The following is a 222253-nucleotide window of genomic DNA, read 5'->3' as shown; positions in this document are numbered from 1 at the left end:
CGAGCGCACGATCGCGTCGTGGCAGCGCTACCAGGCGTGGGTCAAGGACCGCCAGGGGTACGCCGAGCTGCAGATGACCCGACCGCAGACGTTGTCCTACGCGTTGACGGACTCCCCGGTCGGGCAGCTGGCCTGGATCGTGGAGAAGTTCAAGGAGTGGACGGAATCCGCCGGGCGGCCGGAGGATGCGGTCGACCGCGACCAGATGCTCACCAACGTGATGCTCTACTGGCTGACCGGGACCGCGGGATCCGCCGCGCGGATCTACTACGAACGCGCGCACGCGGACTACTGGGGCAAGCCGATCGAGCCCTCCACCACCCCGACCGCGCTCGCCGACTTCGCCCACGACAACTTCATCCCGCTCCGCCACATCGTCGACCGCACGAACAACATCACCCGCTGGACCTCGTACCCACACGGCGGCCACTTCCCCGCGATGGAGGTCCCCGACGTCCTCGTCGAAGACATCCGCGCCTTCTTCCGGACGCTGCGCTGAACGTTGCGCTGACTCACGGGCGCAGGACGAGCTTGCCGGTGGTCCGCCGGGCGAGCAGGTCCTCGTGCGCCTTTCGCGCGTCGGCCAGCGCGTACTCCGCTCCTACGAGTGGCCGGAGTACGCCGGTCGCGGTCAGTTCCAGGAGCTCGGTCAACGGCTCGCGGTAGGCGCCGGGGAGCTCGAGTGCCGGCCGGAGCCAGAAGCCGCCCACCATCTTGTTGCCGTCGGCAAGTGCACTGGGGTCGAGCTGGGGCCGGTGCTCGTGCCTTCCGGCGTTGCCATAACTGATCAATCGGCCGAACCCGGCCAACACCCCCAGCGCAGCCTCGACCGCCGGGCCACCAGTGGACTCCAGTACTACGTCCACCGGGCGTCCCTCGTTGGCGGCAAGGACTCGCTCGCGATAGCCCTGGACATCACTGTCGACGGCGGCATCGGCACCGAGGCTGATTGCGAGGTCGCGCTTCGCCGGGGTGGACGCAGCCGCGATCACCCGGGCCGCGCCGAAGTGCCGCGCCAGTTGCACCGCGAGGGATCCCACGCCACCCGCGGCAGCGTTGACCAGGACCGACTCGCCGGGCAGCAGGCGCGCGCTGCTCCGGAGTACGTGCCAGGCAGTCAGTCCCTGGACGAGCAACGCCAGCGCCTCACCGTCACCCACCTGCTCCGGTACCTCGACCGCGTCGGCCGCGGAGATCACCGCGGCTTCGGCGTACCCGCCGCCCTCGAAGATCGGCGCGAGCACCCGGCGGCCGTCCGGAGTACGGCCCACGACCTCGGTGCCTGGGATGAACGGGAGCTTCGGAGTGGCCCGGTAGGTGCCGTCGGTGCGGTGCGTGTCCGCATAGTTGACGCCGGCCGCCGCGACCTCGACCAGGAGCTGGTCTGCTGACGCTACGGGAGCCGGGACCTCGCTCAGGACGAGCACCTCGGGACCGCCGAACCGGCTGACTTGAATGGCGCGCATGCTTTCAGGCGACCTTGAGCTTGCCGTTGTCCAGCAGCCAGGCGATCGCCTCGAGCGTGGTGCTCAGGGCCGAGTGGCCAGGGCGGAAGCCGAGCAAGCGGGACGCCTTCTCCATCGAGCAGTGAGGGCTGTGGGCGATGTGGTCGCGGGTGGTCTGGGCGTCCTGTTCGGACACGGTCTTCGTCCACTCCTCCCAGGGGAGGAACATCAGCCGGGGTTCGCGGCCGAACCACCGCGCCACGCCCTCGGCGTACCCGCGAAGCGTCAGCGCGCCGTCGGCGACGGCGTGGAAGCTCTCGCCGATCGCGACGGACCGGTTCGCCATCGCGGCCAGGAAGACGCCGGCCACGTCGGCGGCATGCACGTGCTGGACGGTCTCGAGCCCGAGGTTGGGCAGCGCCAGTTCGTTGCCTTGCGCAAGCGTCTCGAAGACGGCGAGGTCGAGGTGACCGGCAGGGTTGACGGGCGCCCAGCCGGGTCCGCTGATGTGTCCCGGGTGGATCACGGTCGCGGGCAGGCCGTCGAGGTTCAGCAGGTAGCGCTCGATCGCGGCCTTGGCGATGCCGTACTCGCCGAACGGCGTCCGGGGCGCGTCCTCGCGAGTCGGTACGGAGGCACTCGGGCCGTGCACCCAGATCGTGCCGCAGTGCAGGAAGTGCTGCACCTCGCCGCGCAGCGCCTCGCCCAGTTGCCGGGCGCTGTCCTCGGTGAAGCAGATCAGGTCGATCACCACATCCGCCCGCAGGTCGCGGATCCGCGCGCCGAACGTGCCGGCCGCATCCTCGGCCGCCCGGTCCACGGTCTGCAGCTCGACCTGCCGCCAGGCCGAGCTCGCCCGGTACGGCGATCGCTGCCCCCGGCTGAGGACGACCACCTCGTGGCCCGCCTGCACGAGCTCCGGAACCAGATAGCTGCCGATATGACCGGTACCGCCGATGACGACTGTGCGCATGCCCACCACCCTAGGCCGGGAGATTCCGCCTGCCTCGGCGAACTATCGTGACGGCATGAGCTTCACCGGTTTCCCGACGGCCGCCCTGGACTTCTACGACGACCTGGAGATGGACAACACCAAGACGTTCTGGACGGCGCACAAGCAGGTGTACGAGGAGTCGGTCCGCGCGCCGATGGCAGCGCTGCTCGCGGAGCTCGAGGAGGAGTTCGGCACGGCCAAGATGTTCCGCCCGTACCGCGACGTCCGCTTCGCCAAGGACAAGACGCCGTACAAGACCCACCAGGGCGCGTTCATCGACCTCGGTCCCTCGACCGGCTGGTACGTCCAGATCTCCGCACCCGGGGTGCGCGTCGGCGCCGGCTTCTACGAGGCGCCGTCCGACCGGCTGGCGCGGATCCGTACGGCGATCGACGACGAGCGGCGGGGTTCCGAGCTGGAGAAGCTGCTCGCGGATCTGCAGACGGACGGCTGGACGCTCGGCGGCGACAAGCTGAAGACGACACCGCGCGGGTACGACGCCGAGCATCCGCGGATCGACCTGCTCCGGCACAAGTCGATGACGCTGGGCCGGTCCTACGGCTTCGAGCCGATCATCCACTCGCACGACCTGGTCGACCAGGTCCGCCGTGACTGGCGCGCCACCGGGCCGTTCCTGGACTGGATCGCCGCCAACGCCTGAGTCAGTTGTCGTCGAAGTCGTGCAGGATGCCGGCGAGGATGTCGCGGGTCTTGCCCGGCGGGGGAGCGGCGACGCAGAGCGCCTCCATGGTGGCCGTGTACTGGTCCAGGTCCTCGAGCTTGTCCAGGTAGAGCGCGCTGGTCAGGTGCTCGATGTAGACGATGTCCGGCAGGTCCTGCTCCGGGAAACGCAGGATGCTGTAAGCGCCACCAGTGGCCGCGTGGCCGCCGGAGTTGAACGGCATCACCTGCAGCGTCACGTGCGGGATGTGCGTCGCCTCGATCAGCGCCTCGAGCTGGACCCGCATCGCCTTGACGCCGCCGATCGGCCGGCGCAGCACCGACTCGTCCACCACGGCCCAGAGACGGACCGGGTTCGGCCGGGTCAGCACCTCCTGGCGGCTGACCCGCAGGGACACGCGGCGCTCGACCTCTTCGGCCGGGATCAGCCCGCGGCCGAGCTGGACGACGGCTCGCACGTACTCCTGGGTCTGCAAGAGGCCGGGCACGAACTGCAGCTCATAGGTACGGATGAGCTGGGCAGCGGCCTCGAGGCCGAGGTAGGAGTGGAACCAGCTGGGCAGCACGTCGCCGAAGCGGTGCCACCAGCCGGGGTTGTTCGCGTCGCGCGCGAGCGCCATCAAGCGGTCGCGCTCTTCCCCGTCGTCCAGTCCGTACAGCGTCAGGAGGTCGCGGACGTCGCGTTCCTTGAACCCGACCCGGCCAAGCTCCATCCGGCTGACCTTGGACTCCGAAGAGCGGATCTCCCACCCCGCGTCCGACCGGGTGATCCCGGCGGCCTCACGCATCCGCCGCAGGTGCGCTCCGAGGATGATGCGAAGCGCGGTCGGCCCGCTTTGCGCGCCCGACTCCGTCACACTCACCTCCGACGCCCCAGTTCCAACCCAACGGCAGGTCTGCCCAACCGACCAAATCATCGCACGTCCGGCCCGCGATCTGTCGAAGTTCTTACATACGTATCCCATTTCCTGTCCAATCGGCACGCCCGGCTGGCATCGATACCAGCGCGCCCGGCCCTTTCGTGACTGTGTGCGACGACCTGATCGGCGCACTTCGGCCGGCCGGGGCCGCGCGGCCGGATGTCTCGGATGCGGAAATCGCTTCCCGGTCAGCTGGATCCGCAGGTTCGAGACTCAGATCGGCGGTCTCGGCAGGCTCAGAGGCTGTCCCAATGGTCACAACTCAAAAACGTGCGGATGCACGTGCATCGGGCGCTTGCATTCGTATCGTGCGACCGCCATGATTGGTTCATGCACAGAAGGTGAGCTGGATCTCGCAAAAAGTGACAACGCGTGATGCAGCAGGCCGGTCCACAGATCCGTCGGCGCAGTACCGCCGGCACGACTGGTTGGGGAACCCGAGTCGATGAGCAACCACGACACCGAGCGCGCCGAGTACGCCGCCGACACGACCGGCGAGCGTGCCCCCGACGAGTTGACCGAACGGGAGATCCAAGACCTGGTGGCGCGCTGCCCCGAGCAGCAGCGCTGGGCCTTCGAAGGCTGGCTTCGCGGCGTCCGTCACCTCGACGGGGATCCGATCGTGAGCCTGGGATGAACACCGACCGAGGAGGCCGAAAAATGGTGCGGATCTGGTTGGGTGACCACCTGATCGCCGAGTACGTCGCGGAGCCGGACAGGGCGTCGCGCTATCAGCGGGTGATGACGCCCAAGTTCACCGGTCTGCGCATCACCGTGGACAGCGCCGCCGCCGCGAACGCGGCCTCGGAGCTTCCCAGCGAACAACTCTGGCCGCTCACGGTCCAGTGATGTCCGCGCGGCTCGTAGCAGTAGAGCCAGCGCGGTAACAGGTACTGCACTTGAACCAGCAGGAGAACGAGCCCTGCGACTAGTGATGCCCTGCTAGTTCCAAGGATCGCGGCGCGGACGCCAGGGAAAGCCTCGCGTCGCGGAGCGCAGTACCGGTCAAAGGCCGGCCTTCTAGCGGAAGGCCGGCCTTGGTCGTTCCCGGGTGGTTGTCGTGCCCGGTCTGTCGCGGCCCCGACGTTGAGAGACCTGGACGCGAAGAGGCCCCTTCACCACTCGCCTGGTGAAGGGGCCTCTTGCTTTCCGGAGATATCTCTAGGCGAGGTCGTCGAACTCCCCGTCGTGAACGCCGCCGAGGAATGCCTCGATCTCGGCCTTGGTGAAGACCAGCGCCGGTCCGTCCGTGTGACGCGAGTTCCGCATCGCCACACCGCCACCGGGAAGCTTCGCTACCTCTACGCAGTTGCCGTTCGGGCCACTCCGCTGACTCTTCCGCCAGGTCAGCTCGCTCATCGAGTCGCCGGGCATGCCGTTGTAGACAGCAGTCATCAGCTGCACCTTCCGTACGTCTTTGGCATATGCACGTGCATTTGGGCTTGCATTTGCATCGTACACGTTTGGAGCCCAGCTGTGCGATCCATTACGAAACGTGCTGATGGACCGCTCGGCCCCGGCGTGGCGGTCGCTGTCGGTGACAAAACGCGGAGAAAGCCGGGTCCGCGGACGCTCGAGAGAGGCGAGCAGTACCTCGACCGCCGGCCCCGGGTGGTGCGGTCGGGCGGCCGGGTGCGGAGGCCTGATCGAGAGGTGCCGGCGCACCTGGTCGACAGACTGCAAGGGGCTGGGTGAAGAGATGCCGGAGCGGGCGGCGAAGAGGTGAGAAAAGAACCTTGCCGAGTGCCCGGAGAACTCGGAACAGGTCACGACCGGAACTGAATCGGTTATGTCAGGACCTTCGGGCGTACCTCCGGAACCCCTTGCGTAGTTGAGAGATCAGGCACCCGGCAAGGCTTTGTCAAATCTCTGCCAGGACGCTCCCGCGAACGCCTGACCAGGGTTTCACTGGTATTCGAGTGCACTACGATGACGGCAACGATTCCCTACACACAAAGGCTGCGCCGATGGCGACTCCCGACGGCCCGGATGCTCCTCCGGCGTTCGACACTTCCCAACCGACCATCGCCCGGGTCTACGACGCACTGCTCGGTGGCAAGGACAACTTCGCCGCCGACCGCGAGGGTGCGGCGACCTATCTGAAGTACGTCCCGGACGCCGGTCGCTGCGCGATCGAGAACCGGGAGGCCCTCGTCAAGGGTGTGCGGTACTTGGTGCGAACTGCGGGGATCGACCAGTTCCTGGACATCGGCAGCGGGCTGCCGACGCAGAAGAACACCCACCAGGCCGCTCAGGAGATCAACCCTGAGGCCAAGGTGGCCTACGTCGACAACGACCCGATCGTGCTCGCGCACGGCCGCGCGTTGCTGGCGACCAACAACAGCACCATCGTCGTCACGGCGGACCTGCGCGAGCCGCAGGGCATCCTCGGCAACGAGGAGGTCCGCGCGCTCCTGGACTTCAGCCGTCCGATCGCGCTGATGATCGTCGGCATCCACATGCACTTCAACGACGAGGAGAAGCCGGACGAGTGGGTCCGGACGATCATGAACGAGCTGGCGCCGGGCAGCTACCTGTTCATCACCGACTTCGTCGACACCGGTGAGCCGCTGCAGAAGGCGATGGAGCAGGCCGGCCTGGAGAGCCTGGGCAACGGCTGGATCCGGACCCCGGAGCGGATCGAGCAGCATTTCCTCGGTCTGCCGATCATTCCCCCGGGCGTGGACTTCCTGGCCCGCTGGTTCCCGGAGGACCCGGAAGGCGATGTGCCCGACGCCGACGACCTGCAGCCGTACCAGCGCATCCTGATGGCAGGGATCGCCAAGAAGAGCTGACCCCCTGCCAGCACGGTGAAGAGCGCGCGACCCTCCGGGGACGCGCGCTTTTCGTTGTCCTCGTGATCCACTGCTCCCGTGGTGGAGATGCGCAGGCAGCTGGGGTTGAGGGACGCGGTCGTCGTCGGGTTGGGGTCGATGATCGGCGCGGGGGTGTTCGCCGCCTTCACGCCGGCCGCCGAGGCGGCCGGGTCGGGTTTGCTGATCGGTCTGGCGGTGGCCGCGGTAGTTGCCTACTGCAACGCGACCTCGTCGGCGCGGCTGGCCGCGCGGTACCCGGCATCGGGCGGCACCTATGTCTACGGCCGCGAGCGGCTCGGGCCGTTCTGGGGGTACCTGGCCGGCTGCGCGTTCGTGGTCGGCAAGACCGCCTCGTGCGCGGCGATGGCTCTGACGGTCGGCTCCTATCTCTGGCCTGACCAGGCGCATGCCGTCGCTGTCGCGGCGGTCGTTGCCCTGACCGCACTCAACTACTTCGGGATCCAGAAGGCGGCCTGGCTCACCAGGATCATTGTCGCCGTCGTCCTGCTGGTCCTGGCCGTGGTCGTGGTCGTCTGCTTGACCTCTGAGAGTGCAGACCCCGGTCGACTCGAGATCGGTGGCGACGCGACGTACCGAGGTGTGCTCCAGGCGGCCGGGCTGCTGTTCTTCGCCTTCGCCGGCTATGCCCGGATCGCCACGTTGGGCGAGGAGGTCCGCGATCCCGGCCGCACGATCCCGCGAGCCGTGCCGCTCGCGCTGGCGATCACCCTGATCACGTACGTCGCGGTGGCCGTCGCGTTGCTGGTGGTTCTCGGGCCCGAGCGGCTCGCGGCGACTCCTGACGCGGTGGCGGCCGCGGTTCAGGCAGCGGGTGCGCCGGAATTGGTGCCGGTGGCAAGGATCGGCGCGGCCGTGGCGGCGCTGGGTTCCCTGCTCGCACTGATCCTCGGGGTTTCGCGGACGACGCTGGCCATGGCGCGTGACCGGCACTTGCCGACGGCGCTTGCCGAGATCCACCCGAAGTACCACGTCCCGCATCGTGCGGAGCTTGCGGTCGGGGCGGTAGTCGCAGTACTGGCTGCGCTGGTGGATGTCCGTCAGGCGATCGGGTTCTCTTCTTTCGGAGTGCTCTTCTACTACGCGATCGCCAACCTGTCTGCGGCGACCCTTCGCCCGGATGAGGGGCGGCCGCCGCGCGCAGTACCGGCGGTTGGGCTGGTGGGGTGTTTGACACTGGCGTTCGCCCTGCCGTGGTCATCAGTTTTCGCCGGTGGGGCGGTTCTGCTGCTGGGGACGGTTCTCTATGGGGTACGCCACAGACAGTGACGATGCATGGACCAGCTCGATCGGGGTACGGGCGTAGTCAGGTATTTGACCGTGGTCCAGAGATGTGCCACGCCGTGACTATGCGTCGCGAGGTCAATCCATGCACTCCACCATCAGCACCGTTCTTTTCCACTCCAGCACCGAGCCCGTGCCGACGCAGTGTTCCTCTGCCGAGGAACGGGCCGCCAGGGAATCGGCCACCATTGAACTGCTGGAGCGCAGGGAAGCCAGCACCGACGAGTTCGAGCGGCAGGAGCTTCTCGAGGCCGTCATCGAGCTGAACATCGAGATCGCCCGGGGCATCGCCCGCCGGTTCCGCGGCCGGGGCGCCGAGGCGGAGGATCTCGAGCAGGTCGCCTACCTCGGTCTGGTCAAGGCGGCCCACCACTACCGGCTGGATGCGGACACACCGTTCATCGGGTTCGCCATCCCGACCATCCGCGGCGAGGTGAAGCGGTACTTCCGCGACTGCGCCTGGACCGTCCGGATCCCGCGCCGGCTGCAGGAGATGCAGGGCACGATCGCCGCCAAGATCCCCGTGCTGGAGCAACAGCTGAACCGCGAACCCACTCCGGCCGAGATCGCCGAGCACCTGGGTGTCGAGGCCGGCGAGGTGGAGCAGGCGATGGCGGCCAAGGGCTGTTTCAACGTGCTGTCGCTGGATCGCCCGTCCGACGTGGACGCCGATCTCACGCTGGCCGACGTGGTGGCCGACGAGAACGACAGGTCGGTCGATCAGTTGGAGACCGTCGACATGCTCCAGCCGGTGCTGGAGGACCTGGGCCCGCGGGAGCGCCGGATCCTGCAGTTGCGCTTCATCGAGGGCTGGACCCAGTCGGAGATCGGCAAAGACATCGGTGTCAGCCAGATGCAGGTGTCCCGGGTGCTGCGCCGCATCCTCGACGAGCTTCGCGACAAGCTGTCCCCGATGCCGGCCGTTGCCTGAAACTGCCTGACCTAGCTTGACGGTGCTCGAGCGGGCTCCGCCGTGGCCGAGGGCAACTGAACAAATCATCCGTCGCGGTGGTGCCGGACCGCGCCGGATGCGGGCAGAATGAGAAGTCTCAGTAGCGATCGACCACGGAGACTGGACGTTTTGCCCTTCAGGATGATCAGGACGCTGCCGGCGGACGCGGCGACCATCGTGCGGGCCTACCCACCGATGGTGGTCTGCTTCGCCGCGGCCCTGGCGCTCACGGCGCTGGTCTTCGACGTGTTCTACCTGGTCGCGAGCCCGGGGCTGGTGTTGGCGGCGGTCTACACGATCCCGGTGCTGGCCGGGCTGATCGCCGGCCTGGTGGCCGCCGCCGACGACCTGGAGCTGGAACGCCGCGTGCTGGTCCGGACGATCGTCGCGACCGTTGCCGTCGGCATCACCAATGTGATGGTGGTGGCGATGGTCTCGGCGATGCGCCGGACCGGGCCGTCGGACTGGGGGGCCGGCGGCCGGGCGATCCTGTTCGCCGGCTGCACGGTACTGTCCGTCGCCATCACGATCGTTGCCACCAGCAACCTCATTCGCAGCCTCGGGCTCGACCTCAAGACCAAGCTGCCGAAGAAGAAGACGAAGGTGTATGTGCCGCCGCCCGCGCTGGCCCGGCCGAAGCCGCGGGTGAGCAAGGAAGCCGCCGCTCGCGCCAAGCCGGTACAGGTCGAGCAGGTGGAAGAGCCGGAGTACGACGAAGCGGCGCTGGGTCGCCGCGCGGAGCCGGTGCCGGCTCTCACTCCGCCTGCCTACCTACCGCCGCCGCCACCGCCGATCGACCTCGACGAGGCCCGGCCGGTCACGCCGTGGGCCGAAGGCACCGGGTACGCCGACCGCCGCGCTGCCCGCGCCGCCCGCCGCATCCCCACCGTTCCCCCGTCGCGCCGCCCGTACCGCCACGGCCGCCGCGGCGAACGCTGAGCCCACCGGGTGCCGCGGCGAACGCTGAGCCCACCGGGCGCGGCCGGAGTCGGTCGCGCCCGGCCGGCTGTCAGCCCCAGTCGCCGGCGAGCTGGCGAGTGGTCGCGTTGAGGCGGTTGAACAAGTTGGTGACCGCGATCATCAAGGTGATGCCCGCCAGTTCCTTCTCGTCGTAGTGCTTGGCCGCCTCCGCCCAGATCTCGTCCGGTACGGCGTCCGTCCGGTCGGCGAGGCGGGTGGCCGCCTCGGTCAGCGCGAGGGCGGCGCGCTCGGCGTCATCGAAGTACGGGGTCTCGCGCCAGGCTGCCACCGTCGCGAGCCGTTCGTCGGTTTCGCCGGCCTTGCGGGCGTTGCGGGCGCCGGAGTCGACGCAGGCGCTGCAGCCGTTGATCTGGCTGGCCCGCAGATGCACGAGTTCGAGCGTGGTCTGCCGGACCCCGCTCGAGTACGTCACCTTGAACAGGTTCTGGATCGGCTGCATGGCGTCCGGGAGGACCATCGCCGGGTTCTTCATCCTTGCTTGCATGGCTGTTCGCGCTCCTTGGCTAGGGATGAGCATTGGATCGGAAGGGCCCTTCCGGACAGCTCCCAGCCTGCTGACAAAGGACGGTGGGGATCAACCGCTGATCCCGTACCATCCGATAACCCGGAGCTAATCGTTCGAAGGGAACCGCCCCTTGGAGCTGCGCGACATCGAGATCTTCCTGACCCTGGCCGAGGAACTGCACTTCGGCCGGACCGCCGCGCGGCTGCACGTGTCGCAGGCCCGGATCAGTCAGTCGATCAAGCAGCAGGAGCGGCGGATCGGCGGCGCGCTGTTCGAGCGCTCGAGCCGGACGGTGCGGCTGACGCCGGTCGGGGAGCAGTTGCGCGGCGACCTGCTGCCGATCTACCACGGCCTCAAGCAGTCGGTGCAGCGCGCGCGGGACGCGGCCCGCGGCGTGACCGACGTACTCCGGATCGGGATGATCCCCAGCAACACCTACGACCTGCGGCCGTTCTGGGACACGTTTCGCAAGCGGCATCCACAGTGGGGATTGCGGGTCCGGCACAACCAGTTCATGGACCCCTTCGGCCCCTTGCGCCGCGGCCAGATCGACCTGCTGGTCAGCTGGTTGCCGGTGGAGGAGCGGGATCTGACGGTGGGGCCGATGATCTTCTGCGAGCCGCGGGTGCTGGCGGTCGCATCCGACCACGTCCTGGCCGAGAGCGACACGGTGTCGTGGGAGGTGCTGGGAGATTTCGGGTCGCTGGGTGCCGTCGAGCCGGCGCCGGACTACTGGGAGGACGCGTTCACGCCGTTCTACACGCCCAGCGGCAGGCCGGTGGAGCGACAGCGGACGATCGCCACGCTCGACGACCTCTACACCCTGATCAGCACCGGCGAAGGGGTGAACTCCCTCGGCCGGCACGTGATCCGCTACCACCCGCGGCCCGACGTCGTGTACCTGCCGTACCACGACGCTCCGCTGCTGCGGTGGGGGCTGGTCTGGCGGAGTGAGTCCGACAGCCCGCTCATCCGTGCCTTCCTCGAGGTCGTCCGCTACCTCGGCACCCCTGAGCTCAGCTGATCGCGGGTTGGCGGTCGGGGGCAGGCTGGAGGGGTACGTTTCGGTTGATGGTGGGAGGGCCTGTGGACTGGGATCTGGTGGTGGTCGGGGCCGGGCCTGCTGGTGCGGCGGCGGCGCTGGGTGCGCTGGCTGCCGAGCCCGGGCTGTCGGTGCTGCTGCTCGATCGCCAGGACTTCCCGCGAGACAAGGCGTGTGGGGATGGGATCGCGCCGCACGTGTTCGATCTGCTGGCCGAGGTCGGGGTCACCGGACTGGTCGACGACCGTACTCCGGTTCGCCGGCTGGCACTGCGCCGTGGTGAGCTCGCGGTCGACCGGTTGATGGAGCGGCCGGCGTGGGTGGTTCCCCGGACGATCTTCGACCAGCGGCTCGTCGAGGCAGCCCAGGCGGCCGGTGCGGAACTCCGCCGGCACCGCGTTCGCGCCCTCGACGTACGGCGCTCGGCTGTGCGGGTGGACGACCTGTTCGAGGCGCGGGTGGTGGTCGGCGCGGATGGCGCGCATTCAGTGGTACGGCGGACGCTGGGGCTTCCGGTGGGACCTACGGCGCTCGCGCTGAGGGGTTACGCGCCGACGTCTCCGGGCCGTTCCGCCCGGCAGGTGATCGTGTTCGGGATCGCGCGGCAGCCGTCGTACGCGTGGTCGTTCGATCGGGGTGATGGGCTCTCGAACGTGGGGTATGGGGAGCAGTTGCTGGCCGGACGTCCTCGTCCGACGCGGGCCGAACTGCTCGACCGGCTGGAGGAGTTGCTGCCAGGTGCCGGGGCCGGGGGAGCCGAATGGCGAGGACATCATCTGCCGCTGTCGAGTTGGTCCTGGCGGCCTGCGGATGGGCGGGTGCTGCTCGCGGGCGATGCTGCTGGGCTGATCAATCCGATGACTGGTGAGGGGATCTATTACGCCGTTGCCACGGGATTGCTCGCTGGGCGGGCCGCCGCGGCTGCTGCTCGGCGGGACGACGGCGGCGCGGGTTCGGAGTACAGGCGATCGACGGCTCGGTTGCTTGGTCGGCATCTGCGGCACACCGCGTTGACGGCGCGTCTGACCCGGTCCGGGCGGGTCCTCGACGCGGGTATCAGGGCATCGGCGGCCGATCAGCGCGTCTTCGACGATCTGGTCGAGCTGGGGCTCGCGGCCGGGCGGATCACGCCGGCCATGCTTCGGGGGCTGGTGACGAGGTAGCCGTTAGCCGAGGATCGTGGTGATGGCTTCCTGGGACCACTCGTCGAACAGGCGCCAGCGGTTGTCCGGGAAGAGCGTGTACTGCGCTTCGACCGCCCAGTGCAGCCGGAGGAACCAGAAGATCCCGACGATCGCCGGGTCGACGAAGTCGCGCGGATCGATGCCCTGATCGACCAGCAGCAGGACCAGGTCGACGTCGGCAGGAGCGAGCACCGGACGCTGCCAGTCGATGACGCGGTAGCCGTCAGAGGTGATGAAGACCTGGTCGGCTTTCAGGTCGCCGTGGATGACCTGGGGAGTCGCGGTGAGTGCGTTCAGAACCTCGTCACCTGCCGCCCACGCTCGAACTCTGCGCACACTCTCGTGGTTCGTCAGCGTGAAGCGTCCGTCCGCCAGCAGCTTCTCGTGCCGTTCGAGCACCTCGTCGACGAGGTCCGACCAGGTCTGTTCGTCTCCGATCGTGAGGTAGGTCGGCAGCTGCCCGCCGATCTCGCCGATCTGGGTCACCAGGCGACGTCCGTGCTCGACGAGTTCGGTCGGTTCCAGCTCCAGGTCAGCCAGCAGTGGGGCGTCGATCCACTCGATCGTCATCGACCGGGACGCGTCCAGCCCGCCGAGGTCCTGGTGGTCGGGCAGCAGCTTCGACGAGGCTGCCTGGTAGAACTCCGGCTCCACGGTCGGCGGGAGTTGCGCTTTGTAGACGAGCTTGCTGCCATCGGCGAGCAGCACCCGCTGGACACACGACAGCGGCCACACGTGGATGGTCTCGCGCTCCTCGATCGGAGCACCCAGCGCCTCGGCGAGCTCGTCGTCGGTGTGCAGGGCGATGTCGCTGAAGGCAGGGTGTCTTTCCACCTCGCAGACTCTTCCGGACCGCCGCCTGAACCACAACACCTCTGCAGCCTGGTCCTGTGAGGGTTGGTGGCGGAGTCAGTACTGCGGAGGCGGCGTGGGAGGTCCGCCGGGAGAAGTACGTCGGGTGGCTCGAGGACGGCCGCGGGAACGTTGCTACTGGCAACTGATGCCGACTAGTTCGTCAGGCTCTGAGGGCGGTGCGTTGGGTTGGCGTCAGGCGGTTGGGGCTGGCGTCGACTGTGTAGGCGGCGGTGCCGGCGGGGCGGAGTACGAGGGGGTCGGTGAAGTTTTTGTAGGTGTGGGCTGTCTTGAGGGCGGCGGTGACGCGGTCGGTTGGCCAGTCGAGGGCAGTTGCCAACTGGGGTGCGGTGAGTGGGCGAGCTGCGTGGAAGAGGCGGCCAGGACGTGTCGGGGTCGAGATCGGCGACTCCTGGCGACACCTCGAGACGATCGGGTTGGTCGGAGTGTGGGCGGTGGCGGGCCTTCTCGTCGCTCCGGTCGTACTGCGCCGGATGGCTCGGCGGGAGTCGGGGTCGAGCGTGCCGGCCGCCGGTAGAAGGCGCTCCAGCGGACCGGGTGAGCGCGCGGTTTCGGGGTGTGCGGCTTTGGTGGAGCGAGCGGTTCAGGGTGGGCGGTTGTGTGTGGAGCGATTCCTTTCGGCGTGGTGCGTGGTCTATCCGATCACGCGACCACTCACGTTGGAAGGACTCCCGTCATGTCACTCAAGTACAGCCTGTTCCTGCCGACCGGCTTCGGCCAGGACCTGGCCGGGTTCACCGATCCGGGGGAGGCGTACGACCTGTTGCTCGAGCTGGTGGCGGCCGCCGAGCAGAGCGGGCTCGATGCCGTCTGGATGCCGGACCACCTCCAGACCGTGCCACCCTCGCAGGCCTACCTGTTCGAGTCCTGGTCGTTGCTGTCGGCAATCGCCGCGCGGACCGACCGGATCCGGATCGGCCAGTTGGTCAGCGGGAACGGGTACCGCAACCCCGCGCTGCAGGCGAAGATGGCGTCCACTGTGGACGTCCTCTCCAACGGACGGCTGACCTTCGGCATCGGCGCGGGCTGGTACCAGCGCGACTACGACGCCTACGGGTATGAGTTCCTGCCCGCGCCCGAGCGGTTGCGGCAACTGGGCGAGGCGATCCAGGTCATCCAGTCGCTGTGGACGAACGACGTCACCAACTTCGACGGGAACTACTACCACCTGGTCGACGCGGTCAACCAGCCGCGGGGGATCCAGCAGCCGCGGATCCCGCTGATGGTCGCCGGTGGTGGCGAGAAGGTCACGCTGAAACTCGTCGCCAAGTACGCGGACCTCTGCAACGTGATGGAGTCACCAGCCGGCGCCGAACGCAAGTTCGGCATCCTGCGGGACCACTGCGCGACGGTCGGCCGGGAGTACGACGAGATCCGGCGCACGGTGACCACGCACTGCTTCATCACCGACACCGACGAGGAGGCCCGGGCCGCGTTGTCCCCGGGGATGGGGCTGTTCTATCCGGGCGACTTCGGGTCGTACCTCCTGTACGGAACGCTCGACACCGTGCGCGAACGCATCCACGCGTACCAGGCGGCCGGAGTACAGGAGTTGATCGTCGGGTTCCATCAGTCGACCGATCCGGAGGCGATCAGGCGGTTCGCGAAGGAGTTCGTCAGCTGAGTAAGGCGGTTCGTCGGCTGAGCGAGGCAGTTCGTCAGTCGACAGACGCGGGCAGGCCCAGGAGAGCGAAGTGCTCGGGGCCGACGAACGAGGTGACCCCGCAGATCTTGTCGCCGCGCAGGTTCAGCACGGTGATCGCCCAGCCGAAGTGCTCGGCGTCCGGGGCAGTACCGAGGTAGCAGGCGACCGCGGGCTGGCCGTTCGCCGTGGTCGTCCGGTTGCGCCAGCTCGGGCACCTGGTCAGCGGGACCTCGACAGCGAAGTCCATTGCCGCCTTGATCCCGCTGTACCAGTGGCCCATAGGAGGCATCGCCCAGGTGACGTCCTCGGTGAGCAGTGCGACCAAAGCGTCGGCGTCCCCGCGTTCGAGGGCGGTGGAGTACTGCGTGACGATCTCCTCCAGCCGCGCGTTGCCGATCTCGCGGATCGTCTGCTGCTGGGTGACCGCCGGGATCTTCTCGTCGACCAGCTTGCGGGCCCGCTGCAGCGCGCTGTTCACCGACGCCGTCGAGGTGTCCATCATGGTGGCGATCTCGGCGGCGCTGAACCCGAGCACCTCGAACAGCAGCAGGGCCGCGCGCTGGTTACCCGGCAGATGCTGCAGCGCGGCGACGAACGCTAGCTCGACCGCCTCACGCTGCTCGTAGCGAGCCACCGGGCCGCCGGCGAGGTCGCCGGCGGAGTACGGGCCGAGCCAGGCGATCTCGGTCAGCGGGGGATCTTCGAGGATCGCACGGTCGCTCGACGGGCTCAGGTCCATCGGCAGCGCGCGGCGGCCGCGGCTCTCGACCAGATCCAGGCAGGTGCGGGTGGCGACGGTGTAGAGCCAGGAGCGCAGGGTGCTGCGGCCCTCGAAGCGGGCCAGGCCGCGCCATGCGCGCAGCAGGGCGTCCTGCAGAGCGTCGTCGGCGTCGTAGGACGAGCCGAGCATCCGGTAGCAGTGGGCGTGCAACTCGCGCCGCAGCGGCTCCACCAGCCGCGTGAACGCAGCGTCGTCGCCCGCCCGGGCCGCGGCGAGATCCGCCTGCGCGGTGAGGTCTTCCTGCGCGGCGGGGTCGGGCTGTGCGGCGAGGTCGGTCTGCGGCAAAGAATGTTCGCTCACACCGATGAGTCTGCCTCATCCCGGGAGTCCTACTTGCGAACCAGCCGATTCAGGAGGACTCCCGATGGACCCGAAGTCAGACCTGCACCGCTACCTCCAGGCCGCACGTGAGGACTTGCTCTGGAAGCTCGAAGGCCTCTCCGGCTACGACGTCCGGCGGCCGCTCACGCCGACCGGGACCAACCTGCTCGGCCTGGTCAAACACCTGGCCGTCGTCGAGTTTCTGTACTTCGGGCTCGTGTTCGACCGGCCCGTCGAGAATCCGCCCGAGTATCTGGTGCGCCAGGACGGCGAGGTCAACGGGGACTTCTGGGCGACGGCCGACGAGACTCGCGACGACATCCTCGATCTCTACCGTCGGGCCGCGGTGCACGCCGACGCCACGATCGCCGAGCTCGACCTGGACACGGTCGGCTTCGTGCCCTGGTTCTCGCCGGCGATGCAGCGGCTCTCGCTGCACGCAGTGCTCGTGCACGTGGTCGCCGAGTGCCACCGGCACGTCGGTCATGCTGACATCGTGCGAGAACTGATCGACGGGACCGCCGGGCTCTCCCGCGACGAACCCTTCCTGCCGTCCGACGACCCCGCCTGGTGGGACGAGTACCGCGCCCGGGTGAGCGACGCCGCGGCCGCGCAGGTGAACAGCGGCACGGTCGCACAGGTGAACGGTGCGGCGGCTGTGCGGGTGGGCGGTGCGGCGGCCGCGGGGGTGAGCGGTGCGACCCCTGCGCAGGCGAGCGGTGGCGCCGAGCAGGTGGTGGACGCGTGAGTGAGGTGATGGCGTGGACGGAGGCCGAGCGGCTCAGCTTGGCGGAGCTGCTGGCGGATCTTGACGAGCACGAGTGGTCGGTGGACTCACTGTGCGCCGGGTGGACCGTGCGGGAGGTCGCGGCGCACCTGACGATGTCGACCCGGCTGACACTCGGCCTCGCGATCAGGGGCGCGATCCGGTCTGGCGGCAGCTTCGACCGGATGGAGAACAGGTTCGCCCGGGAGCGAGCCGTACGGTTCACACCCGCCGAGCTGATCGCGCAGATCCGGGAGACGGCGTCTTCGCCTCGCCGCGCTCCGGGAGCGAAGCCGCTCGATCCATTGCTCGACGCGTTGGTGCACGGGCAGGACATCGCGCGGCCCCTCGGGCGTCAGCGGGCAGTCCCTGACGAGCCGGCGCTGGCTGCGCTGGAGCACGCGCGGACGAGCGCGTTCTATGGAGCCCGCAGGCGATTCCGCGGCCTCAGATTGGTGGCGACGGATGCGGACTGGGCCGCCGGTGACGGTGTCGAGGAAGTCCGCGGGTCCGTCAGCGATCTCCTGCTGCTGGCGACCGGCCGACCCGCCGGACTCGCCGGAACCTCCGGACCGGGCGCGGACCGGCTCGCTGCTCAGCTGAAGGTCTGACCGTCAGCCAGGAAGTCGAGCACCAAGGGACTCGCTGTCGTCTGGAACTCATGGAAATAGGCGTGCCGAGCGCCCGGGATCACGTGAGCGTGGGCGTCGGGGATGCGCTCCGCCAGTACTGCGGCGTTGGCGGCCGGGCTGAACACGTCGTCCGCGCCGTGCAGGATCAACGTCGGGGCCTTGATGGCAGGCAGTTCCTCCCAAGCCTCGTGGTTGTTGCTCGCGACCAGATGCCGCCCCCGCGCGTACGTCTGCATTGTGGAATCACCCAGTACGTCGTACGGGCCGGGGTGCTCAGCGAGCCAGCCGGGCGTGTACATCAGGTCGAGCAGGATCCGGTCCCGCCCGGCCTGATCGGCCCGTGCGAGTGCTCGCCGGATCTCCTGACTCCGCTCGAACCCGTGCTTCTTGCCGGGCGACGTACAGCCGAGAACCAATCGCCGGACGCGCCCGGGGTACCGAATCGCCACCCACTGCGCAACCCGTCCACCCATGGAGGTCCCGTAGACATCGGCGACCTCTATCCCGAGGTGATCCAGCACCGCCACGACGTCATCGGCAAACCCTTGCGTGCTGTAGACCTCGTCCGGCCGGTCGCTGTCGCCGGTCCCACGCCAGTCCATCGTGATGGTCTGACACGAGTCCTCGAAGTCTCCGCGCACCGCATCCCACCAGCGATGGTTGTTCGCCTGCCCCGCCAACAACACCAACGGCGTACCGGATCCCCTCATCTGGTAGGCGATCCGAAACCCATCAGCCGCCGTGGCAGACCCGACGTCACTCATAGCGCCTAACCATCCCAGGACGGGTCCGTGCTGCGACCTCCACCCCCTGCTCCCACCCATCCAAAGTACGGCCCGGCGACGCAGCTGACCGAGACAGGCGTTCCGGCGCCACGCATCGCCGGGGCGGTCCCTGCATCCCCGCGGCCGACAGCTGCACCACTGCGCCGATTTCTCTTTGGCTGGCGTTCTGGTTGCAGATCCTGCTCGGGTTCTCATTCGTCCCACACTCTTTCCCTAGATCCACAGGTCCGCTGGGGTTGTGGACAACTCGTCTCGATCGGGAGTGTCGGCGCAATTTCGGTCAACCTTCGGAATCCCTTACAAATAAGGGCCTTCCGGACCGGAAACTGTCGGCGGTGGTGTCTAGGGTCTGGGGTATGGAGATCTTGGGCGAGCGGCCGGTGTGGTCGATGAGCGACAGCGAACAGCTGGCGACTCTCGACGCGCTGCAGGCTGAGGTCTCCCGGTTGCAGACCTACCGCCTGCAGGTTCTGGCCGGCTACGACGCGTCCGGTCACGCCGCGACGCTGGGCGCGGGTGACACCGCCCGGCTGCTGGCGTTTCGGCACCGTCTCGACCCGGGCGTGATCAAGGGTGACCTGGCGCTGGCCAAGGCCCTCCGCAAGTACCCCGCCGTGGCCGACGCCCTGCCACCGGTCCACCCCGACCCGGTGCCCGACACCGACACCGGCGGTGCGGACGCCGGCGGTGCGGGCGGCGGCGACGCCGATCCGGACAGCACGCCGGACGGTGAGTCGGACCGCGAGCCGGGCGCAGCTGCCGGTGCGGGGGTGGGGGTGGTGTTGTCGCCGGCGCAGGCGGCGGCGATCGTGGCCGAGTTGGAGGCCGTCCCCAAGACCGTCGCGGTCGAGGACCTGGCCGTGGCCGAGGAACAACTCGTCGCCCTGGGGCGCCACTTCGGCCCGTCGGAGCTGCGCAAGGCGGCGCGCCGGGCCCGCGACCTGCTGGACGCCGACGGCCCCGCACCGGAGGAGGACAAGGCCTATGCCCGGGAGGAGTTGCGGGTGCGGACCGCGGACCGGGGGGTGAAGTTCAGTGGCTACCTGGCCAACGAGAACGCCGAACTGTTCCAGTCCCTGATCCTCGAGGGTTCCAAGCCCCGCAAGACCGTCACCGGCGAGTTGGACCCGCGCTCACCGGACAAGCGCCGCGCCGACGCCCTCACCGACGTCCTCAACGTCGCCTCCAACGCCATCACCACCGCCATGTCACCCGACCCAGCCGACCCGGCCGACCCGGCCGACCCGGCCGACCCGGCCGGGGCAACCCTGGACGGTGCCGAGACGGCCGGATCGCCAGGCGGCAACGGCACCCCAGCGGCCGGTAGCGCCGCCGACACCGGTGCCGCAGGCGGTAGCGCTGCAGGCGGTGGTGCTGCGGTGGTGGCCGGGTATGGCCCGAAGGCGCACATCACGATCACCATCGACCTCAAAGACCTCACCGACGCCGGCGCCCACGCGGTCGGCACCCTGGTGCACGGCGAGGGACTGTCCGCGGGCGCGATCCGGCGGCTGGCGTGCGAGGCGCAGATCATCCCGATCGTGCTCGGCGCCAACTCCGAACCCCTCGACGTCGGCATGGCCCAACGCTTCGTCAACCGCGCCATGCGCCGCGCCCTGAACGCCCGCGACAAGGGCTGCGTCGTGTGCAAAGCACCGCCGATCTTCTGCGACGCCCACCACCTGATCTCCTGGATCGACCACGGCCCCACCGCCCTGACCAACCTGGTCCTGCTCTGCCGCCGCCACCACATCGACACCCACCACGGCCACTGGACCATCACCCTCCACCACGGCACCGCCACCGTCGCCCGCCCCACCTGGGCCGAACCACACCCCACCAGACACCGCTACCGCACCCCCACCACCAGCTACCGCGACCGCGGAGCGTCGGACAGCGCTGCCCGCAACCACGCCCACCACCCGGCACCCACCACCACCGAGAACACCCCGGCCGCGCAGTTCGACCCCTGGGCAGACACCGACCCGCCCGATCCAGCCTCCGGCAACCACACCCGTCCACCCGGCGACCCGACCCCGGGTCACAGGGCGCTGCCCCATGCCAACAACCCGCCACCGGCCACCACCGCCGATGACCGGGATCGAGACCGGCGCCCTCCCGTCACGCGCTCCACACAGCCAAGGACAGCACCGCCATGCACCCGACCGAACTGACGGTCCCACGCCGCAGCACACCTCGTGCCGGCCCAGGGCAACCGAAGACCACGCCACGCCAGGCGAGGCATCGTGCACCCACCATGCCCGACGGCCGGCATTGCGGATCTCCCTGCCCGGCGGACCCGGACCGCGAATCCGCACAGCCAACTGACCCGCACCGCCGATCCGCCCGACTGACTGACCCCCATCCCGGGCCAACGGGACCGTCACCTCTCCAACAGACCCGGCCGGTCCCTAGCGCGTGGCTTGGCGGCTGATCGTGTGGAGGAGTTGGGTGGTGGCGAGGACGTGGGCGTGGCTGCTGATGACCAGCAGGCGGTAGATGCGGCCGTGCGGGCCTGGGAAGGCTGAGTAGGTGTGGGCGCTCAGCACGGTCTGGCCGTCGGCGGTGTCGGTGAGGTCGAAGATCAGTTGATACTTCGCGAAGCGGTGCCGGCCGGCGAGGGTCAATTGCAGTTCGGGGATCTCATCGATCGACTCGAATCCACTCTGCGGCTTGGTCCCCAGAACCCAGGCCAGCGGCACCGCCTTGCGAGCCCCGAGCGAGGTGTCGACGTACCGGAGAAGCGCAGCCCATACACGCTCGCGGGATGCGTCGACCGTGGTCTGGTGGGTGTCTACGTAGGGCAGGTCGCTGGTCATGAGGATGCGTCAGAGGTGAGTCGGGCGCTCATGGCTTCGGCCAGGGCCACGACGGCGCTGAGCGGACGGACCATGACGGTGAGTTCGGTGATCGAGCCGGTCTCGTCCGCGTGGAGGAAGTCGCAGCCCTCGACCTCGCGCCCACCGATGGCAGCCTGGAACACGAGTGCGTGGTCGGCCGCGTCAGCCGCGCCGATCTCCCGGGTATAGCGGAAATCTTCGAACACTTCGAGCACGGCCCCCAGGATCGGTGCGACGGCCGCGCGACCCTGGTACGGCTTGAACACGACCGGGCTGCGGAAGATCACGTCCTCCGTGAGCAGGTCCACCATCGCGTCCAGGTCTCTTGCTTCTACGGCGGTGCGGAAAGGGTGCACAGCGGGCTCCCGTATACTCAACTTGTTGAATAGGTGTCTTTGAGACTATGCCGCCGACGGAGGACTGTCCAGATGGGATTGCGTCACGCTGTGCTTGCCTCGCTGCTGGAGGGGGACGCCGCGGGGTACGAGTTGTCCAAGCGCTTCGACGTGTCCGTTGCGAACTTCTGGTCGGCCACGCCGCAGCAGCTGTACCGCGAACTCGAGCGGCTCGAGAGCGAGGGGTTCGTCGAGGGACGGGTGGTCGAGCAGCAGCGCCGGCCGAACAAGCGGGTCTTCTCCCTGACCCCGGCCGGGCGGGCGGAGTTGCGAGACTTCATCGCCCAGCCCACGCGGCCGGGCGCGATGCGCGACGACCTGCTCGTGAAGCTCCAAGCGGCTGGGCCGGACGACCTGCCCGCAGTACGGAAGGCCGTCGAGGTACGGCTGCACCAGGCGCGGGAGAAGCTCGCGTTCTACGACCACCTGCATGACGGACTCCTCGACGGGCGCACTGAGGCCGCTCACGTGGCTGCGGCTGAGCGGATCGGGCCGTATCTCACGCTGCTGGGCGGACGCCTGTACGAGCAGGCGAACATCCACTGGTGTGAGTCCGTCCTGGCTGTTCTCGACGAGAGATCACCGGTACCAGAGGGCGACTAAGTGTTCGAGGCGGCTGCGCATCCGGGCGCGGGCGGGCTCGGGGAGATAGGGAAAGAAGGTGGGCCACTCGAGCAGCAGCAGGGTCAGCTCGGAGGCAACGGCCGCTCGACGCAGGAGCGCGTCGTCCGGGATGCCTCTAGCAACGGCGTAGGCGGTGTGCATCGCCTCGCGGGGCGGGTTCACCCCGTCGACCTCAGCGCGGTGCCACAGCAGGGCCAAGTCCCCAGGGCCGTGGCCGATGTGGACTTCCTGCCAGTCGATCCAGACGAAGCGGTCCGCCGGATCGGTCAGGAGATTGCCCAGGTGGAAGTCGCCGTGACACAGGCAGGCGGGCAGCTCCCGGATCGCGGCACCGAGGGCCTCGAAGCTGGCCCACAGCGGTGCCAGCAGCCGCTCGTACCCCAGCTTGATCCAGGCGCGCTCGCCGGCCGCGAGCTTCTCCGCCGAAGCCCGCTCCCGCGCAGCCGCTCCACGGTCGATGGCCAGGGCAAGCACCTGCTCGCGATGCAGCCGCCCGAGCTCCGTGGCCAGCTCGGTCCACCGCTGCTCTGACCATCGCTCGGCCTCCGTCGGCACGCCCGCGGCCGTCAGTAGCAAGTAGGCAGTGCCGTCGGCCTCGCCCCCGACCACGAACTCCGGCACCAGCACCGGCACATGCGCGGCCAGCTCCCGATAGAACGTCACCTCACGCCGTGCCCGCTCCCGCAAACCCGGCCGAGAGGCCACCTTCAGCACGAACTCACCCGCGGGCTGGTCCACGGAAAGCCCGTACACCGCCGACCCCGAGGCCCCGCCCGCGATCGTCCGCGCACCGACCACCTCGCCTCGGACCCGATCACCCAGCAGCTCCCACCACCGGGCGGCCTCGCCCTCAACTGCCTCAGTAGTCGTCACCACAACTCCCGCGCACCCGGTCTCATCACCCCTCAGAACTACCAGCGCGCACCGACAACCTGGCGATGTCCTTTTGCCGAAGCCCCGTTCGTTCCATTCTTGAGGGGCCAGACGGGCCCACGGCGATGAAGGAGAGTTCGATGCCGCAGTACCTTGCGTTGACTTACACGGCGGACGTCGACTGGTGGGCGCCCGAGCAGGCGGACGAGCTGGCGGAGTACCGGAAGTTCGGGGTCGACCACGCGGACACGATCAAGGCGAGTGCCGTGCTGCACCCGACCAGTACGGCGACCGTCGTGCGGGTGGAGGGCGCCCGCGGCGGCGAGGTGGTCACCACGGACGGGCCGTACGCGGAGACGAAGGAGGCACTGACCGGGTACTACCTGATCGACGCGGACGACTTCGAGGCGGCGGTGCAGATCGCGGCCGAGCTTCCCGCGGCCTGGAGCGGCGCGGTCGAGGTACGGCCGGTCATCATGGCCAAATGACCCCACACCCGGCGCACGACACGGTCGCCGAGACGGTCCGGATCGAGGGCGCGCGCATCCTCGCGACGTTGATCCGGACCATCGGGGACGTGCAGCTCGCCGAGGACGCCGTCCAGGAGGCGAGCCTGGCGGCCCTCGGCGCGTGGCCGGTCACGGGGGTGCCGCCGCAGCCGCGGGCCTGGCTGACGGTGACCGCCCGGCGGAAGGCGATCGACATCCTCCGGCGCGAGCGTGCCCGGCCGGACAAGGAGCGCGACGGGCTGATGATGATGGAACTCAGCGGGTCCGACATACCGCCGGACGAGGTCGTCCACGACGACCTGCTGCGGTTGATCTTCATCTGCTGCCACCCCGCGCTCTCGCCGCCGACCCGGATCGCCCTGGCGCTGCGGACGCTCTGTGGTCTCACGCCCGCGCAGATCGGCGGGGTACTCCTCACCACCGAGGTCGCGACGACCAAGCGCCTGACCCGGGCTCGCCAGAAGATCGCCGCCGCCCACATCCCGTACCGCGTACCGGCCGAGGAGAGCTGGCCGGGCGACTTCCAGCGGTGTGCGGGGTGATCCACAGCCTCTACACGGCGGGCCATGCGCCGGTCGACGGTCAGGCGGCGTACGACGTGGACGCGGGCGCCGAGGCGATCCGGCTGGCCGAACTCCTGCACGAGCTACTCCCGGAGCAGACGATGCCTGCCTCCGTGCTGGCGCTCCTGCTCCTCACCGACGCCCGCAGGCCGTCGCGTGTCGACGACCAAGGGGACGTCGTCACCCTCGACAAACAGGATCGGAGCCAGTGGGACACGGCGGCGATCACCCGCGGCATCGACCTGCTGAACGACTCACTGCTCCGTACGCACGGCCAGGCGGACGCCTACCAACTCCAGGCTGCCATCGCGGCCGAGCACGCTCGCGCTCCGAGTTATGCCGAGACCGATTGGGCGGAGATCCTGCGGCTGTACGACCTGCTCGTCTCGATCGCCCCCAGCGACGCCGCCGCGCTGGGCCGAGTCGTCGCCGCAGCCGAGGCAGCCGACCCCGCGACCGGCCTTGCCCTGCTGAACGACCTCCCGCCGAGCTCCCGCTGGCACGCAGTACGAGCTGAACTGCTGGCCCGCGAGAACCGCTTCGCCGAGGCGGCCCAAGAGCTCACCGAAGCCCTCGCCGAACCGTCCACGCAACCCGAACATGAGCACCGCGAACGCCGCCGAGCCCGATACCTCCACCTGGCAACCTCACCGGAGGACATCGCCTGATCAGGCCTGGGGAGCCTCGGTGAAGGTCACCTCGGGCAGGGACGCCCTGCGGAGTACGTTCGGCACTGAGATCCCGAGATCGGTCAGCAGCACCGTGGCCGACGGATTCAGGGTGAACCCGGTCATCGGGACTCCTTCGATCACAGCTGAGCCATGATGACGCGGTCGTAGACCCGGTCGCCGAACAGCTTCCGTACTGTGATCAGCAGGCGGGCGTACTTGCCAGCAACGTACCGGGTTTTCGGGCGTCGCGCCTTGAGGGCGTCCGCGATCACCCCGGCGATCAGCGAGGCAGGTGATCCGCCGGCCTCGTAGCTCCCGCGGGTCGTGCCGGCCACCTTCTGGGCGAGGTCGACGTACGGGCCCTTGCCGGAGCGCTCGAGCATCGGCTCGATCAGGACGTGTCCGAACTCCGTCTCGATGATGCCCGGCTCGATCACGATCACGTCGATGCCGAACGGCTTGAGCTCGAGCCGCAGGCAGTCCGACCAGCCTTCGACGGCGTGTTTGGTCGCGTGGTACCAGGATCCCAGCGGGGTGTAGATCCTGCCGCCCATCGACGACAGGTTCACGATCTTCCCGGCGCCCTTCGCGCGCATGGCCGGCAGCACGAGCTGGGTCAGCCGGGCCAGGCCGAAGAGGTTGACCTCGAACTGGTACCGGGCGTCGGCGATCGTGGTGTCCTCCATCGCGCCGTACATGCCGAAGCCTGCGTTATTGACGAGGATGTCGACGCCGCCGCGCTCGGAGGTGATGCGATCCACCGCGGCCACGATGTCGTCGTCCTTGGTGATGTCCATCGCCAGTACCGTCGCGCCGAGGTCTTCCAGGTCGCGCATCCGGTCCACCCGACGGGCCGCCGCGTAGACGACGTACCCGTCGGCGAGCAACCGCTCCGCCGTCGCCTTGCCCATGCCCGACGATGCGCCGGTCACCAGAACGGTCTTCACGAACCCGCCTCCTCGCCAGGTGGTCCCGATGACCACCTGGCAACGACGGTAGGCAATGCGGGCCGATCAGGCACTAGCAAGACGCGCCGATCCACCTGCGGATCACGCCATCGGCCGCGGTCACATCATCGGTCGTGGTCCCGTCATCGGCCTCGGCGCAGGTGTGCTGGTCCCGCGGACCGCGATGGGCAGAACGATCATCAGCAAACCGATCAGCAGCAGCGTGCCACCGGCGATCAGCGTGCCGATGGCGATCGGCAGGATGACCGGTAGCTTGGCCGCGGCGCTGACGTTCGCGTCGATACCGGACGAGCCGTCGGCGTTCATGATCAGGATCGTCACCGAGTCCGAACGCATCACCACCTGCAGAGCCACCCTCGACACCATCTCCATCACCACCTACCCCCGCACCACGAGCACCGCCGCCACCGTCGCGAAGTACTTCACCACCGAACAGTTCCTCTGGGGCCTGACCCACATCCTCAACGGCCTCGCCCCCGACCCTGAAGCCCCCGGCCCGCTGAAGGTCATGCGGAGACCTTCTCTGGTGGCATGCAGTTGGCAATGCAGGCGTGGGGCGGTGGGGGAGCCATGCGGGGGGTGGAGGTTGTGGCGGTCTTGGAGACGAAGGCGACGGAGATTGCCGCCGCGGCCAGACAGAGGACTGCGGTCGCGAGCATTGCGGGGCGGAAGCTCGCGGCGATCGTTTCGGTGAGGCTGAGGTGGACGCCGCCGGCCAGTGCCGGGAGTACTGCGATCGCGGCCACGCCACCGATGCGGGACACGGTGTTGTTGACCGCGGAGGCCTCACCGAGGTCGGCGCTGCTCACCGCCGCGAGCACCGCGGCCGTCAGGGGAGTGACTGCCAGGCCGAGTCCCAATCCGTGGAGCAGGTTTCCGGGCAGCACACCGCTCAGGTAGGTCGAACCCGGTCCGAGTGCGGACAGATAGACGAACGCGATCCCGACGATGGTCATCCCTGCTGCCATCAACCACCCGGGACCGAAGCGGGCCACCAGGGACCCGCTGATCGGCGAGATGAGCAGGAAGACGATCGACGCCGGGATGAGAGCGGCTCCCGCTGCGCTCGCGCTGTAGCCCAGTTGCAGCTCCAGTTGCAGGTAGAGCAGGTACGACGACGCGCTCAGGGCGGCGTAGAAGAGCAGCGTGCCGGCGTTGATCGCGTCGAACTGGCGCGACTGGAACAGCCGCAGCTGCAACATCGGATGCTGCCGCATGGCCTCGAACGGGACCAACGCGACCAGGCAGGCGATACCGACCAGGCCGGCGACGACGACCGACGGACGCGACCAGCCCCTGGCGGCACCCTCGGTCAGCGCGTAGATCACGCCGCCGAACCCCACCGCGGTGAGCAGAGAACCCGGTACGTCGGGCCTGCCGGCGGCCGCGGGATCCCTGCTGTCCGGGACGCCGCGCAGGACGAGCAGCGCGGCGATCACCAGCGGCGCGTTCAGCAGGAACAGCCAGCGCCAGGAGTAGGTGTCCGAAAGCCAGCCGCCCGCGTACGGACCGACCGTCATGCCGAGCGTCGCGAGCCCCGCCCAGATGCCGATCCCGCGGGCACGGTCCTCGGGGCGCAGGGTCGCGTTGAGGAGCGCCAGGCTGCTCGGCACCGTCAGCGCGGCGCCGATTCCCTGGAGCACCCGGGCCGCGATCAGCAGATCCACCGACGGAGCGAGCGCACACAGCACCGACGCCCCGAGGGTGAGCACCAGCCCGACCACGAGGATCCGTCGCCGCCCGTAGCGGTCCGAGAGACCACCGGCGACGAGGAGGAGGGCCGCGACCGTCACCAGGAAACTCGTCACCACCCACTGCAGCTGGGCCACGCCGGCGTTCTGGTCCTCGCCGATGGAGGGCAGGGCGACCGTGACGACCGAGGCGTCGAGGAAGCCGATCATCGAGGCCAGCACAGTCGCGCAGATGACCGCGATCCCCGTCGTACTGCGCAGCGGGACGGAGGGGCTTGCCTGATCAAGGGACATGCTTCCACAGTGCGGGGAAGCAGCAGGAACTCGCGCCAGTGGGACTCCCTGGTTTGTCCCGGGCCTAGGGCGCGCGTGCCGTCCGGTAGGGGTCGCCGGCCGGGAGCCAGGCTGTCTCGAGGTCGAGCGACGCGAGGTCACGGGTCAGTACTTCGACGGTGCCGTGCACCGCTTTCCGGGACTCGTCGCGCCGCGTCACCAAGCACCAGGTCCAGTACGGCGTGGGGTCGACCACCTGGCGCCGGACGAGGTCGGGCGGGAGCAGCCCGAGCTGGCTCTTCGGGGAGTTCAGCAGGGGACGGCGGAGGCGGCGTACGTGGTCGAAGAAGGCGTCACCGGTGATCCCGCCGTCGTCGATGTACTCGAGCTTCGCGCCGGTGGCGTGGGCGAACTCCTCTCCGTACGCGTTCCAGGACGACCAGGTGGCGGTGTCGGCGTCCACCGGGACGAGGATGTCCTTCGCCCGGACCGGCGACCCGTCGGTGCCGACGGCAACGGCGAACAGCCGGTCGGCGCCGATCACGTGCGCGTCGAGGTCGAGCTTGGCCAGGTCGTCGGACAGTACCCAGCAGATCGCCAGATCGAGGGTGCCGTCCGCGACCCGGGCCGCCTGGGCGTGCGAGGGCAGCACCCAGGCGTCGATCAGGAGCTGGGCGACACCGGACGCGTGGCTGACGAGGTCGGCCGGGTGCCAGCTGACGTAGCCGAGCCGGACCGGTTCGCTCGCCGCCATACCGCTCGCGGAACGTCGCAACTCGTCGGCCTGCTCGAGGAGCGCCCGCGTCGAGGGCAGCAGCGCCTGGCCACTGGCAGTCAGGGTGACGGACCGGCGGTCGCGGTCGAACAACCGGACGCCCAGATCCCGCTCGAGGGACTTGATCTGCTGGGAGAGCGACGGTCCGGCGATGTGCAGGCGAGCCGCGGCCCGGCCGAAGTTCAGCTCCTCGGCCACGGCGACGAAGTACCGCAGTTGGCGCAGCTCCATGGGTCGATCGTAAGGCGGTGGGAGGCGTTGCCTCTCAGTAGAGAGCAATTCTGTCGTGGTGAGGCCGCAGGGACCGAGCAAGCATGATCACCTACCTTGAGAACCGCCCCGTTCGCGACCGGGGAGATGCTTCCGACGAAAGGCCTGTGATGCTCGGCGATCAGCTCGGTGTCGACCTCCCGGTGTTCGCCGCTCCGATGGCCGGCGGCGCCACTACGCCGCAGCTCGTCGACGCGGCGGCCAAGGCCGGCAGCCTCGGCTTCCTGGCCGCCGGGTACAAGTCACCGGAGGCACTCGGGCAAGAGCTGAGCGCGGCCTCGTCCACGGGTTTCGGGGTCAACCTGTTCGCGCCGAACCCGTTGCCTGTCGATCGTGAGGAGTTCCGCCGCTACGCCGGGCTCATCGCCTTGGAGGCGGACCGGTACGGCATCGAGCTCGAAGGCGCTGAGCCGATCGAGGACGACGACCGCTGGCACGAGAAGCTCGAGGTACTGCGCGCCCACCCGGTCCCCGTGGTGAGCTTCACGTTCGGCATCCCGAGCCGCGACGACCTCGCCGTACTGCGTGCCACCGGCGCGTTGCTCCTGCAGACAGTGACCACGATCGACGAGGCCAAGGCCGCCAGTGACGCGGGCGTCGATGCCCTGGTGGTACAGGCCTCAGCGGCAGGTGGTCACTCCGGCACCTTCACCCCGAAGCAGCCGCCGGCCGAGGCTCCGATCAACGACCTCGTCGCGGCCGTACGGCGTACCGTCGGGCTGCCGGTGATCGCCGCCGGCGGCCTGGCGACCGCGGAGGAGGTGGCCGCGGTGATCCGGGCCGGCGCGGATGCCGTTGCCGTCGGCACCATTCTCCTGCGCAGCGACGAGGCCGGCACGTCGGCCACCCACCGGGCGGCGCTCAAAGATCCGAGCCGGACACACACCGTGGTGACGCACGCGTTCACCGGGCGTCCCGCACGAGCACTGCCGAACGCTTTCACGAATAAGTACAGCGATCTCGCGCCTTACGGCTATCCGGCCTTGCACCACCTGACCAGCGGCCTCCGCAAGGCCGCCGCAGCAGCCGGCGACGAGGAGTACCTGCACCTCTGGGCCGGCACGGGATTCAGGCACGCCACGGAAGAACCAGCCGCCGCCATCCTGACCCGCCTGGCCGAGAAGCTCTGACCCCCGAGGGTCGTCTGGTGGATCTCAGTCCGGTTCTCGATCGGCCGGTTGAGGAAGGTGCATGACCTCGAGGATGTCGACGCCGAGCATGTCGAGGTGGTTGAAGACGCCGGCCAGCGCGGCCTGGTCGTGCAGGTAGCCGTGCAGAACGGTCTGCGCGGGCTCGGGGTGGACGGCCAGCGACGGGAAGGCGCTGGTCAGCTCGCGGGACAACGTGCCCTTGACGCGGATGACGTAGTGGGTCATGGCGTTGCCCTTTCAGGATGGTCGGGACTGACTGTGCTGCTCCGGTCCCCGGCCGGAATCGCCCTTCCCGGGCGATCATTTCTGCTTGGATTCCTCGAGGATCTCGGCCTTCTGGTACTCGAACTCCTGCTCCGTGAGCACCCCGGCCGTGCGGAGCTCGCCGAGTTCCTTCAGCTGGGCGAGCATCGCGGACCGGGCCTGGGTCGCAGGGGGCGCGAACGAGGTCGGGACCGGGGCGTTGGTGGAGGCCGCCCACGTGCCCTGCTGCCGCTCGGAGACGCGCTGGTGCACCCGGGTCGCCATACCGGCGACGACAGCGGTTCTCGCGGCCGTTCTGAACAATCCCATCGGAGCATCCCCTCTGTCAGCCGGTGCCTTCGCCGAGCGCCGCCTCGAACTCGTCGTCCGGGATCCGGCCGGAGGCGACCAGACGGGCGCCCTCGCCGTGCAGCGCGGCGGCGAGGGAGACGACCCACTCGTTCTCGTAGATGACCACGACGCCCAGGTGGCCGGCCTCGATCAGCGACCCGGCCTCGCGCACGTCGTCGGCGTTCATCAGCCCGGAGAACGAGCCGATGAACGGCGCCAGGGCGGACAGCTCCGGCAGGATGTCGGACGCCAGCTTGACCGGTGCGACCGAGCTGTCGTCGGCCTTGCTCAGGACTTCGAGGTCGAGGATCCGGATGACCCCCCGCTCGGCCAGGTCCAGCAGGACGCCGAACCCGTCGGGACCGAGTCCCTCCGGCGGAATCTGCACCACGAGCAGGTCGATCGGCCCCAGTACGTCGTTGGCCCGGGCCGCCGCGTCAGTCGAAGTCGACATCTGGCCTCCAGGCCGGTCGGGTGGAGCAGGCGCGGAGTCGCTCAGCAGGGGACCACGCGGCCGTGCCGCCATTCTCCCAACCGGCCGGCCAGGGCGGTATCACCTAGACCGGGTGAGATGCCTGGCAACGTGTGTCAGGCGTTCACCAGAAGGGATCCCGGGTGGGATCACACTCACGAGGCCGAGACGTACGGTCGTACAGCCGAGCCGGCCGAGTGCCGTCATCGAGGCGAGCACCGCGGCCGACCCGGTCATGTCGTTCTTCATCTGAGCGTGGGACTCGTCGCTCGGCTTGAGGCTGATGCCGCGGAGCCGGGGTCAGGACTGCAGTGCCGCGATCAGCTCCTCCTCGCGTTCCTTTGTGAGGTTGGTCTGGATGATCGTGGGGCTGAACGGCTTCAGCGCGTCCACCACGCGGTCCACGGTGGCCGACCTGGCCAGCAGGAACACAGCCGCCTTGCCGTCCTGCAGCTGCTTGCCGACCTGTTTGATCAGGTCGTCGCTGATGCCGACGTCGGTCAGCTTGCCGGCCACGGCACCGGCGGCCGCGCCGACGGCGAGGCCGGCCAGCGGGTTCAGGAAGAGCAGACCGATCAGGGTTCCCCACAGCGCGCCACCGGCCGCGCCGGCGCCGGTCATGTTCATCGTCTGGTGGATGCGAACCTTGCCCTTGTCGTCCTTGTAGGCATAGGCCGCGTCGTCACGTTGCAGCAGTTCCTGCTTGGCCAGGTCTTCGGTCACCGCGAGGACGCGCTCGGCGTCATCACGACTGTCCAGACCGAGTACCACAAGATGCGTCATTGCTGGACTCCTCCGTCGCTGGGTCGCGCGTCACCCCACATCCGCGCCGAGGCTTCATGCCATCAGAAGAGTCAGCCCGCCGACCTCATCCGAAGTGGATGACTCGTTCCTTCACCCTGCAGGGATGAGTACGCCGGGCCGGATTCGGCCGATGATCCGCAGAACGGCGTCCGGGAGCCGCCAACCGGTGGCGCTGGGTAGTTCACCCCTCACGGGGGATGGTGCGACGGCTGCGTTCGGTCAGGCTCAGGAGTGCGCGGTCTGCGGAGGGCGGCTGCCGCTGTCGCAGTGTCGTCGTTCGAGGAGGCAAGGACTTGACTGCTCATTACGCCCAAGGGAACGCGAAGACGATCGACGCCGGCCGGCTGTGGGCGGGCGGGGCGGCCACCGCGGTGGTCTGCGCGCTCATCGCCGTCGTCGGCGTCCTGCTGGCCCGTGGCGTTTTCGACGTCGCCGTACTCGCCCCCGAGGGCGAGGGCACCTGGGGCGACGCCGACACGGGGAAGTACGCCCTGTTCGCCGCTCTGGCCGCCCTGGTGGCGACCGGGCTGTTGCACCTGCTGCTGCTGTCGACGCCCCGGCCACTGCGGTTCTTCGGCTGGATCATCGGCCTGGCCACGGTGGCGGCAGCGCTGGCGCCGCTGGCGACCAACGCGTCGACCGAGTCGAAGGTCGCCACCGGGCTGATCAACCTCGTCATCGGGATCGCGATCGGCTCGCTGCTCACCGGAGCGGCGCGGATGGCGGTGCGGTATCGGCCGGTCGACCCGGGGCCCGGCGCTCCCGGCGCTCGCTAGGTGAGGGGCGTTGCGGGCCAGGTGATCCCCGGAGTCACGGGCTAGGTGAGTCCGGCGTTGCGGGCTACGCGGAGGGCGGCTGACCGCCTGACGACGCCGAGCTTGCGGTACAGCGACCCGAGGTGGGTCTTGACGGTGTTCTCGGTGATGAACAGCGCGTTGGCGATCTCGGTGTAGGAACTGCCCAGGGCGAGCTCGTCGAGCACGTCCGCCTCCCGCGCGGTCAACCGGATCTTGGTGCCGTTGATGACCGCGTCGAGGCGCCGGGGCGGCGAGACCTGCCCGTCGGGCCGGGTCCGGGCGAGCAGAGTGACCCCTCCTGCCTTGCTCCACTCCGCTCCGTACCCGTTCAGCTTGTCCAGCACGACCGCCGCGAACGGATGGACGTTCGGCCCTTCGACATGTCTGCGCAACAGGCCCACGAAGGCAGGCTCCATCCCGGCCGGCGCGAGCGCGTGCAGGGTCCGCTGGGGAGCGGTCCGGTTCAGCATGTCCACCAGCGCGGTCTCGGCGGCCTCTTCGTCACCGAGGCGCAACAGCAGTACGGTCCGGACCGAAACGGCCGAAGCTGCCAGGACAGGGTGGATGCCCGGGCGTGCCAGTGCGGCATCCATCGCGTCCAGCGTTGCCTGTGAATCGCCGTCGGTGATGCTGGTGATGGCCCGGATCAGGTCGGCCTCGGCGGTGCAGCTGGTCTCCGAAAGGATCCGCAACTGCTTCTCCATGCCGCCCTGGTCGCCGATCAGCGCGGCCACCCAGAACCGCAGCAGCGTGAAGTCGCGCGCCAGGTACGACGGCAGCGGGCCGGCCGCCGTCGGCTCCGTGGCGAGCTCGGTTCCGGCCTGGTCGAGCTGACCGTTCTCGATCAGCAGCGAGGCGCGCAGGATCGCGCGCAAACCGGCGACCACCGTGTCCGAAGCGGCCACGTCGGTGTCGGCCACCTGCTCGAGCCAGTGCCGCGCCGCCGCCAGGTCGAGCTGGCTTAACGCCGCCAGGCCCAGTACCACGTGCGCCCGGACCGCGTAGTCCTTGAAGAGGACGCGATCCCCGGCCGCTTGGAGGGCGGCCCGCGCGGACTCGGCAGCGTTCTCCACCTGGCCGCGCACGTAGTACACGACGGCGCGATGGGCGAGTCCGCCCGCGATGAGCTGACGATGACCGGCCATCCGGGCCGACACCAGTGCCTCGTCGAGATGGCGGAGCGCCGCGTCGAGATCGCCGACCCACGTCTCGGTCGCCGCGAGCTCGATGAGGAGCAGCGACAGCCGCTCCGGCGCCAGCACCGCCGGGCGCCGGCCGTTGTCCGGAGTACGGTCCAGCACCAGCAGCGACCTGGCGCGGGCAAGCGAGTCGCGGACGTCGTACCAGCCGTAGCGGGACTCCCACAGCCGGAGCGTCAGCGCGTCCGCCCGGAGTGCGTCGTCCTCCGGGGTCGCGGGCTCCGACGCCGAGCTGATCGACGCCTGGTCGGCGGAGGACGTGTCCATCACCGCGCCGGTGACGTCACCCGAGCGGCGGTGCAGGATGCCGCGAACCCCGAGCAGGTGCCGATGGGTGTCCAGGTAGCCGTCCGGGAGGTTTTCGAAGCCTGCGGCAACGAGTTCGTGGCCGCCGCTGGCGAGCACGGCCGGCCCGTACCGGAGCAGGACGCGGTCGATCAGCCCTGGATCGCCGGCGTCGAGTGCGTTGCGCAGGGCAAGAGAACCTTCGCCACGGTTCTCGTAGTACAGGGCCGCGCGGTGGTGCGCCGCGGTGACCACCTTGGCATCCTCCGGACTGCCGGCGGCGCGGCGGTGCAGGAGCTCGATGAGCAGTGGGTGGTAGCGGTAGACGGGCTCACTGTCCGCGCCGTTGCTGTACGCGGTCACGAGCAGCCCGTTGCCGGCGAGATCCGCCAGCAGCGCCTCGGCGTTGGGGTCGGCGCTCAGCATCGCGGCCAGCGGCGCTGTCAGCCCGTTGGCGGCGAAGGTGCTGAGCAGCATCGACTGGGTCCGCGTGTCAAGGGTGGCGAAGGTTTCACCGAGCAGCAGGTCCAGCACCGGCTGCTCACTGAGCATCCGGGTACCGGCGTCGCGCGACACGGTGATCGTCCGGGCCGCGAGCACGAGGGCCGCGGCCCAGCCCGCTGTCTTCTCCTGCAACAGCGAGATGTCTGCCGCGGTGGCGTTTTCATCATGCGCATGAATGAGTTCGGCGGCCTCTGCATCGTTGAACCGCAGTTGACGCGAGCGCAAGGTCGACGCCAGGCCGCGCAGCTCCAGCTCGGTCAGCGGCAGGGGCAGGTCGTAGCGGGTGGCCAGCAGCAGACGGACCGACTGCGGCGACTTCTTCAGCAGCGTGGACAAAGTGGTCAACATCGTTGCGGAGAGCAAATGAGCGTCGTCCACCACGACAGGCTCGGGTGCCGCCGCCGCGGACGCCTGGCTGAGGACGTCCTCCAGCGAGTCCGGATCTTGCCCGGACACCCACAGCACGGAGCGTCCGGCCGTGCTCCGATGAGCTGCCCAGTCGGACAGCAGCACGGTTTTACCGGTGCCCGCGGGTGCCACCAGCATGGTCAGTGGTGCCGCAGAGCCACGGTCGAGCGCAGCACGGAGCCGCTCACGACTGACCAGCGTCAACGGTGGCCGTGGAGCTCCTCCCATGGCCGGTCGCCTGGTTCCGTCGTTCGTTTGCTCGGGCTCGAAGATCGTCACGCGCCGCCCTCCCTGGCTTGCGTGCCTCGCGTTGAGCCTGTAACCCCTGGTTTCTTATTTGGAGACTAGTCGGTCCTTGGCGGTTGCGGGAGAGGCCGGAGTACGGAGACTTATGTCCATGTCCCTTCCGTGTCAGGCCGCGGCCAGCGTGAGGGTGGTCGTTGCCGTCTGCCCCGATCGCAGGTAGGTGATCTGGAGGGTGTCCCCGGCCGATCGGGTCAGCGTCGCCACCACGATGTCCTCGCTGCTGCGGGCGGGCTTGTCGTCGATCTTGGTGATGATGTCGCCGGGCTTCAGGCCTGCCTTCACCGCTGGACTGCCGGGCTCGACGGCCAGGATGAACAACCCCGGCTCGGTGCCTGAGGCCCTGGCCATCTCCGGCGGAAGCTCCTGCACCTGGAGCCCGGTGGTCGGGTGGCCGGCCTGGCCCGTCTCGATGAGCTTGTCGGCGATCGGCATGGCGAGATCGACCGGGATGGAGAAGCCCAGGCCGACGCTGCCGCCGCCTGAGACCCCGGCCGAGTTCGGCACAGTCGCGATGGCGCTGTTCACCCCGACCAGCCGGCCCGAACAGTCGACCAGCGCGCCACCACTGTTGCCTGGGTTGATCGAGGCGTCGGTCTGGATCGCGCCGATCAGGTGGTGGGTGACGTCGTCCCCGGGCACTGGCACGTACCGGTCCAGGGCGCTCACGATGCCGGAGGTGACCGTGCTGTAGAGGCCGAGCGGCGCGCCCAGGGCGACGACCGGGTCGCCGACCTCCAGCGCCGCGGACGAGCCGATGGCGATCACCGGGTACCCCTTCGAGGCGTCGGCCGCCTTCAGCATCGCCAGGTCCGTGCTGGGGTCACGGCCGATGATCTCCGCGTCCGAGCTGTGCCCGTCGCTGTACAGCACCGACACGCTGCCGCCGTTCGCGGCCAGCGAGATCACGTGGTCGTTGGTGAGGATGTAGCCGCCGTCGCGGATGATCTGGCCCGACCCGCTGCCCGCCTGTCCGCCGCGCCGGGCGGAGATCGTGACGACCGACGGCAGCACCTGGTTCGCGACCGGGGCCGCGGCGCACATGGCGACCTGGCCGGCCGCTTGGGGGTTGCCTGCTGCCGACGACGTGCCGGCCCCGTCGTCGGACAGCGCCCAGACGATGAGTCCGCCGATGACCGCACCCACCAGAGCGGCTCCGCCGATGCCGGCCAGCAGCGCGCGGTTCCGGAGTACGCCGCCGCGGGCGGGGGGAGGCGCCTCGGGGGCGGGCGCCGCAGCTTCCGGGGCCGGCGTCGGGGCGTCCGGCGCGGGCTGTCCGCTGGGTGGATCGGACATCTCGATCTCCTCCGCGCTGGAATCGTGGCGCACCGGCCGGCGAAGGTGGCGGTTCCGCGAGATCAGCCGTCGAGGCGCCGGTCGGGACACAACCCTTCATCAAGGATCGCCGCCGCCGCGGCCGAAATACTCACCCGAAAGAGGTGATCCAGGCGCTGGATGGCGCACACTAGGGTCATCGACGAGCATGGCGCCGGCTGCTGGGAGGTGCGGTCATGGGAGCGGCGGACAGCACGCCCCGGCCGCATTGGCGGCGAAACGGACTCGCGCGCGCGGTCGTGATCGGCCTGGCGCTGGTGGTCGCGGGCCTCGGCTACAGCCTGCTGGTGCCGAATGGGGCAGCGGGCGCCGACGGACCTCAGTCGCAGCAGATCGAGGAAGGGCGCAAGCTCTTCGCCGTCGGCTGCGCCAGCTGCCACGGGCTCAACGCCGAAGGCGGCTCGGACGGCGAGGGCCGCCAGGCCGGGCCTCCGTTGATCGGAGTGGGCGCGGCCGCGGTCGACTTCCAGGTCGGCACGGGCCGGATGCCAGCGACCCAGACCGGTGCCCAGGCGCCGCAGAAGGAGCCGGTCTACACCGATGAGGAGATCGCGGCGCTGGCCGCGTACGTCGCCTCCCTCGCGCCTGGCCCCGCGATCCCGGCCACGGAGGTGTACGACGTCAGCAATGCCACCGACGAGGAGATTGCCCGCGGTGGAGAGCTGTTCCGGACCAACTGCACGGCCTGCCACAACTTCGCCGGCCGGGGCGGCGCCCTGCCGAACGGACGCTACGCACCCTCGCTGATGAACAGCTCGCCCCGGCACATCTACGAGGCGATGCTGACCGGACCCCAGCAGATGCCGGTCTTCTCCGACCAGGTGCTGCTGCCCCAGGACAAGCGCGACGTCATCGCCTACGTGGTGAGCCTGCAGGATCAGAAGGATCCGGGTGGCTTCGGCCTGGGACGGCTCGGCCCGGTCTCGGAGGGACTGTGGGGCTGGTTCGTCGGCATCGGCGCGCTCATCGCGGTCGCGGTGTGGATCGGGGCCAAAGCCCACTGATCCCGGGCTGAGGCCAGCTGATCCGGCGCAAGGCCTGTTGGTCCGGCTCGGACGTCAGCGGAACAGGTCGAGGCCCTGGCCGATCATCACGGCGGCCAGGACCGCCAGCAGAACGACGAGGATCGTGTTCAGGTTGCTCAGCAGCCACTCCTCGAGCGCCTTCAGCGTCGGGGCCGACCGATCCGCTCCCGCGATGACGACGGCCAGCAGTGGGACGAGAACCGTCAGCGAGGCCGCGATGACGAAGAAGGCCGTGGCGCCGACCTCCTGTCCCGGGGTGAGACCGGATCCACCGATCTGGGTGCCCGCGCCGATGACGAGCGGGAGGTTCTTGACGTTCGCCAGCGCCGCTCCCGCTCCGGTCAGGACCAGGGCGGGGCCGGAGAGCGTCGTGATCTTGTCGACGATCGCCGGGCGGGCCGGGGTTTCACCGGGCGACGGACGCTTGCGCCAGTACCGGACCGCCAGCACCGCGAAGAGGACGCCGACCGCCAGCTTGACGAGGTCGACGCCGTCACGCGCCGCCTCTGAGCCGTCATCGGTGGCCACGTCCGTCAGCAGCACCACGAGTCCGGTCGCGATCGCCAGGGCGCCGACCCAGCCCACCGCGAAGCTCGATCCGGCGCGAATCGGCTGCCTCGACATCAGCACCAGCACGATGCAGACCATCGGCACCGGACTCAAGGCGATTCCCAGCGCCTGCGGAAGCACCGCGCCGATCACCGGCCAGAAGGTCACCCTGCTCACTATGGAGGAGCGGCACCGGCCCAGCAAGACGGCTCCCCGGCCTCCACCTGACCCCGGCCACTGCTCGTGATTTGTTTGAGTTGACGTGTCAACCTATGATGAGTGACGTATCAATCAAATGGCACGAGAGGACGGCGAGTGGTCATGCAGGTGGGGATCTTCGGAGTGGGAGACGTGGTCGCCGACCCGGTCACCGGTCGCCCGCCCACGGAGCACGAGCGGATCAAAGCGGTGCTGGAGTACGCCCAGCTGGCCGAGGACGTCGGCCTCGACGTGTTCGCGATCGGCGAGCACCACAACCCGCCCTTCATACCGTCCTCGCCGACGACGATCCTCGGGTACGTCGCCGCCCGGACGTCCAGGTTGCAGCTGTCGACGTCGACGACGCTGATCACCACGAACGACCCGGTGAAGATCGCCGAGGACTACGCGATGCTGCAGCACCTGGCCGACGGCCGGGTGGACCTGATGATGGGGCGCGGCAACACCGGCCCGGTCTATCCGTGGTTCGGGCAGGACATCCGTGACGGCATCGCCCTGGCAGTGGAGAACTATGCGCTGCTGCGCCGGTTGTGGCGTGAGGACGTGGTCGACTGGGAAGGCAAGTTCCGCACCCCGCTGCAGGGGTTCACCTCGACGCCGCGGCCGCTGGACGACGTACCGCCGTTCGTGTGGCACGGCTCGATCCGCAGCCCCGAGATCGCCGAGCAGGCCGCGTACTACGGTGACGGCTTCTTCCACAACAACCTGTTCTGGCCGAAGCGGCACGTGCGGCAGATGATCGAGCTCTACCGCCGCCGGTTCGAGCACTACGGGCACGGTCCGGCCGACCAGGCGATCGTCGGACTCGCCGCCCAGCTCTACGTCCGGAAGAACTCGCAGGACGCGATCAACGAGTTCCGGCCGTACTACGACGCGTCGCCGGTCTACGGTGGCGGCCCGTCGCTGGAGCAGACCTCGCAGGACACGGCGCTGCTGGTCGGCAGCCCGGACCAGGTGATCGAGCGGATCCTGCAGTTCCGCGAGTACGCCGCGGGGGACTACCAGCGGCAGCTGTTCAACGTCGACGGACTCGGAATCCCGCACAAGGCGGTGCTCGAGCAGATCGAGCAGCTGGGGGAGATCGCCGCGGTGATCCGCAAGGAGTTCGCCGTCGGCCGTCCGGAGCACGTGCCGGACGCACCGACCCACGCGTCCCTGAAGGCGGCGAAGGAGCTGTCGGCGGAGGCGGCCCGATGAGCCGGAAGATCGTCGTGATCAGCGCGGGGCTGCGGCAGCCGTCGTCGACCCGGTTGCTGGCGGACCGGCTGGCCGAGGCGGTTCGGCGGCAGCTCGAAGCGCTCGGCGCCGAGGTGGACCTCGAGGTGATCGAGGTGCGCGACCACGGGCACGACCTGGTCAACAACCTGATCGTCGGCTATCCGTCCGAGCAACTCGAGGAGGTGCTCGACCGGGTCAGCCGGGCCGACGGCCTGATCGCCGTCACGCCGACGTTCAGCGCGTCGTACAACGGGCTGTTCAAGATGTTCGTGGACGTGCTCGACGACAGCGCGCTGATCGACAAGCCCGTGCTGATCGCGGCGACCGGGGGGACCGGCCGGCACTCGCTGGTCCTCGAGCACGAGCTCCGCCCGCTGTTCTCCTACCTGCACGCGGTCGTCATGCCCACCGGCGTGTACGCCGCCCCCGAGGACTGGGGTTCGGGCGCGGAGTCCGAGAGCCCGCTCGCGACCCGGATCGACCGGGCCGCAGGAGAACTGGCCCGGGAGGTCGACCGGCGGGAGTCCCCGCTGCCACCCGATCCCTTCGACTCGCCGGACTCCTTCGAGCAACTCCTGGCCTGACGACGATCACCTTGCAGCCCGGGATTCTCGGCCTCAGCGGGGGTTCGAGGGGAACCGGGCGAGCAGGTCTTCGACGCGCTCCTGCCGGCCCTGGAGACGATGGCTCTCCCAGTCCTCGCGGGACATGACGCCGTCGATCAGTTCGAGGGCTTCCCCGAGCTCTTCCTCGAGGTAGGGGTTGGGCATCTCGAGGCGGTCTCTCATCGCCTCTTCCGCGCCGAACAGGTGCGCGGCCCGCGCCGGATGACCCTGACGGATGAGGATGTTCATCACCGTGTTGGAGAAGGCCATCACGAGGCTGGGGCTGCCCAGCTTCACCACCGTGTCGACCAGGCCGGCGGCGAGCTCGCTCGCCCCGTCGAGGCGGTCGGCGACCACGAGCAGGTAGGCGAGGTTCTGCCCCTGGACCGTGGACTCGTGGACGTCGCCGATGTCTTCGTAGAGTTCCCGCGACTCCATCATCATCGTCTCTGCCCGATCGAACCGGCCCAGTTCCTCCTCCACGCCGCCGAGGTGGCCGAGGACCCTGGCCAGCTGCCTCTTGTCGTCGAGCAGGCGGAGCCGGTCCAGGGCCTCCCCGAGGGTGTCGCGTGCGCTCTCGAGGTCGCCGAGCTGGAGTTGAACCGTGCCCAACAGGCTCAGCGCGAGAGCGATACCGGTGTGGTCGTCGAGCGCCTCGGCCATCTTCAGGCTTCTCGTCGCCAGCTCCTCGGCACGTGCGGTCTCACCTTGGATACTGAGGAGATTTCCCAGCCCTCGCAGGCATGCCACCAGGTCCCGCGACTGCTCCGCGCCCGCCCGCGCGACGACCAGTTCATGCCAGCGGCGACCTTCGGAGAAGTAACCGCCCAACCACCAGACCCAGCCAAGGGCCGCACAGAGGCGAAGGCCGGTCGCGAGGTTGCCGGTGCCTTTGCCGCTCGGCGTAACGGCCCAGCCGAGTGCGGCACGGAAGTTGTCGAGCTCGGTCTCGGCCAGCTCGAGCGCGGTCACGTGCGTGGACTCCTCCCGCATCGCCAGGAGTTTCTCGGCCACGGTCGCGTAGTACGCCGCGTGCGCGCCGTGGGCCGCCTCGGCCTCGCCGACCGCCCGCAGCTCGTCGTCGGCGTACTGGCCGATGGTCTCCAGCAGAGCGATCCGCGGTCCGCCGTCCGGGCCCTCCGACATCGTGACCAGGCTGGCGTCGATGAGTTCCGCGACGATGTCGAGTGGGTCCTCCTGAGGCGTGCAGGCAACCGTGGCCACCGCATCGAGGTCGGCGCCGCCCGAGAAGACGGCCAGTTGCCGGAAGACGCGACGCCGTACCGGGCTGAGCAGGTGGTAGGACCAGGCGATGGTGTCGCGGAGCGTTCGCTGTCGCTCGGGTGTCACGCTGCTGGGCGAGACGATGTCGAGGGACTGGTCGATGCGGTCCAGCAGTGCCTTGGGGCTGAGCAGCCGGACGCGGGTGGCGCAAAGCTCGATTGCGAGGGGAAGGCCGTCCAGACGGCGGCAGATGGCCACCACGTCATCGACGTTGTCGGTCGTGAGCGTGAACCCGGGTTGGACGGCCTGGGCGCGTTGCACGAAGAGCTGCGCGGCTCCGGAGCTCTGGGCCGCGGCCAGCGTCAGGTCGTCCGGCAACGTCAGCGGTGTCACCGGGTGCTGCCGTTCGGCGATGAGTCCGAGCGGTCGCCGTGACGTCGCGATGACTGCGACCCGAGGTGCCGCTTCGAGGATCTGGGCGACGACCTTGGCGGCGCCCTCGAGCTGCTCCAGGTTGTCGAGGACGAGCAGCAGCGCGTGGCGCGCCAGGTGGTTCATGAGGCCGGCCGGGGTGCGCTCCCTCGCCCCGAGGTCGAGCACCTCGGCGATCGACGTCCACATCACGTCCTCGCTGACCTCCGCCGCGAGGGGCACGAAGTACACGCCGTCGGGGAAGCTGGTCTTCAGCTGAGCGGCCGCCGAGATGGCGAGCCGGGTCTTGCCGGAGCCACCTGGTCCGGTGAGTGTCACCAGGCGGTTGTCCGGAGTACAGAGCATTTCCGTCAACCTGGCCAGGTCTGAGTCCCGGCCGAGCAGCGGAGTCGCTGTGGCGGGCAGGCTCGTCGGCGTTCCGAGGGTGCGGAGTGGCGGGAAATCCTCTTGAAGGCCCGCGACCGTCAGTTGGTAGAGACGCTCGGGTTCGTGGATGTCCTTCAGGTGGTGGGTGCCGAGGTCACGCAGGGAGACGCCGTCCGGGAGCTCGGCCAGGTCGCCGGTCGCGGCGGAGATCACCACCTGTCCGCCGTGTGCCGACGAGGAGATCCGCGCGGCGCGGTGCACGTCCATGCCCCAGTAGTCGCCATCGTGCAGGCCGGGGGAGCCGGTGTGGACCCCCATCCGCACACGCAGCCGCTCGCCACCCGGCCAGTGATGGTCCGCCAGCCGCCGTTGCCCCTCGGCGGCCGCCTCCAGCGCATCAGTAGCTGTCGGGAAGACGACGAAGAAGCTGTCTCCCTCCGTACCGACCTCAGTACCGTCGGTTGCTGCCCACACGCCACGCAAGATCCGGCGATGGTTGGCCAGCACCTCGACATAGCTCGGCCCGAGCCGGGTGAGCAGCAGCGTGGAACCCTCGATGTCCGAGAACAACATCGAGACCGTCCCCGCCGGCAACTCCCTCATCCGCCGCCCCACATGCCGAAGTCTCCCAGACCACCCGCCCCTACTGCTCGCCAATTGCCCGTCTTTGGGGACTTCGCAGTACCGCGGTCACGCATAGGCTCGCCGCATGAACACTCCGTCGACACCGGTGTTCCTCCGCCCACTCGCCTTGTCAGACGTGGCGATCTACGCGTCCTGGGGCCTGGACCGCCGCTTCTGCGAACACGCCGGCTGGACCGTCGACAAACCCCTGCCCGCCCACGAGGCGCACTGGCGCGGGCTGATCACGCACCCGAAGCCCGACCTCATCCGCCTCGCCGCGGTCGCCGGAACCTGCGTGGTGGGCTACGTCGACCTCGCCGGCGACGAGCCGGGCCGACGCGAGCTCGGCTATGCCATCGGTCCCTCCGACCGCTGGGGGCAGGGTCTTGGAGGGACCGTCGCGCGACTGGGCCTCGAGCACGGCTTCGACCACGTCGGCCTCGATGAGATCCGAGCTGAAGCCCTGGACGCGAACCAGGCCTCAATCCGCATCCTGACCTCCCTCGGCATGACCGAGACCGGGAAGGGCTCCGAAGAGCCTTTCCTGGGCACGGCCAGCTTCTACCGCCAGTTCTCCATCACCAAGACCGATTGGGGCCGCCGTACGGCGGCCTGAAGTTGCCCACGGCAACCGTCGCCTGCCCTGGCCAGCCACTCGGTCACCGGCTGCCGGCTTGCTTGCCAGGCTTCAAGGGCGGCCGCGGCGGTCGACGGTACGGGTAGGTCCGGAAAGTTCCGTACGCCGGGCCCGAAGGCGTGTTCCCAGTAGATGAGGTTGTCCGCGGTGATGTGCACCAACCGCCAACTCAGAGCGGTAACTGGCGGTGTCGGCGGTGCGAACTCGTACTCGTAGGTCCACCGCCCAGGCCTGTCCACATCAGGCTTGACCGACCAGCACCCCGCGACCGGTTCCCAGAAGTACTCGTCATCGGTCAGGCCCTCCATCCGCCGATCCAGGCGATCCCCTGACTCTTGCCACCAGCCCCTGAGCAGATCCACCGTCATCCCCAACAAGTAGCCGATCACAACCCACATCAGCCAGGGCGCTCCTGTCATTGGCATGCCCGTGCCGGGATCTTGTGCGAGCGGGAGCTTCAGGTGCTCCGACGCAGTACGCCGCGCCCGCGGCCTCCTATAGGCCGCCCGGCTGCCCGGCCGGGCTGAATCACCACCTCAATCACATCGACGATGTGATGCCCGGTCACCACATCGCTTCCTAGGTTCGCCTTGAAGCCGCGGTATCCGCCTCGGCAACTCGGAACGAGGGAAGCGGCCATGGCCATCACGACCACCAAGCTCACCCGGGCAGCCGGCCTGGCGGTTGTCGCCGGACTGCTGTTCATCTCCGTGCCCACCGTGCGCGACGCCCAGCTCGACCCGGCCGGTGCGGAATGACCCCGCGAGTCCGGCCAATCGACCGAAACCGTCCGGCCGCTGTGAAGGGGACCCCCGCCCGCGGTCGGGGAGCCCGATCGGGGCGGTGGGTCCCCGTTGCGCTGGTGGGGCTCAGCCTGATTCCCGTTCTCGCAGGCATCTCCCGCCTCGTCGTTCTCGCCGGCGGCCCGGAGCTACTGCTCCCGGCGGATCCCCGCTCCGAGGCCTCGCCTGTGCCCGTCGTCCTGCACGTCGTGTCTGCGATCGGCTTCGCCGTCCTCGGCGCGTTCCAGTTCTCCGCCGGGATCCGCCGCCGCCGGCCGCGTTGGCACCGTCGCGCCGGGCGGGTGCTGGTGGTGCTCGGCCTGGTGGTCGCGTTCTCGGCCCTGTGGCTGACGCTTTTCTACCCCCGCCAGGAGAACACCGGTGATCTCCTGTACCTGTTCCGGTTGCTGGCCGCTTCAGGGCTCGCGGCCAGCATTATCATCGGCTTCGCCGCCATCCGGAACCGTGAGATCGCCCGCCACCGCGCCTGGATGATCCGTGCGTACGCGTTGGCCCTGGGCGCCGGCACCCAGGTGTTCACCCAGGGCATCGGAGAGGCCGTCCTCGGCGCCGGCGCGATCCGCAGCGACCTCATGCTGGGGTCAGCCTGGGTCATCAATCTCGCCGTCGCCGGGTGGGTCATCCGCCGACCCGCGGCTCGCCGCGCACGCATCAGAGCAGCGTTGGCGGGGTCCCCATGAGCCCGCGGCCGCACGCACCCGAGTACTACGAGTTCCGGATCGACGGACACCTCGACCACCACTGGTCGGTCTGGCTGGACGGTCTGACCCTCACCCACGAGGCCGACGGCACCACCACGCTGCGCGGCGCCGGGATCGACCAGGCGAAACTCCACGGCCTGCTCACCAAGCTGCGCGACCTCGGCGCCATCCTGATCTCCGTCGAGGCGATCGACCCACCCGACCCGTACGGCGGCCGGCCGCCCCAGCTCAGCCCGTCGGACGCGGGAGATCCATCACCGCGGTGAGGGCGTTCGCGCGAAGCTCGGGTGTGACGGCGTGCGGGTCGAGGAGATGCTGCAGGAACAGTCCGGCATCAAGCGCCAGCACGAGAGCAGCCACCTCGTGCGCCGTCAGCGGCAGCTCGTCCCCTCGTGCCGCATCACGATCGGCGATCGCAGCGGCCAGCCGGTCTCGCATTCGCTGGTAGCGCTCGGCGAGGGACGCCTTCGCTGCCGCATCGCGGGCGGCGTACAGCCAGAACTCCAGCATCAGCAGTCCGAAGGGGCCGCCCGCAGCGTTCTGCTCGACCGCTGCGTTACGCAGGCTGGTGCGCAGGTCGGCAGTCGAGGTGTTCGCGAGCAGCAGGTCCAGCTGGGCGAGCTGGTCCTCGAGGTGGCGGTCGATCAACGCGAGGATGAGCGCGTCCTTGCCGGCGAAGTTGGCGTAGACCGCGCCCTTCGTATAACCGGCGGTCCGGGCGATGTCGTCGATGGTGGCGGCATGGAAGCCCCTCCGGGCGAACTCGGCCGCTGCGGCGTCCAGCACCCGGTTCGTCGTCTGCGCACGGCGTTCTGCCTGTCGCAAGTCAGCTCCTCCGTCAGTTGGATACCCGTAGGTATATAATTCTAGCTGGTATGTAACTTGTCGTTGCACAGGCCGGGAGATGGTGACCGTGGAGGACCAGCGAGGTGGGCGTGACGGCGGACGAGGTGCGAGCCGCGTGTCGGCGCGGACTTTTCGCGGGTGGCGGTGGCGCCTGGGCAATGCGCTCGTCACCGTCTTCGCGCGAGCGGGAGTCGGGCCGATCGCCCTGCTGACCACCACCGGTCGTAAGACAGGGCGCCTGCACACGGTGCCCGTCGTACCGATCGACCACGCCGGCTCGAGGTGGCTGGTGGCGCCGTACGGACCGGTCGGCTGGGTTCACAACGCCCTCGCCGGCGGCGATGTCGTCCTGTCCTACGGGCGGCAGCACATCAGTTACACCGTGCGCGAAGCGACACCGACCGAGGCAGGGCCGGTCCTCAAGCAGTACGCCACTGTCGCCACGCGCACACGGCACTGCTTCACCGCCGGGATCGATGACCCGGTCGAGGCATTCGTCGCCGAGGCGAGCGAACATCCGGTCCTCGAACTCCGGCCGGCTCTGGCTTGACCTGGAGTGCGCTCCAGCACCTAGCGTCCAAAGGCATGGACTATCACTTTCTAGGCAGGTCCGGACTGCAGGTGAGCGAGCTGTGCTTGGGCACCATGATGTTCGGCGAGCAGACCGACGAGCAGACGAGTCACCAGATCCTCGACACCTTCGTCGAGTCCGGTGGAAACTTCATCGACACCGCGGATGTCTACGGCCGGGGCCGATCGGAGGAGATCCTGGGCACCTGGCTGAAGAGCCGGCGCCGCGAGGACTACGTCGTCGCCACGAAGGCGTTCGGCGAGATGGGCCCAGGGCCGAACGAGCAGGGCCTGTCGCGCAAGCACATCCTCGACGCGGTGCGGGCCAGCCTCCGCCGGCTCGGCACCGACCACATCGACCTCTACCAGTTGCACGTCTGGGACGACGGAACGCCGATCGAGGAGACGCTGTCCACCTTGGACGCCCTGGTCAAGGAGGGCACCGTCCGGTACATCGGCGCCAGCAACTTCTCCGGGTGGCAACTACAGAAGGCCATCGACGTGTCGCGGCAGAACGGCTGGGAGTCGTTCGTGTCCCTCCAGCCTCTCTACAACCTGCTCGACCGGGATGCCGAGTGGGAACTGCTCCCCGTAAGCCGTTCGGAAGGGCTCGGCGTGCTCCCATGGTCGCCGCTCCGGGCCGGCTGGCTCGCGGGTGCGCACCGGCGCGGCATGACCAGCCCGTCCGAGGGAACCCGGGTCGAGAGGGAGTCCGAGGCCGGGTCGATCCCCTGGAGCGGGTACGCCACCGAGCGCACCTGGCGGGTGATCGACGAGGTCTCCGCGATCGCGGCGGAGACCGGCCGGACGGCGGCACAGGTGTCGCTTCGGTGGCTGATGCAACGCGAGCCGGCCACCACCCCGATCATCGGCGCACGCACCGTCGAACAGGCGAAGGACAACCTGGCCGCGAGCGGTTGGTCGCTGACAACCGAGCAGACGGACCGCCTCACCACGGCCAGCGCGCCCGACACCGTGCCTTACCCGTACGACGTGCTGCACCGCCTCTCCCGACGCTGAGCGGCCCGGGTGTCCTCGACCAGCCACCCACCCGCGCTGTACCGCCGTGGCCCGCCGGCGTCCCGCCGTACCGGACGGGTCAGTTGGTCAGGCGGGCGGTGATCTGCTCGGTGCCTCCCGGGTTGTCGGTGATGTCGGCGGTGCCGTGGGCGTTGCGGTAGCGGCCGGTGCCGCCGGTGATGGCGAAGGTGGTCTTGATCGGCTCGGTCGGGGGACCGGTGGGGCCGTCGGCGATGGCCTGGAGGGTGAGTTGTCCCTCCGGGAGGGCGATCGTCATCTGCCAGTTGCAGGTCATCGCCTGCGGGGTCGCCTTCACCACGGTGCAGGTGACCCCGTCGGTGCCGACGGGCTTGCCGTTGCGGAAGACCTTGTCGGAGCTGACGATCTGGTCGCCGAGCCCGAGGGCGGGTCCGGGGGTGCCGACGTCGATGACGGCGAACTGCTCGGTCCGGGCGGTGAGGTTGAGTACTTCGCCGCCGGACCCGTGGGCGACCGATCCGCCGAGAGCGCCGGCGAGGCAGGCTGTGACGACGGCCGCGGCGGTGTGGATGCTGCGCATTTCGAACTTCTCCTTGTACGAGTAGTGGTGTTGCAACGAGAGTGCGGCGACACCCACCGCCGAGACATCCGTGTCGGCTACGGAGTTAGGCAACTCCCTGTTCTCCAGCAGGGCGCTGGGGTCTACTGAGACTCGTGACTGCGGCACCGGGCCCGTCCGCACTGATCGGTCGCGACAAGGAGGCGGCCGTACTGCGGCGCGCGGTCGACGGGGTGAGCTCCGGCACGGGCGGGGTCGTCCTGGTCACCGGCGAGGCGGGCATCGGCAAGTCGCGATTGCTTCGTGAAGCCGCCCGCTATGCCGCAGAAGCAGGCCTGACGGTGATGTCGGGACGCGCGGTTCCGCAGGGCGGGGCCTATCGTCCGCTGGTGGATGCGCTGCTCGGACAGTTGCGTGATGCAACGGTCACCGAGTCGCCGGACCTGAGGCCCTTCCGGTCCGCACTGTCCCGCCTCATCCCCGGCTGGTCCGGATCGGACCCGGTCGCCGAGCCGGCCGTCGACTCCGTGGTTGTCCTTGGCGAGGGCCTGTTGAGGCTTCTGCGCAGGGTAGGCGGTGACACGGGATGTGTGGTCGTGCTCGACGACCTGCACTGGGCCGATGCAGACAGCCTTGCGTTGCTCGAGTTCCTCGCCGGCGCGGTCGGTACGTCGCGGATCCTGGTTCTGGGGGCGGCACGGACCGACGAGCGGTGGGCCCGGGACCGGCTCGTCGCGAATGAGGACGTGCTCACCGTCGCCCTGGACCGGTTCGACCGGGAGGACATCGTCGCGCTCCTGACCAGCCGCTGGCACCAGGAGGCGCAGCTGTCGCCGGAGTTCGAGGACGTGATCGTGGCGCGTTCCGAAGGCGTGCCACTCGTGGTGGAAGAGCTTCTGGCGGGGTTGGTGGAGTCGGGAGCTCCGACCAGCGACGTACAGCAGCTGGGAGTTCCGGCCGGACTGACGGCACTCGTGGCCCGCCGCCTGGCGGCATTGACCGAGGATCAACGCAAGGTCGTTCACGCGGCCGCGGTGCTCGGCCGTGAGGTCGACTGGGCGTTGCTCCCGCTGGTGTCCACCCTCGACGAGGACGCCGTTCTCGGCGGGCTTCGTGCCGCTGCCGACAGTCACCTGCTGGTACCGGCCGGGTCTCCCGGGCGGCTCAGTTGGCGTCACGGGCTGATCCGCGACGCCGTCCTCACCATGCTCGGCCCCGGTGAGCACAGCGTGCTGGCCCGCCGCGCGGCCGAGGCCCACCTCAACGGGACCGGCGCTGCTCAGGACGACATCGCCGCAGCAGTGGAGCTCTTTGTCGTCGCGGGTGACGGACCACGCGCGGCGCAGTTGCTGACCGACCTTGCCCGGCAGGCGATCGCGGTCGGTGCCCTCGGTACAGCGGACGAGCAGCTCGAGTACGCAGTACGGCTGGCGCCGAGCGGGTCTGATCTTGCTGCCGAGCGGGTCCGGGTCCAGACGTTGTCGGGGCGAATGGATGCCGCGTTCGCGACAGGTGACGCGGCCCTCGGAATGATGTCGGGCGACCGGCATGCCGAGCTGTGCTTCCAGCTCGCGCAGGCCGCGCTGGCGGCCGGTCGCTGGGATCGGGCGAGTGGTTACCTGGAACGAGCCGGCCGACCGGCGGATGCTCGTACTCCGGCGATCGACGCTGACGTTGCCTTTGGCAACGGTCAGGTGAGCGAGGCGGCAGAACTCGCCCACCGGGCAGTGCAGCAGGCGGAACGCGATGACATGCCGGAGCAGTGTTGCGCGGCGCTGGAGGTCCTCGGGCGCTGCGCTCGGGAGACCGATCCGGAAGCTGCGGCCGCCGCGTTCCGACGGGCCGCCCAGGTCGCCGCCGACCACGCACTGACACCCGCCCGGATCAGTGCGCTGCTCGCGCTCGGCACGATCGAGCTGCTCGACTCGGAATCGTCCGCCACCCTGATGGAAGCCCGCCGGCTGGCTCTCGACTGCGGGATGCTCGGCCGGGTGTGCGACATCGACCAGTTGCTCACCGATTGCGCTCTGGTCGTCGACGGTCCTGCGGCGGGCGAGTCGGCGGGCCGCCGTACTGCGGAGCTGGCCGCGGGCATCCGGCTGTACCGCGTACAGGCGATGACCGAGATGATGGTGGCGTCCGGAGCCGGAGCACGGGGTGATCTGGCGGCGATGGCGGCGGCTCTCGATGCTGCCGCGCGGCGGCCTGACGCACCGTTCGAGGTGACCGCCGGGCGGCCTTGCATCGAGGCGATGGTGCCGCTCGTCGGCCACGATCTGCCGCGCGCCGGGGAGCTGCTCGACCTCGGCATCGGCGCGCTGGCGGCGCGTGGTTCGTCGGCGCCGATCGGCCATTGGGGCCTGTGGGCGCTGGTCCGGACCGTGCTCGACGACCGGGGAGCCGAGGCCCGCGAGACGCTGCGGCACGCACCGCCGGTGATGCGGGCGATCAATCGAGCCGCGCTCGACTTCGCCGACGCGGTTGCCGCCGGCCGGGCTGGCCGCTCGGCCGAAGCGATCGTCCTGCTGGCGGCGGGAACAGACCTCCTGCCTAGCCAGCACTGGTGGCGCAGGCTGTTGCTGCTGCTCACCGCCGAGGCAATGATCGCCGACGGGTGGGGCGACCCCGTCTCCCTGCTGCGAGCGGACCTCACCGCTTTCGAAGCCGATGGCGACGACCAGCTCGCGCGGACCTGCCGGACGCTGCTGCGCCGAGCCGGTGTCACCGTACGCCGGGGCCGCGGGAGCGCCGCAGTACCGCCGGCGCTGCGCGCGATCGGGGTGACGAGCCGCGAGATGGACGTCCTCGGCCTGGTCGCCGATCGGCTGACGAACCAGCAGGTCGCCGAGCGGCTCTTCCTGTCGCCGCGCACGGTGGAAACCCACGTCACGAACCTGCTGGCCAAGACGGGGACCACCAGTCGGGCCGAACTCGTCGCGTACGCGGCACGGGCTGATCGCGATGCCTTAAGTCCGTAGCGAGCACGGATCCGCGGGCGGTGCCGCAGGCGGAGTCTCGGAGCTGTTGACCTCGCGTCCAGACGAGGTCCGGACCGGAAGGACTCCCGAAATGATCATCGGCTACGACTACGTGGGAGCGATCGCCCAGGGCCGCACCGCCGACCACCGTCGCCCTGAGGACCAGCGCCACTTCAGCACGGGCAAGGAATCACGCTGGCGCCCCCGGCTGATGGCGGCTCTGCGGGCGATCGCCTTCGCCTCGGCAGCGCAGTACTCGCTGCCGTTCGTGCCCGAACTCCGCGACTACCCGGTAGGCCGGCCGTGAGCGCGAAGCGGGGGTCCACGACGAGCAGCGTCGAGCAGGTCGACGTGCTCGTCGTGGGCGCGGGGCCCGCGGGTCTCGCCACCGCGATCAGTCTGGCCCGCCACGGGAGCTCGCCGCTCGTGGTCGAACGGCATCCCGGTACGTCGATCTTCCCGCGGGCGACGCTCGTCAGCACCCGGACGATGGAGTGCCTTCGAACCTGGGGGCTGGACGAGGACGTCCGGGCCGGCGGGATGGACCTCCAGCCGTTGATGTCGGTGTCGGCCACGTTGGCGGACCCCCGTCACACGCTGGTGTCGATGGGTGTCCCGTCGGCCGACGAACTGCGGTCGATCAGTCCCACGACTCCGTGCCTGTGCCCGCAGGACCACCTCGAACCTGTCCTGGCGGAGCACCTCCTTGGTCTCGGCGGCGAACTGGTCTTCGAGACCGAGGTGGTCTCCATTGATCAGGACGCCACTGAGGTGACGGTGTCGCTGCGCGACCGTCGTACCGGGGCTGTTCGAGCGGTGCGAGCTGCGTACGTCGTGGGCGCCGACGGCGCGCGCAGCACGATCCGGGCGAGCCTCGGGGTGCGGATGGAGGGGCCGGACCATCTCGCCAACCTCGTCAGTGCGCTGTTCCGGGCCGACCTTCGAGACACGGTGGGGGAGCGGCCGTACGGGTTGTACCGGATCGAGACGCCGCAGGCCGCGGGTGTTCTGCTGCCGACCAGCGCCGGCGATCGCTGGGTGTACGGGCGGGAGTGGCATCCGGAGCTCGGTGAGCAGTTGACGGACTACACGGTCGAGCGTTGCACCGAGCTGATCCGGGCAGCGACGGGGTTGCCGGACCTGGAGCTCAGTGTTGTTGCCGTGCAGGCGTTCGAGTTCGCGGCGCAGGTGGCCGAACGCAGCCGTGAGGGCCGGGTCTTCCTGGTCGGGGACGCCGCCCATCGGATGACCCCGGTCGGAGGGATGGGCATGAACACCGCGTTCCTGGACGGCCACAACCTCGGCTGGAAACTGGCCTGGGTACTGCGGGGCTGGGCTGGCGAGGCGCTGCTGGACAGCTACGAGGCCGAGCGGCGACCGGTCGGCGTACGGAACACGCTGAGGTCGATGGGCGACACCGGACGGTCCAACGCAGACGGCCTCACCGACGACCTCGGCGTCAGGTATCGCTCGGAGGTCATCCCCGACGGCGGTGGACCGGACTCCGGCGAGTTCCGTCAGTCGGCTCGCCCCGGCGACCGAGCCCCTCATCTGCAGATCTGCGTCGAGGGCCGCGCGATGTCGACCCAGGACCTGTTCGGCGAACACCTGACCTTGCTGCTCGGCGCTGCTGGTGACCCGTGGGAAGGAGCGATCGCCGACTGCCCGCTGGTCGTGCTGCGCTGTGGCACCGACTTCCAGGACCCGGCCGGCACCTTCCACAACCTCTACGGCATCGACCCGGACGGCGCCGTCCTCGTTCGCCCCGACGGTCACGTCGCCTGGCGCTCCCGAACCGCCGCCACAGATCCGCTGACCACCCTCTACTCAGCAATCACCACCTCCCTCGGCGTACCGAACCTCCGGCAGCCCAGGTCAGCTGCATGACCCGGGTTGCCGGATGGGGCTTTGCTAGCGGTGCTTGGCCGCTAGGAGTGTGGCGTTTGTCGTGAGTTTCAGGCGGGCCTTTGCGAGGCGTTCGTGGTCGATGCGGCTGCGGACGTGGCGGTCGATGGTGGCCAGTGCTTGTCGGACTTCGGTGGGGGCGGGGGGTTGGTCGGCGAGGAGGGGCTGAGGAGGCGGTCGTGGACTTTGGTGTAGAAGGTCGCCACTCGTTGTCCGTCGGGTGTGAGGTCGTAGGTGTTGGTTCCTTGCCGTCGTCGGATGAGCCGGTTGAGGCGGAGGCGGGCGAGGTCGTCACCGTCGCCATAACCCAGACTGCCCCGCGCCATGACACCCACGCCAGGCCCACACTCGGCGGTCAGAGGCGAACCCTCGCTGGTGCTGTGGGGGGTTCGCTGCCTCCTCTGGGGGTGCACTGGTGCTGTGGGGGTTCGCTGCCTCCTGTGGGGGTTACCCCACTGTTCTGACAGTGGGCGAACCCCCGCGGCACGGGCGGAGCACACTGTGCGGCTGCGCGGGCGAGGTTTCGCGTCCTGGGGGGTGCACTGGTGCTGTGGGGGTTCGCTGCCTCCTGTGGGGGTTACCCCACTGTTCTGACAGTGGGCGAACCCCTCCGGCACGGGCGGAGCACACTGGGCGGCTGCGCGGGCGAGGTTTCGCGCCCGCCGGGGGTCCGCTAGGTCTGAATCACGCCGAGCTGTTTCAGCTGTGAGAGGACGTCGACGACTCCCCAGGTCTCGGCGATCCGGCCGTCGGCGAAGCGGAGGATGAAGATCTCGTTGTAGGTAACGGATCTGCCGGTGGGTGGTAAGCCCATGTATTCACCCTGGTGGGTCCCGGTGACCGTGTGCCGGGCGACCAGCCTGTCGCCCTCTTCGATCAGATCCTCGACGGCGATGTGGAGGTCGGGGAACGCTCGGTGGAGCCTCGCGTACACCTCCTTGATCGCTCGCGCCCCGGTCTCCGGAATCGGTAAGGGGGTGCTCATCCGCACATCGGGCTGGAAGACCTCGTCGACAGTCGTCGAGATGAGTTCCTCATCGTGGGTGTTGCTGGCGTCGAGGACGCGCCTGAACGCCGCTTTGTTGCTTGTTTCCTGGCCAGTTGATGAAAGGATGTCGTTCATACCCAGGCGACGAACGAGCACCCGCCCGGGGGACAGCCCGCGTCAGATCTGTTCGAGCCGCCGGGTCAGGAACCGCCGCTCGGGGGCCGAGGTGGCCAGATCGAGCGCCCGGCGGTACGCCGCCCGGGCCTCCTCGTCACGGCCGAGACGCCGCAACAGCTCGCCGCGGGTCGAGTGGAAATAGAGGTAGCCGTCCAGGTCGAGTCCATCGACCGCGCGCAGCGCCGCGGCGGGGTCGCCGGCCTGGGCGAGCGCCACGGCGCGGTTGAGTTCGATCACCGGGGAGCCGGTGAGTTCGACCAGCCGCCGGTACAGCTCGGCGACCTGCGGCCAGTCGATCCGCTCCCGGGCCTGCAGCGACGCGATCGCGGCCTGGGCGACGTAGGCGCCACGTCCGCCCAGCTCCATCGCCCGGTCGAGCACCGCCCGTCCCGCCGCGATCTCGCGCAGGTCCCACAGCGAACGGTCCTGATCGTCGAGCAGGACGAGGTCCTCGCCGGAGAACCGGGCCTGCCGCCGGGCGTGGTGGATCATCATCAGCGCGAGCAGCCCGTGCGCCTCCGGCTCGTCCGGCATCAGCGCGACGAGCAGTCGCCCCAGCCGGATGGCTTCGGCACCGAGGTCGAGCCGGCCGCTGTAGCCCTCGTTGTAGATCAGGTAGATGACGGCCAGCACCGCATCGACGCGGTCTGGAAGCAGGTGCGCGCCGGGCACCGCGAACGGGATCCCGGTCGCCTTGATCTTGGTCTTGGCGCGGGTCAGGCGGCGCTTCATCGTCTCCTCGGAGACCAGGAACGCCCGAGCGATATCGGCGGTCTCCAGGCCGCCCAGCGCCCGCAGCGTGAGCGCGACCTGCCCTTCCAGCGGCAGCGCCGGGTGGCAGCAGGTGAAGATCAGCTCGAGCCGTTCATCCTTGATCACCGTGTCGTCCAACTCGTCCATGACGTTCTCCGGCACCGGCAGCAGGTGGATCTTCTCGGCCAGGGTGCGCTCCCGCCGGATCCGGTCGATCGCCCGGTTGCGGGCCGTCGTCACCAGCCACGCACCCGGGTTGGCCGGCACACCCGCCACAGGCCAGCGCTCCGCTGCGGTCGCGAACGCGTCCTGCACGGCTTCCTCGGCCTTGTCGAAATCCCCGAGGAACCCGATCAGCGAGGCTAGCACCCGGCCCCACTCGTCCCGGAAGACCTCCTCAAGCACGGTCTCGCCGCAGTACCGGCCTGACCTCGACAACGCCGCCGAGCCGGGCGGCCGGGATGCGTGCGGCCAGTTCGATCGCCTCGTCCAGGTCGGCCGCCTCGATCAGGCAGAAGCCGCCGAGCACTTCCTTGGTGTCCGCGAACGGGCCGTCGGTCACCAGCGTCCGGCCACCGGCCACGCGCACGTTGGTGGCCGCCTCGACCGGCTGTAGCCGTGCGCTCTCGACGCAGCGGGGGTCATCGGCCAACGCGAAGTACTCCGCGTACGCCGCCTCACGTTCGGCTTGGGGCAGCGCCTCCTGGTAGCCGGGCTCGGCGTAGATGAGCAGGGCGTACTGCATCACAACCTCCAGGGCAGTGGGCTCTCACCTGAAAGACGAACGAGAAGCGGTGCGGGGGACACGACCGGCTCACGACTTGTTCCTTCGCTGCCGGGTCCGGAACGCGGCGACGCTCTCGCGGTGCGCGCACGTATCGCTGCAAATAGGTCTCGCTGCCGTTCTTGGACCGGTCGATGAACGCTCGACGGCAGGTCACCGAGGCGCAGGTGCCCGGAGGGCCTGGAGATCCCGGACGTCCGCCGCGATCGGCTCCCAGCGTGCCAGCGCGTCCCGGTAGAGCTCGGTGACTGCGGCAAGGTCCACGCCCGCGACCCATCACACCCTCTTCGTCAGCTTGAAACAGGCGAACGAGCGTTCAGCTGTCACATTAGCTCGCAGTCAGGCGGCACCACGATGGCCGGCGACGCCAACATCCTGCATCACGTCGGACTCATCACTCGCGATCTCGACACGGCGATCGGACACTACGAGCGGCTCGGCTTCTCGCTCACGCCGCTGCCGCGCATCCCGAGGTCGAGCCAGGCGGGCCTGGTTGCAAGTTGCTGCAACGGCCGTGCAACACGGCGGCGCACGATCTGCTCATGGACTGGTCCGGGACTGAACCGTCTTCCCAGGGAGATCGTGATGAAGAACATGACGGAAAAACGCAGCAACCAGGAACTTGTCACGGCGGTGTGTCGGGAGCTTTATCTTCTCGCCAGTCGGGAGGAGCAGGCTGCGGCCGACGAGGCTTGCCGGGTGCCGTACTGGCAGGCGTGCCCGCCTTCGGTGAACGTGCACTGGACCGCGGCTCAGTTGCTGCGGGCCGATGCGAATCGACTCGAGTCGGGGGCCGGCTTGCTGGCCGAAGCGTGTTGAGGGGGTGGCGATCGTGAAGCAGATCCGGATCGTTCGTCCCAAGCCCCAGCGACCGTCGGTACCGCAACTGCCGGACACACGGTCCCCGTCCGGCCGGCGGACCCTGCCGTTCTGAGCAGGTGGCGCGGGAGCTCGTACGGGAAGGTGTGGGATCCGGACGTGACAGCCTCGGGCGCTGCGAGACCGACCCTGGCAGCGCTGGTGCGTGTGCTGGTGTCGCGCGAGCGGACCTCGCTTTCTCTTGTCGAGGAGTGCCTTCGCCGAATCGCTGAGCTCGACTCGGGACGCGACGGGCTGGGTGCCGTCCTCGCGCTGAACCCGCGGGCGAGGGCGCAGGCGGAGGCAGCGGATGAGCAGCTTGAACGCACTGGGCGGCAGCGCGGCCCGCTGCACGGAATCCCGGTCCTGATCAAAGACGTCTTCGAGACCGAGGGCATCCCGACGACCTTCGGGTGCGCGGCCTTCAAGGGCTATGTGCCCAGGCAGGACGCGGTCGCCGTACGGCGGCTCCGAGCGGCCGGCGCGATCGTGCTGGGCAAGACCAGTACTCCGGATCTCGCGATGTCCTGGCTGTCTGATTCGTCGAACGGAAGCATCACGGTCAACAGCCGATCGGCCGCACACGAGCCCGGTGGTTCCAGTGCGGGGTCGGCAGTGGCGGTGGCAGCCGGGCTCGCTCCTGCGGCCCTCGGGTCCGACACCGGCGGCTCGGTCCGGGTGCCGGCCTCCTTCAACGGGGTCGTCGGCCTACGCCCGACCACGGGGCTGGTGTCCCCGGATGGCATGTCGTCACTCGTGACGGCGCAGGACACCCCGGGTCCGCTGGCCGGCTGTGTCGACGATGCCGCTGTGCTGCTGCAGGTTCTCGCTGGTCACCAACGGCCGGTAGGTGAGGCTCGCCGACCGCTCGGTAGCTACCGCCTCGGTGTTCTCGCCTTGCCCGGCGGGCCGGTGGCGTGGGATGGCGCCGACGAGGTCGCCGCCGTGGTCGACGCGGCGCTCGCACGGCTGGCCGGTGAGGGTGCCCGCATCCTCGATGACGTGGTGGTGCCCGACCTGCTTGCGCTGATGCGCGACAGCTCCCTGTATCTCATCAGCGCACGAGACGACATCGACGCGTTCCTCGCCTCACGCCCTGAGCTCGGCAGCAGCTCCTTCCTCGACCTGTACTACGCCGGGATGTTCCCTGAATCGCTCGACCTGGCCGAGCTGCTTGCGACACGCAGCCGATCCAGCGCCTTGCTGCGTGCCGAGCGACTGTCGAACCGGCGGCGGCTGCGGGACGCAGTGGTGCGCGTGATGAGGAACCTCCGCCTGGACGCCCTTGTCTACCCGACCGTGCGGGTGCCGGCGCCCCTTCGAGACCGCAACCGCGCGTTGCTCCCCAGCCGGCTCCTTCCTGTGAACACGTTGATCGCGTCGCAGGCCGACCTACCGGCGCTGACCCTGCCCGCCGGTACGACGGACGCCGGGCTGCCGGTCGGACTGGAGCTGCTCGGCCGGCCAGGAACCGACGGTCCGCTCCTCGGGCTGGGTCGAGCCGTCGAGAGTGCCCTCAAGGACGAATGACGCCCAGGCGGTGTTCGAGATCCGTCCACACTGCCTGGTCCTCGAGCAGTGTTCTGCCGCGGTCGAGGGTGTCCCAAGCGAGCGTGATCACGGCTTGCAGGAGTCGTTGTGGTTCGACTGCCTCGAGTACTGCGAGCGCACCCGTCGGCGTGAGGTCCACGATCCCGTCGGTCTGCTCGAGGCGGCGCAGGCCCGGCTGGAGTAGACCGCAGAGACCGAACGCGAAGTACGTCGGCCGGGAGTTCTTCTCGGCGAAGGCGAGATCCTGCAGGGTGCTGGACCCGCCCAGCACGAACATCGAGTCGAGTCCCGCCGAGCGCGCGCCGGCAATGTCGGTCTCGAGCCGGTCTCCCACCACGATGGTCGCGTCCCGCTCGGTGCCGAGCCGGGAACGCGCGAAGTCGAACAACGCCGCGTCCGGCTTGCCGGTGACGTGGGGGACAGCCGGGGTCGTCGTCCGCACCGCCCCGACGAGAGCTCCGTTGCCGGGAGCCTGTCCTCGCGAGGTCGGGATAGTCGCATCCAGGTTCGTCGCAACCCAGATCGCACCTGCCTGAACGAGATAGCCCACTTCCGCGAGCTCGCGCCAGCTGACCTCCTGACCGGCCCCCTGGACCACGGCTTCGACAGCCGTCGTACCGGAAAGCTCCGTCACGCCGAGCGGAGTCAGACCGGCCTCGGTCAGCCCCTCGGCGACGCCCGGACCACCGACCGCGAGCACCGGCGTACCCGGCGACAGCCGGCCTGCCAGGTACGCCGCGGCGGCCTGCGCGCTCGTGACAACGGACCAGGCGGCAGGTTCCAGTCCCAACCGCCGGAGGTGGTGGCCGACCGCGGCCGGCGGCCTGGACGCGTTGTTCGTCGCGAACGCCACCGGCACGCCGGCGACCACGGTGTTGAGGGCCGCGATCGCGCCGGGAACCTCCTTCGATCCCCGGTAGACGACACCATCCAGGTCGCAGATCACTCCGCGGTAGTTCGCCACCAGCGGCGTGCTGGCTGCGCTCACGAACCCGCCTTCTCGGGGACGCGGGCAGCCGTCGTCGACTCGCTCGCCCGTCGAGCACTCTGCACGAGCGCCTTCCGCGCGGCGGCATCGTCATCGCCGGGAGCACCGCTCGCCGCGGCCACCAGAGCCCGCGAGAACCCGAAGGTCACCCGCCACGGCACGCCCTGCTTTGCGGCGAGCGCGCTGACCGCGCCGAGGTTCGCGCAAGCCTGGTCGAGCGACTGCCCGCCGGACAGCAGGAGTACGCCGGGCGTACCGCTCGGCAGGGCCCACTCCAGCAGCTGCAGGGTCTGCCGGGCCACCTGGTCCGGTGCGGCGGGGGACGGGTGCGACAGCCCGGCGACAACCATGTTGAGCCGGATCAGCAGCTGTCGGGCATCAACACCGGTGCGCTGGAGCTGGTCGCGCAGGGCGAGCAGGGCGTTCGTGGTGGTGGCCTGGTTCACGGTGATGCTGGACGAACCGAGGTCCGGCATGGCGATCGTCAGGACCGGCAGGAGACCCTCCGCCTGGGTCGCTGCCGCAGCGGAAGCGAGCTTGTCGGCCTCGATGTGGGTCGCGCCGTGGGGCACGTCCAGGGGAGAGAGGTGGGCGCGCCATTCCACGAACGAGGCGCCGTCGCGCGCCGCCTCGACGAGCCGGTCTCGTACGCCGGTCCCCGTCGGAGCCATCCGTACTCCGACCAGTGGCAGCTCGTCCGGCGACTCGGACAGCTGCCGGCGCAGTGGCAGTGTCGCCGCGAACGTCTCCGCTGTCAGGAGCAGGGCAGAGATGTGGTCCGTCAGCGCTGTTTCGCGCAGCGCCAGCTCGGCCGTGCTCGGGACGAGCGCCTCGGCGTACTCGTCGGCGACCAGCATCCCCTTGGGCGGTGCCAGGATCGCCGCCGCGGTCTCCTCGATCGTGCGCATCAGGACTCCTTGCAACGAAGGGTGGCGGTGTCCCGTTCGACGCTACGAGTCGACGCCGCTGGGCCCCTCACCCCTGCGGTTGAGGTCGCGGGTGACCTTGCCCGTTGACCACCTCTCCCGAGCGACCCGACCACCTCGTGCGACCACCCCTGCGGTCACCCCTGGGGTGGATGCCCGCGGCTCCGGCACGAGGTGTGCTGGACGGGCCAGCCCACTGATCCACGCGAGGAGTGCCGATGCCGACCGAACGCTCGACGTTGACCCAGTTCCTGGCCGAGGAGCGGCGACGTCATCCCGGCCTGTGCGCGGACCTCAGCTCGCTGATCGTCGATGTCGCCCTTGCCTGCAAGGCGATCTCGCACCGGATCACCACCGGCGCCCTCACCGGTGTGCTCGGAGGCAACGACGTCGTCAACGTCCAGGGCGAGCAGCAGCAGAAGCTCGACGTACTGGCCAACGACATCTTCCTGCGGACGAACGAGGGCGGCGGGAAGCTCGCCGGCATGGCGTCCGAAGAGCTCGACACTCCCTACGCCATCCCGTCGCGCCATCCGCGGGGTCAGTACCTGCTGACGTTCGACCCGCTCGACGGGTCGTCGAACATCGACGTCAACGTGTCCGTCGGCAGCATCTTCTCGATCCTCCGCGCACCGGTGCCAGGCGCCCACGCCCAGCCCGACGACTTCCTGCAACCGGGAACCGAGCAGGTTGCCGGCGGCTACGCGATCTACGGTCCTTCGACTGTCCTCGTACTGACCGTGGGCACCGGCGTTCACGCCTTCACGCTTGACCCGAGCGTCGGCGAGTTCCTCCTGACCCGGCAGGACATCAAGCTGCCGGCCTCGACGGCGGAGTTCGCGATCAACACCTCGAACCGGCGGTTCTGGCAGCCGGCCGTGGCGCGGTACGTCGACGAGTGTCTGGCCGGTACCTCGGGTCCGCGGCAGAAGGACTTCAACATGCGCTGGGTCGCCTCGCTGGTGGCCGAGACCCATCGGATCCTGACCCGCGGTGGCGTGTTCCTGTATCCGCGCGACTCGAAGGACCCGGCGAAGGAGGGCAGGTTGCGCCTGCTCTACGAGGCGAACCCGATCGCCTTCCTGATCGAGCAGGCGGGCGGCAAGGCGTCGACCGGACACGAGCGCGTGCTCGACGTCAGGCCGGCGCAGCTTCACCAGCGGATCGGATTCATCTTCGGTGCGCGCGAGGAAGTCGAGCGCATCGAGCGGTACCACGCCGAGCACTCCGGCGGTGATGCCGAGGAGCAGAGCCACCCCCTGTACGGCTTTCGCGGCCTCTACCGGTCCGCCAGCTGAGGAGCGCCCATGACCACACAGCACCCCGTCGTCGCGATCACCGGATCCTCCGGCGCCGGCACCACCTCGGTGATGCGCACCTTCGAGCAGATCTTCCGGCGGGAGAAGGTGAACGCCGCCTTCGTGGAGGGCGACAGCTTCCACCGCTACGACCGGATGGGCATGAAGGAGCAGATGGAGAAGGCCCTGGCCTGTGGTGACCACACCTTCAGCCACTTCGGCCCCGAGGCCAACCTGTTCGAGGAACTGGAGTCGCTGTTCCGCGAGTACGGCGAGACGGGTGGCGGGCGGGTGCGCCGGTACCTGCACGACGAGGGGGAGGCCGCGCCGTACCGGCAGGAGCCCGGGACGTTCACGCCCTGGGAGGATCTCGCGACGGGTACGGACCTGCTGTTCTACGAAGGGCTGCACGGTGCCGTCGTCACCGACGGGGTCGACGTCGCCCGGCACGCCGACCTGCTGATCGGCGTCGTCCCCGTCATCAACCTCGAGTGGACGCAGAAGCTGCACCGGGACAAGGCCAAGCGCGGCTACTCCACCGAGGCCGTGACGGAGACGATCCTGCGGCGGATGCACGACTACGTGACCTACATGTGCCCACAGTTCTCGCGGACCCACGTCAACTTCCAGCGCGTCCCGGTGGTGGACACGTCCAATCCCTTCATCGCCAGGACGATCCCGGCGCCGGACGAGTCGATGCTGGTGATCCGCTTCAAGGATCCGCAGGGGATCGACTTCCCCTACCTGCTGTCGATGCTGCACGACTCGTTCATGTCGAGGCCGAACACCATCGTCTGCCCCGGCGGAAAGATGGATCTGGCGATGCAGCTGATCTTCACGCCGATGCTGTGGCGGCTGCTCGAGCGCCGTCCGAGGACGCCCTGACATTCGGAGTTCCCCTACCCAGGAAGGCCATCGCCAGTGACTGTTCGTGTTGGAATCAACGGCTTCGGCCGCATCGGCCGCAACTTCTTCCGCGCCGTCCGCGCGTCGGGGGCCGACATCGAGATCGTCGGCGTCAACGACCTCGCCGACAACACCGTGCTGGCGCACCTGCTCAAGTACGACTCGATCCTCGGCCCCCTGGACGCCGACGTCACCGTGACGACCGACTCGATCGTCGTCGGTGGCGCCTCCGTCGCAGCGCTGGCCGAGCGTGACCCGGCCGACCTGCCGTGGAAGGACCTCGGCGTCGACGTCGTGGTCGAGTCGACGGGCTTCTTCACCGATGCCGCCAAGGCCCGGGCCCATGTCGACGCCGGCGGTGCGAAGAAGGTGATCATCTCCGCGCCGGCGACCAACGCGGACGCCACGTTCGTCATGGGCGTCAACCACGACCAGTACGACGCGGACGCGCACACGGTGATCTCCAACGCGTCCTGTACGACCAACTGCCTCGCCCCGATGGCCAAGGCGCTGAACGACGGTCTCGGCATCGTCAAGGGCCTGATGACCACGATCCACGGCTACACCGCCGACCAGAACCTCCAGGACAACATCCACAAGGACCTGCGCCGGGCCCGCGCGGCCGCGATCAACGTTGTACCGACCTCGACCGGGGCTGCGAAGGCCATCGGTCTGGTGCTTCCCGAGCTCGCGGGCCGGCTCGACGGCTATGCCCTCCGGGTCCCCGTTCCCACCGGCTCGGCGACCGACCTCACCTTCGAGGCCTCGCGGGAGACGGCCGTTGCCGAGGTCAACGAGGTTGTCAGGGCCGCCGCCGAGGGGGTGTTGAAGGGCTACCTCCGGTACAGCGAGGCCCCGATCGTCTCCTCCGACATCGTCACCGACCCGGCGTCGTGCATCTTCGACGCACCACTGACCAAGGTGATCGGCAACCAGGTCAAGGTCGTGGGCTGGTACGACAACGAGTGGGGCTACTCCAACCGGCTGGCCGATCTCGTCGCCCTGGTTGGACGGGGCGCGTGAGCCGGTGACCACGATCGACGAGCTCGGTACCGAGCTGGGCGGACTCCGTGGCCGGCGAGTGCTGGTCAGGTCCGACCTCAACGTGCCGCTGGACGGCGACACGATCACCGACGACGGCCGGATCCGGGCCGCCCTCCCGACGATCGCGGAGCTGGCGGCCCGGGGTGCCCGCGTCGTGGTGGCCGCGCACCTGGGTCGTCCCGACGGGTGGCCGGACCCGCGCTACTCGCTGGCGCCGGTGGCCAGGCGGCTCGGCGAGCTGCTCGGCAGCAAGATCGCGTTCGCCACGGACACCGTGGGCAGTAGCGCCCACGCTGTCGTAACCAGCCTGGCGGACGGCGGCGTGGCACTGCTGGAGAACGTCCGGTTCGACCCGGCCGAGACCAGCAAGGACGACCAAGTCCGCGGTGCTTTCGCCGACCGGTTGGCCGCGCTCGCCGATGCGTTCGTGAGCGACGGCTTCGGCGTCGTCCATCGCAAGCAGGCCTCGGTGTACGACGTGGCGCTGCGACTGCCCGCCGCGATGGGAGGGCTGGTCGCTACCGAGGTCGGTGTCCTGGAGCGGCTGACCGGGACACCTCGGCGGCCGTACGTCGTCGTGCTCGGCGGTTCGAAGGTTTCGGACAAGCTCGGGGTCATCGACAACCTGCTGGGCAAGGCGGACAAGCTCGTCATCGGTGGCGGCATGGCATACACCTTCCTCGAGGCGCAGGGTCACGAGGTCGGCACCAGCCTGCTCGAGGAGGACCAGGTTGCCAGGTGTCGCAGCTACCTCGAGCGTGCCGAGGGCCAGGGCGTCGAGCTGCTGCTGCCGACTGATGTCGTCGTCGCGGACCGCTTTGCCGCCGACGCCAGGCCGGAGATCGTCCCGGTGCACGCGATCGCTCCGGATCGGATGGGTCTGGACATCGGGCCGGAATCCCAGAAGGCGTTCGCGGCGGCGGTCGCCGACGCCAGGACCGTGTTCTGGAACGGCCCGATGGGCGTCTTCGAGTTCGACGCGTTCGCCGCCGGAACTCGTGCGGTCGCCCAGGCACTGACCCGGATCGACGGCCTCTCGGTCGTCGGGGGCGGGGACTCCGCGGCCGCAGTACGCCGGCTCGGTTTTGACGAGAAGGCTTTCGGCCACCTCTCCACCGGCGGTGGTGCGTCGCTGGAGTACCTGGAGGGCAAGACCCTGCCCGGCATCGACGTACTCGATGAGGGGAAAGAGGGTCACCGACCGTTCAAGCGACGGTGGTGGTGACCTGAGGGCGCCGGCCGGCTCGTGACAACACCGAGCCGGCCACCAGCCCCAGGGTCGCCCACAGCAGGGCGAGCAGGCCCAGCGACTGGACCCGGAATCGCCAGACGAGCGCTGCGCCGACGTCGGAGGGGATCGCGTCGGGAGCAGCCGGCAGACCGGCGAACAGCAGCACGCAGCCCACGGCCAGAATCCCTGTGGCGGCCCAGGAGTTGCGCGTGGACGACCAGTTCCGCCGGTGGCCGGTGCGGACGACGGTGACGACAGCCGCGGCGATCAGTGCCGAAACCACGATCGAGGCGACGTAGAGAGTCGTGCGCTGGGTGACCGTGTCCGGGTCACCCACGGCCGGCGGGTTGGCCGGGTACTTGAGACCGGGCCCGAGGGCCAGGACGGCGAAGCATGCCACCGCGACCAGTAGGGCGCTGCGCAGCTCGCCCAGGTCCCAGGTACGGCGGACGCGGGCCAGGACGACGGCGTACACGAGCGAGAGCAGCAGCGCCGCGGCGATCACCGCGAGCGCGCCTCCCACCTGCTGCAGGCCACGGCCGACGAGTTCGGCGTCGTGGGTGTGTTCCGGAGTAGGGCCGCCGTGCGAGTGCTCGGCCGTCGCACGGCTCTCCTCCACCGCCAGCGCGATCCGGATCGTCGGCTCGACGACGAGCAGGGAGAAGGCCGCGGCGGCGCCACCCGCCGCGGCTCCGCCAATGAGTGAGGCTCGAAGCGTGGTTGGCCACAGGCTCATCGGGTCACTGCCTAGTGGCACGGCACGCCGAGCGCGTGACGGCCGTCGTGGGTGAACTCGTGGACGTACGGCGCGATGCCTGAGAGCAGGGCGCCGTTGTCCTGGAGCATCAGGTACAGCAGCAGCATGGCCAGCAGGGCGGTGAGATAGGCCCAGGCCGGGATCCGCTGAACTGCTGCTGCGGTGACGGTGCTCGACATGGTCGTGTCTCCTTAGCTGGTTGATGGACGAGCGGATTCCGGCGACGCGCTGTCGAGCGCGCGCCGGTAGACGTCGAGGTGTTGCGCGGCGGTGCCCGCCCACGAGTACGAGGAGGCGACCTTCGGCCCGCGCTCGGCTAGCCGCTGCCGCGTGGCCGCATCGTCGACCAGCCGAGCCAGGCCCCGGGACAGTGAGTCGGAGTCGCCGGCCCTCGTCATGAGCGCGTCCCGCTCGTGCGTGAGGAACTCGTGGAAGACATCGATGTCGGAGGTGACGACCGGAAGACCGGCAGCCATGGCTTCGAGGACGACCAGGCCCCAGCCCTCCTTGATCGACGGGAAGGCGAAGCCGTCCGCGGCAGCGAACCACTGCGGCAGCTCGTCGTGGGAGACGGTGCCGAGGAGTACGACGTCCTCGTCGAGCCGCAGCCCGTTCGATTCCAGCGAGTCGAGCACTCCTTGGCGGTACGCCCGGTAATCCTGGAACGAGTGGCCGCCGACGATCGCCAGCATGGGTGGGTGCGGGTGCGTCGCCTTCAACCGCGCCAGCGCATCGATCAGATGGGCGGTGCCCTTGCGGGGCTCGATGCCGCCCACGGTGAGGTAGAGGAACCGGTCACCGGCACCGATACGGTCGCGTAGTTCCTGCCGGCGTTGCTCGGTGATGCCGGCGCCGAACCGGTCGGTGCGTACCCCGTTGGTGACGATGTCGGCTTTGACTCCGTAGTCGGCCAGCAGTTGTTGCTGCCAGCCCCGACTCACGACGAGGACGTCGTCAGGCTCGAGGATCGCGTTGCGCTGACAGTCGATCAGGGCCTGGGTGGTGAAGTCGTCGACGTGGTGCACCGTGCGGATCACCCGGTACGGCGTACCGGCGTCCCGCACCCTGGCCGCGGCCCGGGCCGAGATGCAGTCCTGGCTGTGCACGATGTCGAACCGGTGGCCGATCTCGCCGAGGGCGGTGGTGAGCGCCGCGATCGAGTCGAAGACGCGCTCCTCGAGCGTGGCCGCCGGCTCCGGCGCGTCGACCAGGTGCACCGGCACGTCCACCTCGCGGAAGAACCCGCGGCCGTTCTCGGACAGCGCCACCACGGTGACGTCGACTCCCTCGGCCTGCAACGCCTCCGCAAGCTCGAGGGTGTGGACGACGCCACCGCGTGGCTTGACGGAGTACGTCGTGAGCGCGAGGCGCAGGGGTGATCCCATCGGGCGCCCCCTACAGCTCGGTGGCGACGAGGGCCGGGTCTCGCAGGGCTATCGCCGATGCCGCCAGGGCGGCCCGCGCGGCGGTCTCCGTCACGATGGCGCCAGCCTGTCGCAGCGTCTCCTGCTGGGCTGCGAAGCCCTGCGGGTCGCGCTCCGTGCCGAGCACGTAGGCGACGACCGCGGCACCGGAGGCGGTGACCTTCTCGATCGCGGCGGCGAGCGTGCCGGCCGGGTCATCGTGTGCGCCGTCGCCGATGACGACGTCGAGCAGGACGGCCGCGACGCGGTTGTCGTCGACCTGGCGCTCGAGGAACTCGATCCGGGCCTGCGGATCGATCATCGGGTGCGGGCGGCCCTTGGTGTACTCCTCCTCGCCGAGGTCGAGGAACAGGTGGGCGTCCGGCGCCGCGGTGTCGACGGTCAACGACTTGTCCAGCGGCACGTTGGAGTGGATCGGGCCGAGGTGGTCGGTCGCGATCGTCAGAGCCTCGTAGCAGAGCGTTCCCCCGCTGTAGAGACCGACGACCTTGCGGCGGGTGGAATCCAGGCCGGTGATCAGGCCGGCCACCTGCTCGGCCAGGTCCTGGACCAGGTCGGGGGCGGAGCCTCCGATCAGGCCGAGGGTCCGGATCGCGCCCTGCTCGAGCGTGTTCACCACGGTGACGTTGTCGGCGGTCGAGAGCTCGTCGCGCAGACCCATCAGCGCCGCGACCGTCGGCTTGGAGGGCACCTTGAGCAGCCGCTCGGCGACATCGCGGGCCGGTGGCTTCGAGACCAGCAGGATCGCCTGGGTCCGGTCGTCGGCGTCGAGGGCCCGGATCGCGGACTCAGCCATCAGCCCGCCGACCTCCGGCGAGAGGTCGCGGCCGCCGACACCGATGACGTGGGACACCCCGACCCCCCAGCGGTCCAGCAGGCTCATCACCTCCTGGGCGCCGGTTCCGGCCGCGGCGACGATGCCGACCGGCCCGGCCGCCACCCGGTTCGCGAACCCGAGCCCGGCGCCGGCGATCATCGCGGTACCTGCTCCGGGTCCCATCACCAGCCGGCCGAGGTCGCGGGCCCGCTCCTTGAGCTCGATCTCGTCGGCGAGCGGCACGTTGTCGCTGAACAGCAGGACGTCGAGACCCGCGCTGAGCGCCTTGTGGGTCTCCAGCGCCGCGTAGGCGCCCGGTACCGACACGATGGCCACGTTGGCGTCGGGGTGCTCGGCGACCGCTCCGGCGAGATCAGTGGTGCTCTGCGCGGCGACCTCGTCCTCGCCGGAGTTCGCGGCGAACAGAGTGGCCTCGGCGCTTTCGAGGGCGGCGGTCGCCGCCGCGTCGTCGTCGGCCCGGACAGCGAGCACCAGATCGTTCGCCGCGGCCTCTCCGGCCTCACCGGCCTCGCCCGCGATGCCCTGCTCCTCGAGGGTCGCGAGGTTCGCCGGCGTGGCCATCAGGGCCCAGCCCCACGAGACGCCGGGCGATCCGAGAATGGCGCGGGTCGCCTCGAGGAGACGAACACTGTCCTTGTACGAGTTCTTGCGTACGGTGACGCGGGTGCTCATCCGACAAGCTCCTTGGTGTCGACAGAAGTGGGAACATCAGCAGCCAGGATTCGGGTGCCACGGTTTCCCTCCACGACGCCATGCGATTCGTCGAGGGTGGCGTAGACGAGTTCAGGGGTGGTGATGGCCGCGAAGCGCGGCTGCTCGGCCGAGGTCGAACCCTCGACGAACTTGATCGCCGCGCTCATCTTGGGACCCATGCTCCCGGCGGGGAACTGGCCGTCCGCGAGGTGCTGCCGGGCCTCGCTCAAGGTGAGGTCCGCGACCGACCGTTCCTGAGGCGTCCCGAAGTCGAGCTTGACCGACGGGACACCGGTGACCATGACGAGTGCGTTGGCACCCGCTGCCACGGCGATGCGTTCGGCCGCGAAGTCCTTGTCGATGACGGCGTCGATGCCCCGCAGGACGCCGTGGTCGTCGACCACGGGGATACCGCCGCCGCCGGCCGCGACCACGATGTGACCCGACCGGGTCAGTGCGGCGATGGCATCGGCCTCGAGGATCGCCTGCGGCGTGGGGGAGGGGACGACTCGTCGGTACCCCCGGCCGGCGTCCGGAACCATCGTCCAGCCGCGGCTCTCGGCGAACTTGGCGGCCTCGGCCTCGGGGAAGAACGGCCCGATGGGTTTGCTCGGGTTCGCGAACGCCGGGTCGTCCTTGTCCACCACGATGTGGGTGACCACGGAGACCGCACCTGAGACCTCCGTGCCGCAAACCTCGTGCAGGGCAAGGCAGATCAGGCTGCCGAGGGCGCCCTGTGTCATCGCGCCGAGGGAGAACAGCGGAAGAGCCGGGACCAGCCGAGCGCCCTCCTCGTGCTGGATGGCGAGGTTCCCGACCTGCGGCCCGTTGCCGTGGACGATGATGACCTGCCAGCCCTTGCGTAGCAGGGACCGGACCGATCTGGCCATCGCCAGAGCGTTCCGGTACTGCTCGTCGAGGGTTCCCCGCTGATCCTCGCGGGTGAGGGCGTTGCCGCCGAGGGCGATGACCGCGATATCACTCATTGAACAGCTCCACTGTCGGACGAATCTGCGCCAGCGACTAGAACATAGCAGACGGACGTGTCGTATAGTAGATGAAAGAGCCGCCTGACCGACGGAGATGTGCCATGACCGACGAGATGACCGCACGTGCGCTTCGCTCCTCCTGGCAAGCCGCGGAACAAACCCTCTACTCGATGGGCGGAGGCGACGTCGGGCGCTACGAGCGCGCTGTCACGCTGGTGCGGGCGGTCTTCGACGAACTGCGCGAGACGGAGTCGACGGCCACTCTGGTCGACAGGTGGCCGGACGCCGGCGCGATCGTGGCGGCTGCCGCGGAACGCGCCGGGCTGGGGCTCGGGTCGTTGCCCGTCGATCAGGTGGCCGGCGCCGGCTTCGCGCTCCGTCACGCCGCGTTGCGCGAGGCGGAAACCCGGCGTGCGCGGGCCGAGCTCATCGCCGCCGCGCGGGCCGAGGGTGCGGAGTGGGTTGCCCTGCACGAGACCGGCGACCCGCTCGCCGGGTTCGCGGACCCTTACGGCTCGATCCGGCTGCACCTCACCTCCGGGTTGGCGATCGTGGCGGGCGTGCAGCCGGACCCGGCCACCGGGGCCGTCGCCCACACCCTCACCGTGGTCGGCCTGGATCCGCTCAACGGCGACCTGGTCGACGACGATCCGGGGATCGCGGACCTGACGTACTCCGACTGCACGTCGTTCCGCAGCGGCGAGGTCGCGCTGCGCGGACTCGTCGAAGAGGTCGCCGCTCAAGGATCGTGTCGGATAATGGACGATTGTGTCGTATATGAAGTATGGTGAGTCATTGACCTGCCCGCCTCGCGGACGGCGTGGCGCGCTCGGAAGGAGCCCTCGTGAACCGGACAGCCATTGCCACCATCGACGACGGTAGTCGACTGAGCGATCTGATCCTCGAGCTTCAGGAGAAGGGGCTCAAGGTCACCGGCCCGTTGGAGCGAAGGCCCGGCGGTGCCGGACCCTCGGACGCCGGGATGATCTGGGTGGAGGGCACGCCGGTCACCGTTCCGGTCGATGCCGAGTATGTCGCGAGTACGCCGTTGTCCCTGGTGGCCGAGGATTCCGGCCACGCGATCTACCGCGACGGGGTCAGACTCGCCTCCGCCACGCCGGCCGGCCGGCCGCGGTTCTACGACCTGACCACCGCCGATGGGACGCCGTACTGGAAGCTCGCCCTGATGCACCTGGATTCGCTCGCGAGCACCGTCCTGCAGACCTGTGCGTACTGGGGCAACGACGACCAGTGCACCTTCTGCGGTATCGGTGTCTCGCTGTCGTCGGGCAACACAGTCAAGGTGAAGCGGCCCGAGCAGCTCGCGGAGGTCGCCGTCGCGGCTCGCGACCTCGACGGCGCCGTGGACATCACGCTGACCACCGGCTCGACCTTGGGCAGGGACCGCGGCGCCTACTACGTCAGCAAGTGTGGTCATGCGATGAAGGAGGCCTCGGGTCTGCCGGTCGAGGTGCAGTTCGAGCCGCCGACGGATCTCGCCGTCATCGACAAGGTGCACAGCCTCGGCATCGACTCGCTCGGCATCCATGTCGAGTCGTTCGACCCCGACGTGCTGGCGAGGGTCGCTCCGCCCAAGGCGAGGACCGGGATCGAGCGGTACTTCGAGACCTGGGAGTACGCGGTCGAGCGGTTCGGCGAGGGGCAGGTCTCGACGTACGTCATCCTCGGGATGGGCGAGGATCCCGAGGTGACCCTGGCTGGGTGCAAGCGGGCCATCGACATCGGGGTCTACCCGTTCATCGTGCCGCTCCGGCCGGTCCCGGGCAGTCTGATGGCGGACGCGACCCCGCCGAGCCGGGCCTACACCGAGAGCATCGCCCGGGCGGTGGCGCCGGAGCTCGTCAAGCGCGGGCTGACTGCTGACAAGGTCTCGGCGGGCTGCGCGAGGTGCCAGGCGTGCTCCCCTCTCGGCTCGCTGGAACGCACCATTCAGCTGGGAATGCCCAAGCTTGGGGGCGCGCTGCCGGGGCGTGCGTCGTGAACCCGTCGGCGGACATCGGTATCTGGCGCGCGGCCGGACCGGACCTCACGGTGCACTACTCGATCCGTCACCAGGTCTTCGTGCTCGAACAGCGCGTCATGAGGCTGACCGACATCGACCTGCGGGACATCGAGCCGAGCACGATCCACGTGCTGGCAGCCCGGGGCGCACAGGCAGCCGGCACGGTGCGCGTCTATCCCCTGGAGAACGGTCTATGGCAGGGGGACCGGCTTGCCGTGCTCCCCTCGCACCGCTCGTCCCTGATCGGCGCCGAGCTGGTCCGCTTCGCGGTCGCGACCGCCGCCGCCAACGGCGGTGGCTGGATGCGGGCGCAGATCCAGCTGCCCAACGTGCGGTTCTTCGAGCGGCTCGGCTGGGTCCGCTCCGGCGATCCCGAGCCGTACTGCGGGTTCGACCACCAGCCGATGCTCTTCGACCTGGCTGAGGCACTCGCGCCGCAGCACCTCGGCCGGCCCGACCAGGTGCTGCTCGAGGACCCGATGGAGCTGCCGGGCCTGCGGGCAGGCTAGATCCCAACAGCTAGATCCCGACAGCTAGATCCACAGGCCGGTCACGGCCTCGGTGGCGAGGTCCACCATGATCGCCTCGCTGCCGCCGCTCGCCAAGGTCAGTTGGCTGGCCTCGGTCACCTCACCCACCGGCTCGCACGTCAGGCCGTGCCGCTGGAACACGGCCTGACAGTCGGCGACCCGGTCCGCCGTCGTGGTGAGCCAGAATCCGTAGGTAGGAAAGGCGAGCAGCCACCGGTGCGGATCCGTCTCGGCGGGGTACGGCATCAGGTCGAGGTCTACCCGCGCGCCGTGCCGGGTGAATTCGAGCAGCATGGCCAGCGAGCCGAGAGCCCCGGCCATGGAGACGTCCTTGGCGGCCACCGCGGCCCCGGTGTCGGCGACCTCGGCGAGCAGGCGCACGTCGCGGGCGAGGGTCGCGGACTGCTGGTCGATCGAGGTGAAGAACGGGAAGTCCGCGCGCAGGGTGCCGTCCAGGCAGGCGGCGAACAGCACGGTCTGGCCCGGCCGGACATTTGCCATCGACAACGGACGCCGCACCTGTCCGAGCGCGAAGGCGGACAGCGACGCGTCGGAGTCCGCCCGGGTCAGGTGTCCCCCGACGATCGGCACGTCGTACATCAAGGCCGCGTCGCGCATGCCGCGCAGTACCTCCGAGACGTCGGCGTCGCGACCGACGACCGTGTTGACGATGGCCTTCGGGATGCCACCCATCGCGGCGACGTCGTTGACGTTGGCCAGTACCGCGGCGATGCCGGCGCCGTACGGGTCCTTGCGCACGAAGGCGGGGGCGATCGCTTCACCGCAGACGACCGCGCTGGCTCCGTCGAGCTCCACCACCGCGCCGTCGTCGCCCGGACCGTGCACGGGGTCGCTGGTGTCGACGAAGGTCCGGACCCGGGCGATGGCGGACTTGCCCGAGACGCCGGTGTGCGAACGCACCGCCGCCACCAGGTCGTGCAGGGAAGGTTCGGTGCGGAGCAGGGGTGGACTGGTCATGTCGCGTATCTTATAGTAAATGCCCATATCGGTCGAGAGATGCCAGCCCGGCCGGACCAACCGTCGAAAGGCTTCCTGATGAGTGTGCCCCCTGTCGTCGAACTGCCGAACGTCGTGGACGTGGTCAACATCGGGCTGCCGCTGTTCGAGACAGCGCTGCGGGCCCAGGAACAGGCGGTCATCGGGGTGGACTGGCGGATCCCGGCCGGTGGCGACTCCGAGGCGGTGGCCGCGCTGGCCCGGCTCCTCGGCCCGCGGGCGGACCGGATCGAGCGCGCGAACGCGGAGGTGATCCGCCGGCTGAACGAAGGCGTGCCGATGCTGGTCGGCATCGATCGCGCCGGCGACGTCATCCCGGGCTTCGGCGAGCGTGACGTCCTGCACTGCGGTCCGGCCATCGCCTGGCAGGACATGCCGGACCCGTTGCAGCGTTCGGTACGCGCCGCCGTGGTCGCGGAGGGCTGGGCCGAGGATGTGGCCGCCGCCGGGGCTCTCGTCGAGTCCGGCAAGGTACGACTGCAGCCCGCCAACGAGCACAGCACCGTCGTACCGATGGCCACGTCGATCGGCCCGTCCGCACCGGTGTACGTCGTGCAGAACGAGGTCGGAGGCACCACGGCGTACTCGAGCATCAACCAGGGCTCAGGTGCCGTGCAGTGGTTCGGGGTCGACAACGACCAGGCCATCGAGCGGCTGCGGTTCGTCCGGGACGCGGTCGGACCGGTGCTGGCCGAGGCACTGGCGTCGCGCGGGCCGGTCGACGTGTTCGCCCTTGCTGCTCAGGGTGTCCCGATGGGCGACGACGTCCACATGCGAGTCCAGGCGACCACCAACCTCTTCCTGCGTGACCTTCTTCCCTACCTGGTCCGCAGTACCCACCCCGCGGCGCCGGAGGTGGCGACCTTCCTCAGCGGCAACCACCTGATGTTCCTCAACGTGGCCATGGCCGCCGCCAAGTCCCTGGTGGAGTGGGCTCGCGACGTGCCGGAGTCCAGCATCGTGACCACGATGTCGCGCAACGGTTCGACGTACGGCGTGCGCCTCGCCGGCGGCGGCGACTGGTTCCTCGCGCCGTCACCGCCGATCCAGGATGCGCTGTACTACCCGGGATACGGGCCGGAGACGAGCGCGCCGGACATCGGTGACAGCGCCGTGCTCGAGCTGGTGGGGCTCGGTGGTCCCGCCGCGGCCAACTCGCCTGCCGTCGCGGGCTTCCTCGGTGGCCGGATGTCCGACGCGATCGCCGCGACGCGCAGCATGCAACGGATCTGCGCGGGGGAGAGTCCTCGCTTCCGGCTGCCCATCCTGGACAACATCGGCACGCCCGTCGGCGTGGACGTGCGCAAGGTGGTCGAGCTGGGCATCACCCCGGCGGTCAACACCGGCGTCATCCACGCGTCGGACGGCAGCGGCCAGGTGGGTGCCGGCGTGGCCTGGGCTCCGATCGCCTGCTTCATCGACGCCCTGCTCGACCTCGACCGTCGCCTGGCCTGACGCGATGCCGGCGCACCTGCGGCCTCTCGTCGTGGGCTCGGGGGTCGATGTCGCCCACGTCGACGGTGCCCACGGAACCGTGGTCGGGACCTTCCGGCACGGTTGCTATGTGCAGGTAGGCGGCGAGGTCTACGCCATCGCGGGTCCCGCCGTCGCGCCCGGGCCGATCCATCTGATCGTGGCCGCGCCGCCGGCTCGCGTCACCGAGGGGTTGGCCGTATGGCGCGATGGCGCCCGGCTGCGTTCGTCGCATTGGCAGGTCGAGCTCGGTGAAGCAGCTTTCTTCGCGCCGTGGCGGCCCGGTCGCGCGGACCTGCACCACGCGGCGGCAGCACTCGGATCGATGCTGGAGTCGTTGGCTGTCCCCGCCGACCTGGAGCCACGATGGCACTCGGTACGACGTGCGGTGGCTGCCGGCGATCTCGTCGCGTCGCGCGAGTTGCTCGAAGGTCGAGGGGGAGGCCTGACGCCCACCGGCGACGACGTACTCGCCGGTCTCCTACTCGTGCACGCGTGGCGCGGCGAGGACGAGGACACTCTGCTGCGCGTCGCGCGCGATACCGCGACCACGAACCTCAGTCGATCCTTTCTGACCTGGGCCGCCCGGGGTCAGAGCGTGGCGCCGGTGCACGACCTTGTCGCCAGCGCGGCCGGCCACGACCGCCCGGCGTTCGACCGCGCGGTCGGGACGGTCTCGGCCATCGGTGGCTCGTCGGGCACCGCGCTCCTGTGGGGGATCGGCCTCGCAACCGCCGCGAGCGTCAACCTCGTCCGGCCGGCAGGCGTCCCGCCTGCGAGAAGTTCGGCCTGAGCTGGCGCGGCAACCTCGCCTCGAGGCGGCGGAGGGCATCTCGCGCCTCGTCAGGTGCGCCCACCTCGCCCAGGAGCAGCAGTGAGCCGGTCTGCCGAGCCAGGACGGCGGCGTCCTCACCACGGCCCTGGAGGTGGAGAGCCAGGGCCTGGTACTTGACAGAGCCGGCCGCGCGCGCAGCCTCGAGCAGGGCCTCGGGATCCTCGAGCCGCAGCCTCGAGCGCACCTCGCGGATCCGCAGGTCGGCGCGCCACTTGAACGGCAGCCAGTGCTCGATCAGTTCGGACGCAACCTCGAGCCGCTCCGCCGCACGGTCGAGCTGGCCGTCCAGCCGCTCGGAGTCGGCCAATGAGCAGAGCGCGTGGAGCTCCTGCTCGATCTGCAGACTGCCCGCGTCCACCTCGCGCGACTGCTCGAGCGCCAGTTCGGACAGGTCGTGGGCCCGGGTCGGCTCGCCCAGCTCGCGCCAGACCCACGCGAGTGAGGTGTTCGTCCGCGCTCGGTAGAACGAGACGTCGTAGCGCTCCAGGATCGCGGCCTTCGTCTGCAGGGCCGTCAGCGCTCCGGAGAGGTCTCCGGCGTTGGCGCGCGCCAGGCCGGCGAAGAACAGGCCGCGCAGCAGCGGGTGGAACGCGCCGATCCGGTGCGCGGCCCCGACCGCCTCGTCCAGGACGTCGATCGCCTCGCCGTAGCGGTCGGCGTGGGCCAGCAGGGCGCCGAGGCAGCTGAGTACCGAGACCCGGACCGCTTCCTCCTCGTCGCCGAGCCCGTCGAGGGCTCGTTCGTAGGCCCGGTACGCCGCGTCGAAGTCGCCGGCCCAGTGCTTGGTCCGGCCGAGCAGGTTCCAGGCGCTCGGCCCCGCGCCGGGCATCCGCGATGCCTCGTCGGCACGGGCGACGGCCTCCTCGACGTCGCGGCGGTAGTACGCCGTCCAGCCGAGGCGCTCGACCGCCGTCGCCCGGAGCGAATGCTGCCCGGTCGCGACCGCGAGGGACTCCGCCTCCTGATGGTCGTCGGTGGCCAGGTCGAACTGGCCGAGCTCCTCGTGAGCCGCACCCCGGCCGATCAGGGCCAGGCCTTCCAGCTCCTGGTCGGCTGCCTTCCGGGCGCAGTCGAGGGCGGAGGAGAACAGCCGAACGGCGTCGGCGTTCGCGAACGAGCGACGGGCCAGCACGGCCGCCTCGTACCACGACCTGGCCGCGGCCGGTGTCAGCCCGGAGCGCTCCTGGTGGAGTGCCCGCAGTTCCGGCCTCGCCGAGAAGATCTCCGCCAGTTGCCGGTGGCGCAGTACCCGGATCGGTCCGGGCAGGTTGTCGTACAGGGTCCGACCCAGGATCGGCGGCGAGAAGACGAACAGGTCGTTGCGGGACGCCAGCAGGCCTGCCGCCATCGCCTGCTGCACGGCCGGCATGAAGTCGACCGCCGGACGTCCGACCAGGCGCTCCAGCGTCTCGAGCTCGAAGGCGGTCCCGATCACCGAGGCGGACTGGAGCAGGTCCTCGACCTCGCGGCCGCTGCGGCGTACCCGGTTGAGGACCATCGATCTCAGCGTGCCGGGAATGTCCGATCGGTCCTCCCCGCGGCGCAGCGCCGCGAGTACCTCGACCACGAACATGAGCCGGCCCTGGGTCAGCTCCCAGACGAAGGCCGCCTCGTCGGGGACCCGGGCCTGGGCCGCCAGCTGGGCGACCTCCGACTCCGTCAGCGGACCGAGCTCGACCAGCAGGCTGCTGTCGGCCAGGGAGCCCAGTTCCGCGTCCAAGCGGTCGGACGGCACCGTGGCGACCACCAGGAGTGGCACCTCGCCGAAGGAGTGGAGGAGCCACTGGAGTGCCTCGACGGTGGCGGTGCCGGCCAGGTGCAGGTCGTCGAAGAAGAGCAGCAGCGGTTGCTCCTCCGCCGCGGTCGCGAGGACGTGGCGCATCGTGTTGAGCACGCGCCGGTGCTCGATCTCCGGGCTTGCCCGCTGGTAGTCGGGCGTACCGACGACATCACGCAGGTCGGGCACCAGCTCGACCGCCGTGTCCGTCCAGGACCCGAGCAGAGCCGGCAGGTCTTCGGGCGCGGTCGACAGCAGGATCCGGCTCAGCGCGGTGACGAGCGGCTGGAGCGGGGAGGAGCGTTCGCCCTCGAAGCAGTCGACCCGGATCGCCCTTGCGCCACTGGCGTCGGCGTGGTCGGCAAGGGCCTGGGCGAGCGACGAGCACCCGGAGCCGGGGGTCCCCGTGATCACCACCGAGCCGGCGTGACCAGCGGCGGCATCGTGCCAGCGGCCGACGATCGAGGTGAACTCCTCCGCCCGGCCGATCAGCTCGGAGGTCCCGGTCGCGGCCGGACCGGGAACCGATACCTGTCCTGGTTCGGCCCCGCTCACGATCGCGCTGAACAGGGCGTCGCTCTGCGGGCTCGGCTCGACGTCGAGCTCGTTGCCGAGCTGCAGCCGGAGCTCTTCGTACACGCGCAGAGCGGCCACCCGGTCGCCGAGGTGCCAGTACGCGTCCATCAGCGCGCAGCCGGCCAGCTCGTCGTGCGGGATGTGCCGGAGAACCGCCTCGGCCTGGTTCGCGATGTCGCTCCACATGCCGAGGCGCGCCTCGGCATCCCACCGCGCGCGGTTCAGGCGACGGGTGAGTGCGTCGACATGACGCTGCTGTTCCTCTGCCCAGCTGTGCTGGGCGAAGGCGGGAGGCAGTTGCGGGTTGCCGCCGGCCAGCAGCGCGAAGGCGCGCCGCGCCGCGGTCACCGTCACGGCCGGGCTCAGCGCGGCTCGGGCCTGCGCGGACTTGGTCAGTTCCTCCAGTTGGGCGAGGTCGCTCGTCCAGGCCCGGCCCGCGTTGAAGCGGTAGCCGGTGGACACCGAACCGGTGATGACGTCTGATCCGATGGCCCGTCTCACCCGGCTGACGAGCGAGGCGATCACGCGATCCGCCGTCGCCGGCGCATCGTCGTCCCACAAAGCATCCATCAAGGCATCCGTCTCGACGACGGCGCCGCCGCCGGCGACGAGCCTGCGCAGCAGGATGCCCGCCCTGCCCGCGGGAACGGGGCCGAGTGGATGACCCTCCGGGTCGGTGACGCGCAGACCGCCGAGGACGAACACCGTCGAGGGCGGAGGACTGGTGGACATCGTGAGACACCGCTCCTCTCCAGGAATTACTCCGGCCATCTCCTATAGTGTAGAATCGTCACCTATCGTAGAGGGACTTCGGTCCCGCAGTCGAGCCGAGCGGAAAGGAACGGGTGCGATGGACGCGGCACCTCCCAGCTTCCTCACGGTGCCGGAACGGCCCGCCAAGCCACGATCCGCCGGCATCACCCATGTGTTGGACAAAGGGTATTCCCTCGACCCGGTGCGGTCGGTGCTGAAGGCCTACTCCGGCTGGATCGACGTCTGGAAGCTGGGCTGGGGTACGGCGTACATCGAGCCCGCGCTCGCGCAGAAGATCCGCCTGCTCCGTGACCACCAGGTCAAGCCGTGCACCGGCGGCACGCTGCTCGAGATCGCCTGGCTCCAGAACCGGGTGGCGGAGTTCTTCGACTTCGCCACCTGGGCCGGTTTCGAGTGCGTCGAGGTGTCCCGCGGCGCCACGGAGCTGCCGCTGACCGAGAAGCGCGAGCTGATCCAGCTGGCGAGGTCGCTCGGGTTCGAGGTCTTCGCCGAGGTCGGCAGCAAGGATCCGCTCGAGCTCGTCTCGGCGGTCGACTGGATCGCCGAGCTGCAGGGCGACCTGGACGCCGGCGCGACCTGGATCGTGGCGGAGGGACGGGAGAGCGGCACCGTCGGCCTGTACGACGAGGACGGCTCGGTCCGGGAGTCCCTGCTCGACGAGCTGGCGTCTTCGGCCGCGGCCGGCCGGATCATCTACGAGGCTCCGCTGCGATCGCAGCAGGCGCACCTGCTGCGCCGGCTCGGACCAGGGGTGAACCTCGGGAACGTCGCGCTCGAGGACGTGATGGGTCTGGAGACGCTCCGCCTCGGCCTGCGCTCCGACACCATCGGGCTGGGGATCGAGATCGGGGAGCCGGTCCGTGCTCGTTGAGCCGGAACGTGCCGCCGACCGGGCCACGGATCCGCTGGCCCCGAACGTGGTTCCCTCGCGCTACCGCCAGGTCGCCGTGGCCTCGGTCCCGAGCCTCGACCCCGACTGGCTGACCGAGCACTTCACCGGCCGCGAGGTGTACTTCCGGACCCGGTTCGTGGTCGCTCGTCAGGGGAGCAGGGCGGCGCTGGTCGAGGTGGACCGGCTCCCGACGTCCGAGCTGTTCACCATGACCACGTCCGCGCGGGTGCTCGCCGGGCCGGACGACTGTGCCCTCGTCGTGGACGAGTCCCTCGACACCGCGGTGCCCTCGCAACTTGCCGCCGCGGCCGAGCGCTCCGGCGCCCGGTGCGTCATCGTCGAAGGCCTGTACTCCCACGTGAGCTTCATCCTCAACCCAGCCCCACTGCGGATCCGGCTGGTCGACGTCTACCCACCCGGGCCGCCCAAACTGCTCGACCAGGTCCAGCGGGTGCTCAGCGCAGCGGAGGACCTGCCGCCGGTCGTCGTCGTTCCCGACATCGTCGACAGCCGTGACCTGCTCGCCGACCGGTACGACGAACAGCCGGCCGAACTGCTGATCCCGTGTCGTGGCTCCGGGATGGACTTCCCCGGCAGCAAGGTCTCGTTCCTGGACGAGCGCCCGCCCGAGCGCGAGTGGACGCTGCTCGGGTGCGAGCGGTCCAACCAGATCCATCGCTGGTTCTACGGCAGCACGCCCGACCGGGTCGACATCTGCCCCCGGCAGTGGCTGGCCCCGGAAGGCCAGCCGACGCTCACCCGCTGCTGCCTGATCCAGGAGGGCATCGAGGCCGACGGGCCGGCCCGGTTGGTGCCGTGGGGCGCCTCCCTGGCCGAGGTACGGGCCGCGATCGAACTCCTGGTCGAAACGTCGGAGGTGACGTGGACGCACATCTGATCGACTCCGAGATCTTCGGCCACCAGTGGAGCACGCCGGAGAGCCACGCGATCTTCGCCGAGCCGTCCCGGGTCAGGCGCTGGCTCGAGGTGGTCATCGCGCTCGCGGAGGCCCAGGCCGAGGTCGGGGTCATTCCGGCCGGCTCCGCCGTTGCCATCGCGGGACTGCGCGACCGTGAGCTGGACGTCGTCGCGATCGGCGAGAGCACCCGCGCCACCTCGCACTCGACCCTCGGGATGATCCAGGTACTGCGCACCCTGCTGCCGGCCGACGCCGCCGAGCACGTGTACTACGGCACGACCGTTCAGGACATCTCCGACACCGCTCAGGTGCTGGAGATCGGGGCTGTGGCGGACCTGCTGTGGCGGGATCTGTGGGCGATCGAGGCGGAGCTGCTCGCCCTGGCCTCCACGCATCGCGAGACGGCGATGGTGGGACGTACGCACGGTCAGCCCGGCGCGCCGATCACCTTCGGATTCAAGGCGGCGACGTGGGCGGACGAGACCGGACGCAACCTCGAACGCCTCCGTTCAGGCCGCGACCGCTGGCTGGTCGGGCAGCTCGGCGGCGCCGTCGGAGTACTGGGTTTCTTCGGCTCGAGGGCCATGCCCCTGCGTACGGCGTACTGCCGGCGGCTGGGGCTCGCCGAACCCGCGATCTCGTGGTTGACCACGCGGGACCGGCCCGCCGAGTTCGCCCAGGTGGTGGCGAGCCTGACGACGTCGGCGGCGCGGATCGCGAACGAGGTCTACGTGCTGGCGCGCGCAGAGCTCGGCGAGCTCCGCGAGCCCACCTCCGCGGCCACCGTCGGCAGCATCTCCATGCCCCACAAGCGCAATCCCGAGGTAAGTGAGCAGGTCGTCACCTTGGCGCGGCTGGTCCGCTCCCTGTCCGGCGTCCTCAGCGACACCATGGTTGGCGAGCATGAGCGCGACGGCCGGTCGTGGAAGACGGAATGGGTCGTGCTGCCGGAGCTGTGCCACTACGCTCTGGCCGCGACCGGCATGACGCGTTCGCTGATCAGCTCTCTCGAAGTCGACCCGACGAGGATGCGTGCCAATCTCGAGTCGACCGGCTCGGCGACGTCGGAGCGCCTGCTGAGTGCGATGTCCGAACGACTCGGCAAGCACCATGCGCAGGCCACCCTCCACCAGGCCTATCGCGAGGCAAGCGAGTCCGGCCGAACCCTGAAGGCGGTGCTCGAGGGTCGTGTCGAGGCCGGCGAGCTCGCCGAGCTGGACCGCGTGCACACCGGAGCGGCCGCCGCCATGGCTGACGAGGTGGTCGCCCGCGCCCGCCGCCGGCGCGAGAAAGAGAGCACCTCATGGCGCTAGACCACCTCCCGCGGGTACAGCTCGGACTGTTCCCCACTCCGATGCAGCACGTCGCCGACCTCGCTCCGGGCCTGCAGGACCTGCTACTCAAACGGGACGACCTCACCGGTTTCGCGTGGGGCGGTAACAAGGTCCGGACCGTTGAGTTCGTGCTTGCCGACGCCCTGGAGCGCGGTGCAGACACGCTCGTCGTCGCCGGTGGGCCGGGTTCCAACTTCGCCGCCCTGCTGGCCGTTGCGGCCGCCGCGAGGGGACTGGCGGTCAGGCAGGTCTCCTACGGCTCGCCGCGCGGCGCCGCGGCACTCGCGGTGTCGAAAAGGGCCGGCGCGGAGGTGGTCTTCACCGGCTCCGACGACCGCCAGAGCATGGAGGTCGGCGCCCGCGAGCTCGCCGAACGGCTGGGTGCCGAGGGAGCCCGCCCGTACTTCGTGCCCCGTGGCGGAGCTTCGCCGGTAGGCGCCTGTGGCTTTGCCGGAGCAGCAGCCGAGCTGGTCTCGCAGCTTGCCGAGCGCAACCTTCCCCGGGCCACGGTCGTCCTGCCCGTCGGGTCAGGCGGGAGCATCGCCGGGCTGCTCGCTGGCCTCGGTGTCAACGGTCACGCCGACCGGGTCGACATCGTCGGAGTCTCGGTCTCGCGTCCTCCGGATGAAGTCGAGCCCTGCATCGCCGCCTGCGCCCTCGAGACCGCACGACTGCTGGGCGGCGGCGAACCGTCGACCCGCTGGCGGCTGGTAGACGGCAGGGCCGGCGGTCCCGGTCCGGAGGCTGATCGGCTGACCCGGGACGCACTCCGCCACAGCGGTCTCGTCGCCGACCCGGTCTACAACGTGAAGGCACTCCTGTGGCTGGCCGATCACCGCGCCGCGCTGCGGGAACCGACCGTCTACTGGAGCACCGGTGGCGCACTCGCGGCCGCCGACACACTCATCACGACGTTCGCCGAGGCTCGGATTGGATCCGGGGCCGTCGGCGCGGAGGCAAACCCATGACAGCGGTCAACACGGGACGTCGGGTCGAGGGCCCGTCCAAGGATCGGCCGGCCCAGCAGCTCATCGACGCGGGATTCGCCTGGGAGATCGCGGACGCCCCGCTGCTCCACCACGGCCTCAACCTCGCCGACATCGCCCACGTGCTCGATCTGCGCCACCGCCGGATCATCCCCGAGCGTGCGGCTGCCGCACTGCTCGGCGTACTCCTGGAGGCGTATCGGACCAGGCCCGAGGACTTCCCGTACGACGCGGCGTACGGCGAGCCCTACAACTCGCGCGAGCGGCACTTCGTCGCCACGATCGGTGACGACGCCGGCTGGTTGCACGCCGGCCGGCCGCGGCGCGAGGCTGCGCGGGTCGCGCTGCGCATCCTGCTCCGCGGGCTCACCGCCGAGCTCGCCGCGGGCGCCGCCGAGTTCGCGGCCACCTCGTCTCGCACGGCAGCGCGCTACCGCGAGGTCTTCATGCCGGACCAGACCTATCTCCAGCAGGCACAGCCGTCGACGTTCGGGCACTACCTGCTCGGCTTCGTGCCGCCGGCGATCCGGGACTGTGAGCGGCTGGTGGCAGCGCTCGCCCAGCTGAACAGCAGTCCCGGCGGCGCGGGGTGCGTCAACGGCAGCCGGTTGCTCGACGACCGCCGGGTGATCGCGGACCTGCTGGGCTTCGACGATGTCATCACCCATACCCGTGACGCGATGTGGCAGACCGACACCTTCATCGATGTCCTCGCCACCGGTGTCAGCCTGCTGTCGAACCAGTCGAAGCTCGCGGAGGACCTCGAGATCTGGTCCAGCCAGGAGTTCGACTACGTCGACCTGGCCGGTCCGTACACGCGCGCCTCGGTGCTGATGCCGCAGAAGCGCAACCCCTACGCGCTGTCGATCGTCCGCGGCGCCGGGGGAGTGCTGATCGGACGGCTCACCGGCTTCCTGGCCGTGGTGAAGAGCCCTTCGGCCCGCAGCGACAACCTGATCTTCGCGTACGGCGAGATTCCCCGGGCGGTCGAGTTCGCCACCCGGATCACCGCGCTGATGGAGGGGGTGGTCGACACGCTGACGGTCAACGAGAGTCGGATGTGGGAACGGCTGGAGGAGGGCTTCACGCAGGCCACGGACCTGGCGGAGTTCGTCATGCTCCGCTGCGGGGTCGACTACCGGGCGGCGTACCTGATCGTCGGGGAGGTGGTGGGCGCTGCGAGCAGGCGGGGGATCCGCGGCGTGGACATCAGCCCGGAGGATCTCGACGTCGCCGCCCAGCGCGTGATCGGGCGATCGCTGGAACTGGAAGCCGACGAGGTCAGAGCCGTCCTCGATCCCCGTGCCATCGTCGCGACGCGGAGTGCCCTCGGTGGGGCGGCACCCGAGGCGGTCGATGCCATGACCGAGGAGTACCTCGCGAAGGCCGTGGACCTGGGCTACCGGGCGAAACGAGAGCTCGAGAAGTACGCCGCGGCGGAGGCGCGGCTGATCGCCGAGGCCGAGCAGGTCGCGGGGGACCAGCATCGCTGACAGCTGCCGCAAAGCTGTCGTGCCAGGCCGGCAAACGGCCGTGCAACGGCTGTGCAACAGCGGCGGCCACCATCCGTTCATGGAGACGTTCAGTGTTGAACCCGACCGTTGCGGTTGCCGCTTCGAGCAGCACGCGCCCGCCCACCACCGCCGCCTGGTCTCGCTCGAGCGGGAGCCGATGACCGCCCTGGTCGAGCTGATCGAGATGGCCGCGACCTGGGACGAGATCGAGTACGGCGAGACCGAGCCGGTGATCCCTCCCAACGAGTGGATCGCCTTCGCCGAGGACCACGCGTGGATGGACGGCGATCGTGTCTTCGACGCCCTGGTGGCGTTGGCGTCAGTGGCCTTCCCCTCCCGTTCCCGGCGGCTGGCGGCGGTGACTCCGCTGCAGAAGACCGCGGCGGGCGCCGTACCGCGTGCCCTGGCGACGGTCTGACGGGCGGGAGTGACCCCATGACCGACGCGCCCCGCATCGCGATCAACGGCCTCGGCCGGATCGGACGAGCCTTCCTCCGCGCCATCCTCGCCCGCGAGTCGGCGGTCGACGTCGTGGCGGTCCACGACCTGACGCCTGCTTCGACGCTGGCCTACCTGCTGGAGTACGACTCGGTGCACGGTCGGCTGGGCGTGCCCATCGAGGTGGCCGGCGACGAGCTGCGGGTGGGGGAGCGGCGGATCCAGGTACTGCGGTCGAACCATCCGGCGAATCTGCCGTGGTCCGCCCTCGGAGTCGACGTCGTCGCCGAGTGCAGCGGCCAGTACACCACCCGGGAACGGGCCGCGGGTCATCTCCTGGCCGGCGCCAAGCGGGTGATCATCTCCACGCCGACCGACTCGGCCGAGGTCACGATCTGCGTCGGGGTCAACGAGGCGGCCCTCGACCCGGCGGTCCACCGGATCATCTCCAACGCCTCCTGCACGACCAACTGCGTGGCGCCGATGTTCGCCATCCTCGACGAGGCTTTCGGGGTCGACGGTGGCTGGGTCGACACCGTGCACGCCTTCACCAATGACCAGCAGCTCCTCGACCTGCCGCACCACGACCTGCGGCGCTCGCGGGCCGCGGGCCAGAACATCGTGCCGACGGGCACCGGGGCGGACCGCGCCCTGGCGCTGGTGCTCCCGCAGCTGAAGGACCGGGTGCACAGCGTCGCGGTGCGCGTTCCGGTTCCCGACGGGTCCCTGAGCAACGTGGTGGCCATGCTCCGGGAGCGCGCCACGGCCGAGCAGGTGCGCGAGGCCTTCATCGAGGCCGCCCGCTCGGACCGCTGGTCCGGCATCGTCGGCGTCACCGACGTGCCGTTGGTGTCGTCGGACATCCTCGGCGACCCGCGTTCCTGCGTGATCTCGCTCCAGGACATCGAGTCGCACGGTACCGCCGTGCGCCTGTTCGGCTGGTACGACAACGAGTGGGGTTACGCGAACCGGCTCCTCGACCTGGTCGAGATGGTGTCCGCCCGCAGCAACGTCAGGCCACCGGCGAACGAACTCGCTCCGCAGCCGGCCCTGATCGGCTCAGGCGCGGCGTTCGGGAAGTGACACCCACACGACCTTGGCCGTTCGGCCGGACGGGTTGCGCCACGAGTGGCTCTCCTCCGAGCGGAAGTGGAGCGAGTCACCGGCGGTCAGCCGGAAGACCTGGCGGCCGACGGTGAGCTCCAACGTCCCCGACTGGACGTGCACCAGGGACTCGCCGGCCGGGTGCCGGTTGTCCTCGGCGGACCGGGCGCCGGCACCGATCTCGGTGACGCTCGCCGCGAGGTCGAAGGGGCCGGACTCCGCGGAGATGGATCCCACCACGACGTCGCCGTCGCCCTCCGTGCGGGTCCGGCGTTGCTTGGCCGGGGTGTAGACGACCGGCGAGTCGGGGGCCTCGACCTCGCCGATGAAGTGGGCCACCGGGACCTGGAAGGTGGCCGCGAGTTTCAGCAGCGTGGTGATGGTGGGCACCATCGTGCCCTGCTCCACCTTGTGGATCGCGGCCGGCGAGACGTCCGAGCGGTCCGAGAGCTGCTGCAGCGACAGGCCGTGTCGCGTGCGCAGCGATCGCAGCCGTGGGCCGATACCGGACACCACCGCTGAGACCTCGGTCTCCGGCAGCGGCGCCGCGGCGAGCCGGTCGGCCGCCGCGTCGTCGCGAACGCCACCGGAGCTGGTGGCTGAGGGGGACATGCTCTCTCCTTCGTCGGGAACGCGCCGTTGAGTAGCCGACAGCCTATCTCTGATAGTTGACGGCCCGCTATGTCTCACATAGTGTTTTATCGTATCGGATAGGAGATGTTGCGCGGTGCAACCGGAGGAGGCCGAGGATGGACGGGATCCACGACATGGGTGGCACCCACGGCTGGGGCACGGTCGCCATCCAGCCGGACGAGCCGGTGTTCGAGGAGCAGTGGCACGCCCGGACCTTCGCTCTCGGGCTGGCATCGATGGGCGCATCGGGGACCAACCTCGACGCGTTCCGGCACGCGCTCGAGCGGCTCCATCCGGTGGAGTACCTCGCTGACGGCTACTACGGAAGATGGCTCGCGGCTGCCGAGCTCCTGCTGGTCGACAGCGGTGTTCTCGCGCCGGGCGCCGTCGAGGCCCGAGCCCGCCGCCTGGGTGGTGAGGATGTCGTCGAGCCCGCCGACGTCGAGGTGCGCAAGCCGTCGTACGAGCGTGGCGGGCCTGGCTCGCTGCGCCAGATCGACGACGAGCCCGCCTTCGAGGTGGGGCAGCACGTGCGTGCCCGCGACCTCCGCAAGCGCGGGCACACCAGGATGCCGGCCTACGTCCGTGGGCGGACCGGTGTGGTCGATGCCCGGCGGCCGGCGGCTGTCCTGCCTGACAGCACGGCTCACTTCACCGGCGAGGACGCGCAGCACGTCTACACCGTCCGCTTCGAGTCGACCGACCTCTGGGGCTCCGACGCCGAGGTCTCGACCGTCTACATCGACCTGTTCGAGAGCTACCTGGAGAAGACACTGTGACCGCCGATTCCCGCACTGCCGACCGGCCTCCCGCCGCGCTGCGCGCCGAGGCACTCGAGGCGCTGCTGACCGAGCGAGGCCTGGTCAAGACCGAAGTCCTGGACGGGTTCATCAACCGCTACGTGAACGACGTCGGGCCGCTCAACGGAGCCAAGGTCGTCGCCAAGGCCTGGGTGGACCCGGACTACCGCGCCCGGCTGCTCGCCGACGGCACCGGCGCCATCAAGGAATTCGGCTTCGGCGGACCGCAGGGTGAGCACATCGTCGTGGTCGAGAACACCGACGAGGTTCACAACGTGGTGGTCTGCACGCTGTGTTCCTGCTATCCGTGGCCGGTGCTCGGCCTGCCTCCGAACTGGTACAAGGATCCGGCCTATCGAGCCAGGGTCGTCCGGGAGCCGAGGGCGCTGCTCGCGGAGATGGGCCTCGTGGTCGACGACGCCGTCGAGATCAAGGTGTGGGACTCGAGTGCGGAGAACCGGTACTTCGTGCTGCCGCGTCGTCCGGCCGGCAGCGAGAACCTGTCCGAGGAGGAGCTGACCGCCCTGGTCAGCCGGGATGCCATGGTGGGCGTCGCCGACGTGAAGGTCGCCTCATGACCGGCGCCGAGGCTCTCGATGCCGTCGGCGCCACGGCGCTGCCGCGCGCGAACGGCGAGTTGGTGTTCGACGAGCCCTGGGAGAGCCGGGCGTTCGGCCTGGCGGCCGCGCTCGCCGACCAGGGACTGTTCTCGTGGCGGGACTTCCAGACCGGGTTGATCGCCGAGGTCGCCGCGGACGAGTCCGGACCCGGCGAGTATCGCTACTACGACCGCTGGGTCGGCGCTCTCGAGTCACTGCTCTTCCAGCGGGGCGTCGTCTCATTGGAAGACGTCGACGACCGTGCGGACGTCCTCTGCCATCGGCCGGCGGGCCATGACCACCGTGATGGCGAGCATGGCCTCCATGACCACTGACGGTCGCGTCGCGGCCGGGCGAACCGTGACGGGCACCTGGAGATCCGGGTACCACTGCTCGGTGCGAGCAGGGTCGTTCACGATCGAGGTCGACGAGCCGGTGCGGGTCGGCGGGACCGATCTGGGGCCGCAACCGACCGATCTGTTCCTGGCGTCGGTCGCCTCCTGCTTCCTGATGGCACTCAGCTATGCGGCTCGCAAGCGGGAGATCGAGCTGTCCGACCTGTCGGTCGACGTGACGGGCAGCTACGACGGTCAGCGGTTCAGCGCGATCCACGTGCGGGCTCGCGTCGGTGTGCCAGGGGCCGAGCTGGACCAGCTGGTCCGGGCTGCCGAGCGCGTCTGCTACGTGACCAACACGTTGCGCGCCGGCGTCGAGCTGACCACCGAGGCGATCGCCGTCGAGCATTGACCGGCGCGCCGGCTCTGTTTACTATCGGAAACACTCATTGAACTTACGACGTACAGCGGAGAGTGGGCGCTTCTCGTGAAGATTGTTGTGATTGGCGGCGGAGCCGCCGGACTCGGCGCCGCGGGCGCCGCGAAGGGGCAGGACCCGTCGGCGCAGGTGGTGGTGTACACCGAGTACGAGGACGTCGCCTACAGCCCGTGCGGCATCCCGTTCGTGCACGGCCGGGAGATCGAGTCCTTCGAGAAGCTGTTCCTCGCCACCAAGGAGCAGTACGTTGCCCAGGGCATCGACGTGCACTACGAGACCACGGTCGAGAGCATCGACACCAGGTCGAAGACGATCAAGGTCCGCGGTGAGGGTGAGGTCGGCTACGACAAGCTGGTGCTCGCCACCGGCTGGAACTACGACACCCCCGACATCCCGGGCGCCGAGCTCGGCGGTATCTACCACGTCAAGAACATCCGGGCGGCGATGGAGTGGGACCGCCGGCTCGACGACGTACGGTCGGCGGTCGTCGTCGAGTCGGGTCCGATCGCGATGGAGATGGTCTCCGCGCTGCGGCACCGCGACATCGAGGTGACCCTGGTCGACCCGGGTCCGTGGCCGATGGCCGACGTGATCGACCCCGACATCGTCGAGCCGGTCCGCAAGGACTGGGAGGAGGCCGGCGTGAGCCTCAAGTTCGGCGAACACGTCACCGCCTTCAACGGCACGGACACGCTCACGCACGTGAGCACGAGCTTCGGTGACCTGCCGGCGGAGATCGCCGTGATCGGCAGTCACAAGGTGCCGAACAGCGCGCTGGCGCAGTCGGCGGGGATCAAACTCGGTAGCACAGGTGGCGTAGTCGTCGGCCCGGAGCTTCGCACCTCCGACCCCGACGTCTACGCCGCGGGCGACTGCGCCGAGATCCCGCACGGCGTGTCGAACGTCCCCCTCCAGGGCCTTTCCGGCAGCCACGCCTACGCGCAGGGCAAGACCGCGGGTATCAACGCCGCCGGCGGGACGCGCACGCACAATCCCGTGTACGTCCCGTGGGGGATGCTGGCCGGCTCCTGGATGATCGGCGGAGTCTCCTTCGGCGAGACCCTTGCGACGGCTCTCGGGCTGCCCTTCGTGACCGGCGTCGCCAACGGCATCACCAGGGCGCGCTACTACCCGGGCGTGAAGCCGATCACCGTCAAGCTGCTCGCCGATCCCAGCACCCGGCGCCTGATCGGGGCCCAGATGGTCGGTGGCGAAGGGATCAAGGAGCGGGCGGACTTCCTCGGCATCGTGGCCAGGACGGGCATCACCGTCGACACGCTGGCCACGATGGAGAACGTCTACTCGCCGGCCATCGGAGCCTTGAACGAACCCATCGCCATGGCGGCGCAAGCGCTCGTGGCGAAGCTCTGAGGTGGCTGCCGTGACCTTTTCCCGATGGCTGCGGTCGAACTCCGAGCACGCGTTGCTGCGGGACGCGCAGCGCCGCATGGCCGCGAAGTACGACGCGAACCCGCCGGCCCGTCCGCATGACGTCAGGGACCGCTGGTGGCGTCAGGTCTTCGCCCCGGTCTACCGGCTGCTCCCCTGGGGCCTGCGGCGGGTGCTGATGCAACGGATCCCGGGCAGCCACCGCAAGGGGTGGCCGAAGCCGGAGTACATCTCGCCGAACGACCAGTGAACCACCTGCCTCGCCCGGCCGGGCGAGGCAGGACAGCACGGCCGCATCATCCACACCACCAAGGAGTCAGCACATGCCGAAGACGGTCACCATCGAGCCGCCCAAGGAAGGCGACATCCTCTTCGACGTCGAAGAGAAGATCTTCCCCGACTACAAGGCAAACGAAGGCGACAAGGCGTACGTCTTCATGCACACCGTGCCCTTCGAAGGGTCCGTCGGCCTGGTGAACATGCTCACCGCGACCCGCCTGCAGCGCAAGGGTTTCGAGCTCACCTTCATCCTCTACGGCCCGGGCGTTCTGATGGCGTCCGCGGCCCGGGGGTACCCGGCGGTCGGCAACGAGGGCTTCCCGGGCAACCTCGGGTACAACAAGCAGCTGAGGACGCTCATCGACGAGGGCGCCAAGGTGTATGCCTGTCGCTTCGCGATGGGTGCGCTGTACGGCATGCGCGAGGACGACCTGATCAAGGGCGTCATCCCGTTCAACCCCCTGGACGTGCTCGACGCCAACATCCAGGCCTGGCGTGAGCGGGCCATCGTCTTCGCGACCTGGACGGTCTAACCGCGACGAGTCGGTCGACACGAACTGATGCCCCGCAGGCGACGCTGCGGGGCATCTTCGTGTCCGGTTCCCTTTGCTCAGGTTCAGTTGTGCCGGCGGAACCAGGCCACGAGCGCGGGATCGTCGAGTCCGCCGGTGACAAGCGCCGCTCCGGACAGGTCGTCGTCGCGGGTATAAGGGTTGTACGCCGCGACGCAGCGCAGGCCGGCGGCCACGGCCGCCCGGACGCCGTTGGCGGAGTCTTCCACCGCGACGGTCCGGTCAGCCGGGCAGCCGGTCCGGCGGAGTACCTCGAGGTAGACCTCGGGGCTGGGCTTCAGCTCGGGCACTTCGGTGCCTGTGACAACAGTCTGGAACCGGGGACCGAAGACGCGCTCGAGCAACGGTTCGACCCACGCGCGCGTGCCGGTCGTGGCGACGTGCACGGGGATCGAGGCCGCATCGAGCTCGTCGAGCAGACGATGAACCCCGGGCCGGGCCTGCACTCGCCCGTCCGCGATGAGGTCGCGCATGATCTCCGTCTTACGAGCATGCAGCCGTTCAGCCAGACGCCGGGCTTCGACCGGCGTCCGGCCGGTGCTCTCGAACCAGGACGCCAGGCGCCGCGCACCCCCGGCGATCGGGAGCAGCCCGCCGTACGTCGTGACGTCCCAGTGGTCGGGCAGTCCCGCCTCCGCGAAGGCGGTGTTGAAGGCGACCCGGTGTCCGTCGCGCTCGCTGTCGACCAGTGTTCCGTCGACATCGAAGACGACCGCGGCGAGCCGGGTCATGGCCGGTCGAGGTGCTCGCGGACCCGGGCCAGCACGGAGTCGACCGTGAAGCCGTGGTGAGCGAGGACCTCGTCCCCCGGGCCGCAGGTGCCGAACTCGTCGATACCGATCGCGAGATCCACGAGACCACGCCATCCCGCCGTACTTCCGGCTTCGATGCTGATCGTGGTCGCCCGAGGATCGGGCGAGTACTGCGACCTGTCCAGGACGGACACCGTTCGGACGACGTGGCCTTCCGCCGTCAGCCGGTCGCCGACTGCCGCGGCAAGCGACGACTCAGACCCTGTTGCGACGAGCTCGATCGTGGCCGGGTGGTCGCCCGCCGGCCCGGCCGGGAGCTGAGGCAATGCCTGGCGGGACAGGATCAGGGCGGTCGGCCCGTCGGTCCGCTCGAGCGCGAGTCGCCATGCTTCGGCGGTCTGGGCGTCGTCGGCGGGCCGCAGCACCTGCAGTCCCGGGATCACCCGCAGGGACTCGAGCTGCTCGACCGGCTGATGGGTCGGTCCGTCCTCACCGACCGCGATGGAGTCGTGGGTGAGGACGTGGATGACGGGTTGCCGCATCAGCGCCGCCAGCCGCAGAGCAGGGCGCAGGTAGTCGGCGAACACCAGGAACGTGCTGCCGTAGACGCGGAACCCACCGTGCAGGCTGATGCCGTTCATGATCGCCGCCATCGCGAACTCCCTGATGCCAAAGGCAATGCTGGAGCCCCGGTAGTCGGCGCGCGTCACGATGGCGCCGCCGATCGCGGTACCGGTCGAACCGGAGAGATCGGCCGACCCGCCCACCAGTTCTGGCATCAGGCGAGTCAGCTCGGTCAAGCAGGCCTGGGACGACTGCCGCGTGGCCCGGGGCGCGTCGGCGATGACCTTTGCGAGCGCATCACCCACGCCGTCCGGCAGTGTCCGGTCCTGGGCACGGCGGATCTCCGCCGCGCGCTCCGGTGCGCCGGCCTCCAAAGCGGAGTACGCCGCCCGCCAGTCGGCGTGCTCCTGGGCGCCGGCAGCGGCCAGCGCAGTACAGGTCGCGCGTACCTGCTCCGGTACCGCGAACGGGGGATACTCCCAGCCCGCTTGCTGCATGGCCTGGGCCAGCACGCTTTCCCCGAGCGGCGACCCGTGGGCCTTCGGGGTACCTTCCACGCCGGGTGCGCCGTGACCGATGACGGTGCGCACCGCGATGAAACTGGGCCGCGGGTCCGCCTTCGCGCGGGAGATCGCGGCGTCGATCGCCTCGACGTCGGTGCCGTCCTCGATGGTCTGCGTGTGCCAGCCGTACGCCGCGAAGCGGACCGGCTGGTCGTCGCTGCAGGACCGGTCGACCGCGCCGTCGATGGTGATCGAGTTGTCGTCCCACAAGACGATCAGCCGGCCCAGCCCCAGGTGCCCGGCGAACGACGCGGCCTCGTGGCTGATGCCCTCCATCAGGCAGCCGTCGCCGACGATCGCGTAGGTGTGGTGGTCGGTGAGCTCGGGATGGCGCGCGTGGGTCATGCGCTCGGCGAGGGCCATGCCCACCGCCATGCCGAGGCCCTGACCGAGCGGTCCGGTCGTGCACTCGACCCCCGGAGTGTGCCCGAATTCGGGATGGCCGGGTGTACGCGAGCCCAGCTGACGGAACCTGCGCAGCTCCTCCTCAGGGAGGCCGTAGCCGAAGATGTGCAGCAGCCCGTACAGCAGGGCCGAGCCGTGGCCGGCGGAGAGCACGAAGCGGTCGCGATCGGCCCAGTCCGGGGCGGACGGATCGTGCCGCAGGTGGCGGCTCCACAGGGCCCAGGCCATCGGTGCGGCACCCATCGGCATGCCGGGGTGTCCCGAGTTCGCCGCCTGCACCATGTCCGCGGCCAGGAAGCGCAAAGTGTCCACGGCCAGCCGGTCGACCTCGACGGACGAGGCGGACTCGCGCTGCAGAACGTCGGTCATCAGGCTGCCTCTCCCTGGTACCGGCCTGCCGCGGCGGCGCGGAGCTGCCTGACGGCGGCCGGCTTTCCGTCCGGATGCGCGTAAAGCCACGAGCCGGAGATGAAGACGTCCGCGCCCGAGGCGGCCGCGCCGGGGATGGTCTCGGTGGTGATGCCACCGTCCACCTCGAGCTCGACCGGCAGTCCCGAGTCGTCGATCAGTCGGCGCAGCCGCGCGACCTTCCGTTCCACCGCGGGGATGTAGGCCTGTCCGCCGAACCCCGGGTTGACGGTCATGGCGAGCACCAGATCGGTCTCGCTCAGGACGTTCTCGACCACGTCGGCCGGTGTGTGCGGATTCAGCGCGACACCGCTGCGCGCGCCGAGATCGCGGATCCGGCCGAGGGTGCGATGGAGGTGGGTGCACGCCTCGGAGTGCACGATGACCAGCTCACACCCGGCGGCGACGTACCGCGGCAGCAGCTCGTCCGGGTTGATCACCATCAGATGTGCCTCGAAGGGGACATCGCTGTGCGGGCGGGCCGCCGCGATCACGTCCGGCCCGAAGGTGAGGTTGGGCACGAAGGCGCCGTCCATCACGTCCCACTGGATCCGGTCCACGCCGGCGTCGGACAGCTCGCGAATCTCCTCGCCGAGGCGGGCGAAGTCCGCGGGCAACACCGAGGGCACGATGAGGGGCCGCCGGGGACGGGGGGACCTGGTCATGGGCAGAGGCCTTCCTGTCGGGTGCTCCAGCACACCGCGCCGCGCCGATCGCGCACTCACCCGAGTGGGTGGCGCAGTGGGTGAGATTCCCTGTGGGTAAAGGCGCGCGGGGGTGGATGGCCCTACTCTTGCCTGTATGCGGCCACCCTCAGCGACGCCTCTGCGCCTTGTCCTGGTCGACGACCACGAGATGGTGCTGCACGGCCTCGTCGCCATGCTCGGTCACTTCCCCGAGCAGGTGGCGATCGTGGGACAGGCGACCACCGCGTCGGCGGCCCTCACGATCGTGGCGGAGGAGCGACCCGACGTGGTGCTGTGCGACGTACGGATCGGGAAGGAGAGCGGCCTCGACCTCTGCCGCCAGCTCACCGCGCAGTACCCCGGGACCAAGGTCGTGCTGCTGACCGTCTACGACGACGAGCACTACCTGTACCAGGCGCTCCGGGTCGGTGCCTCCGGCTACATCCTCAAGCGCATCGACGGGCAGGAGCTGGTCGGCCATCTGCGCAGGGTCCGCGAGGGCGAGACCGTCATCGACCACGCGCTGGCGGGGCGGGTGGCCCTGTCGGCCGCACGGCTCAGCGCCGGGGAGTTCTGGCCGGGTGCGCACCTCGGGCTCACCCAGCGCGAGTCGGAGGTGCTGGAACTGCTGGTCTCCGGCCACTCGAACAAGGGGGTCGCGAGCAAGCTGGTCGTGAGCGAGGACACCGTGAAGACGCACATCCGGGGTCTCTACCGAAAGCTCGGAGTCTCCGACCGCAGTGGCGCCATCGCCGTCGCATTGCGCGAGGGGTTGTTCCGTTGACCACCGGCGCGGGGACGGTTCCGGGCGCGGAGGATCTCGCCCGGCTGCTCGACGCCGACGGGGTGCTGCTGTTCGCCAGTGACGGCCAGGACCTCACCGTCGCGGACATCTGGCCGGCGCATCCCGCCGCCGCCGCGCTGAGCCTGCCGGTCGGGTTCGGCGTCACCGGACTCGTGGCCCGCAACGGCAAACCTGTACTGCTCGACGCCGACTCCCCGCGCAACGTCCTGCACCGTCAACTGCTCGGGCTGGAACCGCAGCGGACCGTCGCCCGGATGTGCCTGCCGCTGCCGGGCCTCGAGGATCGCATCGTCGGTGTCCTGGCCGCGCATCGCAGTCCCCGCAAGCCTTTCGGGTCCGACGACCTCGCCGCGGCGGCGCCGTACACCGCTGTGCTCGGCCTCAGGCTGCACGCCGAGCAGCTGTGGCGGACGGTCAACCGTCATCGCACGGAGCGGGACCGGCTGATCAAGCAGGCGATCTCGGCCCAGGAAGCCGAACGCCGGCGCATCGCCTTCGACCTGCACGACGGTGTCACCACAGCGCTGGCGTCCATGTCGTTCCATCTGTCCGCCGCCGACCTGACCGTTTCCGAGCTCGCGGCACGGGATCTTCTGGCCGGACCGCCGTCGCACCAGGAGTTCGAGCGGGCGCGGGCAGAACTGGTGAGCGCCGCGAAGCTGGCCGACCTGGCCTACGACCAGACGAGAGCCGCGATCTCCGGACTGCACAGCCTGGTCCTCGACGATCTCGGTCTCGTGGCCGCGATGGAGTCCCTCGTGCAGACGGCAGCGGGCGGCGACGACGGTCCGTCGATCGACCTGCTGGTGGATCCCGAGGCGGCCCTGGACGACATCCCGGACCACGCGGCCGCGGCGCTGTACCGGATCGCCCAGGAGGCGCTGGCCAACGCCGTCAAGCACGCCGAGGCCGACCGCGTCGTGCTCTCGCTGCGACGGGTCGGCGACTCGATCGTGCTCGGGTGTGCCGACGACGGTCTGGGCTTCGATCCCGCGGAACGCCGCACCGCCCGGGCCGGTGACGCCGACGGCGCACAACACTTCGGGCTCAGCTCCATCGCCGAGCGCTGCGCGCTGATCGAGGCGTCCCTTCGGATCGAGTCCGTCCCCGGTCGCGGTACGACGTTGCTGGTCGAGCTCCCACTCTGACCGACGTCACCGGGTTGTCCGCGCGGCCCGGCGGCAATTGCCGAGCAGAGCCTCCTGGGCAGCCTTCACCTTGCCGGGGTCGCCGCCCCAGACACTGAGGGCCTCGCTGACCAGCGCGCGGCCGAAGGAGAAGGTCACCGGCCACGAGCGTGCCGGCACGGCCTTCAGCTCATCGAGGAACGCGCACGCGTCTTCGGTCGGGTGCCCGCCGGAGAGAAATGCAATCCCTGCCACGGCGGCAGGAACCTCGTCGCGGAGGACGTCGAAGGTCGCGGCGGCGACCGTGCGCGCGGTCGCCGCCGACGCCGCGAGGCCAGGCGTCACGAAGTTCGGCTTGAGCACGATGCCGGACAGCTCGACGCCGGCCTGCGCGAACTCTTCGAAGACGGCGTTCAGGGCCAGGCGCGACGCCCGGGCGGACTCGCCGAGGGAATGGCCGCCGTTGCAGAGCACCTCGGGCTCGACGATCGGGACGATGCCGTGCGCCTGGCACGAGGCCGCATAGCGAGCGAGTGCGTGACCGTTGGCCCGAGCGGTGTACGGCGTGATCGTGGCGACGTCGAAGACCGCCCGCCACTTCGCGAACGCCGCGCCACGTTCGGCGTACGACGCGAGCCGGTCGTCGAGTCCGTCGAGTCCCTCGGTGATGAGGGCGCCGTCGTGGCCGGGCAGTTCCTTCGTGCCGGTGTCGACCTTGATGCCCGGAAGGATGCCCAGCTCTCGCGCGGCCACCGGGAAGGGCCGGTCGTCACTGAGCGCCTGCCCGAACGTCTCGTCGCACCAGATGACTCCACTGACCGATTCCGACAGGCCTTCGGCGGTGACCAGGAGCTCGCGGTAGTCCCGACGCGTGGTCACGCTCGGCGGGATGTCCTCGTTCTCGAGGCGGGCCGACATGGTTCTGATGGATTCGTCGGCTGCGAGGATGCCGCGGCCGGCCTGGGTCAACCGGCGGGCGGTGTCGGAGAGTGTCGCGAGGTCAGCTGGCAGCGTTGTGGTCATGGTGAGCAGCATCTGACCGTACTGCGTGCCTTCGCCTCACCCCGTCGGGCGATGCCGGGTGTGAAATGCCGCCGCCCCCACCAGTTCCGGGTCGCACACGTGCCGCAGGAACAGCCGGGTCGCCGCTGTCGGCTCTGCAGTCGTGCACAGGTGCCACGGACGATCCACGGGCGTGCCCTGGACGGAGTACTGCGCGAGGTGGCCGGCGTCCAGCTGGTCCCGGACGGCCTCCTCGTGCACCAGCGTGACGCCGAGTCCCTGGCGTGCGGACGCGACCGCGGCTCCCGAGGTACCCAGCGTGAGGAGCGGTGGTGAAGCCTGCAGGCGGGTCAGTAGCGACAGCGTGGTGTCCCGGGTGCCCGACCCCTGTCCGGTGAGTAACCACGTTGTCGTGAGTGGGTCCGCACGAAGGCCGGGGCGTCCGACGAGCACGAGCCGGTTCGCCCTCCGGGCCCTGGTCAGCAGCCCCGATCCACGGGGTGGACGGCCGGCCAGCACCACGTCCACGGCGTGGTCGACCGCAAGCGAGAACAGCTCGTCCCGGGGCAGGACGGAGAGCGACAGTTCGACGTGGGGGTGTTCCTCGGCGAAGGAGGCGATGAGCGGTGGCAGGACGTACTCGCTCGCCGTCGCGACCGTGCCGACCCTCAGCCGCCCCCGCCCGGCCTCCCGCACGGCGCCGGCCGCCTCGGTGAGCAGACCGAGGAGCTTGCGGACGTACGACGCGAACGTCTCGCCCGAGTCGGTCGGGACGATGCCGCGGCCGGCCTTGCTGAACAAGGTGGTGCCAAGTGCCGACTCCAACGCAGCGATCGCCGCGGACACCGCGGGCGGCGTCACATGCAGGGTCTCCGCGGCCGCTCGCACGCTGCCGGCCTCGTAGACCGCAAGGAAGGTCTGGAGGCGTCCCCAAGTGGCCGCGGCCGGCAGGTCGGTGCTTCCGGCGATCTTCATAGTTCACCGATGCCTTATCTATAACAAGTAAAGATTCAATTGTAGGTGATGCATCGTGCCACCCAGACTGGACCCACGGCAGGTTGACGAGATCGAGAGGGAAGAGCCGATGACGATCATCGAGAACGGCGCGAAGACCAAGGAACGCTGGGATCCGGGCGTGCAGAGCTATGCCGGGATGGGTTACTGGAACCCCGACTACATTCCGAAGGACACCGACGTGCTCGCGGTCTTCCGGGTGGCACCGCAGGACGGCGTGGAGCCGATCGAGGCCGCGGCCGCGGTCGCCGGCGAGTCGTCGACCGCGACCTGGACCGTGGTGTGGACCGACCGGCTCACCGCGAACTCCCACTACCAGGCCAAGGCGTACCGCGTCGAGGAGGTGCCGGGACGGCCGGGTGAGTACTTCGCCTACGTCGCCTACGACATCGACCTGTTCGAGGAGGGGTCGATCGCGAACCTCACTTCGTCGATCATCGGCAACGTCTTCGGGTTCAAGCCGCTGAAGGCGCTGCGGCTGGAGGACCTGCGGATCCCGGTCGCGTACGCCAAGACGTTCCAGGGCCCCGCGCACGGGATCGTGATGGAGCGCGAGCTGCTGAACAAGTACGGCCGCCCGTTGCTCGGCGCAACGATCAAGCCCAAGCTCGGGCTGTCCGCGCGCAACTACGGACGCGTCGTGTACGAGGCCTGCCGCGGCGGCCTGGACTTCACCAAGGACGACGAGAACATCAACTCCCAGCCGTTCATGCGCTGGCGCGACCGCTTCCTCTACTGCATGGAGGGGGTGAACAAGGCGATGGCGGAGACCGGTGAGATCAAGGGCCACTACCTCAACGTCACCGCCGGCACGATGGAGGAGATGTACCGCCGCGCCGAGTTCGCCAAGGAACTGGGCAGCGTCGTCGTCATGATCGACCTGACGATCGGCTACACCGCGATCCAGTCGATGGCGCACTGGGCCCGGGAGAACAGCATGCTGCTGCACCTGCACCGGGCCGGCCACTCGACGTACACGCGGCAGAAGTCGCACGGCGTCAGCTTCCGGGTGATCGCCAAGTGGTGCCGCCTGATGGGGGTCGACCACATCCACGCCGGCACGGTCGTCGGCAAGCTCGAGGGCGACCCGGCGACGACCCGGGGCTACTACGACACGCTGCGCGAGAACCACGTGCCGGCCAACCCGCAGAACGGGATCTTCTTCGACCAGGACTGGATCTCGATGCCCGGCGTCATGCCGGTGGCGTCGGGTGGCATCCACGCGGGCCAGATGCACCAGTTGCTGGACCTCTTCTCCGACGACGTGATCCTGCAGTTCGGCGGCGGCACGATCGGTCACCCCTACGGCATCGCGGCCGGGGCGGAGGCGAACCGCGTCGCGCTCGAGGCGATGGTCAAGGCGCGCAACGAGGGACGCGATCTGCTCCGCGAGGGACCCGACGTACTGCGGAACGCGGCGAAGACCTGCGCACCCCTGGAGGCGGCGCTGTCCACCTGGGGCAACGTCACCTTCGACTACACCAGCACGGACGCACCCGACGTCGTACCGACCGCACTGCCCTCCGCCTGACCCGAGCCACCGACAGGAGCACGCCATGAAACTCCGCCACGGAACCTTCTCCTACCTGCCGGACCTCACCGACGAGGAGATCGCCGCGCAGATCCGCTACGCCCTGCAGCGCGGCTGGCCCGTCTCGGTCGAGCACACCGACGACCCGCACCCGCGCAACGTCTACTGGGAGATGTGGGGCCTGCCGATGTTCGACCTCGTTGAGCCGGACGGGGTGCTTGCCCAGCTCAACGAGTGCCGGGCCACCTTCCCGAACCACTACGTGCGCGTGCTCGCGTACGACGCGAGCCTCGGCCGGCAGACCACCGCCATGCAGTTCCTGGTCCAGCGCCCGGCCGAGGAGCCGGGCTTCCTCCTCACCCGGATCGAGGGCGTGGACCGGACCCAGCGGTACGCCGTCACGTCGTACGCCACGAGCCGCCCGGCCGGGGCGCGGTATGTGAGCGGATGACCGTCATGGACACGCCCAACGGGTTCGGCTATCCCCGTCCGTCCGCCACCGGCGCGGCTGGACCGGGGCCCGAGGAGCAGCCGGCGGAATCGGTCACCCTCGCCGACGACGCGGAGCTCGACCTGTCCGCGGACGAGGCCGCCGCCCGCGTCGAGCAGACCCTGGCCTCACTCGACGCGGAGCTGGTCGGCCTCGCGCCGGTCAAGCGCCGGGTCCGCGAGATCGCCTCGCTGCTGCAGGTGGACCGCGCCCGCCGTCAGTTCGGGCTGACCTCGTCGCGGCCCACCCTGCACATGAGCTTCACGGGTGGGCCGGGCACCGGCAAGACCACGGTCGCCCTGCGGATGGCGGCGATCCTCCATGCGCTGGGCTACATCCGTGCGCCGCGCGTGCACACCGTCACCCGCGACGACCTGGTCGGCCAGTTCATCGGCCACACGGCACCGAAGACCAAGGAGGCGATCGCTCGCGCCGCCGGGGGAGTGCTGTTCATCGACGAGGCCTACTACCTGTTCCGCCCCGAGAACGAGCGGGACTACGGGCAGGAGGTCATCGAGATCCTGCTCACCGAGATGGAGAACGAGCGCGGGGACCTGGTGGTGATCTTCGCGGGGTATCCCGACCGGATGACGACGTTCTTCTCGGCGAACCCGGGGCTCAGCTCGCGGGTCCCTCATCACATCGCGTTCGACGACTACAGCTACCCGGAGCTCCTGCAGATCGCCGGTCTGATGGTCGCGTCGGAGAACTTCCGGTTCGACGAGGCGGCCCACCAGGCCTTCTCCGAGTACCTCAGCCGGAGGATGGAGCAGCCTCGGTTCTCCAACGCGCGGAGCGTGCGCAACGCGATCGAGCGGTCACGTCTGCGGCAGGCTCGCCGGCTGGTCGAGCTGCGGCGGCCGCTGCGCAAAGAGGACCTTGTGACGCTGACGGCCGACGACATCTACGGGAGCAGCGTGTTCCTGGACTCGACTGACCAGAGCGGGTGAGGTCACCCGTCCCTCCAGCTCATCCCAGACGGCGTCGAAGCGGGCGCAGATCAGCCTGGTCAGGTGCCCCGCGGGACCCGTGCGCGGGAGGCAAGGATGCGGACGGGTCGGTGCTGCCGCGATGGCCAGCGTGAAGTGGTTGCGCAGACGCCTCTCGTCTTCGGGGCCGAGGTGCCGCCTGAGCATCGCCACCAGGCGGCGCTCGGCGGCGAGGGTCTGGGTGAGCCGGCTGCGCACACCGTTCCAGACCGAGGTCCACGAGTGGTGGACGGTCTGGGCGCCGCCGTACTGCTTCGCCTTCGCGCGGACCAGCATCCGCTCGAGCCGGCGGGACAGACGGATGAAGTCCCGAACCTCGGCCCGTCCTCCGTGGAGGTGTCGCTTCACCGCGGGGAGCAGGACCCGCGCCGTCGCGGCTCCGTGACGACTTGCCGCGGCGAGGAATCTGTCGGTGTTGTCGCGCACCTCGCCGGGGATCGCCGCGGTGTTCTGGCGGCAGGCCGCCCGCTGCAGCAGCCCCACCAGGGCCGCGTGTCGTTCCTCGACTTCACTCAACAGGATCTGCATCGGAGCACCTCCGGGGTCGGGACGTGCTCTGAGTGTCCAGAGTGTTTTCACAATCGCACAAGGTTGAACTTGCCCTCACCCACCGCCTCACCCCTCCGGTCGATCCCAGCACGGAGGACGTGCCGTGGAATGACCGCGAAGCCCGGACGTTTCTGGGATGACCGCGGGTCCGGCAGGTCGACGCGAGGAGGGTGGCGTGCGCGGATTCGGCGATCTGGAGGCCGCTGTCATGGACCGGCTCTGGTCGCGTGACGATCCCGCCACCGTGCGGGAGGTTCTCGACGACCTGCGCCGCGTGCGGGAGCTCGCCTACACGACGGTCATGACGGTGATGGACAACCTGCATCGGAAGGGCTGGCTGAGCCGGCAGCTCGACGGCCGCGCGTATCGCTACCGGCCGGAGTCGACCAGGCCGGAGTACTGCGCCCGCTTGATGCGGCAGGCCCTCGACGGCAGTGGGGACAACACCAGAACCCTGCTGCGGTTCGTCGAACGGATGTCACCGGCCGATGCCGAGGCGCTCCTGCGCGCGCTACAGGAGCACCCCAGCAGCCGGATGTGACTAGGCGGCGAACCCGCGCTCGACGGGGACGCCGACCAGCGAGCCGTACTCGACCCAGGAGCCGTCGTAGTTCTTGACGCCCGGTCGGTCGAGCAACTCGCTGAGCACGAACCAGGTGTGAGCGCTGCGCTCGCCGATGCGGCAGTACACGATGGTCTCGCTCGCGTTCGGATCGACCGCCGCCTCGCCGTACAGGCGGCGTAGCTGCTCGTCAGACTTGAACGTGCCGTCGTCGTTGGCGGCCGTGGACCAGGGGACGTTCCTGGCCGTGGGCACGTGACCGGCCACCTGAGGCTGCTCCTGGGGGAAGTGTGCCGGGGCGAGGATCTTGCCGGAGAACTCGTCGGGCGATCGGACGTCGACGATGGGTTTGGTGCCGATGGACGCGATCACCTCGTCGCGGTACGCGCGGACCGAGGCGTCGGGCTCCTGAGCGCGGTACTGCGTGGCGGGTCGGCTCACCGCTTCGGCGGACAGCTCACGACCGTCGAGCTCCCACTTCTTGCGTCCTCCGTCGAGCAGGCGGACGTCGCGGTGGCCGTAGACCTTGAAGTACCAGTAGGCGTAGGCGGCGAACCAGTTGTTGTTGCCGCCGTAGAGGATGACGGTGTCATCGTTCGCGATGCCCTTGCGGGACAGCAGGGCCTCGAAGCCGGCCTTGTCGATGAAGTCGCGGCGGAGCGGGTCCTGGAGGTCCTCCCTCCAGTCGAGCTTCACGGCACCGCGGAGGTGGTTCTTGTCGTAGGCGCTGGTGTCTTCGTCGACCTCGACCAGCACGACGCCTGAGTCGTCGAGGTGTTCCAGAATCCAGTCGGCGTCGACAAGTACGTTCGAGCGGCTCATAGCTTCTCCCTGGCAAATGGGGGTGGCGTCGGGGATTCATGCCTCGTCCCGGGCGCCACAAGATGATTAGTATACTAATGATTAGTATGCCAGTTGTTGTACCGTGGACTTCTGACGTCTCACGGAGGTGCCCCTTGGTCGACTTCGGCGAGAATGCCGACCCGCTGGACCTGGAGAACCAGGTGTGCTTCGCCCTGGCGGTCGCCTCGCGCGGCGTGATCGCGGTCTACCGCCCGCTGCTGGAGCCGATGGGGCTGACGCATCCGCAGTACCTGGTGATGCTGGCGCTGTGGCAGCACGCGCCGTTGTCGGTCAAGGACCTCAGCCGGTTGCTGCAGCTCGAGCCCGCCACGTTGTCGCCGCTGCTCAAACGCCTCGAGGCCAGTGGGTTCGTCCATCGCCCGCGCGCCAGTGAGGACGAGCGCGCGCTCGCGGTCACCCTCACCCCGGCGGGATGGCGGTTGCGCAACGAAGCCGAGAAGATCCCGGCGGCGATCGTGGGACGCCTGGGGATGGAAGTGAGCGAACTCCAGCACCTGCATCAGGTGCTCACCCAGGTGATCGCCGCCGCCAACGAGGCCAACACCTCCCACCGGGCCGCACGCGGACAGACCTCTGCTCCGTAGGGCCCTCTCAGGCGAGATCCGTGTCGCTGGCGCGCGCCACCCACTGCGCGAAGGATTCTCCCGCTGTGCGCTGATCGGCGTAGCGGCGTACGACCCGCTCGATGTAGTCGGCGGCGTCGGCCGAGCGGACCTTGTTGCCGCGGACCTTGCGGCCGAAGGCGCCGTCGAATCCGAGGGCACCGCCGAGGTGTACCTGGAAGCCGTCTTCCTGGCTGACGTCGGAGGCCGGCAGGGCCATGCCCTTCAGGCCGATGTCGGCGACCTGGATCCGCGCGCAGGAGTTCGGGCAGCCGTTGAGGTGGATGCTGATCGGGGACTCGAGAGTGTCCTGGACGTCGGCGAGCCGCTCCTCCAGTTCGTCGATGAGCCGGGCGGCGCGTGCCTTCGTCTCGACGATCCCGAACTTGCAGAACTCGTCTCCGGTGCACGCCATGGTGGCGCGTCGCCAGGGCGACGGGCGCGCGGGCAGGCCGATCGCGCCGAGCTCGGCGATGAGCTCCTCGACGTGCGCGTCGGGGACGTCGAGCACGACGAGTTTCTGCAGGGGAGTGATCCGGACCCGTCGTGAACCTGCTCGTTCCGCCGCCGCGGCCGCCGCGACCAGCCGGGTCCCGCCGACCCGGCCGGCGACCGGGGCGACACCGACGGCGTTGAGCCCGTTCTTCTGCCGCTGCACCCCGACGTGATCGCGGGGCCGTGACAACTGCGGCGGAGGTGGTCCGTCGATCAGCCCGCGCTGCAGGTACTGCTCTTCGAGGACCGTCCGGAACTTCTCCACACCCCAGTCGGCCACCAGGAACTTCAATCGCGCCTTGTTCCGCAGCCGGCGGTAGCCGTGGTCGCGGAACAGGGCGACCACCGCTTCCCACACCTCGCCGACCTCGGCCAGCGGCACCCACGCGCCGAGCCGCTGGGCGATCTTCGGATTGGTCGACAGCCCGCCGCCGACCCACACGTCCAGGCCCGGCCCGTGCTCGGGATGGTCCACACCGACGAACGCGACGTCGTTGATCTCATGGGCCACGTCCTGCAATCCGGAGATGGCTGTCTTGAACTTGCGGGGCAGGTTGGAGTACTCGGGGTTGCTGAGCAGCCGTCCGGTGATGTCGGCGACGGCGGGGGTGATGTCGAGGACCTCGTCCTCGGCGATCCCGGCCAGCGGCGAGCCGAGCACGACCCGTGGGGTGTCGCCCGCGGACTCGACAGTGGTCAGACCGACCTCCTCGATCCGCCGCCAGATCTCCGGGACGTTCTCGACGTACACCCAGTGCAGTTGGACGTTCTGCCGGTCGGTCAGGTCGGCGGTGTCCCGGGCGAACTCGCGGGAGACCTCGCCCAGCACGCGGAGTTGCCGGGTGGTCAGCGCGCCACCGTCGATCCGGACCCGCATCATGAAGCAGTCGTCCTCGAGATCCTCCGGCGCGATCGACCCGATGCTGCTGCCGGGGATCCCCGGTTTGCGCTGGGTGTACATGCCCCACCAGCGGAACCGGCTGCGCCGATCGGTGAGGTCGACGCCGGCGATGCCGGTCCTGCTGTACACCTCCTCGATGCGGCGCCGGACGTTCAGCCCGTCGTCCTCCTGCTTGATCCGCTCGTTGTCGTTGAGCGGCTGGCGGTCACCAGCCGCCCACTGGCCCTCCGAGCGCACCTTCCGCTGAGCCGATCCAACGCTCTCCGTCACGGTTCCCCCTATAGTTAGGGCACGAATCATTCGTGTACGATCAAACCACGAGCCGGGCCGCGTCGCCGAGCCCGGACGAATGCTGAGACCGGCCGAGGCGGTGGCACGAAATCGACATCGACATCACCAGCAACCCAGGGACCGTCTTCGAAGCAGTTGGTGGTGAGGAACCCATCCGCCGACTGGTTCACCTCTTCTACCAAGGGGTGGCGGAGGACCCGCTAATGCGCGCCATGTATCCGGAGGAAGACCTCGGCCCGGCAGAGGAACGCATGGCCCTCTTCCTCATCCAGTTCTGGGGTGGCCCGCGCAGCTACAGCGAACGCCGCGGCCATCCCCGTCTGCGCCTGCGCCACGCACCGTTCCGCGTCGACCGCGCGGCCCACGACGCCTGGCTCCACCACATGCGCACCGCTCTCGACACGCTGCACCTGCCCGCGCCCATCGAACAGCAACTGTGGAACTCCCTCACCACCACAGCCGCGGTGATGATCAACACCCCCGAGGACCCCGCCTGACAACTGGGGCCTCTCCCGTCACCGCAGCGGAGCGCGGACGCTGCGGCGCCCTTGCCGATCGAGTGGACGCGATCCCTACCATCGATCATGGGCGCGTCCAGGGATCACCCGCGTTCCGTCTTACATGGTCGGCGCAGCGAGTGCGAGGCGCTGGCCGGGCTGCTGGACCAGGTGCATGCGGGCCGGAGTTCCGTGCTGGTTCTGCGCGGCGAGGCCGGCTGCGGCAAGTCGGCGCTGCTTGACTTCATCTTCGAGCGCGCGTCGGGGTTCCGCGTCGCACGAGTCGTCGGCGTCGAGTCGGAGATGGAACTCGCGTTTGCCGGCCTGCACCAGCTCTGTGCGCCGATGCTCGATCGTGTCGGGGAGCTGCCGGTGCCACAACGGGATGCGCTGCGCGTCGCCTTCGGGCTGCAACGGGGCGACGCTCCGGATCGCTTCCTTGTCGGCCTTGCCGTCCTGAGTCTGCTGGCCGGTGTGGCGGAAGGACAGCCACTGGCTTGTCTGATCGACGACGTGCAGTGGCTCGACAGGGCCTCAGTACAGACTCTTGCGTTCGTTGCGCGACGCGTGGAGGCCGATCCTGTGGCCTTGGTGTTCGCCGTGCGTGAGTCCAGCGACGAACCCGAGCTGACGGGCCTGCCAGAGCTGAAGGTCCACGGGCTCGGCGAAGGCGACGCCCGCCTGGTCTTGGCATCAGCGATTCGCGGACGCCTCGACTACCAGGTGCGGGACCGGATCGTGGCCGAGACGCGCGGTAACCCGTTGGCGTTGCTGCAGTTGCCCCGCGGGCTGACGCCGGCGGAGCTGGCGGGCGGCTTTGGTCTGCCGGCCACGGAGCCAGTAGAGAGTCGGATCGAACAGAGCTTCCACCGGCAGTTCCAATCACTTCCGCGCGACACGCAACGGCTTCTGCTCACCGCGGCCGCTGAGCCGATCGGCGATGCGACGCTGTTGTGGCGTGCGGCCGAACTGCAGGGGATCGGAGCCGGCGCGGCCGCGCCGGCCGTGGCCGTGGGGTTGGTCGAACTCGGCGCCCGGGTCAGGTTCCGTCATCCGCTCGTCCGCTCGGCGGTCTACCGGCCGGCGTCCTTGGCGGACCGGCAAGCGGTGCATCGGGTCTTGGCCGAGGCGACCGATCCGGAGGCCGATCCCGATCGTCGCGCGTGGCATCGTGCCCGTGCGACGTCGGGTCCTGACGAGGCGGTGGCCGACGAACTGGAGCGCTCTGCCGACCGGGCGCGGGCCCGCGGTGGCGCGGCCGCGGCGGCCGCGTTCCTGGAGCGAGCGACCGAGCTCACGCCGGATCCTGGGCGCCGGGGAGCGCGTGCGCTCGCCGCCGCTCAGGCCATGTTCGATGCGGGCGCGCCGAACGCGACCGAGGCGTTGCTGGCGACGGCCGAGCTGGGACCGCTCGACGACCTCCGGCGCGCTGGGCTGGAGCGGCTGCGCGCGGAGGTGGCGTTCTCACTGAGACGCGGCAACGACGCTCCGCCGCTGCTCCTCAACGCCGCCCAGCGTCTCGAGGCGCTGGACCCGGAGCTGGCGCGTGAGACTTACCTCGAGGCGCTAGGAGCAGAGATCTTCGCCGGCCGCCTCAGCAGCGGCCGCGGCGTGGTCGAGGCGGCCGAGGCCGCCCGCACCGCGCCGCGCGCACCGCAGCAGCCACGGGCGATCGATCTCCTCCTCGATGGTCTGGTGTCACGCTTCACCGAGGGCTACGCGGCAGGCGTGCAACCGCTCGAGGAAGGGCTGCGGGCTCTTCGCCGGGAGGAGGGCCACAGTCAGGACCACATCCGCTGGCTCTGGCTCGGGTGCCGCATTGCCGTTGATCTGTGGGACGACGAGTCATGGCATGAGCTGGCCACCCGCCAGGTGCGGCTCGCCCGCGATGCCGGCGCGCTGGCGGTCCTGCCGATCGCGCTCACCTACCGTGCCGGTGTGCACGTGCACGCCGGTGAGTTCTCTGCCGCGGCGCAGCTGATCGACGAGGCCGATGCGATCACCGAGGCAACCGCTGGCGTCCCCCTCATGTACACCTCCCTGGTGCTCTCCGCCTGGAGTGGTCAGGAGGCCCAGGCCTTGGCGCTGGTTCGGGCCAGTGTCGAGGATGCGACCGGCAGAGGTGAGGGAAGGGCGATCGCCTTGGCGGAATACGCGACCGCGGTGCTGTACAACGGTCTCGGCCGCTACGAGGATTCGCTCGCTGCCGCCCAACGGGCCTGCGAGCAGGACGATCTGGGTCTCTTCGGCTGGGGCCTGGTCGAACTGATCGAGGCGGCCGCGCGCAGCGGCAATCCGGAGATCGGTAGTGGCGCCCTGCGACGACTCGAGGAACGAGCACGCGCCGCGGGCACGGACTGGGCGCTCGGGATGGAGGCCCGCTCACGGGCGTTGCTGAGCGACGGCGACGCTGCCGACGCGCTCTACCGGGAGGCGATCGAGCGCCTCACCCGGAGCCGTATCGCCGTGCACCTCGCCCGAGCCCACCTCCTGTACGGCGAATGGTTGCGTCGCGAGAATCGGCGCCTGGACGCCCGCCGGCAGCTTGGCCGTGCCCACGACATGTTCAGCCGAGCCGGGGCCGAAGGGTTTGCCGAGCGTGCCCGCCGCGAGTTGCTGGCCACTGGCGAGTCCGTGCGCAAGCGGATGGCCGAGACGTTCGAGGAGCTGACCGCACAGGAGGCGCAGATCGCCCGGCTGGCCCGCGACGATCTCACGAACCCAGAGATCGGAGCCCACCTGTTCATCAGTCCTCGCACCGTCGAGTGGCACCTCGGCCACGTGTTCGCCAAGCTCGACATCACCTCCCGCAGACAACTGCGCCGCGCCCTGCCGGATCCGAGCCCGCCCACCTCGCCGGCGTAGACCGGGGATCGACCCCGGGGTCTCCCGGGGGCGATGTGGACGGTTCAAAGGTGACAGTGACTTCGTCACGTAGCCACACCCAGACAATCTCGCGAGGTCCGCATGCAGACAGGCACACAGGCGGCGCTCACGCTCGTAGGTCGAGCCCCGGTCCCTGTCGCTGCGATCGAGCCCGGTGGTACCGGTCCCGTGGTGGCCGAACGCCAGGTCACTCAGCTGTTCGGTCGCGAGCGCGAGCTCGCGGTGCTGAGCGAGCTCTTCGAAGACCTCGGCGGTCATGGCGGAGCGCTCGTCATCACGGGCGAGGTCGGTATTGGCAAGTCCGCTCTGCTCTCCGAGGCGAGGAGACGCGCGGAGCAGCTCGGTATGTCGGTGCTAAGCACTTCCGGAGCGCCCTTCGAGGCGCAGATGCCGTTCGCCGGCCTGCAACGACTGCTGTGGCCGGTCATGCAGGAGGTCAGCGGACTCCCGGAGCCTCAGCGTGCGGCCCTGTCGGTCGCACTTGGTGTGAGTGGCGGGCCGACGCCGGACACTTTCCTGGTCGCGCTGGCAGCACTGAACGTGGTCGCGGACCGAGCGGGTGAAGCCCCTCTTCTCCTCGTCGTCGAGAACGTGCGCTGGCTCGACGCCGCCACTCGGGATGTCCTCGCCTTCATGGCGCGACGGGTGGAGACCGAGCCGATCGTGTTCCTTCTCGCGGTCCGGGACGGGTACGCCACCTTTCTCGACGACGCAGGTCTGCGAGAGCTCCGACTCGAAACGTTGGACGACGCGAGCGCGAAGGCCCTTCTCGACGCCGGTGCTCCGAGACTTGATTCCGAGCTTCGACGGCGTGTGCTCAACGAAGCCGGCGGCAACCCGCTCGCGCTTGTCGAGCTTCCGCGGGCCCTCGACTCGAAGGAACGCGGTGGGTTGTCGACCACCGCCCCGTTGCCGTTGACACCGCGGCTGGAGCGAGCCTTCGCCGGTCGAGTGTCCGAGCTTCCGGCAGCGACGCGCTCGCTCCTCCTGGTCGCGGCACTGGACGAGGGCGCAGGTCTCAACGAGATCCTCGCGGCTGCGTCGCTCGTCGAGCACCGCACTGTCACGGTCGACGACCTCGCCCCGGCGGAAGCGGCCGGACTGGTGTCGGTGAACAGTGAGCGGCTCATGCACCCTCTCGTGCGGGCGGCGATCTCCTCTACCGCCGCGGTCTCGGTGCGTCAGGCAGCCCACCAGGCGCTGGCGGAGACGTGCGCTGCGGATCCGGAGCGGAGCGTTTGGCACCGGGCAGCGGAGTTGACGGGCCCCGATGAGGAAGTCGCTGCCGACCTGACCGCCGCCGCCGAACGGGCGCTACGCCAAGGGGCACCTGCGTGGGCGGCAGCGGCACTCGAACGGGCGGCGCAGCTCACTGAGCTCGCATCCAGTCGCGGCCACCTGCTGGTCCGTGCCGCCGAGATCGAGTTCGAGCTCGGGCGCTCGGATCTCGCCCGCAGGCACGTTGCGGAGGCGAAGGCGTTGGAGCTCGGGCAGGAGGATCGGACACAGCTGACGTTCATGCTCGACGCGTCCGATCAGGACAGCTGGTCGAGCGCCGACGGATTGGCGGCCCTTGCCGAGCTGGCAAGCGAGATGACAACCGCGAACGGGCCGGCGCCGGCGTTGAAGTCTCTGCTGACGGTGGCCCTGGGCTGCTGGTGGGGGAATCCCACGCAAGAGACCCGCGATCTGGTCGTGGCCGCGGTGGAAAGCCTTCCGGTCGCGGAGGATGACCCTGCCCGGCTCGCGGTTCTCGCCTGGGCCGATCCGGTGAAGCAGGGCGCGTTCGTCATCGACCGGATCGCACAGCTGAGACCGGATGCGACCGGCGACCCGGTAGCTCTGCATCTCCTCGGCGCAGCCGCGTCAGCGGTGTGGGCGTTCGACCTCGCCCTGGGCTTCCTCACCAGCTCTGTCGACGGTCTGCGCGCGCAAGGCCGGTTCGGGTTGCTTGCCCAGGCGCTAGTTGCCCAGTCGTGGGCGGCGATCCATCTCGCAAAGGAGACACTCGCCCTGTCGGCAGCCGACGAAGCCGCCCGGCTTGCCCGCGAGACCGGCCAATCTGGTTGGGCGCTGGCTGCCGATCTTGCCATCGCGGTCCTGGCCGGCGAGCGCGGTGACTCCGGGATCGCGGACGCCCTGGCCGATCGAGCGGAGAAGGAGCTGTTGCCGATCGGCCCGCATGCGATGCTCTCGCTGGTCCAGTTCGCGCGTGGCCGCGACGCCATCGCCCAGCAGCGGTACTCGATCGGCTTCGAGCATCTGAGGCGGATACTGGACCCCAGGGACATCGCCTACCATCCCTTCGTCGGCGCCTGGGCGCTCGCCGACCTCGTCGAAGCCGCGGCATGCTCCGGGAACATCGACAAGGCACGGCTGTACCTCGAACAGCTCGAGTCGCTGGCCGCCGCGACCTCAGGACCGTTCCTGCGGGCCACACTCAGCTACGCGAGGCCGCTTCTTTCGCCCGACGACAAGGCCGAGGAGCTCTACCAGGCGGCCTTGAGCGCCGACTTGTCCGACTGGCCCTGCTACCGAGGACGCCTGTTGCTCAACTACGGTCGGTGGCTCCGCCACCAGGGACGAGTCGCCGACTCCCGCGCGCCGCTTCGAGCCGCCTGGGAGAACCTCGATGCCCTCGCGTTCGGCGGGCTGGCTGAGGCGGCGCGTCAGGAGCTCCGTGCGTCGGGAGAGACGAGCATGCCCCGAACACCCGATGAGAGAGATCGCCTGACGCCTCAGGAGCTGCACATCGCGCAGCTCGCCGCGAGAGGATTGAGCAACCGCGAGATCGGCCGGCGTCTCTACCTCTCGCACCGGACGATCGGCTCCCACCTCTATCGGCTCTTCCCGAAACTCGGCATCAGCTCGCGCTCGGAGCTCGCCGGCGTCTTGTCCACCGCCGTACCCGACGAGCTGGGCTGATCAGCGCGCCGCTGGGACGACGAAGGGGAAGACGGCCTGGCTGCGACCCGGATCGGCGGTCAGGCCGCTGGTAACGGCCGAGTTCGTCGCGAGCGAGAACATGATCTCCGCTGTGTTGTCGGCGAGCCGGCGGCCGTTGAAACCGGAGAACCCGAACAACGCCGGCGTACCCACCACGTACCGGACCAGGTCGGGGACGATCCGCTTCAGCACGTCGGCGGCGTAGCTCTCGGGACGATCAGAGGTTCCTCGACGACGAACCACCGAAGCCACCAGGTCGGCGATGACCGGTCCGTACTGCGCGACATCGTCAGCGGGATGTGTCTCGTTGGAGTGACTCGCCTCGTCGGACTCGGCGTCGCGGAAGATCGGCCAGATCATCGGCAATGCGGTCCGTCCCACCTGTCGCCAGCCGCCTGCATCGGTCGCCAGTTTGCTGGTGCACCAGGTGGCGATGCGACGCCCCGCGGTGAACGCACCAGCCCCCGTCGGCACCGTGAGCACGATCGATCGGACCGTCGCACCTGCGAAGGTGTCTTCCGCCACGCCCGCGACCCACCGGGTCAAGTCACCATCCTGGCCGTGCAGGACCGTCTGATCGACGACGTCGAGCTGCTTGAGGTCGAGGAAGAACGGCTCGATCGCCTCTCCGGCCCATACCTGACCGCCCTCGGTCGTCTGCAGCACGTCGCCGGTGACGCCGTGGGCGATCACCGGTCCGCTGCCGGCATCGTCCAGAGCTGCCGGGCCCGCGAGCAGCTCTACGGTGAACGGCTGTCCGGAGTCCTCCGTCGGGTCGAAGGCAAAGCGGTAGGTCAGGGCTTCCCGCTCGTCGCCGTCCAAGTGGACCTTGAACTCGTAGCGGGCTTCGGGGTGGAACGGGTCCGCGCTCGGGTCACCGGCGAGCGACGTCCGGATGTTCATGATCAGGACCGTGCTGGCACCCGAGTCGAAGACGTAGTGATCGGTGATGTTCAGCCGCGGGTCCTTGCGAGCGAGCGGCGAGTCGAGGTGGTGGGACATGTCGGTTCCCTTCCAGGTAACGGATGTGGCGACGGCGATCTCGTCGAACCGCCTCCGCCACTGTGACGCGTTCGCGCCGCGCGAGGCTTGGGTCATTCGACTGCTTCGATGTCGCCGATCTCGACTGCGCGCGTCGCAACGGGCCAGGTGCAGTCGGATGACTCAAGCCCTGGCCCTCGCTCGCGACCTACGTTCGATTCATCTCGGCGCGGCCTGGACTCACCGATGATCCGGCCGCCCACTCACCGATCGAGGACAGAGGAAGAATCATGGATGCGTTCGGCAACACCACAGGGCAGACAGGCGACCCGGTCCCGGACCAGCTTCGCTCGCTCTTCAACAACCCAGACGACGTACGAGTGCAGGGCCTGCCCTGCGCGCTGCCTGGTCTGGACTCACTGGCTGTTCACTTCGGCGCCGGCGCCAGGACGGTGCCGCACCAGCATGTCGGCGGTCAGCACCTGGTTGTCGTCGAAGGCGTCGGCGTGGTCGCCGACGACGGCGGCGTACACGTAGTACGCACTGGCGACGTCATCAGCAACCCGCCAGGCGCGTGGCACTGGCACGGAGCCGTCCCGGGCGAAGGGATGACCCACGTGACGTTCGAGGCGGCCGGCGACTTCGATCTCGACGTCGAGCAGCGCGACTGGGACGACGCCTATCCATCCGGCCTCGGCGCGTAGACCGATCCGCGCACCTTCATTCCGCCCTGGCCGGCTGCTGTTCGACAAGAGTCGGCGGCCGGCTCGGGCGGGACTCCAGCACTGCTCGTCAACGCACCAGACAAGGAGAACTTCCGATGCCACACCCCAGCACTGAGGCCGCCGGACTCGCCCGGTTCCGCCGCTCCCTCGGCCGAACCGACTGGCGCAGCCTGGCCGGCATGTCCGCGTTCATCGTGGTCCTGCACGTACTGGGCTTCGGCATCCTGTTCGGCCTCGTCGTCCCGCGGCACTACCACATCGGCGGCGACCATCCTGTCTTCACCGTCGGAGTCGGCGTACTCGCCTACACCTTCGGGCTGCGGCACGCGTTCGACGCCGATCACATCGCCGCTGTCGACAACACCACACGCAAGCTCCTCGCGGATCAGGCCGCCGTCGCCCCGGGCACCCCCAAGCCACTGTCGGTCGGCTTCTGGTTCTCACTCGGCCATTCGACCATCGTCTTCGGTCTGGCGCTCCTGCTGTCGGCGGGCGTGAAAGCCCTGGCGGGGCCGGTCGAGGACGGTGACTCCGGCCTCCACTCGATCACCGGTGTTGTCGGCGCATCGGTCTCGGGAGCCTTCCTCTGGATACTCGGCATCCTCAATGCCGTCGTGCTGCTCGGCATCCTCCGCGTCTTTCGCGACATGCGCCGCGGCCGGTACGACGACCAGGAGCTCGAGGCTCACCTCGACAAGCGGGGGTTCATGAACCGAATCCTCGGCGGCCTGACTCGCTCCGTGCGCAAGCCGTGGCACATCTACCCGGTCGGGGTGCTGTTCGGACTCGGCTTCGACACCGCCACCGAGGTCGGTCTCCTGGTGCTCGCAGGCGGAGCCGCAGTCTTCAGCCTGCCCTTCTACTCGATCCTCGTGCTACCGATCCTTTTCGCCGCAGGCATGTGCCTGATGGACACTGTCGACGGGGTGTTCATGAACGCCGCTTACAGCTGGGCTTTCGCCCGCCCGGTCCGCAAGGTCTTCTACAACCTCACCATCACCACCATCTCGGTGACGGTTGCCCTCGTCATCGGCACGATCGAGCTGATCGGAGTCGTGGCCGACCAGGGCAACATCACCACCGGTCCCGTCGCCGCGGTCGCAGCCATCCCACTGGACTACGCCGGCTACGGCATCGTTGGCCTCTTCGTGACCGCGTGGATCCTCGCGCTCGCGATCTGGCACTTCGGCAACATCGAGGAGCGCTGGTCCCGAGAGCCGGGGACAATCAGCTCGATCCATCGAGACCACCTCGCAGGCTGAGCGGCGGGGTCGGTGGCGATGGACTGGTTGAAGTCGCTGCGTAGGTAGGCTCGTCGAGGGGCCGTCATGCCGGAAGTCCATTTCGCCAATCTGTTCTTCGTCACGCTGATCGCGTTGCTGGCACCACTGCTGCTCGGTCTTGCTCCGGTACTGCGGGTTCCGGCGGTGGTGCTGGAGATCGTGGCAGGCATCGTGGTCGGACCGTACGGACTCGGCCTGGTCGAGGTGGATCTCCCGGTGCAGATCGTCGCGCTGCTGGGACTGGGTTTCCAGCTCTTCCTTGCCGGGCTGGAGATCGACGTCCACCGCTTGCGAGGCCAGGTTCTGCGGCTGGCTGTGCTCGGCTACGTCGTCACGCTGGTGATCGGAGGCCTGGCGGGCTGGGGATTCTCGGCGGCCGGGTGGGTGCACGATCCCTTGCTGCTGGCGGTCACCCTCTCGGCGACGTCGCTCGGCCTGGTGGTTCTCGTGCTCAAGGATGCGGGCAGGGTGGAGGGCGAGGTCGGGCAGTCCACCATCGCGACGGCCTCGGTCGCGGACTTCGCCGCGGTACTGGTGCTTTCGCTGGTCTTCTCGACCGAGGGCGGTGGTACCGGCGAGCGGCTGGTGATGCTCGCCCTGTTCGCGTTGCTGGTCGCCGTCACCGGCATGGCGGTCTTGACGGCCGGACGTTCGCAGTGGATCGGGGCCACGCTGTTCCGGCTGCAGGACACGACCGCGCAGATCCGGGTCCGGGCGGCCGTGGTTCTGCTGGTCGCCTTCGTGGTCCTGGCCGAACAGTTCGGGCTGGAGACGATCCTCGGTGCGTTCCTGGCCGGCGCCATCGTCGGGCTGGTGGATCGGGACTCCAGCACGCATCCGCAGTTCCGGGTCAAGCTGGCCGCGATCGGCTACGGATTCCTGATCCCGGTCTTCTTCATCACCAGTGGTCTGCGGCTCGATCTCGGCGGTCTGCTGGACGATCCCGCCGCGCTCCTGCGCGTGCCGTTGTTCCTGCTGGCGTTGCTGGCTGCCCGCGGCGTACCGGCGCTGCTCTGGGTCCGGCGGCTCGGCGCGCGCCCGACCGCGGCGATGGCGTTGCTGCAGGCAACGTCCTTGCCGTTCATCGTCGCGGCGACCCAGATCGGCGTGGCGACCGGGCTGATGTCCTCGGTCACCTCCGCCGCTCTGGTCTGCGCCGGGCTGCTGTCCGTCCTGCTGTTCCCGGCGTTGGCTCTAGTTCTGCTGAAGCGTTCGGACGGAGGCCGGCAGTGATTGCCGGAGTTGGCGTCGGGTGGTGACGCCGACCTTGGAGAACACCTTGCGCAGGTGCCATTCGACGGTGCGTGGGCTGATGAACAGGGCGGCGCCGATCTCGGGGTTCGTGAGCCCTTCCGCGGCGAGCCGGGCAATGTGGGCCTCTTGGCTGGTGAGGTCCAGGGAGGTCTCCACGGTGCGATGGTGGACGACCTCTCCGGTCGCCGAGAGCTCCTTACGGGCGCGTTCGGCGAACCCGTCGACGCCCATCGCATGCAGGGTTTCGTAGGCGGTGCGTAGTTGTGCGCGGGCATCGGTACGGCGGTCTTCGCGGCGCAGCCATTCGCCGTAGCGGAGTCGTGCCCTGGCGTGTTCTACGCGGAGTGTGGTGTGCCCGAGTCTCTCGATCTCTTCGCGGTAGCAGGCCTCTGCGCCGTCCCCGGTGCGGAGCAGAGCGTTTCGCCCGGCAAGCACGCCCAGTGCCGCTTCGGTGCCACTGGCCTGCGCGAAGGAGGCGAGCTGCTCGAGCGCGCCGGCGGCCTCGTCCGTGTTCCCGCTGCGCACGCCTGCCTCGACCAGTTCGGCCAGGGCCCACTTGGGCGGTCCGAGCTCCAGGGGTGAGGCCGCCCCCGTTCTGGCGGCCACCAGCGCCTCGTCGTACCGGCCGAGGCTGTTGCACATGATCGCCTGGAACCAGCTGATCATGTTCAAGCCGACACCTTCACCGCGCGCGGTGATGTCGTCCAGCAGCCTCTTGAACTGGCCCTCGGCGAGTGAGGTACGCCCGCGCAGGGCGTTCAGGCTCACTTCGCCGTAGGGGATCATCGCGTTCTGGCCGCCGGTGGCCTCGGCGATCAATTCGCACTCCGCAACCATGGCCTCGGCCTCGGCCAGGTCGCCGCTGTACAGGTCGTAGATGATCCGGCTGTTGAGGGCCACGGGCAGCACACCGAGCGCGCCGATATCCCGGATCGCGTTCAGATGTCGCTTGGTGAGGATGCCCCAGTTGGCGTCGTCCCAAAGGTCTGTGGCCGCGCACGCCGCCAGCCACGCGAAGCGGACGGCCTCGTCGACCGTCAGGTCGTCGTGACCGAAGGCCCCGACGGTGTCGAGCAGACCGGGCGCCGCCGCGGCGTACCCGTCGGTGTACAGGACAGCGACCCCTTGGAGCAGCAGGTCGGACTTGCTTGGTGCTGCGGGCAGCTGCACCTGGCGCATCGCCTCGGCGACCTGTCGCATGCCGGTGTCGGTCCCGGAGGCGAGCCGGCCGGCGAACATGGCCGCCGCGAGAGCGTCGAGGTAGGTCTCCCGGGCGAGCTTCGGGTCGGTCGGCTCCAGTCGGCGGGCGGCGGCCAGGAGGAGTGGCAGGGCCGTGTTGCCATGCAGGGAGTATTGGGAGATCTGCGCATGCTGGAGCTGGACCCGCGCGCCTTCGGCCTCGTCGAGCGGTCCCGATTGAGCGACCGCCAGGAGCGCCATGGCATCGTCGAACGCGCCGGCGGTCGCCTTCGCCTGGGCGGCCGCCAGGGAGCGCTGTGCCCGCCGGGCCGGGTCCGGGGTCAGGGTCGCAGCCGCTTCCAGGAATGCGGCCGCGGCCGCGACTCCGCCGCGCCGTTGAGCGCGGTCAGCCGATTGCTCGAGCTCGGCGGCGACGGTTTCGTCGGGGCCGGCCGCCGCGCGGGCGCGATGCCAGGCCCGCCGGTCCGGGTCCTTGTCCGGGTTCATGACGTCCGCGAGGGCTTGGTGAGCGGTACGGCGCTCCTCCGCCGTGGCCGCGCGGTAGACGACCGATCGGACGAGTGGGTGCCGGAACTCGACCCGGTGGCCCAACTGGACCAGACCTGCCGTGTCGGCCGCCCCCGTCGCGTCGTACCCGAGACCGGTCCCCTGGGCGGCGCGTCGCAGCAGGTCGACATCACCGACGGGTTCGACGGCCGCGAGCAGGAGCAGTCGGCGGGACTGCTCAGGGAGGTCCTGCAGCTGGCGCAGGAACCCTTCCTCCAGGCGGCTGATGAGGGTGGTGTCGCTCGCCGGTCCGTGGCCGGGCTCGAACGCCAGTTCGGTCGAGGACAGCTGGCGAGGCAGCTCGAGCAGGGCCAGCGGATTGCCGTGGGCCTCCGCCAGGACGCGGCCCCGGACCCGGTCATCCAGTGGGCCTACGGCCGATTCCAGCAGCGCGGCCGCGTCACGGCCGGCGAGACCTTGTAGCTCCAGCTCGGGGAGTCCGGTCAGTCTTGGCTGATCCGAGGTGCGGACCGCGAAGGCCATCACCACCCGTTCGGCGCTGAGTCGGCGGGCGACGAACTCGAGCGTCTGCGCGGAGGCCTGGTCGAGCCACTGGGCGTCGTCGATGACACAGATCAGTGGCTGCCGCTCGGCGACGTCGGACAGGAGGGTCAGCACGGCCAGGCCGACCACGAAGCGGTCTGGTGGATTTCCCGGCTGCAGTCCGAACGTGGTGGCGAGCGCATCATGCTGTGGGGCCGGCAGCTCGTCCAGCCGGTTGAGGAATGGCGCGCAGAGCTGGTGCAGGCCCGCGAAGGCGAGCTCCATCTCCGACTCCACGCCGGCCGCACGGCTCACCCGGCAGTCCGCGGCATGCTGGAGCAGGAACCGGAGCAACGCGGTCTTCCCAATCCCGGCTTCGCCTCGCAGGACCAGCACCTGACTCCGGCCGGCTTGAGCATTCGTCACAAGGTCGCTCAGCACTTCGCACTCGCTGGCACGCCCTCGCAGACCTGGCCACTTCGCCATGGCACACCGTCCCGGACAGAACCGGCCCCGGGCAGGGGATGGTGAGGCCGGTTCTGTTCACCATTCCACCGGCACCGGGGTCCGGCAAGACACCGTCCGATCAGCGCGGGCGCTATCCGGCCTGCCGGTATGGGGCCAGGAAGGTGTCCAGTGCCTCGAGCATCTCCGCGGGGGCCTGTTCGGCGACCCAGTGGCCGACGCCGGGGATCACCAGCGTCTGTACGTCGGTCGCGGCGGGCTTGATTCCCCCTGCGGCGGCGGGACCCCAGCTGTTCTCCCCGCCGATTCCGAGAACCGGGATGGTCAGCTTCGTCTCCTGGCGCTTCCCGTTCTGCTCCAGGGTGGCGTCCCAGGCACGGTAGAGGCCGAAGCTGGCGCGCAGGGTGTTCCGGTTGCGGGTGTACAGGGCGACGTAGTAGTCGATGGCGTGGTCCGGCAGCGTCGGGCCGCCGGCCTGGATGGAGTACTCGTAGCGGTAGTAGGCGTCCGCGTTGCTCTTGACCATGTCCACGATCAGCTCGTCGTTGACCCGGTTGAACGGAATATGCCAGAGCTTGTTGTTGAGGAACTCAGGGAGGAAGAGGGGCGGGGGCGGGACCAGGGGGTCTACCACTCCTGGTGGTCCGGGGATCTCGGCGACAACCAGGCGGGCGACCCGGTCGCGGTGATCGGCTGCCAGCGCGTAACTGATGATGTACCCGGTGTCGTGGCCGACCAGGGCGAACCGCTGGTGGCCGAGCTCGGTCATCAGTGCGGCCAGGTCGTCGCCGAGGGTGCCCGCGTCGTACCCGTCACGGGTCTTCTCGGTCAGGCCGATACCGCGCTGGTCGACGGCGATGACGGTGAAGTCCCGAGCCAGGGCGGGCATCATGAGGCGCCAGGCGTACCAGTTCTCGGGCCAGCCGTGCACCAGCAGGAGCGGTGGACCGTCACCGCCGATCACCACGTGCTGACGGATGCCGTTGGCCTGGACGAACCGGCTCCTGAAGATCTTGGTGAAGCCGGCCGGGAGCCTCGGAGCGGTGGACACCGAGCCGAAGCCGTCCGGCACCGACCTCGAGGGCGAGGCGGCAGCCGAGGCAGGCGCCACCCACCCACCGAGCAGCGAGCCACCGGCGACAGCGGCGCCGGTGCCGACGAAGCCGCGGCGGGAGAACCGGCGCGTCGACGCTTCGGCGCCGCCGGCCTGGGTGGGCGACTCTGTGGGAGGGATGCTCATGGCGAAACTCCTTCGAAAAGGACAGAACCGCTCTGTTCTGTCGATGTCATCGAGCCTGGCCATTGCCGTGATCCCTTGCACCAGTGGATTTCCCTGGTCCCCTCCCTGGTCCACGGGTACGGCGTTCGCCTCGTGCCCGTCAGCTCGAACGGACCGGTCGGGCCATTGCCTGGCCGTAATCGGGATGGGAACGTTGGGACTTAATTGCTTGGAGGAGGACGTGTCGCCGCGACCGAACAGTCAATGGCCGGGGCTACGTGGCCGGCGCAGTGAGTGCGAGACGCTGTCCGGTCTGATCCAGGCCGCCCGATCAGGCCGCAGCGCGGTACTGGCTGTCCGGGGCGAACCAGGCATCGGAAAGACGGCCCTGCTCGAGTACCTGGCGGGCACTGCGTCGGGAAGCCGGATCCTGCGCGTGTCCGGCGTCGAGTCGCAGATGGAGCTCGCGTTCGCCGGTCTGCAGCAGTTGTGCGACCCCTTGCTGGGCGGGCTCGAGCGGCTGCCAACGCCCCAGGCGGACGCCCTCGGCACCGCCTTCGGGCTGCGGACCGGAACCCCGCCGGACCGTTTCCTGATCGGTCTCGCCGCGCTGAGCCTGCTCGCCGAGGGCGCCCGTGAGCAACCACTTCTCTGCCTGGTCGACGATGCGCAGTGGCTGGACCAGGCCTCCGCGCTGGTCCTCGCCTTCGTGGCCCGCCGGCTGGCAGCCGAATCCGTCGTCCTGGTCATCGCGGCCAGAACGAGCGTGGACCAGCAGAGATGGGCCGGCCTGCCGCAGCTGACGGTCCGTGGCCTGCCGGACACAGACGCCGAGACCCTGCTCGAGTCGGCCATGACGGGTCCGCTGGATGATCGGGTCCGGCACCGGATCCTGGCCGAGGCCCACGGGAACCCGCTGGCGCTCCTGGAACTGCCGCGGTGGCTGTCGGCGACGGAGCTGACCTTCGGTCCGCATACTGCTCAGCCGCGGACGCTGCTCAGCCGCATGGAGGAGGGCTTCCGACGTCAGCTGGAGCCGCTGCCGGAGCAGTCGCGCCGGCTGCTGCTCACCGCGGCGGCAGACCCCCTCGGTGACGTCGGTCTGCTGTGGCGCGCGGCCGAGCGAGCCGGGATCGGGGTGGAGGCCGCCGGCCCGGCGGAGAAGGCTGGACTGATCGAGTTGCGTGAGACGGTCCGGTTCCGGCACCCGTTGGTACGGTCTGTGGCTTACCGGTCCGCGGCCGCGCCGGAACGGCAGGCAGCGCACCGCGCGCTTGCGGAGGTCACGAATGCTGACCTGGACCCGGACCGACGTGCCTGGCATCGCGCTCATGCGGCGACAGGTCCTGATGAGGGCGTCGCCGCAGAGCTCGAGCACTCCGCCGGCCGTGCGCTGGCCCATGGCGGACTGGCCGCGGCGGCCGCGTTCCTGGAGCGCGCGGCCATGCTGACCCCGGACGCAGGCGACCGCGCCGAGCGTCAGCTCAACGCGGCCCAGGCGATGCTGCACGGGGGGACATTCGACGCCGCGGTGAACCTGCTGGCCGTAGCCGAACACGGACCGCTCAGTGCCCTGCAACGTGCTCGCATCGACGTGCTCCGCGCCCAGATCGGCTTCGCATCCCTGCGTGGGAACGAAGCTCTGCCGTTGCTCCTGGTCGCCGCTCGCCGGCTGGAACCTCTCGATGCCGAGCTCGCTCTCGACAGCTACGTGGACGCGCTGACTGCCGCCCTGTTCGCCGGGCGCCTGGCGTCCGGACCGGGGCCGGTGGAGGTGGCCCACGCGGCGCGCAACGCCCTGACGTCGGCGGCGCATCCGCGACGAGGAGACGTCCTGCTGCGGGGCGTAGCCATGTTGTTCGCCGACGGCTACCCCGTCGCGGCGCCGTTGCTCAGGCGGGCGACGCAGGCCTTCGACAGCGACGACCTGTCCCTGGAGGAGGGCGTGCGGTTCATGTGGCTGGCGGCCGTCATGGCTTCCGATCTGTGGGACGAGCGCGCCTGGGACCGGTTGACCCGCCGGCACCTGAAGATCGTCCGCGCCGCCGGTGCGCTCAGCGCCCTGCCGCTGGCCTTGAACACGCGCGTCTTCGTGGACCTGTTCGCCGGCGAGCTGGCCGCCGCTTCCGCTCTGGTCGAGGAGATCAATGCGGTCACCGAGGCGGCCGAGAGCAAGCTGACGCCGTACGCCGCCATCGGGCTGGCCGCCTTCCGTGGTCATGAGGAGCAGGCGATGCCGCTGATCACGGCCTCGAGGCACGATGTCGTCGCCCGCGGCGAAGGGATCGGTGTGTCTCTCACGAACTGGGCCCAAGCGCTGCTGTACAACGGACTCGGCCGCTACCCGGAGGCCTGCGCCGCCGGCCGCGAGGCCGCCGCCTTCCCGGCGGAGATCGGGGTGTCGAACTGGGGACTGGTCGAGCTGATCGAGGCGGCTGTGCGTGCTGGTGATCGTCCCACCGCAACCGCCGCGTTCGAGCAGGTCTCCGAGATGACGCAGGCCAGCGGTACCGCGTGGGCGCTCGGAGTGGCGGCGCGCTCCGAAGCGCAGCTGCACGAGGGCACCAAGGCCGAGGACCTCTACCGGGTGGCGATCGACCGCCTCGGCCGCACCGACGTGCGCACCGAGCTGGCCCGGGCGCGGCTGCTGTACGGCGAGTGGTTGCGGCGCGAAGGCCGACGCGTCGAGGCGCGGGAGCAGTTGCGGGCCGCCCATGGCGCGTTCACGGCGATGGGGATGGACGCGTTCGCCGAGCGGACCCGGCGGGAGCTCGCCGCCACTGGCGAGACGGTGCGCAAGCGGACGGTGGACACCCGTCAGGACCTCACCGCGCAGGAGTTGCATATCGCCCGGTTGGCAACCCAGGGCCTCACCAACCCCGAGATCGGTGCCGAGCTCTTCATCAGCCCCCGCACGGTGGAGTGGCACATGCGCAAGGTGTTCGCGAAACTCGGGGTCACCGCACGCAAACACCTGCGCGAGGCACTCGAGGCGACCAACGCCGTCTGAGCCGGCAATCGCTAGCCGGCGCCGGTCGGCGTGTCCGGAGCGGCGACGACGACGTGCTTGACCTCCGCCATGTACCGGTCGGCAGCCGAGGACGCCTCGTCCGCAGTACTCCCGTTCTCGCGTGCACGCATGTATGCCGCGTACCAGTCCCACCAGTCGTGTGGCGGGGCAGCCTCCTCGAACGCGCCGTGGCGCTCGGCGGTTTCATGCAGCAGCTCTGCCAGGGACGCCACATCGGTGTTACTCATCAGGGATCTCCAAGGGGTCGGCCAGTAGATTATGCGCCGCCCCGACCGCTCGCCGAGCCGCTGCTTGACCTCGAGGCAAGAGCACAGCGAACGCCGGGGCGAGTGCGGTCAGACTCGACCGGGAAGCCGCTCGGTGATCTCTTGCAGCAGCCAGCGGTTGCCCTCGGTGTCGTTGAAGGAGGCATAGGTGGCGTAGGACCGGCCCTGCGGGTCGTGGCCCGGAGCGCGTCCCTGGTCGCCGATCTGGAAGCCGCCGATCGGGCCGCCACGGGCGTCGTGGAACGCCTCGCTGACCTCGGCGCCTTGCGCGAGCAGGGCGTTGCGGGCCTCGTCGATGTTGTCGACCACCAGGATCAGCCCGTCCAAGGACCCAGGCTGCGCGGCGGTGACCTGGGTGCCGAAGATGATCGAGGCGTTCGAACCGGGCGGCGTGAGCTGCATCAGCCGGTAGCCGTCGTCGAGGTCGGCCTCGGCGTCGACCCGCCACCCCAGCCCTGTGTAGAACGCCTTGGCGCGGTCGAAGTCGGCGACCGGGATGACGACGACCTCGAGCCGGAACGGGACAGCCGTGGTGTCCGTTGCCGCGTTGCCTTCGGCGACTTGCGAACTGGTCATGAGTGAACTCCTTGGTCCGTCGATGGGGGTTGTCTGCAGTCTTCGCCCCCGGCGCCCTGGTCGCCCCTGGGTGATGCCCTGGTACAGACACTGGGCACGCGTCGGCACGTCGGTTCCAGGGCATCCAGGCCGGGCGGGACCGACGCCCGCCGTACCGATGTCATCGGTGGCACGTGGCCGGACCAGGGATTCCCCAGGGTGCGAACGTCGCTCCAGCGAGCGACGGTGAACGGGCCACACCCAGCCATGACAGCAAGGAGATGACCATGCGAGTCTTCGTCGCAGGGGGAACCGGGGTCGTGGGCCGGCCGCTCGTCGATGCGCTGGTAGACCGGGGCCACGAGGTCACGGCCAGCACCAGCCAGCCGGACAACCTCCGCGTTGTGGAGGCACTCGGGGCGCGGCCGGTCGTGATGAACGGCTTCGACAACACCGCGGTGCGTCTGGTGATCCTCGACGCGGGACCGGAGGTGGTCGTCAACCTGATGACTGCGCTCTCCGTGCCGTCCCGTGACTACGGTAGGTGGCTGGCAGCGACCAACCGGCTGCGGAGCGAGGGAACGCAGACAGTGATGAGCGCGGCTCGCGAAGCCGGCAGCCGTCGGGTCGTCGCACAGAGCGCCAGTTTCATGACCCAGCCCGGATCCGGTCCTACGGACGAGTCGTCGCCCTTGTACCTCGAAGGTCCGGGGCCGATCGGAAGCCACATCCAGGCGAACGCCGCGGCCGAAGCACTCGTGCTGGGCACACCGGGAATCGAAGGCGTCGTCCTTCGCTACGGGTTCCTGTACGGCGCGGGCACCGCGATCGGGCCGGGTGGGGAACAGGCGGTAAAGGTCCAGATGGGTGACCTGCCGATCGTCGGCGCCGGTGCCGGCCGGTACCCGTTCGTGTACGTAAGCGACGCAGTGTCGGCCACTGTGCAGGCGGTCGACCGCGGCAGCCCCGGCGTCTACAACGTCGTGGACGACGAGCCTGCCGCTCAGGCCGAGTGGGTGCCGTACCTGGCCGGAATCCTCGACGCACCTCTACCCTGGTGCGTCTCTGTGGAGGAGGCCGAGAAGACGCTCGGCGTCCAAACCGTGTACTACGGCGACCAGCTCCCCGCGGCCACCAACGCCAAGGCCAAGTCGGAGCTGGGCTGGACCCTCGAGTACCCGTCCTGGCGAGAGGGATTCCGACAGGTGTTCCGCTGACAGACCACAGAGCAAGGAATCAGCTACAGGTCCCTTCGTAGGAAGGAGATTGCTGTCAGCGCCCAGATCATCGCCACCCACAGAGCGGCCCAGGCGAGGTAGGCGCCCGCAAGAGGGGCGTCGCTCAGGAAGGGGAAGCCTTGCATCTCGGAGCCGAACTGGGCCAGGGCGACCGGGTCCTGCAAGGCGTGCATCGCCCCGCGCCACAAGCCGTCGGTGGGTAGGAGGATGCGTGAGACGGTGCCGACCCGTGCGATGCCGTCGTTGCCGAGGGCCGCGCCGACGCCTCCGACCACACCGGCCACCCAGGTGGCACCGAACAGGCCGACCGTGACCACGCCCGACGCCATCGGCGAGACCACCGTCGACAGCAGTACCGCGAGCGTGAGCAGCACGATCGTCTCGCCGGCGAGCAAGGCGAGCGCGGCCGCGGGATGTGGCGGCCAGTAGTCCACGGTCCACCGGACGACGAGGCACTGGGCCAGCCCGGCGAGTACGACGAAACCGCTGCCGAAGGCAACCAGTCCCAGCCACTTGCCGAGCAGGAACGCGGAACGGCGGATCGGCCGGGCCAGCACGGCCAGTGCGATCCCCGACTCCGTCTCGCCGGACAACGTCGGCCCGGCCAGGAACGCCGTACCGAGGGCTGCGATCAGGCTGAAGCCGAACATCACCAGGTTGAGGACCTGGGAGGCAGCCAGTCGGGCCTCGCCACTGGTGAGTGAGCCCTGGGTGGACTCGGCGGCCAGGCGCGAGAATCCCCACGCGCTCAGCCCGAGCAGCAGAAGGGTCAGCACCGCGAGCGCCAGCAGGACCCGCCGGCGGGATGCCTCGCGCAGAGTGAGTCCGGCGACGATCACCACGGTCCTCATCGGTCGTCTCCTTGATCCGCGCGGAGGATGCCGAGCAGGCGTTCCTCCAAGCTGATGCGGGCAGGCTCGACGGCGTGTACTTCGGTGCCCTGGGCAACGAGGTCGCGCACCAGAGCGGGAATGACCGTTGCGTCGTCCTCGGCCGGCAGCAGCACGGTGAACATGTCGCCGGCCCGCTCGACCTCGCCGGTGGCAGCGAGCCGGGCCTCGGCCGTCGGTGTGACGCCGGTCAGGTGGAGCTTGACCTCGCGTTGACCGAGCAGCTCGGCGAGGCTGCCCGATGCCGCGACCCGTCCCCGGTCGAGGATGACCACTCGATCGCAGACCCGCTCGACCTCGCCGATCAGGTGCGAGTTGAGCAGTACGGCGACGCCGCGGGACTTCAGGTCCAGCACGATGTCGCGGACGTCCGCCCGGCCGAGCGGATCCAGAGCGCTGGTCGGCTCGTCCAGGATCACGAGCTCGGGCTTGGCCACCAGGGCGACCGCCAGTCCGAGGCGCTGCTGCATTCCCTTCGAGAAGCCACCCACGCGATCACAGGCCCGTTCGGCCAGGCCGACGAGCGCCAGACAGTCGCGCTGCTGCTGCGTGGGTACGCCACTGCCCGCCAGCCGGGCGTGCAGGGCGAGTACTTCGGACGCGCTCAACCACGGCTGGTACCGGAAAAGTTCGGGGAGATAGCCGACACGGGCCCGGGCGGCTGGATCCGTCGCGGGGCGGCCGAGCAGCATGACCTCTCCCGCATCGGGGCGGGTCAGGCCGAGGAGCATCTTGATCACCGTGGTCTTCCCGGCGCCGTTCGGGCCGAGCAGGCCGACCACTTCGCCGCGGCCGACCTCCAGTGACACGTCCTGAACGGCCGGCCGTCGGCCGTAGCGCTTGCGCAGGCCGGAGCACCAGACGGCGGCCGACGGCGGCAGACCCGCTACCAGCTCCGCAGCCGCCCGACGCGCGGCGTCGTGACCGATGGAGGGGGTCCCGGTGTCGACCGGGTTGGGATCCAGGGTCACCGCAGCTCCCGGGCGATGGGCAGGAGCTCGTCGGAGTCGAGCGACCCGGCCACGGCAGTCACGATGCCGTCCTTCACCCAGACGACGGCGGCCATCGTCTGGTCGCGCGCGGTCAGCACAGTCGCCGGGTTCCCGTTCACCGTGGCCGACGACGTGGTCACCTGGTCGGCTGGAACGGGCAGTGGCAGGGTCGAGCCGTCACCCGCGAAAGTCCTGAGCTGAGCCGCGACCTTCTCGGGTACGCCGGGAAGCGATAGAAGGTAGTCGCGGGCGGTGGCGAACGGCACCCCGGACGACGATGCCGACGGAGCGACGGCACGACCGACGATGAGGGCCGGCGCGCCGGCGTCCGACGACCAGACCTGCACGACCCCCGGACCGGCGGAGAGCCGCAGTTGACCACCGTCGAGCCCCGGCGGCGGAGGCGGCAGCGTCTTCCCCGCCTTCTCGGCAGCCTGCCCGGCCCGATCGGCCGAGAAGGTGAAGGTCACGTCTAGCTTGCCCGCAACCTGGTACTCGGACTCGCCGCTGACCCCGCGCGGCAGGGTCTTCACCTTCGGCACGTCAAGCCCGGTCTGTACTGCGGCCGCCGCCGCGTTGGGGACTCGCCTCAGACCGCCGTTACCGGTCACCTTGACCTCGCCGTACGCGTGCAGGTCCGGCAGCCCGACCAAGTCGCCGGCGCTGAAGCTCACCGGAGCGATCGCTTTGGTCTGGAAGATCGGCAACCAGTCGTTCGCGGCCGCAGTACCGGCGGCGGTGAGGGTGACCGCGACGGCGAGGGCCGCGACAAGAGGGCGGCGCCACAGTGCGAGGGACCGGTGGTGCACCCGTGCCGTGGTTGCCGCGTCACCCGATGCGCCATTGTCGCGTGCCGCGGCCAACCTGCCGAGGCACTGCTTGCAGCCGGTCACGTGCTCGCGGTCGGAGTCGGCGACCCCGGCCGGCTCGTCGACCAGCCGGCGAAGCACACCTTCACTCGGATGACGCATGAATCCTCAACTCCTGTCGCGCGACGACCTCGTGGACCGGGCACGCCCCCGCCGAGCGACCCCAGCAACGCCAATGTATCGAAGATCACTCATAACCAATCGAATGTCAATCGATAACCATCGACTTGCTCGAACTCCTCGAGGTGGCTCGGCGGCTCGGACCTGACGGCGGCTGCGAACACCGTGACCAGGGTCACGCGGTGAGCTGGATTGCATGGCGCTACTCAGGCGTTCTGGATTGCATCGAGCAACCCAGGGGGCCGGACCGTGCGGACCCCGGAACGGATCACCGCATGACCATCGCCGAACTGCCCGCCATCGCGACGCGTCGGGCGCCCCGCACTCTGAGCCGCCGAGCCAGCTTCTGGACAGCGGCCGCCGTCGCCGGCCTGAGCCTCTGGACGAGTGCGGCCCCGACCACCACCTACCCGCTGTACGCCCGGACCTGGCATCTGACGCCGACCGCGACGACCGCGATCTTCGCTGTCTACCCCATCGTCCTGGTGGTGTTCCTGCTGGTCTTCGGTCAGCTGTCCGACTACATCGGCCGCCGCGCGACGATGCTGTACGGCGTGGGCGCCCTGCTGGCCGGCGTCCTTCTGTTCGCGCTCGCGCCCTCGGTGGGCTGGGTGTACGCCGGGCGCGCGCTGATGGGAGCGGGCGTCGGTCTGGCGCTCACCCCGGCGACGGCCGCGGCGGTCGAGTTCAGCGCTCGCGGCAAGGTGGCGCGGGCCTCCTCCATCACCACCGCCGCGACGGCGGCCGGTCTGGCGCTGGCGACGATCGTCGGCGGTGGCCTGATCGAGTACGCGCCGGCGCCGCAGCACCTGGACTTCTGGGTCCTGCTGGGCGTGATCGCGGCCGTGGTCCCGTTCGTCTGGATGATGCCGCGACACACCAAGGACGAGTCGCAGGGCCCGTGGCGGCCGCGCCAGATCAGGGTCGCGAAGGGCATCCGTCTCCTGTACGCCGCGTCCGCGCTCGCGGTGACCACGTCGTACGCGTTCGGCTCGGTTTTCCTGGCGCTCGGCGCCCAGCTCGGGCGTGATCTGATCGGGTCGACGAACATCTTCGTGATCGGTCTGGTGCTGGCGATCCTCTCGGCGGTGGGTGGCTTGACCGCGATCGCCACCCGGAGCGTGCCGCCAGGCCGCCAGGTCCAGATCGGCACCGGCACAGTGCTGGCGGCTCTCGCACTGCTGGAGGTGTCGGCCGCGGCCCACTCCCTGCCGCTGTTCATCGTCACCAGCCTGCTCGGCGGCGTCAGCTACGGTCTGCTCTTCTCCGGCGGGCTCGGACTCATCGCGACCCACGCCCCGGCTCACCATCGCGGTGGCACCGTCGCCGCTGTCTACCTGGTGGCGTACGTCGGCCAAGGCGCGGTTGCGCTCACGCTCGGACTCATCGCCACGGCGTCCGGCCTGAGCACCGCGTTGCTGCTGGGTGTGCTGGCGATCGGCGTACTCGCGCTCCTCACCTTCGCGGTGGCGCGGCTCCTCGCGGTACGGGGCGGCGGTAGCGTTGTGGAGGAGGTTCGATGAGCCCTGAGATGAGCCCTGAGTCGAGCACTGCGACTGACACCCTGCCGACCTGCTCGATCGCCCGCGCGCTCGACCTGGTGGGCGATCGGTGGGCGCTGCTGATCCTGCGCGAGGCGCACCGCGGCTTCACCCGGTTCGCCGACTTCCGCGAAGTGCTCGGTATCGCACCGAACATCCTCGCGAACCGGCTGGCCGCGCTGGTCGAGGCCGGGGTGCTGGAGAAGCGCGAGTACCGGGCGGAGGGTGAGCGCACCCGGTCGTCGTACCACCTCACGCCGGCCGGCGTGGACCTGAAGATCGTGCTCGCGGCCCTGCAGCAATGGGGTGATGTGCACGTGCCGCGCGCCGACGGCCCGACAGTACTGCGGCGCAACACCCGCACCGGCGGACTCGCCACCGTCGGCTTCCTCGACGAGAACGGCGAGCCGGTACCGGCCGAGGACGTCACGTTCGAACCCGTCCCCGGCGGCCCTGCCGACCGCCGCATCTGGCGCTGACGCAGGCCCCAGTTTGGAGCGGGTTACGGGCAGCCCCACCACCTCAGCGATGCGGCTGCTGATCCGCGCTGGCCCGCATCCTCTGCCGCGAGCCTCGGCAGTTCGGGGCGGGTCAGGCCGGGTCGACGGTGCGGGTGACGACCCAGCGGTGCGGGGAGATCGGGCGTGTGCGGGTGAAGCCGTGGTTCTCGAAGGCGGCCATCGGGCCGGTGTGCAGGAATGAACCCGAGACGGTTCGGTCGTCGGTCTCCTCGGGATAGCCCTCGACCGTGCCGCCGCCGAGGCGGGCTATCTCGACCAGCGCCCCGCCGAGCGCGGCGTCCGCGACCCCGCGGCGGCGCAGACCTTTGCCGGTGAAGAAACACGTGATGCGCCAGTCCGGCAGAACCGTGAGGCCTTTCTCGTACAGGCGCCGGCTCTTGACCTCCGGCAACTCCTCGGGGGACCCGAACTGGCACCAGCCCAGGCAGTCGTCGCCGGCCAGCACCAGCGCGGCGTGGGTGCGGCCCTCGGCGACGCGCTGCTCCTTTTCGGCCCGGTTGTCCGCAGCGGTGCGCCCCTTGCCCAGCTTGACGTGGAAGCCCATGCACCAGCAGCCGCCCCACACACCGCTGTTCGCCTCGACCAACCGCGCGAACGCAGGCCACGTGTCCACGTCCAGGGCCCGAACGACGAGCGGTTCGGTCATCTTCTCTGACGTTTTCGAGACGCTCACGAACACCTCCTGAGCACGCCTGCGGGACTCTCGGGTTCGACAGTGGAGATCATGCCACGACGGACTCTCCAGCAGCCTCGATCATCGGCGGATGAAGACGTGCAGGAGGAACTGCTCGTCGACGTGTTCGATCAGCTGGTGCAGCTCTGGCCGGTCGCGGAGTGCCTGGTGCGCGGCTGCGGCGTTCCGGGGGCGTGCCGCCACGGAATGGCCGGATCGTCGGTGCCCATCCAGTGCCACATCCAGACCGGATAGGACCAGCGGTGCGCCTGCACAGGAGCGGCGGCCAACCCGGCGCGCCCTACGGCGGCATGGTCCGGATGCGGATCGCCGGGCCACGGCAGGATCACGCAGTCGGCGTCTGCCAGCAGTACTTCGAGCCGCTCGACCAGCTCGGCTTCGTACTCCGCGATGCCCGAGTCAGGCAGCCCAGGGAGGACAGCGTCCGAATCGAGGCCCAAGGCAACTATCGCGGCGGTGAGTTCCTCCCGGCGATTGGCGGCCAGGACCACCACCCTCTGCAGACCGGTGGGCTCAAACGTCGGAAGGTCGCGCGTCCAGGAACGTCCGCAAGTCCAGTTCATCCGTTACCGGGCGGGCCATGCGTCGTCCTTTCCTTCGCTGATCAGTAGGCCATCGCGGCAAGGTCCTCACGTGTTCAACCTCTTCCAGGCCGTGGGATCTCCAGGCCGCCCCGGTACCCGAGCCCGAAGTGCCCAACCCGGTCGAGCCGTAGGCTGGCCTAGACTGGGTCAGAGCCGGATGGCAGGAGTGAAACGGTGAGCCAGAGCGGGGACGACCCAGCGGAGCTGCCGGGTGAGATTGTGCTGTCCACCGCCGGGGAGACCGTGACGGTGACTGTGGCGGGGACCATCGACGTCCGGCTGGTGCTGGCCCTGCGCAAGGTGCTCCACGAGGCGAGCAGTTTGGCCCCGGACACGCTGCGACTGCATCTGCTGATCTCCGTCGACGGCGCAGAACTGCTCGCGCGGGTCGTTCGCGAGACCCAAGGCCGCTTCCAGGCCAGTTGGCGCCGCTTCCTGGTCGCGGCATCCGATCCCGCTGTCGTCAGACTGCTGGCAGGCGCGAGGGTCGAGGCGGTTTTCCAGCCGGGACTGTCTGCCGGCTAGCGACGCTGAGGGACCTGCACAGAACCCGGCGTGATTCTACCCGTGTAGTTCTCGAATCCCCGGCCATCCGGAGTAACAATGGTTCCGTGGTCGACTGCGCGTGAGTAGAGCCAACTCCCCCCCAAGGCTCCCCGCGCGGCCGGCCACCCCGCGGTTCGGTCGACCGACAGCTGCTGGTTGACGCGTCGCCGTGATCGTTGTCGTCGGCATTCCTAGACTGCTGGGCATGCAGGTATCAGCAAGTACGACGACGGGCGCATCGTGGTCGACGAGTACCAGCGGACCGGTGTCGAGGGTGTCTTCGCGCTGGGCGACATCTGGGCGCCGTACCAGCTGAAGCATGTCGCGAACCGTCAGGCCGAGGTGGTGGCGCACAACCTGCGCCATCCCGACGACCTGATCGCGACGGACCTCGACGTCGTACCGGCGGCGGTCTTCACCAACCCGCAGATCGCGACCGTCGGCGCGACCGAGCAGGATTGTCGCGAGGCCGGCGATGACTACGTCGTCGGCACCGCCCGGTACGCCGATGTCGCGTACGGGTGGGCGATGGAGGACCGCACCGGGTGCTGCAAGGTCCCGGAATCGACGCGCAGACGCTGGCCGAGCGGTCTTACTGGATCCACCCCGCCCTCGACCACTGAGCCCGCCCAGCCCTCAGCCCGCGATCAGGTAGCCCAACGTAGGCCCGTGGCGAGCTGATCGGTGGACCGGTACCCACCCGATCCTGACTGACACGGAACTTGTGCAGCGGGCGAAACTCCTTGCAGTGCTGGGCTTTCGGCTGTTCGTGCCGGCGAAGAAGAGTTTCCGTGTGGCCGGTTTCGGGATGGGTACCGGCAGCTCAGTTCGGCAGTGGTACGGAAGTGTGCCATCCGCGACATCAGGTTGCGAGGTAAGAGCGGTTGCGCTCTTTCCCTGACGAACTTCCTCTCATCGACTCCGCGAGCAGCGGCAACGTTCGCGAGCAGATCGCGAACCCTCGTCACCCGGGCTTCGGCACGCATGATCGACGGCTGCCGGGTCCCGTCCATCCTCCTGGAAGGAAACCGTCAGATGACATCCACGACGAATCACTGGGACGCCGACAGTCCACCCGAACCGCAGCACAGCGCTGGGAACGGTGTGACCGGTACGGCCCGGGAAGAAGCCGGGCAGCTGAAGGAGACGTCCGCCGACGCGGCTCGTCAGGTCGCCGGAACCGTGAAGGAGAAGGCCTCCGACGTGACGTCGGATGTTCGCCAGCAGACCGGGCGACTGGCGGGCCAGACACGCGACCAGTTGGTGGATCAGGCGAGCCAGCAGAAGGAGCGGGCCACCAAGAGCCTGCGCTCGGTGGGCGACGAGTTGCGGGTGATGGCGGAGCACGGTGACTCCGGGCTGGGCGCCCAGTTGGCGCAGCACGGTGCGAAGTTCACCGACCAGGCCGCCGACTTCCTGCAGCAGCGCGAGCCGGGAGACCTGCTGGACGAGGTTCGCGGCTATGCACGGCGCAAGCCGGGCACGTTCCTGCTGGTTGCAGTGGCCGCGGGCGTTGTGGCCGGCCGCCTCACGCGCGCACTGGCTGCAGGCGCCACCGACGCGCCGAGCGGTACCACGAACGGACGTAGTACGGGCGGTGAGTCGGTCGCCTATCCGGTCTCCGACGAATACCTCGTCCCGCCGCCGTCAACGGACGCGGGCTCAGCCGGGCTGACGGGTGACGCATGGTCCGACGTACGGCCCGGTGCTACACCCAGGTCAGCGCCGCCGGTGGCTCCGACCACGGCGCCGCCGCCGATGCCGACGCCGATGACGCCCGATCCCAACCCGGGAACTCCGGTGACGCCAGAGTTCGGGCCCGGATCGGAGCGCTGAGATGACGATCGACGGATCGCTGCCCGGTAGCAGACCGGACCAGCTGTCGATGGACGAGTCGGTCGGTCAACTGGTCTCCCAGCTGACCACCGACCTGGGGCAGCTGACCCGCCAGGAGCTGGCCTTGGCGAAGGCCGAGCTCCAGGCGGAGGCGAAGAAGGCCGGCAAGGGCGCGGGCATGCTCGGCGGCGCCACCCTCGCCGGCTGGATGGTGGCTCTGTTCCTCTCGTTCACGGTGATGTGGGCGCTGGACGAAGCCATGGACCTCATCTGGGCAGCGCTCATCGTCGCCGCCCTCTGGGCGGTTGTCGCGGCCGTGCTCGCGACGAAGGGGCGCAAGGAGCTCCAGGACGTCAACCCCAAACCCGACCAGACGGTCGAATCCCTCAAGGAGGACGCGAAATGGCTGACCCGGAAGAGCTGAAGCGGGACATCGAAGAGACCAGGCGCAACGTCGGCCGTGACGTGGATGCCCTGACGGAGAAGGTCAGCCCGAGCCGCGTCGTCGGCCGGCGGGTCGACCGGGCCCGAGGCGGTGTCCATCGGCTGAAGGACCGCGTGATGGGTTCCGCGGAGTCGGCGGGTGGATCGGTCGGCGACACGGCAGGTTCGGCCATGTCGTCGGTGCAGGACACCGCGGGCTCTGCGATGTCGTCAGTGCAGGATGCGGGCAGCAAGGTCGGCGACGCCGTCGGTTCAGCACCTGACCTGGCCCGCGCCCGAACCCGCGGTACGCCGCTCGCAGCCGGGCTGATCGCCTTTGCCGCGGGCTGGATCGCGGCTGCCGCGCTTCCCGCGTCGACACGGGAGCGTGACCTCGCGCAGGGGACGAAGGACAAGGCGATGGATGCCGCCGGCCCGGTGAAGGAGCAGGCGACACAGGTGATGCAGGAGGTCAAGGACAACCTGCAGGAGCCGGCGCAGGAAGCCGTCGAGCACGTCAAGCAGTCGGCCTCCCAGGCGGTCACCGAGGTGGGCGACGAAGGCCGGTCGGCGGCGCACCAGGTCGCCGATGAGACCAAGAGCTCGGCGGACAACGTCCGGCAGGCGGGTTCCTCCAGCTGATGAGTTGGGAGCTGCGGCACGCGGCGCCGGGAGTGGATGCCGAGAAGCCGACGGAGATTCCCGCGTCGGGCTGGTGGCAGGTCATCAGGCGGGCCTGGTCGGAGGCTAAGACCGACCAGGTCCCGCTCCAGGCCGCCGGCGTCGCGTTCTTCGGCCAACGAAATGCCGTGAAGGCCGACTCCGTCCCCGACTGAGCAGACCGGACGCGCTCTCCAGCGAGCCGTCAGTTTCATCGCGTGTCCTCGTTTTAGTGAGCTGTCTGCGGACGACAGAAAGGTCACGTCCGGCGGGAGTAGGATCCGGGGCTATGGCTCGTGGAGGGGAGCTCCCGGGTGGTGAAGGCGGCACACCGCGATGGGAACCTGCGGTGAGATTGTTCGGTCGCGACACCGAACTCGGGCAGCTTGATGCGTTCATCGCAACCGCGGCCATCAGTGGCGGGGGCTTGCTCCTGACCGGAGCTGCGGGCGTTGGCAAGTCCGTGCTCCTTGATGCCACCGCGGCGCGAGCGACGGCCAAGGGAGCCCGGGTGTTACGGGCCGCCGGTGTCGAGTTCGAAGCGGAGATGAGTTTCGCGGGGCTCCACCAGGTGGTCCATCCACTCGGCAAGGAGCTCCGTCGGCTGAGCGACAGCTACCGCCGGGCGTTGGAGGTCACGGCGGGGCTCCACGAGGGGACCCCGGCAGACCAGTTGACGGTTTCGAACGCGATGCTCGCCCTGCTGACGGAAGCAGCGGCGGACAGGCCTCTGTTGGTGATCGTCGACGACATGCCGTGGCTGGATCGCATGAGCGCGGTGGTTCTCGGGTTCGTCGCGCGCCGCCTGACCGGCAGCCAGGCAGGGTTCCTGGCCGCTTTCCGGTCTGACGAGGTCAGCTTCTTCGAGCGCGGCGGCCTGCCGGAGCTCGAGGTGCTGCCGCTGTCTGACGACGCTGCCGCCGCGCTGGTGGAAGACCGGTTCCCCACTCTGTCACCGCGGATCCGGCAGCGGCTCCTCGCAGATGCGCAGGGCAATCCGCTGGCACTGCTCGAGCTGCCAATAGCTCTGAGCGGCCACCGGCCTGCCGGAGTTCCGGCTTCACTGACACGCCCTCCACTCAGTCGGCGCCTGCAGTCCCTCTTCGCGTCGCGGATCAGCAATCTGCCGGACGCGACGCGCGGCCAACTGCTGCTGGCTGCCTTGGAGGGTTCCGGTGATCTACGCATCGTGCGAGACGCCGCAGCCGCGGAGTTGGGAGCACAGGCGCTGGACGCGGCCGAGAGGGCGCGACTGATCCACATCGACACCGGAGCGGGTCGAGTGGCCTTCCGCCACCCGCTGACCCGCGCTGCGGTCGTCGAGCTGTCGACCAGTGAGCAACGCCGCCAAGCCCATCGGGCTCTGGCCGGGCAGTTCGGGATCGACTCCGAGCGGCACGCGTGGCATCTGTCGCAAGCCGCGATCGACGCGGACGAAGACGTCGCCGTCCTCCTCGAAAGAGCGGCCGCCAAGGTGCGGCGGCGGGGCGATCCCGTCGGCGCCATCGAGCTGTTGCTCCGTGCCGCTGATCTGAGCCCTGAGGACACTGATCGGAAACGGCGAACGGTGATGGCTGCCTACATCGGCGTCGACATCACCGGCGATCTCCGCGAAGCACCGCAGTTGCTGGATGTTCTCGGGCCGGCAGCGGATGAACAACCCTCACTGGCCCTCGCAGTCGCAGCTGCCGCGTACCTGCTCAATATCGACGGCGCCGTCGATGCAGCCCACCGGCTGCTTGTGACCGCGATCGAGATGTCGCCCGATCCCGGCGACGCGAATGAAGAGATCATGGTCGAGGCGCTGTGGGTCCTGCAGGCGGTGGTCGCGTTCGGCTCACGCGCGGAACTCGTCGAGTCGTTCCGGACCGTAGTGGCACGGATGAGGCCGGGACCGCCGGAACTCATCGATCTTCTGGGCAGCACCTTCGTGGAGCCCGCGCGGCTGGCGTTGCCGGCGCTCGGCCGGCTCGACGACGCGGTCGCCGGGTTGACCGAGCAGTCCGATCCCGCGCGCACCATTCGCGTCGGGGTCGCCGCGCTGTACGTCGATCGGCTGCCGGACTGTCGAGCCGCCTTGTGGCGGGCTGTCGAGCACGGCCGGGTTGGTGGCGCGGTCACCTCGGCGATCGAGGCGCTGCTCCTCCTCGGGTGCGACGGCCTGCTCTCCGGAGGCTGGGACGAGGCTTCTCGACTGGCTGACGAGGCCCTCGTCCTGTGTGAGGAGCACAACTATCAGTTGCTGGCCTACCTGCTGCGCTTCCAGCACGCATTCGTTGCTGCCGCACGCGGCAACGAGACCAGCGTGAGCGCTCTGACCGACGAGATGATCCAGTGGGCAGCGCCGCGCGGGTTCGGATTCGTCCTCAACTATGCGTCCCACGCCAAAGCGTTGGCTGCCTTCGCCGAAGCCGATTACGAGGCCGCGTACCAGCAGGTGACTGCGATAAGCCCGGCGGGCACTCTGGAACCTCACTCGGCCCACGCGCTGTGGGTCATCTTCGACCTCGTCGAGGCCGCCGTCCGTACCGGCCGTCGTACTGAGGCCGCCGCGCACGTGGCCGCGGTCCAGGCCGCCGGTATCGGTGGAGTCTCGACGCGACTTGCCCTCGTCGTGGCTGCGGCGGCCGCGCTGGTCGCCACCGAGCCGGAGGATCGCAGGTTGTTCGAGGCAGCGTTGGCCGTCCCTGGTGGCGAGCGATGGCCGTTCGAGTTCGGGCGTGTTCACCTTGCCTACGGCGAGCGCCTCCGCCGAGCCAAAGATCGTCAGGCGCGCTATCACCTCACCTCCGCCCTCGACATCTTCCAGCGCCTGGGCGCCGAGCCTTGGGCGAAGCGAGCCCGCGGCGAACTGCGCGCCACCGGCCTCCCCGCCACGCACGCCGAGGCCGTCGGAGGGCTCGCCGGCCTCACGCCACAGCAGCGCGAGATCGCCCTGCTCGCCGCGGCCGGACTCACCAACAAGCAGATCGGCGACCGGCTCTTCCTGTCACCGCGGACCGTCGGAACTCATCTCTACCAGCTGTTCCCGAAGCTCGGCGTCACGTCCCGCGCCGCCCTCCGGGACGCTCTGGCAGAACCTCCGGCTGACCAGGCGACCCCGCGCAGCTGACTCCTACGGTCTGTGGTCGCGGGCTGCGTCTGGGTAACTCAGTCAAATGACGTAAGCGCTGGTCGACATCGCGAACCTACCTTCGAGCCATCGAATTCCGGTTCACTGAAGGAGACAGCGACCATGAGCACCACAACACCCGTACGAAACGTCGTCCTCGTGCACGGAGGCTTCGTCGACGGCTCGGGCTGGCAGGGCGTGCACGACCTGCTCGCCGAGGACGGGTACAACGTCAGCATCGTGCAGAACCCGACCCTCTCACTGGAGGATGACGCAACCGTCACCGCTCGAGTCCTCGACCTCCAGGATGGTCCTACCGTCCTGGTCGGGCACTCCTACGGTGGTGCGGTCATCACCGAAGCCGGCACCCACGAGAAGGTGACAGCGCTCGCGTACATCGCCGCCTTCGCCCCGGACAAGGGCGAATCGGTCAACACGCTCATCGCCGACCCGCCCCCGGGTGCGCCCGTCCCGCCGATCCTGCCTCCCCAGGACGGGTTCCTGTTCCTGGACCGTGCCAAGTTCGCCGACTCGTTCGCTGCCGACCTGCCGCCCAAGCTGTCCGCGTTCATGGCCGACGCGCAGGTGCCCTGGGGCGTCGAGGCCTTGAGCGGGTCGATCACCGAGCCGGCGTGGCGAGTGAAGCCGAGCTGGTACCTGGTCGCCACCGACGACCGCATGATCCCCCCGCCCGCACAGCGCGCCATGTCGGAGCGGGCGGGCGCGACGGTCGCCGAGGCCGCCGGCAGCCACGCGATCTACGTGTCTCAGCCGCAGGTAGTGGCCGATCTCATCAAGCAGGCCGCCCAGGCAGCGGGAAGCCGGCAGTAGGACCGATCCTGGAGGCGGCACGCGCCGCCAACTGACTGGAGCGTGCCCCGGCCGTCCTCATGCGGCCGGGGCACAAGCGCCTCGGACCGTCGAGCCGAGTGGCCGCGATACCTGCTAGCTGGTAGGCCAGAATTGCGGCCAGCGGGACTGTGGCCTGGGGGCTTGCCTCGACGACAGCGCCGCCCCCTCCCGGCGATGCTCGTGCAGTGACATCATCCTGCCGGCCCGAAGACCTCAAGGGCCGCTTCGAAGCCGAGGCGGTGCCGCTGCGTCCCCGACTGTACGTCGCGGCGCTGCGGCTGACGGGCAATCGCGCCGACGCCGAGGATCTGCTGCAGGAGACGTACCTCCGCGCATACCGCGGGTTCCACCGCTTCGAGCCCGGCACGAATCTGGCCGGCTGGTTGTACCGGATCCTCCGGAACACCTTCATCCAGGGGTATCGCAAGCGCCAGCGCGAACTGCCGACCGTTCCTGAGGACTGGCACCGGAACACCAACGGCGCCCTGCGCAACGTCGAGGCATCCGCCGAAACCGCGGTGCTCGACTCGATCCCCGACCGGCGGCTTCAGGAGGCGCTGTCGGCGCTGCCCGAACGGTACCGGCGGGTGGTTCTGCTCTTCGACGTCGACGGCTATGCCTACAAGGAGATCGCCGACATCGTCGGCATTCCCCTCGGGACCGTGATGTCACGGCTGCATCGTGGCCGCAAGGCGCTGAGGGAGCGGATCGCGCCACCAGCAGCAGCGGGTCAACGGCTTGCCGCCTGAGAGCTGTCGGCAGACCGGTCGATACCTGCCAGCCGGTACTGCGAATTCCGGCTCTCGTGACGTGAGGTAGGCCGCTGACGGGGGCGATTGCCGGTCGGTTCGCAGGGAACCTGAAGAGATCCGAGGCCACGTCGTCGGTGGACGTGGGCGATGTGTCAGGAGGCGGACGGTATGGAGCGCGCAGATTGGCTGGATGGTGCTTTTACTTCGACGGAGGCCCGGTTCCTGATGGTCACGGCGATCACGCATCATCAGATCAGCTCGCCGAACTGGGGTGAGCGCGAGGTCTTGAAGTTGCACGCCGAACTCGCGGAGATCGAGCTCGCCGCGCTGCGGCTGGTCGCCGCCCTCAAGATCATGGCCGGACCCAGCCGACCGGCGACCTGACGCTTGGCGTACCGCGGTGTGCCGGACCTGGACGGCCGGCCCGGGCTGCTGAATCCGCCTGCGGGCACGTACTTCTGGACGGCCAGAAGCGCGGGCGGCAGAATCGACGTAGTTTCAGCAGCCGGGGCGACGTCAGCGGCAACCAAGACCGTCGGCGCTCGGCGAGGGAAGCGATCGGATGGCACGGAGCCGGGTGAGCTCGCCCGTCGTTCGCTGGTCGGGCAGGCTGCTCGTCAGCGTGGCGATGGTCGCTGCGGTGACCGGCGTCATCGCGCTCCTCAAGCCGCACGTCCCGACCCTGAGTCTGCTGGTGCTCTACCTGCTTGCCGTGCTGCCGGTTGCCGTGCTGTGGGGAGCGCGGCTGGCGGCGGTCACCTCGGTTCTCAGCGTCACGGTTTTCGCGCTTCTGCTGCCCCCAGCCGGCTCGATCCTGATTGCCGACTCACGCAACGCGGTGGCGCTGGGGGTGTTCCTGGTGACGGCGGTCGTCGTATCGGAGCTGGCAGCGCGCTCCCGGCGCGCGGCGGTCGAGTCGGCGCGCTTGACGAAGGAGCAGTCGGCGCTCCGACGGGTCGCGACACTGGTCGCACAGTCGGTCTCCCCGTCAGCGGTCTTCGAGGCCGTCACCCGGGAGGTGGGGCTGCTCTCCGGTGCCGATCTGGCCCGGATGGAGCGCTACGAAACGGACGGGACCGTCACCGGAGTCGCTGCGTGGAGCCGGGGCCAAGGTCAGCTGGCCGTCGGGACGCAGTTCGACCTGGGCGGGATGAGTGTTGCCCGCGAGGTACAGCTGACCGGGGAGCCGGTCCGGCTCGAGAGTTTCGCCGGCGCGACGGGGATGATTGCCGCCGAGGCGCTTGCGCTGGGTATCCGCGCGTCGGTCGGTTGCCCCATCGTCGTGGCCGGACGGTTGTGGGGCGTGATCGCCGCCTCGACCAACAACGACGTTCCATTCCCCCCGAACACTGAGTTGCAGATCGCGAGCTTCACCGAGCTCGTCGCCACTGCGGTCGAGAACGCCGAGTCCCGCGCCGAGCTTCGCCGCCTGGCTGACGAGCAGGCCGCCCTGCGAAGGGTGGCGACACTCGTCGCCGGCGGGGCCGCACCGGATCTCGTGTTCGGTGCGGTCGCCCAGGAGCTCGGTCAGCTGACCGGCGCCGACGTCACCGGCATCTACCGGTTCGAGTCCGACGGCACGGCGACCACGATGGGCAACCACGGCTTGTCCGAGGACGAGATGCCCGTCGGTGCGCGGCAGATGCTGGCGGAGCCCGCGGCGATCGCGTCGGTCCAGGCGACCGGCGAGCCCGCGCGGTACGACGTGGACGACGAGATGCTCCAGAGCTTCCCCGAGTTCCTCCGCGAATGGCGGGTCAGGTCGGTGGTTGCCAGTCCGATCATCGTCGAGGGCCGCTGCTGGGGCGGTATCAGCGTCGCGTCGCGGCAGGGTCCTTTCCCCGCCGCCACGGGACGACGGCTGGTCGAGTTCACCGAGATCGCTGCTACCGCGATAGCGAACACGGAGAGCCGTGCACAGCTCGTGGCGTCCCGTGGGCGGGTGGTCGCCGCCGGAGACGAGATGCGGCGCAGGCTGGAGCGGGACCTGCATGACGGAGCGCAACAACGGCTGGTGTCGCTGGCGCTCGAACTCCGCGTCGCCGGAGAAACCGTGCCCCCCGAGCTGCCGGACCTTCGGACCGTTTTCGCTCAGGCGGCTGAGGATCTCACCGAGGTGCTGGAAGAGCTGCGCGAGATCTCCCGTGGCCTGCACCCGGCGATTCTGGCCGAGGGTGGCCTCGGCCCCGCGATGCGGACACTGGCCCGCCGCTCGCCCGTCGAGGTGGACCTGAAGGTCGAGACCGAGTCCCGGTATCCGGCGCCGGTGGAGGTGGCGACGTACTACGTCGTCTCCGAGGCGCTCACCAACACCAGCAAGCACGCCGCCGCATCACGTGCGGAGGTCATCCTCGAGGAGCGAGCCGACAACCTGTGGCTGCGCATCCGTGACGACGGTGTCGGTGGTGCGGAACCGCAAGGCGGTTCGGGGCTGGTCGGGTTGCACGACAGGGTCGAGGCCCTCGGCGGGTCGATCGACGTCGTCAGCCCCGTCGGCCATGGCACGGTGATCGAGGTCCGTCTACCTCTCGAGCGGCCGGTGCCGGATCAGGTCGACGGTCGCTATCAGTAGGGCTACGAGCATGAGCGCGGTCGCGGACAGCAGCGCGTCGGACACTGCCGTCGGATAGTCATGGGCCGAGCCCATGAGGACCCGGTAGAAGATCGTGGCCAGTACGGCGGTGCCGATCGCCCCGCCGATCCGTTGGGCGGTCTGCAGCGCGCCGCCGGCCGCGCCGGCCATCCTTACGGGCACGTATTGCAGGGTGAGCGTGATGTTGGGCGAGGTGACCAGGCCGCCACCCAGTCCGGCCACCAGCAAAGGCCCGGCGACCACCAACGCGGCGTCATCACCGCCGACGTGCCGCAACAGCAGCGCAGTGGCAACCAGCCCCGCGACTGTCGCGATCAGGCCCAGCACGGTCAGCACGCGACCGAACCTCGCGACCAGGCGGCCGGCGATCGCCGCGGAGAGCGCGACCCCGATCGCGAACGGTGTCACCGCCAGGCCAGAGCGCAGCGGTGAGTAACCGAGCCCGTCCTGGTAGAACAGCGCCAGCACCAGCCAGATGCCGGTGAAGCCGACGAAGTAGACCAGGCCGATGATCGAGCCGGCGGCAAAGCCGGAGGTGTGTGCCAGCCGCGGGTCGAGCACTGGCTCGCGCCCCCGGCGTACGGTTCGGAGCTCCCACCAGCCGAAGGTGGCGAGCAACAGCACGGCTGCCACGAGCAGCCACCAGTCCTGGCCCAGACCACTGCGCTCTGCATTCACCGCCGGGAGCAGCAGGCAGAGCACACCACCGCCGAGCAGGAGGGACCCGATCAGGTCGAGGTGGGTGTCGCGGCGGCCGGCTGTCGAACTGTTCGGTATCAGCCGTGCGGCGAGCACCAGGGTGACCAGCCCGATCGGCACGTTGACGTAGAACACCCAGCGCCAGGCGTCGGGCCCGCCGATCAGGGTGATGATCAAACCGCCGACCACGGGGCCGGTTGCGGTGGCCAGTCCGATCGTGGCGCCGAGGATGCCGAACGCCTTGCCCCGTTCGGCTCCCTGGAAGAGTTCCTGGATCAAGCCGGAGTTCTGCGGCACCAGCATGCCGCCGGCGATGCCTTGCAGCAGCCGGGCGGCGATCAGCAGACCGATGGTCGGGGCCGCGCCGGTCAGCGCGCTGGCGAGGACGAACCCTGTCAGGGCGATCAGGAACATCCGGCGCCGGCCCAGGATGTCGCCGAGCCGGCCTGCCGGTACCAGCGCCAGCCCGAAGGCGAGCGCATAGCCGGAGACCACCCATTGGGCGGTTCCAGCCGAGACACCGAGGCCTCGCTCGATGGACGGCAGGGCCACATTCACGATGCTGACGTCCAGCAGCGCCATGAAAGCGGCGAGCTGGCTGACTCCCAGCACCCGCCAGCGCCGCGGATAGCCGGCCAGGTCTGGTGGTGGGCCCGACCCGGCCGATCCGGTCGGCTGCGCAGAACCCCGTCGGCCCTGGTTCGTTGTGGTCACCTGGCGTGCTCCCTACGTCGCGCGGCCGCTCAGCCGGAGTACTGGTCGATCCGGAGGCGACGTGTGCTGTCCATTGCAACGGTCCCGTTCCGGTGGCCGGTTTTCGTCGTGGCCAGCCGCCATCCGGGATTCCTGCTGGCTGGAATGCAACCGGCCTGACGTGGGCGATAGCCTGTGGCATGGTGATCCAGCCGTCCGACCACAGCGCCGAGAGCACCGACGGCGGTGCGACCAGGGCTCGCGTCGTCCTGGCCGAGGATGACGTCCTGCTTCGGGAGGGCCTCGCCAGCCTGCTCGACCGGTCGGGCTTCGAGGTCGTGGGGCAGACCGGCGACAGTGCGTGGATCCTTCCGCTGGTCCGTGAGTTGACGCCGGACCTGGTCGTGGTGGACATCAGGATGCCGCCGACGAACACGACCGAGGGGCTGGACGCTGCCCGGGAGATCCGCAGGGAGTTCCCGGCGACCGGCATCCTGGTGCTGTCGGCTCATGCCGAGGTCGAGCACGCGATGGAACTGCTGGCGACCGGTCAGAAAATCGGCTACCTGCTGAAGAGCCGCGTGACGGATGTCGGCGAGTTCATCGAGACGCTGGAGCGGATCGTCAAGGGTGGTTCGGTGATGGACCCCGCACTGGTCCAGGAACTGGTGAGCGCCCGCCGGCGCAACGACCCGCTCGCGGAGCTCAGTCCGCGGGAGCGCGAGGTACTGGCGCTGATGGCGGAGGGAAAGTCCAACGCCGGCATCGGGCGCCGGCTCTGGGTGACCGAGGGCACGGTGGAGAAGCACGTCCGGCACATCCTCGCCAAGTTGAGCCTCCCGGAGACCGACGATGATCACCGCCGGGTGCTCGCGGTAGTCACGTTCCTCGAGAGTCGCTGACGGAACGAGCCCCGCGTCACGCCGACGAGCCGAGCAGGGCACGGACGGCGCCGGCCGACAGCCTGGCCTTGGGGAGGAAGCCGGCGGCCGGGCTCGCCGCGATCAGCTCGGCGTAGTCCTCCTCGGCGTGAGTGGAGATCAGGATCACCGTCGACGGGGCCAGGCCGGCCTCGCGGGTCAGCCGCCGGACGACGTCGAAGCCGCTCTGCTCGCCGAGGTTGATGTCGACCAGGGTGACGTCCGGCCCGGCTTCCACGGCGTACCGGATCGCCTCGGCACCATTCGTCGCCACGGCCACGACCAGCAGGCCCTCGCGTTCCAGCAGACCGCGTGCGGCCGCGAGGAAGCGAGGGCTGTCATCGACGATCATGCAGCGCAGCGCCATGACCACAGCGTGGTACGCGTCCGACCTCGGGGCATTCCTGCTACCAGGATCATCGCCCGCGACCGACCAAGATTCCCGCTGCCAGGCAGCAGCCGTTCTCGCTGGCAGCAAGCTCCTTGGCGTTGCAGTTCGTGGGTACTGCGGGATCCCCGCTAGTGGGTAGGGGAGATGGACACCTGCCGGGATGATTTGGGGCCCGCCTCGGCCGAGTGTTACGCAGTATGAAGGCTAATTTGCACGTACTCCGAACCGCCCTGGCGCTGACGGGAGTTGCCGCGGCGATGGCCGGGCTGACCGCCTGTGGCAACAACAACGCGTCCTCGTCGGGCGGCAGCAGCGCTCCACCCGCGAACACCAAAGTGGGCATCCTGCTGCCCGACACGGCGACCTCGCCGCGCTGGGTCTCCGCCGACCCCACCGAACTCCGCAAGCAGTGCGCGGACAACAAGCTGACCTGCTACATCGACAACGCCAACGGCAGCGCGACCACCCAGCAGTCCCAGGCGCAGGCCCTCATCAACGCCGGCGTCGGCGTCCTGCTGGTCGTGAACCTGGACTCGGGCTCCGGCAAGGCGATCGAGTCGCTCGCCCAGCAGCACAACGTCGTCACGATCGACTACGACCGGCTGACCGCCGGCGGTAGCGCGGCGTACTACGTGTCCTACGACAACGTGAAGGTCGGCGAGGACCAGGGCACCGCGCTGACCCAGGCGTCAGAGGTGAAGGGCAAGCCCGCGGTCAACTACGTCGAGATCGACGGCGCGCCGACCGACAACAACGCCGCCCAGTTCGCTCAGGGCTACAACTCAGTGCTCTCGAAGCAGCCTGGCTGGACCAAGCTCGCCGACCAGACCGGCAACTGGGACGCCGCCACCGCGCAGACCGTGTTCACCACGATGCTGGGCCAGCACCCGAACATCAACGCGGTGATGGTTGCCAACGACACCATGGCGCAGTCGGTCATCAACGTGCTCAGGGCCCAGGGCCTCGCGGGCAAGGTCGCGGTGTCCGGGCAGGACGCCACTGCAGGCGGACTCGACAACGTCATGGCCGGTACCCAGGCGTTCACCATCTACAAGCCGGTCGCCGGTGAGGCGGACGTGGCCATCAAGCTGGCCGCGCAGATCCTGGCGGGCCAGAAGCCGACAGCGCCGACGACGGTCAAGGACCCGACGACCGGCCGCGAGGTCCCGGCGTACCTGGCCGACCCGACCGTGATCACCAAGGCGAATGTGGCCCTGCCCGTGACCGATGGCTACGTGACCGCCGCGGCCGTCTGCCCCACCCCCGCGCTCGTGCAGCTGTGCGAGGCCAACGGCATCAAGATGCCATGACGTCCGATCCCACCTTGGAGTTGCGGGGCGTCGACAAGTCCTTCGGTCCGGTCCACGTGTTGTCGTCGGTGAACTTCACCGCGAACGCCGGGGAGGTGACCGCCCTGGTCGGAGACAACGGGGCTGGGAAGTCGACCCTGGTCAAATGCATCGGCGGCATCCATCAGGTCGACGCCGGGGAGTTGATCTTCGACGGCACGCCCCGCACCGTCGCCGGACCACGGGAAGCCGCACTGCTCGGGGTCGAGATCGTCTACCAGGACCTCGCGCTGGCCGACAACCTCGACATCGTCCAGAACATGTTCCTCGGCCGCGAGGAGGTCACCCGGCTGCGCACACTCAACGAGAACTCGATGGAGAAGCTGGCGCGACACGCGCTGGACACGCTGTCCGTCCGCACCGTCCGATCGGTACGCCAGCGCGTGGCGAGCCTGTCCGGCGGCCAGCGCCAGACCGTGGCGATCGCCAAGTCGGTGCTCTGGCAGTCGAAGATCGTCATCCTGGACGAGCCGACCGCGGCACTCGGCGTCGTCCAGACCGAGCAGGTTCTCGAGCTGGTCCGCCGGCTGGCCGAGCAGGGAGTCGCCGTGATCCTGGTGTCGCACAACATGAATGACGTGATGAAGGTCGCCGACTCCATCGGCGTACTCTTCCTGGGCCGGATGGCGGACCAGGTCAGACGCAAGGACGTGACCCAGACGCAGGTGGTCGAGCTGATGACGGCGGGCCGCTCGGGTGACCTTGGACTGTCGCCCGAAGAATCGACCGGAGCCGCGGTATGAGCGCGCAGACCGACGACCTCGTCAAGCAGGACCAGCGTGGGCCGGACGCGCCGAGCGAGGGACTGGGCGCGCTCGGCGCCTACATCAAGGACTACTTCGGCCGCGTGCGCGGCGGCGAGCTCGGCTCCATCCCCGCGCTGGTCGGCCTCATCGTCATCACCGCCGTCTTCTCCTTGGTGCATCAGGGCTTCCTGAGTGCCTACAACCTCGAGGCACTGGTGATCCAGGCGGCGCCGATCATCGTGATGGCGATGGGCCTGGTCTTCGTGCTGCTGCTCGGAGAGATCGACCTGTCCGCCGGCACGACCGGTGGGCTGTGCTCGGCCATCACGGCTGTGCTGATTCTGCGGCACGGGGCGTCGTGGTGGCTGGGGCTGATCGTCGGTCTGGTCGTCGGCCTGCTCATCGGCTTCGGCATGGGCTGGCTGCGCGCCCGGATCGGCATCCCGTCGTTCGTCATCACGCTGGCGACGTTCCTGGCGTTCCAGGGCGTCACACTGATCCTGATCGGCGGCCAGGGGTCGGTGATCCTTCCGGACAACTCGCCGTTGATCAAGCTGGAGAACAGCTTCGTGCCGCTCTGGCTCGGATGGGTCCTGCTGGCGCTGGTCGTGGTGGGATATGCCGCGATCAAGATCAACGACGCGCTCGGGCGCCGGCGTTCCGGACTCTCCCGGCCGCCATTCACCGTGATCGCGGCCAAGGTCGCCGTACTGGCCGTCCTCGGCGCGGTGTTCACGTACGAGATGGGGGTCAACCGCAACCTGTCCACCAACGCGTTCTTCAACAACAAGGCGCAGGGCATGCCGTGGGTCGTCGTGCTGCTGGTGATCCTGTTCGCGGTGTGGAACTTCGTCCTCACCCGCACGCGGTACGGACGGCACGTGTACGCCGTCGGCGGTAACGACGAGGCGTCGCGGCGCGCGGGCATCGTCGTGTCCCGGATCCGGATCTCGGTGTTCGTGATCTGCTCCGGCATGGCGGCCGTCTCCGGCATCATCGCGGCCTCGTTGCTGCAGTCGGTCCAGTCGAACGCCGGTGCGGGCAACACCCTGTTGCTGGCCGTCGGTGCGGCGGTCATCGGCGGTACCTCGCTGTTCGGCGGGCACGGCCGGATCATCGACGCCGTTCTCGGCGGCCTGGTCGTCGCGGTCATCATCAACGGCATGAGCGACCTCATCCAGGGCGCCAACTCGGCGGGCTACGAGTGGGTCGTCACCGGCGCCGTGCTGCTGCTCGCCGCCGGCTTCGATGCGGTTGTCCGCCGGTCGCGGGCGACCTGAGCGGCGGACGAGCAGTGGTCGCCCGGAGTGGCAGTCAGGCGTCGGGACGGGATGGCGTCGGGCGCACTTGGTGGTCGGTGTCGATCGGAAGGTCGACGAGCAACGTGGTGCCCGCGCCGACCGGGCTGGTCACCGAGATCGTGCCGTCGAGGGCCTCGACACGGTCCGCCAGCCCGGTCAGGCCGGACCCGCGATCGGGTACCGCGCCGCCCCGGCCGTCGTCGCGCACTGACAGGTGCAGGCGGCCCGCGCTGACCCGGGCGTCGATCCACACTTCCGACGCGCCGGAGTGCTTGGCTGCGTTGGCGAGCGCCTCGGAAACGACGTAGTACGCGCAGACCTCGACCGGCCCGGCCAGCCTGACCGGTACATCCACGGCCACCTCCGACGGGATCGGACTGCGGCGAGCGAGCGCCTTGAGGGCCGGACCGAGGCCGCCCTCGGTCAGGATCGCCGGGTGGATGCCTCGGGACAGTTCTCGCAGCTCGTCGAGCGCGGTGGTGAGCTCGTCTGCGGCGTTGGCGAGTTGGGCACGCATCTCCGGCTGCTCAGGCGGCACCACCGCCTCTCCGGCCCGCAGTTGCAGCGCGATCGACACGAGCCGCTGTTGGGTGCCGTCGTGCAGGTCGCGCTCGATGCGCTGGCGGGCCCGGTCGGCTGCCGCCACGATCCGGACGCGCGACCCGGCCAGCTCCCGCCGTCCTTGTTCGACTGCCGCGGCCATGGTGTTGAAGCTGCGCTGCAGTACTCCGATCTCACCCACGCCGCGGTCGGGCACCCGGGCCCCCAGATCGCCCGCCGCGAGTCGCCCGGCCATCGCGGCGGTACGGCGTACCGGACGGAGGATTCTCCAGTTCAGGTACCAGGTGAACAGCGCCACCAGCAGGACCGAGCCGGTCAGGCCCGCGGCCGCGGCGACTATCGCGCGGCGGGCGACGTCGTCCGCCTTGTGCTGTCGTGCCATGGCCAGTTGGTCCTCGACCGCGAGCAGCTGATCGAACTGTGTTCGCATCGCGTCGACCCGCTGCTTGTCCTCCGCGGTCGCCGCGACGACGTTGACCGACGTCCTGTCCCGATGGGCAGCGGCGATCAGAGGTTCGGAGTAGTCCTTGAGATAGGAGGTCCCGGCCTGGGTGAGGCGCTCAGCCCGGGCGTGCTGTTCGGCATTGCCTGCGACGAGCTGCTCCAACGTGGTGGCCTGCTGAGGGAATGCCGTACGTGCCGCCAGCCACGGCTGCAGGTACTGGTCAGACCCGGTGAGCAGGAATCCGCGCTGGCCGGTCTCAAGGTCGACGACAAGCCGCTCCAGGCGGTTGGTTGCCACCAGCACGTCCTCGGACTGCTGCGCCCGGTGTTCCATTCCCCGCAGGTCGGCCACCGACGAGAGCAGTACGGCGAACGTGGCGCCGATGGTCACGGCGAGCAGACCGCTCGCGACCATCGTTCGACGGGTCAGGCCACGCCTCATCCTGCCGTGCTCAGATTTCTCGAGGTCCGCTGACACCGTCGAGGGTCCCTCTGATGGCGGTGCCGGACAACGCCGTCTTCGGAAGGAACCCGATCGCCGGGCTGGCGGCGATCAGGTCGGCGTAGTCCTCCTCGGAGTGGGTGGAGATCAGGATGATCGGAGCCGGGGCTCCGTCGGCCTGCTCCGCCAGCCGCCTGGCCAGCTTCAGCCCGCTCTCACCGCCGAGATCGATGTCGACCAGCATGACGTCGGGTCGCAGCTCGGCCGCGAGGCTCAGCGCCTGCGCGCCGGTGGACGCCGTACCGATCACCGAGATGCCGTCACGTTCCAGCACCGTCCGCGCGACCTCGAGGAAGCGGGTGCTGTCGTCGACGATCAGGCAGCGAAGCATGTGGTCAGCATTTCAAGGAGGTACGCCGCCCGCATTCCGGCTAGCAGGACACTTGTGACAATCGGTCACATCGATCGCACCGGGTCCGAGCACTGTGGCAGGCCCGCGGAGTGATCGAGGTCTCACGCTCAGAACGGAGTCGGTCGTACGCCCCGCGTCCCCGCAGGTAGCCAGTCGTTGCCAGGAGCAGGAGCGTCGCACCGACGATGAAGACGTCAGCGAGGTTGTAGCGGTAGTGGCTGACAGCAATGAAGTCGATCGCTCCGCGAGCGCTGCCGGGAGCAGTCCAGCTGTGCATGCCCAACCGGTCGAGCTGGTTGCTGCCCCAGCCGCCGATCAGCAGGGCCACGGAGACAAGTACGGCGGCCGGACGGCGGCGGCGGATCAGCACGAGGAGCGCGGTGGTCAGCACTCCCAGCCCGGACAGGTCGAGGAACGCGCCTGCGAGCGGGTCCTCGTACCAGTGACCGACCACGCGGCCGGCGATCATGTCGCTACCAGGATTGATGATCGGCGTGGCAACATTTCGCCAGCCCCACCACTTGGTCGCCTGGTCGGTCAGTATCACCGCCGCCAGCAAGGCCATCGCGATCCACCGCTGTCTGGACTGGTTCCTGGGTTTCGACACAGTCACAACCCTTCCGCCCAGGCGCGTTTCCGACCTCAATGCCAGCGGCAATCCTCTGTACCGGGTGGCTGGAAGCTTGAGGCTGGAGCGCGAGCAGGGCGGCACGTGCTGCGTCCGCGGTGAGCCGTCGCGCGGCTTCCTTGGCGAGCAGCCCCTCGATGACAGCCCCGAGCCGGCCTGCGCGCGGCGACGGCCGGGGCGAGTCTTCGACAACGGCGGTCAGGGTCGCCCAGACGTCGGCCTTGGCGAAAGGAGCTCTGCCCTCGATGACGGCATACAGCGTCGCGCCGAGCGAGAAGAGGTCAGAGGCCGGCGCGGGCCTCTCACCACGAAGCTGCTCGGGTGAGATGAAGGCGGGGCTACCTTCGAGCACGTCACGGGGAAAGTCGAGTTCCTCGTCCTTCAGGCAGGCGATGCCGAAATCGGTCAGCACCACCCGGCCGTCATCACACAGCTGGACATTGGCAGGTTTGACATCGCGGTGGACGACGCCCGCCTGGTGAACGGCCGTCAGCGCGTCGAGCAGCCGCAGCGCGAGGTCGATCACCCGGTCTATCGGCTGCGGTCCCTCGTCTGCGAGCATCTCTGCCAGCGTTCGGCCCGAGAGCGGCTCCATCACGATCCAGGGGCGGCTGCCCTCTCGCACGACGTCATGGATTCTGACCACGCCGCGATGGTTGACCTGCGCGGCCGCACGGGCTTCGTAGAGCGCGCGCGCCCGGGCCGCCCTGCTCGCATCCTCCGACTCTGCGTCGGTCGCGAGGTATTGCTTGAGGGCGACCGGTCGACGCAGCAATTCGTCCTCCGCGAGCCAGACCCTGCCCATGCCGCCGCGCCCCAGGAGCGACTGCAGCCGGTATCGACCTGCGATGAGTCGTCCGGACGGCTGCGCCGATCCACGGAACCTGCCGGCAGTGCTGATGGCCGGCGCGACCGGGACCGTGCTCTCCGTCAGGCTCGTAAGCCGACGGACCTGGCTGGCACCTGAGTCTCGACCGGGAAGTTCAGCGAGCGCCTTCATTTGGCTAACCCTCCGCCCACCGAGGCATCGTGTCGTCCCGGCGGCCGCCCATCGTCCGTACCTGCTGGCAGGAACCCGCGCTGGGTGTCAGCCGCAATCCTGCTCCGCCCGGTGAACAAGGCCGTGCGATCGAACGTTTTGGAGGTATCGAAGGATCATCAGATCAAGGAGAAACCTCGCATGAAGCGCATCGCCTTGGTGGTCGGTACGGCTGTGCTCGGCCTGTCCACTCTGACGGCCTGCGGCGGTGGCGCCAGTGCCACTCCGGCTCCCCAGAGCACCCCCGCGCGAAGCACCCCCAGCCTGTCGGCCACCGCCAAGCTGTCCACCGCCACCGCCGGGAACTTCGGCAAGATCGTTGTCGACGGCACCGGTCGCACGCTGTACGTCTACGACCTGGACACCTCGCACCCCTCGAAGTCGAACTGCGACGAATCGTGCGCGGCGTTGTGGCCACCGCTGCCGGCCGGCACCGGTGTGCCGCAGGTGAGCGGCGTCTCCGCCTCGCTGGTGGGCACCGTGACGCGTTCGGACGGCACCAAGCAGCTGACTCTCGCCGGTTCGCCCCTCTACTACTTCGCCAACGACGCCAAGGCCGGTGACGTGAACGGTCAGGCCGTCGACGGAACCTGGTGGGTCATCGGTGCGAACGGCAAGAAGATCACTACCCAGGCTCCCGCCAACAACTCGTCGAGCAACTCCGGCTACTGATTCGACCCCGTGCGGCTCAGCAGGCTGCCTTGGGATCGCCGATGACACGATCAACCGCGACAACCGAATCCTGGAGGCCGGCGGTGGCTGCACCGCCCCGCCGCCCGGACCAGGCCGAAGCGCTGCTCCGCCTGCTCTACACGGAGTACGGACCCAGCGTGCTGAACTACGCCACCCGGCTGACGGGCGATCGTGGCGCGGCCGAGGACGTCGTACAGGAAACTCTGTTCCGGGCGTGGAAACATGCCGACCGCCTGATCAAGGGCAACGGCTCCGTACGAGGCTGGCTGATGACGGTGGCGCGGAACATCGTCGCCGATCGAGCCCGGGCCCGAGCCATCCGCCCTGTGGAGGTCGCGGAGCTGGATGAGCGCAGCTCCGTCGGTGCAGATCACTCCGAATCTGTGGCGAATACCTTGCTGGTCAGCGACGCGCTGGACCAGGTGTCCGCCGAACACCGCGAGATCCTGGTGGAGCTGTACTACCAGGACCGATCCGTCGCCGAGGCCGCCCGCGAACTCGGCGTACCGCCCGGCACGGTGAAATCCAGGTCGCACTACGCCCTGCATGCCCTCCGCGCCGCGATCGGTGGCCGAGAGGGGTTGTTCGGAGCCGAGACGGCCCGATGATCGCCATTGGAGGTAAGGGGTGCTGACCACTACGGCAGCAGCCACTGCGCGGGAAGCGCTGCGGAGACTGATCCGGAGCGGCCTCGATCCGCAGGGTTACCTGAACGAGGTATCGGCCGTCATTCGCCGCACGATTCCGCACGAGGCGTCCGGGTGGATGACGCTGGATCCGGACACCCTGCTCTCCAGTGGCACGCTCGTGAGCCAGAAGTCGCCCGAACTCGATCGAGCCTTGTGGCGCAACGAATTGCTGCAGGACGGCGAGGTGCACAAGCTGGCTGAGCTCGCGCTGCGGCCGTCGCCCGTCGCTGCGTTGAGCGAGCTCGATGCCGCGACCGTTGAGGAGAGTCCACGAGTTCAGCAGATCCTTCGCCCGGCCGGGATCGGGGACGGAGTGCGGCTCATGTTGCGCACCAGCGGATCGACCTGGGGTCATGGCGCGATCTACCGCGAGCTCGGTGCTCGCGGCTTCGACTCCGACGAGCGGACGTTCCTGGCGGCGATCGCCGATGACATCGCCGAGGGCTTGCGGCGTAGCCTGTGCCGCCGACCAGAACCCGGCGCAGCAGCACTCGTCCCCGGTGTAGTGGCCTTCGATGCCCAGGGCCGTGTCGTCTCTGCAACTGCCGAGGCGAGCCGGGTGATGGCGCTGATGCCGGGTGATGCCGGCTCGACGCTTTATGCCGTAGCGATCGGGGCCGGCCTTCGCGACCGCGCATCGGCACGCGTGCTCCTGACCGACGGCCGCTGGCTGCTGGCCCAGGGCGGGCGAATGCACGGCGCCCCGAACGACGCCGCGCGGGTGACGGTCACGCTCGTACAGGCCCCGCGATCGGACCTCACGTCGCTGCTGCTGCGCCTGCACACACTCAGCGCACGGCAGCGCGAGGTGGCCGAGCTCCTCGTGAGCGGCCCTCGAACCGACGAGATCGCCGCGCAGCTTCACATCTCGCACCACACCTTGCACGACCACGTCAAAGCGATCTTCGCCAAGTTCGGAGTCCAGGGCCGCGCCGAGTTGATGGCGCTCGTCTCGGACTGATTCTTCGGGAGGTTCCCCCAGGTGGGGGATTCACTGAACCCACTCGACGATTGAGGATTCAATCAACCGGCAAACCTGGCCGGCAACCCGAAGGAGAAACAGAACGATGATCGCAAAGCGTCTATCCGGAGTGGTTCTCGCCGCCGCTGCGGTGACCTCGGCCGCGCTGGTCGCGACCGGACCCGCCACCGCCGCGCCGTACAGGCACTCTCACCATCCGGTGCCGGTCCACGGTGTCACCCAGACGAACCTGGTGTCCGACCAGCCGGGCAAGGCCCAGCTCACGGATCCCAATCTGGTGAACGCCTGGGGCATGTCCCGTGGCGCTGACACCCCCGTTTGGGTATCGGACACCGGCTCGGGCGTCGCGACGTTGTACTCCGGCGCGGTCAAGGGGAGCCCGGTCGTGGCCGCACCGGCGGGCAAGCAGCTGGTCGTCAAGGTGCCCGGTGGCCCGGTCACCGGCCAGACCTTCAACAACGCGTCGTCCGGCTTCGTTGTGCCAGGCACCAATGCGTCGGCCAACTTCCTCTTCGCGACCGTCGGCGGAACCATCGCCGCCTGGAACGGCGCGGCCGGTACTCAGGCCGTAACGGTCGCCACCACTCCCGGCGCCATCTACACCGGCCTCACCGAGGTATCAAGCCCGTTCGGTCCGCTCCTGCTGGCGGCCAACTTCCACAACAACAGCGTCGACGTCTTCAACTCCTCGTTCCACAAGGTCAACGCGGCAAGCATGTTCCGCGATCGGTCCCTGCCACGCGGCTACGCACCCTTCAACGTCCAGGTCCTCGGCAACTCTGTCTACGTCACCTTCGCCAAGCAGGACGCCGACAAGCAGGACACCGCGGACGGCGCTGGTCGCGGCTTCGTCGACCGGTTCACGACCATCGGCACGCACGAGCAGCGGGTCGCCTCCGCCGGCGCCCTGAACTCACCGTGGGGGCTGGAGATCGCACCACCGAAGTTCGGCAAGTTCTCCAACGACCTGCTCGTCGGCAACTTCGGCGACGGGACGATCCACGCCTACAACCCGCACAACGGCCGGTTCCTGGGCACCCTCACCGACACCAAGGGCCACGTGATCAAGATCGAGCGACTGTGGAGCCTGCTCACCGGTGATGCCGTCGCCGGTGGGCCGAACTCGGTCTGGTTCAGCGCCGGGCCTGACGACGAGCAGCACGGCCTGCTCGGCATCCTGACCGCCCGCTGACCAACTCGCTGGTTCCCGGGTCAGCGCACCCGGGAACCAGCGACCCGGACCATGGAGCTGCAATGCGGAGTTACCAGCATGTCGTGGTGGGCGCCGGTACTGCGGGGTGCGTCCTGGCGGCACGGTTGTCGGAGGACGGCGTACGGGTGTTGCTGCTCGAGGCGGGTAGCGCGCGGCCGCTTGAGTCGATGGCGGTCCCACCGGCGTGGCCCAGCCTGATGGGATCCACAGCCGACTGGGCTGATCAGACCGTGCCTCAGCGCGTGACCGGTGCCGGCGTGCCCTGGCCGCGCGGCCGTGGGCTGGGCGGGTCCTCGTCCATCAACGCGATGAACTTCGTGCGGGGGCATCGGGCCGGCTACGACGCTTGGGTCGCCGCCGGTGCGAAGGGCTGGGGATTCGACGATCTGCTGCCCACCTTCAAGCGAAGCGAACACACCGAAGGTCGCGATCCTGCGCTGCGCGGCACTGGTGGTCCGCTCAAGCCTGGGCCTGCTGTCCAGCGGCATCCCATCGCAGAAGCCGGTCTGGAGGCAGCGGGACAAGCTGGTCATCCGATCGCGCGGGACATCAGCGGCGGCCTGGAGGAAGGCTTCGGATTCTGCGACCTGAGCATCGTTGACGGCAGGCGGCAAAGCGCGGCGGATGCCTATCTCAACCCCGTCCTGAGCCGGCCGAACCTGGATGTGGTCACCGACGCGCTGGTACATCGGGTGCTGCTGGACGGCGATCGGTGCACTGGCGTGGAGTATCAGGTGGGTGCCGAGACGCTCGTCGCTCGCTGTACGGCGGAGGTCGTACTCGCGGCGGGCACCATCGGTACGCCGCAACTGTTGATGCTGTCCGGGATCGGGCCGGCGGATCACCTGAAAGATCTCGGTATCGAGGTCGTCGGGGACCTGCCCGGCGTCGGCGCGAACCTGCACGACCATCCGATGTGCGGTGTGGTCTACCGATCCGCCCAGCCGGTGCCACCCGGGACCAACAACCACGGCGAGGTTCAGGGCCTGCTGAGCACCGGTATCGGCGAGCACGGCCCAGATGTCCAGCTCATGTTCGTGGACGTTCCGCTGCGCGCGGACTCCTTGCCGGGGCCCGACATCGGCCACGGCTACGCCATCATGGTTTCCCTGATGGCGCCGTTCAGCCGCGGTTCCCTCCGCTTGGCCGACAACAGCCCCGGCACACACCCGGTGATCGATCCCGCGTACTACACCGACCCTCGTGACATCGACATCGTGGCTGCGGGGCTGCGCATCGCGCGCGAGATCGGTGCCGCGCCGGCACTGTCCACGTGGTACGGCGGGGAAGCGCTGCCGGGACCTGATGTGCGGGCGAAGGAAGATCTGCAGAGGTACATCAGGATCAACCTCCGAAGCTACTCGCACTACGCCGGAACCTGCGCGATCGGTGCCGATGAGCGGTCCGTGGTCGACACCAACCTCCAGGTACACGGAATCAGCAACCTGAGAGTCGCGGACGCGTCGGTGGTGCCCGCACCGATCTCCGCCAACACCAACGCAACCGTCTACGCGATTGCTGAGCGAGCAGCGCAACTCATCCGTTCGCAACCAGCAACGGATGGTCTACAAGGGAGTCGAACAACATGAGGAATCGTCTGTGGGTCGTCGTCGGTGCTGTAGTGGCACTCCTGGGACTTCTCTTCACCCTGCAGGGCACCGACGTCATCGGCGGCAGCGCGATGAGTGGCACCACCTTCTGGGCAGTGGCCGGTCCCATCATCATCGTGATCGGACTGGTAGTAGCCGCAGCGGGAGCCAGGAGACGAGGCCGGTGAGCTGGGCTTCCCGTTCTTCACCTTCGTCGGAACTTGGCTCGGGTAGGGACTTAGTGCCGCGGACTCCTCGTGGGTTGTACCTCCCGGCATGACGGCCGGGAGGCAGCAATGGGTCAACCGGGCGGCGCGGGCGACGGGTGTCAGCTGACGTGCGGCCGGTGTCCTGGCTCTTGGCGGGGGACTCGTTGGTGGCTGCCCGGGATGGTTGGCAGGGGCAACTGCGACGCCTCGTACTGCGCCAGGTTGTACTGCCCGGTGGTTTCAGGCAGGGACGGCGCGTGCTTGGCATCGCCGAACCGGAACGCGCCGGTCAGGTCGCTGACCGTTTCGCGGCGCCAGTCGCTGATGTTGGTCTCCTTGACGCCGGTGAGCCGTTCCAGGAAGCGCAGCTGCGAGGTGTGGTCGGACGTCTCCGAGAAGACATAGCCGCCGGTCGTCCACGGCGAGACGATGATGCACGGCACCCGGAAACCCAACCCGATGGGCAGGCCGCCACCGACCTCGCCGGTGTTGGACGTCTTGAACACGAACTCGTCGGGCGTGCCGGGCTCGGGGAGCGGCGGCAGCACGTGGTCGAACATGCCGTCGTTCTCGTCGTAGGAGAGGATGAAGACCGTCTTGGCCCAGACCTCGGGGTTGGCGGCGATGGCATCGATCTTGCCGGCGACGAAGGTCGCACCGGCGGCGGGCAGTGCGGCCGGGTGCTCATCGAAGCCCGACGGCGGGAGGATCCAGCTCACCGTGGGCAGCTGGTCGTTCATCGCGTCGTACTCGAACTGGCCCAGCGGCTGGGTGGCGACGCCGTTGTCGTAGATCGGGTCGCCCGGCTGGGCGCTGCCGAACGCCTTCCACTTGCTGATCGCCGCGGCGCCGGTGAGGCCGCCGGGCTGGCGGTAGATCTTCCAGCTGACGCCCGCCTGCTGCAGACGCTCGGGGTACGTCGTCCAGCTGAACTGGTTCGCCGGGCCGCCGGTGGTCAGCGACGGTCCGCCGGCCAGGCCGTTCGGGTCCAGGGTGCCCGACATCCACATGTGCCGGTTCGGGCCGGTCGGGGCGAGTACCGAGCAGTGATAGCCATCCAGGATGGTGAACGCGTCGGCGAGGGCGAACTGGAACGGGATGTCCTCGCGGGTGAAATACCCCATCGTGTACTGGCCGTCGATGGGGCCGTCGGCAGCCAAATGCGCCGGCACCCAGTTGTCGTTCTTCCCGCCGTTCAAAGCCTGGTGCTGTACCGCCCACGCGTGGCTCATCGACGGGATCGCCTGGGCTGCGGTGATCTTCGTGTTGAGTCGGTACGGCAGCAGGTAGCCGTCCGGGTTGGACGGGTCGGGCTGATAGAAGACGTTCCTGCCGTTGGGCAAACGCCGCGCGTGTGGGTCATCGAAACCCCGCACACCGGACAGCGTTCCGTAGTAGTGGTCGAAGCTGCGGTTCTCCTGCATGAGCATGACGACGTGCTTGATGTCCTTCAGCCCGCCGTGCTTCGGGGGCGGCGACGCGAGAGCGGTGCGCACGTTGGGAGGCAGCGCGAGCGATGCCGCAGCCAGGCTGGCCGCCGCCGCGCCGGAGCCAAGCAGCCGACGGCGGCTGATACCAGTCGGCGCGTCAGGGGAGTCGTTCATTGGGGGGCCTCACTTCCACAAGCTGGTACGCCGACCATTCGGCGCCTTGCCACCCTGGAACCCCGACGTAGCCCACCGCCGATTCTTCGATGACCGCCGAACAAACACCCGGCGACCAGCAACCGCCGACGACAAGCCCGCAGATTCGGCCTGCGTGGCCTAGCATCCCTTTCGTGAGGTGGGGGGCCTGTCTGCTCTCAGGCGGCTGTGGTTGTGTCGATCCCGGCGGCGTCGACCCATTCGTGGGCGGTGCCTTTGATGACCAGGTACTTGATGATGTCTTTTCCGTCGGTCAGTACCGCGACCGCGCGCCAGCCGGCTTCGTTGGCTCCGGACATCGCCGTATGGCTCACGGCGAAGGCTTCGGGCAGCGTCACCAGTTGTGTCGAGGGCGTCCCCGTCGCCGTCGGAGCAGCGGCGGATGCCTGGGCGGTTCGGACCATTGCCTCGGCTATCCGGGCGCGGGCCTCGATCGTTGCCACCGCGGCGATCGAACGGCCGCGGACGTCGGAACCCAGCAGGTACGCGATTCCGAGCACGGCGGCCGCGGTGACGATGCCGGCGGCCAGGAGGACGGCCCGCTGGGTGTCGGGATTCTGGCCGTTCCACCAGACGGCGACCCGCCCCCAGGCCACGGCGACACCCGCGGCCAGGCCCGTCGCCCACCACTTGCTGGCGGCGGTTGCACCGGCCTCGATCAGCGCGACGCTCGCCGGCGGGCCACTGAAGGTGGCGCCGAAACTGTCTGCCTTCTTGTTGTCCGCGGTCGTTCCGAGAAGGTTCATTCCGCGCAGCAGCGTGGCCGTCGGATCCAGAATGTCCTTACCGGTGGCCGAGACGGCCTTCGCCGGGATTTGAACGTCACTCATCATTACCCCCCGCTTGATATGAAGCCGGCCAGCGGCGCTCCACCCCTGAATTGCCGTCCGGCTGAGTCTCAATATGAGGCACAAACCACCCGCTGCCAAGACCGACGAAGGCGGGCCCAGCGCCGATCCGCAGGCTTCTGGGGCTTGTCCGTCCACCCGCGGAGGGCAAAAGGAAAGGCAAGAAGGTTACGCACTCCTTGCCACTCCCAAGCTATAGCGCACCAGGGGGCTTGCGGCAAGACCCGGGTCGTGCTGCAGAATCTCCAGCCGAGGCCAGAACCTGCGGAGATCAGGGATCCGCGAAGTACGTGTGCTTTTGCCTTGTCGAATCGGGGGTTTCACATGATTGACGTGATCGTTGCCGGCGGCGGACCGACCGGCATGATGCTGGCGAGCGAGTTGCGGCTGCACGGCGTGCACGTGCTCGTGCTGGAGAAGGACACCGAGCCGTCCCCGATCGTCCGCTCGCTCGGCTTGCACGCGCGCAGCATCGAGGTGATGGACCAGCGGGGTCTGCTGGAGCGGTTCCTCGCGCTCGGCACGCAGTACCCGGTCGGCGGCTTCGCCGGCATCCGCAAGCCGTCACCGGACCGGCTGGACACCGCACATGCGTACATCCTGGGCATCCCGCAGACCACCACTGACCGCCTGCTGACCGAGCATGCGATCGAGGCCGGTGCCGAGCTCCGTCGCGGCTGCGAACTGGTCGGGCTGAGCCAGGACGAGGACGGGGTGACCGCCGAGCTGGCCGACGGCACGCAGTTGCGCTCGCGGTACCTCGTCGGCTGCGACGGCGGCCGCAGTACGGTGCGCAAACTGCTCGGCGTCGGGTTCCCCGGTGAGCCCACCACGGTCGAGACGTTGCTGGGCGAGATGGAGCTGACCGCGTCGATGGAGACGCTGACCGCCGCGAACACCGAAGTCCGCAAGACCCAGCTGCGGTTCGGCGTCATGCCCCTCGGGGATGGGGTGTACCGCGTCGGCGTACCCGCCGAGGGGGTGGCCGAGGACCCGAGAGTCCCACCGACCCTCGAGGAGCTCAAGCAGCAGCTGCGGGTGACCGCCGGCAGCGACTTCGGCGCGCACTCACCGCGCTGGCTGTCCCGCTTCGGAGACGCGACCCGGCTGGCCGAGCGCTACCGGACCGGCCGGGTCCTGCTGGCCGGCGACGCGGCCCACATCCACCCGCCGACCGGCGGGCAGGGGCTCAACCTCGGCGTCCAGGACGCGTTCAACCTGGGCTGGAAACTGGCCGCCCAGGTCAACTGCTGGGCACCGGAAGGGCTGCTGGACAGCTACCAGTCCGAACGGCGCCCGGTGGCCGCCGACGTGCTGAGCAATACCCGTGCGCAGATGGAGCTGATGTCCACCGAGCCGGGTCCCCAGGCAGCGCGCCGGCTGGTGGAGGAACTGATGGACTTCGAGGACGTGAACCGGTACCTGGTCGAGAAGATCACCGCGATCGGGATCCGCTACGACTTCGGCGAGGGGCAGGCGCTGCTCGGCCGGCGGCTGAGGGACGTGGAGCTGAAGCGGGGTCGCCTCTACGAGCTGATGCACGAAGGTCGCGGCCTGCTGCTCGACCAGACCGGCCGGCTCTCGGTGGCGGGCTGGGCAGACCGGGTCGACCACGTCGTCGACGTCAGCGAGGAACTGGACATTCCCGCGGCGTTGCTGCGACCCGACGGCCACGTGGCCTGGGTCGGCGAGGACCAGCAGGATCTCCTCACCCACCTCCCCAAGTGGTTCGGCCCCGCGGCCACCTGAGCGCGCAACGTCAGTCCGCGGTGACCTTGATGATCGTTCGGCCGCGGGTGTGTCCGTCGGGGGTGAAGGCGGCGGGAGCGTCGGCCAGGGGGCGGACGGTGTTGACGAGCGGTGTGAGCCGGCCGGCGTGGAGGCGGGTGGCCAGTTGGGTCAGTTGTTCGCGGTTGGGCTCGACGACGAAGAAGATGGCTCGGCCGTCGTGGGGGTGGATGGTGGGTGGACCGGCGATGGTGACGAGGGTGCCGCCGGGGCGTAACAGCGCGGTGGTGCGGTCGCGGATCTCGCCGCCGATCACGTCGAGCACTACGTCGGCCTCGCCGGCGTCCTCCAGGCGTTCGCCGTCCAGGTTGAGGAACTTGTGCACGCCGAGATCGCCGGCCAGGTCCTGGTCGGCGGCTCGGCCGGTGCCGATGATGTGGGCTCCTGCCTCGCGGGCCAGTTGTGCTGCGATATAGCCGACGGCACCGCCGATCCCGTGGATGAGGACGGTTTGGCCTGTTCTCAGGCCGGCGTGGTCGAACAGGGCCTGCCAAGCCGTCAGACCGGAGATCGGTAGAGCGGCCGCGGCGACGTGGTCGACGTCGACGGGGAGCGGGGCCAGGTTGCGGGCCTCCACGGCGGCGTACTCCGCGAGTGAACCGTTGCGGGTCCAGTCGGTCAGTCCGAAGACCCGCTGACCGACCGTGAGACCGGTGGTGCCGTAGCCGAGCTCGACGACCACACCCGACAGTTCGTGGCCGGGGACACTCGGGGTGCGGTCGCGGCCGGCGCGGTCGGTCCACGTCCCTGGCCAGTCCAGCTCGCCGCGGGTGAAGCCGGCGGCGTGCACTTGCACGATGACGTCGTTCTCGGCGGCGTGGGGGTAGGGCAGCTCGGTCAGGGACAATCCGCCGACGCCGGCCTCGCGGTCCCGGACAGTAATGGCACGCATGAAGGTCCTTGCGGTAGTTGTTGTACTGGGTTCGACTTCGACAGTACGCACTCGCGGTCCGTCGTCGGTGGGCCACTTGGACGCCGAGGTGATGGGCCGCTTCTGCGATGAATGGCCCATGATCGTGGCCTCGGAATGGACCAGGGGCGCGGGCCTTCCGCGCCGTACCGTCGAAGCATGATCGTTTTGAACGACTTCGTGATTCCTGACACGGCAGCCTCGTCGGCGGCCTTGGAGGTGGCCTCCGCCTACCAGTCCTCCGCGCTGCTGAGCCACTCGCGCCGCGTCTACGTGTGGGCGGCTGCCTACGGCAGGCTGCAGGACATCCGCTACGACGCCGAGCTGCTGTTCGTGGCGGCGATGTTCCACGACATCAGCCTGGTGCCGGAGTTCGACAGTCACACCGTCTCCTTCGAGGAGGCGGGCGGCCATGTCGCCCGGGTGTTCGCCGCCGGTGCCGGCTGGCCGCGCGAGCGCCGCGAACGCCTCGGCGAAGTCATCGTCAGGCACATGTGGCCCGACGTGGACGTGGCCGGCGATCCCGAAGGTCACCTGATGTCGCGGGCGGCGGCGTTGGACATCGTGGGGAAGAACATCGACGACTTCAGTCCTGCCTTCCGGGCCGAAGTACTCCAGCAGCATCCCCGGCTCGGGCTCACTGACGAGTTCCTCGCCTGCTTCCAGACTCAGGCTGGGCGGAAGACCGGCAGCTCCGCCGCACGCGCAGTGCAGTCCGGCCTCAGCACCAGGATGGCCGCCAACCCTCTCGACACCGCCCAGTACGGCGAGGTCGAGGGTGGTTAGTGGTGGATGGGGGTTTCGACCAGGCTCAGGGGGCGGATCTGGTTGAGGCCGGCGCGGGTGGCGATCATTTCGGCGCAGATGGAGACGGCCGTCTCCTCTGGGGTGCGGGCGCCGAGGTCCAGGCCGATCGGGGCGTGCAGGCGGATCAGGGCCTCGTCGGTGACACCTTCCGCGCGGAGCCGTGCGAGCCGGTCGCGGTGAGTGCTGCGGCTGCCCATCACGCCGAGGTAGCCGACGTCGGTATCCAGGGCGGCGACGATTGCCGGGACATCGAACTTGGCGTCGTGGGTGAGGACGCAGATCGAGTCCCGGCTGGTGAGGTCCGGGCCGATCCGGGCCAGCAGGCGTTGGGGCCAGTCGACGACGACCTCGTCGGCCGCTGGGAAGCGGTTCGGGGTGGCGAAGATCGGCCGCGCATCGCAGACCGTGACGGAGTACTTCAGTAGCTTGGCGGCGTTCGTGAGCGCGGCGGCGAAGTCGACGGCGCCGAAGATGATCATTCGGGGCGGAGCGGCGAAGGACTCGATGAAGACGGTGACCTCGTCGTGCTCCGGCTCGCCGTGCGCTCCGTAGTGACGAATCCCCGTAGCTCCGGCGGCCAGGGCGCCGCGAGCGTCGCGGCTGACAGCGTGGTCGAGTTGGGGATCACCCAAGGTCCCGACGCATTCGCCCTGAACGGGCACGAGTAGCTTCTTGCCCGCATTGGATCCTTCGACGACGGTGGCCAGCGCGATCGGTTGCTCGGCTCGCAGCGCCACCGCCAGTTCGTCGTACAAGGTCGTCACCAGTCGAGTGGCTCGACGAAGACGCGAATGGTGCCACCGCAGGTCAGGCCGACCGAGAACGCGTCGCTGTCGGAGTAACCGAAGGTATGGACCGACCGCTCTCCGGTCTCGAAGACCTCCTCGGCCGCTGTCACCAGCGCACCCTCGATACAGCCGCCCGAGACCGAGCCGGTCACCTCCAGCCGGTCATTGATCGCCATTGCCGCGCCGGGCCCGCGCGGACCCGAGCCATCCACGTCGACAACCCGGGCGATGACCACTGCGCAGCCCGCGGCGCGCCAGCGGTCGATGTCGTCCAGCAGGTCTCGCATGCGAGCCTCCTCCCGCGGTCGACCGTAGCCGCACCGGGCCACTCGTCGGGGTCTTCCGCGATCAGTTGGTGTCCGCTCCGCCTGCGCACCTAAGCATTGTCTTAGGTGGCCGTTGACACATCGATGAGTAAGCGGTGCGATCAGTACACATCCTCCTGAAGGAGCCACCTATGCAGGTTCCAGCGCCCTTCGAGTACGAACGTGCGACGAGTGTCGATCAGGCCATCGGATTGCTGGAACGGTTGGGGAGCACGGCTCGGCTGGTCGCCGGCGGCCACAGCCTGCTGCCGATGATGAAGCTCCGGCTGGCCAACTTCGAATACCTGATCGACATCAACGACCTCCACGGCGAGCTCGGGTACGTCACGGTGGAGCCCGGCCAGGTCAGGGTCGGGGCGCTGACCCGGCACCGCGAGTTGCTCGAGTCGGCGGAGCTGGCGGAGGCCTTCCCGATCTTTCGCGACGCGGAGAAGGTGATTGCCGACCCGGTGGTCCGCAACCGCGGCACGATCGGTGGCTCGCTGTGCCAGGCGGATCCGTCCGAAGACCTCTCAGCGGTCTGTACGACGCTCGACGCGAGCTGCGTGATTCGCGGCCCGTCGGGGGAACGGGTCGTGACGATGGGCGAGTTCTACCGCGGGCCGTACGAGACCGCCGTGGGGGAGGACGAGATCCTGATCGAGATCCGGCTGCCGATTCGCCCGGGTGGATCGAGCGCGTATCACAAGGTTGAGCGCCGCGCCGGTGACTGGGCCGTGGTATCGGCGGGTGCGGCGGTGTGGCTCGAGGACGGCGTCATCAGCGATGCCCGCGTCGGGCTCGCCGCGGTCGGGCCGAACACCACCGGCATCCCCGCGATCTCGGAAGCGCTTCGGGGCAGCCCTCCATCGGAGGAGCTTTACCGCCGCGCAGGCGAGATCGCCGCCGCTAGCTGTGACCCGGTGACGGACATGCGCGGAAGCGCGGAGTACAAGCGGCATCTCGCCGATGAGCTGACCCAGCGTGCGCTGCGGACCGCGGTGGACCGGATCAACAGTGGTCCCCGATCTCTGGAGGAGAGCTGATCATGCAGGTCACGATGACCGTGAACGGCGAGGAAGTGGCCGCCGAGATCGAAGGCCGGACGCTGCTGGTGCACTTCCTTCGCGACCAGCTCCGGCTGACCGGGACGCACTGGGGCTGCGACACCAGCAACTGTGGGACGTGTGTGGTCTGGATGGACGACGAGCCGGTGAAGTCGTGCACCGTGCTCGCCGCGATGGCCGGCGGGCACGAGGTCCGCACCATCGAGGGCCTTGAAACCGAGGATGGGCTTGACCCGGTCCAGGAGGGGTTCATGCAGTGCCACGGGTTGCAGTGCGGATTCTGTACTCCGGGCATGATGATGACGGCCCGCGCACTGCTGGACCGCAATCCCGATCCGGGCGAGCAGGAGATCCGCGAGGCGATCTCTGGGCAGATCTGCCGCTGTACCGGCTACGCCACGATCGTCCGCTCCATTCGCTGGGCCGCTACCCACCCGAACGGTGTCGAACAGAACCAGCCCGAGGCAGAGCCGGCGCAGTTGGAGGTTCCCGACCCGGCGACCGAGGCCGTGCCCGAACGTGCAGGGAGCATCACATGACCACGCTGGATGCCCGCCCGGTGGACAAGTTCGACGACAACGACCAGAAGCCGATCGGCCACGGACGGATGCTGCGCAAGGAGGATCCGCGCTTCATCCGCGGGCTGGGCAAGTACTGCGACGACATCCAGCTGCCCGGCATGCTGCATCTGGCGATCCTGCGGTCGCCGGTGGCCCACGCCCGGATCGTCAGTGTCGACATCAGTGCCGCCCAGGCGCACCCGAAGGTGAAGGCAGTGATCACCGGTGCCGACCTGGCGGAGAAGGGCCTGGCTTGGATGCCGACCCTGTCGAACGACGTCCAGGCGGTACTGGCCACCGACAAGGTCCGCTTCCAGGGCCAGGAGGTCGCCTTCGTCGTCGCCGAGGACCGGTACGCGGCTCGTGACGCGCTCGAGCTGATCGATGTCGACTACGACATCCTCGACCCGGTCGTCGACGCCCGTACTGCGTTGTCTCCCGACGCCGCGGTGATCCGTGACGACCTGGAGGGCAAGACCGACAACCATTGCTTCGACTGGGAGACCGGCGACGAGGCGGCCACCGAGGCGGTGTTCGCCAAGGCCGATGTGGTGGTGAAACAGGACATCGTCTACCCCCGGGTGCATCCCGCGCCGATGGAGACGTGTGGGTGTGTCGCGGACTACGAACGAGTCGACGGCAAGCTGACACTGTGGACCACCAGTCAGGCCCCGCATGCCCATCGCACGGTCTACGCGCTCGTCTCGGGACTTCCGGAGCACAAGATCCGGGTGATCGCGCCGGACCTCGGCGGCGGTTTCGGCAACAAGGTGCCGATCTACCCCGGCTACGTGTGCGCGATCGTCGCGTCCCTGGTCCTCGGCAAGCCGGTCAAGTGGATGGAGGACCGGTCGGAGAACCTGGTCAGCACCGGCTTCGCCCGCGACTACATCATGCAGGGTGAGATCGCCGCGACGAAGGACGGGAAGATCCTTGCCATCCGCACCAATGTGCTCGCCGACCACGGGGCGTTCAACGGGACCGCGGCCCCGGTGAAGTACCCAGCGGGCTTCTTCGGGGTCTTCACCGGCAGCTACGACCTGGAAGCGGCGTACTGCAAGATGACCGCGGTCTACACCAACAAGGCGCCGGGCGGTGTGGCTTATGCCTGCTCTTTCCGGATCACCGAGGCGGTCTACCTGGTCGAGCGAATAGTCGACTGCCTGGCCTACGAGCTCGAGATGGACCCGGCCGAGCTCCGGCTGAAGAACTTCATCAGACCCGAGCAGTTCCCGTACAAGAGCAAGACCGGCTGGGTCTACGACTCCGGCGACTACGCGACCACGATGCGGTTGTCGATGAAGATGGCCGGGTATGACGAGCTGCGCCGTGAGCAGGCCGAGAAGCGTGCGCGGGGAGAGTTGATGGGGATCGGCGTCGCCTTCTTCACCGAGGCGGTCGGCGCGGGCCCTCGCAAGGACATGGACATCCTCGGTCTCGGCATGGCCGACGGCTGCGAGCTGCGGGTACACCCGACCGGCAAGGCGGTCGTACGGCTGTCGGTGAAGACGCAGGGACAGGGCCACGAGACAACGTTCGCGCAGATCGTCGCCGAGGAGATCGGCATCCCGCCGGCCGACATCGAGGTCGTCCACGGCGACACCGACAACACACCCTTCGGGCTGGGCACCTACGGCAGCCGTTCGACGCCGGTGTCAGGAGCAGCCGCGGCCCTGGTCGCGCGCAAGGTGAGGGACAAGGCGAGGATCATTGCCTCCGGCATGCTCGAGGTCTCGGTGGCCGACCTGGAGTGGACCAAGGGTTCCTTCCACGTCAAAGGCGACCCGACGAGCGCGGTGACGATCCAGGACATCGCGATGCGGGCACACGGCGCTGGAGACTTGCCCGACGGCATCGAAGGTGGGCTCGAAGCCCAGATCTGCTACAACCCGGAGAACCTCACCTACCCGTACGGCGCCTACATCTGCGTGGTCGACGTCGATCCCGGGACGGCCCAGGTGAAGGTCCGCCGGTTCATCGCGGTGGATGACTGCGGCACCCGGATCAACCCGATGATCATCGAGGGGCAGGTCCACGGCGGCCTCACCGACGGGGTCGGGATGGCGTTGATGGAGATGATCGCGTTCGACGAGGAAGGCAACTGTCTGGGCGGATCGCTGATGGACTACCTGATCCCGACGGCCCTGGAGGTGCCGGACTGGGAGACGGGGTTCACTGTGACTCCGTCGCCACACCACCCGATCGGCGCCAAGGGCATCGGTGAGTCGGCGACGGTGGGGTCGCCGCCGGCCGTCGTGAACGCGATCGTGGATGCGCTGAAGCCGTACGGCATCCGGCACGCCGACATGCCGCTGACGCCGTCCCGCGTCTGGGACGCCATGCAAGGCCACCCGACCCCACCGGTGTGAGCCGGCGATGACTCAGCGAATGGCGAGCAGGGTGGCCGAGCTGACCGGCGCCCGGGTGCCGTTCGTCCACGCCGTGGTCGTCCGAGCCGAGAGCCCGACCTCGGCCCGGCCGGGTGACGACGCGATAGTGCTCGCGGACGGCTCGATCGAGGGCTTCGTCGGCGGCGTCTGCGTGGAGAGCTCGGTCCGGTCGGCTGCCCTCTCGGCGCTGACCGACGGCCAGGCGGTCCTGCTCCGGATCCTGCCGGACGATGCGGCGGGATTCCCGGAAGTCCCTGGGGCCAGGGTCGTCCCCAATCCCTGTCTGAGTGGAGGTGCGGTGGAGATCCTTCTCCGTCCCGAGATGCCGGCCGCCCTGGTTGGGGTGGTCGGGGACACCCCAATCGCCGAAGCGATCGCCACGGTCGGCGCGGCGGCGGGGTTCGCGATCGACAGGCTGGACGGCAAGCCACCGGCGCCAGGAACGACGGCTGTCGTCATCGCCGGCCTCGGGCGCGACGAACTCGTTCCGCTGCGGGCAGCGCTGGACGCCGGGGTCGGCTATGTGGGCCTGGTTGCCAGCAGCAAGAGAGGACAGGCCGTCCTTGCCGAACTCGGCCTGTCCGAGGACGAACGGGCAAGGATCCGTACTCCGGTGGGGCTCGAGCTGGGCGCCGAGACGCCGGGGGAGATCGCGCTGTCTGTCCTGGCCGAGCTGGTCCGGGCGATCCGGGTGGAAAGCCTGCGCCCGACGGCCGATGTAGCTGCGGTCGCGCCTGTCCAGGTGGTCGATCCGGTCTGCGGCATGACTGTGGTGGTCACCCCCGAGACTCCACACCTGGAGGTCGACGGAGCGGAGTACTGGTTCTGCGGGACCGGGTGCCGGGACGCTTACGCACTACAGGTCGCGGGTTGAGACGCGGTGTTCGTCACAGGCCTGGTTCTCGCGGCGGGTGGCTCGCGACGCTTGGGCGAACCCAAGCAACTGCTGCCGTACGGCGACAGCACTCTGCTGGATTCGGTCCTCGGAACCGCTCGGGAATGCGACTTCGACCAGTTGATCGTCACGCTGGGCGGAGCCGCCGGCCAAGTGCGTGACCAGGTGGATCTGAGCGGCGTCGAGGTCGTGGAGAACACAGCGTTCGGTACAGGTTGCTCGTCGTCCATCGTGACGGCTCTGGCGGTAGTGGATCCGCGATCGGACGGGATCGTGTTGATGCTCGGCGATCAGCCGGGAGTCACCGATGCCACCGTCCGGTCACTGGTAGGGAACGCCCGAACCGCGATCGCCGTCAGCCGGTACGACGATGGGCGCGGGCATCCGTTCTGGTTCGGGCGGGAGGTGTTCGGCGACCTGGCCGGCCTCCACGGGGACAAGGGGGTGTGGAAGCTGATCGAGTCCGGCCGCCATCCGGTCACGGAAGTACGGGCCTCGGGCAACATTCCGCTGGACGTCGACGATTGGGACGACTACCGGGCTCTGCTGGCGCAGGGGGCGAAGACATGACAGGACTCGCCGGCGGGCCGTTCGCCGACCCCGAGGAGGTGATCAGCCGCCTCGACGCGGTCGATCATCTGGTCGACGAGGGGACCGCGACCGCCCTGTTTCTCGCGTCGACGCTTGGACAGCCGTTGCTGCTCGAGGGCGAGCCTGGCGTCGGCAAGACTGCTTCGGCGATTGCCCTGGCAGCAGCTGTCGAGGCGCCTCTGATCCGCCTGCAGTGCTACGAGGGCCTGACGGTGGGGGAGGCCCTCTACGAGTGGAACTACCAGCGCCAGTTGCTGGCGATCCGGCTGGCCGAGTCTCGTCACGAGAAGCTCGCGGACGCGGATCTGTTCACCGAGGAGTTCCTGTCCGAACGGCCGATCCTGCGCGCTGTCCGCGCATCGGGTCCGGTTCCGCCAGTTCTGCTGGTCGACGAGATCGATCGCGCTGACGACGAGTTCGAGGCGTTGCTGCTCGAGTTCCTCGGGGAGGCGTCGGTGACGATTCCCGAGCTCGGCACGTTCACCGCGGCGCGCCGGCCGTACGTCGTACTGACGTCGAACCGCAGCCGTGAGCTGCATGATGCGCTCCGGCGGCGCTGCCTGTATCACTGGATCGAGTTCCCGGAACCCGAACGGGCGGTCAGGATCGTCCGCCGCCGGGTGCCGACGGCGAACCAGGCGCTGATCGCGAGTGCGACCGAGTTCGTCGGCCGGGCTCGTGGACTGGACCTCGACAAGGCGCCAGGACTGGCCGAGACCATCGACTGGGTCTCGGCGCTCACGGTGCTGGGTGCCTCGTCGCTCGGCCGCGCGGACGGCCTGCGCACGTTGGGCGCGATCGCCAAGACGCCAGACGACCGGGACGCGATCGCCGAACTGTTCGAACCGATCGAAGGGGTCCGATGAAGATCACCGACGAGTTCACCGTCAGCGTGCCGGTTGAGCAGGCCTGGCGAGTACTGACCGATCTGGAAGGCATCGCCCCCTGTATGCCGGGAGCGCAGTTGACCGGGTTCGACGGCGAGACCTACCAGGGCAAGGTGCGCGTCAAGCTCGGTCCGGTGATCAGCGACTTCTCCGGCACCGCCCGCTTCGCCGAGAAGGACGACCAGGCGTACCGCGCGGTGATCGATGCCCGCGGCAAGGACTCTCGCGGCGCGGGGAACGCGTCCGCGCTGATCAGCGCCGGGTTGCGTGCCGACGGCGACAAGACGGTGGTCAGCATCGACACCGACCTGAAGATCTCCGGCAAGGTCGCCCAGTTCGGCAGCGGCATGATCAAGCAGGTGTCGGAGAAGCTCCTCGGCCAGTTCGTCGAATGTCTGGAAGCCAAGCTCGCCGCAAATGATCTGGGCCGGACCGACCAGGGGTCAACCGCGGCCCCTGGGCAACCAGCTTCTGTTGTGACGCCACCGGCTCAGACCTCGCCATCGCCGGCAACCGCCGCGCAGGGGGCTGGAGGCGGCAGCGTGACGAAGGCGGAGGAGCCTGCCGCGCTTGATCTGATGCAGGTCGCTGGGGGCTCGGTGGCGAAACGTCTGCTGCCCGTGCTGGTCGGCGTCGTCGTTGTGGTGGCGGTGATCGTCTATCTCGTCGCCCGCTGAGTCTGTCCTGCTCCGCGCGATCGACCGCGCGGCCTTCGCCGTGGCCTTGTCCCAACGGCTTCGTGGCGCCGGCATCGCGGTCGATCTCACCGCGACCGAGACCTTCAGCCGCTCTCTGGCGGTGCTGCCACCGATCGACCGGGGACGGCTGTACTGGCTGAGCCGGATCACCTTGGTGCGCGACGAGCGCGATCTCGCCGCGTACGACGCTGTCTTCGCCGCCGTCTTCGCCGATGCGGTGCTCCCGGTGGATCCAAATGCCCGAAGGCAGCCGCGCAGTACCGCCGCCGGCGCGAGCGATGTCAACGTGAAGGTCCCGGCGACTGGTTCCGCTGAGCAGGATGGGGCTGGACTGCCTTGGGTTACCTTGCCCTCGGTGACCGGGTCAGCCGCGGAGACCGACCTGGCACTTGGTATTCCTGAGCGCCTCCCGAGCCGGCTGACCGGTCTGCTCGACACTCCCTTCGACGAGCTCGACCCTGCCGAGCTCGCGGCGGTCGGCGCCTGGCTGGAGGAAGCACGAAACCACTGGCCGACCCGCCGCAGCCGCCGCCTGGTACGTCGTACTTCGGGGCGCAGGATCGACCTACGAGCCACTCTCGCCACGGCACGGCGTACCGGATGGGAGCCGTCCGAGTTGGTCCGCAAAGGACAGCTGGACAAGCCGCGGCGGCTGGTGATGGTTTGCGATGTCAGCCAGTCCATGCAGGCTTTCACCCGGACCTACCTGCACCTGATGCGTGCCGCGACGGTGTCGGCCGACGCCGAGGTGTTCGCGTTCGCCACCACGCTGACCAGGCTCACGGCAGTGCTCGCCCACCACGACGTGTCGATCGCCATGCAGCAGGCGACGAACCTGGTCGCGGACCGCTTCGGCGGGACCCGGATCGCCGGGAACCTGCGGACGTTGCTGCGGTCGCGGCATGGGACGGCGTTGCGGGGAGCCGTCGTCATCATCGCCTCGGACGGGTGGGACTCCGATGATCCGGAACAGCTCCGTCGAGTCATGGCCAGGTTGTACCGGCGCGCCTATCGGGTGATCTGGATGAACCCCCGCGCGGCGGCTCCCGGCTACCAGCCGCTGGCCGGTGGCATGGCCGCCGCCCGGCCGTACTGCGATGAACTGCTGCCGGGGCACACCCTGCGAGCGTTGGAGAACGTGGTCAGCTCCACAAGGTGACGTGGATCGACGGGCGGAAGTGGCCGACGTTCACCCCCGAGCCGCGGAGCATCGCCTGCGTGGCTCGGGGAGTAGTGATGAAACGGGTCAGCTCTGCGGCCGCGGGGACGAGGGCGTGGCTCGGCAGCGTCATCGCGTTCCAGACACCGGCTGCGGTCAGCCCGCGCCCTGTGAGAATCGTCAATCTGCCCCCGGCCACATCATTGGCCGCTGCGGAGGAGAGCGTCACGGCGATTCCGCCATCGCGTTTGGCCTCCTCGATTGCCGCAGCATGACTCTGGAAGATCTGTTGCCGGCTTTCCGGGATCTGTAGCCGGCGGAGCATCGCTGTCACGACGCCGTCGGTGACCGCGGACGGGCCGAGCAACCAGGTCTGTTCGCGGAGCTGAGCCGGTCGTGCCGGGACCGCCGAGACGGGATGGTTGACCCCGGCAACCGCCACGATCCGGTAGTTCAGGAAGGCGACCCGCTTGATCGAGTCAGGCAACCCACTGGGCACTGGGCCGAGCGCCACGTCGACCACGCGACCTGACAGCAGGGCGGCGAACTCGCGTGGGTGGTGCACGCTGAGCTCGACATCAAGGTCGTTGGCGCGGCCTGCGAACAGCTCGATCAAGCCGGGTGCCGCATGCTCCGCGAAGAGGGTGGAAGCTGCCAGCCGCATCATCCTCCGGCCGCGGCCTGCCTGGCTGACCTCCAGGATGGTCCGGTCCTGCAGTCCGAGCAGCTCAGCGGCGCGGCTGGCCAGACGAAGGCCACCAGGGGTGAAGGCGAGCCCGGAGGCGGTGCGCGTGAAGAGCTTGTCGCCGAGTTCCTTGCGCAGCTGACCGACGTGCAACGAGACCGCCGCCTCGGTGACACGGAGCTCTGCGGCAGCCGCCTTCACCGACCCGAGCCGGACGACCGCCGAGAAGGCACGAAGCTGAGTAGGAGTCACAGTGCCGTCATCGTAAAGCCGCGCCGCCCCGTTGGATCGCGACACGAAACCCTCTCCGCAGATGCGGGGGAATAGAGGGCAGCCCGCCGCATCTGCGAGTGCCTCACCGCGCGACTGATTCCGGGGTTCCTTGAATCGTGGCGTTGGCGAGCCTATCGAGCTAGAGAGGCGTTGGGATCGAAGTCGTTGGCAAGCACTCGCCGCAACTCGGCCAGCGACGGCCTGGCCTGAATGAGGCCGTCGACCGCAGCGGCAGGATCATCGCGCTCCAGGGACAGGAGCCAATAGCGCTGGGCTCTCACGAGGTCTCGGACCGCCGCCGACGCAGCGGCCGAGCCCACGATCTCAACGGTGGAAGCACTGGATGTCACCCGCGCGAGCAGATCCTTGAGACCAGGAAGTGTGGCGCTGTCGACCAAGGGCGCCATATCTGGCAGCTCGGGTGAGGGTTCTCCAGTCTTGGCGGAATGCGCCTCAAACAGTGTCCGCAGGTCGACGTTCGACTTGAGTGCGCCCAACTCATGCGGCGCCGGCGTGAAGAGATCCAATCGGGAGTCGAACTCGGTGGCGAGAGCGAGGCAAGCGGAGTACGAGGCAAGCATCTGCTTCCGGGCTTCCCGCCGATCTTCGTGTGCGAGCTCCGCGCGCCGGCTGCGGCCCGAAAGGGACTGGCTCAGAGCCACGCCGACGAGTGCGAAGAGACCGGAACTGAGAGCCAGACCCACCTGAGCGCCGGTACCAAGGTCAGCCACTTCATCAATGTAGCCAGCCTGAGTCGGAGCGGGGGGACCTTGCGAGCCGTGTGTCGCGCGTGCTGACATCGGCCCCGTCCCGTTACCGGACTCTGTGCCGCCGCGGCGACAATAGCTGGCGCTACTGTCGCCTCATCACCTGCGGACGGGAGGCACCACCATGGAGATGCTCAGCGGCGAGCAGATCACCGCGGCTGGTCTGGCGGATTGGCGGAAGCTTGGTCAGGGGCTACACGCTCGCTTCGTCATCAGGGACTTCCGCGCGGGTGCTCAATTCATCAGCGCCATCGCCAACGCCGGGGAAGCCGCTGGGCATCATCCTGAGGTTCGGATGGACACATCTCAGGTGGACCTGAAGCTGATCAGCGAGAACGCGATCTACCGCGATGACGCCGGCACCGAGCATCAGGTCGAGTGGGTGACCCAGCAGGACATCGACCTCGCGCGGCGGATCAGCGAGATCGCCGCCGAGCAGTCGCTCGTCGCGGATCCTGGCTCCATCACCGCGATCGAACTGGCGCTGGACACCGCGAACGGCGCCGGCCTGGCGCCGGTGTGGTCGGCGCTGCTGACCGGCGGGACTGAGGCTCAGGGCCGAGGGACCATCGGCGACGACGTACGCGATGCCACGAACCGGGTACCGATCCTGTGGTTTCAGGACACCGATCCGCACCCGACCCCACGGCAGCGATTCCACATCGACGTCCAGGTGCCGTACGACGTCGCCGACCAGCGCATCGCCGCTGCCGTTGCCGCCGGCGCCACCATCGTCGACGCCAGCCGGGCCCCGTGGACCACCATCCTCGCCGACCCAGACGGTAACAAGGCCTGCATAGGCACCTTCCAGCCGTCGGCAGAACAGCAATAGCACGGCCCGTTCGTTCAGTGGTCCAGCGCTCGCAGCTCGTCGATGCTTTCGTCGATCAACCGCGCCGACGGACCGAGCCGTGCCCCGATTCCCTTGGGCACGGCTTTGGCGTCGATGTGGGCTGCCGGACGGGTTGTCGTGCGCGCAACGTCCGGTGGTGGGTCACCGAACGATACCGGTGACAGCAGAACCGTTCCCTCCACAGTCAGGAGTCGCACTCCGAACAGCCGGGCGACCAGCGAGGTGTGTACGACGGCGCCGCCGGCCAGGGTGCTAGTTCCGGCTGGTCTCGTCCAGATAGCTGTCGAGCCCGTTGCTCTCCCCCCGTCGGGAAGGAGGCTTACCGCGTTGACGGCGCGCCTCGTCGAGCCGCTGTGACGCCCTCTGGACCGATTCGACAATCTGTACATAGCGTTCACGTCCCGCCTTGGCTCCCAGCACGTACCCCACGCCGAACACCGCGAGACTGCGCAGCTTCATTTCTTGTCCTTCTGCCGCCGCGAGGAGACCACCGCGCTGGCGGCGCTCATGCCGATCGCCGCCGCGGCGGCGGCGAGGCCGTTGCGTACAGCCCCACGGCGCATCGCGGTCGTAGCGCCGGTCGCAACCGGCTCGACCAACTTCTCCCACCGGCTCTTCCTGTGCAACAGTCCCATGGTCGTCTCCACTCCTGGCTATCGCCGCTTTGATCCGGTCGAGCGTTTGAGGGCGGTCACCAGCTCGGTCTTGTTCATCGCCGACCTGCCCTTGACGTCCTCGGTGGTGGCAAGGTTCAGCAGGTCCGTCTTGGTCATCTCGCTGAAGTCGACAGTGGTGCGTTGAGTCCGTCCGTTCCGCTTCGGCTGTACGCGGGCGCGAGATCGGACCTTTTCGGCCTCGGCCACTCGTTCGTCGGCGCTCCTGGCTTCGCGATCGGCGTTCGCAGCAAGCTGCGCGGCCTGTCGGTGTGCCTCCTCGGCGGCTGCCTTCGTCGCCTCGGTGGCCTCGTCGGCCAGGCGCCTGGCCTCCGCGAGGCTGGCCGTCGCTTCGGCCATTGTCTGCTTTGCCTTCGACTGCGCGGCCTCCGCCTCCTCGCGTGCCTTCGAGACCCGGTCGTCCGCCTCCGCCTTCGCCCGTTGCACCACGCGGTCGGCGTCTGCCTGTGCAGAAGCACGGGCCCGCTCGACCCGCGCATCGGCCTCACGGCGGGCTTCGGCGACCTTCTCGCTGACCTCCTGAGTCTGCTCCCGCTCGACCTCACGCACGTACTCTCGGCACCGCTCGGCGACCTGACGCGCCTCGTCGCTGCGCGCCTTCGCCTCCTCGGCCTCGTGTACTGCCGCTTCCTCCGCCTGTTGGGCCTCGTCGGCCGCGGCTCTGGCTCGTTGGAGCCTCAGCTCGATCGAGTCGCCCACTGGCAGCACATCCATGACAGAAGCTCCTGCGTGGCGAGCCATGTCCACGAGGCCGCCTCCCGCCGCCTGGGTCGCGCTGCCAGCTGCGTCCTTCGTCGCTTCCAACGGCGTCAATGCCTTCGACAGCAGCCAACTCGTATTCCGGGGTAAGTCCTTCACCCCTGTGCCCCAGGCCTTCACGAGCCTGCCCGTTGCGCCTGTTCCGGCCATGTCCCTGCCTCCCTGATTCTGATCATGCATCTCACGACCACGTACCAGGCCCCCAGCCAATCCGCCGGTACCCGGCGACCGGCGACACAAACACGCGTGGCGATAGCCGCCTCACCGTGGTCGGAAGACAACGCAAGCCGCCGCTGTTACCCGGGCTGAAAGTGCACTTCCGCCCTGGATGTCGACCGGTGGTCGCTGCCGATCAGCGATGAGTCGGCTGGACGGCTCACGTCGTTGGCGGGTCAGCGCGAATCGTCTTGAGGTCGTGTTCCGACGGTGTCGACGAGTTCCTGGGCGATCTTGTTGAGCCTGACGTTGCGGTGCTGGGACAGCCGGGTGAGGAACGCGAAGGATCTTGCATCGCTGAGCTGGTAGCGCTCCATCACGATGCCGATGGCCTGGCCGATCGTCCGGCGAGTCTTCAGCGCCTCCTGAAGGTTGTGCACTTCGCGGGCATACTCGATCGCGATTGCCGCCTGATGGGCGAACAGCGGGCCGAGCGTGCCGAGATCCTCGAACGCGCCGACCTTGGTGGCGTACAGGTTGAGAGCGCCTTGGGATTTGGGCGCCTCGTACAGGCGAAGCCCCGCCTGGGCTCGGATACCTGCCTTCGATGCCTCCGCGGCGTACTTCGGGAAGCGTTCATCGGCGACCAGATTCGGCGAGATGACGTGCGCCGTGTCCACAGCCGCGTCGTAGCAGGGCCCTTCGCGGAACTCGTACTGCGCGGCGTCGAGATCCCAGAGGAGATCGGCGGTCGGCGCGAATGTCTCCAGCTTGCCGTCGCCGTGCAGCACCGTGATGCTGGCGTACTCCACGTCGGGCAACACTTCGACGGCCGCCGCGGTGATCCGACCGAGCGTATGGTCGAGATCACCAGGAGTCAGCGATTCGACCAGCCTGCGCGCTGTGACGACCAAGCGTTCGTCGTTCATACCCGCCGAGTGCCCACAAGCGGCTCGCCCCAACCGGCGACGAATGGCGCACCAAGCTCAGCATGGTCGCGCAACGTGTGTCCGACATCTGCAATTCCGCGTACTGACCGTGACGAATGTTCTCCGGAAAGTAGGGCACCGTGGCCCTCACGGGCGTCGGCTGGCCAATGAGTTGGGTCGACACCCGAGGTTTCCGGTGTTAAGCAGCCAGCACCGGAAGCCGTTTGAGCCAGGATGAGCCGCAACCCCGGCATTACCTGACTGTGTCGCCTAAGCAGTCGCGCCGACTGTGCTAGGCCAGGAAAACAAGGTCGACACCACGAACGTGCCCTCGGTCACGTGGTGGGAGACCTGGAACTCGAGGTGGACGAAGCCGACATCGTCGGGCGTGAAGACATGGGTGCTGTAGCTGCGGTCGCTCCCGACGCGGCGGTCCACGCCGGCACGCCAGTCCGTTGCGGCGGCGGCGGGGAAGCCCCACTCGGCCGCGTACTCGGCGATGAGCCGCTGGGTGGCATCGGCGTCGAGGCCGGCCGCCGGTGGCTGCACCATCAGCCGGTCGGGATTGCTCACCGGTGTCGAACTCAGCATCACCGCCTCCGCGGCCTGCGTGCGGTACACCCGCCCGTCTGGCAGCAGCACCCTGAGATCAAATGGCCTGCGGTTGGGATTCATCCAGACCTTGCTGTCCGAGTCCGGGTCGAACCCGGCCGAGTCGCGGCTGGGTGGGCTCGTCAGATCGATCGTCCGATCCTCGGTCAAGGCCTCTGTCAGCGGCTTCGTCGGTGGGATCGCGGAGACGCCTCCGGTTCCGCCGGCGCTGACGTCCACGTCCCACCGGGTGACAGCACCAGTGATGAGGCGGCCGGCGCGGTCGAGGAGCCGCTGGCCGACCGCGCGCTCGGACACCGGCGTGCCGGCCAGCTTGCGTGCCTCATCCGCGTGCTCCCGGACGAACGCGAGGTACTTCGGCAGCGTGTCGTCCTCGATCAGCTTCCAGCGGTTCGCGAACACGGCGATGTTCCCGTTGGCCAGCGGTGTCCGCACGCTGATCACGGCTCGCGGCAGGTGCGCGACCAGCGCGAACGGGAACCGCTCAGGGAAAGAGTGGACACCGGGTATCGATGGTGCGCCGACGAGCGTCAGCAGATACGTGAACAGCATCCCCTCCGGCCGATCGTGCCGCAGCATCTGGAGGTAGAAACGGTCGATGATGTCGAACTGCTCGCGGAACAGCAGGGTGCGGTTGCCGCGAGCGATCAGCGTCGCGTCGTTCGTCGTCAACCCGCGGTCGATGTCCCGCCACGCCTCGAGGGTTGCCACATCGATGATGCGCAGCTGGTAGAGCTCCTGGATCTTGGGCAGACCACCGGCGACGTACGCCTCATGCATCGTCGCCTGGTCCTCGAAGATCTTCTTCTGCATCCGGAGGAATGTCGTCGCATAGAAGCCCAGATCAGCCACGCTGTACCCGGTGAGGTGTCTGATCGGCCGCCCGAACACAGCCATGGCCAGCTTGCGGGCGGTGTCCGGAAGAAATCCGAGATCCTTGAATCCGGCGTAGAACGACGGCCCGATCAGGCTCGCCATCCCGGCCCACTCGAGGTGCGAGTGCTGGAGGAACAGTCTGCCGTAGTAGTCGTACACAGCCTCGACCGTCCGCCGGTTCGCGGCGAAACCACGCGCGGGCCACCACGACGCTCGATCGATCCCCGCGCTCTGGAGCGCACGATCGAGCCAGGCCTCCTTCACCACATGAGCTTCCACAGACATCTCGTCCCCCGGACCTCAGAGCACCCAAGACTCCCCACCTACCTCAGATCCTCCTCCCCAGCCGCCAACCTGTGAAGTTCGCAGCTGACAATGCGGCCGCGCGGGAGAGCCGGAGCAGAGTGACGGGGGTGTCGAGCACTGTGGGTACGGATTCTTTCGTCAGTTCCCTCATTTTGATCGGGGCGGCTACTCGACGATGTAGACGGCGTAGGACGCCCCGTTGGGCTGGCGGCCGGCGACGACGGTGAACACACCGAGGTTGAGCCAGTTCAGATCCGGGTGAGCGGTTTCGATCTGTGCGCTGGCGCGGAAGACGTACTCCGAGGCATCGACGTCCGCACCGGCCGCTAGCCGTGCGAGCACCTCGGGCGGTCCGTGGCGTACGGCGCGCATCTGTAGGTAGAGGTTGGCTCCGGATGTGGCGTGCAGGCCCATGCGGATGTCACCGACGCTGGATCCGTCCGGGTTGATCGTCTGCCAGTCGCCACTGATGCCCGGCACAACGTTCCCGGTCAGTTCCGGGCCGGTGAAGGTGCCGCCGACGTGGGGCACGATTCGGCGTCGCCGGCCGTCGGCGGATTGCCCGAGATCGACGGGCGTGCCGATGACGGCGTCGATGTGGAAGACCAGCCGAAGTTGCGGGGGTGGTAGCGGTGTGGTGGTCATGATCTGAACCTCCGTCTATGGGTTAGATGCCCCCGCCGGCACTGAAAGCGGCGGCGTCCTGCTCGAGCACTGCCAGCGCCGACGGTCAGCCAGTCAAGCAGCTGAGCGTTCCCGAGGCACCGCTCGACGCTGGATCTGTGCGACTTTCTGGTTCTCAGCAGAGAGGAATCTTGTCCTAGCGGCTCGCGTGACACCCGGTAGCGGTCCGCAGGCAAGTTCCATTACCGCATCTATATAGGTCCGCCTATACTTGTGTCGTGGTCGAACACAGTGCCGTTCTCGGCGAGACACTCTTCGCGATCGCCGGCGTCGCGATTCGGCGCCGGGACCGCAGCCTTGGTCTGACCGCCGCGTCGACGCTGGCCACGTTGGAGCGCACCGGCCCGCGGCGGTTGACGGACCTGGCCGTGAACGAGGAAGTGACCCAGCCGTCGATGACCGCTCTGGTGACTCAGCTGGAAGGGCTCGGCCTCGCCGAACGCCGCCGCGACCCCGCCGACGCTCGGGTTGTGCTGGTCGCCATCACGCGGGCCGGGCGGCAGCACCTCCGCGCGATGCGCCGCGCCGGCGCGGCGGTGCTCACGGGGTTGATCGACAAGCTCGACGAGCAGGAAGCCGAAGCGCTCGATGCGGCCCTGCCGGCGCTGCTCCGCCTGACCGAGCTTGCCGCCGAAAGTCAGGACAGCCACACAGGCTGACCATCCGTATCAATGAGGTGATCGCATGAGCCAAGACGCCGCCGTAGAGCGGACACCGAATCCCGCGAGCCCGGCCGACCCTGCACAGATCATCGTCGCCGGAGTGGATGGTTCGCCGACCAGTTGGGATGCGTTCTCCTGGGCAGCCGGGGTAGCCATGCGCTCCAACGGCAAACTCATCGTCGTCTACGTGATGCCCTTCACCGACCCGGCGGCCGTCTACGGGGCGCCCTACGACTACGTCGGCGCCGAGAACTTCAGGGAAGAGGTTGCCGGCGAGCTCAAGGACGAAGCAGAGCGCCGTGCCCGCGAGATCGGCATCTCGATCAGTTTCGTCAGCGACTACGGCGACGCCACCCAGACCCTGACTGACATCGCGCGCAACGTCCACGCCACTCTCGTCGTGGTCGGCAGGTCCGCGAAGATGTGGCACCATCTCGCCGGCTCCCTCAGCCACCGACTCACCTGCCGCAAGGACGCACCCGTCGTCGTGGTTGTGCCCTGATCGTGGGGGAGCGTCAAGTGAGTTCCCGCGCCAAGTCGCTGTCCCGGTTCGCGGTCGAGCGTGATGACCGGCGGTACAAGTGGGTGGCTCTGTCCAACACGACGCTCGGCACGTTGATGGCGACCATCAACTCGTCGATCGTGATCATCTCGCTGCCGGACATCTTCCGCGGCATCAAGCTCGACCCGCTGCGTCCGGGCAACGTCAGCTACCTGTTGTGGACCCTGATGGGCTTTCTGGTGGTCACCGCTGTTCTGGTCGTGACGCTGGGCAGGCTCGGCGACATCTATGGCCGGGTGAAGATCTACAACCTCGGCTTCGCGGTGTTCACGGTCGGGTCGCTGGCACTGGTGCTCGATCCGCTGACACAAGGCGGCGGAGCGTTGTGGCTGATCCTCTGGCGAGTCGTGCAAGGCGTCGGCGCGGCGATGTTGTTCGCCAACTCGACGGCGATTCTGACCGACGCGTTTCCCGCGGAGCGCCGTGGCTTCGCCCTGGGGATCAACCAGGTTGCTGCCATCGGCGGCTCGTTCATCGGGCTGATCGTCGGCGGCCTGCTGGCTCCCGTCGACTGGCGCCTGGTGTTCTTCGTGTCCGTGCCGTTCGGCCTGCTCGGAACGGTGTGGTCCTACCGCAGCTTGCGGGAGACCAGTGCCCGTTCAGCGGTGGCGCAGATCGACTGGTGGGGCAACGCGTTGTTCGCGGTCGGCCTGACGGCGCTGCTGGCCGCGATCACCTACGGAATCCAGCCCTATGGAGGGCGCGACATGGGCTGGACCAATCCCTGGGTGCTGGCCGGGCTGGTCGGCGGCGTCGCCCTGCTGGTCGCGTTCTGCCTGGTCGAGGCGTCCGTCGACGACCCGATGTTCGACCTGTCGCTGTTCCGGATCAGGGCGTTCTCCGCGGGGAACCTCGCCGGCCTGCTGGCCTCGGTCGGCCGCGGCGGACTGCAGTTCATGCTGATCATCTGGTTGCAGGGCATCTGGCTGCCCCTGCACGGCTTCAGCTTCTCGAGCACCCCACTGTGGGCGGGTATCTATCTGCTTCCGCTGACCGTGGCGTTCCTCTTCGCGGGGCCGCTGTCGGGCTACTACTCCGACCGGTTCGGCGCGCGAACCTTCGCGACCGGCGGGCTGCTGCTGGTCGCGGTGAGTTTCCTCGGCCTCTTGCTGCTGCCGACCGACTTCAACTACTGGGCATTCGCTGGTCTGCTGGTGCTCAACGGCATCGGCTCGGGACTGTTCTCGGCGCCGAACACCAGCGCGATCATGAGCAGCGTTCCGGCCATCCGGCGCGGAGCCGCATCAGGCATGCGCGGCACCTTCTTCAACTCGGGTACGTCGCTGTCGATCGGGGTCTTCTTCACCCTGATGATCGTCGGGCTCGCGCAGACCTTGCCCGGCGCGCTCACGAACGGCCTGGAAGCTCACGGTGTGTCACCGGCCGTCGCGTCCGGCATCGCCCACCAACCGCCGGTCGGTAGCCTGTTCGCCGCCTTCCTCGGCTACAACCCACTCGGTACGGCGCTCGGCGCGTTACCCGCCTCAGCCACCAAGGGCGCCGATCTGGGCACGTTGACCAGCAAGGAGTTCTTCCCACAGCTCATCTCGGCCCCCTTCCACCACGGCTTGGTCATCGTGCTCATGCTCGCAATACTGATGTCGCTGGTCGGTGCCGCCGCATCGCTTTTCCGTGGCCCGCGCTACATCCACGCGGAACCGGTCGCCCGCGTCGACGTACCGGGACCGCGGTAAGCCGGCGGATGGTCCCCAGCTTGTGGTCGTCGCATCAGACGGCGTCTTGATGCATGCTATAGGCAACATGCTCGAGCAGCTGGAGGCCGACTTTCATGGTGCAGCGGACAGAGGTTCTCCTCACCGACGACCTCGAGGGCACGAACATCGCAGCCGGCAGGGGAGGCACGATCACCTTCGCGCTGGACGGCAAGACCTATGAGATCGACCTCAATACCAAGAACAGCAAGGCACTGCGCAAGATCTTGGCGCCGTACGTCGAGGCCGCGCGGCCCGTCCGAACCAGCCGCGGTGTGAAGGTCAGGCGCACGCAGGTAGAAGCAGACGTCAGAACGATCAAGGAGTGGGCCCGCGCCAACGGCTACGAGGTCAGCGACCGCGGCCGGGTCCCAAACCACATCCGCGAAGCCTTCGAGGCAGCGAACTAACCTCCGCCGCTGCCGCAGCGCGTGGGGTACCGGGGTCGGACGGCGCCGCAGGGGTCGATTCTTGGCCGCCGCTGGCCGGACGCTAGAACCGCCACCGGGCGGGGGAGCGAGGGTCGGGGTGGTAGCCGCAGTACGTGCCGGTGCGGATGGTGCGGCTGAGATGCTCGCCGAGCTGGGGATGGTGCTCAGCCATCCGGGAGATCGTCTGGCGGATTGCGCGGGTCACGCCGGCTCGAGCACGCTCGGACGCGGATGCGGCTCGTCGATCACGACCACCCAGGCCGAACGCGCGCGCGAGCTCTCGAAGGAGGAAGTCGCGCTCGACTTCAGCCTGCGCAGCTTGGTCGGTGTCCCCGATGGCGCGCGCCTGCTCGATGTCTTCGTCGATCTCGGCGAGGCGTCGGCGGTACGCGTCCCTCGCTCGTAGGTCCAGCAGCTCGCCCGCATCGCCGAGTGCCGGTCCCGGCACTCGGGCACCTTGGCTGTTGTCGACCTGCGCACCGCTGTCGATCTCGGCGCCGACGAGATCCAGCACGTGGTACTCCCGGCCCGGATCAGCCAGAAGCCGCGCGAGGTAATGCATGCCCTTCAGGTCGCGCACGCGGACGGTCTGCGCTTCGAAGACCACCGTCCAGTAGTCACCTTCGCGACGAAAGACGTTGAAGCTCCGAGCCGGCTGCTCGCCGGGTGCGTCGCGGTGCGCGAAGTCATCCGCTGGGAGCACCGTGGGGGCGGCTTCGATCCCTTCGAGGATCGTGCGCGCCGCTTGGTGCTCCAAGACGGCCCGATGCTCGCTCCCGCTGGCGCGGTGGGCCTCGGCAAGGCCGATGCGTGCGACCGCCGCCTCATAGGGGGCGCCGACTTCGTTCCAGAGCTGCACGGCTTCGGAGAAGGACTGCTCCGCGCCCGTCGCATCGCCTTCGGCGAGCCGCACTCTTCCTCGAGCGAGGGCGGCGCCGGCGACCAACGCCTTGCTTTCGAATCTGGCGGCGATGAGCTCCAGCTCGTCGGCGGCTGATCGAGCCCGTTCGTGGTCTCCGGCCGCGATCTCGATCTCGACCTGTGCCTCGAGCAATGGCGCGCGCTGCAGGTCGGTGTTCGGTGGTCGTTCCTTCGACGGCACTCGCAAGGGGTGCTCGAGGGCGTCTCGGATGGAGGCGGCCGCAGTGGCCACGTCGCCTTGGGCCAGGCGCACCAGCGCGAGGTCCGGTTGCGGGTCCCATCCGGCGCGATGAGCGGCCAGCAGGGCTTCATTCGCGCCGACGATGTCTCCCCTGTGAAGTCGGATCCGTCCGAGCTCGTTCAGTGGCCACCCCAGCTCGCGTCGCAGGTAGGGGCGAAGCTCCTCGCAGGCCACGAGTGCCTGACTCTCCGCCTCGTTGCACAACCCGCGTAGCCTGAGGATCTCGGCGCGGTGGACCCGGCAGCGTCCATGCAGGCTCCCGATGGCATTCGTCTCGCACCACCGCTCCATTGCCTCGGTCCATTCCTCGGCGACGTCGTACTGCGCTGCGCCCTGCAGCGCGCAGACGAGTTCGCAGTACACGACGCCTGTCGAGAACGGATCGAGATCACCGGAGATCGTCGCCACCCCGGCTTCGTCGAGCAGCGCCAGACCTTGCTGGACATCGCCGTCCAGGATGAGCGTCCGTGCCTCTGCCACTCGTGCGATGGCGAGCGCGGCCGGGTCACACTTCGAACCGACCTCGATGGCATCCCGGGCCCACTGCAGAGCGCCGGCGATGTCGCCAGTCAGCATCCGCTCATAGCTGCGGACGACCGCGTACCACGCGTGCGCGGGTGTCGCCTGGCGACCTTCGAGAAGCCGCTCCGCTCGTGCCAGCCAGCCGCGCACCGGTGCCATGAGCGCTGTGTCGAAGAGCAGGTGCATCGCGACGCGAACGGCCGCAGCTGCGGCCGCGACCCGGTCATCCGCCCGCATGCACGCCGCGTGGGCTCGCTCCCACGCCTCGATGGTCACATCGAGATGGCCGGCCGCATAGGCGACCTCGCCAAGGACGGGTAGATCCGCGAGCGTCAGGAGACCGTCCGCGTCCGCCGCCATGAGCAGGTCGAAAGCCTCCTGCCAATCGCCCCTGGCTTCAGCATCACGGGCGCGTTCGATCAGACCAGGACCAGCGCCGTCGGTCATCGCACGCCTCCCGAGTTCGTGGCCGGTCGGAGGTCGGGGTCAGCCGGCGCCGACCGTAACCGTGAGGGTTACCGCCGTAACCAGCTTGCTCACGCATCCAGGGTGGGGACCACGGGGTCCCCGAGGCAACGAGGCAGTCCGAGGAGGACTCATGACCAACGCTACCGCCACTTCGAGTGACGAACCGATGGCGATGAACATCAAGGACGTCCCGCGATCGGGAACCGTTCGCACGAACGGGCAGGAGCTGTACTACGAGATTCATGGGGACGGACCGCCACTCGTCCTGCTGATGGGGATCGGATACGACTCATCGCTGTGGACGCTTCAACAGGTCCCCGTTCTCTCTGCCCAGTACCGTGTCGTCCTCCTCGATAACCGCGATTCAGGCCGCAGCGCCCGAGCCGACCATCCGTACACCGTCGCGGACATGGCTGACGACATAGCCGGTCTGCTCGACGCTCTCGCTATCCACCGCACCCATCTGCTGGGCTTGTCGCTGGGAAGCATGATCGGGGTGGAGTTCGCGCTGCGGCATGCGGATCGTCTGGATCGGCTGGTGCTGGCGGGCCCGAATGCGGCGCCCGCTCGGAGCGCCGTCGACCCGATCTCGATCTGGAACTGGGTCAAGGCCAACGACTCCAGCGGGGAGGTGTTCGGCGGTCAGCAGTTCACCTGGCTGTTCTCCTCGGCCTTCCTTCGCAATCAGCAGGCGGTGCAGGAGACGATCGCGATGCTGGCGAGCAATCCGAACCCGGTCGAGCCCGAGGCCTACGGTCGCCAGGCCCAGGCCTACTTGCAGTTCGACGCCCTCGATCGGCTCGGCGGTATCGAGGCCCCCACTCTGGTGGTCGTCGGTGAGCAGGATCTGCTGACACCGCCGTGGGTCGCGCGCGAGGTGGCCGACGGGATCCCCCGAGCCCGGTTCGAGATCGTCACAGGCGACGGTTCATCCCATCTGATGCCGCTGGAACGCCCAGACGACTTCAATCAGCTGGTGATGAAGTTCCTGGCCGAATGACATCTCCCCACGTCATCGCTCAGCATCGGGACCCAGCCGCCAGTTCGGCGGTGATCGGCGCGACTGCCCAGAACCAGCGCGGGCGGCGAGGCATCGCTACCTCGCCGCCGACACGGTCGGCAATCGTCCTGCACGCAGGTCCCCCCGATTGCCAATGGATGGAAATGCCTCCGCCCAGCCATCCAATCCTTACATCGTGTGAGCAAGTGGGTTCGTTACAGCACTGTCAGTAGTCAACTTTGCGGATTGAAGATCAACCTCTCCGAACGACAGTTCACCGGCGTCTTCACGGCCGAGGTGGGTGCGACCGCGGCAGACCATGTCGAAGCCGTCCGGATGGAGTCCGCGTTCCGGCTCCTCGAGACCACCAACAGGACCATCGAACAGATCGCCAAGACCTGCGGCTTCGGAACACCCGAGACCATGAACCGCACGTTCCGCAGGCGCCTCGACACCACCCCAGGCGACCATCGCCACCACTGCCGAGGCGATCACCCCATGCCAATCCCCGTCCCTTGAGGCAGCAGCCGACCCATCCCCTGGACGAGTGGCTTCGAAGTTCATTGTGGTCGGTCGTGCCGTCCCGCGACTGTCCCTGAGCCGTCAATCAAGGAACAGGAGACGTCATGCTGACACTTCTCGGTATGCCGCAGGGTGCGGAGTGGCTCGTCATCCTCGCGATCGTGATGCTGCTCTTCGGGTCGGCCAAGCTGCCGGCGCTGGTGAGGCAGCTCGGCAGGTCGAAGAAGATCTGGGAGGAAGAAATCGGGGCCCACAGCAACAAGACTGACGGTGAGCTCGGCGCCGACGCGCGGCCGGCGCAGCGCAGTACGGACGGGCAACTGTCGGCGGAGCCTCGCCCAGACCACCGCGGCTAGACCCTGATGAGTATCGAGCAGCTCGATCCGGTGGAGGAGGACGCCGGTCGGATGAGTCTGCGCGAGCACATTGCGGAGCTGCGTAACCGGTTGCTCAAGTGTGTGCTCGCGATCGTGCTGGGTGCGGTCGTCGGCTGGATCTTCTACAACTGGGCGCTGGATCTGCTGCAGCAGCCGTTCGACACCAGCGTCAAGGAGTTGGCCGCCGAGCAGAACCTGAAGCCGATCTTGACCTTCACCGGGGTCGGTGACGCGCTGACGTTCAAGATCAAGATCTCGGCGTTGTTCGGTCTGATCCTGGCCAGTCCGGTGTGGCTGTATCAGTTGTGGGCGTTCATCGCGCCGGGTCTGCACCGCAACGAGCGCCGGTGGGCGATGCTGTTCTCGGCGATCGCGACGCCGCTGTTCGTGGGCGGGATGGCGGTGGCGTACTGGACGCTGCCGAAGGGCCTGGAGATCCTGATCGGGTTCACCCCGTTGGACATCCAGAACCTGATCACGCTGCCGCAGTACCTGGATTTCGTGATCCGGACGATGTTGGTGTTCGGGATCGCGTTCCTGATCCCGCTGGTGGTGGTGTTGCTGAACATGGTGGGTGTGGTGCCGGCTTCGGCGTTGGGTAAGTTCCGGCCGTACATCGTGTTGGTGATCTTCGTGTTCGCCGCGGTCGCGACGCCGTCGGGTGACCCGTTCACGATGTGCCTGTTGGCGATCCCGATGTGTCTGTTGTTCTTCGCCGCCGAGGTGATCGCCAAGATCAACGACAAGCGCAAGGCCCGCAAGGCCGAGGAGGTCTGACCGTGTTCGACATCGGGATCCCCGAGTTGCTGGTGATTGGCGTGGTTGCGGTACTTGTGTTCGGCCCGGACCGGCTGCCCGAGTTCGCCCGTACTGCGGCCCGTCTGCTGGGTCAGGTGCGCACCGTTGTCGGCAACGCGCAACGAGACCTGCGCGAGGAGTTGGGACCGGACTTCGCAAATCTGGACGTCCGGGAGCTCGACCCTCGCAGCTTCGTCCGCAAACACCTCCTCGATGGGTTGGATGACGAGCCCGTCGAGAGCGAAGTACGGACGAAGCCTCCAGCCGGGCCAGTGTCCTACGACCCCGAAGCCACGTAGACGCGTATCACCTGGGCTTGACTGCCCTGACGCTGGGCGCCGATGCGCCGGCACGCCTAGGAGCGAGACTCCTCGGCGAGGCGTTTGTGCAAATCCTTGGTGAGGGAGTGGATCTGGCGGGTGATCTCGGTGTTGGTCTTCAGCTCGAGCTCCTGCTGGTTGAAGTCGTGATCGGCCTTGGCCTGCTGGAACGCGGCCTGGCGGTTCTGCCCGATCATGACGAAGGTCGACAGGAAGATGGCCTCGAGGGACACGACGAGGGTGAGCGTCGGCCAGGGCTTGGACTCGAGGAAGGTCATCCAGACGGCGAAGACGACGATGTGGATGTACACGAACGGCATGGAACCGGCGTACGACGTGATCGCGTCGGCGATGCGTATCTGGAGATCGGCGGCCCGCTGAGCGGCCTGTGCGAGGACAGCGGGATGGTGCGATTGGGTGTTTGTCGGTGTGGTGTCCATCTGACCTCCTACGCGGGGACTGACCACCGGTGCTGCTTTCGGTCGGTTCATCGGATCACTCGCGTCAGTGCGAGGGCTGCGGCTTCGGCTTGCGCTCGAACCCATCCTTCAGACCGCCGTCGAGCAGGCGCTTACCACCGACCGCGAAGGCCAACTGGGTCACGCCGGCGACGAGCGCGAACGCGGCGATCAGGGCAAGCGTCACCAGCGCACCTGTGCCCGGCTGGGCGAAGATGACGATCCCGAACAGAATCGAGACCACGCCGCTGAGGCTCATCAGCGCGGTGTCGCTGCCGTCGATCGGAAGCCAGAACGCGCCGCCGATGGCGATGACGCCGAGCGCGATCGCGTACGCGCCGATCACGTAGAGGAGTGCGAGCGCGGAGATGCCGGTCCAGAGCAGCGCGGCAGCGCCGACGGCTATGCCGAGCAGACTCGAGACGATGAGCCACCCGCGCTCGCGGTTCGCGCCGGCTGAGAACGAGTAGGCCAGCTCGACAACCCCGCTTGCCAACGTGTAGGCGCCGAAGAGAATGGTGAGGGCATAAATGCTGATACCGGGCCAGACGAGGAGCACAACGCCGAACGCGATCGACAGCAGACCGTTGAGGCCGACCGCCCATCGCATCCTCTTCAGTTGCGTACCTGCCGGCTGTTCAGTTCGGTCGTCAAGGGAATCCATCTCACTACCTCCGAATCGGTGACTGGTCCCTCGAGTCTTCCGGCCCTGGCCTTCCCGGACATCGGCGATGCCACGGATCAACTGCGGGAAATCCGCAGCCGCCGCTGACACCCCGGTGCGTTCCGGTGCGATCACCAAACGAAGGCGCGACGGATAGCCCGGATCCTCCAGGTACGGCGGCGCTGCGACCTGGACGACCGGGCGCGAGCCGCGCGTCGGACCTCGCGAGCGGTACGTCGCGCCTCGGCGACCCGGATCCGCTCGTCGACCTGCTGCCTGGCGATCTGGGTGGCGAATTTGTGGTCGGTGATCATCGAGTACATGAGTTCCTCCTTCGTGGTCGATGCCGGCGGAGGCCGACACCAAGACGCTCGTTCGGTCAGGAAGCAGGCGGCGCGCCGGTTCGGGTCTTGGTCTGCGCCGGGCTTCTCGCTGGATCAGTGGTGAGGCTGCGGCTGTGCCGGATCACTGCAGAGGGCCACCAGTACGGCCAGTTGGCTCTGCGTGGGCGGTGGGACCTCGCTGAGGTCGCCGGCGTAGTAGCCGTTGTGGGGGTGGATCCGACCGGTCCAGGTCCCCGATTCTTCTTCGATGATCAACGATGCCGCCATGTCGTCCACTTCCATCAGTTCCGGCGGCTGAGGATGGTCCTCAGCGGTCCTTGTGGTGTTCACGACGCTATGGGCGTGCACCTGCCGAGCGCGTCGTCGGAAGGCCTTGTTCGCGCCCGCACCAAGCGATGAGTGGCAGTCCTACCTTGGTAGGACGCAAGCAGCGATCGCGTTGCCGTACGTTGATCAGGTGAGCCGAGCGCGGCTGTTCTTCTCGAAGTACGGTCTCGACCTCCTGATTGTGATTGCGGCGGTCGAGAGCGCCATCAGTACGGCGTTGCGCGACGACCCGGGCCATCCGACGGGCCCGATGCTGTGGTTCGAGGTGCTCGCGGTCGCCGCCGTCGTTCTCACCCTGCTCCTGCGACGCCGTTTCCCCTTCGCCGCACCGGCGGTCACCTGGCTGTTAAGTGCGGCGCTTTCCTTCGTGGACGGCCTGCTCATCGTCGACAAGGCCGGGCTCTTCGTCGCCGGAATGGGGGCTGCCCTGCTGCTCGGCAACCTGCGCCACGCCACGGAGGCACGGGTCGGCCTGGCGATCGTGCTCGGCGGCGCAGCGATCGTCATCTACAACGAGCCGGATCACACGAGAGGCGACCTCATCTTCACGCCGGTGCTGTTCGCGATCGGCTGGCTCGTCGGCTTCGCGCTACGGGAGCGAACCGAGCAGACCGAGGCCGCCGAGGAGCGCGCGACTCGGGCCGAGAGAGAGCGGGAGGCGGCGGCTCGCGTCGCGGTGGCCGAGGAGCGCGGACGGATCGCGCGAGAGCTCCATGATGTCGTCGCACACGCCGTCAGCGTGATGGTTCTCCAGGTGGGGGCTGTGCGCCACCGGATGCCCGAGACCGACACGGAGGATCGGCAGACCCTCGAGAACGTCGAGCAGGCTGGACGCACGGCACTCGCGGAGATGCGCCGCCTTCTCAACGCGATGCGACATGACGGCGACGAGCTCGAGCTTCTGCCGCACCCGGGACTCGACAACCTCGACTCACTCGTGGACGACGTACGAGCTGCGGGCCTGCCTGTGCGGCTCCAGATCCGCGGTGAACCGTTCGCGCTGCCGCCAGGCCTCGACCTCTCCGCCTACCGCATCCTGCAGGAGGGGCTCACCAACGCCCTCAAGCACGCTCGTGCGAGCCAGGCGGAGGTCGACGTGCGCTACTCCGCCACGGAGCTTCGACTCGAAGTACGTGACGACGGTCCCGGCGGCCCTTCCACCGATGCTGGTCTCGGCCACGGACTGGTCGGGATCCGCGAGCGCGTCAGGATCTACGGTGGAGACATGACTGCGGGCGCCTCCCATGCCGGCGGCTTCGTGCTCCGCGCGCGGCTTCCACTGGACGGCAGTGCCGGATGACCATCCGTGTCCTCGTGGTGGACGACCAATCGATGGTGCGGGCGGGGTTCCGGCTGCTGCTCGCCGACGAACCCGACATGGAGGTCGTGGCGGAAGGGAGCAACGGCCTCGAGGCGGTGGCCCAGGCAGCCCGCTTCCACCCGAACGTCATTCTGATGGACATCCGGATGCCGGAGCTCGACGGGCTCGAGGCGGCCCGACGGATCCTGGCGGCCGACGCGTCTGCGCGGATCCTGATTCTCACCACCTTCGACCTCGATGACTACGTCTACCAGGCGTTGCGAGCCGGCGCGAGCGGCTTCGTCCTCAAGGACGATCCTCCCGAGCAGCTGATCGCCGCCGTGCGAACCGTTGCGGGCGGAGATGCGCTCCTTTCGCCCGCCATCACCAAACGGGTGATCCAGCATTTCACCCGCCTCCACCGAGAGGCTCCGCCGAAGGCGGTGGACACCTTGACCACGCGCGAGATGGACGTGTTCCGCCTGATCACTCGGGGTCTGTCCAACGCCGAGATCGGGCAGGAGCTCTTCATCAGCGACACGACGGTCAAGACGCACGTCACACGCCTGCTGCAAAAGCTTGACCTGCGCGACCGCGCACAGGCGATCGTCCTCGCCTACCAGACCGGCCTCTTCGACGCGTCGGAGACGCGGCCCCGGGAGCGACCCGACGGTTCACGCTGACTCTGCTCTGCCGGGTCCGCAGGCGCGTTGGTCCTACTTGAGTAGGACTCACAACTCATCGGCTGGTCGGACTCGAGCGCGACCTCGTGACGACGCGCTGGCGGCGCCGCGTTCCTAGCGTTGAAGCATGCAGTCAACCACGCCAAGGAGCAACGCCATGAACCACCAGAAGCGGGTATGGACACGAGAGGACGGTCGTCCATGATCACCATCGACTCGCTGTCCAAGAAGTACGGCGCCAGCATCGTCGTCGACGACATCAGTTTCGTTGCGCAAGCGGGCCGGGTGACCGGCTTCCTGGGTCCGAACGGGGCCGGCAAGTCCACCTCGATGCGCATGATGGTCGGCCTCACCTCACCCACCTCGGGAAGTGCCACCATCTCCGGTCGCAGGTTTGCGGACCTTCCCAACCCAGGACGTGAGGTCGGCGTGATGCTTGACGCTTCCGCCCAGCATGCCGGCCGCACCGGCCGCGAGATCCTCACCATTGCCCAGCGGACGATGGGGCTACCCGGCCGTCGGGTCGCCGAGATGCTCGAGCTGGTCAGCCTCACCGAAACCGAGGCGAACCGTCGGGTCGGCAACTACTCGCTCGGGATGCGCCAGCGACTCGGCATCGCCACCGCCCTGATCGGCGACCCGGCCGTGCTCATCCTCGACGAGCCGGCCAACGGGCTCGACCCGGCCGGCATCCGCTGGATGAGGGACCTGCTCCGCGACTACGCGGACCAGGGAGGAACCGTCCTGCTGTCCTCGCACCTGCTGCACGAGATCGAGGTCATCGCCGATGACATCGTGATGATCGGCAAGGGCAGGATCGTCTGCCAGGGCTCCAAGACGCAGCTCCTGCAGTCCGCGGGCACCGTCGCCCGTGCCGCCGACCTGTTCGCCCTCAAGCGGGCACTCGACACGTCCGGTCTCCACACCACCGTCTCGGATGACGGGGCTCTGCGCGCCGACGCGGACCCGACGTTGGTCGGACGAGTGGCGCAGGAGGCGGGCGTGGCTCTCATCGAGCTGCGCACCGCCGACGGCGGACTGGAGGAGATGTTCCTTCAGCTCACCGCCGACACCCAACGAGAAAGGAAAGCCGCATGACCGCCACCGTCGTCGACTCCGTCCGTGAGCAGCGTGCCGACGTCTACCCGGTGCCCCTCTCGCGAGTCATCACCGTCGAGCTGCGCAAGATGTTCGACACCCGTTCGGGCTTCTGGCTGATGGCGAGCATCGTCATCACCGCCCTCCTGACCACGATCGGGACGATCGCATTCGCCCCTGAGGCGGACCTCACCTACTACACCTTCGCCAAGGCGATCGGATTCCCGATGACGGTCGTGCTGCCCATCATCGCCATCTTGTCGATCACCGGCGAATGGAGCCAACGCAGCGGTCTGACGACGTTCACGCTGGTTCCGCACCGAAACCGGGTCATCGCGGCCAAGGCAGTCTCGTCGGTCGCCGTGGCCGTCGCCTCGATGCTGTTCGCCTTCGTGATCGGAGCGATCGGCAACCTGGTGGGAACCGCGATCACCGGGACGGAGACGGTGTGGGACGTGTCGCTCGCCGAGGGCGTGAACATCGTGCTGGGCTGCCTGCTCTGTCTGCTGACCGGCACCATGCTGGGCATGTTGATCCGCAGCTCGGCGGGGGCACTGGTGGCGTACTTCGTCTACTCGCTCCTGCTGCCCACCGTCGCCGGCATCCTGGCCGCCAGTCAGGAGTGGTTCCGGGACCTGCAGCCATGGGTGGACCTCAAATACGCCCAGGCCGCCCTGTTCGAGGGGACCCTTACCGCTGAGCAGTGGGCCAACGTCGCGGTCACAGCGTCAACGTGGCTCCTCCTGCCCGCCCTCCTCGGCCTCCGGATGGTCATGAAGTCAGAGGTCAAGTAGAGCCCCGCGCTGTTCCTACAACGGCCGCCGCCTCAGAGGCCCTGTTGCTCGACCGAGCGACAGGGCCTCTGGCCTACTGCGACATCGGCGGACCGTTCGGTACCTGCCAGCCGGTACTGCGAATTCCGGCTCTCGTGACGTGAGGTAGGCCGCTGACGGGGGCGATTGCCGGTCGATTCACAGGCAGTCTGAAGAGATCCGAGGCCACGTCGTCGGTAGACGTGGGCGATGTGTCAGGAGGCGGACGGTATGGAGCGCGCAGATTGGCTGGATGGTGCTTTCACTTCGACGGAGGCCCGGTTCCTGATGGTCACGGCGATCACGCATCATCAGATCAGCTCGCCGAACTGGGGTGAGCGCGAGGTCTTGAAGTTGCACGCCGAACTCGCGGAGATCGAGCTTGGCGCGCTGCGGCTGGTCGCCGCGTCCCCGGTGAGCGCCGAGTGACGGCAGACCCTGGCCGGCTGATGGCCTGATGTCTGCCATCCTGCGTGAGGCTTGGCGTACCGCGGTACCGGACCTGGACGACCGGCACGGGCCGCTGCCGCCTCTGATGCTGCTGCTGACGGTGGTCACCGGCCTGATCGACGCCTTCAGCTACTTGGTTCTCGGCCATGTGTTCGTCGCCAACATGACCGGCAACGTGGTGTTCGCCGGCTTCGCGATCGCGGGCGCCGGCGGATTCGCGCTCGCCCCGAATGTGGTGGCGCTGGTCGCGTTCGCCGCGGGTGCGTTCGGCTGTGCCCGGGTGATCCGGACCGTCTGGTCGCACCGTGCCCGTGTCCTCATCCTGGCTCTTGCTCTGCAGGTCCTCCTGGTCGCGGGCGCGTTCCTGACTGCCGAGGTGTCCGGATCTCCGGTGAAGGCGGGAACCCGCTACGCGCTGCTCAGCCTGCTCGGGCTGGGTATGGGCGTACAGAACGCCGCAGCCCGAGCACTGGCGGTGCCCGACCTCACCACGACTGTGCTGACCCTCACCATCACCGGGACTGCGGCCGACAGCCGGCTGGCAGGCGGTGCCGGGTCCAGAGCCGGGCGGCGTCTGCTGTCGATCGCGGCCATGTTCCTGGGTGGCCTCATCGGCGCCCTGCTCGTCGTGAACGTTCGGGTGTCGCTGCCCCTCCTCCTCGCCGCAGTACTGCTCGCCGCTGCCTGCGGGATCGCCTGGCGGCTCACCCGATCCAGCGCCCCGTGGACCCGCCCCTTGTGAGATCCGCCCTGACCGGCCGGGCGGTGTCGCCGTACCGGGTCAGGTCGTTGCCTGGCGCCACTCACGGGCCAAGAGGCCGTAGACGACGAGGTCACGTCGTTCGTGGGGAAAGGCGGCTGCTTCACGCAGAATGCCTTCCTGCGTGAACCCCAACCGCTCTGCGACACTCCGACTAGGGGTGTTGTCGACAGTGGTCCGCAACCCGACGCGCAGCAGCTCGAGCGTCCCGAACGCGTGATCAAGCAAGGCCGTGACGGCCCGGGTCGCCAGTCCACGTCCGACGAAGCCGGCGTCGAGCCAATAGCCCACCTCGGCCGACCGGGTCCGGAGGTCGATCTCCAGCTGAGCCCAACCGACCAGGCGCCAGCGGTCCTCCGACTTCACCGCGATGGACAGCGGCAGCAAATCTCCTTCCTGCCACGCCTGACCGGCCTCTTTCAGGTTCGCCCGAGTCACCTCCAGCACCGGCGGTTCCTGGAACGCGTCCGGGAACCATCGTGCGAGGCGTTGGTAGTTGGCCTCCACCAACGCGAAATGGGCCTCCGCGATGGCGGCTGTCCGAAGGATGAGGGCGGCATCGTCGCCCAACGACCAGGTGAACCGCGCATCGATGACGGTAGACATATCCGCTCCCAGCCAGTTGCCATGAACGAACGAACCCTAATGAGACTTCATCGCGAGGCCAACCCCGGCGCGACCTTCGTCTCTCGGGCCCCTCGAGTCGAGCCGCCGAGGCAAGTAAAGCTCATCGACGCGCGGTAACACCGGTGTCCCACGAACAGCTGTCGGTGACAGGTGGCAACGGTGGGATCCCGGCTGGGATGTGATTCTCGCCCTTGAAGAGAGGGCGGGGTGAGGGCCGGTCACCTGCGGCTCGAGGGGGTGTCGTCCGTGGTACAGGTCGCATTCGTGGGTGGACAAGTCATCGGCCGGTAGGTCGAGGGCAAGGTCTTCGATGGGCCGCGTGCTGTCTAGGCCGGCGGGTGACGGGACTGGTTTCGGGGGCGGGTGTTGGTCAGGCCCTCGGTGATGGTGGTGAGCAGAGCGAGGGCAGCGTCGAGGTGGGTGTCGTCGTGGCTGGCGGCTTCGCTGATGGCGGTTGCCCACTCGTGTCGCACGAGGGCGTAGTTGCTGCGTCCGCGGTCGGTCGGGCTGACGGTGACGCCGCGGGCGTCGGCCGGGTTGGCTTGGCGCTGGATGAGGCCCTTTTGTTCGAGGCCGCGCAGCGTCGCGGAGAGGTTTGTGCGCTGGAGTCCTGTGGCGGCGGCGATCTGGCTGGGGGCGGCGGCATCGCCTTGGAGGAGGTAACGCATCACCATGCCTTCGGACTGGGTCAAGCCGACTGCCTGCCTGTCGGTGTAGCCGCGGTACTGGAGCTCCCGGCTGATGATCAGCGCCAGATCGGCGAGGTCGGCCCAGCTCTCCTCGGCGGCTGATCGGCGCGCCTGCCGAGGGCTGCGCCGCGGCGATGGGTGCTTCGTCACACTGCCAGCATAGTTGATTGTTGGCTCATAGTTATGTATGCATACTGATGTTCTAATAGTTATGTCTTCATAATCAGTTGGAGAAGCAAATGGACGTCACTCTTTCCGCGCGGCAGGACGGGCCGACCTCGCCACGTGCGGTTGCGCTGTCCGGTGGGCTTCACCCGGTAGGGGTGTTCTTCCTGCTCGCCGGCGCGTTCCTGCCGATCATGGATTTCTTCATCACCAACGTCGCGCTGCCGAGCATCGACGCCTCGCTGCACGCCTCGGCGTCCGAGTTGGAGTTGGTGATCGCCGGGTACGGCGTCGCCTATGCCGCCTTGCTGGTCCTGGGTGGCCGGGTGGGTGACCGCCTAGGTCGCCACCGCGTCTTCCTGGCTGCGCTCGTCGGCTTCGTCGTGGCGTCGGCGGTGTGTGGCTTCGCCCCGACCGTCGGTGTCCTGATCGCCGCCCGCGTCGTGCAGGGTGCGACCGCGGCGCTGCTCGTGCCGCAGGTGCTCGCGACCTTCCACCACACGCTCGAGCACGAGCGCAAGGCTCGTGCCCTGGCCCTGTACGGCGCGACGTCCGGCATCGCCGCCGTGGTCGGGCAGTTGGCGGGCGGTCTGCTGGTCGGCGCCGACATCGCCGGCACGTCCTGGCGACCGATCTTCCTGGTCAACGTGCCCATCGGCGTGGTGGTCCTGCTGGTGGCGGCCCGGATCGTGCCCGACACTCGCTCGGACCGCCCGGTCGGCATCGACCTGCCTGGCACCGTGCTGTTCGCCGCGACCCTCATCGCTCTGCTGGTCCCGCTCACCGAAGGTCACTCGCTGGGCTGGCCGTGGTGGACCTGGGCCATGATCGTGCTCGCGGTCGTGCTTGGCGCCGCCACCTTCATGGCGGAGCGGCGCGCCGAGCAGCGCGGTGAGATCCCGCTGCTGCCGCCGTCGCTGCTGCGGCTGCCGTCGATGTCCCGCGGGCTGGTCATGGTGTTCGCGTTCAGCATCGGCTTCGGCGCGTTCATGTTCGTCTTCGCCCTGACCGTCCAGGATGGTCTGCATGCCGACGCTCTTCATGGCGGTCTGGCCATCCTGCCGATGGCGGTGCTGTTCTTCCTCGGCTCTGTGTTCGCACCACGGGTGATCGGCCGCTTCGGCCGGGCCGCGCTGTCGGGTGGCGCGGTCATCCAGCTCGCCGGCCTCGCCTCACTCGTTGTCGTTGTCGTCAACGGCTGGCCACACGTCAGCCTCTGGGCCATGGCTGTCCCGCTGGCCCTGGCCGGTGCCGGACAGTCGATGCTGTTCGCCGGGCTGTTCCGCAGCGTGCTGGCCGATGTCCCGACCCATCTCGGCGGCGTCGGCAGCGGCGTACTGATCACCCTGCAACAGAGCGGCCTCGCACTCGGCGTGGCCACTCTCGGCACCCTCTACCTCACCCGGGCAGAGCACAACACGGCCCACGCCTTCGCCACCGTCGAAGCCGTGCAAATGGGCATCATCGCGCTGCTCGCCATCGGCGTCGCCGCGCTGCCGCGGTTCACCGCGGCTGCTGCCGACGCGCCACTGCTCGACGCCTGAGAGGTCAGCATGACCACCAATCCACACCTCGTCATCACACCGGAGATCGGTCTGGCCACCGTCGCCGAGTTGGCCGCGCAACTGCGGGTGGACTCGATCCGCTCCAGCGCCGTCGCCGGATCGGGGCACCCGACCTCGAGCATGTCCGCAGCCGATCTGCTCGCCGCACTCGTGAGCCGGCAGCCGCGCTACGACTGGCCCACGGTGATCCTCGCCAGGACCGTCAAGGGCGGCGGCTTCTCCGAGGTCGAGGACAGCCCCGACCTCGGCGCCGACGGCCCGTCCCAGATGGCGCAGGAAGACATCGCGATGCTTCGCGCAGTACACCAGTCCACCGTGCTCGACCCCGTACGAGAGCCGCCGGGCTCCGGGTCCGGCGCCGGGTTGCCCGCCTGGGCGGCCATCGACGCCGACCACACGGCTGTTGCCGCGCGCAACCTCGTCGGTGCCCGCCGACACGCTGTACCAGACGGACCTGAGGAGTCCTGATGAGTCTGCTCGATCTGTCGCGGTGGCAGTTCGTCATCACCGTGATGTTCCACATGACGTTCCCAGCGATCACGGTCGGACTGTCGATCCTGCTGAGCATCCTGTACGGGATGTACTGGAAGACCCGCAAGGCGGTCTATCTCCAGATGTTCCGGTTCTGGCGACGTGTCTTCGCGGTCGGGTTCGCGATCGGCGTCGTGGCCGGGATCGTGATCACCTTCGAGATGGGATTGAACTGGGGCGTCTACGCGGCCAGGACCGGTCCGATCATCGGGCCGATCATCGGGATGGAGGTCGTCACCGCGTTCTTCGTCGAGGCCGGCTTCATCGGCATCTTGCTGTACGGCGACGGCCGGGTGCGGCATGCCACGATGTTCGCCTCGTCGGTGATGGTGTCGATCGGCACGGTCCTGTCCTCCACCTGGATCATCGCCGCGAACTCGTGGATGCAGACGCCGGCCGGGTTCGTCGTACAGAACGGGCGGTTCGAGCCGACCGACTGGGTGGACGCGATCTTCAACAGGTCGTTCGTATGGCGGTGGCCGCACATGGTGCTCGCCGTCCTGATCTCCGCCGCGTTCTTCGTGGCCGGCATCGGCGCGTACTACCTGGTCAGGGGTCGAGCGCCGGCGTTCGCCCGCCGGTCGGTGTCGATCGCACTGGGGGTGGCGGCGATGCTGGTACCGGTCCAGATCTTCGTCGGTGACCACACCGCCGGCGCGGTGCTGCCGGACCAGCTGTCGAAGCTGGAGGCCCTGGAAGGCAACTGGACAGAAGGCAACACCGGCTTCGTCGTCTTCGCCATCCCCGACCAGCAGGCCCAGCGCAATCTCGTGGAGCTGGACATTCCCTGCCTCGGCAGCGCCATCAGCAAGGACCTCACGTGCAAGACGGCGATCCCCGGTCTCGAGTTGACGCCGAAAGCCGATCAGCCCGACATGGCCGCGGTCTTCTGGGGATTCCGAGTCATGTTCCTCGCCGCATTGCTGATGTTCGGCACCGCCTTCTACGCAACGATCCTGCGCTTCCGCCGAAAACTGTGGACCTCCAGACGCTTCCACCGGTTCCTGCTCTGGACGACACCCGTGGGCATCCTCGCCATCCTGGGCGGATGGGCCACCGCCGAGACGGGGCGCCAGCCGTGGGTGGTGTTCGGTCAGCTCCGCACCGCCGATGCCGTCTCGCACCTGGCGCCCGGCGAGCTCGTGTTCTCCGTGGTGGGCTTCTCCTTGCTGTACCTCGTGATGCTGATCGCGTACATCGCCTACATCGTGCACACGGTGCGGATCGGCCCCGATCACGTCGACCCCGATGAGCGTCACCCGGTCCTCGAAAAGGTACCCACGGCCGGGCTGGCCGGCGGGAGGGCGAACTGATGGCCACGACCTGGTTCCTGCTCATCCTGCTGTGCCTGCTGATGTACGTCGTCCTCGACGGCTACGACTTGGGTATCGCATCGCGACCCTGGTCGAACCGGACGCGGACCATCGGCACGAGATGCTCGAACAGGTCGCGCAGGCGTGGGACGGCAACGAGACCTGGCTGGTCCTGCTCGGGGTCAGCCTGTGGGCCGGCTTCCCAGCGGCTTTCGGCGCGATCCTCCCGCACGCCTATTTGCCGGTGATCGTCATGCTGTTCGCGCTGATCGTCCGCGGGATCAGTGTGGAGATGGCCTCGCAGGCCCATCCCGCGCCCCGGTGGGAGAGAGCCTTCGGTGGTGCCTCCCTGATGGCCGCGCTTGCCCAGGGCGTAGCCGTGGCGACCCTGACAGTGCACCTGACCGTGGTGGACGGGGCGTTCTCAGGTTCGCCGTTCGGCGCGATCAATTGGTTCTCGGCGCTGGCCGCGGTGACTGTCACCTGTGGCTATCTGGCGCTGGGGTACGCCTACACGAAGTGGAAGGCAACCGGGGAACTCCGTGCCCGGGCCGGACGCCGTGGCACGGTCAGCGCAGGACTGGCGTCGATACTGGCGCTGGCGTGTCTGGTCGCCGTCGGTGCCACCGCCACACCGCTGACCCTGCACGGCCCCGCGCGGGTCATCGCCTTTGCCGGACTCCTGCTGTTTGCCGCGGCCGGGGTGGTGGTGAGCCTGGGGACTCTGCGGCCGGCTTCGCAGTACGACGGCCTGCCTCTCGCGGGCCTGGTCACCGCTGCGGCGGCGTTGGTCATCGCTGTGGTGGTGGCCCGCTACCCCGTACTGGCGACGCCGGAGCTGACGCTCGCCAATGCAGCAGCTCCGCCTGGCACGCTGGCGTTTCTCGCGGTCGGGATCGGGCTCAATGTGCCGCTGATCCTCTTCTACAACTGGTTCGCCCATCACGCCTTCCGGGGCAAGCTCGGCCATCATCCCGCCCACCACCTGGCCAACGGACGGACAGGAGCCACCCAATGAGCACCGAAACCCAGCTCGCACACCGGGTGCGACGAAGGCTCGTTCACGCGGCGCTGACCGTCATCGGCGTCATCGGCGGTCTGTTCTGCTACTTCGTCTGCCAGGGCATGTTCTCCGGCTACCCCAAGTACGACTCCGAGCAGCTCAGCATCGCGGGCATGATCCTGATCGCCCTGACCGGCGGCATCGCCTGGATCGTCGATGAACACCGGATGCACGATGACGAGTGAACAAGGCGGGACGACAACATCGGCTGTGGAGGCCCGCGAGTGGCTCACCGGCGCCGCCGCGCCTGGCCGTCGGCACCTGCTTCTGGCCGCTGGCTGTCAGCCGCTGGAGACGGCGTTCACCGCCGTCCAGTGGGCGGGCCTGGCCTGGGTCGCGCAGGGCGTGCTCGACGGCGCACGGCCGAGCTGGCAAGGATCGGGCATCCTGTTCGGCGGTGGTCTCCTCGCGGCGGCCGCAGCCTGGAGCACGGCACGGTTCCAGGCAGTCGGTCGCCAACGAATCGCCCACGCCATCCGGCGGCGCCTGGTCGCCGGGCTACTACCTGCCGGGCAGCGGCACGCAGAGCCGGACCCTGCGACAGCCGCACTCGCAACCGTGGAGTTGACCGACGAGATCGCTGACTTCCATGCGCAGACCCTTCCTCAGCGAGTGTCTGCTCCCGTATCCATGGCTCTGATCCTCGTCATCACCGCGGTGGTGCAGTGGCCTGCCGCCGTGATCTTGCTGCTGGCGAGCTTGCTCATCCCGCTGAACATGCGCCTCGTGGGCCTGTTCGCCAAGGAAGGCGCCGACGCGCGGACGGCAGCCAGCACCCGGCTCGCCGCGATCGTCCTCGACAGCTTCCGCGGCATGCCGACGCTGCGGAACATCGGGGCGCTGGGACGGCGACGTACTGAACTGGTCCGCGTGGCCGGCGACCTCGACGCCACCACCATTGCGGTCGTACGGCGGGCCTCGCTCTCCGGTGCGGTGATGGACGTCGTCATCACCTTCTCTATCGCGGCCAACGCGACGTACGTCGGGCTGGCGCTGCTCGGCTACGTGCGGATCGGTGCTGCGCCCGGCATGACGATGTTCCGTGGCCTGCTCGCTCTACTGATCTGCCCGATGTACTTCCAGCCGATACGTGCCGCGGCTGCCGCCTTCCACAGCAAGGAACGGGCGCTGTCGGCGGTACCGGCGATCAGCGGGCTTCTCGTCGGGCTGGAAACCCCTTCTGGACGTGGTGAACGTGTACCGCCACCTGGCGAACCTGCCGAGGTTGCCTTGGACAACGTCTGTTTCCGCTTTCCCGCGGCCGACGAGTCGACACTGCACGGAGTGAACGTGACCGTCCACGCGGGAACCTGGACGGTCGTCGTCGGACCGTCCGGCGCCGGAAAGACCACGTTCCTGTCGCTGATCGCCGGGATGCGCCCGCCGAGTCACGGCACCGTCCGGTGGCTGACCCCGACCGGAGCGTCGACGCCGTGGCTGGGCGGCTGTACCTGGATCGGTCAGCAGACGGTGCTGCTTCCGGGATCAATCGGCGACAACATCCGCATCGGACGACCGGACGCCAGCCGGTCGAACGTCGAACAGGCGGTTGCCGCAGCCGGTCTGGCCGAGGTCGTCGCACAACTGCCACAGGGACTGGACACGCTGCTCGGCGAGGGCGGCTCGGGTCTGTCTACCGGGGAGGCTCGACGCATCGCGATCGCCCGCGCGTTCCTGAGCGACGCGGGTCTCTGGGTCCTCGACGAGCCGACCGCGCACCTGGACGCGGACACCGAGGTACAGATCATCGTTGCCCTACGCAACGCCACTCGCGGTCGTACTGTCATCGTGGCCACACACTCGCCGGTCCTCGCCCGTTCCGCCGACCTCCTCCTAGGCCTCGCCGACGGGACCGTCCACACCGTACGGGAGGCGAGTCGGGTATGAGGGCGAAGACGCTCGCAGCCACCGGGCTGCTGCTTGCCGTCCTCGCGGAGGCATGCTCTGTCGGTATTCTTGGTCTCTCCGGATGGTTCATCGCCGCGTCAGCCGTGGCCGGAGCCAGCGCCTACAGTGCGTTCTCCTACCTGGCGCCCAGCGGCGGGGTGCGCGCATTCGCGCTCGGGAGGATCGCGACCGGCTATGCCAGCCGTGTCGTCCTGCACGCCGCTGCACTGCGCCGGATCAGCGTTGCCCGGCTCGCCGTCTACGACCAAGCCGCCGAATCCGAAGGCACCGGGTGGTCCGGCCAGTCGCTGGACCGGGTCATGGCCGACGCGGACACTACCGGCATGGCGCTCATCCAGGCGACCACGCCCGTGGTCGTCGCCGCCGTGATGACCGCGGGAGGCTGCGTCGCGATCGTCCTCGCCGGCTATCCGCTCGTGGCGCTGACGTTGGCCGCAGCCGTCATCGCCTGCACCGTGCTCGCCGCGGCAGCGGCCCGCCGGACCGATGACACGACCCGCACCCGGGGACTGCTGCGGACCGAACTGGTCACCACGGTCGAGGCTTGGCCCGAGATGGCGTCACTGGGCGCTACAGACCAGCTGGCGCACCGCACTCTGCAACACCTGGCCGCCTTCGAGGGCAGACGAAACCGCCACGCGGCAACGACCGCCCGCGCACTGGGCGGCACGCGTGCAGTGACGGCCACCGCGCTGCTACTCACACTGCTGCTCACCGCGCGGGCAGGCGCCACGGTCGCGACGTTGGTCTTCGTCGCTTTGCTCTCCGCCGGCGTGCTGGCCAACGCCGAACGCTTGGTCACCGCCGCCGGCGCGTGGGCCCAATCTCGCCAGGCCGACGCTCACCTCGCGTCGATCGGCGAGGAGGAGACCCGCCGTCCAGCGGTCGCCAAGACCTTCGAGGCCATGTACGACGGTCACGGCCTCACCGTAGCTGGATACCGGCTGCCGGAGACACCTACGCGTGATGCGCGCGAGATCGGATTCGCCGTCGCCGCCAGCCAGACCCTCGTCATCACCGGCCCGTCCGGCAGCGGAAAGACCACGCTCATCACCGCCATCGCCACCGCGCTACGGCAACGACCCGGGCCGGCCGTCGTCACTGCCGTACTGGCCGACGACTATCTGTTCACCGGGACAATCGCCGACAATCTCCGCCTGTCCAACCCCACCGTGAAAGATGTCGACGTGGCGGACCTGCTCGGCGTCATGGGGTTGGACCGCGCCGGAGTGGAACCGCTGACCAACGTCGGCGTCGGCGGGCGTGGTCTTTCCGGTGGCGAACAGCGCCGCCTCCACATCGCCCGAGCCCTCGTCACCCAACCCGACGTGCTGCTCGTCGACGAGCCGACGACCGGCCTGGACCCCGACACCGCCACCGAGGTCCTGCACGCCGTACGCCGCCGGCTGCCGCAGGCGGTCCTCGTCGTGGCGATGCACGAGCCGCCGGGGGACAGGCGACCCCTCGGACCCAACTGGACCACGCTGTCGGTCGGATGAACGCGACCGTGCGCGCTGACCAATCGGCGTCGAGTGCCGCGGACGTCAGGAAGGCGAAGACGAGGGCTTCGGATGCGGGCGGTGAGGTCGTCATCGATCTGCGCGAGGGCGCTTCGGAATGATTGTCAGGCGTCCTCGCCGGAATTAGGTGTGATGCCCGCGGCTGGTAGCCGCGGTGCCCGGGTCGGCGGATGATGGCGTTGTGACCGCTGCTGAGGAGACGTTTCAGCCGTCGGCGCCGGTGTGTTGGTGTTGCGGTGGCGAGTTCGATGAGCGTGACCTGGTGCGGCTGGGGACGCACCCTGAGGTCGGCGTGTGTCTGGGGTGTGCCCGCTATCTGCAGCGGCGGGCTGCCGAGCGTGAGGACGAGTTGCGGACATCGCCGGCCGCGAGGCTGCGAGACGGGGTGCGTCGAGCGCGCGAGTGGGTGATCAGCCGCGGTTGGCATCGCCTACCAGTCGTTGGGAGGGTGCTGCAGCGGATCGATCGGTACCTGCCCTAGCCCGCCGATCCTGGTCAGTCCGCGAGCAGGGGCCGGAACAGGCGGGTTCCGAGGTCCTCGGCCTGGGTCTGGTTGAGGATCTGCCCGGGAATTCCCGGGTGGTTTCTGGTCCAGGCTTCGGCGGAGGCCTGGCCGATGAAGAAGTTGAGATAGCCGCAGCAGCAGTCGGCCGAGGGGCCAACGCCGGCATCAGCACCGATGAACACCACGGCCGCTGCGGGTTCCCAATCCGTGTGCCCGCTTGTTGTGGTGATGATGATCGGCTGGCCGGTGGTCACGTCGACGGACTCGATCCGGGTGTCGCGGCCGAGCATGGCAGCGATGCCGAGCGCGTCGATCGCGCACATCGCGTAGGCGTCGACCTAGTCGCCGATCCGGACCCGGTGCCGGGTCGGTGTGGTGGAGAACGGGTAGGCGACCGCGATCTGCCCGTCCGGAGCCAGCCGGATCGCGTCGACGTCGTGCAACGCGTCCAGCACCTCGGCCGTACTCCGCTCGCCGCCGGCCGTGGCCGGATCGAGGTCGGCGGCCGCGGGTGGGCGACCCGAGGTGGCGAAGGACCGCAGGATCGCCTGGTGCACGGCCTTCTCGACGGGATTCAGCGGCAGGGCGCGGGTCCGCCAGGCGCTCAGTACTTCACGGGGCGCCGCCGGCCGGCTGGCCGCGGTGAGTGCGTCGCGCAGTTGCTCGATCGACGGCGCGGGAACGATGCGGCCGGTCTCGTCGCGGTAGAGGCGGCACGCCACCCCGCACTCGCAGCCCTCTCCCGTGGAGAACGGGTCCACTCCGTCGATCAGCAGGGTTGGGGAGCCGGCCATACCGAAGCGTGCGGCGTCTACGTCGTCGTCGATGACGCGGGTGGTGACGGGCAGGTCGGTGACTTCGGTGAGCCGTTCCAGCATCGGTGGCAGGTTGGGGCAGTCCGGGACGTGCAGGACTTCGAGTTTCATCGGGTCGCCTCCGGGCGGTGGTCGATCACGTCCAGCAGCGCGCAGCTGCGGTCGGCGCGGGGCAGCTCGCAGGTCGCCACCAGGTCGGCGAGCGAGTCGTGCATGCGCTGCAGGTCGCGGATCCGCTGTTCGAGGTCGACTCTGCGGTGCTCGGCCAGTGCGCGGGCCGCGTCGCACCTGTCCGGGCCACCGGTGTCCAGGTGCAGGAGCTCTTCCACCTCGTCGAGGGTGAAGCCGAGCTCCTGGGCGCGTTTGATGAACCGCAGCAGGTCCACCGTCGCAGCCGGGTAGTCGCGGTAGCCGCCCGGCGTTCGGGGCGGCTCCGTGAGCAGGCCGCGGCGCTCGTAGTACCGCAGCGTCTCGGTGTTCACCCCGGCCTGGTGGGCCAGCTCGCTGGTTCGCATACCCCCATCCTCAACCCCGGACCCAACTACAGAGTCAAGTCGGATTACTCGAGCTGTCGAGCGCGGACGTCCTCGACATGCTGGCCGAGGCAAGATCACCGCAGGGCACTAGCCGTTCTGTGGAGCAGGCAGTGGATTTGTGGAGGAGGGCAGTTTGGCCAGACTCGCTGGAGGCCGGATCGCCGTGGCCGACGGGGCTTCGGGAGGATGAGCACATGGACGAGGACAAGGACTTCCTGGCTGAGCAGGCGCATCTCACGGAAACCGATGCCGAACGCATCCGGCAGGAAGTCGAAGACGCAGCCTCCGACCCGGCGGCCCAGGTGGAATGGATCCGTCAGTCCAACCTGATCTACGGCGGACTGGCGGCTGCCGGCCTTGTGGTGGTGCAGCCATTCCTGACCGAGACCTCGCTCGGCCCGTCGGCGATGGTGTGCGTCATCGCGTTCGCCGTCTCGATACCGCTGCTCGCCGCGCTCCTGGTGTTGAATCGGCAGGAGGAGTTTCGGCATCGGGCGAGCAAGTCACCGTTCGTCGGGGTGGCCAAGGCGGTCGCACAAGGCTCGGCCTTTGTCGGCATCACGGCGGCCTTCTGGCACATCTCCATGGTTGCGGGGATCGTCTTCCTGGCCGTGGGATTCGTCGCGGTGGGAGTGCACTCCTCGGGATATGTGCGACTGGAGTACGACTCGAAGTTCCGCTCGAGATTCCGTCCCCGCAAGGCACCCGAGGCGTAGCCGACGCGATTCGGCACCCCGGTGCCGTTGTGGGTGGAGACACGGGCTTCCTGTGACCAGACTTCGGCCGCAGGGCTAACCTCCGTTTATGAGTGACGAAGGCATGCACGAGTTGCATGTAAATGGGTTCGACGTCGAGGCGGGAGTCCGCCACACCGGGCGTGGCGGCGACGGTGACCCCGTTGTCCCGCTGGTGGCGCTGGAGATCGAGGGGCGACCAAGCCCGGATGCCCGCGACGAGTCGCTGTGGCTCCGCCTCACGGTCGACGTAGCCCGCGCGCTCGCCGCGGAACTCATCCAGGAGGCGGACCGCGCCGAGCTGCTGGCGCGCAGGCGAGGCGGCGCCCCGCAGTCGGGAGATCTGGATGATGGACAGTACCGGCGGCCACCAAGGTCCGCCAGGGAAGGCTGACGCGAGCGAGGAGAACGGTCGAGCCGACTATCGGCCGCCCGTCCAGACCCAGATGTCCGAGCCTGGCCGCTCGGGGCGGTACCCGAGTGCCCAGCCGCGTACGTCGTCTGGTGTTCTGCCCATTCGCTCGGCGGCGCGGCGGCGTTCTTCCCAGTCGTCGACATAGAAGACCTGGCCGTTACCGGGTCCTCCGGACAGCCTGACTATCTGCTGATTCCGTGCCATCGGCCCTGCCGCCAATCACCGCGCTACACACCTCGATGATCACCGACGCCACCGACAGAACCAGCGCACCGGCGTTCAGGTGCCACCTCGCGGGCCTTTAGTACGGTCTGGTCAGGATGATTAGACAAGGCTAATCTCTGGTTGTGATGCCTCAAACAGGTCAGTCGAGTCCCTGCTGCGAGATCTCTCACACCGAAGCGGTGGAGGACTGCCTGCGGACGATCTTCAAGCTCGCCGGCCGGAAGCTGCCGGTGACGACGTCCGCGCTCGCCGAGCAGCTACGGGTTGCACCGCCGACGGTCTCGGCGATGTTGAAGCGACTCGAGGCCGGCCAACTGATCACCAGGTCGGCGGGTCACGAGATCAGGCTGACGGAGCACGGCGAGCGGCACGCCCGGGGAGTGACCCGTCGGCATCGGCTGGTCGAGACCTTCCTGGTCCAAGTGCTGGGCCTGAGCTGGGACGAGGTCCACGAGGAGGCCGACGTACTGGAACATGCGATCAGCGAGCGGCTGGAAGACCGGATCGACGGCTTGCTCGGGCACCCGACCCACGATCCCCACGGTGACCCGATCCCGCCGCGTAACGGACGCCATGTGGAGTCCTGGGCCGCGCCGCTGGGCGGCGTCCCGGCCGGCAGCCGGTTCCGGGTGGAGCGGGTCGCCGATGACGACAGCGAGGCGCTGCGTTACCTGGCCGAGCGCGGGATCACTCCGGGTGCCGTCCTCGAGGTGATGAACCGCGAGCCGTTCGGTGGGCCGGTGTGGGTGAAGGTCGGCGCCAAGCGGCACGCCCTTGCGCCGTTGCTCGCCGACGTGGTCCACGGTGAGGTCGCCTGATGTCCGGGGCGTCTCGCAGGGGCTTCCTGCTCGGTGGGGCCGGAGTGGCCATCGGCGCGATCCCCGGTGGACAGGCACACGCTGACCCGATACCACCTGTGGGTCATGGCGCCCATGCCGCGCACGGTGGCGGAGTGAACGGGCCGACCTTCCGCGGCACGGTCGACCACGCGGCGAACGGGTTCGACCCGACCGAGATCCTCCGGAGCTTCGACTACGGCAAGACCTCGAAGCTGCCCGACGGCCGAACCCTGCGGGAGTGGGAGATCGTCGCGGTCGACCGCGAGATCGAGGTCGCTCCCGGCGTGCGGTTCCCCAGTTGGACGTTCAACGGCAGAGTGCCCGGACCAACCCTGCGTTGCAAGGCGGGAGACCGGCTGCGGATACGGTTCGTCAACGGATCCGCCCATCCGCACACGATGCACTTCCACGGCATCCACCCCGCGGAGATGGACGGCGTACCGGGCGTGGGCCGCGGTGTGATCGAGCCGGGCGGCGAGTTCGTCTACGAGTTCGACGCCGAACCGTTCGGGATCCACCTGTACCACTGCCACGTGGGTCCGCTGGCCGAGCACATCGCCCGCGGCCTCTACGGCACCTTCATCATCGACCCACCGCAGGGCCGGCCGAAGGCGGACGAACTGGTGATGGTGATGAACGGCTACAACACCACTTTCGATGCTCAGGGCAACCAGCTCTACGCGGTCAACGGGATCCCGTTCCACTACATGCACGAGCCGGTCCAGGTGAAGCGCGGTCAGCTGGTCCGGATCTACCTGGCCAACATCCTGGAGTACGACCCGATCAACAGCTTCCACCTGCACGGGAACTTCTTCGACTACTTCCCGACCGGCACCCGGCTCGAGCCGTCGGAGTACACCGATACCGTCGTCCAGGCTCAGGGCCAGCGCGGGATCTGCGAGTTGCGGTTCCCATACCCGGGCAGGTACATGTTCCACGCGCACAAGAGCGAGTTCGCCGATCTCGGCTGGATGGGCTTCTTCGAGGTGACCGAATGACCGCTCCGGGCCTTCGTGGACGTGCGCCGATCGCGGCCATCGCGGTCGCCGCCGTGGTCGTGGTGGCGATCGCCCTGACCGCGCTCGCCGTCCTCGGCAGCCGCAGTCTGCCCGAGCGGACCGGCCCGCCGGTGGAGGAACTGGCGGTGGAGCGGGTCATCCTGTCGCCCGGCATCATCGAACTCACGCTCCGCAACACGGGCCCTGATCCGGTACAGGTCGCGCAGATCGCCGTGAACGACGTGTACGCCGGCTTCACCGGTGCCACCGAGCCGCTGGGCCGGCTCGACAAGGAGATCGTGCGCGTGGACTATCCCTGGTCCGAAGGCCAGCCCTACACGCTGTCGATGCTGACCTCGACCGGCGCCGTCATCGAGCACGAGATCCCGGCCGCCGTCGAATCACCCACGGCGGGCACCCGGCTCCTGGCCCTGATGGCGCTGCTCGGCACCTACGTGGGCATCATCCCAGTCGCTCTCGGGATGGTCTTCCTGCCCGTACTGCGAAGAGCCCGGCGGCGCGTGATCCGCGGGCTGATGGCTCTCACAGTCGGGTTACTCGCCTTCCTCGCCATCGACGCGACCATCGAGGGGCTTGACCTCGCGGCCGCATCCGGTGGCGCTTTCGGCGGACCGCTCCTGGTCATCCTCGGCGCCGGGTTGGCCTTCCTGGCACTGACGGCGGTCGACCGATTCCTCAAGAGCCGAGGATCGGAGCAGACAGGTGCTGAGCCGGACGGCGGCCGGCTGGCCTTGATGATTGCCATCGGCATCGGGTTGCACAACCTCGGTGAGGGACTCGCCATCGGATCGGCCTACGCCGTCGGTGAGCTGGCGCTCGGCGCCGCGCTGGTGGTCGGCTTCGCCCTGCACAACACCACGGAGGGCCTGGCGATCGTGGCACCGCTGGCCCACCAACGACCGTCGCTGATCCGGCTCCTCGGCCTCGGACTACTGGCCGGGGGACCAGCGGTCCTCGGCGCGGCGCTCGGCGCTTCCGTCAACGACGCCGCGCTGGCATCGGCACTGTTCGGTGTCGGAGTCGGCGCCATCATCCAGGTGATCATCCAGCTTGCGCCCAGCCTTCGCTCCCGCACCGGGAACCTGCTCGATCCGACGGTCGCCGGCGGGGTAGCGGCAGGCCTGCTGGTCATGTACGCAACCGGTCTGCTCGTCGCCGTCTGAGCTTCTGACTGAAGATTTCCGCGGGTGTGCGCTGCCAGGGACTCGAACCCCGAACCCGCTGATCAGCAGCCCAGAATCAATGCCCCCCGACGCCCGTGGGCTCGCCAGGCTCGGACCCCTCAGGTCGGCGGTGGATGGTTGCGGCCTCGCGGGTACGAGGATCTTGGTCTGTGGCGGTCGCTTCACGCGGATCGCGGGAGCCTTCGGGCTCGATGGTGCGAACAGCGCGGCCGCGCGCCCTCGTCATCGGCGGCTGCGCTTGGTCGCGATGCCATGCGTCGCGCAACCGAAGGGTGGTGCCGCTGTGGAGTATCGCGTTGGTGTACACGCGTCCGGCGAGTGCGACGAGGCCGGCGATGGCGGCCAGGGTGAGGGCAACAGCGAGCAGCGGCTCCCACCAGGCGACCGAGCCGAGCGCGATGCGGCCGGGCATGGCGAACGGCGCGGTCGCCGGGAAGAGCGAGAGCAGCCGGGACAAAAGACCGTCGGGGTCCCCGCTGACCGCGAGGAATGCGGCCCAGTAGCACGCGATCAGCACGTAGCCGATTGGCCCGGCGACGCTCTGCGCGTCCTCGGTCCGTGATGCGAGCGAGCCGAGCGCACCGTACGCCATCGCGTAGAGGGCATAGCCGAGTACGAACCACACGACCGCCCAGGCGAGCACGCCGGAGCCGACGGCCGGGATGTCGACGGAGTCGATCACGAGCGTGGCGACGAGCGCCGCCACTGCGGTCAACGCGAACTGGGCGAACCCGAGCAGTCCGATGCCGGCGACCTTGCCGGCCAGCAGGACCCGAGCGGGTATGCGTGCCAGCAGCACCTCTACGACCCGGCTGGACTTCTCCTCCACGACGCCGGTCAGGACGAGGTTCCCGTAGATGACGATTGCCATCAGCAACAGGGCGGTCATCACAATGGCTGCCAGTTCGTCGTCGGGGCTGCGCCCAGCGGCCGAGCCGAGCTCGACGTTCTCGACGGGAACGGGGGCCATCAGCGCGCGGAGGTCTTCGGGATCCATGCCGGCGGCCGTGGCTCGTTTCTGCACGGCGACAAGTTGAATGGCGCCGGTGACGATGGCCTGCAGCTGCTCGTCGACCCTGCCCGGCCACTCCAGCTGCTGCGCGTCGACCAGGAGCACGTCGACGTCGCCCGCGCGGACGGCCTCCTCCCCGGCGGTCACATCGCCGTACCGGTGGACGCGGACCGTGGTGCCGATGGCATCGCCGTGGGCGAGGATGGCCGACGACAACGTGGTGGGAGCGGCGCCGGTCAGGCCGATATCCTTCGTTCCGCCGCCGGTGTCCAGCTTCGCCGGCACCACGATCATGGCGATGACGACGACGAGCATCACCACCAGCCCGGCCCGAAAGCTGCGTGACCGGCTGCGCTCGCGGACCTCTCGCAGGGCGACCAGCCAGACCTGCCGCAGACCGGTCATGCCGCCACCGCCTGGCGGAACAGGTCCGACAGCGTCGGGGGCTCGTAGGCGAAGGAGACGACATCAGCGCCGGACCGGGGAGGGCCCGCGGTAGCGGATGTCCACGAACCGTTGCGGAACGGCCGCCCGCAGGTCCGTCAGATCGCCGGCGAGCACGACGCGTCCGTGGTCGATGATGACCACGTCCTCACACAAATCCTCTACCAGATCGAGCTGGTGGCTGGAAAACAGCACAGTCGCACCCGCTGCGGCGAGTTCGGCCAGGAGGTCCGCCATGGCGGCCATGGCGATCGGATCCAGACCGGAGAACGGCTCGTCGAGCACGAGCAGCTCCGGCTCGTTGACCAGCGCGGCGATCAGCTGGACCCGCTGCTGGTTGCCGTGCGACAGCGTGTCCACGCGGTCCGCCGCCCGGTCCGCGAGCCCGAGCCGCTCGAGCCACCGGTCGGCGATCCGCCCCACGTCGCTGTTCGTCCGCCCGCACAGTTGGCCGAGATACAGCAACTGCTCGCGGACCCGCATGCGTGGATACAAGCCCCGCTCCTCGGGCATGTAGCCGAACCGTGCCCGTTCCGCCCCCGTGATCGGCGCGCCCTGCCAGGACACCGCGCCGGCGTCCAACCGGACGAGCCCGAACACCGCGCGCATCGCCGTGGTCTTGCCTGCCCCGTTGGGCCCGAGAAATCCCGTGATCCGGCCCGGACGGACCCCGAACGTACATCCGTCGAGCGCGGCCACAGGACCGAACCGCTTCACCGCCGAGTCGAAAGCGAGCACGATCCACCTCCACTTCCAGCGTCCCCGCCACACCTTGAACCGTCAGGGCACAACGGCCCCAACCAGACAGGACTCATGTCTCCTTCGAACGCCTGGCAGCACCCCAGATAGCGCGACGCGCAGGAAACGGCGGCGCGCTACCTGAATGGGAGTCGGGACGTAGGGCGGGTTCTTAGTGGACATTCGGCCCTGCTGGTCCCCGCACTGCCGCGATGGGCTGAGAGTTGGGGAGGGCTGTCCCCCCAATGGAACCAGGACATCGGAGGGTGTGGTTTCAATGACGACTGCCATAGCGGTTTCCGGACTGGTGAAGGACTTCGGCCCCAGGACCCGGGCTCTCGACGGTCTGGAGCTGCAGGTCGAGACGGGGGAGGTGCACGGCTTCCTTGGGCCGAACGGTGCTGGGAAGACGACCACGATCCGCGTTCTGCTCGGGTTGCTGCGCGCCGACGACGGGCACGTCGCCCTGCTCGGTGGTGACCCATGGCACGGCGCGGCGGCGCTGCATCGACGTCTTGCCTATGTCCCCGGTGAGGTGAACCTGTGGCCTAACCTGACCGGCGGCGAGGTGATCGACGTGCTGGGCGACTTGCGGGGCGGTCTCGACCCGCATCGCCGCGAAGAGCTGCTCGACCGCTTCCAGCTCGACCCGACCAAGAAGATCCGGGCCTACTCCAAGGGCAACCGGCAGAAGGTAGCCCTTGTGGCGGCGTTCTCCTCCGACGTGGAGCTCTACCTGTTGGACGAGCCCACCTCTGGGCTGGACCCGCTGATGGAGGCGGTGTTCCAGGACCTGGTTCAGGAGCTGCGTGCCGACGGACGGAGCATTCTGCTCTCCAGCCACATCCTGGCCGAGGTGGAAGCGCTGTGCGACCGCGTCACGATCATCCGGGCGGGTCGTGCGGCCGAGAGCGGCACGTTCGACGACCTGCGTCACCTCACCCGTACGTCGGTGGTGGTCGACACCGCCAAGCGGTTGGGGTCTGTGGGGCAGTGGCCCGGCGTGCACGACGCCCGAGTGCACGACCGCCATGCAGAGCTCAGCGTCGACCCGGGCGAGCTGAACCACGTGCTCGGGCGCCTGGTCGATCTCGAGGTGCGGTCGATGGTCACGTCGCCGCCCACGCTCGAGGAGCTGTTCATGCGGCACTACGGCGAGGACATCGCCGTGTCTGCCCGTGATGCTGCCGAGGCGGTGACGGCGCGATGAGCGGCTTCACCGGCACGTTCCGGCTGGTTCGCCTCGCGCTGCGGCGTGACCGGATCACCCTCCCTGCCTGGATCCTGGGGATGGCTGGGTTCCTGGCTGCAACCACCGCCATGTTCGAGGACAGCTACGCGAAGCACCCCCAACTCCTGGAGCCGGACACCCGGATCGTGGTCGAGAATCCTGGCATGCGGGTGCTGGGCCTGGTGACAGGCTCGAGTGTCGGGGGTTACACGTTGCACCGGGATGCTCTCACCCTGGCCGTGCTCGCGGCCATGATGAGCGTGCTTGCAGTTGTCCGGCATACCCGTCAGTCCGAGGAGCTCGGTCGTGAGGAGTTGCTGGGCGCCGGCGTGGTCGGCCGCTACGCCTCCCTGGCCGCGGCCGTCCTCGTTGCGCTTGCTGCGAACGTGGTGCTGGTGGTTCTGCTCGGGCTCGGCATGGTGGTCGCGGGACAGCCCGCGGCCGGGTCCCTGGTCGCCGGCGCGTCGATTGCCCTGGTGGGCGTCGCCTTCACCGGCGTCGCCGCTGTGACGTCACAGCTGGCGTCGACTGCGCGCGGAGCGATCGGTCTTGCCGGCGCAGGCCTGGGCGTCTCCTTCATGCTTGCGGCTCTGGGCAACATGCTCGGGACGGTGGACTCCGCCGCGCTCCGGGTCACGAGCGCCTGGCCGGCCTGGCTCTCCCCAATCGGCTGGGGCCAGCAGATGCGGCCGTTCGCGGACAACACCTGGTGGCCGTTGGGGCTCGCCGTGGTGGTCGTGGTCTCCCTTTGCTCGTTGGCCGTCGTCCTTGTCGGCAAACGCGACGTAGGTCGTGGGATGTGGCCCGAGCGCAGGGGTGCCGCTCACGCGGGCCCGGCCCTGCTGAGCTCGGCAGGCCTTGTCTGGCGGCTGCAGCGTGGAGCACTGCTGGGCTGGGTGAGCGGCCTGCTCGGGTTCGGCCTGGTCTTCGGGGCGCTGAGCGACCAGATCGTCGGACTCGAGGGAGCGGCGACCGAGTGGTACACCACCTTCGGCGGTGACGTCGACCTGCTCGGCGCCTATTGGGCCTCGATGATGCAGATGGCCGGAATGGCCGTAGCGATCTACGTGGTCACGCTCTTGCTTCGCTTGCACCACGACGAGGCGCAAGGCGAACTGGAGGCGGTGCTCGGCACCGCGGTCTCGCGTGTTCGCTGGCTGGGGGCGTACGCCGTCAACGCCCTGGTCGGGTCCGTGTTGCTGCTCCTGGTCTTCGCCGTGGCGATGGCCCTCACCGGTGGTCAGGTGCTCGGCGGCACCGGATCGCTGCTGCGTGACCTGGTCGGGGCGGCACTGATCCAGCTACCCGCCATCGGCGTCCTGGGAGCCGCGGTCGTCACGGTGATCATGCTGCTACCGCGATGGTCGGTCGGTCTGTCCTGGGCACTCGTGGTTGGTTCGGTCTTTGTCGGGCCGATGTTCGGCCCCTCACTGGGGTTACCGACATGGCTGTTGGACCTGTCGCCCTTCGCGCACGTGCCCAACGCACCAGCCGTCGACCCCACCATCGGACCGATCTTTGGTCTGTGCCTGGCCTGTGGCCTGCTAGCAGCCGCGGCAATCCTGTTGCTGCGCCGCAGGAACCTCACCCTCCCGGCCTGATCGGCGTGCTGCGCATGTCCCGCCCTGGGCGGCCGGCGACGCCCTCGTCGGGGTCCGCGACGTACCGTTGCCGCATGGTGTCGAGGCGGAGCTGGGCCGAGCAGATCATGGGTCTCCCGGTCAGCGTTCTGGCCCGCGGTGAGCAGGCGGAGTCCACGCGGGCGGACGCGGCGGTGCGAGAGGTCTTCGCGGAGTTGGTCGAGGCCGATCGGGTGTTCTCGCCGTACCAGAGCGACAGCGCGGTCAGTCGGCTGGCGCGCGCAGAGCTGGGCTGGGACGCTGTTGACTCCGTCGTACAGGAGGTAGCCGAGCGGTGCGCCAGGGCACGTGAGCTGACCGGCGGACTGTTCGATGCCGAACTGCCGGACGGCGGATGGGATCCGTCGGGGCTGGTGAAAGGCTGGGCGGTCGAGCGTGCCGGAGAGCGACTGCGACAGGTCCCTGACCTGGACTGGTGCCTGAACGCCGGGGGTGACGTCCTCGTGCTGTGCGCGAGCAACCTTCCGTTCACCGTCGGGATCCAGGATCCACGCGATCCCGGGCGGGTGGTCACCAGCGTGACCCGGACCGATGGAGCCGTGGCTACCAGCGGTACGGCGGCCAGAGGTGCGCACCTGTACGACCCGCGAACCGGTGGCCCGGTGGTGACCCGGTGGCTGTCGGTGTCGGTGAGTGGCCCGTCGCTGGAGTGCGCCGATGTCCTCGCGACCGCCGCGTTCGTCGCCGGAGAGGAGTGGCCGGCGGTGCTCGCGGCGCGGCCCGGGTACGAAGGACTGGGGATCCTTGCTGACGGCAATCTGTTCGCGACGGCCGGCTGGCCCGCGGGCGGATCGGCGGCAGCTGGGTGACCGCATCCAGACGGGTCCTGCTGATCGAGGACGATGGCGATCTGGCCGGCTTGCTCGACCGGGTGCTCGCCGACGAGGGGTACGTCGTGACGCGGGCGGGCGACGGCCACACCGGACTGCACCTCGCGCTGACCCGGCCGTTCGATGCCATGATCGTCGACCGAGGTCTGCCCGCCGTCGAGGGCCTGGACCTGATCGCGCGGCTGCGCGTCCGCGGTGTCAGTACGCCGATCCTGGTGCTGTCCGCGCGGAACAGCACCGAGGACCGGGTCGACGGGCTGGACGCAGGTGCTGAGGACTACCTAGCGAAGCCGTTCGAGCTCACGGAGTTGCTGGCGCGGCTGAGGGCTCTCCTGCGGCGCCACCTCGATCACGCCGGCCAGCTGGCTGTTCCGGGTGGTTCTCTGGATCTCGCCGGCCGCACAGTACGACAAACGGGCGGCGGCAGAGTGGAGTTGTCCGAGCGTGAGGCGGCCTTGCTGGCTCTGCTGGCGGCGAGGCCAGGTGTCGTGTTCAGTCGGCGTGAGCTCCTCGACCGGGTGTTCGACGACGCGGAGTCGGAGACCGTGGTGGACACGTATGTGCATTACTGCCGGCGCAAGCTCGGGCGTGGAGTGATCAGTACTGTCCGCGGACTCGGTTACCGACTGGGCAGTGCATGAGCGGACGGCCGATCGGTGACGAGGTCCTCGTCGGCAGAGCCGCTCGTAGCGTTGCCGTCCAGGTTGCGGCTCTGGTCGCGGTTGCGATGCTGCTGCTGATCGCTCTGGTCACGATCGTCGTGGTCCGCGGCCAAGCAGGTGCGGCGGACGATCTGCTCCGGTCGGCGGTCGCGACGGCCGATGACGTCGGCGATCCTCCGGCCGGTGCCTGGCTGGCGATGACAGGCCCAGCCGGTACGACGGTCACGCAGGGGCTGCCGGACGAACTCCTTCCCGAGCTGGCCGCGATGCGCACCGGTGCCACCGGACAGGTCCGGCTGACCACGGTGGAGAACGACGACGGTGAGTTCCGCATCGCCACCGGGATCACCAACGGCAAGCCTGTGCAGGCCGTGCTCGATCTGGCCACGGCTCACCAGGAGCGCGCCCGGCTGCTCCAAGCCATGGGGTTCGCGTCTGCACTCGGCTTGTTGTTCGCCGGGCTACTGGGCGTCCTGATAGGCCGTCGCGCGGTCCGGCCGCTAGCCCAGGCGCTCAGCCTGCAACGGACGTTCGTCGCCGATGCGGGCCACGAGCTGCGCACGCCACTGACGTTGCTGAGCACGCGGGCCCAGGTCCTCGACCGCGCCTTGCGCCGCAGCGGCCCGAGCGACGAGATCCTGCGCGACTCCGACGGCGTCGTCCAGGACACGAAGCGGCTCGGCGAGGTCGTCGACGACCTGCTCGCCGCCGCCGACCCGCGGGGCGCCGCGGACCACGGACCGGTCGATCTCGCCCAGATCGCGGAGGACGTCGCGGACAGCGCAGGAGCCCATGCCCAGCAGGCCGGCGTGCGGCTGCGGTGGCATGCGGACGAGGGCAGCCTGGTGGTCCTCGGCGCGGCGAGCGCGATCCGCCGTGCGACGATCGCGCTGGTCGACAACGCGATCGACCACACGCCGGCAGACGGCGAGGTGCGGATCGCCGTACGGCGGCATCGGCGGGAGGTGATCCTGGCAGTCAGCGACACCGGTCCCGGGATCGGGCCGGAGGAGGCACAGCGGGTGCTGCGCCGGTTCGACACCGGCGGGCATCGCGCGGGCCGCGCGCACTACGGCCTGGGCCTTGCGCTCACCCACGACGTCGCGAACCGGCATGGCGGTCAGCTTCGGCTGGCTCCGAGCGAGGTCGGCGCGACTTTCGAGCTGGTCCTGCCGGCGATCGAGGGCCCCGTTCCAAGGAAGGCCTAAGAATCCGCCGTCATCGTCGTAGCATGACGAACCGCGGTGTGGCGCAGGCGACGAGCCGGCATCGCATCGCGCATGTCCGGCAACGGTCTCGTCGTACGCCGGTCTGGTGGCGCGACGCCATCGGCGTCCTGTGCTGGGGCAATGTGCTGCTGGTGATCGCTCTGTGGCTGTCCGGGCGGGGTGTACAGCTGCTAGGGGCCGGGCCGGCGGATCTGCTGACGTCGCTCGGTCGGTTGTCCGGTCTGGTGGCCGCCGACCTGTTGCTGGTGCAGGTGTTCCTGATGGCCCGGGTGCCGATGATCGAGCGGAGCTACGGTCAGGACGAGCTCGCCCGCAGACACCGGCTGGTCGGCTTCTGGTCGTTCAACCTGCTGATGGTCCACGTCGGGCTGATCCTCGGGGGATACACGCTCCGGGACCACAACGATCTCCTGCGGGAGACGTGGAGTGTCGTCACGACGTACGGCGGAATGCTCCTCGCGGTCGCAGGAAGCCTCGCGTTGACGGTCGTAGTCCTCACCTCGGTCCGTGCGGCCCGCCGGGCCCTGCGGTACGAGTCATGGCACCTGCTGCACCTGTACGCGTACGTCGGGGTGGGGCTGTCCGTGCCGCATGAGATCTGGACCGGCGCGGACTTCGCCACCTCGCCGGTGGCGCGGGCGTACTGGTGGTCCGCGTACGCCGTGGCACTCGTCGCGATCCTGGTCTACCGAGTGGCCTTGCCGCTCTGGCGGACCCTTCGGCACGGGCTCACGGTCCGGGAGGTCATCCGCGAAGGTCCCGGCGTGGTGACGGTCATGGTGGCCGGTCGCGGGCTCCACCGGATGCCGGTCCAGGCAGGTCAGTACTTCGTGTTCCGGTTCCTCGACGGTCCGGGATGGTCGCGAGGGAACCCGTACTCGTTGTCGGCCTCGCCCGCGCCCGACCTCCTGCGGGTGACCGCCAAGGCGGCCGGTGACGGTAGCAGCCGGCTGGCGGGGTTGAGACCAGGCACCAAGGTCGCGATCGAAGGCCCGTACGGCCGGCTGACCGGCGAGCGGCGAGTCACCGGCAAGATCGCGATGTTCGCCTGCGGCATCGGCATCACACCGTTGCGGGCGCTGCTCGAGGAGCTCGCGTATCGACCCGGCGACGCGATCCTCGTCTATCGAGCCCAGGACGCCGACGACGTGGTGTTCCACGGCGAACTCGAGCAACTGGCCCGCCGCCGCGGCATCACCGTGCACTACCTGCTCGGCAGGCGGATCCGGACCCGGCAGTCGTGGCTGCCGGAGACCGCCGCGGACTGGACCGACGAGGACGCGATGCAGGCGCTCGTCCCCGACATCAGCCAGTACGACGTCTACGTCTGCGGACCCGATCAGTGGATGGACGCGGTGTGCGCGGCGGCCGCCGGAAGCGGTCTTCCGCCGAACCAGCTGCATCAGGAGCGGTTCTCATGGTGAGAGGAGTACGTGGGTGAGGCGCGGGATCAAACTGGTCATGGCGACCGCGACCGTGGTGGTCGTCGGCCTCGCGGTGCGGGCGAGCGCCCAGCCGCAGCTGGCAACCGACGTCGTGTCGTCGGTGCAGGCCGGGCGACCCCTGCAGGTGCCCGCTCGCCCGACGTCGCCATCTCCGGATCGGTCCGGCGCCCCGACACCACCGCCGAGCCGACCGAGCCCCACCGTCCATGCAGCAGCGCGCCCGAGCCCCTCGAAGTCCGGGTCCGTGACCGTCGCCGGTGATGTGGTCCGGACGGAGTACGGGCCGGTGCAGGTCGAGATCAGCCTGCGGAGTGGGCGGATCGCCCGTGCCCGCGCGCTGGCCCGGCCCAGCGGGGACGGGCAGACCGACGCGATCAACAGCTATGCAGTCCCACACCTGGACCAGGAGACTCTTGCTGCCCAGAGCGCGCGGATAGACACCGTGTCCGGAGCCACCTTCACGTCCGAGGGATACCGGCAGTCGCTGCAATCGGCGCTCGACGCGGCCCATCGAGCCGGCGCGCGATGAAGAGCCACACAGCGCGGCTACGGCGCAATGCCGCGGTGGTCGGAGCTACTGGAGTATTGCTCGGATTGCTCTTCCTCTACCCGACCAGTACCAATCGCACCGACTCGCCGACGGCGACTACCGCCAGGCCGGGGATCGTGCGCACGGCACCGGCGAGCGGCGAGGTGACGGTGAACGGAAGCTCTGCCGGCACCCGGTACGGCCCGGTGCAGGTCCAGGTCGCGATCCGATCGCACCGCCTGGTCGCTGTGACCGCGCTCGCCTATCCGTCGTCGGGAGGACGCGACCAGGAGATCAGCTCGTTCGCGCTCCCGCGGTTGGAGCGGGAGGCGATCGTCGCGCAGAGCGCGCAGATCGACACCGTGTCGGGCGCGACGTTCACCTCGGACGGGTACCGGCGCTCGCTGCAGTCCGCCCTGGACGCGGCGCACCTGCAGGGCTGAAGCGCCCGAGAATCACCAAGAACCGTCCTCCCAGCAACTCGTCCTCCTGCGCCGCGGCCCTCGCCGGCCTCCAGACTCACCCACAGAACTGCTGCTGAGTACTACGTGGAGGGTTCGGCCAAGGTGAGTTGGCGGCGATGGAAGTCGAAGTGCTTGGGCCGATGACATTGCGTACGCCGTTCACGATGTCGAAGACTTCTTCCGGGCCGGCCTGACGGAGGACCGGCTGCGGTGGAGCCTGCGGACGACGAGGCCGAGAACGTGCTGGCCCGGATCCGACTCAGAGGGGTTGATCGACTACGTCTCATCACTCTCGGAGACCCAGACGGTCGAACTCCACGAACGCCTCTCCAAGGGGCCGCTCGATGATCGACCCTTGGCTTTCCCTGTGACTAGGCCTCCATCGGGCCTCCGTCAGGCCTCCGTCAGGCCTCCATCGGGCTTTCATCGGAACCGAGTCCACCGATCCAGGCTTTACACCATCCACTCACGCACGACCCGTGGCTGCGGCTTGTGGACAACCTGGCCGGATCCGAGGCCTGCGTCGAGTTTCGGTCAACCTTCGGAATCCCTTACAAATAAGGGCCTCCCGGGCCGGAAACTGTCGGCGGCGGTGTCTAGGGTCTGGGGTATGGAGATCTTGGGTGAGCGGCCGGTGTGGTCGATGAGCGACAGCGAACAGCTGGCGACTCTCGACGCGCTGCAGGCTGAGGTCTCCCGGTTGCAGACCTACCGCCTGCAGGTCCTGGCCGGCTACGACGCGACCGGTCACGCCGCCGGCCTCGGTGCCGGTGACACCGCCCGGCTGCTGGCGTTTCGGCACCGGCTCGACCCGGGCGTGATCAAGCGTGACCTGGCCCTGGCCAAGGCCCTCCGCAAGTACCCCGCCGTGACCGACGCCCTGCCACCGGTCCACCCCGACCCGGTGCCCGACACCGACACCGACACCGACGGCGGCGACGCAGACGCCGATCCGGACGAGCCGGACAGCACGCCGGACGGTGAGCCGGACAGCGACCAGGGCGCAGCTGCCGGTGCGGGTGTGGGGGTGGTGTTGTCCCCGGCGCAGGCCGCGGCGATCGTGGCCGAGCTGGAGGCCGTCCCCAAGACCGTCGCGGTGGCGGACCTGGCCGTGGCCGAGGAACAACTCGTCGCGCTGGGGCGCCACTTCGGCCCGTCGGAGCTGCGCAAGGCGGCGCGCCGGGCCCGCGACCTGCTGGACGCCGACGGGCCGGCACCGGAGGAGGACAAGGCCTATGCCCG

General features: G+C 68.9%; 231 protein-coding genes (1 of these 231 cut by a window edge). 141 read left to right on the top strand and 90 right to left on the bottom strand.

From position 1 onward, the window contains the following. Positions 1 to 499 carry the end of an epoxide hydrolase family protein gene (locus EV644_RS01140; protein ID WP_132187384.1) on the top strand. The gene continues 671 nt to the left of window position 1, outside the view, so the window shows 499 of its 1170 coding nt (coding positions 672-1170); its start codon lies off the left edge, out of view; its stop codon occupies positions 497 to 499. Positions 500 to 512: 13 nt separating this feature from the next. Here EV644_RS01140 and EV644_RS01135 read toward each other — a convergent pair whose 3' ends face one another. Both EV644_RS01135 and EV644_RS01130 read right to left on the bottom strand, forming a co-directional pair. Next, on the bottom strand, positions 513 to 1466 hold the full coding sequence (locus EV644_RS01135; protein WP_132187385.1) for a quinone oxidoreductase family protein: 954 nt from the start codon (positions 1464 to 1466) through the stop codon (positions 513 to 515). 4 nt (positions 1467 to 1470) lie between these two features. Then, complete coding sequence (locus EV644_RS01130) at positions 1471 to 2418, bottom strand: NAD-dependent epimerase/dehydratase family protein (protein WP_132187386.1); 948 nt, start codon at positions 2416 to 2418, stop codon at positions 1471 to 1473. 55 nt (positions 2419 to 2473) lie between these two features. On the opposite strand from EV644_RS01130, the gene EV644_RS01125 reads away from it, so the two are divergent. Continuing rightward, positions 2474 to 3100: a DUF2461 domain-containing protein gene (locus EV644_RS01125; protein ID WP_132187387.1), complete on the top strand. Its 627-nt coding sequence runs from the start codon at positions 2474 to 2476 to the stop codon at positions 3098 to 3100. A 1-nt stretch (position 3101) separates the two neighbouring features. Here the strand turns inward: EV644_RS01125 and EV644_RS01120 are convergent, their stop codons facing one another. Further along, positions 3102 to 3977 (bottom strand): Sco1979 family transcriptional regulator, encoded by an 876-nt coding sequence (locus tag EV644_RS01120; RefSeq protein WP_132187662.1) that lies wholly within the window; start codon positions 3975 to 3977, stop codon positions 3102 to 3104. 508 nt (positions 3978 to 4485) lie between these two features. Between EV644_RS01120 and EV644_RS01115 the strand changes: the two genes are divergently transcribed. Further along, the gene (locus tag EV644_RS01115) at positions 4486 to 4677 is read left to right on the top strand and encodes an SH3 domain-containing protein (protein ID WP_132187388.1); all 192 of its coding nucleotides are present in this window, start codon (positions 4486 to 4488) and stop codon (positions 4675 to 4677) included. Between the two features lie 23 nt (positions 4678 to 4700). Beyond that, positions 4701 to 4889: a hypothetical protein gene (locus EV644_RS01110; protein ID WP_132187389.1), complete on the top strand. Its 189-nt coding sequence runs from the start codon at positions 4701 to 4703 to the stop codon at positions 4887 to 4889. A gap of 312 nt (positions 4890 to 5201) precedes the next feature. On the opposite strand, the gene EV644_RS01105 is transcribed toward EV644_RS01110, so the two are convergent. Then, positions 5202 to 5435, bottom strand: a complete 234-nt coding sequence (locus EV644_RS01105; protein WP_132187390.1) for a DUF397 domain-containing protein — start codon at positions 5433 to 5435, stop codon at positions 5202 to 5204. 572 nt (positions 5436 to 6007) lie between these two features. On the opposite strand from EV644_RS01105, the gene EV644_RS01100 reads away from it, so the two are divergent. The 4 genes from EV644_RS01100 (at position 6008) to EV644_RS01085 (ending at position 10049) form a co-directional block, all read left to right on the top strand. After that, positions 6008 to 6835 carry an SAM-dependent methyltransferase gene (locus tag EV644_RS01100; RefSeq protein ID WP_132187391.1) on the top strand — a complete coding sequence of 276 codons (828 nt, stop codon included), beginning with the start codon at positions 6008 to 6010 and terminating at the stop codon, positions 6833 to 6835. 87 nt (positions 6836 to 6922) lie between these two features. Continuing rightward, positions 6923 to 8143 (top strand): APC family permease, encoded by a 1221-nt coding sequence (locus tag EV644_RS01095; protein ID WP_132187392.1) that lies wholly within the window; start codon positions 6923 to 6925, stop codon positions 8141 to 8143. A gap of 100 nt (positions 8144 to 8243) precedes the next feature. Beyond that, a complete protein-coding gene (locus EV644_RS01090; RefSeq protein ID WP_132187393.1) occupies positions 8244 to 9089 on the top strand; it encodes a SigB/SigF/SigG family RNA polymerase sigma factor in 846 nt (281 codons plus the stop codon). Between the two features lie 162 nt (positions 9090 to 9251). Beyond that, the gene (locus tag EV644_RS01085) at positions 9252 to 10049 is read left to right on the top strand and encodes a hypothetical protein (RefSeq protein WP_241997861.1); all 798 of its coding nucleotides are present in this window, start codon (positions 9252 to 9254) and stop codon (positions 10047 to 10049) included. 70 nt (positions 10050 to 10119) lie between these two features. Here the strand turns inward: EV644_RS01085 and EV644_RS01080 are convergent, their stop codons facing one another. Next, positions 10120 to 10575, bottom strand: coding sequence for a carboxymuconolactone decarboxylase family protein (locus EV644_RS01080; RefSeq protein WP_132187395.1), 456 nt, complete (start codon positions 10573 to 10575; stop codon positions 10120 to 10122). Positions 10576 to 10726: 151 nt separating this feature from the next. Here EV644_RS01080 and EV644_RS01075 point away from each other — a divergent pair, with 151 nt between their 5' ends. Together EV644_RS01075 and EV644_RS01070 are read left to right on the top strand one after the other, a co-directional pair. Further along, the gene (locus EV644_RS01075; RefSeq protein ID WP_132187396.1) at positions 10727 to 11620 is read left to right on the top strand and encodes a LysR family transcriptional regulator; all 894 of its coding nucleotides are present in this window, start codon (positions 10727 to 10729) and stop codon (positions 11618 to 11620) included. A 47-nt stretch (positions 11621 to 11667) separates the two neighbouring features. Beyond that, positions 11668 to 12801, top strand: coding sequence for an NAD(P)/FAD-dependent oxidoreductase (locus EV644_RS01070; RefSeq protein WP_132187397.1), 1134 nt, complete (start codon positions 11668 to 11670; stop codon positions 12799 to 12801). Between the two features lie 3 nt (positions 12802 to 12804). On the opposite strand, the gene EV644_RS01065 is transcribed toward EV644_RS01070, so the two are convergent. Further along, positions 12805 to 13656, bottom strand: coding sequence for a phosphotransferase (locus tag EV644_RS01065; RefSeq protein ID WP_132187398.1), 852 nt, complete (start codon positions 13654 to 13656; stop codon positions 12805 to 12807). Between the two features lie 715 nt (positions 13657 to 14371). Here EV644_RS01065 and EV644_RS01055 point away from each other — a divergent pair. Next, positions 14372 to 15319, top strand: coding sequence for a TIGR03560 family F420-dependent LLM class oxidoreductase (locus EV644_RS01055; RefSeq protein WP_132187399.1), 948 nt, complete (start codon positions 14372 to 14374; stop codon positions 15317 to 15319). A gap of 34 nt (positions 15320 to 15353) precedes the next feature. On the opposite strand, the gene EV644_RS01050 is transcribed toward EV644_RS01055, so the two are convergent. After that, a complete protein-coding gene (locus EV644_RS01050) occupies positions 15354 to 16421 on the bottom strand; it encodes a sigma-70 family RNA polymerase sigma factor (RefSeq protein WP_241997862.1) in 1068 nt (355 codons plus the stop codon). A gap of 64 nt (positions 16422 to 16485) precedes the next feature. Here EV644_RS01050 and EV644_RS01045 point away from each other — a divergent pair, with 64 nt between their 5' ends. Beyond that, on the top strand, positions 16486 to 17190 hold the full coding sequence (locus EV644_RS01045; RefSeq protein WP_132187400.1) for a DinB family protein: 705 nt from the start codon (positions 16486 to 16488) through the stop codon (positions 17188 to 17190). After that, complete coding sequence (locus tag EV644_RS01040; RefSeq protein WP_199239588.1) at positions 17187 to 17819, top strand: maleylpyruvate isomerase family mycothiol-dependent enzyme; 633 nt, start codon at positions 17187 to 17189, stop codon at positions 17817 to 17819. Before EV644_RS01045 ends, EV644_RS01040 begins: the two co-directional genes overlap by 4 nt. Here EV644_RS01040 and EV644_RS01035 read toward each other — a convergent pair. Next, on the bottom strand, positions 17804 to 18604 hold the full coding sequence (locus tag EV644_RS01035) for an alpha/beta fold hydrolase (protein WP_132187401.1): 801 nt from the start codon (positions 18602 to 18604) through the stop codon (positions 17804 to 17806). The genes EV644_RS01040 and EV644_RS01035 overlap by 16 nt on opposite strands. Before the next feature lie 377 nt (positions 18605 to 18981). On the opposite strand from EV644_RS01035, the gene EV644_RS01030 reads away from it, so the two are divergent. Next, on the top strand, positions 18982 to 20799 hold the full coding sequence (locus EV644_RS01030) for an HNH endonuclease signature motif containing protein (protein ID WP_132333239.1): 1818 nt from the start codon (positions 18982 to 18984) through the stop codon (positions 20797 to 20799). Positions 20800 to 21036: 237 nt separating this feature from the next. Here the strand turns inward: EV644_RS01030 and EV644_RS01025 are convergent, their stop codons facing one another. After that, on the bottom strand, positions 21037 to 21444 hold the full coding sequence (locus tag EV644_RS01025) for a hypothetical protein (RefSeq protein ID WP_132187403.1): 408 nt from the start codon (positions 21442 to 21444) through the stop codon (positions 21037 to 21039). Further along, positions 21441 to 21821: a nuclear transport factor 2 family protein gene (locus EV644_RS01020; protein WP_132187404.1), complete on the bottom strand. Its 381-nt coding sequence runs from the start codon at positions 21819 to 21821 to the stop codon at positions 21441 to 21443. Before EV644_RS01020 ends, EV644_RS01025 begins: the two co-directional genes overlap by 4 nt. A 72-nt stretch (positions 21822 to 21893) precedes the next feature. Between EV644_RS01020 and EV644_RS01015 the strand changes: the two genes are divergently transcribed. Continuing rightward, entirely contained in the window at positions 21894 to 22463 is a 570-nt protein-coding gene (locus EV644_RS01015) for a PadR family transcriptional regulator (protein ID WP_132187405.1), read from the top strand. Here EV644_RS01015 and EV644_RS01010 read toward each other — a convergent pair. Next, positions 22440 to 23357 (bottom strand): aminoglycoside phosphotransferase family protein, encoded by a 918-nt coding sequence (locus EV644_RS01010; protein ID WP_158292713.1) that lies wholly within the window; start codon positions 23355 to 23357, stop codon positions 22440 to 22442. The genes EV644_RS01015 and EV644_RS01010 overlap by 24 nt on opposite strands. 140 nt (positions 23358 to 23497) lie before the next feature. Between EV644_RS01010 and EV644_RS01005 the strand changes: the two genes are divergently transcribed. From EV644_RS01005 to EV644_RS00995, 3 genes are read left to right on the top strand one after another with little or no spacing between them, the layout of a single operon-like run. Beyond that, on the top strand, positions 23498 to 23845 hold the full coding sequence (locus EV644_RS01005; protein WP_132187407.1) for a YciI family protein: 348 nt from the start codon (positions 23498 to 23500) through the stop codon (positions 23843 to 23845). Next, positions 23842 to 24408, top strand: a complete 567-nt coding sequence (locus tag EV644_RS01000; RefSeq protein ID WP_132187408.1) for a sigma factor — start codon at positions 23842 to 23844, stop codon at positions 24406 to 24408. Before EV644_RS01005 ends, EV644_RS01000 begins: the two co-directional genes overlap by 4 nt. Next, positions 24405 to 25097, top strand: coding sequence for a DUF6596 domain-containing protein (locus EV644_RS00995; protein WP_132187409.1), 693 nt, complete (start codon positions 24405 to 24407; stop codon positions 25095 to 25097). Before EV644_RS01000 ends, EV644_RS00995 begins: the two co-directional genes overlap by 4 nt. Here EV644_RS00995 and EV644_RS47045 read toward each other — a convergent pair whose 3' ends face one another. From EV644_RS47045 to EV644_RS47460, 5 genes are all read right to left on the bottom strand, one after another. Beyond that, positions 25098 to 25223, bottom strand: a complete 126-nt coding sequence (locus EV644_RS47045) for a hypothetical protein (RefSeq protein WP_255511272.1) — start codon at positions 25221 to 25223, stop codon at positions 25098 to 25100. Between the two features lie 14 nt (positions 25224 to 25237). Further along, positions 25238 to 26047, bottom strand: a complete 810-nt coding sequence (locus EV644_RS00990; protein WP_241997863.1) for an oxidoreductase — start codon at positions 26045 to 26047, stop codon at positions 25238 to 25240. 120 nt (positions 26048 to 26167) lie between these two features. Further along, positions 26168 to 26434 carry a hypothetical protein gene (locus tag EV644_RS00985; protein WP_132187410.1) on the bottom strand — a complete coding sequence of 89 codons (267 nt, stop codon included), beginning with the start codon at positions 26432 to 26434 and terminating at the stop codon, positions 26168 to 26170. Between the two features lie 140 nt (positions 26435 to 26574). Next, on the bottom strand, positions 26575 to 28053 hold the full coding sequence (locus EV644_RS00980; RefSeq protein ID WP_132187411.1) for an MFS transporter: 1479 nt from the start codon (positions 28051 to 28053) through the stop codon (positions 26575 to 26577). 64 nt (positions 28054 to 28117) lie between these two features. Further along, positions 28118 to 29038, bottom strand: a complete 921-nt coding sequence (locus tag EV644_RS47460) for a LysR family transcriptional regulator (RefSeq protein WP_132187412.1) — start codon at positions 29036 to 29038, stop codon at positions 28118 to 28120. Between the two features lie 83 nt (positions 29039 to 29121). Here EV644_RS47460 and EV644_RS00970 point away from each other — a divergent pair, with 83 nt between their 5' ends. Further along, a complete protein-coding gene (locus EV644_RS00970) occupies positions 29122 to 30207 on the top strand; it encodes an NAD(P)H-dependent flavin oxidoreductase (protein WP_241997864.1) in 1086 nt (361 codons plus the stop codon). Positions 30208 to 30231: 24 nt separating this feature from the next. Here the strand turns inward: EV644_RS00970 and EV644_RS00965 are convergent, their stop codons facing one another. From EV644_RS00965 to EV644_RS00945, 5 genes are all read right to left on the bottom strand, one after another. Further along, positions 30232 to 30453 carry a DUF8691 family protein gene (locus tag EV644_RS00965; protein ID WP_132187413.1) on the bottom strand — a complete coding sequence of 74 codons (222 nt, stop codon included), beginning with the start codon at positions 30451 to 30453 and terminating at the stop codon, positions 30232 to 30234. 75 nt (positions 30454 to 30528) lie between these two features. Next, positions 30529 to 30801: an SHOCT domain-containing protein gene (locus tag EV644_RS00960; RefSeq protein ID WP_132187414.1), complete on the bottom strand. Its 273-nt coding sequence runs from the start codon at positions 30799 to 30801 to the stop codon at positions 30529 to 30531. A gap of 16 nt (positions 30802 to 30817) precedes the next feature. Further along, positions 30818 to 31276, bottom strand: a complete 459-nt coding sequence (locus tag EV644_RS00955; protein WP_132187415.1) for a DUF6325 family protein — start codon at positions 31274 to 31276, stop codon at positions 30818 to 30820. 99 nt (positions 31277 to 31375) lie between these two features. After that, complete coding sequence (locus tag EV644_RS47625) at positions 31376 to 31579, bottom strand: hypothetical protein (RefSeq protein ID WP_369410483.1); 204 nt, start codon at positions 31577 to 31579, stop codon at positions 31376 to 31378. A 15-nt stretch (positions 31580 to 31594) separates the two neighbouring features. Beyond that, positions 31595 to 32077: a DUF1269 domain-containing protein gene (locus EV644_RS00945; RefSeq protein ID WP_132187416.1), complete on the bottom strand. Its 483-nt coding sequence runs from the start codon at positions 32075 to 32077 to the stop codon at positions 31595 to 31597. Between the two features lie 314 nt (positions 32078 to 32391). Here EV644_RS00945 and EV644_RS00940 point away from each other — a divergent pair, with 314 nt between their 5' ends. Beyond that, positions 32392 to 32874 carry a DUF6069 family protein gene (locus tag EV644_RS00940; RefSeq protein WP_132187417.1) on the top strand — a complete coding sequence of 161 codons (483 nt, stop codon included), beginning with the start codon at positions 32392 to 32394 and terminating at the stop codon, positions 32872 to 32874. A 41-nt stretch (positions 32875 to 32915) separates the two neighbouring features. Here the strand turns inward: EV644_RS00940 and EV644_RS45940 are convergent, their stop codons facing one another. Both EV644_RS45940 and EV644_RS00930 read right to left on the bottom strand, forming a co-directional pair. Further along, a complete protein-coding gene (locus EV644_RS45940) occupies positions 32916 to 35495 on the bottom strand; it encodes a LuxR C-terminal-related transcriptional regulator (RefSeq protein WP_158292712.1) in 2580 nt (859 codons plus the stop codon). 207 nt (positions 35496 to 35702) lie between these two features. Then, the gene (locus EV644_RS00930) at positions 35703 to 36890 is read right to left on the bottom strand and encodes a S1C family serine protease (protein WP_132187419.1); all 1188 of its coding nucleotides are present in this window, start codon (positions 36888 to 36890) and stop codon (positions 35703 to 35705) included. A gap of 215 nt (positions 36891 to 37105) precedes the next feature. Here EV644_RS00930 and qcrC point away from each other — a divergent pair, with 215 nt between their 5' ends. Continuing rightward, on the top strand, positions 37106 to 37933 hold the full coding sequence (qcrC, locus tag EV644_RS00925) for a cytochrome bc1 complex diheme cytochrome c subunit (protein ID WP_132187420.1): 828 nt from the start codon (positions 37106 to 37108) through the stop codon (positions 37931 to 37933). A gap of 54 nt (positions 37934 to 37987) precedes the next feature. On the opposite strand, the gene EV644_RS00920 is transcribed toward qcrC, so the two are convergent. Continuing rightward, a complete protein-coding gene (locus tag EV644_RS00920) occupies positions 37988 to 38671 on the bottom strand; it encodes a GAP family protein (RefSeq protein ID WP_132187421.1) in 684 nt (227 codons plus the stop codon). Positions 38672 to 38824: 153 nt separating this feature from the next. Here EV644_RS00920 and EV644_RS00915 point away from each other — a divergent pair, with 153 nt between their 5' ends. Both EV644_RS00915 and EV644_RS00910 read left to right on the top strand, forming a co-directional pair. After that, positions 38825 to 39919, top strand: coding sequence for an LLM class flavin-dependent oxidoreductase (locus EV644_RS00915; RefSeq protein ID WP_132187667.1), 1095 nt, complete (start codon positions 38825 to 38827; stop codon positions 39917 to 39919). Then, positions 39916 to 40524, top strand: a complete 609-nt coding sequence (locus tag EV644_RS00910) for an FMN reductase (protein WP_132187422.1) — start codon at positions 39916 to 39918, stop codon at positions 40522 to 40524. The genes EV644_RS00915 and EV644_RS00910 overlap by 4 nt, the downstream gene beginning before the upstream one ends. 33 nt (positions 40525 to 40557) lie before the next feature. Here the strand turns inward: EV644_RS00910 and EV644_RS00905 are convergent, their stop codons facing one another. Beyond that, positions 40558 to 43170, bottom strand: a complete 2613-nt coding sequence (locus EV644_RS00905) for an ATP-binding protein (protein WP_132187423.1) — start codon at positions 43168 to 43170, stop codon at positions 40558 to 40560. A 106-nt stretch (positions 43171 to 43276) separates the two neighbouring features. On the opposite strand from EV644_RS00905, the gene EV644_RS00900 reads away from it, so the two are divergent. Beyond that, positions 43277 to 43807 (top strand): GNAT family N-acetyltransferase, encoded by a 531-nt coding sequence (locus tag EV644_RS00900; RefSeq protein WP_132187424.1) that lies wholly within the window; start codon positions 43277 to 43279, stop codon positions 43805 to 43807. Here the strand turns inward: EV644_RS00900 and EV644_RS00895 are convergent. Beyond that, positions 43753 to 44226, bottom strand: coding sequence for a DinB family protein (locus EV644_RS00895; protein ID WP_158292711.1), 474 nt, complete (start codon positions 44224 to 44226; stop codon positions 43753 to 43755). The two genes, EV644_RS00900 and EV644_RS00895, sit on opposite strands and share 55 nt — an antisense overlap. A 464-nt stretch (positions 44227 to 44690) precedes the next feature. Between EV644_RS00895 and EV644_RS00890 the strand changes: the two genes are divergently transcribed. Continuing rightward, positions 44691 to 45311 (top strand): DUF2306 domain-containing protein, encoded by a 621-nt coding sequence (locus EV644_RS00890; protein ID WP_241997865.1) that lies wholly within the window; start codon positions 44691 to 44693, stop codon positions 45309 to 45311. Further along, positions 45308 to 45598 carry a DUF8691 family protein gene (locus tag EV644_RS00885; protein WP_132187427.1) on the top strand — a complete coding sequence of 97 codons (291 nt, stop codon included), beginning with the start codon at positions 45308 to 45310 and terminating at the stop codon, positions 45596 to 45598. Before EV644_RS00890 ends, EV644_RS00885 begins: the two co-directional genes overlap by 4 nt. On the opposite strand, the gene EV644_RS00880 is transcribed toward EV644_RS00885, so the two are convergent. After that, the gene (locus tag EV644_RS00880) at positions 45561 to 46157 is read right to left on the bottom strand and encodes a TetR/AcrR family transcriptional regulator (RefSeq protein ID WP_158292710.1); all 597 of its coding nucleotides are present in this window, start codon (positions 46155 to 46157) and stop codon (positions 45561 to 45563) included. The genes EV644_RS00885 and EV644_RS00880 overlap by 38 nt on opposite strands. 136 nt (positions 46158 to 46293) lie before the next feature. On the opposite strand from EV644_RS00880, the gene EV644_RS00875 reads away from it, so the two are divergent. After that, a complete protein-coding gene (locus EV644_RS00875; RefSeq protein WP_199239586.1) occupies positions 46294 to 46728 on the top strand; it encodes a nitroreductase family deazaflavin-dependent oxidoreductase in 435 nt (144 codons plus the stop codon). Between the two features lie 35 nt (positions 46729 to 46763). Further along, the gene (locus EV644_RS00870; RefSeq protein ID WP_132187430.1) at positions 46764 to 47768 is read left to right on the top strand and encodes an aldo/keto reductase; all 1005 of its coding nucleotides are present in this window, start codon (positions 46764 to 46766) and stop codon (positions 47766 to 47768) included. Positions 47769 to 47847: 79 nt separating this feature from the next. Here the strand turns inward: EV644_RS00870 and EV644_RS00865 are convergent, their stop codons facing one another. Next, positions 47848 to 48420, bottom strand: coding sequence for an allene oxide cyclase barrel-like domain-containing protein (locus EV644_RS00865; RefSeq protein WP_132187431.1), 573 nt, complete (start codon positions 48418 to 48420; stop codon positions 47848 to 47850). Positions 48421 to 48461: 41 nt separating this feature from the next. Here EV644_RS00865 and EV644_RS00860 point away from each other — a divergent pair, with 41 nt between their 5' ends. The 3 genes from EV644_RS00860 to EV644_RS00855 all read left to right on the top strand — a co-directional run bounded on the left by EV644_RS00860 (position 48462) and on the right by EV644_RS00855 (position 53171). Beyond that, a complete protein-coding gene (locus tag EV644_RS00860) occupies positions 48462 to 51284 on the top strand; it encodes an ATP-binding protein (RefSeq protein ID WP_132187432.1) in 2823 nt (940 codons plus the stop codon). Between the two features lie 91 nt (positions 51285 to 51375). Then, the gene (locus tag EV644_RS44330; protein ID WP_158292709.1) at positions 51376 to 51591 is read left to right on the top strand and encodes a hypothetical protein; all 216 of its coding nucleotides are present in this window, start codon (positions 51376 to 51378) and stop codon (positions 51589 to 51591) included. Then, positions 51588 to 53171 carry an FAD-dependent monooxygenase gene (locus tag EV644_RS00855; protein ID WP_158292708.1) on the top strand — a complete coding sequence of 528 codons (1584 nt, stop codon included), beginning with the start codon at positions 51588 to 51590 and terminating at the stop codon, positions 53169 to 53171. Before EV644_RS44330 ends, EV644_RS00855 begins: the two co-directional genes overlap by 4 nt. 691 nt (positions 53172 to 53862) lie before the next feature. Here EV644_RS00855 and EV644_RS00845 read toward each other — a convergent pair. Genes EV644_RS00845 through EV644_RS00835 form a run of 3 tightly spaced genes read right to left on the bottom strand, consistent with a single transcriptional unit; the run spans position 53863 to position 55852 of the window. Further along, positions 53863 to 54312, bottom strand: a complete 450-nt coding sequence (locus EV644_RS00845; protein ID WP_132187434.1) for an ester cyclase — start codon at positions 54310 to 54312, stop codon at positions 53863 to 53865. A 42-nt stretch (positions 54313 to 54354) separates the two neighbouring features. Further along, positions 54355 to 55512 carry an RNA polymerase sigma factor gene (locus tag EV644_RS00840; RefSeq protein WP_241997866.1) on the bottom strand — a complete coding sequence of 386 codons (1158 nt, stop codon included), beginning with the start codon at positions 55510 to 55512 and terminating at the stop codon, positions 54355 to 54357. After that, positions 55505 to 55852 (bottom strand): YciI family protein, encoded by a 348-nt coding sequence (locus EV644_RS00835; protein WP_132187435.1) that lies wholly within the window; start codon positions 55850 to 55852, stop codon positions 55505 to 55507. Before EV644_RS00835 ends, EV644_RS00840 begins: the two co-directional genes overlap by 8 nt. 393 nt (positions 55853 to 56245) lie before the next feature. Here EV644_RS00835 and EV644_RS00830 point away from each other — a divergent pair, with 393 nt between their 5' ends. Both EV644_RS00830 and EV644_RS00825 read left to right on the top strand, forming a co-directional pair. Next, positions 56246 to 56710, top strand: coding sequence for a hypothetical protein (locus EV644_RS00830; protein ID WP_132187436.1), 465 nt, complete (start codon positions 56246 to 56248; stop codon positions 56708 to 56710). Positions 56711 to 56911: 201 nt separating this feature from the next. Continuing rightward, positions 56912 to 58279 carry an amidase gene (locus EV644_RS00825; protein ID WP_158292707.1) on the top strand — a complete coding sequence of 456 codons (1368 nt, stop codon included), beginning with the start codon at positions 56912 to 56914 and terminating at the stop codon, positions 58277 to 58279. On the opposite strand, the gene EV644_RS00820 is transcribed toward EV644_RS00825, so the two are convergent. Beyond that, positions 58266 to 59288, bottom strand: a complete 1023-nt coding sequence (locus EV644_RS00820; protein WP_132187438.1) for an HAD-IIA family hydrolase — start codon at positions 59286 to 59288, stop codon at positions 58266 to 58268. The genes EV644_RS00825 and EV644_RS00820 overlap by 14 nt on opposite strands. Next, positions 59285 to 60196, bottom strand: coding sequence for a class I fructose-bisphosphate aldolase (locus EV644_RS00815; RefSeq protein ID WP_132187439.1), 912 nt, complete (start codon positions 60194 to 60196; stop codon positions 59285 to 59287). The genes EV644_RS00820 and EV644_RS00815 overlap by 4 nt, the downstream gene beginning before the upstream one ends. Before the next feature lie 236 nt (positions 60197 to 60432). Between EV644_RS00815 and EV644_RS00810 the strand changes: the two genes are divergently transcribed. The 4 genes from EV644_RS00810 to EV644_RS00795 are packed head-to-tail and all read left to right on the top strand — an operon-like array spanning position 60433 to position 64687. Further along, entirely contained in the window at positions 60433 to 61512 is a 1080-nt protein-coding gene (locus EV644_RS00810; RefSeq protein ID WP_132187440.1) for a class 1 fructose-bisphosphatase, read from the top strand. A 9-nt stretch (positions 61513 to 61521) separates the two neighbouring features. Further along, on the top strand, positions 61522 to 62397 hold the full coding sequence (locus tag EV644_RS00805) for a phosphoribulokinase (RefSeq protein ID WP_132187441.1): 876 nt from the start codon (positions 61522 to 61524) through the stop codon (positions 62395 to 62397). A 36-nt stretch (positions 62398 to 62433) separates the two neighbouring features. Then, positions 62434 to 63441: a type I glyceraldehyde-3-phosphate dehydrogenase gene (gap, locus tag EV644_RS00800; RefSeq protein ID WP_132187442.1), complete on the top strand. Its 1008-nt coding sequence runs from the start codon at positions 62434 to 62436 to the stop codon at positions 63439 to 63441. Between the two features lie 4 nt (positions 63442 to 63445). Continuing rightward, on the top strand, positions 63446 to 64687 hold the full coding sequence (locus tag EV644_RS00795; protein WP_199239585.1) for a phosphoglycerate kinase: 1242 nt from the start codon (positions 63446 to 63448) through the stop codon (positions 64685 to 64687). Here the strand turns inward: EV644_RS00795 and EV644_RS00790 are convergent. From EV644_RS00790 to EV644_RS00770, 5 genes are read right to left on the bottom strand one after another with little or no spacing between them, the layout of a single operon-like run. Next, positions 64668 to 65429: a CbtA family protein gene (locus EV644_RS00790; RefSeq protein WP_132187443.1), complete on the bottom strand. Its 762-nt coding sequence runs from the start codon at positions 65427 to 65429 to the stop codon at positions 64668 to 64670. The genes EV644_RS00795 and EV644_RS00790 overlap by 20 nt on opposite strands. A gap of 11 nt (positions 65430 to 65440) precedes the next feature. Next, complete coding sequence (locus EV644_RS00785; RefSeq protein WP_132187444.1) at positions 65441 to 65629, bottom strand: CbtB domain-containing protein; 189 nt, start codon at positions 65627 to 65629, stop codon at positions 65441 to 65443. Between the two features lie 12 nt (positions 65630 to 65641). Continuing rightward, positions 65642 to 66835 carry an MSMEG_0565 family glycosyltransferase gene (locus tag EV644_RS00780; RefSeq protein WP_132187445.1) on the bottom strand — a complete coding sequence of 398 codons (1194 nt, stop codon included), beginning with the start codon at positions 66833 to 66835 and terminating at the stop codon, positions 65642 to 65644. Positions 66836 to 66845: 10 nt separating this feature from the next. Next, positions 66846 to 68384 carry an AllF/FdrA family protein gene (locus EV644_RS00775; protein ID WP_132187446.1) on the bottom strand — a complete coding sequence of 513 codons (1539 nt, stop codon included), beginning with the start codon at positions 68382 to 68384 and terminating at the stop codon, positions 66846 to 66848. Continuing rightward, a complete protein-coding gene (locus EV644_RS00770) occupies positions 68381 to 69391 on the bottom strand; it encodes a carbamate kinase (protein WP_132187447.1) in 1011 nt (336 codons plus the stop codon). Before EV644_RS00770 ends, EV644_RS00775 begins: the two co-directional genes overlap by 4 nt. Before the next feature lie 104 nt (positions 69392 to 69495). On the opposite strand from EV644_RS00770, the gene EV644_RS00765 reads away from it, so the two are divergent. From EV644_RS00765 to EV644_RS00755, 3 genes are read left to right on the top strand one after another with little or no spacing between them, the layout of a single operon-like run. Then, positions 69496 to 70185 (top strand): hypothetical protein, encoded by a 690-nt coding sequence (locus EV644_RS00765; RefSeq protein ID WP_132187448.1) that lies wholly within the window; start codon positions 69496 to 69498, stop codon positions 70183 to 70185. Between the two features lie 53 nt (positions 70186 to 70238). After that, entirely contained in the window at positions 70239 to 71396 is a 1158-nt protein-coding gene (locus tag EV644_RS00760; protein ID WP_132187449.1) for an MSMEG_0568 family radical SAM protein, read from the top strand. Further along, on the top strand, positions 71393 to 71926 hold the full coding sequence (locus EV644_RS00755; RefSeq protein ID WP_158292706.1) for an MSMEG_0567/Sll0786 family nitrogen starvation N-acetyltransferase: 534 nt from the start codon (positions 71393 to 71395) through the stop codon (positions 71924 to 71926). Before EV644_RS00760 ends, EV644_RS00755 begins: the two co-directional genes overlap by 4 nt. Before the next feature lie 24 nt (positions 71927 to 71950). On the opposite strand, the gene EV644_RS00750 is transcribed toward EV644_RS00755, so the two are convergent. After that, complete coding sequence (locus EV644_RS00750) at positions 71951 to 72925, bottom strand: AIR synthase related protein (protein ID WP_158292705.1); 975 nt, start codon at positions 72923 to 72925, stop codon at positions 71951 to 71953. A gap of 78 nt (positions 72926 to 73003) precedes the next feature. On the opposite strand from EV644_RS00750, the gene EV644_RS00745 reads away from it, so the two are divergent. Continuing rightward, positions 73004 to 74419: a YlbE family protein gene (locus EV644_RS00745; protein WP_132187452.1), complete on the top strand. Its 1416-nt coding sequence runs from the start codon at positions 73004 to 73006 to the stop codon at positions 74417 to 74419. Between the two features lie 4 nt (positions 74420 to 74423). Next, entirely contained in the window at positions 74424 to 75230 is an 807-nt protein-coding gene (locus EV644_RS00740) for an oxamate carbamoyltransferase subunit AllH family protein (RefSeq protein ID WP_132187453.1), read from the top strand. Here the strand turns inward: EV644_RS00740 and EV644_RS00735 are convergent. Then, on the bottom strand, positions 75181 to 78357 hold the full coding sequence (locus EV644_RS00735; RefSeq protein WP_158292704.1) for an ATP-binding protein: 3177 nt from the start codon (positions 78355 to 78357) through the stop codon (positions 75181 to 75183). The genes EV644_RS00740 and EV644_RS00735 overlap by 50 nt on opposite strands. 118 nt (positions 78358 to 78475) lie before the next feature. On the opposite strand from EV644_RS00735, the gene EV644_RS00730 reads away from it, so the two are divergent. The 7 genes from EV644_RS00730 (at position 78476) to EV644_RS00705 (ending at position 85565) form a co-directional block, all read left to right on the top strand. Further along, complete coding sequence (locus tag EV644_RS00730; RefSeq protein WP_132187455.1) at positions 78476 to 79270, top strand: phosphosulfolactate synthase; 795 nt, start codon at positions 78476 to 78478, stop codon at positions 79268 to 79270. Continuing rightward, positions 79260 to 80189, top strand: a complete 930-nt coding sequence (locus EV644_RS44325) for an XcbA family protein (RefSeq protein WP_158292703.1) — start codon at positions 79260 to 79262, stop codon at positions 80187 to 80189. The genes EV644_RS00730 and EV644_RS44325 overlap by 11 nt, the downstream gene beginning before the upstream one ends. After that, entirely contained in the window at positions 80174 to 81523 is a 1350-nt protein-coding gene (locus EV644_RS00725) for a class-II fumarase/aspartase family protein (protein ID WP_158292702.1), read from the top strand. The genes EV644_RS44325 and EV644_RS00725 overlap by 16 nt, the downstream gene beginning before the upstream one ends. Beyond that, positions 81514 to 82512 (top strand): 1-aminocyclopropane-1-carboxylate deaminase/D-cysteine desulfhydrase, encoded by a 999-nt coding sequence (locus EV644_RS00720; RefSeq protein ID WP_132187457.1) that lies wholly within the window; start codon positions 81514 to 81516, stop codon positions 82510 to 82512. The genes EV644_RS00725 and EV644_RS00720 overlap by 10 nt, the downstream gene beginning before the upstream one ends. Continuing rightward, entirely contained in the window at positions 82509 to 84023 is a 1515-nt protein-coding gene (locus tag EV644_RS00715; protein WP_132187458.1) for an argininosuccinate lyase, read from the top strand. Before EV644_RS00720 ends, EV644_RS00715 begins: the two co-directional genes overlap by 4 nt. A gap of 79 nt (positions 84024 to 84102) precedes the next feature. Beyond that, on the top strand, positions 84103 to 84462 hold the full coding sequence (locus EV644_RS00710) for a hypothetical protein (RefSeq protein WP_132187459.1): 360 nt from the start codon (positions 84103 to 84105) through the stop codon (positions 84460 to 84462). Between the two features lie 17 nt (positions 84463 to 84479). Then, a complete protein-coding gene (locus EV644_RS00705) occupies positions 84480 to 85565 on the top strand; it encodes a type I glyceraldehyde-3-phosphate dehydrogenase (RefSeq protein ID WP_132187460.1) in 1086 nt (361 codons plus the stop codon). Here EV644_RS00705 and EV644_RS00700 read toward each other — a convergent pair. After that, the gene (locus tag EV644_RS00700; protein WP_158292701.1) at positions 85542 to 86198 is read right to left on the bottom strand and encodes a helix-turn-helix domain-containing protein; all 657 of its coding nucleotides are present in this window, start codon (positions 86196 to 86198) and stop codon (positions 85542 to 85544) included. The genes EV644_RS00705 and EV644_RS00700 overlap by 24 nt on opposite strands. Positions 86199 to 86335: 137 nt before the next feature. On the opposite strand from EV644_RS00700, the gene nthB reads away from it, so the two are divergent. The 7 genes from nthB to EV644_RS00665 all read left to right on the top strand — a co-directional run bounded on the left by nthB (position 86336) and on the right by EV644_RS00665 (position 90593). Then, positions 86336 to 86998, top strand: coding sequence for a nitrile hydratase subunit beta (nthB, locus tag EV644_RS00695; protein WP_132187462.1), 663 nt, complete (start codon positions 86336 to 86338; stop codon positions 86996 to 86998). Further along, complete coding sequence (nthA, locus tag EV644_RS00690; protein WP_132187463.1) at positions 86995 to 87597, top strand: nitrile hydratase subunit alpha; 603 nt, start codon at positions 86995 to 86997, stop codon at positions 87595 to 87597. The genes nthB and nthA overlap by 4 nt, the downstream gene beginning before the upstream one ends. After that, positions 87594 to 87953, top strand: a complete 360-nt coding sequence (locus tag EV644_RS00685) for a nitrile hydratase accessory protein (RefSeq protein ID WP_132187464.1) — start codon at positions 87594 to 87596, stop codon at positions 87951 to 87953. Before nthA ends, EV644_RS00685 begins: the two co-directional genes overlap by 4 nt. Next, entirely contained in the window at positions 87943 to 88365 is a 423-nt protein-coding gene (locus tag EV644_RS00680; protein WP_158292700.1) for an OsmC family protein, read from the top strand. The genes EV644_RS00685 and EV644_RS00680 overlap by 11 nt, the downstream gene beginning before the upstream one ends. Before the next feature lie 75 nt (positions 88366 to 88440). After that, positions 88441 to 89763: an FAD-dependent oxidoreductase gene (locus tag EV644_RS00675; RefSeq protein WP_199239584.1), complete on the top strand. Its 1323-nt coding sequence runs from the start codon at positions 88441 to 88443 to the stop codon at positions 89761 to 89763. 10 nt (positions 89764 to 89773) lie between these two features. Further along, entirely contained in the window at positions 89774 to 90031 is a 258-nt protein-coding gene (locus tag EV644_RS00670) for a hypothetical protein (RefSeq protein WP_132187466.1), read from the top strand. 73 nt (positions 90032 to 90104) lie between these two features. Then, the gene (locus EV644_RS00665; RefSeq protein ID WP_132187467.1) at positions 90105 to 90593 is read left to right on the top strand and encodes an MSMEG_0572/Sll0783 family nitrogen starvation response protein; all 489 of its coding nucleotides are present in this window, start codon (positions 90105 to 90107) and stop codon (positions 90591 to 90593) included. 83 nt (positions 90594 to 90676) lie between these two features. On the opposite strand, the gene EV644_RS00660 is transcribed toward EV644_RS00665, so the two are convergent. From EV644_RS00660 to rpe, 3 genes are read right to left on the bottom strand one after another with little or no spacing between them, the layout of a single operon-like run. Next, entirely contained in the window at positions 90677 to 91363 is a 687-nt protein-coding gene (locus tag EV644_RS00660) for an HAD-IA family hydrolase (RefSeq protein ID WP_132187468.1), read from the bottom strand. Further along, the gene (tkt, locus tag EV644_RS00655) at positions 91360 to 93285 is read right to left on the bottom strand and encodes a transketolase (RefSeq protein WP_132187469.1); all 1926 of its coding nucleotides are present in this window, start codon (positions 93283 to 93285) and stop codon (positions 91360 to 91362) included. The genes EV644_RS00660 and tkt overlap by 4 nt, the downstream gene beginning before the upstream one ends. Next, positions 93285 to 93989 (bottom strand): ribulose-phosphate 3-epimerase, encoded by a 705-nt coding sequence (rpe, locus tag EV644_RS00650; protein WP_132187470.1) that lies wholly within the window; start codon positions 93987 to 93989, stop codon positions 93285 to 93287. The genes tkt and rpe overlap by 1 nt, the downstream gene beginning before the upstream one ends. Positions 93990 to 94125: 136 nt before the next feature. On the opposite strand from rpe, the gene EV644_RS00645 reads away from it, so the two are divergent. Both EV644_RS00645 and EV644_RS00640 read left to right on the top strand, forming a co-directional pair. Continuing rightward, positions 94126 to 94794 (top strand): response regulator, encoded by a 669-nt coding sequence (locus EV644_RS00645; protein ID WP_132187471.1) that lies wholly within the window; start codon positions 94126 to 94128, stop codon positions 94792 to 94794. Beyond that, positions 94791 to 95963 (top strand): GAF domain-containing sensor histidine kinase, encoded by a 1173-nt coding sequence (locus EV644_RS00640; protein WP_132187472.1) that lies wholly within the window; start codon positions 94791 to 94793, stop codon positions 95961 to 95963. Before EV644_RS00645 ends, EV644_RS00640 begins: the two co-directional genes overlap by 4 nt. A 6-nt stretch (positions 95964 to 95969) precedes the next feature. On the opposite strand, the gene EV644_RS00635 is transcribed toward EV644_RS00640, so the two are convergent. After that, entirely contained in the window at positions 95970 to 96965 is a 996-nt protein-coding gene (locus EV644_RS00635; RefSeq protein WP_132187473.1) for a class I fructose-bisphosphate aldolase, read from the bottom strand. A 36-nt stretch (positions 96966 to 97001) separates the two neighbouring features. After that, positions 97002 to 97919 carry a LysR family transcriptional regulator gene (locus tag EV644_RS00630; RefSeq protein WP_132187474.1) on the bottom strand — a complete coding sequence of 306 codons (918 nt, stop codon included), beginning with the start codon at positions 97917 to 97919 and terminating at the stop codon, positions 97002 to 97004. A 109-nt stretch (positions 97920 to 98028) separates the two neighbouring features. Here EV644_RS00630 and EV644_RS00625 point away from each other — a divergent pair, with 109 nt between their 5' ends. The 4 genes from EV644_RS00625 to EV644_RS00610 all read left to right on the top strand — a co-directional run bounded on the left by EV644_RS00625 (position 98029) and on the right by EV644_RS00610 (position 102058). Continuing rightward, positions 98029 to 99489: a form I ribulose bisphosphate carboxylase large subunit gene (locus EV644_RS00625; protein WP_132187475.1), complete on the top strand. Its 1461-nt coding sequence runs from the start codon at positions 98029 to 98031 to the stop codon at positions 99487 to 99489. 25 nt (positions 99490 to 99514) lie between these two features. Beyond that, positions 99515 to 99940 (top strand): ribulose bisphosphate carboxylase small subunit, encoded by a 426-nt coding sequence (locus EV644_RS00620; protein ID WP_132187476.1) that lies wholly within the window; start codon positions 99515 to 99517, stop codon positions 99938 to 99940. Continuing rightward, the gene (locus EV644_RS00615; protein ID WP_199239583.1) at positions 99937 to 100929 is read left to right on the top strand and encodes an AAA family ATPase; all 993 of its coding nucleotides are present in this window, start codon (positions 99937 to 99939) and stop codon (positions 100927 to 100929) included. Before EV644_RS00620 ends, EV644_RS00615 begins: the two co-directional genes overlap by 4 nt. A 763-nt stretch (positions 100930 to 101692) precedes the next feature. After that, positions 101693 to 102058, top strand: coding sequence for a BlaI/MecI/CopY family transcriptional regulator (locus EV644_RS00610; RefSeq protein ID WP_255511273.1), 366 nt, complete (start codon positions 101693 to 101695; stop codon positions 102056 to 102058). Here EV644_RS00610 and EV644_RS00605 read toward each other — a convergent pair whose 3' ends face one another. Further along, on the bottom strand, positions 102059 to 102901 hold the full coding sequence (locus EV644_RS00605; protein ID WP_132187478.1) for a sulfurtransferase: 843 nt from the start codon (positions 102899 to 102901) through the stop codon (positions 102059 to 102061). Between the two features lie 134 nt (positions 102902 to 103035). Between EV644_RS00605 and EV644_RS00600 the strand changes: the two genes are divergently transcribed. Next, positions 103036 to 103527 carry a MarR family winged helix-turn-helix transcriptional regulator gene (locus EV644_RS00600; RefSeq protein WP_241997871.1) on the top strand — a complete coding sequence of 164 codons (492 nt, stop codon included), beginning with the start codon at positions 103036 to 103038 and terminating at the stop codon, positions 103525 to 103527. 7 nt (positions 103528 to 103534) lie between these two features. Here the strand turns inward: EV644_RS00600 and EV644_RS00595 are convergent, their stop codons facing one another. After that, positions 103535 to 105211, bottom strand: a complete 1677-nt coding sequence (locus EV644_RS00595) for a nitrite/sulfite reductase (RefSeq protein ID WP_241997873.1) — start codon at positions 105209 to 105211, stop codon at positions 103535 to 103537. A gap of 110 nt (positions 105212 to 105321) precedes the next feature. Between EV644_RS00595 and EV644_RS00590 the strand changes: the two genes are divergently transcribed. From EV644_RS00590 to EV644_RS00580, 3 genes are all read left to right on the top strand, one after another. Further along, positions 105322 to 105729, top strand: a complete 408-nt coding sequence (locus EV644_RS00590) for a globin (RefSeq protein ID WP_132187481.1) — start codon at positions 105322 to 105324, stop codon at positions 105727 to 105729. An 87-nt stretch (positions 105730 to 105816) separates the two neighbouring features. Beyond that, complete coding sequence (locus EV644_RS00585) at positions 105817 to 108594, top strand: ATP-binding protein (RefSeq protein WP_132187482.1); 2778 nt, start codon at positions 105817 to 105819, stop codon at positions 108592 to 108594. A gap of 192 nt (positions 108595 to 108786) precedes the next feature. Further along, the gene (locus EV644_RS00580) at positions 108787 to 111540 is read left to right on the top strand and encodes an ATP-binding protein (RefSeq protein ID WP_199239582.1); all 2754 of its coding nucleotides are present in this window, start codon (positions 108787 to 108789) and stop codon (positions 111538 to 111540) included. Here EV644_RS00580 and EV644_RS00575 read toward each other — a convergent pair whose 3' ends face one another. Then, positions 111541 to 112659 (bottom strand): DUF4331 family protein, encoded by a 1119-nt coding sequence (locus tag EV644_RS00575; protein ID WP_132187484.1) that lies wholly within the window; start codon positions 112657 to 112659, stop codon positions 111541 to 111543. 173 nt (positions 112660 to 112832) lie between these two features. On the opposite strand from EV644_RS00575, the gene EV644_RS00570 reads away from it, so the two are divergent. From EV644_RS00570 to EV644_RS00560, 3 genes are all read left to right on the top strand, one after another. Then, positions 112833 to 113246 (top strand): cupin domain-containing protein, encoded by a 414-nt coding sequence (locus tag EV644_RS00570; protein ID WP_132187485.1) that lies wholly within the window; start codon positions 112833 to 112835, stop codon positions 113244 to 113246. Between the two features lie 116 nt (positions 113247 to 113362). After that, positions 113363 to 114529 (top strand): Nickel transporter NicT, encoded by a 1167-nt coding sequence (gene nicT, locus EV644_RS00565; protein WP_132187486.1) that lies wholly within the window; start codon positions 113363 to 113365, stop codon positions 114527 to 114529. 66 nt (positions 114530 to 114595) lie between these two features. Continuing rightward, the gene (locus tag EV644_RS00560) at positions 114596 to 115783 is read left to right on the top strand and encodes a cation:proton antiporter (protein WP_132187487.1); all 1188 of its coding nucleotides are present in this window, start codon (positions 114596 to 114598) and stop codon (positions 115781 to 115783) included. Here EV644_RS00560 and EV644_RS00555 read toward each other — a convergent pair. Next, positions 115745 to 118519: a helix-turn-helix transcriptional regulator gene (locus tag EV644_RS00555; protein WP_132187488.1), complete on the bottom strand. Its 2775-nt coding sequence runs from the start codon at positions 118517 to 118519 to the stop codon at positions 115745 to 115747. The two genes, EV644_RS00560 and EV644_RS00555, sit on opposite strands and share 39 nt — an antisense overlap. Positions 118520 to 118631: 112 nt before the next feature. Continuing rightward, positions 118632 to 119738: an alpha/beta fold hydrolase gene (locus tag EV644_RS00550; RefSeq protein ID WP_132187489.1), complete on the bottom strand. Its 1107-nt coding sequence runs from the start codon at positions 119736 to 119738 to the stop codon at positions 118632 to 118634. Between the two features lie 220 nt (positions 119739 to 119958). Here EV644_RS00550 and EV644_RS00545 point away from each other — a divergent pair, with 220 nt between their 5' ends. Continuing rightward, positions 119959 to 122727, top strand: a complete 2769-nt coding sequence (locus EV644_RS00545; protein WP_199239580.1) for a helix-turn-helix transcriptional regulator — start codon at positions 119959 to 119961, stop codon at positions 122725 to 122727. A gap of 11 nt (positions 122728 to 122738) precedes the next feature. On the opposite strand, the gene EV644_RS45075 is transcribed toward EV644_RS00545, so the two are convergent. Next, positions 122739 to 122975 carry a hypothetical protein gene (locus tag EV644_RS45075; protein WP_199239579.1) on the bottom strand — a complete coding sequence of 79 codons (237 nt, stop codon included), beginning with the start codon at positions 122973 to 122975 and terminating at the stop codon, positions 122739 to 122741. A gap of 108 nt (positions 122976 to 123083) precedes the next feature. Then, positions 123084 to 123590 carry a VOC family protein gene (locus EV644_RS45070; RefSeq protein ID WP_199239578.1) on the bottom strand — a complete coding sequence of 169 codons (507 nt, stop codon included), beginning with the start codon at positions 123588 to 123590 and terminating at the stop codon, positions 123084 to 123086. Between the two features lie 266 nt (positions 123591 to 123856). Here EV644_RS45070 and EV644_RS00535 point away from each other — a divergent pair, with 266 nt between their 5' ends. Beyond that, complete coding sequence (locus tag EV644_RS00535; RefSeq protein WP_158292699.1) at positions 123857 to 124786, top strand: NAD-dependent epimerase/dehydratase family protein; 930 nt, start codon at positions 123857 to 123859, stop codon at positions 124784 to 124786. Positions 124787 to 124809: 23 nt separating this feature from the next. Here EV644_RS00535 and EV644_RS00530 read toward each other — a convergent pair whose 3' ends face one another. The 3 genes from EV644_RS00530 to EV644_RS00520 are packed head-to-tail and all read right to left on the bottom strand — an operon-like array spanning position 124810 to position 127660. Further along, on the bottom strand, positions 124810 to 125658 hold the full coding sequence (locus EV644_RS00530; RefSeq protein ID WP_132187492.1) for an ABC transporter permease subunit: 849 nt from the start codon (positions 125656 to 125658) through the stop codon (positions 124810 to 124812). Further along, the gene (locus tag EV644_RS00525) at positions 125655 to 126668 is read right to left on the bottom strand and encodes an ABC transporter ATP-binding protein (protein WP_241997877.1); all 1014 of its coding nucleotides are present in this window, start codon (positions 126666 to 126668) and stop codon (positions 125655 to 125657) included. Before EV644_RS00525 ends, EV644_RS00530 begins: the two co-directional genes overlap by 4 nt. Then, a complete protein-coding gene (locus EV644_RS00520; protein ID WP_132187493.1) occupies positions 126665 to 127660 on the bottom strand; it encodes a hypothetical protein in 996 nt (331 codons plus the stop codon). The genes EV644_RS00525 and EV644_RS00520 overlap by 4 nt, the downstream gene beginning before the upstream one ends. Positions 127661 to 127953: 293 nt before the next feature. Here EV644_RS00520 and EV644_RS00515 point away from each other — a divergent pair, with 293 nt between their 5' ends. Together EV644_RS00515 and EV644_RS00510 are read left to right on the top strand one after the other, a co-directional pair. Next, positions 127954 to 129201 carry an MFS transporter gene (locus EV644_RS00515; protein WP_132187494.1) on the top strand — a complete coding sequence of 416 codons (1248 nt, stop codon included), beginning with the start codon at positions 127954 to 127956 and terminating at the stop codon, positions 129199 to 129201. Further along, positions 129198 to 129698 (top strand): winged helix-turn-helix transcriptional regulator, encoded by a 501-nt coding sequence (locus EV644_RS00510; protein ID WP_199239577.1) that lies wholly within the window; start codon positions 129198 to 129200, stop codon positions 129696 to 129698. The genes EV644_RS00515 and EV644_RS00510 overlap by 4 nt, the downstream gene beginning before the upstream one ends. Before the next feature lie 112 nt (positions 129699 to 129810). Here the strand turns inward: EV644_RS00510 and EV644_RS00505 are convergent, their stop codons facing one another. Continuing rightward, positions 129811 to 130413, bottom strand: a complete 603-nt coding sequence (locus tag EV644_RS00505; protein WP_241997879.1) for a GNAT family N-acetyltransferase — start codon at positions 130411 to 130413, stop codon at positions 129811 to 129813. A 131-nt stretch (positions 130414 to 130544) separates the two neighbouring features. Continuing rightward, entirely contained in the window at positions 130545 to 130928 is a 384-nt protein-coding gene (locus tag EV644_RS00500) for a PIG-L deacetylase family protein (RefSeq protein ID WP_199239576.1), read from the bottom strand. 264 nt (positions 130929 to 131192) lie between these two features. Here EV644_RS00500 and EV644_RS00495 point away from each other — a divergent pair, with 264 nt between their 5' ends. The 11 genes from EV644_RS00495 (at position 131193) to EV644_RS00445 (ending at position 141771) form a co-directional block, all read left to right on the top strand. Next, positions 131193 to 131543: a hypothetical protein gene (locus tag EV644_RS00495; RefSeq protein ID WP_132187496.1), complete on the top strand. Its 351-nt coding sequence runs from the start codon at positions 131193 to 131195 to the stop codon at positions 131541 to 131543. A 234-nt stretch (positions 131544 to 131777) separates the two neighbouring features. Then, on the top strand, positions 131778 to 132245 hold the full coding sequence (locus tag EV644_RS00490; protein ID WP_370451403.1) for an oxidoreductase dimerization domain-containing protein: 468 nt from the start codon (positions 131778 to 131780) through the stop codon (positions 132243 to 132245). A 354-nt stretch (positions 132246 to 132599) separates the two neighbouring features. After that, entirely contained in the window at positions 132600 to 133400 is an 801-nt protein-coding gene (locus tag EV644_RS00485; RefSeq protein WP_132187497.1) for a hypothetical protein, read from the top strand. 1 nt (position 133401) lies between these two features. After that, a complete protein-coding gene (locus EV644_RS00480; protein ID WP_132187498.1) occupies positions 133402 to 133824 on the top strand; it encodes a phage holin family protein in 423 nt (140 codons plus the stop codon). Then, positions 133803 to 134465 (top strand): DUF3618 domain-containing protein, encoded by a 663-nt coding sequence (locus EV644_RS00475; RefSeq protein ID WP_132187499.1) that lies wholly within the window; start codon positions 133803 to 133805, stop codon positions 134463 to 134465. Before EV644_RS00480 ends, EV644_RS00475 begins: the two co-directional genes overlap by 22 nt. Further along, positions 134465 to 134659: a hypothetical protein gene (locus EV644_RS00470; RefSeq protein WP_132187500.1), complete on the top strand. Its 195-nt coding sequence runs from the start codon at positions 134465 to 134467 to the stop codon at positions 134657 to 134659. Before EV644_RS00475 ends, EV644_RS00470 begins: the two co-directional genes overlap by 1 nt. Positions 134660 to 134832: 173 nt before the next feature. Next, positions 134833 to 137595: a helix-turn-helix transcriptional regulator gene (locus EV644_RS00465; protein ID WP_199239575.1), complete on the top strand. Its 2763-nt coding sequence runs from the start codon at positions 134833 to 134835 to the stop codon at positions 137593 to 137595. 123 nt (positions 137596 to 137718) lie between these two features. Beyond that, positions 137719 to 138426, top strand: a complete 708-nt coding sequence (locus EV644_RS00460; protein WP_132187502.1) for an alpha/beta fold hydrolase — start codon at positions 137719 to 137721, stop codon at positions 138424 to 138426. Positions 138427 to 138632: 206 nt separating this feature from the next. Further along, positions 138633 to 139196 carry a sigma-70 family RNA polymerase sigma factor gene (locus EV644_RS00455; RefSeq protein ID WP_158292698.1) on the top strand — a complete coding sequence of 188 codons (564 nt, stop codon included), beginning with the start codon at positions 138633 to 138635 and terminating at the stop codon, positions 139194 to 139196. Positions 139197 to 139367: 171 nt separating this feature from the next. Further along, positions 139368 to 139583, top strand: a complete 216-nt coding sequence (locus tag EV644_RS00450; protein ID WP_132187504.1) for a hypothetical protein — start codon at positions 139368 to 139370, stop codon at positions 139581 to 139583. Positions 139584 to 139776: 193 nt separating this feature from the next. Next, on the top strand, positions 139777 to 141771 hold the full coding sequence (locus EV644_RS00445) for a GAF domain-containing protein (protein WP_158292697.1): 1995 nt from the start codon (positions 139777 to 139779) through the stop codon (positions 141769 to 141771). Here the strand turns inward: EV644_RS00445 and EV644_RS00440 are convergent. Then, complete coding sequence (locus EV644_RS00440) at positions 141721 to 143205, bottom strand: MFS transporter (RefSeq protein ID WP_132187506.1); 1485 nt, start codon at positions 143203 to 143205, stop codon at positions 141721 to 141723. The genes EV644_RS00445 and EV644_RS00440 overlap by 51 nt on opposite strands. A 179-nt stretch (positions 143206 to 143384) precedes the next feature. Here EV644_RS00440 and EV644_RS00435 point away from each other — a divergent pair, with 179 nt between their 5' ends. Next, positions 143385 to 144086 (top strand): response regulator, encoded by a 702-nt coding sequence (locus tag EV644_RS00435; RefSeq protein ID WP_132187507.1) that lies wholly within the window; start codon positions 143385 to 143387, stop codon positions 144084 to 144086. Positions 144087 to 144102: 16 nt separating this feature from the next. Here the strand turns inward: EV644_RS00435 and EV644_RS00430 are convergent, their stop codons facing one another. Next, on the bottom strand, positions 144103 to 144471 hold the full coding sequence (locus EV644_RS00430; RefSeq protein ID WP_132187508.1) for a response regulator: 369 nt from the start codon (positions 144469 to 144471) through the stop codon (positions 144103 to 144105). Between the two features lie 221 nt (positions 144472 to 144692). On the opposite strand from EV644_RS00430, the gene EV644_RS00425 reads away from it, so the two are divergent. The 3 genes from EV644_RS00425 to EV644_RS00415 are packed head-to-tail and all read left to right on the top strand — an operon-like array spanning position 144693 to position 147870. Then, positions 144693 to 145805 (top strand): sugar ABC transporter substrate-binding protein, encoded by a 1113-nt coding sequence (locus tag EV644_RS00425; protein WP_132187509.1) that lies wholly within the window; start codon positions 144693 to 144695, stop codon positions 145803 to 145805. Continuing rightward, positions 145802 to 146587: an ATP-binding cassette domain-containing protein gene (locus EV644_RS00420; RefSeq protein WP_132187510.1), complete on the top strand. Its 786-nt coding sequence runs from the start codon at positions 145802 to 145804 to the stop codon at positions 146585 to 146587. The genes EV644_RS00425 and EV644_RS00420 overlap by 4 nt, the downstream gene beginning before the upstream one ends. Then, positions 146584 to 147870, top strand: a complete 1287-nt coding sequence (locus tag EV644_RS00415; RefSeq protein WP_132187511.1) for a sugar ABC transporter permease — start codon at positions 146584 to 146586, stop codon at positions 147868 to 147870. The genes EV644_RS00420 and EV644_RS00415 overlap by 4 nt, the downstream gene beginning before the upstream one ends. A gap of 34 nt (positions 147871 to 147904) precedes the next feature. On the opposite strand, the gene EV644_RS00410 is transcribed toward EV644_RS00415, so the two are convergent. Genes EV644_RS00410 through EV644_RS00395 form a run of 4 tightly spaced genes read right to left on the bottom strand, consistent with a single transcriptional unit; the run spans position 147905 to position 151378 of the window. Then, positions 147905 to 149338: a CHASE3 domain-containing protein gene (locus EV644_RS00410; protein WP_132187512.1), complete on the bottom strand. Its 1434-nt coding sequence runs from the start codon at positions 149336 to 149338 to the stop codon at positions 147905 to 147907. A gap of 10 nt (positions 149339 to 149348) precedes the next feature. Further along, complete coding sequence (locus tag EV644_RS00405; RefSeq protein WP_132187513.1) at positions 149349 to 149729, bottom strand: response regulator; 381 nt, start codon at positions 149727 to 149729, stop codon at positions 149349 to 149351. A gap of 40 nt (positions 149730 to 149769) precedes the next feature. Beyond that, positions 149770 to 150315, bottom strand: coding sequence for a signal peptidase II (locus tag EV644_RS00400; protein WP_132187514.1), 546 nt, complete (start codon positions 150313 to 150315; stop codon positions 149770 to 149772). Beyond that, a complete protein-coding gene (locus tag EV644_RS00395) occupies positions 150224 to 151378 on the bottom strand; it encodes a serine/threonine-protein kinase (protein WP_132187515.1) in 1155 nt (384 codons plus the stop codon). Before EV644_RS00395 ends, EV644_RS00400 begins: the two co-directional genes overlap by 92 nt. A 180-nt stretch (positions 151379 to 151558) precedes the next feature. Here EV644_RS00395 and EV644_RS00390 point away from each other — a divergent pair, with 180 nt between their 5' ends. The 6 genes from EV644_RS00390 to EV644_RS00365 all read left to right on the top strand — a co-directional run bounded on the left by EV644_RS00390 (position 151559) and on the right by EV644_RS00365 (position 156771). Then, a complete protein-coding gene (locus EV644_RS00390; protein ID WP_132187516.1) occupies positions 151559 to 152089 on the top strand; it encodes a hypothetical protein in 531 nt (176 codons plus the stop codon). 83 nt (positions 152090 to 152172) lie between these two features. After that, on the top strand, positions 152173 to 152718 hold the full coding sequence (locus EV644_RS00385) for a sigma-70 family RNA polymerase sigma factor (RefSeq protein WP_241997883.1): 546 nt from the start codon (positions 152173 to 152175) through the stop codon (positions 152716 to 152718). 19 nt (positions 152719 to 152737) lie between these two features. Next, complete coding sequence (locus EV644_RS00380) at positions 152738 to 153760, top strand: helix-turn-helix transcriptional regulator (RefSeq protein WP_132187518.1); 1023 nt, start codon at positions 152738 to 152740, stop codon at positions 153758 to 153760. Between the two features lie 106 nt (positions 153761 to 153866). Further along, the gene (locus tag EV644_RS00375) at positions 153867 to 154973 is read left to right on the top strand and encodes a TIGR03118 family protein (RefSeq protein WP_132187519.1); all 1107 of its coding nucleotides are present in this window, start codon (positions 153867 to 153869) and stop codon (positions 154971 to 154973) included. Positions 154974 to 155035: 62 nt separating this feature from the next. Next, positions 155036 to 156583: a GMC family oxidoreductase gene (locus EV644_RS00370; protein ID WP_132187520.1), complete on the top strand. Its 1548-nt coding sequence runs from the start codon at positions 155036 to 155038 to the stop codon at positions 156581 to 156583. After that, on the top strand, positions 156580 to 156771 hold the full coding sequence (locus EV644_RS00365) for a hypothetical protein (protein WP_132187521.1): 192 nt from the start codon (positions 156580 to 156582) through the stop codon (positions 156769 to 156771). The genes EV644_RS00370 and EV644_RS00365 overlap by 4 nt, the downstream gene beginning before the upstream one ends. A 140-nt stretch (positions 156772 to 156911) precedes the next feature. On the opposite strand, the gene EV644_RS00360 is transcribed toward EV644_RS00365, so the two are convergent. Both EV644_RS00360 and EV644_RS00355 read right to left on the bottom strand, forming a co-directional pair. Continuing rightward, positions 156912 to 158396, bottom strand: coding sequence for an alkaline phosphatase family protein (locus EV644_RS00360; protein ID WP_132187522.1), 1485 nt, complete (start codon positions 158394 to 158396; stop codon positions 156912 to 156914). A gap of 197 nt (positions 158397 to 158593) precedes the next feature. Further along, entirely contained in the window at positions 158594 to 159421 is an 828-nt protein-coding gene (locus tag EV644_RS00355; protein ID WP_132333237.1) for a hypothetical protein, read from the bottom strand. A gap of 186 nt (positions 159422 to 159607) precedes the next feature. Here EV644_RS00355 and rox point away from each other — a divergent pair, with 186 nt between their 5' ends. After that, a complete protein-coding gene (gene rox, locus EV644_RS00350) occupies positions 159608 to 161032 on the top strand; it encodes a rifampin monooxygenase (RefSeq protein WP_132187524.1) in 1425 nt (474 codons plus the stop codon). A 10-nt stretch (positions 161033 to 161042) separates the two neighbouring features. Here the strand turns inward: rox and EV644_RS00345 are convergent, their stop codons facing one another. Beyond that, on the bottom strand, positions 161043 to 161963 hold the full coding sequence (locus tag EV644_RS00345; RefSeq protein WP_132187525.1) for an NADP-dependent oxidoreductase: 921 nt from the start codon (positions 161961 to 161963) through the stop codon (positions 161043 to 161045). Between the two features lie 177 nt (positions 161964 to 162140). Between EV644_RS00345 and EV644_RS00340 the strand changes: the two genes are divergently transcribed. Further along, positions 162141 to 162767, top strand: a complete 627-nt coding sequence (locus EV644_RS00340) for an HD domain-containing protein (RefSeq protein WP_132187526.1) — start codon at positions 162141 to 162143, stop codon at positions 162765 to 162767. On the opposite strand, the gene EV644_RS00335 is transcribed toward EV644_RS00340, so the two are convergent. Next, positions 162764 to 163552, bottom strand: coding sequence for an XdhC family protein (locus tag EV644_RS00335; protein WP_241997885.1), 789 nt, complete (start codon positions 163550 to 163552; stop codon positions 162764 to 162766). The two genes, EV644_RS00340 and EV644_RS00335, sit on opposite strands and share 4 nt — an antisense overlap. Continuing rightward, on the bottom strand, positions 163549 to 163863 hold the full coding sequence (locus EV644_RS45935) for an XdhC family protein (RefSeq protein WP_241997887.1): 315 nt from the start codon (positions 163861 to 163863) through the stop codon (positions 163549 to 163551). The genes EV644_RS00335 and EV644_RS45935 overlap by 4 nt, the downstream gene beginning before the upstream one ends. 170 nt (positions 163864 to 164033) lie before the next feature. Here EV644_RS45935 and EV644_RS00330 point away from each other — a divergent pair, with 170 nt between their 5' ends. Genes EV644_RS00330 through EV644_RS00295 form a run of 8 tightly spaced genes read left to right on the top strand, consistent with a single transcriptional unit; the run spans position 164034 to position 172128 of the window. Beyond that, positions 164034 to 164927: an FAD binding domain-containing protein gene (locus tag EV644_RS00330; protein WP_132187527.1), complete on the top strand. Its 894-nt coding sequence runs from the start codon at positions 164034 to 164036 to the stop codon at positions 164925 to 164927. 2 nt (positions 164928 to 164929) lie between these two features. Further along, complete coding sequence (locus EV644_RS00325) at positions 164930 to 165487, top strand: (2Fe-2S)-binding protein (protein WP_132187528.1); 558 nt, start codon at positions 164930 to 164932, stop codon at positions 165485 to 165487. Further along, the gene (locus EV644_RS00320) at positions 165484 to 167877 is read left to right on the top strand and encodes an aerobic carbon-monoxide dehydrogenase large subunit (protein WP_132187529.1); all 2394 of its coding nucleotides are present in this window, start codon (positions 165484 to 165486) and stop codon (positions 167875 to 167877) included. Before EV644_RS00325 ends, EV644_RS00320 begins: the two co-directional genes overlap by 4 nt. 19 nt (positions 167878 to 167896) lie before the next feature. After that, positions 167897 to 168772 (top strand): XdhC family protein, encoded by an 876-nt coding sequence (locus EV644_RS00315; protein WP_199239574.1) that lies wholly within the window; start codon positions 167897 to 167899, stop codon positions 168770 to 168772. Between the two features lie 6 nt (positions 168773 to 168778). Continuing rightward, entirely contained in the window at positions 168779 to 169363 is a 585-nt protein-coding gene (locus EV644_RS00310; RefSeq protein ID WP_132187531.1) for a nucleotidyltransferase family protein, read from the top strand. Beyond that, positions 169360 to 170250, top strand: a complete 891-nt coding sequence (locus tag EV644_RS00305; protein WP_132187532.1) for an AAA family ATPase — start codon at positions 169360 to 169362, stop codon at positions 170248 to 170250. Before EV644_RS00310 ends, EV644_RS00305 begins: the two co-directional genes overlap by 4 nt. After that, on the top strand, positions 170247 to 170948 hold the full coding sequence (locus tag EV644_RS00300) for an SRPBCC family protein (RefSeq protein WP_132187533.1): 702 nt from the start codon (positions 170247 to 170249) through the stop codon (positions 170946 to 170948). Before EV644_RS00305 ends, EV644_RS00300 begins: the two co-directional genes overlap by 4 nt. Positions 170949 to 170994: 46 nt before the next feature. Further along, positions 170995 to 172128, top strand: a complete 1134-nt coding sequence (locus tag EV644_RS00295; RefSeq protein WP_199240598.1) for a vWA domain-containing protein — start codon at positions 170995 to 170997, stop codon at positions 172126 to 172128. Here the strand turns inward: EV644_RS00295 and EV644_RS00290 are convergent. After that, positions 172112 to 173065, bottom strand: a complete 954-nt coding sequence (locus tag EV644_RS00290) for a LysR family transcriptional regulator (RefSeq protein WP_132187535.1) — start codon at positions 173063 to 173065, stop codon at positions 172112 to 172114. The two genes, EV644_RS00295 and EV644_RS00290, sit on opposite strands and share 17 nt — an antisense overlap. Positions 173066 to 173217: 152 nt before the next feature. Continuing rightward, a complete protein-coding gene (locus EV644_RS00285; RefSeq protein WP_132187536.1) occupies positions 173218 to 173817 on the bottom strand; it encodes a hypothetical protein in 600 nt (199 codons plus the stop codon). Positions 173818 to 173977: 160 nt separating this feature from the next. Here EV644_RS00285 and EV644_RS00280 point away from each other — a divergent pair, with 160 nt between their 5' ends. After that, positions 173978 to 174685 (top strand): 4a-hydroxytetrahydrobiopterin dehydratase, encoded by a 708-nt coding sequence (locus EV644_RS00280; protein WP_132187537.1) that lies wholly within the window; start codon positions 173978 to 173980, stop codon positions 174683 to 174685. A gap of 273 nt (positions 174686 to 174958) precedes the next feature. On the opposite strand, the gene EV644_RS00275 is transcribed toward EV644_RS00280, so the two are convergent. The 6 genes from EV644_RS00275 to EV644_RS00250 all read right to left on the bottom strand — a co-directional run bounded on the left by EV644_RS00275 (position 174959) and on the right by EV644_RS00250 (position 179663). After that, positions 174959 to 175165 carry a hypothetical protein gene (locus EV644_RS00275; protein ID WP_132187538.1) on the bottom strand — a complete coding sequence of 69 codons (207 nt, stop codon included), beginning with the start codon at positions 175163 to 175165 and terminating at the stop codon, positions 174959 to 174961. Beyond that, positions 175162 to 175341, bottom strand: coding sequence for a hypothetical protein (locus EV644_RS00270; RefSeq protein ID WP_132187539.1), 180 nt, complete (start codon positions 175339 to 175341; stop codon positions 175162 to 175164). Before EV644_RS00270 ends, EV644_RS00275 begins: the two co-directional genes overlap by 4 nt. An 18-nt stretch (positions 175342 to 175359) precedes the next feature. Further along, positions 175360 to 176094: a hypothetical protein gene (locus EV644_RS00265; RefSeq protein WP_132187540.1), complete on the bottom strand. Its 735-nt coding sequence runs from the start codon at positions 176092 to 176094 to the stop codon at positions 175360 to 175362. Between the two features lie 437 nt (positions 176095 to 176531). Next, complete coding sequence (locus EV644_RS00260) at positions 176532 to 177224, bottom strand: GAF and ANTAR domain-containing protein (RefSeq protein WP_132187541.1); 693 nt, start codon at positions 177222 to 177224, stop codon at positions 176532 to 176534. Positions 177225 to 177494: 270 nt separating this feature from the next. Continuing rightward, complete coding sequence (locus EV644_RS00255; RefSeq protein WP_132187542.1) at positions 177495 to 178997, bottom strand: hypothetical protein; 1503 nt, start codon at positions 178995 to 178997, stop codon at positions 177495 to 177497. Between the two features lie 186 nt (positions 178998 to 179183). Then, a complete protein-coding gene (locus EV644_RS00250) occupies positions 179184 to 179663 on the bottom strand; it encodes a DUF3237 family protein (protein ID WP_132187543.1) in 480 nt (159 codons plus the stop codon). Positions 179664 to 179920: 257 nt separating this feature from the next. Here EV644_RS00250 and EV644_RS00245 point away from each other — a divergent pair, with 257 nt between their 5' ends. The 4 genes from EV644_RS00245 (at position 179921) to EV644_RS00230 (ending at position 183048) form a co-directional block, all read left to right on the top strand. Continuing rightward, positions 179921 to 180361: a MarR family winged helix-turn-helix transcriptional regulator gene (locus EV644_RS00245; protein ID WP_241997889.1), complete on the top strand. Its 441-nt coding sequence runs from the start codon at positions 179921 to 179923 to the stop codon at positions 180359 to 180361. Positions 180362 to 180386: 25 nt separating this feature from the next. Continuing rightward, positions 180387 to 180866, top strand: a complete 480-nt coding sequence (locus EV644_RS00240) for a universal stress protein (RefSeq protein WP_132187544.1) — start codon at positions 180387 to 180389, stop codon at positions 180864 to 180866. 17 nt (positions 180867 to 180883) lie between these two features. Then, entirely contained in the window at positions 180884 to 182620 is a 1737-nt protein-coding gene (locus EV644_RS00235; protein WP_241997891.1) for an MFS transporter, read from the top strand. Positions 182621 to 182715: 95 nt separating this feature from the next. Continuing rightward, a complete protein-coding gene (locus EV644_RS00230) occupies positions 182716 to 183048 on the top strand; it encodes a histone-like nucleoid-structuring protein Lsr2 (RefSeq protein WP_132187545.1) in 333 nt (110 codons plus the stop codon). Between the two features lie 82 nt (positions 183049 to 183130). On the opposite strand, the gene EV644_RS00225 is transcribed toward EV644_RS00230, so the two are convergent. Beyond that, on the bottom strand, positions 183131 to 185200 hold the full coding sequence (locus tag EV644_RS00225) for a tetratricopeptide repeat protein (RefSeq protein ID WP_199239572.1): 2070 nt from the start codon (positions 185198 to 185200) through the stop codon (positions 183131 to 183133). 151 nt (positions 185201 to 185351) lie between these two features. On the opposite strand from EV644_RS00225, the gene EV644_RS00220 reads away from it, so the two are divergent. From EV644_RS00220 to EV644_RS00200, 5 genes are all read left to right on the top strand, one after another. Next, complete coding sequence (locus EV644_RS00220) at positions 185352 to 186221, top strand: alpha/beta fold hydrolase (RefSeq protein WP_158292695.1); 870 nt, start codon at positions 185352 to 185354, stop codon at positions 186219 to 186221. A 246-nt stretch (positions 186222 to 186467) separates the two neighbouring features. Continuing rightward, complete coding sequence (locus EV644_RS00215) at positions 186468 to 186740, top strand: helix-turn-helix domain-containing protein (protein ID WP_206751492.1); 273 nt, start codon at positions 186468 to 186470, stop codon at positions 186738 to 186740. A gap of 107 nt (positions 186741 to 186847) precedes the next feature. Continuing rightward, the gene (locus EV644_RS00210; protein ID WP_132187548.1) at positions 186848 to 187099 is read left to right on the top strand and encodes a twin-arginine translocase TatA/TatE family subunit; all 252 of its coding nucleotides are present in this window, start codon (positions 186848 to 186850) and stop codon (positions 187097 to 187099) included. Between the two features lie 6 nt (positions 187100 to 187105). Beyond that, positions 187106 to 187897, top strand: a complete 792-nt coding sequence (tatC, locus tag EV644_RS00205; RefSeq protein ID WP_241997893.1) for a twin-arginine translocase subunit TatC — start codon at positions 187106 to 187108, stop codon at positions 187895 to 187897. A 2-nt stretch (positions 187898 to 187899) separates the two neighbouring features. Then, entirely contained in the window at positions 187900 to 188217 is a 318-nt protein-coding gene (locus EV644_RS00200; protein ID WP_132187549.1) for a sec-independent translocase, read from the top strand. 56 nt (positions 188218 to 188273) lie between these two features. On the opposite strand, the gene EV644_RS00195 is transcribed toward EV644_RS00200, so the two are convergent. From EV644_RS00195 to EV644_RS00180, 4 genes are all read right to left on the bottom strand, one after another. Beyond that, positions 188274 to 188678, bottom strand: a complete 405-nt coding sequence (locus EV644_RS00195) for a DUF1003 domain-containing protein (protein ID WP_132187550.1) — start codon at positions 188676 to 188678, stop codon at positions 188274 to 188276. 64 nt (positions 188679 to 188742) lie between these two features. Then, positions 188743 to 189306 carry an HdeD family acid-resistance protein gene (locus EV644_RS00190; protein WP_158292693.1) on the bottom strand — a complete coding sequence of 188 codons (564 nt, stop codon included), beginning with the start codon at positions 189304 to 189306 and terminating at the stop codon, positions 188743 to 188745. A 185-nt stretch (positions 189307 to 189491) separates the two neighbouring features. Next, positions 189492 to 189683, bottom strand: a complete 192-nt coding sequence (locus tag EV644_RS00185; protein WP_132187552.1) for a hypothetical protein — start codon at positions 189681 to 189683, stop codon at positions 189492 to 189494. 114 nt (positions 189684 to 189797) lie between these two features. Beyond that, entirely contained in the window at positions 189798 to 190034 is a 237-nt protein-coding gene (locus tag EV644_RS00180) for a hypothetical protein (protein WP_132187553.1), read from the bottom strand. A 127-nt stretch (positions 190035 to 190161) separates the two neighbouring features. On the opposite strand from EV644_RS00180, the gene EV644_RS00175 reads away from it, so the two are divergent. From EV644_RS00175 to EV644_RS00150, 6 genes are all read left to right on the top strand, one after another. After that, positions 190162 to 191331 (top strand): sensor histidine kinase, encoded by a 1170-nt coding sequence (locus EV644_RS00175; protein ID WP_241997895.1) that lies wholly within the window; start codon positions 190162 to 190164, stop codon positions 191329 to 191331. After that, positions 191328 to 192014, top strand: a complete 687-nt coding sequence (locus tag EV644_RS00170) for a response regulator (protein ID WP_132187554.1) — start codon at positions 191328 to 191330, stop codon at positions 192012 to 192014. Before EV644_RS00175 ends, EV644_RS00170 begins: the two co-directional genes overlap by 4 nt. Positions 192015 to 192215: 201 nt before the next feature. Then, positions 192216 to 193112, top strand: a complete 897-nt coding sequence (locus EV644_RS00165) for an ABC transporter ATP-binding protein (protein ID WP_132187555.1) — start codon at positions 192216 to 192218, stop codon at positions 193110 to 193112. Then, positions 193109 to 193906: an ABC transporter permease subunit gene (locus EV644_RS00160; RefSeq protein WP_132187556.1), complete on the top strand. Its 798-nt coding sequence runs from the start codon at positions 193109 to 193111 to the stop codon at positions 193904 to 193906. The genes EV644_RS00165 and EV644_RS00160 overlap by 4 nt, the downstream gene beginning before the upstream one ends. Positions 193907 to 194155: 249 nt before the next feature. Next, positions 194156 to 194353: a hypothetical protein gene (locus EV644_RS00155; RefSeq protein WP_132187557.1), complete on the top strand. Its 198-nt coding sequence runs from the start codon at positions 194156 to 194158 to the stop codon at positions 194351 to 194353. Between the two features lie 28 nt (positions 194354 to 194381). Beyond that, on the top strand, positions 194382 to 195116 hold the full coding sequence (locus EV644_RS00150) for a DUF1275 family protein (protein ID WP_132187558.1): 735 nt from the start codon (positions 194382 to 194384) through the stop codon (positions 195114 to 195116). Between the two features lie 39 nt (positions 195117 to 195155). Here the strand turns inward: EV644_RS00150 and EV644_RS00145 are convergent, their stop codons facing one another. Both EV644_RS00145 and EV644_RS00140 read right to left on the bottom strand, forming a co-directional pair. Further along, on the bottom strand, positions 195156 to 195740 hold the full coding sequence (locus tag EV644_RS00145; protein WP_132187559.1) for a GNAT family N-acetyltransferase: 585 nt from the start codon (positions 195738 to 195740) through the stop codon (positions 195156 to 195158). A 347-nt stretch (positions 195741 to 196087) separates the two neighbouring features. Beyond that, the gene (locus tag EV644_RS00140; protein ID WP_132187560.1) at positions 196088 to 196600 is read right to left on the bottom strand and encodes a MarR family winged helix-turn-helix transcriptional regulator; all 513 of its coding nucleotides are present in this window, start codon (positions 196598 to 196600) and stop codon (positions 196088 to 196090) included. Positions 196601 to 196689: 89 nt separating this feature from the next. On the opposite strand from EV644_RS00140, the gene EV644_RS00135 reads away from it, so the two are divergent. The 7 genes from EV644_RS00135 to EV644_RS00105 are packed head-to-tail and all read left to right on the top strand — an operon-like array spanning position 196690 to position 204494. Further along, entirely contained in the window at positions 196690 to 198159 is a 1470-nt protein-coding gene (locus tag EV644_RS00135) for an MFS transporter (protein ID WP_132187561.1), read from the top strand. A gap of 9 nt (positions 198160 to 198168) precedes the next feature. Next, entirely contained in the window at positions 198169 to 198648 is a 480-nt protein-coding gene (locus tag EV644_RS45065; RefSeq protein WP_199239571.1) for a hypothetical protein, read from the top strand. Then, complete coding sequence (locus tag EV644_RS00125) at positions 198648 to 200024, top strand: cytochrome ubiquinol oxidase subunit I (protein WP_132187562.1); 1377 nt, start codon at positions 198648 to 198650, stop codon at positions 200022 to 200024. The genes EV644_RS45065 and EV644_RS00125 overlap by 1 nt, the downstream gene beginning before the upstream one ends. Then, a complete protein-coding gene (locus tag EV644_RS00120) occupies positions 199960 to 201042 on the top strand; it encodes a cytochrome d ubiquinol oxidase subunit II (RefSeq protein ID WP_132187563.1) in 1083 nt (360 codons plus the stop codon). The genes EV644_RS00125 and EV644_RS00120 overlap by 65 nt, the downstream gene beginning before the upstream one ends. Next, positions 201039 to 201272 (top strand): hypothetical protein, encoded by a 234-nt coding sequence (locus EV644_RS00115; RefSeq protein ID WP_132187564.1) that lies wholly within the window; start codon positions 201039 to 201041, stop codon positions 201270 to 201272. The genes EV644_RS00120 and EV644_RS00115 overlap by 4 nt, the downstream gene beginning before the upstream one ends. Next, positions 201262 to 202974 carry an ABC transporter ATP-binding protein/permease gene (locus EV644_RS00110; RefSeq protein WP_158292691.1) on the top strand — a complete coding sequence of 571 codons (1713 nt, stop codon included), beginning with the start codon at positions 201262 to 201264 and terminating at the stop codon, positions 202972 to 202974. The genes EV644_RS00115 and EV644_RS00110 overlap by 11 nt, the downstream gene beginning before the upstream one ends. Continuing rightward, on the top strand, positions 202971 to 204494 hold the full coding sequence (locus tag EV644_RS00105) for an ATP-binding cassette domain-containing protein (RefSeq protein ID WP_132187566.1): 1524 nt from the start codon (positions 202971 to 202973) through the stop codon (positions 204492 to 204494). The genes EV644_RS00110 and EV644_RS00105 overlap by 4 nt, the downstream gene beginning before the upstream one ends. Before the next feature lie 516 nt (positions 204495 to 205010). On the opposite strand, the gene EV644_RS45930 is transcribed toward EV644_RS00105, so the two are convergent. From EV644_RS45930 to EV644_RS00090, 3 genes are read right to left on the bottom strand one after another with little or no spacing between them, the layout of a single operon-like run. Beyond that, complete coding sequence (locus tag EV644_RS45930) at positions 205011 to 205343, bottom strand: alkylmercury lyase family protein (RefSeq protein ID WP_241997897.1); 333 nt, start codon at positions 205341 to 205343, stop codon at positions 205011 to 205013. A 15-nt stretch (positions 205344 to 205358) separates the two neighbouring features. Then, positions 205359 to 205946, bottom strand: a complete 588-nt coding sequence (locus EV644_RS45925) for a hypothetical protein (protein ID WP_241997899.1) — start codon at positions 205944 to 205946, stop codon at positions 205359 to 205361. Then, the gene (locus EV644_RS00090) at positions 205943 to 206350 is read right to left on the bottom strand and encodes a MerR family transcriptional regulator (RefSeq protein WP_132187568.1); all 408 of its coding nucleotides are present in this window, start codon (positions 206348 to 206350) and stop codon (positions 205943 to 205945) included. Before EV644_RS00090 ends, EV644_RS45925 begins: the two co-directional genes overlap by 4 nt. A 215-nt stretch (positions 206351 to 206565) precedes the next feature. Between EV644_RS00090 and EV644_RS00085 the strand changes: the two genes are divergently transcribed. Continuing rightward, positions 206566 to 207087 (top strand): hypothetical protein, encoded by a 522-nt coding sequence (locus tag EV644_RS00085; protein ID WP_132187569.1) that lies wholly within the window; start codon positions 206566 to 206568, stop codon positions 207085 to 207087. Between the two features lie 88 nt (positions 207088 to 207175). Continuing rightward, on the top strand, positions 207176 to 207499 hold the full coding sequence (locus tag EV644_RS00080) for a hypothetical protein (RefSeq protein WP_132187570.1): 324 nt from the start codon (positions 207176 to 207178) through the stop codon (positions 207497 to 207499). 27 nt (positions 207500 to 207526) lie between these two features. On the opposite strand, the gene EV644_RS00075 is transcribed toward EV644_RS00080, so the two are convergent. Then, a complete protein-coding gene (locus EV644_RS00075; RefSeq protein WP_132187571.1) occupies positions 207527 to 207724 on the bottom strand; it encodes a hypothetical protein in 198 nt (65 codons plus the stop codon). Between the two features lie 200 nt (positions 207725 to 207924). Between EV644_RS00075 and EV644_RS00070 the strand changes: the two genes are divergently transcribed. The 3 genes from EV644_RS00070 to EV644_RS00060 are packed head-to-tail and all read left to right on the top strand — an operon-like array spanning position 207925 to position 210766. Then, positions 207925 to 208563, top strand: a complete 639-nt coding sequence (locus tag EV644_RS00070) for a metal-dependent transcriptional regulator (protein WP_241997901.1) — start codon at positions 207925 to 207927, stop codon at positions 208561 to 208563. Next, complete coding sequence (locus EV644_RS00065; protein ID WP_132187572.1) at positions 208563 to 209582, top strand: multicopper oxidase domain-containing protein; 1020 nt, start codon at positions 208563 to 208565, stop codon at positions 209580 to 209582. Before EV644_RS00070 ends, EV644_RS00065 begins: the two co-directional genes overlap by 1 nt. Next, entirely contained in the window at positions 209579 to 210766 is a 1188-nt protein-coding gene (locus EV644_RS00060; RefSeq protein ID WP_132187573.1) for a ZIP family metal transporter, read from the top strand. The genes EV644_RS00065 and EV644_RS00060 overlap by 4 nt, the downstream gene beginning before the upstream one ends. A gap of 76 nt (positions 210767 to 210842) precedes the next feature. Here the strand turns inward: EV644_RS00060 and EV644_RS00055 are convergent, their stop codons facing one another. Both EV644_RS00055 and EV644_RS00050 read right to left on the bottom strand, forming a co-directional pair. After that, complete coding sequence (locus EV644_RS00055) at positions 210843 to 212204, bottom strand: ABC transporter permease (protein WP_132187574.1); 1362 nt, start codon at positions 212202 to 212204, stop codon at positions 210843 to 210845. Between the two features lie 63 nt (positions 212205 to 212267). Further along, positions 212268 to 212942 (bottom strand): ABC transporter ATP-binding protein, encoded by a 675-nt coding sequence (locus EV644_RS00050; protein WP_199239570.1) that lies wholly within the window; start codon positions 212940 to 212942, stop codon positions 212268 to 212270. A gap of 316 nt (positions 212943 to 213258) precedes the next feature. Here EV644_RS00050 and EV644_RS00045 point away from each other — a divergent pair, with 316 nt between their 5' ends. The 9 genes from EV644_RS00045 to EV644_RS00005 form a co-directional block, all read left to right on the top strand. Next, positions 213259 to 214191: an ABC transporter ATP-binding protein gene (locus EV644_RS00045; protein WP_132187575.1), complete on the top strand. Its 933-nt coding sequence runs from the start codon at positions 213259 to 213261 to the stop codon at positions 214189 to 214191. After that, entirely contained in the window at positions 214188 to 215813 is a 1626-nt protein-coding gene (locus tag EV644_RS00040; RefSeq protein WP_132187576.1) for an ABC transporter permease, read from the top strand. Before EV644_RS00045 ends, EV644_RS00040 begins: the two co-directional genes overlap by 4 nt. A gap of 74 nt (positions 215814 to 215887) precedes the next feature. Further along, complete coding sequence (locus EV644_RS00035) at positions 215888 to 216661, top strand: FAD:protein FMN transferase (RefSeq protein WP_158292690.1); 774 nt, start codon at positions 215888 to 215890, stop codon at positions 216659 to 216661. Beyond that, positions 216658 to 217323 carry a response regulator transcription factor gene (locus EV644_RS00030; protein ID WP_132187578.1) on the top strand — a complete coding sequence of 222 codons (666 nt, stop codon included), beginning with the start codon at positions 216658 to 216660 and terminating at the stop codon, positions 217321 to 217323. Before EV644_RS00035 ends, EV644_RS00030 begins: the two co-directional genes overlap by 4 nt. Then, positions 217320 to 218552: a sensor histidine kinase gene (locus EV644_RS00025; RefSeq protein WP_132187579.1), complete on the top strand. Its 1233-nt coding sequence runs from the start codon at positions 217320 to 217322 to the stop codon at positions 218550 to 218552. Before EV644_RS00030 ends, EV644_RS00025 begins: the two co-directional genes overlap by 4 nt. Before the next feature lie 23 nt (positions 218553 to 218575). Next, positions 218576 to 219997, top strand: a complete 1422-nt coding sequence (locus EV644_RS00020; protein WP_132187580.1) for a ferredoxin reductase family protein — start codon at positions 218576 to 218578, stop codon at positions 219995 to 219997. 13 nt (positions 219998 to 220010) lie between these two features. Next, positions 220011 to 220547: an FMN-binding protein gene (locus EV644_RS00015; RefSeq protein WP_241997903.1), complete on the top strand. Its 537-nt coding sequence runs from the start codon at positions 220011 to 220013 to the stop codon at positions 220545 to 220547. After that, complete coding sequence (locus tag EV644_RS00010) at positions 220544 to 220990, top strand: FMN-binding protein (RefSeq protein ID WP_132187581.1); 447 nt, start codon at positions 220544 to 220546, stop codon at positions 220988 to 220990. The genes EV644_RS00015 and EV644_RS00010 overlap by 4 nt, the downstream gene beginning before the upstream one ends. A 631-nt stretch (positions 220991 to 221621) precedes the next feature. Beyond that, positions 221622 to 222253 (top strand): DUF222 domain-containing protein (locus EV644_RS00005; protein ID WP_132187582.1); only part of this gene is annotated, 632 nt, incomplete at its 3' end.

Origin of the sequence: Kribbella orskensis (genome assembly GCF_004342085.1) — a bacterium.
In the GTDB taxonomy this organism is placed as follows: Bacteria; Actinomycetota; Actinomycetes; order Propionibacteriales; family Kribbellaceae; genus Kribbella; species Kribbella orskensis.
This window is presented reverse-complemented; position numbering and strand designations above follow the sequence as displayed.

Coding starts and splice junctions, on each gene's coding strand:
- EV644_RS01135 (WP_132187385.1), bottom strand. CDS start 1,466: ATGCGCGCCATTCAAGTCAGCCGGTTCGGCGGTCCCGAGGTGCTCGTC.
- EV644_RS01130 (WP_132187386.1), bottom strand. CDS start 2,418: ATGCGCACAGTCGTCATCGGCGGTACCGGTCATATCGGCAGCTATCTG.
- EV644_RS01125 (WP_132187387.1), top strand. CDS start 2,474: ATGAGCTTCACCGGTTTCCCGACGGCCGCCCTGGACTTCTACGACGAC.
- EV644_RS01115 (WP_132187388.1), top strand. CDS start 4,486: ATGAGCAACCACGACACCGAGCGCGCCGAGTACGCCGCCGACACGACC.
- EV644_RS01110 (WP_132187389.1), top strand. CDS start 4,701: ATGGTGCGGATCTGGTTGGGTGACCACCTGATCGCCGAGTACGTCGCG.
- EV644_RS01105 (WP_132187390.1), bottom strand. CDS start 5,435: ATGACTGCTGTCTACAACGGCATGCCCGGCGACTCGATGAGCGAGCTG.
- EV644_RS01100 (WP_132187391.1), top strand. CDS start 6,008: ATGGCGACTCCCGACGGCCCGGATGCTCCTCCGGCGTTCGACACTTCC.
- EV644_RS01095 (WP_132187392.1), top strand. CDS start 6,923: ATGCGCAGGCAGCTGGGGTTGAGGGACGCGGTCGTCGTCGGGTTGGGG.
- EV644_RS01090 (WP_132187393.1), top strand. CDS start 8,244: ATGCACTCCACCATCAGCACCGTTCTTTTCCACTCCAGCACCGAGCCC.
- EV644_RS01085 (WP_241997861.1), top strand. CDS start 9,252: ATGATCAGGACGCTGCCGGCGGACGCGGCGACCATCGTGCGGGCCTAC.
- EV644_RS01080 (WP_132187395.1), bottom strand. CDS start 10,575: ATGCAAGCAAGGATGAAGAACCCGGCGATGGTCCTCCCGGACGCCATG.
- EV644_RS01070 (WP_132187397.1), top strand. CDS start 11,668: ATGGTGGGAGGGCCTGTGGACTGGGATCTGGTGGTGGTCGGGGCCGGG.
- EV644_RS01055 (WP_132187399.1), top strand. CDS start 14,372: ATGTCACTCAAGTACAGCCTGTTCCTGCCGACCGGCTTCGGCCAGGAC.
- EV644_RS01045 (WP_132187400.1), top strand. CDS start 16,486: ATGGACCCGAAGTCAGACCTGCACCGCTACCTCCAGGCCGCACGTGAG.
- EV644_RS01035 (WP_132187401.1), bottom strand. CDS start 18,604: ATGAGTGACGTCGGGTCTGCCACGGCGGCTGATGGGTTTCGGATCGCC.
- EV644_RS01030 (WP_132333239.1), top strand. CDS start 18,982: ATGGAGATCTTGGGCGAGCGGCCGGTGTGGTCGATGAGCGACAGCGAA.
- EV644_RS01025 (WP_132187403.1), bottom strand. CDS start 21,444: ATGACCAGCGACCTGCCCTACGTAGACACCCACCAGACCACGGTCGAC.
- EV644_RS01015 (WP_132187405.1), top strand. CDS start 21,894: ATGGGATTGCGTCACGCTGTGCTTGCCTCGCTGCTGGAGGGGGACGCC.
- EV644_RS01005 (WP_132187407.1), top strand. CDS start 23,498: ATGCCGCAGTACCTTGCGTTGACTTACACGGCGGACGTCGACTGGTGG.
- EV644_RS01000 (WP_132187408.1), top strand. CDS start 23,842: ATGACCCCACACCCGGCGCACGACACGGTCGCCGAGACGGTCCGGATC.
- EV644_RS47045 (WP_255511272.1), bottom strand. CDS start 25,223: ATGACCGGGTTCACCCTGAATCCGTCGGCCACGGTGCTGCTGACCGAT.
- EV644_RS00985 (WP_132187410.1), bottom strand. CDS start 26,434: ATGGTGTCGAGGGTGGCTCTGCAGGTGGTGATGCGTTCGGACTCGGTG.
- EV644_RS00980 (WP_132187411.1), bottom strand. CDS start 28,053: ATGTCCCTTGATCAGGCAAGCCCCTCCGTCCCGCTGCGCAGTACGACG.
- EV644_RS47460 (WP_132187412.1), bottom strand. CDS start 29,038: ATGGAGCTGCGCCAACTGCGGTACTTCGTCGCCGTGGCCGAGGAGCTG.
- EV644_RS00970 (WP_241997864.1), top strand. CDS start 29,122: ATGATCACCTACCTTGAGAACCGCCCCGTTCGCGACCGGGGAGATGCT.
- EV644_RS00965 (WP_132187413.1), bottom strand. CDS start 30,453: ATGACCCACTACGTCATCCGCGTCAAGGGCACGTTGTCCCGCGAGCTG.
- EV644_RS00960 (WP_132187414.1), bottom strand. CDS start 30,801: ATGGGATTGTTCAGAACGGCCGCGAGAACCGCTGTCGTCGCCGGTATG.
- EV644_RS00955 (WP_132187415.1), bottom strand. CDS start 31,276: ATGTCGACTTCGACTGACGCGGCGGCCCGGGCCAACGACGTACTGGGG.
- EV644_RS00945 (WP_132187416.1), bottom strand. CDS start 32,077: ATGACGCATCTTGTGGTACTCGGTCTGGACAGTCGTGATGACGCCGAG.
- EV644_RS00930 (WP_132187419.1), bottom strand. CDS start 36,890: ATGTCCGATCCACCCAGCGGACAGCCCGCGCCGGACGCCCCGACGCCG.
- qcrC (WP_132187420.1), top strand. CDS start 37,106: ATGGGAGCGGCGGACAGCACGCCCCGGCCGCATTGGCGGCGAAACGGA.
- EV644_RS00915 (WP_132187667.1), top strand. CDS start 38,825: ATGCAGGTGGGGATCTTCGGAGTGGGAGACGTGGTCGCCGACCCGGTC.
- EV644_RS00910 (WP_132187422.1), top strand. CDS start 39,916: ATGAGCCGGAAGATCGTCGTGATCAGCGCGGGGCTGCGGCAGCCGTCG.
- EV644_RS00905 (WP_132187423.1), bottom strand. CDS start 43,170: ATGAGGGAGTTGCCGGCGGGGACGGTCTCGATGTTGTTCTCGGACATC.
- EV644_RS00900 (WP_132187424.1), top strand. CDS start 43,277: ATGAACACTCCGTCGACACCGGTGTTCCTCCGCCCACTCGCCTTGTCA.
- EV644_RS00895 (WP_158292711.1), bottom strand. CDS start 44,226: ATGTGGGTTGTGATCGGCTACTTGTTGGGGATGACGGTGGATCTGCTC.
- EV644_RS00885 (WP_132187427.1), top strand. CDS start 45,308: ATGAGCCCGCGGCCGCACGCACCCGAGTACTACGAGTTCCGGATCGAC.
- EV644_RS00870 (WP_132187430.1), top strand. CDS start 46,764: ATGGACTATCACTTTCTAGGCAGGTCCGGACTGCAGGTGAGCGAGCTG.
- EV644_RS44330 (WP_158292709.1), top strand. CDS start 51,376: ATGATCATCGGCTACGACTACGTGGGAGCGATCGCCCAGGGCCGCACC.
- EV644_RS00845 (WP_132187434.1), bottom strand. CDS start 54,312: ATGAACGACATCCTTTCATCAACTGGCCAGGAAACAAGCAACAAAGCG.
- EV644_RS00835 (WP_132187435.1), bottom strand. CDS start 55,852: ATGCAGTACGCCCTGCTCATCTACGCCGAGCCCGGCTACCAGGAGGCG.
- EV644_RS00830 (WP_132187436.1), top strand. CDS start 56,246: ATGGCCGGCGACGCCAACATCCTGCATCACGTCGGACTCATCACTCGC.
- EV644_RS00815 (WP_132187439.1), bottom strand. CDS start 60,196: ATGCGCACGATCGAGGAGACCGCGGCGGCGATCCTGGCACCGCCCAAG.
- EV644_RS00810 (WP_132187440.1), top strand. CDS start 60,433: ATGCCGACCGAACGCTCGACGTTGACCCAGTTCCTGGCCGAGGAGCGG.
- EV644_RS00805 (WP_132187441.1), top strand. CDS start 61,522: ATGACCACACAGCACCCCGTCGTCGCGATCACCGGATCCTCCGGCGCC.
- EV644_RS00790 (WP_132187443.1), bottom strand. CDS start 65,429: ATGAGCCTGTGGCCAACCACGCTTCGAGCCTCACTCATTGGCGGAGCC.
- EV644_RS00785 (WP_132187444.1), bottom strand. CDS start 65,629: ATGTCGAGCACCGTCACCGCAGCAGCAGTTCAGCGGATCCCGGCCTGG.
- EV644_RS00780 (WP_132187445.1), bottom strand. CDS start 66,835: ATGGGATCACCCCTGCGCCTCGCGCTCACGACGTACTCCGTCAAGCCA.
- EV644_RS00775 (WP_132187446.1), bottom strand. CDS start 68,384: ATGAGCACCCGCGTCACCGTACGCAAGAACTCGTACAAGGACAGTGTT.
- EV644_RS00770 (WP_132187447.1), bottom strand. CDS start 69,391: ATGAGTGATATCGCGGTCATCGCCCTCGGCGGCAACGCCCTCACCCGC.
- EV644_RS00765 (WP_132187448.1), top strand. CDS start 69,496: ATGACCGACGAGATGACCGCACGTGCGCTTCGCTCCTCCTGGCAAGCC.
- EV644_RS00750 (WP_158292705.1), bottom strand. CDS start 72,925: ATGACCAGTCCACCCCTGCTCCGCACCGAACCTTCCCTGCACGACCTG.
- EV644_RS00745 (WP_132187452.1), top strand. CDS start 73,004: ATGAGTGTGCCCCCTGTCGTCGAACTGCCGAACGTCGTGGACGTGGTC.
- EV644_RS00740 (WP_132187453.1), top strand. CDS start 74,424: ATGCCGGCGCACCTGCGGCCTCTCGTCGTGGGCTCGGGGGTCGATGTC.
- EV644_RS00735 (WP_158292704.1), bottom strand. CDS start 78,357: ATGTCCACCAGTCCTCCGCCCTCGACGGTGTTCGTCCTCGGCGGTCTG.
- EV644_RS00730 (WP_132187455.1), top strand. CDS start 78,476: ATGGACGCGGCACCTCCCAGCTTCCTCACGGTGCCGGAACGGCCCGCC.
- EV644_RS00720 (WP_132187457.1), top strand. CDS start 81,514: ATGGCGCTAGACCACCTCCCGCGGGTACAGCTCGGACTGTTCCCCACT.
- EV644_RS00715 (WP_132187458.1), top strand. CDS start 82,509: ATGACAGCGGTCAACACGGGACGTCGGGTCGAGGGCCCGTCCAAGGAT.
- EV644_RS00710 (WP_132187459.1), top strand. CDS start 84,103: ATGGAGACGTTCAGTGTTGAACCCGACCGTTGCGGTTGCCGCTTCGAG.
- EV644_RS00705 (WP_132187460.1), top strand. CDS start 84,480: ATGACCGACGCGCCCCGCATCGCGATCAACGGCCTCGGCCGGATCGGA.
- EV644_RS00700 (WP_158292701.1), bottom strand. CDS start 86,198: ATGTCCCCCTCAGCCACCAGCTCCGGTGGCGTTCGCGACGACGCGGCG.
- nthB (WP_132187462.1), top strand. CDS start 86,336: ATGGACGGGATCCACGACATGGGTGGCACCCACGGCTGGGGCACGGTC.
- EV644_RS00685 (WP_132187464.1), top strand. CDS start 87,594: ATGACCGGCGCCGAGGCTCTCGATGCCGTCGGCGCCACGGCGCTGCCG.
- EV644_RS00680 (WP_158292700.1), top strand. CDS start 87,943: ATGACCACTGACGGTCGCGTCGCGGCCGGGCGAACCGTGACGGGCACC.
- EV644_RS00665 (WP_132187467.1), top strand. CDS start 90,105: ATGCCGAAGACGGTCACCATCGAGCCGCCCAAGGAAGGCGACATCCTC.
- EV644_RS00660 (WP_132187468.1), bottom strand. CDS start 91,363: ATGACCCGGCTCGCCGCGGTCGTCTTCGATGTCGACGGAACACTGGTC.
- tkt (WP_132187469.1), bottom strand. CDS start 93,285: ATGACCGACGTTCTGCAGCGCGAGTCCGCCTCGTCCGTCGAGGTCGAC.
- rpe (WP_132187470.1), bottom strand. CDS start 93,989: ATGACCAGGTCCCCCCGTCCCCGGCGGCCCCTCATCGTGCCCTCGGTG.
- EV644_RS00645 (WP_132187471.1), top strand. CDS start 94,126: ATGCGGCCACCCTCAGCGACGCCTCTGCGCCTTGTCCTGGTCGACGAC.
- EV644_RS00635 (WP_132187473.1), bottom strand. CDS start 96,965: ATGACCACAACGCTGCCAGCTGACCTCGCGACACTCTCCGACACCGCC.
- EV644_RS00630 (WP_132187474.1), bottom strand. CDS start 97,919: ATGAAGATCGCCGGAAGCACCGACCTGCCGGCCGCGGCCACTTGGGGA.
- EV644_RS00625 (WP_132187475.1), top strand. CDS start 98,029: ATGACGATCATCGAGAACGGCGCGAAGACCAAGGAACGCTGGGATCCG.
- EV644_RS00620 (WP_132187476.1), top strand. CDS start 99,515: ATGAAACTCCGCCACGGAACCTTCTCCTACCTGCCGGACCTCACCGAC.
- EV644_RS00615 (WP_199239583.1), top strand. CDS start 99,937: ATGACCGTCATGGACACGCCCAACGGGTTCGGCTATCCCCGTCCGTCC.
- EV644_RS00605 (WP_132187478.1), bottom strand. CDS start 102,901: ATGAGCCGCTCGAACGTACTTGTCGACGCCGACTGGATTCTGGAACAC.
- EV644_RS00585 (WP_132187482.1), top strand. CDS start 105,817: ATGGGCGCGTCCAGGGATCACCCGCGTTCCGTCTTACATGGTCGGCGC.
- EV644_RS00575 (WP_132187484.1), bottom strand. CDS start 112,659: ATGACCCAAGCCTCGCGCGGCGCGAACGCGTCACAGTGGCGGAGGCGG.
- EV644_RS00570 (WP_132187485.1), top strand. CDS start 112,833: ATGGATGCGTTCGGCAACACCACAGGGCAGACAGGCGACCCGGTCCCG.
- nicT (WP_132187486.1), top strand. CDS start 113,363: ATGCCACACCCCAGCACTGAGGCCGCCGGACTCGCCCGGTTCCGCCGC.
- EV644_RS00560 (WP_132187487.1), top strand. CDS start 114,596: ATGCCGGAAGTCCATTTCGCCAATCTGTTCTTCGTCACGCTGATCGCG.
- EV644_RS00555 (WP_132187488.1), bottom strand. CDS start 118,519: ATGGCGAAGTGGCCAGGTCTGCGAGGGCGTGCCAGCGAGTGCGAAGTG.
- EV644_RS00550 (WP_132187489.1), bottom strand. CDS start 119,738: ATGAGCATCCCTCCCACAGAGTCGCCCACCCAGGCCGGCGGCGCCGAA.
- EV644_RS45075 (WP_199239579.1), bottom strand. CDS start 122,975: ATGAGTAACACCGATGTGGCGTCCCTGGCAGAGCTGCTGCATGAAACC.
- EV644_RS45070 (WP_199239578.1), bottom strand. CDS start 123,590: ATGACCAGTTCGCAAGTCGCCGAAGGCAACGCGGCAACGGACACCACG.
- EV644_RS00535 (WP_158292699.1), top strand. CDS start 123,857: ATGCGAGTCTTCGTCGCAGGGGGAACCGGGGTCGTGGGCCGGCCGCTC.
- EV644_RS00530 (WP_132187492.1), bottom strand. CDS start 125,658: ATGAGGACCGTGGTGATCGTCGCCGGACTCACTCTGCGCGAGGCATCC.
- EV644_RS00520 (WP_132187493.1), bottom strand. CDS start 127,660: ATGCGTCATCCGAGTGAAGGTGTGCTTCGCCGGCTGGTCGACGAGCCG.
- EV644_RS00515 (WP_132187494.1), top strand. CDS start 127,954: ATGACCATCGCCGAACTGCCCGCCATCGCGACGCGTCGGGCGCCCCGC.
- EV644_RS00510 (WP_199239577.1), top strand. CDS start 129,198: ATGAGCCCTGAGATGAGCCCTGAGTCGAGCACTGCGACTGACACCCTG.
- EV644_RS00485 (WP_132187497.1), top strand. CDS start 132,600: ATGACATCCACGACGAATCACTGGGACGCCGACAGTCCACCCGAACCG.
- EV644_RS00480 (WP_132187498.1), top strand. CDS start 133,402: ATGACGATCGACGGATCGCTGCCCGGTAGCAGACCGGACCAGCTGTCG.
- EV644_RS00475 (WP_132187499.1), top strand. CDS start 133,803: ATGGCTGACCCGGAAGAGCTGAAGCGGGACATCGAAGAGACCAGGCGC.
- EV644_RS00470 (WP_132187500.1), top strand. CDS start 134,465: ATGAGTTGGGAGCTGCGGCACGCGGCGCCGGGAGTGGATGCCGAGAAG.
- EV644_RS00460 (WP_132187502.1), top strand. CDS start 137,719: ATGAGCACCACAACACCCGTACGAAACGTCGTCCTCGTGCACGGAGGC.
- EV644_RS00450 (WP_132187504.1), top strand. CDS start 139,368: ATGGAGCGCGCAGATTGGCTGGATGGTGCTTTTACTTCGACGGAGGCC.
- EV644_RS00435 (WP_132187507.1), top strand. CDS start 143,385: ATGGTGATCCAGCCGTCCGACCACAGCGCCGAGAGCACCGACGGCGGT.
- EV644_RS00430 (WP_132187508.1), bottom strand. CDS start 144,471: ATGGCGCTGCGCTGCATGATCGTCGATGACAGCCCTCGCTTCCTCGCG.
- EV644_RS00425 (WP_132187509.1), top strand. CDS start 144,693: ATGAAGGCTAATTTGCACGTACTCCGAACCGCCCTGGCGCTGACGGGA.
- EV644_RS00420 (WP_132187510.1), top strand. CDS start 145,802: ATGACGTCCGATCCCACCTTGGAGTTGCGGGGCGTCGACAAGTCCTTC.
- EV644_RS00415 (WP_132187511.1), top strand. CDS start 146,584: ATGAGCGCGCAGACCGACGACCTCGTCAAGCAGGACCAGCGTGGGCCG.
- EV644_RS00410 (WP_132187512.1), bottom strand. CDS start 149,338: ATGAGGCGTGGCCTGACCCGTCGAACGATGGTCGCGAGCGGTCTGCTC.
- EV644_RS00405 (WP_132187513.1), bottom strand. CDS start 149,729: ATGCTTCGCTGCCTGATCGTCGACGACAGCACCCGCTTCCTCGAGGTC.
- EV644_RS00400 (WP_132187514.1), bottom strand. CDS start 150,315: ATGGCCTTGCTGGCGGCGGTGATACTGACCGACCAGGCGACCAAGTGG.
- EV644_RS00395 (WP_132187515.1), bottom strand. CDS start 151,378: ATGAAGGCGCTCGCTGAACTTCCCGGTCGAGACTCAGGTGCCAGCCAG.
- EV644_RS00390 (WP_132187516.1), top strand. CDS start 151,559: ATGAAGCGCATCGCCTTGGTGGTCGGTACGGCTGTGCTCGGCCTGTCC.
- EV644_RS00375 (WP_132187519.1), top strand. CDS start 153,867: ATGATCGCAAAGCGTCTATCCGGAGTGGTTCTCGCCGCCGCTGCGGTG.
- EV644_RS00370 (WP_132187520.1), top strand. CDS start 155,036: ATGCGGAGTTACCAGCATGTCGTGGTGGGCGCCGGTACTGCGGGGTGC.
- EV644_RS00365 (WP_132187521.1), top strand. CDS start 156,580: ATGAGGAATCGTCTGTGGGTCGTCGTCGGTGCTGTAGTGGCACTCCTG.
- EV644_RS00360 (WP_132187522.1), bottom strand. CDS start 158,396: ATGAACGACTCCCCTGACGCGCCGACTGGTATCAGCCGCCGTCGGCTG.
- rox (WP_132187524.1), top strand. CDS start 159,608: ATGATTGACGTGATCGTTGCCGGCGGCGGACCGACCGGCATGATGCTG.
- EV644_RS00345 (WP_132187525.1), bottom strand. CDS start 161,963: ATGCGTGCCATTACTGTCCGGGACCGCGAGGCCGGCGTCGGCGGATTG.
- EV644_RS00340 (WP_132187526.1), top strand. CDS start 162,141: ATGATCGTTTTGAACGACTTCGTGATTCCTGACACGGCAGCCTCGTCG.
- EV644_RS45935 (WP_241997887.1), bottom strand. CDS start 163,863: ATGCGAGACCTGCTGGACGACATCGACCGCTGGCGCGCCGCGGGCTGC.
- EV644_RS00330 (WP_132187527.1), top strand. CDS start 164,034: ATGCAGGTTCCAGCGCCCTTCGAGTACGAACGTGCGACGAGTGTCGAT.
- EV644_RS00325 (WP_132187528.1), top strand. CDS start 164,930: ATGCAGGTCACGATGACCGTGAACGGCGAGGAAGTGGCCGCCGAGATC.
- EV644_RS00320 (WP_132187529.1), top strand. CDS start 165,484: ATGACCACGCTGGATGCCCGCCCGGTGGACAAGTTCGACGACAACGAC.
- EV644_RS00315 (WP_199239574.1), top strand. CDS start 167,897: ATGGCGAGCAGGGTGGCCGAGCTGACCGGCGCCCGGGTGCCGTTCGTC.
- EV644_RS00305 (WP_132187532.1), top strand. CDS start 169,360: ATGACAGGACTCGCCGGCGGGCCGTTCGCCGACCCCGAGGAGGTGATC.
- EV644_RS00300 (WP_132187533.1), top strand. CDS start 170,247: ATGAAGATCACCGACGAGTTCACCGTCAGCGTGCCGGTTGAGCAGGCC.
- EV644_RS00280 (WP_132187537.1), top strand. CDS start 173,978: ATGGAGATGCTCAGCGGCGAGCAGATCACCGCGGCTGGTCTGGCGGAT.
- EV644_RS00275 (WP_132187538.1), bottom strand. CDS start 175,165: ATGAAGCTGCGCAGTCTCGCGGTGTTCGGCGTGGGGTACGTGCTGGGA.
- EV644_RS00270 (WP_132187539.1), bottom strand. CDS start 175,341: ATGGGACTGTTGCACAGGAAGAGCCGGTGGGAGAAGTTGGTCGAGCCG.
- EV644_RS00265 (WP_132187540.1), bottom strand. CDS start 176,094: ATGGATGTGCTGCCAGTGGGCGACTCGATCGAGCTGAGGCTCCAACGA.
- EV644_RS00260 (WP_132187541.1), bottom strand. CDS start 177,224: ATGAACGACGAACGCTTGGTCGTCACAGCGCGCAGGCTGGTCGAATCG.
- EV644_RS00255 (WP_132187542.1), bottom strand. CDS start 178,997: ATGTCTGTGGAAGCTCATGTGGTGAAGGAGGCCTGGCTCGATCGTGCG.
- EV644_RS00250 (WP_132187543.1), bottom strand. CDS start 179,663: ATGACCACCACACCGCTACCACCCCCGCAACTTCGGCTGGTCTTCCAC.
- EV644_RS00240 (WP_132187544.1), top strand. CDS start 180,387: ATGAGCCAAGACGCCGCCGTAGAGCGGACACCGAATCCCGCGAGCCCG.
- EV644_RS00230 (WP_132187545.1), top strand. CDS start 182,716: ATGGTGCAGCGGACAGAGGTTCTCCTCACCGACGACCTCGAGGGCACG.
- EV644_RS00225 (WP_199239572.1), bottom strand. CDS start 185,200: ATGACCGACGGCGCTGGTCCTGGTCTGATCGAACGCGCCCGTGATGCT.
- EV644_RS00220 (WP_158292695.1), top strand. CDS start 185,352: ATGACCAACGCTACCGCCACTTCGAGTGACGAACCGATGGCGATGAAC.
- EV644_RS00210 (WP_132187548.1), top strand. CDS start 186,848: ATGCTGACACTTCTCGGTATGCCGCAGGGTGCGGAGTGGCTCGTCATC.
- tatC (WP_241997893.1), top strand. CDS start 187,106: ATGAGTATCGAGCAGCTCGATCCGGTGGAGGAGGACGCCGGTCGGATG.
- EV644_RS00195 (WP_132187550.1), bottom strand. CDS start 188,678: ATGGACACCACACCGACAAACACCCAATCGCACCATCCCGCTGTCCTC.
- EV644_RS00190 (WP_158292693.1), bottom strand. CDS start 189,306: ATGCGATGGGCGGTCGGCCTCAACGGTCTGCTGTCGATCGCGTTCGGC.
- EV644_RS00185 (WP_132187552.1), bottom strand. CDS start 189,683: ATGTACTCGATGATCACCGACCACAAATTCGCCACCCAGATCGCCAGG.
- EV644_RS00170 (WP_132187554.1), top strand. CDS start 191,328: ATGACCATCCGTGTCCTCGTGGTGGACGACCAATCGATGGTGCGGGCG.
- EV644_RS00165 (WP_132187555.1), top strand. CDS start 192,216: ATGATCACCATCGACTCGCTGTCCAAGAAGTACGGCGCCAGCATCGTC.
- EV644_RS00160 (WP_132187556.1), top strand. CDS start 193,109: ATGACCGCCACCGTCGTCGACTCCGTCCGTGAGCAGCGTGCCGACGTC.
- EV644_RS00155 (WP_132187557.1), top strand. CDS start 194,156: ATGGAGCGCGCAGATTGGCTGGATGGTGCTTTCACTTCGACGGAGGCC.
- EV644_RS00150 (WP_132187558.1), top strand. CDS start 194,382: ATGTCTGCCATCCTGCGTGAGGCTTGGCGTACCGCGGTACCGGACCTG.
- EV644_RS00145 (WP_132187559.1), bottom strand. CDS start 195,740: ATGTCTACCGTCATCGATGCGCGGTTCACCTGGTCGTTGGGCGACGAT.
- EV644_RS00135 (WP_132187561.1), top strand. CDS start 196,690: ATGGACGTCACTCTTTCCGCGCGGCAGGACGGGCCGACCTCGCCACGT.
- EV644_RS45065 (WP_199239571.1), top strand. CDS start 198,169: ATGACCACCAATCCACACCTCGTCATCACACCGGAGATCGGTCTGGCC.
- EV644_RS00125 (WP_132187562.1), top strand. CDS start 198,648: ATGAGTCTGCTCGATCTGTCGCGGTGGCAGTTCGTCATCACCGTGATG.
- EV644_RS00120 (WP_132187563.1), top strand. CDS start 199,960: ATGAGCGTCACCCGGTCCTCGAAAAGGTACCCACGGCCGGGCTGGCCG.
- EV644_RS00115 (WP_132187564.1), top strand. CDS start 201,039: ATGAGCACCGAAACCCAGCTCGCACACCGGGTGCGACGAAGGCTCGTT.
- EV644_RS00110 (WP_158292691.1), top strand. CDS start 201,262: ATGACGAGTGAACAAGGCGGGACGACAACATCGGCTGTGGAGGCCCGC.
- EV644_RS00105 (WP_132187566.1), top strand. CDS start 202,971: ATGAGGGCGAAGACGCTCGCAGCCACCGGGCTGCTGCTTGCCGTCCTC.
- EV644_RS45930 (WP_241997897.1), bottom strand. CDS start 205,343: ATGTGCGCGATCGACGCGCTCGGCATCGCTGCCATGCTCGGCCGCGAC.
- EV644_RS45925 (WP_241997899.1), bottom strand. CDS start 205,946: ATGAAACTCGAAGTCCTGCACGTCCCGGACTGCCCCAACCTGCCACCG.
- EV644_RS00090 (WP_132187568.1), bottom strand. CDS start 206,350: ATGCGAACCAGCGAGCTGGCCCACCAGGCCGGGGTGAACACCGAGACG.
- EV644_RS00085 (WP_132187569.1), top strand. CDS start 206,566: ATGGACGAGGACAAGGACTTCCTGGCTGAGCAGGCGCATCTCACGGAA.
- EV644_RS00080 (WP_132187570.1), top strand. CDS start 207,176: ATGAGTGACGAAGGCATGCACGAGTTGCATGTAAATGGGTTCGACGTC.
- EV644_RS00075 (WP_132187571.1), bottom strand. CDS start 207,724: ATGGCACGGAATCAGCAGATAGTCAGGCTGTCCGGAGGACCCGGTAAC.
- EV644_RS00065 (WP_132187572.1), top strand. CDS start 208,563: ATGTCCGGGGCGTCTCGCAGGGGCTTCCTGCTCGGTGGGGCCGGAGTG.
- EV644_RS00060 (WP_132187573.1), top strand. CDS start 209,579: ATGACCGCTCCGGGCCTTCGTGGACGTGCGCCGATCGCGGCCATCGCG.
- EV644_RS00055 (WP_132187574.1), bottom strand. CDS start 212,204: ATGACCGGTCTGCGGCAGGTCTGGCTGGTCGCCCTGCGAGAGGTCCGC.
- EV644_RS00045 (WP_132187575.1), top strand. CDS start 213,259: ATGACGACTGCCATAGCGGTTTCCGGACTGGTGAAGGACTTCGGCCCC.
- EV644_RS00040 (WP_132187576.1), top strand. CDS start 214,188: ATGAGCGGCTTCACCGGCACGTTCCGGCTGGTTCGCCTCGCGCTGCGG.
- EV644_RS00035 (WP_158292690.1), top strand. CDS start 215,888: ATGGTGTCGAGGCGGAGCTGGGCCGAGCAGATCATGGGTCTCCCGGTC.
- EV644_RS00025 (WP_132187579.1), top strand. CDS start 217,320: ATGAGCGGACGGCCGATCGGTGACGAGGTCCTCGTCGGCAGAGCCGCT.
- EV644_RS00020 (WP_132187580.1), top strand. CDS start 218,576: ATGACGAACCGCGGTGTGGCGCAGGCGACGAGCCGGCATCGCATCGCG.
- EV644_RS00010 (WP_132187581.1), top strand. CDS start 220,544: ATGAAGAGCCACACAGCGCGGCTACGGCGCAATGCCGCGGTGGTCGGA.